This window comes from Geomobilimonas luticola (assembly GCF_018476905.1).
Classification (GTDB): domain Bacteria; phylum Desulfobacterota; class Desulfuromonadia; order Geobacterales; family Geobacteraceae; genus Geomobilimonas; species Geomobilimonas luticola.
Window position 1 is genome coordinate 1 of the sequence record NZ_JAHCVK010000005.1, and the last position, 191,394, is coordinate 191,394.

Annotated in this window: 176 protein-coding genes, 1 tRNA gene and 1 riboswitch; of the genes, 131 read left to right on the forward strand and 46 right to left on the reverse strand. The window is 58.2% G+C overall.

From position 1 onward, the window contains the following. Positions 1–823: 823 nt before the first annotated feature. The 13 genes from KI810_RS11555 (at position 824) to KI810_RS11615 (ending at position 14,790) form a co-directional block, all read left to right on the forward strand. Positions 824–1,825, forward strand: a complete 1,002-nt coding sequence (locus KI810_RS11555) for a glycosyltransferase family 2 protein (RefSeq protein ID WP_214175705.1) — start codon at positions 824–826, stop codon at positions 1,823–1,825. Beyond that, positions 1,800–3,224, forward strand: a complete 1,425-nt coding sequence (locus tag KI810_RS11560) for an NDP-hexose 2,3-dehydratase family protein (RefSeq protein WP_246525554.1) — start codon at positions 1,800–1,802, stop codon at positions 3,222–3,224. The genes KI810_RS11555 and KI810_RS11560 overlap by 26 nt, the downstream gene beginning before the upstream one ends. A gap of 40 nt (positions 3,225–3,264) precedes the next feature. Next, positions 3,265–4,239: a Gfo/Idh/MocA family protein gene (locus KI810_RS11565; RefSeq protein WP_214175706.1), complete on the forward strand. Its 975-nt coding sequence runs from the start codon at positions 3,265–3,267 to the stop codon at positions 4,237–4,239. Further along, a complete protein-coding gene (locus KI810_RS11570) occupies positions 4,220–5,365 on the forward strand; it encodes a DegT/DnrJ/EryC1/StrS family aminotransferase (RefSeq protein WP_246525555.1) in 1,146 nt (381 codons plus the stop codon). Before KI810_RS11565 ends, KI810_RS11570 begins: the two co-directional genes overlap by 20 nt. 21 nt (positions 5,366–5,386) lie before the next feature. Continuing rightward, positions 5,387–6,142 carry a class I SAM-dependent DNA methyltransferase gene (locus KI810_RS11575; protein ID WP_214175707.1) on the forward strand — a complete coding sequence of 252 codons (756 nt, stop codon included), beginning with the start codon at positions 5,387–5,389 and terminating at the stop codon, positions 6,140–6,142. A gap of 121 nt (positions 6,143–6,263) precedes the next feature. After that, the gene (locus KI810_RS11580; protein WP_214175708.1) at positions 6,264–8,006 is read left to right on the forward strand and encodes a tetratricopeptide repeat protein; all 1,743 of its coding nucleotides are present in this window, start codon (positions 6,264–6,266) and stop codon (positions 8,004–8,006) included. A gap of 155 nt (positions 8,007–8,161) precedes the next feature. Then, positions 8,162–9,442 (forward strand): putative DNA modification/repair radical SAM protein, encoded by a 1,281-nt coding sequence (locus tag KI810_RS11585; RefSeq protein WP_214175709.1) that lies wholly within the window; start codon positions 8,162–8,164, stop codon positions 9,440–9,442. A gap of 45 nt (positions 9,443–9,487) precedes the next feature. Further along, a complete protein-coding gene (locus tag KI810_RS11590; protein WP_214175710.1) occupies positions 9,488–10,228 on the forward strand; it encodes a TIGR03915 family putative DNA repair protein in 741 nt (246 codons plus the stop codon). A 209-nt stretch (positions 10,229–10,437) separates the two neighbouring features. Further along, positions 10,438–10,770: a hypothetical protein gene (locus tag KI810_RS11595; protein ID WP_214175711.1), complete on the forward strand. Its 333-nt coding sequence runs from the start codon at positions 10,438–10,440 to the stop codon at positions 10,768–10,770. Between the two features lie 90 nt (positions 10,771–10,860). After that, a complete protein-coding gene (locus KI810_RS11600; protein WP_214175712.1) occupies positions 10,861–11,205 on the forward strand; it encodes a cupin domain-containing protein in 345 nt (114 codons plus the stop codon). 122 nt (positions 11,206–11,327) lie between these two features. Next, positions 11,328–12,605, forward strand: coding sequence for an OFA family MFS transporter (locus tag KI810_RS11605; RefSeq protein WP_246525556.1), 1,278 nt, complete (start codon positions 11,328–11,330; stop codon positions 12,603–12,605). A 32-nt stretch (positions 12,606–12,637) separates the two neighbouring features. Then, entirely contained in the window at positions 12,638–14,020 is a 1,383-nt protein-coding gene (locus tag KI810_RS11610) for an MATE family efflux transporter (RefSeq protein WP_214175713.1), read from the forward strand. Beyond that, positions 14,017–14,790: a DUF3108 domain-containing protein gene (locus tag KI810_RS11615; RefSeq protein WP_214175714.1), complete on the forward strand. Its 774-nt coding sequence runs from the start codon at positions 14,017–14,019 to the stop codon at positions 14,788–14,790. Before KI810_RS11610 ends, KI810_RS11615 begins: the two co-directional genes overlap by 4 nt. A 35-nt stretch (positions 14,791–14,825) precedes the next feature. Here KI810_RS11615 and KI810_RS11620 read toward each other — a convergent pair whose 3' ends face one another. The 4 genes from KI810_RS11620 to KI810_RS11635 all read right to left on the reverse strand — a co-directional run bounded on the left by KI810_RS11620 (position 14,826) and on the right by KI810_RS11635 (position 19,274). Further along, complete coding sequence (locus tag KI810_RS11620) at positions 14,826–15,677, reverse strand: ChaN family lipoprotein (protein ID WP_214175715.1); 852 nt, start codon at positions 15,675–15,677, stop codon at positions 14,826–14,828. Then, positions 15,674–17,425 carry a B12-binding domain-containing radical SAM protein gene (locus KI810_RS11625; protein ID WP_214175717.1) on the reverse strand — a complete coding sequence of 584 codons (1,752 nt, stop codon included), beginning with the start codon at positions 17,423–17,425 and terminating at the stop codon, positions 15,674–15,676. The genes KI810_RS11620 and KI810_RS11625 overlap by 4 nt, the downstream gene beginning before the upstream one ends. A gap of 162 nt (positions 17,426–17,587) precedes the next feature. Next, positions 17,588–17,956 (reverse strand): response regulator, encoded by a 369-nt coding sequence (locus tag KI810_RS11630; protein WP_214175719.1) that lies wholly within the window; start codon positions 17,954–17,956, stop codon positions 17,588–17,590. Between the two features lie 223 nt (positions 17,957–18,179). Further along, positions 18,180–19,274, reverse strand: a complete 1,095-nt coding sequence (locus KI810_RS11635) for a radical SAM protein (protein WP_214175721.1) — start codon at positions 19,272–19,274, stop codon at positions 18,180–18,182. Between the two features lie 349 nt (positions 19,275–19,623). Here KI810_RS11635 and KI810_RS11640 point away from each other — a divergent pair, with 349 nt between their 5' ends. Beyond that, positions 19,624–20,952 (forward strand): radical SAM family protein, encoded by a 1,329-nt coding sequence (locus KI810_RS11640; protein WP_214175723.1) that lies wholly within the window; start codon positions 19,624–19,626, stop codon positions 20,950–20,952. Positions 20,953–20,955: 3 nt separating this feature from the next. Here the strand turns inward: KI810_RS11640 and KI810_RS11645 are convergent, their stop codons facing one another. From KI810_RS11645 to ligA, 3 genes are all read right to left on the reverse strand, one after another. Then, positions 20,956–21,906 carry a CopD family protein gene (locus KI810_RS11645; RefSeq protein ID WP_214175724.1) on the reverse strand — a complete coding sequence of 317 codons (951 nt, stop codon included), beginning with the start codon at positions 21,904–21,906 and terminating at the stop codon, positions 20,956–20,958. Next, a complete protein-coding gene (locus KI810_RS11650) occupies positions 21,884–22,159 on the reverse strand; it encodes an acylphosphatase (RefSeq protein ID WP_214175725.1) in 276 nt (91 codons plus the stop codon). Before KI810_RS11650 ends, KI810_RS11645 begins: the two co-directional genes overlap by 23 nt. A 107-nt stretch (positions 22,160–22,266) precedes the next feature. Beyond that, positions 22,267–24,276, reverse strand: a complete 2,010-nt coding sequence (ligA, locus tag KI810_RS11655) for an NAD-dependent DNA ligase LigA (protein ID WP_214175726.1) — start codon at positions 24,274–24,276, stop codon at positions 22,267–22,269. A 196-nt stretch (positions 24,277–24,472) separates the two neighbouring features. Here ligA and KI810_RS11660 point away from each other — a divergent pair, with 196 nt between their 5' ends. The 3 genes from KI810_RS11660 (at position 24,473) to KI810_RS11670 (ending at position 27,451) form a co-directional block, all read left to right on the forward strand. After that, complete coding sequence (locus KI810_RS11660; RefSeq protein WP_214175727.1) at positions 24,473–26,515, forward strand: ATP-dependent helicase; 2,043 nt, start codon at positions 24,473–24,475, stop codon at positions 26,513–26,515. A 201-nt stretch (positions 26,516–26,716) separates the two neighbouring features. Then, positions 26,717–27,076, forward strand: coding sequence for a hypothetical protein (locus KI810_RS11665; protein ID WP_214175728.1), 360 nt, complete (start codon positions 26,717–26,719; stop codon positions 27,074–27,076). Positions 27,077–27,151: 75 nt separating this feature from the next. Beyond that, on the forward strand, positions 27,152–27,451 hold the full coding sequence (locus tag KI810_RS11670; RefSeq protein ID WP_214175729.1) for a hypothetical protein: 300 nt from the start codon (positions 27,152–27,154) through the stop codon (positions 27,449–27,451). 96 nt (positions 27,452–27,547) lie between these two features. Here the strand turns inward: KI810_RS11670 and KI810_RS11675 are convergent, their stop codons facing one another. Beyond that, a complete protein-coding gene (locus KI810_RS11675; protein WP_246525577.1) occupies positions 27,548–28,114 on the reverse strand; it encodes a peroxiredoxin in 567 nt (188 codons plus the stop codon). A 284-nt stretch (positions 28,115–28,398) separates the two neighbouring features. Between KI810_RS11675 and KI810_RS11680 the strand changes: the two genes are divergently transcribed. Further along, entirely contained in the window at positions 28,399–28,917 is a 519-nt protein-coding gene (locus KI810_RS11680) for a peptidylprolyl isomerase (protein WP_214175730.1), read from the forward strand. A 78-nt stretch (positions 28,918–28,995) separates the two neighbouring features. Here the strand turns inward: KI810_RS11680 and rbr are convergent, their stop codons facing one another. The 8 genes from rbr to dusB all read right to left on the reverse strand — a co-directional run bounded on the left by rbr (position 28,996) and on the right by dusB (position 37,903). Beyond that, entirely contained in the window at positions 28,996–29,568 is a 573-nt protein-coding gene (rbr, locus tag KI810_RS11685) for a rubrerythrin (protein ID WP_214175731.1), read from the reverse strand. A 134-nt stretch (positions 29,569–29,702) separates the two neighbouring features. Continuing rightward, positions 29,703–31,760: a diguanylate cyclase gene (locus tag KI810_RS11690; RefSeq protein ID WP_214175732.1), complete on the reverse strand. Its 2,058-nt coding sequence runs from the start codon at positions 31,758–31,760 to the stop codon at positions 29,703–29,705. A 28-nt stretch (positions 31,761–31,788) separates the two neighbouring features. Continuing rightward, complete coding sequence (locus KI810_RS11695) at positions 31,789–33,171, reverse strand: TldD/PmbA family protein (RefSeq protein WP_214175733.1); 1,383 nt, start codon at positions 33,169–33,171, stop codon at positions 31,789–31,791. A 27-nt stretch (positions 33,172–33,198) separates the two neighbouring features. Next, entirely contained in the window at positions 33,199–33,447 is a 249-nt protein-coding gene (locus KI810_RS11700) for a DUF4911 domain-containing protein (RefSeq protein WP_214175734.1), read from the reverse strand. A 197-nt stretch (positions 33,448–33,644) separates the two neighbouring features. Next, a complete protein-coding gene (locus tag KI810_RS11705) occupies positions 33,645–34,208 on the reverse strand; it encodes a hydrolase (RefSeq protein WP_214175735.1) in 564 nt (187 codons plus the stop codon). An 89-nt stretch (positions 34,209–34,297) separates the two neighbouring features. Next, positions 34,298–35,743, reverse strand: coding sequence for a sigma-54-dependent transcriptional regulator (locus tag KI810_RS11710; RefSeq protein ID WP_214175736.1), 1,446 nt, complete (start codon positions 35,741–35,743; stop codon positions 34,298–34,300). Between the two features lie 101 nt (positions 35,744–35,844). Next, positions 35,845–36,933: a two-component system sensor histidine kinase NtrB gene (locus tag KI810_RS11715; protein ID WP_214175737.1), complete on the reverse strand. Its 1,089-nt coding sequence runs from the start codon at positions 36,931–36,933 to the stop codon at positions 35,845–35,847. Beyond that, the gene (gene dusB / locus KI810_RS11720) at positions 36,923–37,903 is read right to left on the reverse strand and encodes a tRNA dihydrouridine synthase DusB (RefSeq protein WP_214175738.1); all 981 of its coding nucleotides are present in this window, start codon (positions 37,901–37,903) and stop codon (positions 36,923–36,925) included. The genes KI810_RS11715 and dusB overlap by 11 nt, the downstream gene beginning before the upstream one ends. Positions 37,904–38,104: 201 nt before the next feature. On the opposite strand from dusB, the gene KI810_RS11725 reads away from it, so the two are divergent. Beyond that, on the forward strand, positions 38,105–38,353 hold the full coding sequence (locus KI810_RS11725) for a TIGR03905 family TSCPD domain-containing protein (protein ID WP_214175739.1): 249 nt from the start codon (positions 38,105–38,107) through the stop codon (positions 38,351–38,353). A gap of 64 nt (positions 38,354–38,417) precedes the next feature. Beyond that, the gene (locus KI810_RS11730; RefSeq protein ID WP_214175740.1) at positions 38,418–38,699 is read left to right on the forward strand and encodes a hypothetical protein; all 282 of its coding nucleotides are present in this window, start codon (positions 38,418–38,420) and stop codon (positions 38,697–38,699) included. Here KI810_RS11730 and KI810_RS11735 read toward each other — a convergent pair. Continuing rightward, on the reverse strand, positions 38,635–38,934 hold the full coding sequence (locus tag KI810_RS11735) for a heavy-metal-associated domain-containing protein (protein WP_214175741.1): 300 nt from the start codon (positions 38,932–38,934) through the stop codon (positions 38,635–38,637). The genes KI810_RS11730 and KI810_RS11735 overlap by 65 nt on opposite strands. Continuing rightward, positions 38,931–40,580 (reverse strand): HD domain-containing phosphohydrolase, encoded by a 1,650-nt coding sequence (locus tag KI810_RS11740; protein ID WP_214175742.1) that lies wholly within the window; start codon positions 40,578–40,580, stop codon positions 38,931–38,933. The genes KI810_RS11735 and KI810_RS11740 overlap by 4 nt, the downstream gene beginning before the upstream one ends. 172 nt (positions 40,581–40,752) lie before the next feature. On the opposite strand from KI810_RS11740, the gene KI810_RS11745 reads away from it, so the two are divergent. From KI810_RS11745 to KI810_RS11790, 10 genes are all read left to right on the forward strand, one after another. Continuing rightward, positions 40,753–41,520, forward strand: a complete 768-nt coding sequence (locus KI810_RS11745; RefSeq protein WP_214175743.1) for an enoyl-ACP reductase FabI — start codon at positions 40,753–40,755, stop codon at positions 41,518–41,520. 111 nt (positions 41,521–41,631) lie between these two features. Continuing rightward, positions 41,632–43,254 carry a GTPase HflX gene (gene hflX, locus KI810_RS11750; RefSeq protein WP_214175878.1) on the forward strand — a complete coding sequence of 541 codons (1,623 nt, stop codon included), beginning with the start codon at positions 41,632–41,634 and terminating at the stop codon, positions 43,252–43,254. 162 nt (positions 43,255–43,416) lie between these two features. After that, positions 43,417–44,898, forward strand: coding sequence for a lytic transglycosylase domain-containing protein (locus KI810_RS11755; RefSeq protein ID WP_214175744.1), 1,482 nt, complete (start codon positions 43,417–43,419; stop codon positions 44,896–44,898). Positions 44,899–44,919: 21 nt separating this feature from the next. Then, complete coding sequence (locus tag KI810_RS11760; RefSeq protein ID WP_214175745.1) at positions 44,920–45,645, forward strand: tetratricopeptide repeat protein; 726 nt, start codon at positions 44,920–44,922, stop codon at positions 45,643–45,645. A 74-nt stretch (positions 45,646–45,719) separates the two neighbouring features. After that, complete coding sequence (locus KI810_RS11765) at positions 45,720–46,934, forward strand: DUF401 family protein (protein WP_214175746.1); 1,215 nt, start codon at positions 45,720–45,722, stop codon at positions 46,932–46,934. 64 nt (positions 46,935–46,998) lie between these two features. After that, positions 46,999–47,859: an OmpA family protein gene (locus KI810_RS11770; protein ID WP_214175747.1), complete on the forward strand. Its 861-nt coding sequence runs from the start codon at positions 46,999–47,001 to the stop codon at positions 47,857–47,859. A 51-nt stretch (positions 47,860–47,910) separates the two neighbouring features. After that, entirely contained in the window at positions 47,911–48,624 is a 714-nt protein-coding gene (locus tag KI810_RS11775; protein WP_214175748.1) for a Smr/MutS family protein, read from the forward strand. Positions 48,625–48,657: 33 nt separating this feature from the next. Beyond that, positions 48,658–49,542, forward strand: a complete 885-nt coding sequence (locus tag KI810_RS11780; protein ID WP_214175749.1) for a DUF362 domain-containing protein — start codon at positions 48,658–48,660, stop codon at positions 49,540–49,542. A gap of 33 nt (positions 49,543–49,575) precedes the next feature. After that, positions 49,576–49,956: a GxxExxY protein gene (locus tag KI810_RS11785; protein WP_214175750.1), complete on the forward strand. Its 381-nt coding sequence runs from the start codon at positions 49,576–49,578 to the stop codon at positions 49,954–49,956. A gap of 39 nt (positions 49,957–49,995) precedes the next feature. After that, positions 49,996–51,546, forward strand: a complete 1,551-nt coding sequence (locus KI810_RS11790; protein WP_214175751.1) for a 4Fe-4S binding protein — start codon at positions 49,996–49,998, stop codon at positions 51,544–51,546. A gap of 170 nt (positions 51,547–51,716) precedes the next feature. Here the strand turns inward: KI810_RS11790 and KI810_RS11795 are convergent, their stop codons facing one another. Continuing rightward, complete coding sequence (locus KI810_RS11795; protein ID WP_214175752.1) at positions 51,717–53,609, reverse strand: FecR family protein; 1,893 nt, start codon at positions 53,607–53,609, stop codon at positions 51,717–51,719. 152 nt (positions 53,610–53,761) lie between these two features. Between KI810_RS11795 and fusA the strand changes: the two genes are divergently transcribed. Next, positions 53,762–55,825, forward strand: a complete 2,064-nt coding sequence (gene fusA / locus KI810_RS11800) for an elongation factor G (RefSeq protein WP_214175753.1) — start codon at positions 53,762–53,764, stop codon at positions 55,823–55,825. Positions 55,826–55,908: 83 nt separating this feature from the next. Here fusA and KI810_RS11805 read toward each other — a convergent pair whose 3' ends face one another. From KI810_RS11805 to KI810_RS11815, 3 genes are all read right to left on the reverse strand, one after another. After that, on the reverse strand, positions 55,909–56,115 hold the full coding sequence (locus KI810_RS11805; protein ID WP_214175754.1) for a hypothetical protein: 207 nt from the start codon (positions 56,113–56,115) through the stop codon (positions 55,909–55,911). Between the two features lie 293 nt (positions 56,116–56,408). Then, positions 56,409–57,209, reverse strand: a complete 801-nt coding sequence (locus KI810_RS11810) for an alpha/beta fold hydrolase (RefSeq protein ID WP_214175755.1) — start codon at positions 57,207–57,209, stop codon at positions 56,409–56,411. Positions 57,210–57,219: 10 nt separating this feature from the next. Further along, positions 57,220–57,867 carry a YkgJ family cysteine cluster protein gene (locus KI810_RS11815; RefSeq protein WP_246525558.1) on the reverse strand — a complete coding sequence of 216 codons (648 nt, stop codon included), beginning with the start codon at positions 57,865–57,867 and terminating at the stop codon, positions 57,220–57,222. A gap of 22 nt (positions 57,868–57,889) precedes the next feature. Here KI810_RS11815 and KI810_RS11820 point away from each other — a divergent pair, with 22 nt between their 5' ends. Next, entirely contained in the window at positions 57,890–58,252 is a 363-nt protein-coding gene (locus KI810_RS11820) for a PilZ domain-containing protein (protein WP_214175756.1), read from the forward strand. Between the two features lie 312 nt (positions 58,253–58,564). Here KI810_RS11820 and KI810_RS11825 read toward each other — a convergent pair whose 3' ends face one another. Beyond that, positions 58,565–58,987 carry a hypothetical protein gene (locus KI810_RS11825; RefSeq protein ID WP_214175757.1) on the reverse strand — a complete coding sequence of 141 codons (423 nt, stop codon included), beginning with the start codon at positions 58,985–58,987 and terminating at the stop codon, positions 58,565–58,567. Positions 58,988–59,576: 589 nt separating this feature from the next. Between KI810_RS11825 and KI810_RS11830 the strand changes: the two genes are divergently transcribed. Both KI810_RS11830 and KI810_RS11835 read left to right on the forward strand, forming a co-directional pair. Then, on the forward strand, positions 59,577–59,819 hold the full coding sequence (locus KI810_RS11830) for a hypothetical protein (protein WP_214175758.1): 243 nt from the start codon (positions 59,577–59,579) through the stop codon (positions 59,817–59,819). Next, positions 59,782–60,918, forward strand: a complete 1,137-nt coding sequence (locus KI810_RS11835; RefSeq protein ID WP_214175759.1) for a tyrosine-type recombinase/integrase — start codon at positions 59,782–59,784, stop codon at positions 60,916–60,918. Before KI810_RS11830 ends, KI810_RS11835 begins: the two co-directional genes overlap by 38 nt. A gap of 13 nt (positions 60,919–60,931) precedes the next feature. On the opposite strand, the gene KI810_RS11840 is transcribed toward KI810_RS11835, so the two are convergent. From KI810_RS11840 to thiD, 3 genes are all read right to left on the reverse strand, one after another. Continuing rightward, positions 60,932–61,006 (reverse strand) — tRNA-Thr (locus KI810_RS11840). A 79-nt stretch (positions 61,007–61,085) separates the two neighbouring features. Next, positions 61,086–62,393 carry a phosphomethylpyrimidine synthase ThiC gene (gene thiC, locus KI810_RS11845; RefSeq protein ID WP_214175760.1) on the reverse strand — a complete coding sequence of 436 codons (1,308 nt, stop codon included), beginning with the start codon at positions 62,391–62,393 and terminating at the stop codon, positions 61,086–61,088. Between the two features lie 62 nt (positions 62,394–62,455). Next, positions 62,456–63,961: a bifunctional hydroxymethylpyrimidine kinase/phosphomethylpyrimidine kinase gene (gene thiD, locus KI810_RS11850; RefSeq protein WP_214175761.1), complete on the reverse strand. Its 1,506-nt coding sequence runs from the start codon at positions 63,959–63,961 to the stop codon at positions 62,456–62,458. A 73-nt stretch (positions 63,962–64,034) separates the two neighbouring features. Then, positions 64,035–64,140, reverse strand: a riboswitch (TPP riboswitch). Between the two features lie 215 nt (positions 64,141–64,355). Between thiD and alr the strand changes: the two genes are divergently transcribed. From alr to KI810_RS12060, 42 genes are all read left to right on the forward strand, one after another. Then, complete coding sequence (gene alr / locus KI810_RS11855; RefSeq protein WP_214175762.1) at positions 64,356–65,495, forward strand: alanine racemase; 1,140 nt, start codon at positions 64,356–64,358, stop codon at positions 65,493–65,495. A 142-nt stretch (positions 65,496–65,637) separates the two neighbouring features. Beyond that, positions 65,638–66,678 carry a selenide, water dikinase SelD gene (gene selD, locus KI810_RS11860; protein WP_214175763.1) on the forward strand — a complete coding sequence of 347 codons (1,041 nt, stop codon included), beginning with the start codon at positions 65,638–65,640 and terminating at the stop codon, positions 66,676–66,678. Beyond that, the gene (locus KI810_RS11865) at positions 66,665–67,981 is read left to right on the forward strand and encodes an ASKHA domain-containing protein (RefSeq protein WP_214175764.1); all 1,317 of its coding nucleotides are present in this window, start codon (positions 66,665–66,667) and stop codon (positions 67,979–67,981) included. Before selD ends, KI810_RS11865 begins: the two co-directional genes overlap by 14 nt. Positions 67,982–68,212: 231 nt before the next feature. Next, complete coding sequence (locus KI810_RS11870) at positions 68,213–70,003, forward strand: tetratricopeptide repeat protein (protein WP_214175765.1); 1,791 nt, start codon at positions 68,213–68,215, stop codon at positions 70,001–70,003. 112 nt (positions 70,004–70,115) lie between these two features. Continuing rightward, complete coding sequence (purH, locus tag KI810_RS11875; protein WP_214175766.1) at positions 70,116–71,681, forward strand: bifunctional phosphoribosylaminoimidazolecarboxamide formyltransferase/IMP cyclohydrolase; 1,566 nt, start codon at positions 70,116–70,118, stop codon at positions 71,679–71,681. Beyond that, entirely contained in the window at positions 71,678–73,294 is a 1,617-nt protein-coding gene (locus KI810_RS11880; RefSeq protein WP_214175767.1) for a tetratricopeptide repeat protein, read from the forward strand. Before purH ends, KI810_RS11880 begins: the two co-directional genes overlap by 4 nt. A gap of 111 nt (positions 73,295–73,405) precedes the next feature. Beyond that, positions 73,406–75,235 carry a TPR end-of-group domain-containing protein gene (locus KI810_RS11885; RefSeq protein ID WP_214175768.1) on the forward strand — a complete coding sequence of 610 codons (1,830 nt, stop codon included), beginning with the start codon at positions 73,406–73,408 and terminating at the stop codon, positions 75,233–75,235. 22 nt (positions 75,236–75,257) lie between these two features. After that, positions 75,258–76,529, forward strand: coding sequence for a phosphoribosylamine--glycine ligase (gene purD, locus KI810_RS11890; RefSeq protein WP_214175769.1), 1,272 nt, complete (start codon positions 75,258–75,260; stop codon positions 76,527–76,529). A 146-nt stretch (positions 76,530–76,675) separates the two neighbouring features. Then, complete coding sequence (gene purE / locus KI810_RS11895) at positions 76,676–77,179, forward strand: 5-(carboxyamino)imidazole ribonucleotide mutase (RefSeq protein ID WP_214175770.1); 504 nt, start codon at positions 76,676–76,678, stop codon at positions 77,177–77,179. A 180-nt stretch (positions 77,180–77,359) separates the two neighbouring features. After that, positions 77,360–77,632 carry a cytochrome c7 gene (locus tag KI810_RS11900; protein WP_214175771.1) on the forward strand — a complete coding sequence of 91 codons (273 nt, stop codon included), beginning with the start codon at positions 77,360–77,362 and terminating at the stop codon, positions 77,630–77,632. 171 nt (positions 77,633–77,803) lie between these two features. Then, positions 77,804–79,165, forward strand: a complete 1,362-nt coding sequence (gene resB, locus KI810_RS11905; RefSeq protein WP_214175772.1) for a cytochrome c biogenesis protein ResB — start codon at positions 77,804–77,806, stop codon at positions 79,163–79,165. A gap of 19 nt (positions 79,166–79,184) precedes the next feature. After that, positions 79,185–80,039, forward strand: coding sequence for a c-type cytochrome biogenesis protein CcsB (ccsB, locus tag KI810_RS11910; RefSeq protein WP_214175773.1), 855 nt, complete (start codon positions 79,185–79,187; stop codon positions 80,037–80,039). Positions 80,040–80,076: 37 nt separating this feature from the next. Next, entirely contained in the window at positions 80,077–81,078 is a 1,002-nt protein-coding gene (locus KI810_RS11915) for a cytochrome c3 family protein (protein WP_214175774.1), read from the forward strand. Between the two features lie 170 nt (positions 81,079–81,248). Continuing rightward, positions 81,249–82,235, forward strand: coding sequence for a cytochrome c3 family protein (locus KI810_RS11920; protein ID WP_214175775.1), 987 nt, complete (start codon positions 81,249–81,251; stop codon positions 82,233–82,235). 58 nt (positions 82,236–82,293) lie between these two features. After that, positions 82,294–83,388, forward strand: a complete 1,095-nt coding sequence (locus KI810_RS11925; protein WP_214175776.1) for a 6-bladed beta-propeller — start codon at positions 82,294–82,296, stop codon at positions 83,386–83,388. 349 nt (positions 83,389–83,737) lie between these two features. Next, positions 83,738–84,445 carry a cytochrome c3 family protein gene (locus KI810_RS11930; protein WP_214175777.1) on the forward strand — a complete coding sequence of 236 codons (708 nt, stop codon included), beginning with the start codon at positions 83,738–83,740 and terminating at the stop codon, positions 84,443–84,445. 321 nt (positions 84,446–84,766) lie between these two features. Continuing rightward, on the forward strand, positions 84,767–87,064 hold the full coding sequence (locus tag KI810_RS11935; protein WP_214175778.1) for a hypothetical protein: 2,298 nt from the start codon (positions 84,767–84,769) through the stop codon (positions 87,062–87,064). An 88-nt stretch (positions 87,065–87,152) separates the two neighbouring features. After that, entirely contained in the window at positions 87,153–88,133 is a 981-nt protein-coding gene (locus tag KI810_RS11940; RefSeq protein WP_214175779.1) for a glycosyltransferase family 2 protein, read from the forward strand. Between the two features lie 125 nt (positions 88,134–88,258). Then, positions 88,259–89,758: a tetratricopeptide repeat protein gene (locus KI810_RS11945; protein WP_214175780.1), complete on the forward strand. Its 1,500-nt coding sequence runs from the start codon at positions 88,259–88,261 to the stop codon at positions 89,756–89,758. Positions 89,759–89,765: 7 nt separating this feature from the next. Beyond that, positions 89,766–90,758 carry a glycosyltransferase family 2 protein gene (locus tag KI810_RS11950; RefSeq protein ID WP_214175781.1) on the forward strand — a complete coding sequence of 331 codons (993 nt, stop codon included), beginning with the start codon at positions 89,766–89,768 and terminating at the stop codon, positions 90,756–90,758. Further along, on the forward strand, positions 90,759–91,124 hold the full coding sequence (locus tag KI810_RS11955) for a four helix bundle protein (protein WP_214175782.1): 366 nt from the start codon (positions 90,759–90,761) through the stop codon (positions 91,122–91,124). It begins immediately after the preceding gene. Between the two features lie 55 nt (positions 91,125–91,179). Continuing rightward, positions 91,180–92,454, forward strand: a complete 1,275-nt coding sequence (locus KI810_RS11960) for a glycosyltransferase family 4 protein (RefSeq protein WP_214175783.1) — start codon at positions 91,180–91,182, stop codon at positions 92,452–92,454. Positions 92,455–92,551: 97 nt separating this feature from the next. Further along, a complete protein-coding gene (locus tag KI810_RS11965; RefSeq protein WP_214175784.1) occupies positions 92,552–92,947 on the forward strand; it encodes an endonuclease domain-containing protein in 396 nt (131 codons plus the stop codon). 120 nt (positions 92,948–93,067) lie between these two features. Then, positions 93,068–93,709, forward strand: coding sequence for a winged helix-turn-helix transcriptional regulator (locus KI810_RS11970; protein ID WP_214175785.1), 642 nt, complete (start codon positions 93,068–93,070; stop codon positions 93,707–93,709). After that, complete coding sequence (gene rfbF, locus KI810_RS11975; protein WP_214175786.1) at positions 93,706–94,476, forward strand: glucose-1-phosphate cytidylyltransferase; 771 nt, start codon at positions 93,706–93,708, stop codon at positions 94,474–94,476. Before KI810_RS11970 ends, rfbF begins: the two co-directional genes overlap by 4 nt. A 35-nt stretch (positions 94,477–94,511) precedes the next feature. Beyond that, the gene (gene rfbG, locus KI810_RS11980) at positions 94,512–95,603 is read left to right on the forward strand and encodes a CDP-glucose 4,6-dehydratase (protein ID WP_214175787.1); all 1,092 of its coding nucleotides are present in this window, start codon (positions 94,512–94,514) and stop codon (positions 95,601–95,603) included. Between the two features lie 55 nt (positions 95,604–95,658). Continuing rightward, positions 95,659–97,074, forward strand: coding sequence for a lipopolysaccharide biosynthesis protein RfbH (rfbH, locus tag KI810_RS11985; protein WP_214175788.1), 1,416 nt, complete (start codon positions 95,659–95,661; stop codon positions 97,072–97,074). A 4-nt stretch (positions 97,075–97,078) separates the two neighbouring features. Beyond that, positions 97,079–97,633 (forward strand): dTDP-4-dehydrorhamnose 3,5-epimerase, encoded by a 555-nt coding sequence (rfbC, locus tag KI810_RS11990; RefSeq protein ID WP_214175789.1) that lies wholly within the window; start codon positions 97,079–97,081, stop codon positions 97,631–97,633. After that, complete coding sequence (locus KI810_RS11995; protein WP_214175790.1) at positions 97,633–98,532, forward strand: NAD-dependent epimerase/dehydratase family protein; 900 nt, start codon at positions 97,633–97,635, stop codon at positions 98,530–98,532. The genes rfbC and KI810_RS11995 overlap by 1 nt, the downstream gene beginning before the upstream one ends. A gap of 341 nt (positions 98,533–98,873) precedes the next feature. Then, positions 98,874–100,403 carry a flippase gene (locus tag KI810_RS12000; protein WP_281412598.1) on the forward strand — a complete coding sequence of 510 codons (1,530 nt, stop codon included), beginning with the start codon at positions 98,874–98,876 and terminating at the stop codon, positions 100,401–100,403. Continuing rightward, complete coding sequence (locus KI810_RS12005) at positions 100,400–101,320, forward strand: glycosyltransferase family 2 protein (protein WP_214175792.1); 921 nt, start codon at positions 100,400–100,402, stop codon at positions 101,318–101,320. The genes KI810_RS12000 and KI810_RS12005 overlap by 4 nt, the downstream gene beginning before the upstream one ends. Before the next feature lie 259 nt (positions 101,321–101,579). After that, positions 101,580–102,338, forward strand: coding sequence for a glycosyltransferase family 2 protein (locus KI810_RS12010; protein WP_214175793.1), 759 nt, complete (start codon positions 101,580–101,582; stop codon positions 102,336–102,338). Further along, positions 102,335–103,465 carry a glycosyltransferase gene (locus tag KI810_RS17605; protein ID WP_214175794.1) on the forward strand — a complete coding sequence of 377 codons (1,131 nt, stop codon included), beginning with the start codon at positions 102,335–102,337 and terminating at the stop codon, positions 103,463–103,465. Before KI810_RS12010 ends, KI810_RS17605 begins: the two co-directional genes overlap by 4 nt. A gap of 9 nt (positions 103,466–103,474) precedes the next feature. Continuing rightward, positions 103,475–103,645 (forward strand): hypothetical protein, encoded by a 171-nt coding sequence (locus KI810_RS12020; RefSeq protein ID WP_214175795.1) that lies wholly within the window; start codon positions 103,475–103,477, stop codon positions 103,643–103,645. Next, complete coding sequence (locus KI810_RS12025) at positions 103,639–104,499, forward strand: glycosyltransferase family 2 protein (protein ID WP_214175796.1); 861 nt, start codon at positions 103,639–103,641, stop codon at positions 104,497–104,499. Before KI810_RS12020 ends, KI810_RS12025 begins: the two co-directional genes overlap by 7 nt. A gap of 27 nt (positions 104,500–104,526) precedes the next feature. Then, the gene (locus KI810_RS12030; protein WP_246525588.1) at positions 104,527–105,450 is read left to right on the forward strand and encodes a class I SAM-dependent methyltransferase; all 924 of its coding nucleotides are present in this window, start codon (positions 104,527–104,529) and stop codon (positions 105,448–105,450) included. A gap of 1 nt (position 105,451) precedes the next feature. After that, positions 105,452–106,636 (forward strand): glycosyltransferase family 4 protein, encoded by a 1,185-nt coding sequence (locus tag KI810_RS12035; RefSeq protein ID WP_214175798.1) that lies wholly within the window; start codon positions 105,452–105,454, stop codon positions 106,634–106,636. Between the two features lie 117 nt (positions 106,637–106,753). Next, positions 106,754–107,134 carry a GxxExxY protein gene (locus KI810_RS12040; protein ID WP_214175799.1) on the forward strand — a complete coding sequence of 127 codons (381 nt, stop codon included), beginning with the start codon at positions 106,754–106,756 and terminating at the stop codon, positions 107,132–107,134. 145 nt (positions 107,135–107,279) lie between these two features. Beyond that, a complete protein-coding gene (locus KI810_RS12045) occupies positions 107,280–109,706 on the forward strand; it encodes a YfhO family protein (RefSeq protein WP_214175800.1) in 2,427 nt (808 codons plus the stop codon). Beyond that, positions 109,703–110,437 carry a tRNA1(Val) (adenine(37)-N6)-methyltransferase gene (locus tag KI810_RS12050; protein WP_214175801.1) on the forward strand — a complete coding sequence of 245 codons (735 nt, stop codon included), beginning with the start codon at positions 109,703–109,705 and terminating at the stop codon, positions 110,435–110,437. Before KI810_RS12045 ends, KI810_RS12050 begins: the two co-directional genes overlap by 4 nt. A gap of 1 nt (position 110,438) precedes the next feature. After that, complete coding sequence (locus tag KI810_RS12055) at positions 110,439–111,200, forward strand: glycosyltransferase family 2 protein (protein WP_214175802.1); 762 nt, start codon at positions 110,439–110,441, stop codon at positions 111,198–111,200. Further along, positions 111,187–112,815 (forward strand): ArnT family glycosyltransferase, encoded by a 1,629-nt coding sequence (locus KI810_RS12060; protein ID WP_214175803.1) that lies wholly within the window; start codon positions 111,187–111,189, stop codon positions 112,813–112,815. Before KI810_RS12055 ends, KI810_RS12060 begins: the two co-directional genes overlap by 14 nt. Before the next feature lie 16 nt (positions 112,816–112,831). On the opposite strand, the gene KI810_RS12065 is transcribed toward KI810_RS12060, so the two are convergent. Together KI810_RS12065 and KI810_RS12070 are read right to left on the reverse strand one after the other, a co-directional pair. Then, on the reverse strand, positions 112,832–113,329 hold the full coding sequence (locus KI810_RS12065; protein WP_246525562.1) for a DciA family protein: 498 nt from the start codon (positions 113,327–113,329) through the stop codon (positions 112,832–112,834). Further along, positions 113,316–113,573, reverse strand: a complete 258-nt coding sequence (locus tag KI810_RS12070) for a hypothetical protein (RefSeq protein WP_214175881.1) — start codon at positions 113,571–113,573, stop codon at positions 113,316–113,318. The genes KI810_RS12065 and KI810_RS12070 overlap by 14 nt, the downstream gene beginning before the upstream one ends. 102 nt (positions 113,574–113,675) lie before the next feature. Here KI810_RS12070 and KI810_RS12075 point away from each other — a divergent pair, with 102 nt between their 5' ends. The 35 genes from KI810_RS12075 to KI810_RS12245 all read left to right on the forward strand — a co-directional run bounded on the left by KI810_RS12075 (position 113,676) and on the right by KI810_RS12245 (position 146,840). Then, on the forward strand, positions 113,676–113,960 hold the full coding sequence (locus KI810_RS12075) for a putative Se/S carrier protein (protein WP_214175804.1): 285 nt from the start codon (positions 113,676–113,678) through the stop codon (positions 113,958–113,960). Between the two features lie 105 nt (positions 113,961–114,065). Further along, on the forward strand, positions 114,066–114,647 hold the full coding sequence (yedF, locus tag KI810_RS12080; protein WP_214175805.1) for a sulfurtransferase-like selenium metabolism protein YedF: 582 nt from the start codon (positions 114,066–114,068) through the stop codon (positions 114,645–114,647). A 147-nt stretch (positions 114,648–114,794) separates the two neighbouring features. After that, a complete protein-coding gene (gene ffh / locus KI810_RS12085) occupies positions 114,795–116,156 on the forward strand; it encodes a signal recognition particle protein (RefSeq protein WP_214175806.1) in 1,362 nt (453 codons plus the stop codon). A gap of 76 nt (positions 116,157–116,232) precedes the next feature. Continuing rightward, on the forward strand, positions 116,233–116,499 hold the full coding sequence (rpsP, locus tag KI810_RS12090) for a 30S ribosomal protein S16 (RefSeq protein ID WP_214175807.1): 267 nt from the start codon (positions 116,233–116,235) through the stop codon (positions 116,497–116,499). A gap of 51 nt (positions 116,500–116,550) precedes the next feature. Continuing rightward, positions 116,551–116,781 (forward strand): KH domain-containing protein, encoded by a 231-nt coding sequence (locus KI810_RS12095; protein ID WP_214175808.1) that lies wholly within the window; start codon positions 116,551–116,553, stop codon positions 116,779–116,781. Then, positions 116,781–117,302 carry a ribosome maturation factor RimM gene (rimM, locus tag KI810_RS12100; protein ID WP_214175809.1) on the forward strand — a complete coding sequence of 174 codons (522 nt, stop codon included), beginning with the start codon at positions 116,781–116,783 and terminating at the stop codon, positions 117,300–117,302. The genes KI810_RS12095 and rimM overlap by 1 nt, the downstream gene beginning before the upstream one ends. Beyond that, positions 117,299–118,036, forward strand: a complete 738-nt coding sequence (gene trmD, locus KI810_RS12105) for a tRNA (guanosine(37)-N1)-methyltransferase TrmD (protein WP_214175810.1) — start codon at positions 117,299–117,301, stop codon at positions 118,034–118,036. Before rimM ends, trmD begins: the two co-directional genes overlap by 4 nt. Further along, the gene (locus KI810_RS12110) at positions 118,033–118,617 is read left to right on the forward strand and encodes an RNA methyltransferase (protein WP_425513900.1); all 585 of its coding nucleotides are present in this window, start codon (positions 118,033–118,035) and stop codon (positions 118,615–118,617) included. The genes trmD and KI810_RS12110 overlap by 4 nt, the downstream gene beginning before the upstream one ends. A 75-nt stretch (positions 118,618–118,692) precedes the next feature. Further along, positions 118,693–119,046, forward strand: coding sequence for a 50S ribosomal protein L19 (rplS, locus tag KI810_RS12115; protein ID WP_214175811.1), 354 nt, complete (start codon positions 118,693–118,695; stop codon positions 119,044–119,046). 97 nt (positions 119,047–119,143) lie between these two features. After that, the gene (locus tag KI810_RS12120; RefSeq protein ID WP_214175883.1) at positions 119,144–119,752 is read left to right on the forward strand and encodes a ribonuclease HII; all 609 of its coding nucleotides are present in this window, start codon (positions 119,144–119,146) and stop codon (positions 119,750–119,752) included. Next, on the forward strand, positions 119,749–120,132 hold the full coding sequence (locus tag KI810_RS12125) for a YraN family protein (RefSeq protein ID WP_214175812.1): 384 nt from the start codon (positions 119,749–119,751) through the stop codon (positions 120,130–120,132). The genes KI810_RS12120 and KI810_RS12125 overlap by 4 nt, the downstream gene beginning before the upstream one ends. A 66-nt stretch (positions 120,133–120,198) precedes the next feature. Beyond that, complete coding sequence (locus tag KI810_RS12130) at positions 120,199–121,050, forward strand: nitrilase-related carbon-nitrogen hydrolase (RefSeq protein ID WP_214175813.1); 852 nt, start codon at positions 120,199–120,201, stop codon at positions 121,048–121,050. Then, entirely contained in the window at positions 121,050–121,871 is an 822-nt protein-coding gene (locus KI810_RS12135; protein ID WP_214175814.1) for an NAD+ synthase, read from the forward strand. Before KI810_RS12130 ends, KI810_RS12135 begins: the two co-directional genes overlap by 1 nt. Positions 121,872–121,981: 110 nt before the next feature. Further along, positions 121,982–122,797 (forward strand): 16S rRNA (cytidine(1402)-2'-O)-methyltransferase, encoded by an 816-nt coding sequence (rsmI, locus tag KI810_RS12140; protein WP_343213500.1) that lies wholly within the window; start codon positions 121,982–121,984, stop codon positions 122,795–122,797. Positions 122,798–122,808: 11 nt separating this feature from the next. Beyond that, the gene (locus KI810_RS12145) at positions 122,809–123,978 is read left to right on the forward strand and encodes an MFS transporter (protein ID WP_214175884.1); all 1,170 of its coding nucleotides are present in this window, start codon (positions 122,809–122,811) and stop codon (positions 123,976–123,978) included. 383 nt (positions 123,979–124,361) lie between these two features. After that, positions 124,362–124,976 (forward strand): TetR/AcrR family transcriptional regulator, encoded by a 615-nt coding sequence (locus KI810_RS12150; RefSeq protein ID WP_343213497.1) that lies wholly within the window; start codon positions 124,362–124,364, stop codon positions 124,974–124,976. A 99-nt stretch (positions 124,977–125,075) separates the two neighbouring features. Further along, entirely contained in the window at positions 125,076–126,287 is a 1,212-nt protein-coding gene (locus tag KI810_RS12155) for a porin family protein (protein WP_214175817.1), read from the forward strand. Positions 126,288–126,302: 15 nt separating this feature from the next. Further along, positions 126,303–126,998 (forward strand): cytochrome C, encoded by a 696-nt coding sequence (locus tag KI810_RS12160; protein WP_214175818.1) that lies wholly within the window; start codon positions 126,303–126,305, stop codon positions 126,996–126,998. 36 nt (positions 126,999–127,034) lie between these two features. Beyond that, positions 127,035–129,461, forward strand: coding sequence for a hypothetical protein (locus KI810_RS12165; RefSeq protein ID WP_214175819.1), 2,427 nt, complete (start codon positions 127,035–127,037; stop codon positions 129,459–129,461). A gap of 456 nt (positions 129,462–129,917) precedes the next feature. Further along, positions 129,918–130,298, forward strand: coding sequence for a hypothetical protein (locus tag KI810_RS12170; RefSeq protein WP_214175820.1), 381 nt, complete (start codon positions 129,918–129,920; stop codon positions 130,296–130,298). Positions 130,299–130,342: 44 nt separating this feature from the next. Beyond that, positions 130,343–131,518, forward strand: coding sequence for a cytochrome c biogenesis ResB family protein (locus KI810_RS12175; RefSeq protein WP_214175821.1), 1,176 nt, complete (start codon positions 130,343–130,345; stop codon positions 131,516–131,518). A 63-nt stretch (positions 131,519–131,581) separates the two neighbouring features. After that, complete coding sequence (ccsA, locus tag KI810_RS12180) at positions 131,582–132,418, forward strand: cytochrome c biogenesis protein CcsA (protein ID WP_214175822.1); 837 nt, start codon at positions 131,582–131,584, stop codon at positions 132,416–132,418. Positions 132,419–132,483: 65 nt separating this feature from the next. Further along, complete coding sequence (locus tag KI810_RS12185; RefSeq protein ID WP_214175823.1) at positions 132,484–133,833, forward strand: cytochrome c biogenesis ResB family protein; 1,350 nt, start codon at positions 132,484–132,486, stop codon at positions 133,831–133,833. A 53-nt stretch (positions 133,834–133,886) separates the two neighbouring features. After that, positions 133,887–134,975, forward strand: a complete 1,089-nt coding sequence (locus KI810_RS12190; RefSeq protein WP_214175824.1) for a WG repeat-containing protein — start codon at positions 133,887–133,889, stop codon at positions 134,973–134,975. Positions 134,976–134,977: 2 nt separating this feature from the next. Further along, positions 134,978–135,394 carry a hypothetical protein gene (locus tag KI810_RS12195; RefSeq protein WP_214175825.1) on the forward strand — a complete coding sequence of 139 codons (417 nt, stop codon included), beginning with the start codon at positions 134,978–134,980 and terminating at the stop codon, positions 135,392–135,394. A 50-nt stretch (positions 135,395–135,444) separates the two neighbouring features. After that, a complete protein-coding gene (locus KI810_RS12200; protein ID WP_214175826.1) occupies positions 135,445–136,674 on the forward strand; it encodes an ABC transporter permease in 1,230 nt (409 codons plus the stop codon). 1 nt (position 136,675) lies between these two features. Continuing rightward, positions 136,676–137,836 carry an ABC transporter permease gene (locus KI810_RS12205; RefSeq protein WP_214175827.1) on the forward strand — a complete coding sequence of 387 codons (1,161 nt, stop codon included), beginning with the start codon at positions 136,676–136,678 and terminating at the stop codon, positions 137,834–137,836. Positions 137,837–137,876: 40 nt separating this feature from the next. Next, on the forward strand, positions 137,877–138,299 hold the full coding sequence (locus KI810_RS12210; RefSeq protein ID WP_214175828.1) for a DUF4418 family protein: 423 nt from the start codon (positions 137,877–137,879) through the stop codon (positions 138,297–138,299). After that, on the forward strand, positions 138,296–139,501 hold the full coding sequence (locus KI810_RS12215) for an FtsX-like permease family protein (RefSeq protein ID WP_214175829.1): 1,206 nt from the start codon (positions 138,296–138,298) through the stop codon (positions 139,499–139,501). The genes KI810_RS12210 and KI810_RS12215 overlap by 4 nt, the downstream gene beginning before the upstream one ends. Next, entirely contained in the window at positions 139,501–140,172 is a 672-nt protein-coding gene (locus tag KI810_RS12220) for an ABC transporter ATP-binding protein (RefSeq protein WP_214175830.1), read from the forward strand. The genes KI810_RS12215 and KI810_RS12220 overlap by 1 nt, the downstream gene beginning before the upstream one ends. After that, positions 140,153–140,827, forward strand: coding sequence for an ABC transporter ATP-binding protein (locus KI810_RS12225; protein WP_214175831.1), 675 nt, complete (start codon positions 140,153–140,155; stop codon positions 140,825–140,827). The genes KI810_RS12220 and KI810_RS12225 overlap by 20 nt, the downstream gene beginning before the upstream one ends. Continuing rightward, on the forward strand, positions 140,827–142,164 hold the full coding sequence (locus KI810_RS12230; RefSeq protein ID WP_214175832.1) for a DUF2318 domain-containing protein: 1,338 nt from the start codon (positions 140,827–140,829) through the stop codon (positions 142,162–142,164). Before KI810_RS12225 ends, KI810_RS12230 begins: the two co-directional genes overlap by 1 nt. Next, positions 142,161–143,423 carry a hypothetical protein gene (locus KI810_RS12235; protein WP_214175833.1) on the forward strand — a complete coding sequence of 421 codons (1,263 nt, stop codon included), beginning with the start codon at positions 142,161–142,163 and terminating at the stop codon, positions 143,421–143,423. The genes KI810_RS12230 and KI810_RS12235 overlap by 4 nt, the downstream gene beginning before the upstream one ends. Before the next feature lie 107 nt (positions 143,424–143,530). Next, positions 143,531–145,327 (forward strand): tetratricopeptide repeat protein, encoded by a 1,797-nt coding sequence (locus KI810_RS12240; protein WP_214175834.1) that lies wholly within the window; start codon positions 143,531–143,533, stop codon positions 145,325–145,327. Beyond that, complete coding sequence (locus KI810_RS12245; protein ID WP_214175835.1) at positions 145,314–146,840, forward strand: tetratricopeptide repeat protein; 1,527 nt, start codon at positions 145,314–145,316, stop codon at positions 146,838–146,840. Before KI810_RS12240 ends, KI810_RS12245 begins: the two co-directional genes overlap by 14 nt. Before the next feature lie 3 nt (positions 146,841–146,843). On the opposite strand, the gene KI810_RS17610 is transcribed toward KI810_RS12245, so the two are convergent. Together KI810_RS17610 and KI810_RS12255 are read right to left on the reverse strand one after the other, a co-directional pair. After that, positions 146,844–148,475: a tetratricopeptide repeat protein gene (locus KI810_RS17610; protein WP_214175836.1), complete on the reverse strand. Its 1,632-nt coding sequence runs from the start codon at positions 148,473–148,475 to the stop codon at positions 146,844–146,846. A 38-nt stretch (positions 148,476–148,513) separates the two neighbouring features. After that, entirely contained in the window at positions 148,514–150,031 is a 1,518-nt protein-coding gene (locus KI810_RS12255) for a hypothetical protein (protein WP_214175838.1), read from the reverse strand. Between the two features lie 244 nt (positions 150,032–150,275). Between KI810_RS12255 and KI810_RS12260 the strand changes: the two genes are divergently transcribed. Continuing rightward, positions 150,276–150,755 (forward strand): hypothetical protein, encoded by a 480-nt coding sequence (locus KI810_RS12260; RefSeq protein WP_214175839.1) that lies wholly within the window; start codon positions 150,276–150,278, stop codon positions 150,753–150,755. Positions 150,756–150,850: 95 nt separating this feature from the next. On the opposite strand, the gene KI810_RS12265 is transcribed toward KI810_RS12260, so the two are convergent. From KI810_RS12265 to KI810_RS12325, 13 genes are all read right to left on the reverse strand, one after another. Next, positions 150,851–151,960, reverse strand: a complete 1,110-nt coding sequence (locus KI810_RS12265; RefSeq protein WP_214175840.1) for a glycosyltransferase family 4 protein — start codon at positions 151,958–151,960, stop codon at positions 150,851–150,853. Further along, positions 151,957–152,910, reverse strand: coding sequence for a glycosyltransferase family 2 protein (locus tag KI810_RS12270; RefSeq protein WP_214175841.1), 954 nt, complete (start codon positions 152,908–152,910; stop codon positions 151,957–151,959). Before KI810_RS12270 ends, KI810_RS12265 begins: the two co-directional genes overlap by 4 nt. Then, positions 152,907–154,058: a glycosyltransferase family 4 protein gene (locus tag KI810_RS12275; RefSeq protein ID WP_214175842.1), complete on the reverse strand. Its 1,152-nt coding sequence runs from the start codon at positions 154,056–154,058 to the stop codon at positions 152,907–152,909. Before KI810_RS12275 ends, KI810_RS12270 begins: the two co-directional genes overlap by 4 nt. A gap of 46 nt (positions 154,059–154,104) precedes the next feature. Then, positions 154,105–155,187 (reverse strand): glycosyltransferase family 2 protein, encoded by a 1,083-nt coding sequence (locus KI810_RS12280; protein WP_214175843.1) that lies wholly within the window; start codon positions 155,185–155,187, stop codon positions 154,105–154,107. A 20-nt stretch (positions 155,188–155,207) separates the two neighbouring features. Then, entirely contained in the window at positions 155,208–156,353 is a 1,146-nt protein-coding gene (locus KI810_RS12285) for a DegT/DnrJ/EryC1/StrS family aminotransferase (RefSeq protein ID WP_214175844.1), read from the reverse strand. 85 nt (positions 156,354–156,438) lie between these two features. After that, entirely contained in the window at positions 156,439–157,932 is a 1,494-nt protein-coding gene (locus tag KI810_RS12290; RefSeq protein WP_214175845.1) for a B12-binding domain-containing radical SAM protein, read from the reverse strand. Next, positions 157,874–159,130: a radical SAM/SPASM domain-containing protein gene (locus KI810_RS12295; protein ID WP_214175846.1), complete on the reverse strand. Its 1,257-nt coding sequence runs from the start codon at positions 159,128–159,130 to the stop codon at positions 157,874–157,876. The genes KI810_RS12290 and KI810_RS12295 overlap by 59 nt, the downstream gene beginning before the upstream one ends. After that, on the reverse strand, positions 159,051–159,950 hold the full coding sequence (locus KI810_RS12300) for an SPASM domain-containing protein (protein ID WP_214175847.1): 900 nt from the start codon (positions 159,948–159,950) through the stop codon (positions 159,051–159,053). Before KI810_RS12300 ends, KI810_RS12295 begins: the two co-directional genes overlap by 80 nt. Before the next feature lie 229 nt (positions 159,951–160,179). Then, positions 160,180–161,244, reverse strand: coding sequence for a radical SAM/SPASM domain-containing protein (locus tag KI810_RS12305; protein ID WP_214175848.1), 1,065 nt, complete (start codon positions 161,242–161,244; stop codon positions 160,180–160,182). Between the two features lie 63 nt (positions 161,245–161,307). Further along, positions 161,308–162,642: a flippase gene (locus tag KI810_RS12310; protein WP_214175849.1), complete on the reverse strand. Its 1,335-nt coding sequence runs from the start codon at positions 162,640–162,642 to the stop codon at positions 161,308–161,310. After that, positions 162,639–163,577, reverse strand: a complete 939-nt coding sequence (locus KI810_RS12315; RefSeq protein WP_214175850.1) for a glycosyltransferase family 9 protein — start codon at positions 163,575–163,577, stop codon at positions 162,639–162,641. Before KI810_RS12315 ends, KI810_RS12310 begins: the two co-directional genes overlap by 4 nt. Positions 163,578–163,586: 9 nt before the next feature. After that, positions 163,587–164,012: a hypothetical protein gene (locus tag KI810_RS12320; RefSeq protein ID WP_214175851.1), complete on the reverse strand. Its 426-nt coding sequence runs from the start codon at positions 164,010–164,012 to the stop codon at positions 163,587–163,589. Positions 164,013–164,041: 29 nt separating this feature from the next. Next, positions 164,042–165,019, reverse strand: a complete 978-nt coding sequence (locus tag KI810_RS12325; RefSeq protein ID WP_214175852.1) for a glycosyltransferase family 2 protein — start codon at positions 165,017–165,019, stop codon at positions 164,042–164,044. A gap of 187 nt (positions 165,020–165,206) precedes the next feature. Between KI810_RS12325 and KI810_RS12330 the strand changes: the two genes are divergently transcribed. The 6 genes from KI810_RS12330 to KI810_RS12355 all read left to right on the forward strand — a co-directional run bounded on the left by KI810_RS12330 (position 165,207) and on the right by KI810_RS12355 (position 171,709). Then, positions 165,207–166,619: a B12-binding domain-containing radical SAM protein gene (locus tag KI810_RS12330; protein ID WP_343213498.1), complete on the forward strand. Its 1,413-nt coding sequence runs from the start codon at positions 165,207–165,209 to the stop codon at positions 166,617–166,619. 42 nt (positions 166,620–166,661) lie between these two features. Continuing rightward, positions 166,662–166,943, forward strand: coding sequence for a rhodanese-like domain-containing protein (locus KI810_RS12335; RefSeq protein WP_246525568.1), 282 nt, complete (start codon positions 166,662–166,664; stop codon positions 166,941–166,943). A 15-nt stretch (positions 166,944–166,958) separates the two neighbouring features. Further along, positions 166,959–167,672, forward strand: a complete 714-nt coding sequence (locus tag KI810_RS12340) for a response regulator transcription factor (RefSeq protein WP_214175855.1) — start codon at positions 166,959–166,961, stop codon at positions 167,670–167,672. Then, a complete protein-coding gene (locus KI810_RS12345) occupies positions 167,669–168,775 on the forward strand; it encodes a sensor histidine kinase (protein WP_214175856.1) in 1,107 nt (368 codons plus the stop codon). The genes KI810_RS12340 and KI810_RS12345 overlap by 4 nt, the downstream gene beginning before the upstream one ends. A 156-nt stretch (positions 168,776–168,931) precedes the next feature. Further along, positions 168,932–170,398, forward strand: coding sequence for a B12-binding domain-containing radical SAM protein (locus KI810_RS12350; RefSeq protein ID WP_214175857.1), 1,467 nt, complete (start codon positions 168,932–168,934; stop codon positions 170,396–170,398). A gap of 561 nt (positions 170,399–170,959) precedes the next feature. Next, on the forward strand, positions 170,960–171,709 hold the full coding sequence (locus KI810_RS12355; protein ID WP_343213499.1) for a DUF3108 domain-containing protein: 750 nt from the start codon (positions 170,960–170,962) through the stop codon (positions 171,707–171,709). 73 nt (positions 171,710–171,782) lie between these two features. On the opposite strand, the gene ubiE is transcribed toward KI810_RS12355, so the two are convergent. Then, the gene (gene ubiE / locus KI810_RS12360; protein WP_214175859.1) at positions 171,783–172,490 is read right to left on the reverse strand and encodes a bifunctional demethylmenaquinone methyltransferase/2-methoxy-6-polyprenyl-1,4-benzoquinol methylase UbiE; all 708 of its coding nucleotides are present in this window, start codon (positions 172,488–172,490) and stop codon (positions 171,783–171,785) included. Positions 172,491–172,685: 195 nt separating this feature from the next. Here ubiE and cdaA point away from each other — a divergent pair, with 195 nt between their 5' ends. The 4 genes from cdaA (at position 172,686) to KI810_RS12380 (ending at position 177,359) form a co-directional block, all read left to right on the forward strand. Continuing rightward, on the forward strand, positions 172,686–174,098 hold the full coding sequence (cdaA, locus tag KI810_RS12365; RefSeq protein ID WP_214175860.1) for a diadenylate cyclase CdaA: 1,413 nt from the start codon (positions 172,686–172,688) through the stop codon (positions 174,096–174,098). Between the two features lie 103 nt (positions 174,099–174,201). Continuing rightward, entirely contained in the window at positions 174,202–175,236 is a 1,035-nt protein-coding gene (locus tag KI810_RS12370; RefSeq protein WP_214175861.1) for a C40 family peptidase, read from the forward strand. Between the two features lie 61 nt (positions 175,237–175,297). Then, the gene (locus tag KI810_RS12375) at positions 175,298–175,711 is read left to right on the forward strand and encodes a (deoxy)nucleoside triphosphate pyrophosphohydrolase (RefSeq protein WP_214175862.1); all 414 of its coding nucleotides are present in this window, start codon (positions 175,298–175,300) and stop codon (positions 175,709–175,711) included. Further along, positions 175,689–177,359, forward strand: a complete 1,671-nt coding sequence (locus KI810_RS12380; protein WP_214175863.1) for a B12-binding domain-containing radical SAM protein — start codon at positions 175,689–175,691, stop codon at positions 177,357–177,359. Before KI810_RS12375 ends, KI810_RS12380 begins: the two co-directional genes overlap by 23 nt. 57 nt (positions 177,360–177,416) lie before the next feature. Here the strand turns inward: KI810_RS12380 and KI810_RS12385 are convergent, their stop codons facing one another. Continuing rightward, positions 177,417–177,830, reverse strand: a complete 414-nt coding sequence (locus KI810_RS12385; protein ID WP_214175864.1) for a hypothetical protein — start codon at positions 177,828–177,830, stop codon at positions 177,417–177,419. A 102-nt stretch (positions 177,831–177,932) separates the two neighbouring features. Further along, positions 177,933–181,157, reverse strand: a complete 3,225-nt coding sequence (locus KI810_RS12390; RefSeq protein ID WP_246525572.1) for a YhdP family protein — start codon at positions 181,155–181,157, stop codon at positions 177,933–177,935. A gap of 123 nt (positions 181,158–181,280) precedes the next feature. Between KI810_RS12390 and smc the strand changes: the two genes are divergently transcribed. The 9 genes from smc to tyrS all read left to right on the forward strand — a co-directional run bounded on the left by smc (position 181,281) and on the right by tyrS (position 191,321). Continuing rightward, a complete protein-coding gene (gene smc / locus KI810_RS12395; RefSeq protein ID WP_214175865.1) occupies positions 181,281–184,811 on the forward strand; it encodes a chromosome segregation protein SMC in 3,531 nt (1,176 codons plus the stop codon). A gap of 81 nt (positions 184,812–184,892) precedes the next feature. Beyond that, a complete protein-coding gene (locus KI810_RS12400) occupies positions 184,893–185,252 on the forward strand; it encodes a roadblock/LC7 domain-containing protein (protein WP_214175866.1) in 360 nt (119 codons plus the stop codon). Position 185,253: 1 nt separating this feature from the next. Continuing rightward, complete coding sequence (gene ftsY / locus KI810_RS12405; protein WP_214175867.1) at positions 185,254–186,279, forward strand: signal recognition particle-docking protein FtsY; 1,026 nt, start codon at positions 185,254–185,256, stop codon at positions 186,277–186,279. Positions 186,280–186,334: 55 nt separating this feature from the next. Then, on the forward strand, positions 186,335–186,511 hold the full coding sequence (gene zapB / locus KI810_RS12410; protein ID WP_214175868.1) for a cell division protein ZapB: 177 nt from the start codon (positions 186,335–186,337) through the stop codon (positions 186,509–186,511). A gap of 32 nt (positions 186,512–186,543) precedes the next feature. Beyond that, positions 186,544–186,798: a cell division protein ZapA gene (locus KI810_RS12415; RefSeq protein WP_246525608.1), complete on the forward strand. Its 255-nt coding sequence runs from the start codon at positions 186,544–186,546 to the stop codon at positions 186,796–186,798. Positions 186,799–187,134: 336 nt separating this feature from the next. After that, entirely contained in the window at positions 187,135–187,698 is a 564-nt protein-coding gene (locus tag KI810_RS12420) for a 5-formyltetrahydrofolate cyclo-ligase (RefSeq protein ID WP_214175870.1), read from the forward strand. A 27-nt stretch (positions 187,699–187,725) separates the two neighbouring features. After that, positions 187,726–189,288, forward strand: coding sequence for a ribonuclease Y (gene rny, locus KI810_RS12425; RefSeq protein WP_214175871.1), 1,563 nt, complete (start codon positions 187,726–187,728; stop codon positions 189,286–189,288). Then, positions 189,278–190,066, forward strand: coding sequence for a TIGR00282 family metallophosphoesterase (locus tag KI810_RS12430; RefSeq protein WP_214175872.1), 789 nt, complete (start codon positions 189,278–189,280; stop codon positions 190,064–190,066). Before rny ends, KI810_RS12430 begins: the two co-directional genes overlap by 11 nt. 37 nt (positions 190,067–190,103) lie before the next feature. After that, positions 190,104–191,321 (forward strand): tyrosine--tRNA ligase, encoded by a 1,218-nt coding sequence (gene tyrS / locus KI810_RS12435; RefSeq protein ID WP_214175873.1) that lies wholly within the window; start codon positions 190,104–190,106, stop codon positions 191,319–191,321. The last annotated feature ends 73 nt before the right edge of the window (positions 191,322–191,394 follow it).

The window sequence follows — 191,394 nt, forward strand, 5'->3', positions numbered from 1 at the left end:
ATCCCGCTGGGCTTCCTGGCCGCCATCATCGGCACCCTGGCCTTCCCGAGCCGTCGTTCGGAAGAGATGTTCGACGAAATCTATGTCCGCCAGAATACCGGCATCGGCATGGCCAAGGCGATCGACCACTAATTCTCCGCCAAAGAGATTGTGATGATATGGGAGGCAAGGAAACTTGCCTCCCTTTTTTTACCGGTGCGGTGCAGAAAGCTGCGTGTGCCGCACCTCTCGATAGTATTGACAAGTGAGCTTGAGTAAAGCTACATTATCTTTCACATGCGAGCAGAAAAATGGTGGTCATATGTCAGGGATGATGTTGCCATCCCAATGAGAAGGTTTTTGAGGAGACAGTTAATTCTGCTCGCGCTTGTCCCCCTGGTGATAACTATTATTTCACTAGGGATCCGGGTGCCTGACCTTTCGGGGATTCGCTCGTCCGATCCAAAGCCCAAGCCACGGGCGATCATTTCCAACCAGATAAAAATCTGCAAGGAAACCATAAATAAAACGGGGGGACCAGTTGGTGTTCACGAGCCTGTTTCCTTGGCACTGTTGAATGAGCATTACCTTTTTCTCCTCTGTGATACCCCCAAAGCAGTAACTATCTCCTCCTTTGTTGTTGACCCGTCGAGAGCCCCCCCTTTGTACTCTAGTCCTCGTTATCCATTGTAAAATCAGCCGGTTTTGATCTGGAGTTCCCTTCGTTACGTTCGGGTTGGCCATTTGTCCTGCATGGCTTGAATGCCGGGCGGCTTTCATTTCCGTGCTGTTGTGGGTGACAACGCGATGACGTCAAATCCAAGCAGCAACATCGAGGAGAACCATGACCACTCTTTCCATTGTCATACCCGTTTACAATGCGGAAAAGACCATAGAGTCGCTCTGCAACACCCTGATCGATCTCTATGGAGCCCGGGCCGACCTGGAAATCGTACTTGTCAACGACAGCAGCACGGACAGTTCCCATATTGTCTGCCGACGGCTTCAGGAAATGCATCGGGAGGTCATTACCTATGTCCGACTCTCCCGCAATTTTGGTGAGCACAATGCCGTCATGGCAGGACTCAATCATGCGAGCGGCGAATTCTGCCTCGTCATGGACGACGACTTCCAGAACCCCCCCGAAGAAGTCGGCCGCCTGCTGGCCGAGATCGAGAAAGGGTTCGATGTTGTGTATGCCCGGTATCCCGAAAAAAGTGACGGTTTCTTCCGGAATATGGGAAGCAGGTTCAATGACAGGATGGCGAATGTTATCCTTCATAAACCGGTGGGACTCTATCTTTCCAGCTTCAAGATCATGAACCGTTTCCTGGTGGATGAGATAACCAAGTACTCGGGGCCCGATCCCTACATCGATGCCATAATTCTACGGACTACCACCAACATTGGTAGTATCGAAGCACGTCACGACAGGAGAAGGCACGGCCGTTCGGGGTATACGCTGGGAAAACTGGTTTCCCTCTGGGGAAACATGATGGTCAGCTATTCCCTCGTCCCTTTAAGGATTATAGGGTTGGCCGGCTTTGTCATAACCGCCATTGGTATAGGTGCCATGGGTTTTGCCTTGCTTCGCAAGATCAATCCTCGACTTGCAGATCCCACCGACATTGAGCAATTGTCGTCTAGCATGGCATTTTTCAGGGGATTTGCACTCATTGCACTGAGTGTTGTCGGCGAATACGTGGGAAGGATTTACCTGATGCTCAATCGTGATCCCCAGTTTGTGGTCAGGGAGAAATTTTCTGTACGACGGAAGCCGGCCGTCATGAAAGTACACAAAGGATTGGATGGTTCGGGAAATGAACAGAGAAAACCTTCACTATGACCGAGGAGACGAGCTGCTCGGATTTGATAGGCAGACAATGACAGACCTGCTTCTCTCCCGAGTTGCCGATGTGGCTTTCCACTCCGACAGTCATGTGGACGACTGGATTGCCGGACGGCTTGCGACTCCTCGCCTGATGGCGAATATTATTCCCCTCCATGCCATGGCCCGCTGGCGGATAGAGCGGTATTCGGGCAACATACGTCATGATACGGGAAGGTTTTTCTCCGTAATAGGGGTAAGTGCCAAGCACCGGACTCCCACCACCCAACTGGAATGGGACCAGCCGATTATCGATCAGCCCGAAGTGGGAATCCTCGGCATTCTTGCCAAACGGATCGACGGAGTGCTCCATTTCTGTCTCCATGCCAAGGAAGAGCCGGGGAACATCAATTCGGTCCAGCTTTCGCCAACGGTACAGGCCACCTACAGCAATTATACCTGTGCCCACGGAGGAAAAACCCCGCTTTTCGTGAAGTATTTTCTTGCTCCTCTCCCCGGAGGCTCGACATTTGCCAAGCTGCAAACGGAAGACGGGGGAAGGTTCCTCTACAAATCGAACCGCAACATGATTGTCAGAATAGGGGATCATGAACTGGGTGAACTTCCCGATGGCTATATCTGGCTGACTCTGCGCCAGATCGCCGGTCTCCTCCGCCGTGACAACCTGATACATGCCTGTACCCGAAGTATCCTTTCCGCTCTGCTGCTCCCCGACGCAGAGCCATTGGGTTCAACAGATTCAACCGCCATGGAACAGCACCGGCTTACCGACTCCATCGCCGATGCTGTCCAGTGGCTCGATGATCAGAAAGCTGCCAATCACATGCTGGCCCAGCGAAAGGGACTCGATACCCTCAAGGAGTGGGGGATGGACGGGGATGGATTCTTCGCTCACATCGACAAACGGTTCTTCCGGATCATGGGGCTTGAGGTCACGTCCGAAGGACGGGAGGTCTCGCGGTGGAGCCAGCCTATCCTGGCCAATCCAGAACCCGGTATCATCGGACTTCTCGTGAGGAGAAGGGGGAATGAACGCCAGTTTCTCATGCAGGCGAAAGCCGAGATCGGAAACCGGAGCGTTGTCCAGCTGGCACCGACGGTTCAATTTACCCCTGGCAACTATATCGGCAATATGCGACTCCCCAAACCGTTTCTTTTCGAGGAATTCTCGGGAAGCGGCCGTTTTCCGGTGCTGGCGGAAACCAGACAGGCCGAAGAGGGTGCCCGTTTTTTCCGTGAGCAGCATCTGCACAGGATACTTGCCCTCCCTGAAAATGGGGACCTTGAGCTTCCTCCGGACTACCGCTGGCTTTCGGAGTCACAGATCCGTTTTTTTCTCCACCTCGGGGAGTCGGTCAACTCGTGTGCCCGGAGTATTCTGGCCTGTCTGCTCTAGGGCAGGGCGTTACAACTAACTTGCCAAGGAGAAGAAACGCGTGGCACAACAAACGGGCCCATCCATAGGTGTGGGTATCCTCGGCTGCTCTGACATCGCCCGCCGGAAGTTCGTTCCCGCCCTTCTGTCGAGCGATATCGCACGACTTGCGGCGGTGGCCGCCCGCGATCTCGACAAGGCGGCCCGGTTTATCCCCGCAGAAACGTACGCCGTGCTGGAGCCGGAGGAACTCGTCGTCTGTCCGGAAGTTGAACTTGTCTACATTTCCCTTCCGAACCACCTCCACGAGGAGTGGACCTTGCGGGCACTGGAAGGGGGCAAGCACGTCATCTGCGAAAAGCCCGTTGGCCTTACCGTCCGCTCGGTGGAAAAGATGTTCCGCTCGGCCGAGGAGCGGGGGCTCCTTCTCTTCGAGAACCTCATGTTTCTCCAGCACCCCCAGCATGCCGCCGTAAAGGAAACGGTGGAGGCGGGACGGATCGGCCGGATCACCGCTCTCCGGAGCGTTTTCGGTTTCCCTCGTCCCGGCAACGGCGACTTCCGGCTCAACGCGGATGAAGGGGGAGGGGCTTTCAACGATCTGGCCCGTTATCCGCTGGCAACGGCCCTGTATTTTCTTGAGGGTGATCGATACCGGTTCCAGGGGGTATCTCTCGACCATGACGGTCTCAACCTGGCGATGCACGGCCTTGCCGTTACCTCGGCCCGGGAGGTGTTCACCTTCTCCATGGTTTTTGGCCAGCAGTACGAATCGTTTTACGAGATAATCGGCGAAGAGGGGAAAATCAGGGTAGATCGTGCCTATACGACACCGGTTGACCTGGCCAACGAAGTCAGGGTAACGTGTGGGACGGAGGATGCATCCTTCATCGTCCCGCCAGCCGACCATTTCCGTCTCACCCTTGACCATGTCTGCGGAGTTTTGCGGGGGAAGAATTTTCGGACGGTCCACGACCGGTCGAGACGTATTGCCCGTCTTGCAGAGGAGATGAAAAATGGGTGCATCCATGGCTGAGAACCAAAGGATGATGGCGGGGGGGGTCCGCTACTGGGATTATCTGCCGGACTACCACCGCCAGCGCGAGGAGATACTCTCCGTCATCGATGGAGTATTCGGGTCGGGCCGGCTCATTCTTGGGAACAGGGTTGCCGATTTTGAAAAACGCTTCGCTGCTTTCTGTAACGCCGGTTACGGTGTGGGGGTCAATTCGGGGACCGATGCCCTGTTCCTGGCCCTCAAAGCGCTTGATGTCGGTCCTGACCATGAAGTGATCACGGTTGCCAATACGGCGGTGCCGACCGTGGCGGCGATCCGGGCTACCGGTGCCCGCCCCGTTTTCGTCGATGTCCAGCAAGACACCTTTCTCATGGACGTGGCAAAGATCGAAGCAGTCCTTACCCCCCGGACCCGCTGCATCCTGCCGGTCCATCTCTGCGGGCAGTCGGTCGACATGGCACCTCTTCTGGAGATCGCCCGCAGCAGAGGAATAGGGGTGGTTGAAGATTGTGCCCAGGCAGCGGGAGCTCTTTACCGGGGAGAAAATGTCGGCAGCATGGGGGATATGGGAGCCTTTTCCTTCTATCCCACGAAGATTCTCGGCGCCTTTGGCGATGGGGGAATGGTTACCACGTCGCGGGATGACCTCTATCGTCGTCTGCGGCGGCTCCGTTTCTACGGCATGGAGGGAAGCTATTATGCCGAGGAGGAGGGGTACAACTCACGGCTCGACGAGGTGCAGGCCGCACTTCTCGACTTTCGCCTCCAGACGCTGGAGAGTGAAATGCTGGCCCGTTCCGCGCTGGCAGACGCCTACCACAGGGGGCTTGCCGGTGTGGGGGACCTTACCCTCCCTGTCGTGGGGGAGGGGTATACCCACCGCTATTATCTCTATACCATCAGGACGGGGAGGCGGGACCGGCTGATGGCCCACCTTGCGGAGCGTGGCATAGAGACCCGCATAAATTATCCGACGCCGGTCCATCTCATGCGGGGATATGCGTTTCTCGGCTACCGTCAGGGGGCGCTGCCGGTAACGGAGCGGCTGGCGGCTGAAATACTCTCGCTCCCCCTCTATCCATCACTTCCTGCGGATGACGTGGCGCGGGTCATCGAGGCCGTTCGCTCGTTTTTCGAAGCATGACAACAATGGAAAGGGGAGGGTGTGAACGAGCGGGAATACCAGCGTATGTATGAGGTCGAAGACAGCCACTGGTGGTATGTGGCTCTCCACGACCTCATTACGGGCTTCGTTGCACGGGAGGGAAGGGGAAGGCGGCTCCGGATTCTTGATGCCGGCTGTGGGACGGGGCGGCTCTGCCAGCTTCTTCTGCCGTACGGTGACGTGGAGGGGTGCGACATATCGGAGCAGGCGCTTGCCTGCAGCCGGGAGCGGGGGATTGAGCATCTTTCCCACGCTGACCTGAATTGTGCTGACCTTGGAGAAAACCGCTATGATCTCATTACCTCCATCGATGTTCTCTATCACCGTGCCGTAACGGATGACGCAGCGGTGTTGGCCAGATTCTTCAGGGCCCTCAGACCTGGCGGCCTGCTCATCCTCAACCTGGTTGCTCATGAGTTTCTCAGGAGTACCCATGACATTGCCGTCCATACCAGGAAACGGTACACGCGGAGCGAAATGGTTCACCATCTCACCCGTGAAGGATTCGTTGTGGAGAAGGCGACGTATCGCCTCGGGTTCCTTTTTGTTCCCATCGCCTCCTATCGTGTCGCGAAGCGGTTTTTGTCCTGCCGGCAGCCTGCGGAGCGGATAGCATCTGATGTGGACCTGCCGTCACGTCTCGTGAATGGCCTTCTTCTCCGTGTGGCCTTGATGGAAAACCGTATACTCAGGCATTGCTCTGCACCGATGGGTACGTCGGTATTCGTCCTTGCTCGAAAACCGGAGGTTTGTTAACCAAATGCTCTCCCGTAGTTCACTCCATCTTGTGAACCTTTTCCTTCTCGTCATTGTTTGCTGGCTTGTTTATGCGAGCAGCACAACCGGTCCCTTCATTTTCGATGATGACGTTTATCTGATGCAAAACCCCGCCATCAAGGATTTGCGGCTGCTGGCCGACCCGATGCGGCTCAAGGGGATGAACGTCGATCCCGATCTCCCCCACAATGTCATGACGAGACCGTTTGCCTACCTGACGTTTGCCGCCAATTTCAAGCTGCACGGCCTTGACCCCGCCGGCTTTCGCCTGGTGAACATCGCGATCCACTCAATCAACGCCTGTCTCGTCTACCTGTTGGTTCTGCAGCTTACTTCCCTTGCACGGCAACGGCAGGAGGATGACGGCCATCTGTCGCCGGAACGGGAAGAACAGTTGACGGCGCTTTTTGTTGCCCTCATTTTTGCCGTCCACCCGGTCCAGACGAATGCTGTCACCTATATCATCCAGCGCTTTACTTCCCTTGCCGCCTTGCTGTATCTGTTCGCCCTCTTCGCCTATATCAGGGCTCGGTGTGCAGCGGTTCGGAGAAAAAAGGTTATCTGGTATCTCTGCGCGATGGCAAGTACGCTCCTTGCCATGAAAACCAAGGAGACATGTTTTACCCTTCCCCTCATGATGGCCCTTGTGGAATGGCTCTTCCTTTCAGGTCCGCTGAAAAAGCGGCTTGCGTTTCTCGCTCCCTTCGCTCTCACCATGGCCGTCATTCCCGTTACCCTGTATTTCATAACCTACCGCAGTGCCGATACCACTCTCAAGGCGGTCGGTCAGGCTGCGAACCTGGTGAATTTCAGTCAACTATCTCCCCTCTCCTATCTGTTCACCCAGTTTACGGTGATCGTCACCTATATCAGGATCATGTTTTTACCTGTGGGCCTCAATTTTGACTATGACTACCCCGTATACTCTTCATTTTTTGAGTTCCGGGTTCTGGCTTCCTTCGGGTGCCTTGTCCTCCTCTTCGGGACGGCGATATTTCTTCTCCGCCTCGCCGACAGACGGGATCGGGTGAGCGGAGCCAGCCTGAGAATGGCAGCCTTCGGCATCTTCTGGTTCTTTCTCGCCCTTGCTGTCGAATCGAGCATAATTCCGATCACGGATGTCATTAACGAATACCGTCTTTATCTTCCCTCCATCGGCATTATCATCTTTGCGGTCTTTGCCTGCGAAGCTTTTATAAGGTCGTTGCCAGACGTCAGCGGGCAGGTGGGGAGAAGGATCGTCAACGCACTGCTGGTCGTGGTCGTCTGCCTGCTTGCATGGGGGACGGTTGCCCGCAACCGGGTCTGGGGAGACGAATTGATTTTCTGGCAGGATGTGGTGAGCAAAAGCCCTGAAAAGCTGAGGGCACTGACCTACCTTTCCTCCATCTACTGGCGTAGCAACATGCCCGACCAGGCAATTGATACCATGAAGCGCATTACCGACAAATACCCGGACAGGGCACGGGCTCACGACACTCTGAGCAAATATTACGAGTTGCTAGGAAGACCAGAAGAGGCTGCCAGAGAGCGAAAGATGGGGCAGGAGATACAGATTGCGATGTTCAAGCGGCAAATTGCCGATAACCCCCATCTCGGTCAACCCCATTATTTTCTCGGCATGCTGTATGCCAGCATGGGGCGACTCGATGAAGCCGTCAACGAATTCAAGGCTGCCATAGCCATCAGAGGAGACAAGCCGGAGGCACATTATGAGCTTGCCCGTGCCTACATCAGCCAGAAGAAGAAGGGCGATGCGATCCGGGCTCTGGATGCGGCGCTGGCAATCGATCCCCATAACGGTGCTGTAAAATCATTGCGGAGCACGCTGGTGGCTCCCTAAAGCTTATGTGGTGGGAGTAGCAGAACGGTTAGGCCCGTGGACGTCATGTCTGCGGGCTTTTTCGTGTCGAGTTTGCAGAGGACGTATTCTGTCACATCTTTCTTCTAAGCTTGCCGCGGCGGTGTGATGTCCGGTACAAAACGAAGGAGGGGTGTATGGATCTGGAGGAACGGCTGGGGATCCTGGCGGAGAACGCCAAGTACGACGTGTCGTGCGCATCGAGCGGGAGCCGGCGGGAAGGACGGGACGGGATCGGCAACGCCGCCTCCTGCGGCATCTGCCACAGCTGGACCTCCGACGGCCGCTGCGTCTCCCTCCTGAAGATACTCCTCACCAACGCCTGCATCTATGACTGCTCCTACTGCATCAATCGCCGGAGCAACGACGTCCCCCGCGCCGCCCTGACCCCGGAGGAGGTGGCGGAGCTGACCATCGGCTTCTACCGGCGCAACTACATCGAGGGGCTCTTCCTCAGCACCGGGGTGGTGCGTGGTCCGGACCATACCATGGAGCTCCTCATCCGGGCTGCCCGGCTCCTGCGGGAGACCCACCGCTTCAACGGCTACATCCACCTGAAGCTCGTTCCCGGCGCCGACCCGCTGCTGGTGGAACAGGCGGGGCGCTACGCCGACCGGGTGAGCATGAACATCGAGCTCCCGACCCGGGAAAGCCTGAAGCTCCTGGCCCCGGACAAGAACCGGGACGCCATCGTCGGGCCGATGCGAACGGTGAGCGGGCTCATCACCCGGAGCCGGGAGGAGCGGAGGGTGTCGCGCAAGGCGCCCCTCTTCGCGCCGGCGGGGCAGAGCACCCAGCTGATCGTCGGGGCGACGCCGGAGAGCGACCTGCAGATCATCCGCCTGGCAGAGGGGTTCTACAACCGGCTCGCCATGAAGAGAGTCTACTACTCCGCCTTCATCCCCGTGGGGGACAGCCGGCATCTCCCTGCTCTGCCGGGGCCGCCGCTCTTGAGGGAGCACCGGCTCTACCAGGCGGACTGGCTGCTCCGCTACTACGGCTTCGCTGCCCACGAGGTGCTGGACGAGGCCCGCCCCGACCTGGACCTGGCGGTGGACCCCAAGTGCGGCTGGGCGCTCCGCCATCTCCACCTCTTCCCGGTGGAGGTGAACCGGGCGGCGTACGAGGTGCTCCTCCGGGTGCCGGGGATCGGTGTCCGCTCGGCGAAGCGGATCGTCCGCGCCCGTCGCCAGCAGCACCTCTCCTTCGACGACCTGGCGAAGCTCGGAGTCGTGCTGAAGCGGGCCCGTTTCTTCCTCACCGCCCGAGGGAAGAGGCTGGAAACGCTCGACCTGGGAGAATCGGTGCTCAGGGCGCTGCTTACGGCCCCTGCGCCGCGACCGAAGGCGCGGCAACTCTCCCTGTTCGACGGCGTGGGGGGTGATGAGTCGGTGTCGGTGCTGACGGGGGAGTTGTAAAGGTAATGTTGGATTTTGAATGCTGAATTATGAATTGAGGAGGGAATGACGAGCTATCTCTATGACGGGACGTTTGCCGGGCTCTTGACCGTGCTGGCCCTTGTGCGGGAGGGGGGAGAGGAGACGACCTCCATCGGCACCGCTCCCCCGGCCCAGGCAGGGCTTTTTGCCGCCACCGTCCGTGTGGAGGCCGATGCGGAGGACGCGGAGCGCCTTTTGGACGAAATCGGCCGGCGGATGTCGCCGGCGACGGCCGCCCACCTCTACCATGCCTTCCTCAGCGAAACGGAGGGGGCGGAGATGCTCCTCCACCACTACCTCCGGCTGGGGTGGCAGGAGGGGCGGTGTCTTGATTCTCTCCTCAGTCACCCATCGGTCCTGCCGGTGCACCGGCTGGCCCACCGGGTGCGGTTCGAGGCCCACCGGCTCAAGGGGTTCGTCCGGTTCCGGGAGGTGCGGGAGGGGTTCTACTATGCCCCGCTGGAGCCGGACTACCGGGTCCTTACCCTCATGGCCCCCCACTTCGCCGACCGGTTCCATGACCAGGACTGGGTCATCCACGACGTCCGGCGGAACCGGGCGATCGTCCATGGAGCGCGGCGGAAGGGATGGGAGGAGGTGGCGCTGGAATTGACCGGGTCGCCGGTCACGGGCGGGCGGGAGGAGTGGTTCCAGTCCCTCTGGCGGCGCTACTTCGACCGACTCGCCATCGCCGAGCGGCACAACCCCCGCCTGCAGCAGGGAAAGGTCCCCCTCAAGTACCGCCGGTACCTGGTGGAGTTCTGATAAAGTGAGTAACGTTGGGCAGATTTTTAATTCGTTGATTATTAGAGATTTGTGTGATATTGCCTGCTTATGCCGCGAACCGCACCACTCGGGAGGCATTTAGGGAGCGTAGTTGTTGACTAGCTCAGCGCTTAAGCATCACCTAATCTTTCCTCAAGAATCTTCCCCCTAAAGACGGGCGGGTCAAAGCCGCCCCCGTTGGACCATAAATGAAGAATAAGACAGACCGTGAAGTTAATTTAGAAGAAGATATATCCATCCATATTTTTACTGCATCTGCGGCAATGGTGGGGGTGTGCCTTACAGTCATCGGATTGCTTCGCGTTGTCCTGACCATTCGCGGAGGCGTGACTTTTGCCGATGATCTCCTCGCGCTGGACGCATTTCTATTCCTTGTCTCATGTCTACTCTCATATTTTGCACTTCGGACGCGTAGTGTCCGTAGAATGCATTGGGTGGAACGTATAGCAGACGGCTTATTCATCACTGGTCTTATTCTGATGGTATTAGCTTGCGGCTTTATAGTTTATGAGATCATTTAGACGAACCACCATGTCACTAGATCTTTTCTCTAAAGCGCACGACTCAGTGGCTAAACCGTTAGGTTATGGAAGTACAGAGAGGAAAGCACGATGAGCAAGGAACAGGTGGCACCTGAGACAAAAGGTGTAACGGTGAAGTTACTTGCAACGGTTGACCTTGGCCCTGAGATCGAGGGTATGGCGGGACGTCAACTTCGAATGCGCATGGTGACCATTGAGCCTGGAGGCGTCTTCGGCCCGATTCACGACCATAAGGACAGGCCAGGCACCGTCTACATACTGCAAGGAACGATCACCGACCATCGAAATGGAATCGCTACGGACTACGGGCCGGGAGTGGGCTGGCCCGAGGACAGGAACACTAAACACTGGCTTGAGAACAGAGGAACTATTCCGGCAGTGGAGATCTCGGTCGATATAGTCGTGCAAGAGTAGGTTCAGGCCCGACATCTAACACTGCCAGGCCTAACACCGGGGCAGGCTCTGACGCGGCGAACAGTGCGTCGTGCAGGTCACGCCGCCACCCGCTACATAAAAACCTACCCCCAGGAGCCACATTGCCGTCTGAAAACGGAACAAATAGAGTAGTCATCGCCGTCGCCTGTACGCTCCTCATGTTGAACCTGGGAACCGTGTACGCATGGAGCTTCTTCCAAAAACCGCTCTGTGAAACCTATGGCTGGACCAACAGCCAGGTTGTCTGGACGTTCAGCCTTGCCATTTGCTTTCTCGGTCTTTCCGCCGCTGCCGGCGGTCTCCTCCTCCCCAGAGTGGGACCCCGCCCGCTTGCCCTCGCGGGAGCTCTCCTGTTCGGCTCCGGTTACCTCATTGCGGCACTCGCCCTCCGGATGCACTCACTGCCGCTCCTTTACGTCGGCTACGGCGTCACGGGGGGCATCGGCCTGGGGCTCGGCTACGTGACCCCCGTCGCCACCGTCTCCCGCTGGTTTCCTGACCGGAAAGGTCTGGCGACCGGGACGGTCGTGATGGGGTTCGGCTTCGGCGCGCTTCTCATGTCGAAGGTGATCGCTCCGTTCCTGCTGGCGCAGGTGAGTGGGGATATGGTGCTTGCCTTCACCGTAATGGGGGTGCTTTTCCTTGCGCTTTCACTCGCATCCGCGGCCTTCATCCGTAATCCTTCCGCTTCGTGGCTTCCCCCTCACGTCACGGCCAGGACTGTCCCGGATACTGATGCTTTGTGGGTGAGTGCCGGAAGTTGTATCGTGTCCAGGCCGTTCGCCTTGATGTGGCTGATCTTCTTCTGCAACATAACCGCCGGGATCGCCCTCATCGGATTCCAATCCCCCCTGTTTCAGGATGTCTGCGCAAAGCTCGATCCGGCGCTCGGGAAGGAAGCTCTCAGCGCTTACGGCGGGACTCTTATAGCCGCAAGTTCGGTGTTCAACGGGATCGGGCGCTTCTTCTGGGGAGCGTTGTCCGACCGTATGGGGCGACGCCGGACGTTCAGCCTGATCCTCGGTTCGCAGATCGCGGCGTTCGCTCTCCTGATGCAGACCTCCCACCCGTGGCTGTTCGCGACCCTCGTCTGCTACATTCTCCTCTGTTACGGGGGCGGGTTCGGGACGATGCCTTCGTTCGTCCTCGACATGTTCGGAGCCCGGTTCATGCCGGCGGTGTACGGGGCAATCCTCACTGCCTGGTCGGCTGCCGGGATCGCTGGTCCGCAGTTTGTGGCGATGATGAAAGACCGGTATCCCGGCCAACCCGGGCTCGCCTCCTTCTACAGCTTTGCCGCCGCCATCTGCTTCCTCAGTACCGGCCTCTTGCTCTCCTTCCTCGTGAAGGAACGAAAGGTGACCTTCCGCGAGGATTGACACCATTCCTCCACAGGGTATAGTGGTGCATCATGAACGATGCCACGGCTGCCAACAACCATCTCCTGACCGACCCGATCCCCCGCCTGCTGCTCCGGCTGGCGGTGCCGGTGGGTATCGGCTTCTTCTTCAACACCATGTTCAACGTGGTGGACACCTTCTATGGCGGCCTCGTCTCCACCCAGGCGCTGGCGGTCATGTCCCTCGCCTTTCCCACCTTCTTCGTCGTGATCGCCGTAGGGGCCGGCATCTCCACCGGTGCCACCGCCCTCATCGGTCACGCCCTGGGGGCGGGGGAACAGGAGGGCGCCCGCCGCTTCAGTGTGCAGTCCCTCTCCTTCGGGCTCCTCCACGGCCTTTTCCTCTCTCTCGCGGGACCGCTGGTGACGCCGCTGCTGTTCCGCTGGCTCGGCGCGGAGGGGGACTACCTCTCCCAGGCCCTTTCCTACATCAACGTGCTCCTCGCAGGGGGGGTGTTCTTCATCCTCAACCAGGTGCTCAACGCCAGCCTCAACGCCTCGGGGGACACGAAGAGCTTCCGCAACTTCCTGGTGGCCGGCTTCTTCCTCAACCTCATCTACGACCCCTGGTTCCTGTTCGGCGGGCTCGGCGTCCCCCCCCTGGGGCTCCCCGGCATCGCCTGGGCGACGGTGGCGGTGCAGCTCTGCGGCAATATCTACCTGCTGACCCGGGTCCGCCGTACCGGTCTCCTGGACGGCTTCCAACCCTCTCACCTTCTCCCCCGGCGACACACCTACCTTGACCTGGCCCGGCAGGGGTTTCCCGCCAGTCTCAACATGCTGACCGTGGCCATGGGGATATTCGTCATTACCTGGTTCCTGGGGCGGTTCGGCAAGGATGCCGTCGCCGCCTACGGCATTGCCGCCCGGCTGGAACAGATGGCGCTCCTCCCGGTCATGGGGCTGAACATCGCCACCCTGGCCCTGGTGGCCCAGAACAGTGGCGCCGGCCTGACGGGGCGGGTGCGGGAGACCATCAGGGGGGCGCTCGTGCGGGGGGTCTCTGCCATGGCGGTAATCGCCCTTCTGTTTTTCCTCCTTGCCGACCGGCTCGTGCAGCTCTTCACCCGCGACCCTGCGGTCATCGCCATCGGCACCAGCTACCTCCACGTGGCGGCGCTGGTTTTCTGCGCCTACGTGATTCTCTACATCAACGTCTTCGCCCTGCAGGGGCTCAAGCGCCCCCAGTTCGCCATCTGGATCGGCATCTACCGGCAGTTTCTGCTGCCGTTGCCGGTGTTCTACCTCTTCTCCCTCCATCTCGGCTGGGGGGTGAGGGGGATCTGGTGGGGGATTTTCCTCGTCACCTGGAGTGCCGCCGTCATCTCCATCGTCTATATCAGGCGGGTGATGGGGGAGCTGCCGGAGGATGCCGGAGAAGGGGGGACGGCATGAGACGGTTGACCGACAGGTTATGGATGGTGGTGGGTCCCGCCTGGCTGCTGCTCATTGGGGTGTTCATCGTTCTCCCCTTTGCCGGATTCGCCCAGACCGTGCCGGAGAAGCTCGTGTATGAACTGAGCTGGACCGGTATTCCGGTCGGTACGGCGACCCAGGAGATCAGTGAAGAGGGGGAACTGCACCGGATCGTCTCCACCGCCCGGTCCAACGACTGGCTGTCCGTCTTCTTTCCCGTGGATGACCGGATAGAGAGCACTCTGGCAAAGACTGGTGGCCCCTTCCCTGGGCTCACCCTCCATTACCGGATGCGGATAAACGAGGGGGGGCGTCACCGGGACCGGGAAATCGTCTTCCACCAGGAGAAGGGGGTGGCCATCTTCCGTGACCGTCTCTCGGGAGAGCGCCTTGAGATAGGGATAACTCCGCCAATATTCGATGTCTACGGGAGTTTCTACTATGCCCGGCACCTGCCGCTGGAAGTGGGGAATACCTACATGGTGAAGGTGCTGGACGGCAAGAAGGTAGTGAAGGTGGAGGTGCGGGTGCTCCGGAAGGAGAGGGTGAAGACCGTTCTGGGAGAGCTCGACACCATCGTCATCCGCCCCATGGTCAGGTCGGAGGGGGTCTTCGAAGGGAAGGGGGCGGTGCACATCTGGCTTACCGACGACCACCGCCGCATCCCGGTCCGGGCCCAGACCAAGGTGACCGTGGGGAGCGTCACCGCCGATCTGGTCGGCGGGAGTTACGGCCCGGCCCGCCGGTGAATCGGTGAGACCGGGTATCGTGCGGACGGTGACGTTCAGTCCAGAAGGTAGTAGTCCGCATCGCTGACGTCCAGGCTGTTCCGGGCGCCGGGAGCGAGCCGGGGGATGACGACCTTGAGTGGGAGGGGTGACAGTTCATGGATCTCGTAGGGGATGCCCCGCTTCATGGCGTGCCCGACCCCGGTGAGGACCACCACGAGCCGTTGCGGTTCCCGCTTGTGATAGGAGAGGAGATACCAGGCCATGGTCTGGTTCCGCAGCTGCTGGGCTTCGCAGAAGTGCATGAACTGCTGTCTGCTGCCGGTGCCGTGGTTTTCGAAGGCGCGGCGGATGAATTCCATGTAGGGGGCGTCGATCCGGCAACTCGCTATGGCTGGCAGCTGTTGCCGGACGGTGGGGGGAAGGGAGGCGAAGCCGTGGCGGGCGACCGTCATGGCGATCTCCCGCGGTATGTCGAGGGCGACCAGGGGGATGCGGTTGTTCCGCGCATAGAGGAAGAGGTCGTCGTACATGGCCCAGGGGATGGTCCAGCTCTGCTGGTAGGCCCGAACGAACTCGGGGAGGGGGATTTCCCCTGCGACCCACCGGTCCAGGAGCGGCTGGTAGTCGAAGCTGAACATCTCCACGCCGATGGCAACCGGTATCCCGGCCTGGTGCAGGGACTTGATCACCTCCAGCTGGAGGTCGTGGTGTTCCCGCTTGTCGTGGACCTCTCCCAGGAAGGCGAGCCTGGCTCCCTTCAGGTCGGCGACCATCCCGGCAAAATCGACAATCCTGCCGTCGCTGACCCGTTCGAAACGGCTTGCGCAGTCTCCATTAGCAGAAAAAAGCAGGAGCAGGAACAGGCAAGCCAGGAGCCTGAAGCATTTCACCGGGGGAGACGTCATGTCTCCTCCTTCGTTCCGTTCCGGCCGATGTCAGTAATCTCCACCGCCAGCCCACGACCGGGGGCGGAAACATAGACGAACAGGAGTTCGCTCTCCCCTTCCCGCCAGGGGGTGGTGCGGTAATCCCGGGCAAAGCGGCGTCTGACCCATCGTACCCTTCCGGCGGCATCGTTCCCCCGCTGCCGGGCCAGTTCCAGCGCCCGATCCCTCTCGTCCGGCCTTCTTTTTCCCCCATCTTCCTTCGAAAAAAACGCCAGTTCCCGTCCCCCCGGGTAGTCGGTCCGGCAGAGGTCGTAGCAGAGGGCGTCCCGGATCTCTTCCCGCACCTCCCGTGGTGCAAGTTCTGCAGCGCAACGCCAGAAGGCGGCGAACAGGTCGTGCTGGGACAGGCTGAGGGGGATATCCTCCCGCTCCCAGAGATCCGCCATGGCATTGAATATCCGGGAGGCGGGGGTCGTCCTTTCCCAGGCAGCCAGAGCGGTGGCGAAGCGGCCGCTGTTGTACACGAGATCCAGGAGCCGGGCGATGGTCTCGATCCGGCCGATCTCGCCGTAGCTGAGCCAGGGGGTGGAGAGTATCTTGTAGGGGGGGGTGGCGGAGAAGCGGTAGCCTTCCTCCCGGGCGATGGCGCGCATGGGGGAGCCCTTGAGCACCTTCAACGGCTCCACCTGGATGTGACAATCCGTCTTTTCCCGTCTGCCGGCGTTTGCAGAGAGGAGGTCGAAGACCTGCTGCAACGAGCGGAGGAAGCCGTCGTAATCCTCGTGGGGGAGGCCGGCCACGAGATCGAGGTGGACCGTGACCCTGGTCTCGGTCACGAGCCGGCGGACATTGGCGAAGAGTCGCTCCAGGTCAGATTTCCTCCCCACCCGGTCCAAGGTCTCCTTCCCCTCGGCCTGCACGCCGATCTCGAACCGGAACCGGCCAGCCGGGACCTGCTTCAGGAGCTCGATGTTGGCGTCGGTGAGGAGGTCGGCGGCGATCTCAAAGTGGAAGGCGCTCTCCCCGCCGCGGTCGAGGATGAACTCCCAGATCCGGTTGGCCCGCCCGGCGTCGTAGTTGAAGGTCCGGTCCACCAGCTTCACTGTCCTGACCCCGGCTGCCAGGAGGATGTCCAGGTCGGCCTCGATGCGGCCCGGGGAGTAGCTTCGAACCCCCTTCTCCAGGGAGGACATGCAGAAGGCGCAGGAGAAGGGGCAGCCGCGGGAGGTCTCGTAATAGACCAGCGGCTTGGCCAGATCCACCAGGCCGGCGGCGAAGGGGGAGGGGAGGGTGTCCAGGTCGGCCACCGGCGCCCGCTCCGGGTTGGCAACGATCTCTTCCCCCGACCGGAAGGTAATCCCTTCCACCTCGGACAGGCCGGCCAGGGCCCGGAGGGTATCCCTGAAGGAGGTTTCCCCCTCACCCCGGATCACCAGGTCCACCGCCGCATTGTGCTCCATCAGCTCGAACACCCCGTGGGCCGCCTCCGGCCCGCCGAGGACGATAACGGTGGCGGGGCGGAGCTGCTTCAGGTCGGCGGCGAGCTTCAGGGTCGCCTCGATGTTCCAGATGTAGCAGGAGAAGGCCACCAGGTCGGCCTCCTCCGCCACCAGCTTACGGAGCACCCCGTCGGCCGGCTCGTTCACCGTGCATTCCCGGATGACAAACTCGGTGCCCGGCAGGTCGGCACAGGCGGCAGCGAGGGAGGGGAGGGCCAGGGAGGCGTGGGCGTACTTGGCGTGGAGGGTTGTGAGAAGGAGTTTCATGGGGAAAGTCTAGCGCATTGCGGACAAATGCAAAACAATTTTATCGGGTACACGGGTATGTCGGTGGCCGTGCCGAAAGCGGGAACCTTTGCGCGCATTACCCCGACTCCATCGCGCAGACGTGGCAGGTTGAACAGGGGGGGATCTGATGCCGTTATTCCGCTAGCGGATCGCGTCCTCAACCTTGGCGACGAATTGGCGATGATCAAAAGGCTTTCGAATAAAGCCGTCGGCACCCGACGCGGTGACGAGTCGCCTGAGTTCCTCCGCCGGCTTGGATGACAACAGCAGGACCGGGATATGCCTGGTCAGGTCGTTCGATTTGAGCAACTTCGCCTTTTTGTCCCCATCCATCCCCGGTAGCATGACATCCAGGATGATAAGATCGGGTTGCCTGATGTCGAAAATGTACGCGTCGGACTCCTTTGCGTCCGGAGCGGTGACAACGTCAAACCCGCCCCCCTCCAGTGCGTCGCGGGCCATGGCCAGGACTATGTCACTGTCATCAACCACCAGAACTCTCTTTTTCATTCTCTTCTCTCCTCTATTTTCGCAATGATTGAGCGATGAACTCGGCGGAAACAACGTATCGCAGACTATAAGCAATTTTTCGCCAAACATAAATTAAAAACTGGAGAGTAGAACGATGATTCCACTTCAAGATGATGCGAGGGAGGAGAGTGAGGGGGAGTGGCACAGCAGCACCTAAATCTTATGTGTATCTACTTTTCGTGTATCCCCGCATTGTAAACCATCATCGTTGCCAATACTTGAGCAAATTACGATGCGCTTTGAAAACATTTTGCAGTAATAGTCTTTTAGCTATAACCGGAATTCCGGGGTTGAAATGCGATGTGAATTTGGAACAACGCAAACAGGGTATTTTTGTAAAAGGGTTATTCCTATCTCGTAATATCCTACTCCCAACCCGGTCAAGGTTCTCTGGTGTAAATATATCTTCGAGGTTGTTTGTTGCCAAATTTCCCAATGGTAATTGGGCATCAATATCCCAACAACAAGGGAGTAAGGTCCCGTCCCATTTTATAGTGGCTGTATTAAAGCAGCCCAATATTTGAAATAGCTTTGCGGGATTAGATCTTATTGCTTTTGAATTTTCATGTTTGTTACAATTTGGTTGTATTTTATCAGTATCTAAATTTGACGATGCTTCGAAAAGGGATTTAGCAATGTCTATGTTGCTGCAATTGTACTTATCATATTCAGACCTGTTTATTGTTGTCATGACTTCGGCTGGACCGCAACCTTTAGCAAGACATATTTGGTCTAATTTCAATTCAGTACATTTTCCTATAAATTCATGTGCCTGATGTTTATTAAATGTAAACACATTCATTTTTGCAGTTATACTTGGTTTTTGTTTTGATAATATATTTTTAAGATTCACTATTTTATTTAAGTTTTCAAATATTGCATTAACATCAGTATTTGGCCTTGATAGTTCTAATATATCATTGCTAACTGCATCTATAGTGACAGATAATCTATTTATCTTAAATAGACTGTCAATTCTTGCTTCATTTATTTTCCATTTTCCATTTGATTGTATAGTAAGATCAACTCCTGTTTCATAAACATAGTCAATCATATCATATATTTTATCGTTTAGAAATGGTTCGCCGTAACCGCAGAATATAATATTTTTATTACTTTTCTCGAAATTGAACAACTTGTCGACAATTGTTTTGAAATGATCAAATGTCATATACCCCTTATTCCTAAGTTTTTTATTATCACAATAAATACAAGGGATATTACAGTAATTCGTAAGCTCGAAATTGAACCATTCCGTTGCTGACAAAAAGTTTTGTAATTGAGAGTTATTGAGCATAAGACAACCACCTCCTGAATGGTCATTTTTTTAACTCAGCCAGTAGTAGAGCTTTTCGTTAAACCTTCCCTGCAGAGCATTTAGCCCTTATGTGCCATTAATCCACGCTTGAGTTTGTTTTCTGCGAGATATTCAAGCACGCACGTGGGTAGCAACGGGTATCTCAGCCTGTGAGAGCCCTTTTCTATCTACTGTACCTTAGGAACCCCGCCCGCCAGACCGAAAGCTAGTGTAATTTTGCGGGCAAGTCAAGGTATGATTACGCTTGGTGTTGCCGAGAATTCGGGGGAAGCCGGCGAAAGTTGGCGGGGGATTGGCATCCTGTGGCTGTTTGTGGTAAGGTGACGGCATGAAACGAAAATCCCTTCCCAAGCTTCTCTACGCCGACGCCACGGGGAATATCTTCGACCACCCCCACCTCACCATGGCCGGGATGAACGGCACCGAGCCGGTCCTCCCCGAGGATGTGGAACTGATCCCCCTCCCCGAGGACAGCCGTCTCTTCACCATTCCCCATACCCCCCCGGTGGCGTGGGACACGAAAAAACGCACCTTCGTCACCGTGGAGACGGTGCGGGATGGGCGCCGGGAGCAGCGGGTCCAGGCGGTCTCCGCCTTCATGGCCCCCGGCTACGTCCGGACCCTCCTCCCCGCCTGCGACTACGGCAAAAAAAAGGTCCATCTCCCCCTCTGGTCCTACACCGCCGTGGGGTGGGACGAGGAGAGGGAGCGGTTTGTGGTGGCGGCGAGCCGGGTGGACGGCAACGAGAACTGGCTCCCTAAAAACTACGACGACCGGAAGCTCGACCCCCTGGTGCGCAAGCTGGTGGCGGCGTTTCCCGACAACCGACTCCTCGTCCAACTGGCCCGCTGTGCCGTGGATTACCACTGCTTCGCCGCCAAGAACCTCTTCTTCCGCCGCTGGGAGGCTCCCATTCCCACCTCTCCCGCATGCAACTCCCGCTGCCTCGGCTGCATCAGCCTGCAACCCTCCGACTGCTGCCCCTCCAACCACGAGCGGATCGGTTTCGTCCCGACCCCCCAGGAGATCGTGGAGCTGATGCTCCCCCACCTGAACGAGGCGCCGGAGCCGATCGTCTCCTACGGCCAGGGGTGCGAGGGGGACCCGATCCTCCAGGCGGACACCATCGCCGAGGCGACCCGGCGGCTGAAGGCCGCCACAGGCCGCGGCACGGTCAACTTCAACTCCAACGGCTCGTTCCCCGACCGGATCGCCCTTCTCTGCGACGCGGGGATGGATTCCATGCGTTTTTCCATGAATTCGGTGCAGGAGGAGTTCTACAACCGCTACTACCGGCCGGTGGGGTACACCTTTGCCGCGGTGAAGGAGTCGGTCCGGCTTGCCAAGGAGCGGGGGCTTTTCACCATGATCAACTACCTGGTGTCGCCGGGACTCTCGGACCGGGAGGACGAGGTGGAGGAGCTCATCCGTTTCATCGGGGAGACCGGGGTGGACATGATCCAGATGCGGAACCTCTCCATCGATCCGGATTTCTACAACAAGCGGATGGGGGTGACGGGGAAGGGGATCGGGATGTACCGGATGCTGGAGCGGGTAAAAAAGGAGTTCCCCCGCATCCAGTACGGCTACTTCAATCGAACCAAAGAGAATTTCTACCCGGCGGGGTACGAGGAGGGGTGGCCGATCCGGGGGTAGTGCCTACCACCAGCGCCAGAGTGCCACGATCAGGGTGATGACGAATACCATGGTCAGGTTCATGTAGGCCATGAAGTAGAATACCCGCACGTGCAGCGGTGGCTTCACTTTAACCGCTTCCATTACCAGGCTGCCGATACGCGGCATGCCCAGCACCCGGTCTTCACCGTGGGGTGCCTGGGAGAGCGCCTCCGTCAGGTCGAACCCCGCCTGGTGCCGGCGCATGTGCGACCCTTCCTTCCAGAGCCGGCTCTCCGTCACATCGTAGACTTCCCCTTTATAGGCCACATAGGCCGGTCGTCCCTCTTTTCCATCGAATCCGGCAAGCGCTTTCAGCGTCAGATCACCGCCGGTTGCTGCTGGTGTCCCGCCGTTTCTTATCTGCCGGCGGAGTTTGGGGCCGATGACCATGACCACGTAGAGGGCGGAGATGACCATAATGGCGAAGAGGGAGATCTTCACGGTGAGAAGGATGCCGAAGCGGGTGGCGAGGAGGAGCGCGGGGTCGGGGACCCGGTAGTGGGTGAGGATGGCGCCGGTCACCGCCATGACCGCCATGGAGGCGAGGCCGACCCGCATTTCCCCCCGGGGAAGGCCGGAGGCGGCGTAGGCCGGCTTCAGCACCAGGTGGACGTAGAGGATGGTGCCGAACCAGAGGATGGCGGTGATGAGGTGGAGATAGCCGACCACCAGGCGGAAGAGTCGGCCGGCGGTGGAGCGTTCCGGTGTCGCGGCGGGAACCGGTGCTGTGGTGGGAGAAGTGGCGAGGGTTCCGCTCTTCTGGAAGCCGAGACCTGCCGCGGTCAGCTCGCCGCCGCCGGCCGGGTCGAGATGGCAGGCCTTGCACGGCTGGCCGGTCTGGCGGGCGTACTCCTCGGTGGCCATGGCACCCATCGACAGTGCCAGCAGTATGAGGCAGAAAAGTAGCGTTCTAGCGCCTGATGGCAAAGTCATCGAACTCCCCCGTATACTCGCCCCGCGCCACCTGTACTTCGTCCACCCGGGATGCGCTCGGTCCCATGCGGCACCACTCCACGAGGGACCGGACATTCGACTCCTCCCCCTCGAAACACCCCTCCACCGAGCCGTCGGGGAGGTTCTGTACCCACCCCTTCACGTCGAAGCGGAGGGCGTTCTGCCGGGTGAAGTGCCGGAAGTTCACCCCCTGCACGATTCCCTTGACGATGACCATGGTACGGATTTTCATGCTGCTTCCTTTCAAAAAACATACGTCATAGAGGACATATGGGACACAGAGGACACGGAATATCGTCAGCTTTATTTCTCTGTTGTAAAATGGTTTTTGCCGTGGCCTTACGACTCCAACATTGCCAGAAACTCGTCCTCAGTCAGCACCTTCACCCCCAACTGCCGGGCCTTCTCCAGCTTGCTTCCCGCTTCCTCTCCCGCCACTACGTAGTCGGTCTTTTTCGACACCGACCCGGCGGCGTGCCCCCCCTCGTCCTCCACGAGCTTCTTCGCGTCGTCACGGGTGAAGCGGGTGAGCGTGCCGGTGAAGACGAAGGTCTTGCCGGTGAAGCGTCCTCCCACTTTCTTTTCCGTCACCGACGGGGTAACCCCCGCCGCCAGGAGCCGCTCCACAACCTCCATGTTGTCCCGGTTATGGAAGAAGGTCCGGATGCTCTGGGCCACCTGGGGGCCGACCTCCCGGATGGCAAGGAGTTCCTCTTCGCTGGCCTTCGCGAGGTTGTGGATGCTGCCGAAGGCGTTGGCAAGGAGCTTTGCCGTATGCTCCCCCACGTGGCGGATGCCGAGGGCGTAGATGAAGCGGGAGAGCTCCCGCTCCCTGCTCGCGGCGATGGCATTCAGCAGGTTCTCCGCCAGCTTGTCTCCCATCCGCTCGAACTGCATGAAGTCTTCCTGGGTGAGGGAGTAGAGGTCGGCCACGTTCCGGACCAGCTTCAGGCGGAGCAACTGCTCGATAAACTTGTCCCCCAGCCCCTCGATGTCCATGGCGCGGCGGGAGGCGAAGTGGATGATGGATTCGCGGATCTGGGCCGGGCAGGAGAGACCGAGGCAGCGGACCGCCACCTCCTCGGGAATCTTCACCACCTCGGAGCCGCACTCCGGGCAGCTGGCCGGGATCGGGAGGTGACGCTCGGCGCCGGTCCGTTTCTCGGTGAGGACCCGCACCACCGCCGGGATGACGTCCCCCGCCCGCTCCACCACCACGGTGTCGCCGATCCGGATGTCCTTCTTCTCCATCTCCTCCCAGTTGTGGAGGGTGGCACGGGATACCATTACCCCGGACACCACCACCGGCCGGAGGTGGGCCACCGGCGTCACCACCCCGGTCCGGCCGACCTGGGGGATGATGTCTTCCACCAGGGTAACCGCCTGGCGGGGCGGAAACTTGACCGCCACCGCCCAGCGGGGGGAGCGGCTCTTCTCCCCCAGCTCCCGCTGGAGTGAGAATGAGTCCACCTTGACCACCACCCCGTCGATCTCGTAGGGGAGGGATTCCCGTTGGGCGAGCATCTCCCGGTAGTAGTCGGTGATCCCCGTGATACCGGCAACCGTCCGGATGAGGGGGTTGACCGGCAGCCCCCATGTCTTGATGGTGGCAAGAAAGTGGCTCTGGGAGGTGAACTCGGCCCCTTCCACCATCCCCGGCGCGTAGCAGAAGATGGAGAGGGGACGACGGGCGGTGATGCGGGAGTCCAGCTGGCGAAGGCTTCCCGCCGCCGCGTTGCGCGGGTTGGCGAAGGGGGGCTCCCCCGCCTCCTCCCGCTCTGCGTTCAGCCGTTGGAAGGGGGCGAGGGGGAGATAGACCTCTCCCCGCATCTCGAGCAGGTTCGGCGGGGTGTCGGTGGCGAGCCTCAGCGGTATGGACCTCACCGTTTTCAGGTTCCGGGTGATCTCCTCCCCGGTGAAGCCGTCGCCGCGGGTTGAACCGACGGAGAAGATGCCGTCCTCGTACACCAGTTCCACCGCCAGCCCGTCCATCTTCGGTTCGCAGACGTACTCGATTTCCCGGTCACCAGCCATGCCGAGGAAGCGCTTCACCCGCTCGTCGAACTCGGCAATTTCGGCCTCCGTGAAGGCGTTCTCCAGGGAGAGCATGGGGACCCGGTGCCGCAGCTGGGCGAATTTCTCCAGAGGGGCGCTCCCCACGCGACGGGTGGGGGAGGAGGGGGTGGCGAGGTCGGGATGCTGTTCTTCCAGCGCCAGCAGTTCCCGGAACAGGAGATCGTACTCGGCATCGGTGATCTCCGGCCGGTCTTCCTGGTAATAGAGGCGGTTGTGACGTTCTATCTCGGCGCGCAGCTCGCTCATGCGCTGCGCGGCGGCCTGTTTCTCCATGGAACGGCTCCTTGGCAAGGGTGGAGATTTTTTATAGCACAGGGGAGGGGGAAGGTAAACCCTTGGCATGAAACTCGCCTTCTTGATTTACCGGGGCCGTTCTGGTATCAAGGACAGAAGCGCGGAAGTCGGAAGGCTGGAAGCAGCCTTTACTTCCGCGTTTCCGTTCTTCAGACCTTCGTTCACAAGGTTTCCCATGCTCGATCTTCATACCATGAACCCGCCCCAGCTGGCGGCGGTGAAGCATACGGAGGGGCCGCTCCTGGTCCTGGCCGGCGCCGGCTCGGGGAAGACCCGGGTCATCACCTACCGGATCGCCTACCTGCTGGAAAAGCTCCAGGTGCCTGCTGAGCAGATCCTGGCGGTCACCTTCACCAATAAGGCTGCCCGGGAGATGCAGGAGCGGATGACGGAGCTGGTGGGGCGGGAGCGGTGCAAGGGGGTGATTCTCTCCACCTTCCACTCCCTCGGGATGCGCATCCTCCGGCGGGATATCGAGCGGCTTGGCTACAAGCGGAATTTCTCCATCTACTCCACCTCCGACCAGGTGGGGCTCATCCGCCAGCTCATGCGGGAGATGGACGACACCGGCAAGAAGTACGACGCCGAGACCGTCCTCTGGAAGATATCCGGCGCCAAGAACGCCCTTATCCCCCCCGACCGTTACGTCCCTCGCCCCGGCGACGACTACGAGCTCCTGGCCGCCCGGATCTACCCCCGCTACCAGTCGGCCCTCCAGGCGTGCAACGCCGTGGACTTCGACGACATCATCATGCTGACCGCCCGGCTCTTCCAGGAGCACCCGGCGGCGCTCAAGCACTGGCAGGAGCGGTTCCGCTTCATCATGGTGGACGAATACCAGGACACCAACCACGCCCAGTACCTCCTCATCAGCCAGCTGGCGGCCCATCACAAAAACCTCTGCGTGGTGGGGGACGACGACCAGTCCATCTACGGCTGGCGTGGCGCCGACGTGGAGAAGATCCTCGCCTTCGAGCATGACAACCCGGGGTGCCGGGTGATCAAGCTGGAGCAGAACTACCGCTCCACCGGCACCATCCTCTCCGCCGCCAACAGCGTCATCAAGAACAACCCGAAGCGCAAAGAGAAGACCCTCTGGACCGCCAGCGGCCCGGGCCGGGCCATCGACCTGGTGGTGGCCGCCGACGACGAGGAGGAGGCGACGACGGTGGTAGAGCGGATCCAGGTGGAGTGCACCCGGAACCGGATGGAGTACGGCGACTTCGCCATCCTCTACCGGACCAACGCCCAGAGCCGCGCCCTGGAGGAGCAGCTCCGCTTCGAGGGGATCCCCTACGTCCTCATCGGCGGGATGCAGTTCTACGAGCGGAAGGAAGTGAAGGACACCCTCTGCTACCTGAAAGCCATCGACAACACCGACGACGAGCAGGCGCTGCTCAGGATCATCAACTTCCCCCGCCGGGGGATCGGCGAGGGGACGGTGCTGAAGCTCAACCAGTGGTCTCTGGCCCAGGGCATCCCCCTGTTCGAGGCGCTTAAGCGGGTAGGGGAGGTGGAGGATATCCCCGCCGCCATCCGGGAGAAGGTGCTCGCCTTCCACGGGCTCGTCGCCGGGGAGGCGGACCGCTTCCGCCACCGGAAGACGGGGCTGGCGGAACGGGTAACGGCGCTCTTCAAGCGGCTCGGCATCGAGGATGAGCTGTACCGGACCATCGACGACCGGGCCGTGGCCCGGCGCAAGGTGGAGAACGTGGAGCAGATTGTCAACTCCCTCGCCTCCTACGAGGAGCGTATTCCCGCGCCAACTCTGTCCGGTTTCCTGGAGAAGGTCTCCCTCATGGACGAGGACCGCTTCTCGGGGAAGGACAAGAAGGATCACGGCCAGAACGCCGTCACCCTCATGTCGCTCCACTCCAGCAAGGGGCTGGAATTCCCCTACGTCTTCCTGGTCGGGCTGGAGGAGGAGATCCTCCCCCACAAGCGCTCGATCTACGAGGATTTCTCCATCGACGAGGAGCGCCGGCTCATGTACGTGGGGATCACCCGCGCCCGCCGCCACCTCACCATCACCCGCTGCCTGCGGCGGAAGAAGTACGGCAAGCTGGAGGAGCGGTTCCCTTCACGGTTCCTGGAGGAGATTCCCGCCGACCTCCTCAACGTCCAGCAGGCTGCCGCGGCCACCGTTCTCACCGAAGAGGAGACGGAGAAAGTGGCGAGCGACACCTTCGCCCGGTTGAAGGCGATGTTCGGGGAGTAGAGGGCGCGGTTTTGCTTGACAAAGGAGTTTGCACAATATAGGTTGCGTTAGCTACTCTTCAGTAAGGAATTTACATGGAGATACGGTAACGAAAAAGCCGCCGGCGGAGGATATGCTCCCGGGCGGCTTTTTGTGTTTTGGAGTGATCAGATCCAGAAATTGAAACGCTGCGGAACCTGCTACTCTAAAAAGGAGTCCTTCATGACCAAACCGAAAGCCTTGCTGCTGGCCGGATTCACCCTCTGGCCGATTGTCTACATGTTCCTGTTCATGGCGTTCATGTTCTCCCAGGTGTTTATCGGCATGGACAACCCCGCCCAAGGCGACGGCATGCCGCTGGCCTTCAAGATCATCTTTCCCCTCCATTTCCTCACCATGCTGGAGATCTTCGTGCTGATTGCCGTCTATATCTGGCACATCTTCAAGACTGACGTCATTGCCCAGGATAAGAAGGCGCTCTGGGCGGTGGTCATCTTCCTGGGAAACATGGTCGCCATGCCGGTGTACTGGTGGCTCTACATCTGGAAACAGGCGGGGGAGAGTGGGGCAAATCGGACTTGACTTGGAGGCAGGGACGCTTAGAATTACCACGTAGGAAAGATTACAACCCATAGCGACCCATGGGGAGGTGGTATCATGCAACGCCATTTAATCCGACTTCTTGTCGTAGCTCTTCTCACCATGCTCGCAGTCGGGACGGTGCTGGCAGCCGACCAGGACCAGCCGGCGAACGAACCGGCGATGGAGACCCCGCAGGAAGCGCCGCAGCTTCCCGGCGAACCACCGGCCGTACCTTCTCCTTCTGCGCCGGAACCACCCCCCCAGGATATGCAGGCACCTGCGGAGGCGCCACCCGAAGCTCCTGCCGATCCATGCAAGGGGTGCGCCTGCGGCGGGGGGATGGTTCCTCCCGCCTGCCTGGAATGCTGCCGGTGACGTGGCAGGGGCTGCTGCCGGTGGGGAAATCAGACAAGCCCGAACAGCAAAGGCCGCGTTACCGCGGCCTTTGTCATGTCCGGAATATACTGATACTCATTTTCCCAGGGTTTTCTGCCCCGGTTTCCAGCCGATGGGGCAGAGTTCGCCGGTCTGGAGCGCTTCCAGGACCCGCAGGGTCTCATCCACGCTTCGACCCACCGACAGGTTGTGGACCAGCGTGTACTGGAGGATGCCGTTCGGGTCGATGATGAAGAGGCCGCGCAGGGCCTCCCCTTCCTTCTCGTCCAGGATGCCGTACCGGGTGGCCACCTCTTTCTTGAAGTCAGCCAGGAGCGGATATTTCAGATCCCCCAGGTCGCCCCGCTGGATCCATGCCAGGTGGGAATACTTGCTGTCCACGGAGGCGCCGAGGACTTCGGCATTCAGCTTCCGGAAGGTGTCGAGGGCGGCGTTGAACCCCCTGATCTCGGTGGGGCAGACGAAGGTGAAATCATTGGGGTAGAAGAAGAGGACCACCCATTTCCCCCGGTAATCGGCCAGTCCCACCTTCTTGAATTCTCCGTTGATCACGGCGTCCAGGGTGAAACCGGGGGCCGGCTGTCCTACCTTGGCCGTTGTCCCCTCCAGGCGCGATTCAAGCGAATGGCCTGACGCGAACATGCCGTGGGCTCTCTCCATCTCCACGGCATGGGCACCGGTGCCACCGCATGCCACTATGGCGGCTGCGAGAGCCGTCCCGCTCATCCACTGTCGTCCATTCATTGACCTGGGCACCTCCTGGCTTGGTATTGACCCGTTGGCAGATGAACCGGCGGGCACACTAGATTGTACTTCTCTTCGGCCGGTTTGCAACTGCCGGCTGCCATGACGACCCGCGAAAAGGCTTTCAGTCGCATCGGGTTTTGTGCTACAAAGACCATTATTCATCTGCAAAGGAGATCGTCATGAGCGAAGCAAAAAATCCCCAGGTCCTTATGGAAACCTCCATGGGGAACGTCACCATCGAGCTGTTCCAGGACAAGGCACCCATCAGCACGCGCAACTTCCTCTCCTACGTGAAGGACGGTTACTACGACGGCCTCACCTTCCACCGGGTCATCGCCTCCTTCATGATCCAGGGGGGAGGGATGGACGAGAACATGCAGCCGAAAAAGACCAAGTTCGCCATCAAGAACGAGGCGGCCAACGGCCTGTCCAACAAGCGCGGGACCCTGGCCATGGCCCGGACCAGTGTGGTGGACAGCGCCACGTCCCAGTTCTTCATCAACGTGGTGGACAACCCCTTCCTCGACCACCAGGGGAAAACCCCCGACCGGTTCGGCTACGCGGTGTTCGGCCAGGTGACCGCCGGCATGGAGGTGGTGGATGCCATCAAGGGGGTGAAGACCGGTTCGAAAGCGGGGCATTCGGATGTTCCCGTGGAACCGGTGTTCATCACGTCGGTGAAGGTTGTCGAAGACTGAAAAGTGAAAAGTGAAAAGTGAAAAAAGGCCGGCGGGAAATTCCCCGCCGGCCTTTTTGTTGCTGTTCGTTGCGCTGCTTTACCAGTTCTCTCCGTGCAGTTCGAAGTGGGCCTGGGCATGGTTGCAGGCCGGGCAGGTGTCGGGGGCGTCGGTGCCCTGGTGGAGGTATCCGCAGTTGCGGCAACGCCAGGTGACGGGGGTCTCCCGGCGGAAGACCCGGCCCTGTTCGATGTTGGCCAGGAGGCCGAGGTAGCGCTTCTCGTGCTGCATTTCCGCCACGGCAATGGCCTGGAACACGTCGGCGATCTGGGGGAACCCCTCCTCCCGTGCCACGGCGGCGAAGGCGGGGTACATTTCGGTATGCTCGTGGTTTTCACCCGCGGCCGCTTCTCGCAGGTTTTCGGCGGTCGTGCCGATCCGGCCGGCGGGGAAGCTGGCGGTGACCTGCGCTTCGCCACCCTCCATGAACTTGAAGAGCCGCTTGGCGTGCTCCCGTTCCTGGTTGGCGGTTTCCTCGAAAATGTCGGCCATCTGGACGTACCCTTCGTTCTTCGCCTTCGCGGCAAAGTAGGTATAGCGGTTTCGTGCCTGGCTTTCACCGGCAAACGCCGTCAACAGGTTGATTTCGGTGCGGGTTCCTTTAAGACTCATGGCAATACTCCTTTACGGGGAAGGTTGGTCCCCGGTGCCGCAAAGAGCTTCCGGGGACGGAAATTCATGTCGTTGCAAGCCGGGTTGATTCGACGGGAACGGGGTCCAACATTACCGCTTTGGGGGAAGGGGTGTCAAGCCGATTTCGTGGCCTCCTGCACCTGCGCCACGTCTTTTTCCTGGGGAGGGGCCGAGAAGGTGATGCGGTTGCGCCCGTCTGCCTTGGCCTGGTAGAGGGCGACATCTGCCGCATGGATGAGGGCCGTTGCCGTGTCGCCGTCCTCCGGAAATGCCGACAGGCCGATGCTGGCAGTCAGACGTCCCAGGGGGAGTTCTTCCTCGCCGGCGAACGGCTCGCATTCAATGCCGCGCCGGACCCTCTCGGCTACGAAAATCGCCTCCCGCTTCACGGTCCCGGGGAGGATGATGCAGAACTCCTCGCCGCCGAAGCGGGTCACCATGTCCATGTCCCGCACGGAGCTCCTGAGGATCTTGGCGGTTTTCTTCAGGGCCTTGTCTCCGGCGATGTGGCCGTTGTAATCGTTGTAGAGCTTGAAATGGTCCAGGTCGATGAGCATGACGGTGAGACTGAGCCCCTGCCGGGCGCTCCGGTTCAGCTCCTCTTCCATCCGCTTTTCCAGGAAGCGCCGGTTATAGAGCTCGGTGAGCGGGTCGGTGAGGGAGAGTTTCTCCAGCACCGCCGCCCGCTCCAGTGAGTGGGTCCGGACGATCATGGCGGCGGCGTGCTCCACGAAGGTGGTGAGAAGCTCCAGGTCCGCCTCGGTGAACAGTCCCTGGTCTTTCTTGTCCGCCAGGTTGAGCACACCGAGAATCTGTTCCTTGAACTTGAGGGGGAGACTGATGAACGACTTGGTCTTGAAGCGGGGTCGATTGACCCCCTGGCCGAGATTGGCCTTTTCGATGTCGTTCACCAGCAGGGGGGTGCCGTTCAGTGCCACCCGCCCCGCAATCCCCTTGCCGACTTTCAGGTTGAGGCTGCGAGCCAGGTTGAGGTTCATGCCGATGGCCGCCTCTATGTGGAGATTTTCTCCCCGGTCATCCACCCGCATGAGGGAGCCGCTGGTGGCGTTTACCAGGTCAGCCCCCATGTCCAGGACCTGCCTGATCAGCTCTGCCTGTCCTTCGGTGAGCGCCAAGGAGCTGATGATGGACATGAGCTTGTCGGAAAGGGAGGTTTCCTTGCCGTATTCGGCCTGCTGCTGCAACTGCCGCAGTTTGCCCGCCACCCGACCGGTGATGATCTGGGTGAGGAGGAGGTCACGGGTGGGGAGCTCGCGGTCGAAAACCAGTACGAGTCCGAACAGCTCGCTGGCGGAGATGAGGGGGATGCAGGTGAGCACGTCGGCCATCCCTGCCGGTATCAGCTCCTCCGCGTCTTCGCCCTGGAGCACGATGACGTCGGTGGCAAAGCCGGGGATCAGACGCCGCAGCTTGTCCGCACTGATGCTTGTCTGGTCCAGCGGGATATCCCCCCAGGTTCGTTGCAGGGAGAAACTGCGGTCCCCCTCTTCGGGGAGGGCGACGGCGATGGTCGGCACGTCGAAGAGAATGCCGAGGGTTTCGCTCAGGAGGGCCACCACTGCATCAGCCGTAGCGGCGGCGTCGATGTCCGCCGAGACCTGGACGATGGCGTTGAGCTGCTCGGTGGTCTTTTCCACGTACACGGCGTGGTGTTCCTCCTTCTGGAAGGACGGGATGAGGCTGTGCACCTTCTGGGCCACCCGGAGCAGCTCGATTTCGTTGACGGCGGGAAGTTTCTGCAGCTGGTCGAGGATTGCCATCGGGTTGATGTCCTCGGTGCGGGCAATGGTTTCCAGCTTGAACAGGTCGAGGGAGCGTTCCCGCACGCCGCCGCCAATGACGCAGCACAAGGGGGCGGCGCATGAATTGAGGGGTACCGCGAAATTCAGAAGGCCGAGGGGGCAGTGGAAGACGGCGGGCTGGTTGGAGGTCACCACGCTTTTCAGCGCCTGCTCCACGGCCGGCTGGCAGATCCGCGTGCAGAGGTCGGCGGGCAAAAGGGAGTTGCAGAGCTTCCAGCCGGTCTCCGGGGGCGAGCCGTTGCCGTTCTTGAAGCAGAAGACATCGAGCTGGTAACTGGACAGGAAGCTGTGCCCCCTGAGGTTTCCCAGTAACTCTTCCGGCTTGAATGTCGGTTTCGGGTCAGTCAAGGAACGGTTCCTCGCCCATGTCACTCCGTCAGGCAGCGCCACCGACGGTAATTTCAGCTATCAACAGGGTCGGCTGGGCATCGGCCACCGGTACCCCCTGCCCATCCTTGCCGCAGGTGCCGATGCCGAATCCCAGGTCGCTGCCGACCTGTTCCACCTTCTTGAGCACGTCCGGCCCGCTGCCGGTCAGGGTCGCTCCCCGTACCGGCTCGCCGAGCGTGCCATTTTCGATGAGATATCCCTCGGAGACCTCGAACATGAAATCGCCGTTCACCGTGTTGACCTGTCCACCACCCATCTTCCGGACGAACAGTCCGCGTGCTACCCCTTTGATGATCGATTCCGGCGGGGTGCTGCCGGGGGCGATGAGGGTGTTGGACATCCGGACGATCGGTTTTGACTGGTACGATTCACGGCGTCCGTTACCGGTGGAGCGGCAACCATCCTTCATGGCGGTGAGCCGGTCGTACATGTACCCCTTGAGGATGCCGTTCTCCACCAGCACGGTCCGCTCTCCCGGGGTCCCTTCGTCGTCGAAGGAGAAGGAGCCGCGGGCATTGGGGATGGTGGCGTCGTCGACAACCGTCACGAGGGAAGATGCGACCTGCTGCCCGATCTTGCCGGAATAGACCGACATGCCGGTCTGGGCCAGGTCCGCCTCCAGGCCATGGCCGATGGCCTCGTGGACCATGGTGCCTCCCGCCTCGGCCGAGAGCACGACCGGCATCATCCCCCCCGGCGCCTTGCGTGCGTTGAGCATCATGACCGCCCGGTGGGCGGCTGTCAGCGCGATCTCCTCCGGGCTCTTCCGGTCGAACAGTTCGAAGCCGCGGAAACCGCCAAGGGGTTCGTAGCCGGTCTGGATCACCTCTCCGTCCGCTGCGACCACCTGGGTCACGAATACCGTCCCGGTGCGGCCGGTTTCATGGAATTCCCCGAGGGAGTTGGCGCTTTGGGAGCGGAGGGTGCTGTCCCGGTACATGACCATCACCTGGCGGACCCGCCGGTCGAATCCACGGGCGGCACCTTCCGCGCGGGTGGCAGCGGCAACCTTCTCCTTGAGGGGTATGGCGTCCGGCGGCAATTCGATGGGGAAGCCGGCACCGACCAGTTTCGGGCGGAGGTCGATGGCTTTGTCGAATGCCTTCCCCCGGACCGCCCTGCTGACCGTATCGGCCAGGTCGAGGAGAGCGGCTTCGGTGATCTCGTTGGTGTAGGCGTAGGCGGTGCGCAGGTCGGAAATCACCCGGATACCGACTCCGCGGTCCGTCCCCGCCAGGACCTTTTCGATCTTGCCGTCCTCGCAGACGATGGCGGTGGAGGCACCCTCTTCACCGTAAATGTCGGCAAACTCCCCCCCGCCCGCGAGGGCCCGGCGAAGGATTCTGGCTATGTCGAAGCTGTCCAGCATGAATAACTTCCCGTGTTCACTGCGCAATCACGATACCGTCTCTGCTGGAGGGGCAACTTCCTCCAGCGGAATTTCTCCCGCAAGGGCCAGCAGAAGCGACTCCGCGTCCCTTGAGGAACAATCGGGGTAAGAAATTGTAACAATCCCCCCCATTCTGTCAACGGTGCTGACGGTTAGCAGCCCCTCATATGCTTCAGTAATAAACTTCAGGTAGACGAGTTCGCGCCGGCTGGTCCGGAAATATCGTGTGACGGTCGGGTAAATGGCGGTATTCATCCTGTTCCTCAAGCTTATTGTAAGTAGCATTTAATCTTAAAAAAAACAACTAAAAATTAATATGTTGCGAAAATTGTTCTTCTATTTCAGGGAAATGTCGTTTTGGCATGACGAGGGAGAAATAGTGCGGTTATATCGCGGAGCTGTGACAGGGGAGAGGAGGTGGCCCATGATGAGGCCACCTCCTGGAGGAAGGGCTACCTCACCAGCTTTGAAAGCTTCTTGAATTCTTCAGTCCCCGCGGTCCGGAGGAGCTGGAAAAGCGCCGCTTCGGTGGAGGTGATGACGGCCCCGGCGGCGCGGGCGGTTTCCAGGCCGACGTGCCAGTTATCCTTGCGGCGGCTCATGACGGCATCGCGCACCAGGTGAACCGTGTATCCCGCGTCAAGGAGTTCGAGCACCGTCTGCAGCACGCAGACATGGGTCTCCATGCCGGTTATGATGACCTGCTTCTTCCCCAGCGCCTTCAGCCGTTCGGGGAAGGGGCTTTCGCCGCAGCAGCTGAAGGTCATCTTCTCGATGGCCGGATCGGCCAGCCCTTCCCTGAGGCAGGAGAGGGTCTCGCCGAGCCCCTTGACGTACTGCTCGGTCGCGATGACGGGGATTCCCATCTCCCGGGCGGCCTCCTGGAGGATGGTGACATTGCGGGTCAACCTTTCCAGGACCTTCTCGTCCATGGCCCGGCAGAGCTTCTCCTGCACGTCGATCACTACCAATACTGCCGTGCTCCGGTCGAGGAAGTATGTGTCCTTGATACCCATGTGAACCTCCTTGATTCAGGTAGAGGTAAAGTTAAAGATAGAGTGATGAGATTTTACTTTACCTCTACCTGTTCCTTTACCTGAGTTTATCAGTCTTTCTTAACTTCGATGCCCAACTCCTGTATCTTCTTCCTCAGGGTATTGCGGTTGATGCCGAGGATGTCGGCGGCCCGTACCTGGTTGCCCCGGGTCTTCTCCAGGACGAAGCGTATCAGGGGGCGTTCGACCTGTTCCAGCACCATGGTGTGGACATCGCCGCTCTCCATTTTGTCCATGTTGGAAAAACAGCTGCGGAGCTTGATGTCGACGATTCCTTCCAGGGAGAGTTCTTCGTTGGCCGCCCGTTCCCCGCTCCCCTTCTGCCGGCGCAGGCCGGGGAAGTCGGATGCCGTCAGGAGCAGGTCGGAAGAGAGGATCACAGCACGCTTCATGGTGTTCTCCAGTTCCCGCACGTTTCCCGGCCAGTTGTGGTCGGACAGGAGCCGGAAGGCATCGGGGGCGCACTGCTTCCGCGGCGTCTCCAGTTCGGCGCAGGCCTTCTGGAGGAAGTACTCCACCAGCGGGGGGATATCTTCCTTCCGTTCCCGGAGGGGGACCAGCTGAATCGGCACCACGTTGAGGCGGTAGAACAGGTCTTCCCGGAACTCCTTCTGCCGCACCTTTTCCTCAAGGTCCTGGTTGGTGGCGGCGACGATCCGGACATCCACGGCGATGTTCTGGCTCCCCCCGGTCCGGGTGACCTCCTTTTCCTGGAGGACCCGGAGGATCTTGGCCTGGAGGTCCAGGGGCATGTCGCCGATCTCGTCCAGGAAGATGGTGCCGCCGTTGGCCTGCTCGAATTTCCCCAGTTTCCGTTCCACGGCGCCGGTGAAGGCCCCCTTTTCGAAACCGAACAGCTCCGATTCCAGGAGTTCCTTGGGAATGGCGGCGCAATTCAGGGCGATGAACGGTTTGCCGAGCCGCCTGGAGTTGAAGTGGATGGCCCGGGCGATGAGCTCCTTGCCGGTTCCCGACTCCCCCTGGATCAGGACGGTGACATCGGAAGGGGCGACCTTGCCGATGGTCTTGTACACCTCGCGCATTGCCGCCGAGTTGCCGATGATGGTCTTCTCCAGCTGATAACGGTCCTTCAGTTCCTCCTTGAGGACCGTCACCTGTGAGGTCATCTCCTGTGCCCGGTTGACCTTCTCCACGATGGCGTCGATTACGTCCAGGTCGAAGGGCTTGGTGATGTAGTCGTAGGCCCCCCGCTTCATGGCCTCCACGGCGTTCTTCATGCTCGCTTCGGCGGTCATGATCACCACGAGCAGGTCGCTTTTCAGTTCCCGCACCCGGTCGAGCAGTTCCAGCCCGGTCAGTCCGGGCATCTTGATGTCCAGGATGGCCATGTCGTAGCTGTGGGTCTGGATGAGGCGCAACGCCTCGTCCCCGTCCCGGGCCAGGTCGACGCTGAACCCCTTCTTCCTGAGGGCCTTGGAAAGGACCCAGCGCATGCTCTCTTCGTCGTCGGCGACCAGAATTCTGTTGATGGACATTGATAAACCTCGAAATGCAGGCAATGGGCTATGGGCAATAGGCAAGTGGATAACGGTTGATGCTACCCTCTTGCCCATTGCCCCGTGCCCTGAGCCTGGTTTTATTGGATTAACGGCAGCATGACGGTGAATGTCGTCCCCCGCCCCGGCTCCGACTCCACTTTGATCATACCCCGGTGCTCGGCGACGATTTTCTGGCAGATGGCCAGGCCGAGGCCGGTCCCTTTGCTCTTGGTGGTGTAGAAGGGGGTGAAGAGGTGCTCAAGCTGCTCTTTGCCGATACCCGGCCCGTCGTCGGACACCTCGATGGCCACCATGCGGGAGCGCCGCTCCCCCTTCTGGGTCAGGCTGTAGTCGGCGAGAACCCGGCTGCTCACCCGAACCTGTCCCGTATCGCCCACTGCCTCCACGCCGTTCTTGATCAGGTTGAGGAAGAGCTGGGTGAGAAGCGCCTCGTCCGCCAGAATCGGCGGTATGCTCGGGTCGAACTGCTGCTGGAACGTTATGTTCCGGTCGTCCACGGCACGCTTCTGGAGAACGATGATATCCCCCAGGATCTTGTGGAGGTTGACCGGGGCAAGTTCCAGCTTGCGCGGGGCGGCCAGTTCCAGGAGTTCCTCCACGATCCGGTTGACCCTCTGGACCTCCTTGAGGACCACCCGGAGATAGTCCCGTTGCTCGCTCCCTTCCGGCAGCTCCATTGCCAGGAGCTGGGCAGCCCCCTTGATCCCCCCCAGGGGGTTCTTTATCTCGTGGGCGAGGCCTGCCGCCAGTGCTCCCAGGGACGAAAGCCGGTCGGCATGGCGTACCGCGTCCTCCAGGTCCCTTATGTTGGTGAGGTCGCGCAGGAGAAGGATGGTGCCGATCCGTTCGCCGCTCGCCATCAGGAGAGGAGACGTGGTAGCGCCGACCGGGATGGGGTGGCCGGTCTTCTTCAGCACGATGTTCTCGTGGTCGGAAATGGTCATCCCGGTACGGGCGGTTTTCTCGATCATCTCCAGAAGGAGCTCTTCCCCCCGGAACAGCACGGTGTAGTGCAATCCCATTGCCTGGCGCCGGGAGACCCCCACCAGTTCCTCCGCTGCCGGGTTGATGAGGGTGATCCCCCCCTCTCCGGCGATGACGACGACGCCGTCGCCGACGCTGTCGATAACGTTGGCGTAATAGTCCTGGAGATGGCTAACGGCCATGGACCGCACTCCCGAAAAAATTCTCCACGGCAGCGATGACGGCCGCCTTTCCCGTGATGCGATTGATCTGGTCCCGGAACTGGGCGGCGCCGGCAAGGCCCCGCGCATACCACGAAAGGTGCTTGCGCATCTCCCGCAGGGCGACCCGTTCACCCGCGAGGTCGATGAATATCTCCAGGTGGCGCAGTGCGACCGCAAGCCGCTCCGCTGGAGTCGGCATCTCCGGTTCTTTGCCTTCAAGGAGTGCGGCTGCTTCCCGGAACAGCCAGGGATTTCCCAGTGCGCCGCGGGCCAGCATGACGCCGTCGCAGCCCGTCTCTCCCATCATGCGGGCCACATCTGCCGCCGTGAACAGGTCGCCGCTGCCGATAACCGGGATGGCAACGGCCCTTTTCAGGGCGGCGAGTTTTTCCCAGTCGGCATGCCCCTCGAACATCTGGGCGCGGCTGCGGGGGTGGAGGGTGATGGCGTCGCACCCCTCGGCGGCGGCTATGCGGCCGATCTCCAGGAAGTTGTCACTGTCGGCGCCCCAGCCGGTGCGGATTTTCACCGTCAGGGGGAGGCGGGTGGCCCGCCGGACCTCCCGGACGATGGCTGCCACCTTCCCGGGTTCACGGAGCAGAGCGCTGCCTGCCCCGCTGTTGACCACCTTGCGGACCGGGCAGCCCATGTTGATGTCGAGGAGCTCGCCGTACTCTTCCACCAGCCGGGCCCCTTCGGCCAGAAGCCCGGGGTCGTCGCCGAACAGCTGGATCCCCAGCGGCCGGTCTGCCGGCGTGCTGGCAAGAAGACCGAAGGTCTTTTTGCCGTCGCGGACCAGGCCGTTGACGCTCACCATTTCGGTGAACGCCAGGCTTGCCCCACATTCGCGGACCATGAGCCGTACGGGAAGGTTGGTTATGCCGGCCATGGGAGCCAGCAGCAGGTTGTTGGGGAGCCGCAGCGAACCGATTACAAGGGGTTGTGCCATGAAAATATGTATACCCGGGGGAACTATTGCCTAATTTTTGGGCATACTAGCACACGTCGGGAAAAAGGCAAGGGAATTTTACCCCGGCTGATTCACCACCTCCAGGCGGAGGAATCCCGCCGTCAACGGTCGTTCACGTTACCATTGACATTTTTGCCGCCGCCGGGTACCCTCCTCTGCATCTATCCGGAGGTTGCACCCTTGCGCATCTGTTACGAGACGGCGGGATCCTGTGCCAAGAGGATCGACATAGAAATCGAGGCGGGCGTCATCGTGGATACCGTATTCGTCGATGGCTGTCCCGGCAATACCCGGGCAGTGGCCGCTCTGGTAAAAGGGATGCCGGTAGTCGACGCGATCCGGCGCCTCAAGGGGATCGCCTGCCAGGGAGACACCTCCTGCCCGGACCAATTGGCAAGGGCTTTGGAAGCAACAGTGATCAAGGGCTAGGGAAGGGGGCTGATGCCTTCCCAGGGAATGGGCGCTTTAAACGGCGCTCTGCATGCAGGCAGTCATGATTGACGAGGGTGCAATGGAACTGGTCGGCGGGTTCATGGTGATGGTGTCGATCGTGGGCTTTTTTCTCGCGGTCCTCTGGTTCATCCTCCCCTTCGTGATTTTTGCCATGAAGGGAAAGCTTGACCGGAGCCATGTCATGCTGGAAGACGTGGAAAAACGGCTGACGGCTATCGAGGCGCGGCTCGACATGGTCGTCCCGCCCGCTCCGGCAGCTAATTCGGAAGTTTCGACCGAAATCCCGCCTTCTCAAGCGCCTCCACCATCTGGCGGGGAGTAGCCTTCTTCCCGTCGTACCTCACTTCGACGAGATTTTTCTTCATATCGACCTTCACGTCAGTGATCCCTTCCAGCTTGAATAACGCCTTTTCTACGCTCTTCTGACAGGAAGAGCACATCATGCCGTGCACGGTCAGGGCCACTGATGTCAGGCCTGTTTTCCCCTCCTCTCCCTGCACGGGGGGAATTCCCGCGAAAATCACCAGCGCGAGCACTACTGTCGCAATCAGCCTCATCGTTTGTCCTCCTCGTCCTGGATCGGGGGTGGTTTGACCGACTCCATGATGCGCGTTATGGAACGTGAGAAATGTTCCACCACCACCGGGTCGAACTGGGTCCCCGCGCACCGGCGGAGTTCGGTCAGGGCGCCAGTCACCGACTGGCCCGGCTTGTAGGGGCGTTCGGCCACCATGGCGTCAAAGGCGTCGGTGACTCCGATGATGCGCGCTTCCAGTGGAATGGCTTCCCCCTTGAGCCCGGCAGGATAGCCGGATCCGTCATACCTTTCGTGGTGGTGGAGTATGCCGGGGATCACATCCCGCAACTGCTCTATGGGGGCGAGTATGGCCACCCCCTTCTCCGGATGGAGGCGCATGGGGGGGAATTCGTCTTCCATGAGCGCCGCCGGTTTGTCGAGCAGGGCCTCGATAATGCCGATTTTCCCGATGTCGTGGAGCAGGCCGCCGAGCCGCACCCGCTCCACCACCTCATTGGAGAGCCCCATTTCCCGCGCGAGACGGGTGGACATTTGCATGACCCGTACCGAATGTCCCTTGGTCCAGGATGATTTTGCGTCGATGGCGTTTGCCAGACTGGTGACGGTGCTGATGAAGAGGATGTGCAGGTCTTCGTAGAGGCGGGCGTTGCCGAGGGCCACTGCCATCTGGGAGGCGATCTTCTCGATGGTGAAGGTGGACTCCGGGGTGAACTGCCCCGCATCCGTATCCCCCAGGAGGAGCACGCCGTCGATCCGGTCTTTTGACAGAAGCGGAATGGCAAACAGGGACCTGATGCCCGCCTGCATCAGGAGGCGGTCAACGGGGCTGAGTCTTTCCCGCCCCCGCAGGTCGCCGACTCGCTGGCTGGATTGGCGGGAAAGGGCTGCACTGGCCGTGGATCTGCCCCTGATGCGCGAGCCTGGCTGCATTTCCGGGGGGACGGTGATGCCGTTGCCGAGGATGGCGGTTATCTCCAGGTCCTCTCCCTCCACCTGGAGGATGGCTACCAGTTCCGAACGGGTGATGCGCTCGATGTGCTGCATGGCCGTTTCCATGATCTTTTCCCGGGAGAGGGACGAGGAGATCGCCTTGTTGATCTCGTCCAGGGTCATGATGACGTCGATCCGGCCGGCCAGTTCGATGGCCATGTCCAGGGTTTCGTCGAACAGGCGCATATGGGAAACCACCAGGGCGGCATGGGAAACCATATCCCTGATTATGGCGATTTCGTCATTGGAAAAGGGGGGGAGCTTCCGGTCACGGGAGACGAACACCGCTCCCAGCACCTGGTTACGGACGATCATCGGCACGGCCAGCAGGTTCACGTCGCGCAATATCCGGCGGAAGCGGGGGTTGAGGAGCTCGGAACTGCCGGTGTCGGTGATGAGCAGGTGCTGTTTCTTCTGCAACAGGCCTTTGATGAGGGGGATGGTGGCCGATGCGAGGGGCATGGTCCGGAAGACCGGCTGGAAACGGCGGGGGAGTCCTGCACTGTGCACGGGGGTAAAATCACGCCGGTCCCGGTCGAAAAAATAGGCCGCCGTCCAGCGGCTCCTGACCATTTTCCTGAGCAGGCGGGAGAGGTCCTTCACCACCTCGTCGATGTCGTCGAGGCTGCTGAGACGCTCGCTCCCTTCTATGATGGATTTGAAGATATCGGCCATGGGTGTCGTACCGTCCAGTAATGAATTAAACCATAAAATTGGCCATAGTGCTTGCCAAAACAGGGAATATTTATTACTATCCCCCCTGCCTGTCCCTCCGTTGCCGCCGATAGCGATGGCGGACCGAAGGGGATGCATACCAGCACGTGGACGCGAGGAGGATGGTATATACATGGGGATTTTGCAGGGTAAGAAGGCGGTCATTTTCGGTGTCGCCAACGAGAAAAGCATCGCCTGGGCCGTGGCCGAGGCGTTCAAGCGTGAAGGGGCCGAACTGGCCTTTACCTATGCCAATGAGACGGTGGCCAAGCGGGTCATCCCCCTGGCCGAGAGCATCGGGTCAACCCTGATTCTCCCCTGCGACGTGCGGAGCGACGACGAGGTCAGGGATACCTTCGCCAGGATCGGCGAGGCATGGGGAGGGATCGACTGCCTTGTCCATTCCATTGCCTTTGCCAACCGGGAAGAGCTGAAGGGGTCGTTTCTCAACACCAGCAGGGAAGGTTTTGCCATGGCCCTGGACATCAGCGCCTATTCCCTCATTGCCCTTGTCAAGGAGGCCATGCCGCTCATGAAGGAGGGGGGGAGCGTGATGGCCATGACCTACTACGGCGGCCAGAAGGTTTTCCCGAACTACAACGTGATGGGGGTTGCCAAGGCGGCGCTGGAGATGAGCGTCCGGTACCTTGCCGAGACGGTCGGTCCGGAGGGGGTTCGGGTCAATGCCATATCAGCCGGGCCGATCAAGACCCTTGCCTCTGCAGGGGTCGGCGGTTTCAACCAGATTGCCGGCCATGTCGCCGAAAAGGCGCCCCTCAGGCGCAACATCACCCAGGAAGAGGTGGCCGGGGCGGCTCTCTACCTGGCAAGCGACCTGTCACGGGGGGTTACCGGCGAAGTTCATTTCGTCGACTGCGGGTACAACATCATCGGTCTTTAATGTCCCATTGCAGGCAACCCCCTGTGGTTGCCCATAGTCAGGGCCGGCGCCGGCCTGCCCTGTCAGACCAGAGGGAAGTCTATCAAACAGCTCCATGGCAACCTCACCGGCCTGAAGCCAAGCCAGCTCAAAGGGATCGAGCGCCTCTACCGGCGCCGTCTCGGGGTCAATGACGTGGTTTCCCCCGACATGGCGCGGGAACTGGCCGAGCTGTCCCGCGATGTCCGGCGTCAGATAGGTGTCCTGGCCAACCGGTTCGGCGAGGTCGAGTATGTCATCGTCGGCGACGAGCGGGGGCTTCTCATCCCGGAACTCTCCGACTATCCCCTCGGCAAGAAGCTCCTGCGCGGCCTGCGGCTCATCCACACCCATCTGAAGGGCGAACCCCTCACCGACGACGACCTTACCGACCTGGCCATGCTCCGGTTCGACCTGATCACGGCCCTCCTTCTCAACCCGAACGACACGATGATCGCCATCCAGAATGCCAGCCTGACCCCTTCCGCACCCGCCGCCGCTCCTTACCTCGTCGATCCACCCCAGCCCTTGAGCCGATTTCAGCTGGATTTCGCCGCGTTCGTTGCCGAGCGGGAAAGCGCCCTGCAGCGTGCCGCCAAAGGGGCCAGGGAGGTGCGGGGGGGGGAGGAGCGGGGAATCCTCATTTCGGTAACCAGCCAGCCGCCGGGAGAGGCGGCCGATTCCATGGAGGAACTGAAGGAGCTCGCACGCACCGCCGGCGTGGAGGTGCTGGACACCCTGATTCAGAGACCGCGTCAGTTCAACCCCCGCTACCTCATGGGGGAAGGGAAGATGCGCGAAGTAGTGATACGCGCACTCCAGCTCGGCGCTACCCTTCTGGTATTCGACCAGGAACTTTCTCCGGCCCAGGTCCGTTCCATCTCGGAAATGACCGAGCTGAAAGTCATCGACCGGAGCCAGCTGATCCTCGACATATTCGCCCGCCGGGCAACGAGCCTGGACGGGAAGGTGCAGGTGGAGCTGGCCCAGCTCAAGTACCTGCTGCCGCGCCTGACCGGGAGGGGGGTGCAGATGTCCCGCCTCATGGGGGGGATCGGCGGGCGCGGGCCGGGTGAAACAAAACTCGAAGTGGACCGGCGCCGGATTCGCGACCGGATCGCCAAGCTGGAGAGGGAGCTGGCCGAGCTGTCCCATGGCCGCTACCAGCGCCGCCAGAAACGGGTCCGCTCCGGCCTCCCCATCGTCTCCATCGTCGGCTATACCAATGCGGGTAAATCGACCCTCCTCAACACCCTTACCCGGAGCGACGTCTTCACCGAGAACCTCCTCTTCGCCACCCTCGACACCTCTACCCGCCGCCTCCGCTTCCCCCGGGAGCGGGAGGTGATCATCACCGACACGGTCGGCTTCATCCGCTCCCTTCCCCGCTCTCTCATGGGGGCCTTCAAGGCCACCCTGGAGGAACTCCAGGATGCCGATCTCCTCCTGCACCTGGTGGACTGCGCCAACCCCCGCTGCGAGGAGCAGATCGGCCAGGTGGAACAGATACTGGAAGAGCTGGAGCTGGCCGACAAGCCGCGCATCCTGGTGTTCAACAAGAGTGACCAGCTTGCCGAGCTGAAACGGCGCGACCCCCTGTCGTTCATGAAGGTGCGCCAGTTGGCGCGCCGTTACGGGGCAATCAGTGTTTCCGCCCTTGATGACGCTACCCTGGAGCCGCTTCTGGCCGAAATGGAGCGGCGGTTCTGGTCGTGATGCCCTGATGGTAAAAGCTTTGCTGTCGTAATTGTCGCTTTATCCCCTCCCTGACCCGCTGTGCATCCCGATTGACAGCCCGGCGATTATTGACTATACTGACCCCTCCTCGCAGGCTGCCATGTAATGTGTTGTCCAGTCATGACAGTCCAGGGATACTCAATGAACAAAATTCTCTCATGTGTCATAGCCCTTCTGGTGGCGTCGCCGGTGCTGGCGGCGGAGCTGCCGTCCGGCGATGGGGAACCGAACCTCCTCGTTGCGGGACTCGTCATGTCCGGTGGTCAGTCGTCACCTCCTGCCGACGGGGCTGCCTCCTCCCGGGAATCCCGTCTGGGGCGGGCCCTTGAACTCCCGGCGACGGAACTCTATCCCTTCGACGAACAGGCCGAAGTGGCCGCCGATTTCGACCTGAAGCTGCCGGAAGAGGACCTGCCCGATTCGGACATCCCCCTCACCCTGAACGACAAGGTGCAGTACTTCCTGTCCTATTTCCAGGGGCGCGCCCGGCCCGTGTTCGCCCGCTGGCTTTCCCGTTCCGAGCGGTATCTGCCGATGATGAAAGAGGTGCTCCGCAAGGAGTCCCTGCCGGAAGATCTCGTCTACCTGGCCATGATCGAAAGCGGGTTCTCTCCCCATGCCTATTCGGTTGCGAGCGCCGTCGGCCCCTGGCAGTTCATGTCCGCCACCGGCAAACGCTATTCCCTGCGCATCGATGGCTGGATCGACGAGCGGCGGGACCCGCTCAAGTCGACGGTGGCCGCAGCACTCTACCTGAAAGAGCTTTACGGGCTGTTCAACAAGGACTGGTACCTGGCTGCGGCTGGCTACAACGCCGGCGAGAACAAGATTCTCCGGGCCATCGACATGTACAACAGCCGCGATTTCTGGCAGCTTTCCAAGGGGTCGTACCTGAAGCGGGAAACCAAGGACTACGTACCCAAGCTCCTGGCTGCCGCCATTATCGCCAAGGAGCCCCACAAGTACGGATTTGCCGACGTGGCCTACCTTCCCCCCATCGAGTTCGATACGGTTCCGATCCCGACCCAGACCGATCTCGACCTGGTGGCACGTCTCTGCGACGTTCCCCCCCAGATCCTCCGCGACCTGAACCCCGAACTGCGCCGGTGGGCCACCCCTCCCGATTACCCCGCTTATGAGCTGAAGCTGCCGAAGGGGAAGAAGGAGCTGTTCGCGGCCGAATACGCCAAGGTGCCCGAAGATAAGCGCTATACCCCCAAGGTCCTCTATACCCGTTACCGGATGAAGAAGGGGGATACCCTTGCCGGCGTGGCCAGTCGTTATGGTACCACCCCCCAGGTCCTGGCGGAACTGAACCGGCTGGGGAAGACGAAAAAGGTGCGCGGACGGGTGTTGACCATACCTGTTCAGCCCGACGCCCATGAGGCACCTGTCAGCGTTGCCGCCAAGAAGGATAGTCGGGAGTTCAACAAGTACTACACCGTGAAAAAAGGTGACACCCTGCATTCGCTGGCGAGGCGTTTCAACGTATCGACCAGCATTCTCTCCGCCTGGAACAACATCAAGGGCAAGATCGCCCTGCGGGCCGGCCGGCGCATCATCGTCGCCAAGTATGTAGAGAAATCGGGCGCCATGGTTCCCGTAGCGAATGAAAAATCGTAAGTCGGAAAGGATTTCCCACAGATGTATAATGCACTGATTTCCGCGGCGGTGGCCGTGGTTGTTTTCGTCGGGCTCATGCTTGCGGTCGGCACCTGGTGGATCGCCGCCCTGGTTTCGCCGCTGGTGGCCATGCTGGTCTTCTTCCTGATATCCCGCATTGTCATGAAAAAGGTCATGGCTGTCATGGAGACCGCCAATCGGGACCTCCAGGGGCAGCGGGTGGACAAGGCCATCTCCGAACTGAAAAGCGCCTTTGTCTACGGCAAGTGGCAGATGTACGTCACCGGCCAGCTCAACGCCCAGATCGGCATGATCTACTACATGAAGCGCGACTTCGGCAAGGCGTTCCCCTACCTGGAAAAATCGTTCTTCAAGAACTGGGTGGCCATGGGGATGCTCGCGGTCAGCTACATGAAGCGGAACAAGCCCGAAAAGATGAGGGAGACCTTCGAGAAGACGGTGCAGTGGAGCAGCAAGGAGTCCCTCCTCTGGAATGTCTACGCCTACTGCCTGACTGAAATCGGGGATACGGCAAAGGCCAAGGAAGTGCTGGAGCGGGGACTCAAGAAGCTCCCCGGCGACGAGCATCTGAAGGGGAACCTGGCCCTGCTCGGAGAAGGGAAGAAGATGAAGATGCGGGGCTTCGGCGACATGTGGTTCCAGTTCCACCTGGAGAGCATAGGCGCGATCCAGAAGCATCACGCCGCCGCCATGGGGGGCTCGAAGCGCCGGATCATCCGGAAATAGACGCCGGCACGGCAGCGTGAAAGAGACCTTCGGGTCTCTTTTTTGTTATACTCATATACGGTTTAAGGTGGCCTGTGGTTGATCTCATAAAAACTCTCGTGGTGCTGGCCGTTCTCGTGGTGCTCCTGCGCCGCAAGGTCTATCTGGGGACTGTCATGGCGGTGGGGTCGCTGCTGCTGGCGCTCCTCTACCTCACTCCGCCCCGGGCGTTTCTGGAGGGGGTATACCGGGCGCTGCTCGCTCCCCGCTCCCTGGAAATGACGGCGATGCTGGTCTTCACCATGATCATGGAGAACGTGCTCAGGAAGACCGGCACCCTGAAGCGGATGGTGGCGAGCCTGGCGGAAATCCTCCCCGACGGGCGCCTGATCATGGCGGCCATGCCGGCCATGATCGGCCTCCTGCCGTCCCCCGGCGGTGCGGTGTTCTCGGCGCCGATGGTGAGCGAGGCGGCTGCAGGGACCGAGATCGACGCCGACCAGAAGGCATTCATCAATTACTGGTATCGCCACATCTGGGAATACGTCTCGCCCCTCTACCCCGGCATCATCCTGGTATCCGGCCTGACTGGTCTCCACTACGCCAGCCTCTCCCTGGCCAATGCGCCCTTTGCGCTGTCGGTGGTGGGATGGGGGGCGCTCTTCTGTTTCGCGGGGGTCGGTCCGGTCAGGATCGCACGGGAGCGGACGGCGGGGCGGTGGAAGGCGTTCAGCGCGTTCCTCCTGGCGGTGGCTCCGATCCTCGTCACCCTGGTGCTCGTGGTGGTCCTGCGGGTCAATCCTGTGCCAGCCATGGGGGGCGTGGTGGTGTTTCTCTATCTGCTGCACCGCTATTCGCCGGCCAAAGTCTGGGAATCCCTGCGGGAGAGCGTCTCCCTGAAGGCCGTGTTTCTCGTGCTTGGCATCATGGTGTTCCAGGAGACCCTGCAGGTAACCGGCGCCCTCGACGGGGTATCGCGGTTTTTCACCAGCAGCGGGTTGCCACCCATCCTCATCATCGTGGCCATCCCGTTCCTGGCAGGGTTGATGACCGGCCTTACCATCGCCTACGTGGGGATCACCTTTCCGCTCCTCCTGCCGCTCATGGGGGGGGCGACACCGTCCCTCGGGCTTCTCGCGCTCGCCTTTGGGAGCGGATTTGCCGGTGTCATGCTGTCGCCGCTCCATCTCTGCCTCGTGCTGACCCGGGAATATTTCAATGCAGATATGGCAAAGGTCTACCACCGGCTCTGGGTGCCGTCCGCCCTAGTGCTGGCCGCTGCGGTCATCCCGCTCTGGCTGTTCCGGTAAAAAACTGCTGCCGTCTGATTTTTCATGGGGAGCTGATGCTCCTTGACAAACAAGGAGGTTTGACATGCTGAAAAAATCGCTGCTGCTGGTACTCTTTCTGGTGATCGCGGTTTCCCAGTGGGGATGCGTCTCCCTCGGGAGGTTCGAACAGAAGGAGCAGGAGGCACAGACCCTCGACAAGAACCTGCAGGAACTGCAGAAAAAATACCAGGAGCTCGGCAGCGAAAACGACGGGCTCAAGGCCCGGGTCGCCAAGCTGACGGGTGAGGCGGAAGGGCTTGTCAAGGAGAAGGAGAAACTGGCGGCCGACAACAGGGCTCTGGACAAGGTCCTCAAATCGTCCCAATCCGAATCCCTCGGCACGATTGTCGAACTGCGCCAGAAAATTGCCGACCTGGAGCGGGAGAACGCCCGTCTTCGGGACGACGTGTCCCGGCTCCAGAAGGCCAAGGAGGAAGAGGTCCAAAAGACCAGCAAGACCTACGAGGAGCTGCTGGAAAAGATGAAGGGGGAGATATCCAAGGGGGAAGTCACCATCTCCGAACTGAAGGGGAAGCTGACGGTGAACATGCTCAATGAGATCCTGTTCGACTCGGGCAAGGCCGAGGTCAAGGCGGAAGGGCTCGAAGTGCTGCAGAAAGTGGTTGATATCCTGAAAACCGTTCAGGATAAAGCGATCCGCATCGAGGGACATACGGACAACAATCAGATCGTCGGCGCCCTGACCAAAAAGTATGCTACCAACTGGGAACTGTCGGCAGCTCGGGCCATCAACGTGGCCAGATTCCTCCAGCAGCAGGGGATTGACCCGACCCTGCTGGGCGCGGTGGCGTACGGCGAGTACAAGCCGGTGGCGAGCAACGATACGCCGGAAGGCAAGGCGAAAAACCGGCGGATCGAGATCATTCTGGTGCCCAAGGATTAGCAGTCTGACGGCAGGGGCCTCTCGCTCCGCCCCTGCCAAGGTGGTTTTGCCATGAAAAAGGAAAAAAAGCGGCTGCCGAAACCGAAGGACTTCTCGGCAACGCCGTTCAAGTCCCTCAAGGGGTTTCAGGCTGATTCGCCGGCCCCGCCGCCCCCCGCCTCCAAACAGGCTCCTCCACCGGTGGCCGAGGATGACAGCGACCTCTTCCTGCGGGCGGTTGCCAATGTGCGTCCCCTCCAGGAAGAACCGGAACGGCCCCGCCCGCAGAAACCCGCAGTTCCGCCGAAGGCGCGGTTCGAGGCGGCCGACCGACAGGTTTTTCTTGAGGCCATCGAAGAGCTGCGGCTGGACGTGAACTTTCGCGACGAGCTGCCGGACGACGTGGTGCCCCTCAAGCCGCTCCCCGTGAACAGGATGCGCCAACTCCGGCGGGGGGCGCTCCGGATCGACTACGAACTCGACCTGCACGGCATGACCCGGGACGAGGCCCTGGAGAGCCTGGCCCACTTCATTGCCGGCGCTCACAAGCGGGGTCAGAAGGCAGTGCTCGTCATAACGGGCAAGGGGAACAACTCCCCCGACGAACCGGTGCTCCAGGGTGCGGTTTCCAGCTGGCTGCGGGACCGGGGGAAGGGGATGGTGGCCGAGTTCGTCCCGGCACCGCGCCAGATGGGGGGAAACGGAGCGTTCGTGGTGTTTTTGCGGGACAAAGCAGGGGACCAGGAACTAGGAGCCAGGGACCGGGGACCGGGGATCAGGAACTAGGAGCCAGGGACCAGGGATTGAACGGGAGGGAGTATGGACAGAAGGTCGTTTCTCAGGGTTCTCGGGTTGTCCTATCTGTTTCATCGCTGGTTGCTGCGTGACCTGGCTGCCGCCGGGGGGCCCGTGCTGGCCGTGGCTGAAGGGGCCGACTATGGGCGCATAACCCGCCAGGCAATCAATGCCCTCGGCGGGATGGGGCGCTTCGTGAAGCCGGGACAGACGGTGGTGGTGAAGCCCAACATGGGGTGGGACCGGAATGCAGAGCAGGGGGCCAACACCCATCCCCTCGTGGTCAAGGCGGTGGTAGAGGAATGCCTGAAGGCGGGGGCGAAAAAGGTCAAGGTCTTCGACCGGACCTGCAACGACGAGCGGCGCTGCTATATCAATAGCGGCATCGAGCCGGCCCTCAGGGGGATGAAGAACGTGGAGGTGAAGCATATCGAGGATGAACGCTTCCGCAAAGTCCCCATCGCCAACGGCGCGGTCCTCAAGCAGTGGGAGCTTTACGACGAAGCGCTCGGCGCCGATGTCTTCATCAACGTCCCGGTTGCCAAGCACCACGGTCTCACCAGGCTCACCCTCGGGCTCAAGAACGTCATGGGGGTGATGGGGGGGAACCGGGGGAGCATCCACAAGAACATCGACGGTGCCCTGGCGGACATCAACAGCGTCCTGAAGAGCCACCTGGTGGTGATCGACGCCACCCGTGTCCTGACGGCTCACGGTCCCCAAGGTGGAGACTTGCGGGACGTGAAGGTGCTGAACAAGGTGATAGCCGGTACCGACATCGTGGCGGCCGATGCCTACGCCACCACCCTCTTCGGCCTCAAGCCCGCCGACATTGCCGTTACCGTGGCGGCACACAAGCGGGGGCTGGGGGAGATGGACCTTCGCAAGGTACGAATTATAAAAGCTTGACGCAAAGGCGCAAGGACGCAAAGAAAATACTCCATGACAGACAACGAGATAAGTCGGCACATTGTTGATTGTGCGATCGAAGTGCATCGAACCCTTGGTGGCCCGGGATTGCTGGAAAGCGTGTATGAGGAAGCTCTGGCCTGGGAACTTCGACAGCGTGGTCTTAACGCCCAGAGTCAGATCCAGGTGCCGGTCAGCTATAAAGGGAACAAGCTTGCTGCTCCACTCCGTCTCGACCTGCTGGTGAATGGCAGGGGCGTTGTTGAGGTCAAATCGACAATTGACTATAATCCCATATTCGAGGCGCAGGCACTCACCTATCTGCGGCTTCTTGATCTGAAACTTGCCCTGGTCGTCAATTTCGGCGAACAGTATGTCAGAAACGGCATTCATCGTGTTGTCCATGGCCTTTGACTCCCTTTGCGCCTCTGCGCCTTTGCGTCGAGTTTGACCATGCGTCACACTTCGTCCCGCATATCCCAGCTCTTCTTTCTCGCCCTCTTTCTGGTGCTCTTCCTCATGACCGAATACCGGGGGAGCGACCGGATCGGGGTGGCGGTGAATGCCTTCTTCCGGGCCAATCCCCTGACGGCGGCGAGCACCCTGCTGGCGGTAAAGGGGTGGGTGCCGTTCCTCCTCCCCGGCGTGATCGTCCTCGTCCTGTCCGTCCTTCTCGGCCGTTTCTTCTGCGGCTGGCTCTGTCCCCTCGGCACCGTCCTCGATCTCGTTACCGGCCGTATCCGCAAGACCGCGCCGCTCACCTGGCTGAAAGGGAGCGTGAAGTACTGGCTCCTCCTGCCGCTTCTCGTCGCGTCGCTGTTGAATCTCAACCTGGCCGGGCTCCTCGACCCCATCGCCATCCTCGTCCGGGCGCTCACCTTCTTCGTTCATCCCCTCCTGGGCGAGACGGTCCGCTCCGGCTGGGTCGGCCTCTATCGGGTCTTCGGGGAGGGGCGCGATGTCCTCGATCCGGGGTACCGCTTCCTCCGGGATTACCTCCTCCCGTTCCGGGACACCCTCTACCCCCTGGCCTTTCTCTCGGCCCTTGTCTTCATCCTCATCATCTTCCTGGAGCGCTTCGAGACCCGGAACTGGTGCCGCAACCTCTGCCCCCTCGGCACCCTGCTCGGACTCGTCGCCCGCCTCTCACCCTTCAGCCGGGTGCCGGCGAAGCTGTGCGCCGATTGCCAGGCATGTCGGGAGCTCTGCCCCACCTCATTTGATCGGGAGCTGCTCCAGAAAGAGGAGTGCATCCTCTGCATGGAGTGCCAGCTCCACTGCCCGAACCAACGGGTCCGGTTCCGCCTTGCCGGCTTCCAGCCGGCCGCGGGGGGACCGGTCATGGAGCGGCGGGTCCTGCTCGGCGGCCTGGTGGGGGGGCTGTTCCTGGCGAAGCTCTTCCGGTTCCGCGATCCCCAGTCCCAGGCGCGGCTGCTCCGGCCACCGGGGGTGCGAAGCGAAGGGGAATTCCTGGAGAAGTGCGTCCGCTGCGGGGAATGCATGAAAGTCTGCCTCCGGAGCGCCCTCTACCCCGCCCTGTCCCAGACAGGGATCGAAGGGCTCTATACGCCGGTACTCATACCCCGCCTCGGCTACTGCGAATACAACTGCACCCTCTGCGGCCAGGTCTGCCCCACGGGGGCGATCCCCGATCTGCCGGTTGCGGAGAAGAAGCGGGAGGTGATCGGCAAAGCAGTGTTCGACAAGAACCACTGTATTCCCTTTGCCCTCCGGAAGGAGTGCATCGTCTGCGAGGAGCACTGCCCCATCCCGCAGAAGGCGATCCGCTCCGAAGTGGTGACGGAGCGGGACTTCAGCGGCAGGCCGGTGACGGTGAAGAAGCCGTACGTGGTGGACGAACTCTGCAACGGCTGCGGCATCTGCGAGAATGTCTGCCCCTTGGAGGGGAAATCGGGAATCGAGGTGTTCGCGGTGAAGGACCGGACTCCTCTTCGGGAAGGGGGTTTGGAAAGCGGGGGAAAGGGCGGCGATCCGTATTCGTGAACATCACGGCGACGCAAAGGCGCGAAGACGCAAAAAAACTGAAAAAACAGAATGAAATACGGGAGAGCAGGTAGATTTGCAAAGCAGTGAAGTTCTTTGCGACTCTGCGTCTTTGCGTCAAAAGAAAAGGGGGCCGATAGTGCGGCCCCCTTTGTCGTTGGCGAGAGATGCTATCTGCCCGGCAGTTCCCGACGATGCATGGGCTGCTGGGGGCGGGATGGTGCAGGAGTCTCCTGGCGCTGGACAGCCGGTCGTTCCGCAGCCGGCAACTGGGCAGGGGCCGATGCCGGGCGTGAAGGGCGCTGAACCTCGGGCCGGACGGCGGCCGGTGCCGGAGGTGCCGCAGAACCTGCGCCAGGAAGTGGCTCCTGCCAGCGTGGTTCGCGGGGTGCCCCCCGTTCCGGCCGCGGTGTCAGTTTCTGCGACCCGCCGCGCACCTGGGGCGGGGCTTGGCGTGGCGCCTCCTGCTGACGGGGCTTCTCCGGCTTAACGGATTGCGGGACAGGTGCAGGTGCAGGAGTTGTTCTGGCCGCAGGGGGAGCAGGGGGAGCAGTGGGAGCAGGCTGAACTGCCGGTGCCGCCGGTTGGACCGAGGGGGGAGCGGGCTGCTGCCGTTCGCTTCGTGGTGTGGCCCTGCCTCCCTTGACCGGCTGCTGTGTCGGCAGGGCCGGATGCCGTTCGCGGATCATGGGTTGGGGCTCGTTCCGCTTCCTGACCGGCATTTCCGCTGCGGGACGTCCCCCCTTGAAGGCTGATCCCTTCTCTTCCCGCACCAGACTCCTCTCCTGCCTGATTTCATTGACGCTTATACGCCTGACCCTCTCCGGGGGACGTTTTGCTGCCGGGATGTCCCTGATGACCGGCATGCTGGTGGCCCGGGTCGGCCTGATGACGGGGGGGCCAGCCTCTATGTTTGTCGCGCGGAACAGGTTTCCCCTGACCCTGACCGGTTCTTTCCGGCCGGTCTGGAACGTGGTGCGGTTCACCACCGTGACGCCGTTGCGCGCGTTGATGTTCCGGTACTTCTGGACGACGGTCCGGTTGATGGTGGTGATGTTGGCGCTCCATGGTCCGTAGTAGCCACGGCCGTAGTAGATTTCACCAGGAGCCAGCGGCACCCAGCCGACGTAGGTCGGCGTGTGGACCCACCCCACGTAACCCGGCCCCCAGTAGACCGCGCCGATGGAGGGAGGAACCCAGCACCATCCCACGTTGGCCACGAAGGACCACCTGCCGTAATGGTAGGGGGCCCAGCCCCACGGTTCGTAGGATATCCAGACATAGTCCGCGCCGCGCCAGACCCAGCGGCCGACCTGGTAGGGGGCCCAGCTGACGGCGACGTTGAGGGGGGTCCAGCAGTAACCGTAGTCGGTGACATACACCCATCGCCCGTAGTCGTCCAGGTCATGGCTGTAGTCGTCCAGCTCCTCGGGGACGTAGCGCAGGCTCCGGTTGGACTGGGCGAGCTTGCGGTCACGCTCCCGGTTCCAGTTTTCCCACTGGTCCGGCGGGGGGAGGGGGGATATCTCCGCCGCCATGTCGGCTCCGAGGTGGAGGGTGGTGCCCGCCTCGATTCTGGTTGTCCCTTCCCTGCTCTCGGCAGCGGCGTACCCCTTGATGACCGCCACGTCGGTGCTGCCGTCCTGCATCACGTCGACCATCAGGAGGGTGTTGTCGTAGCATCTGACGGACGACAGGGGGGTGTCGATCTGGATCTGGTCGATTCCCCCCTTGCGGTTGTTGACATAGGCGTGGCCGCCGTTCAGGTAGAACTGGAACGCCTCCTCCTGGAACTGCACGAGGTCGAACGCCGTGGCCGAACCGAGGCGGATATAGATACCTCCCCGGAGTTGGATCTCGGTCCGGGCCCCTTCCGGCACCCAGATCCGGTCCCCTTCCTGGAGGGGCATGTTGATGGAGGCGGCGACCCAGTCCTGGGTGTCGCTGGTATAGATCTGGACGTCCCCCTTGATCAGGCTTATCCGCGCCTGGCCCAGGTCGGCGGCGTATGCGGCCCCCGGCAGGAGCGACAGGAGCACGACCAGCAGACGTAGCATCTTCATGATTTCCCTCCCTGACTTTGGTGGTGATATCCGTACATTGTAGCTCAGGTGGGAGAGAAGTAAATTAATGCTCCTCCCTCCCTCCCGTTTTCTGGTATCCTTAGTCGTGCGGTCGGCACGCGATCCCAATTAACCTGCTCCGGACCTATCCCATGGACCAGCCATCCCTTCAATCCATCCGCAACATCGGCATCATCTCCCACATCGACGCCGGCAAGACCACGGTGTCGGAACGGATCCTCTTCTACAGCGGTGAGACCCACAAGATGGGGGAGGTGCACGAGGGGCTGGCGGTGATGGACTGGATGCCCCAGGAACAGGAGCGGGGGATCACCATTACCGCCACCGCCACCAGTTGCCGCTGGCGGGAGTGCTGGATCAACCTGATCGATACCCCCGGCCACATCGACTTCACCATCGAGGTGGAACGGGCGCTGCGGGTGCTGGACGGGGCGGTCGCCATCTTCAGCGCCGTGGAGGGGGTCCAGCCCCAGAGCGAGTCGGTCTGGCGCCAGGCCGACCGTTACCGGGTCCCCCGCATCTGCTTCATCAACAAGCTCGACCGGGTCGGCGCCGACTACCGGGCTGTCCTCGGGCAGATGGGGAAGCGGCTCAACGCCCGCCTCCTCCTCCTCCAGCTTCCCGTCGGAAACGAGACCGGTTTCCGGGGGGTGATCGACCTCCTCTCCCAGGAACTCCTCTCCTTTACCGATGCCGACCAGGGGAAGACCGTGCTGCGGGAGCCGATCCCCTCCGATCTCGCGGAAGAGTCCCGCGCGGCCCGGGACGAACTGGTGGAGGCGGCGGCCGACTTCGACGATACCATCCTGGCCGATTACCTGGCCGGTGCCCAGGTGACGGCGGAGCGCCTCAAGGGTGCCGTCCGGCGGGGAACGCTGGAGTGTCGGCTGTTCCCGGTGTTTCTCGGCTCGGCCCTGCGCAACAAGGGGGTGCAGTCCCTGCTCGACGGGGTGGCCGACTACCTGCCGTCCCCCCTTGATCTGCCCCCCGTCCCTGCCCATCGGCCGACGGCGGGGGAGCGTGAGCTGCTGGCCTGCGATCCCCAGGCCCCCTTCTGCGCGCTCGCCTTCAAGGTCCTTGCCGATGAAGGGCGTAAGCTTACCTGGCTGCGCATCTATTCCGGCACGCTCAAGGCCGGCATGGCGCTGTTCAACAGTTCCCAGGGATGCTTCGAGAAGGCCGCCCGCCTGTTCCGGATGCACGCCCACAAACGTGAACAGCTGGAGACGGCCCGGGCCGGCGATATCGTGGCGGTGACAGGCCTCAAAGCGGCCCTGACCGGCGATACCCTCTGTACCCCCGACCACCAACTGGCCCTGGAGGGGCTGACCGTTCCCGAGCCGGTGGTATCCCTGGCGGTGGAGCCGCGGGGGACCGAGGACAAGGAGAAACTCCCCCCGGCCCTGGAAAAGCTGCAGTGGGAAGATCCCACCTTCCGGGTCCATGAGGATGCCGAAACCGGCCAGACGATCCTTACCGGCATGGGGGAACTGCACCTGGAGATCGTCACCGACAGGCTGGAGCGGGAGTTCGGGGTGGGGGTCAAGACCGGCCGTCCCCAGGTGGTCTACCGGGAGACCCTGACGAGGATGGTCGAGCGGCGCGAGGTGTTCCGCCGGGAATTCGAGGGTAAGGTGCAGGGTGGGGAGGTGCTGCTCCGGTTGACCCCCCTGGCGCGGGGTGAGGGGGTGCGGGTCGTGTTCTCACTTCCTCCGGAAGCGGTGGTGGCGAAGGAGTTGCGGAGCGCCCTGATGGACAGCCTCACCCAGGGCTGCGCCGCCGGCTGTCTGACCGGCTATCCCCTCACCGACCTGGAAGTGCGGGTTCTGGAAGCCCCCGTCGAGCCGGGGGTTACCACCGAGCAGGGGATGCGGGCTGCCGCCCAGCGGGGCTTGGTGATGTCCGCCCGGGAGGGTGGACCGGCTCTGCTGGAGCCGGTCATGGCGCTGGAGATCGTTTTCCCCCTCGACTGTTCCGGCAGGGTACTCGGCTCCCTCCAGCAGAAGCGGGGTCGGGTGGAGGGGCTCCAGACCCACGGGGAGATCGAGACCGTCCGGGCGCTGGTCCCCCTGGCCGAGATGTTCGGCTACATGACCGAGTTGCGGAGCGCCACCCGGGGCCGGGGCACCTTCACCATGGAGTTCGCCCGCTTCGAACCGGCGCCGGCCGACGTACAGCGGCGGTTCGGTCTGTAGAAAACGATGTGCAGCAGATAAAAAAACCGGGATACTCGCGAGAGCTCCCGGTTTTTTCGTTGCCTCTTTTTTCAGAGTTGCTGTTACGCGGCAAAACAGTACGTATCCTCTTCGGCACAGTCGGCGGTGGTTTCCAGAAACGTGGAATCCTCGATGACTTTGGATATGCCGTGATTGACGGACCACGTCGTCTCGCACACGTGGCACGTGTTGATGTTTTCGGCGAAATCATCCGTATGCAGGTTGATGCCAGCATACTCCCCGTGGGTCTTGCAAACCGGGCACTTCATTGCTCTACTCCTTTTATTCATAGCTTGATTTTAGTTAGACTATAATCTGTTGTTGAGTAAAAGGCAAGGGTTAATTTGAAAAAAATCAAATAAATTGAAATGTTACAGATGTATTGCGTTGTCAGTCAGACCGCTTTTTGTTTTTTGTTGATGCTAAAAATTTATCAAAACTATAACTGGCTGTAATGTTTGTTTTATTGTGGCAATAACAGAGTTCTATGTTTTTGCCGGGAGGTCGGCGGACTGGGCGGATTGTTTTGTCACAGATGTTCTGCGGAATGGCGATGAACGCTTTATGTCCGGGGGAGTGAGGCCAGAAAATCCAGGACCGGGGCGTTGAACGCCTTCACGTCCTCCAGGTTGGCCAGGTGGCCGGTTTCCGGGATGATGGCGAGCCGGCAGCCGGGGATGCCGGCGGCGATGGCACTGCTCGTCGCGGGGGGGGCGGCCTGGTCCTCCGCGGCGCCGATGGCCAGGGCGGGAAGATGAAAGCTACCGAGGAGCGGGGAATAGTCCTTCCGCTCGCGCATGGCGAGAAGCCCCCCCGCCAGGCCGACGGTGGCGTTTCCGACCATCCAGCCGTACACCTCTTCCACGAGCTTGGGGCGTTCCTCGGGGGTGCCGGGGGCGAAGAGGAGCTTTTCGAAGGAGTCGGCAACCACGTGGGGGCCGAACTTCCGGACGTCGTTGGCGAGTTGCAGCCGCCGGGCCTTCCCCGCCTCGTCGTCGGCGGTGGCGCGGGTGGTGATGAACAGCGCTCCTCTGACCCGCTCGGGGTAGCGCTCCAGCAGGTTGAAGAGGACGTATCCCCCCATGGACATCCCGCCGATGACCGCCTTCTCCACTTCCAGATGGTCCATCAGCCCTATCAGGTCGTCGGCGTACAGTTCCATGCTGTAGGGGCCGTCCGGTGCGTCGCTCTCGCCGAAGCCGCGCAGGTCGGGTGCGATGACCCGGTAGCCGGCCAGCGGCAGTTTGTTCCACTGGGGGCGCCACATCTTGCGGCAGAGGGGGAAGCCGTGGATGAGGATGACTGCCGGACCGCTGCCGGCGTCTTCGTAGGCGAGGTCGATACCGTTGATGAGGGCGTTCATGGTGGGCTCCTTACAGTTCCAGCAGCAGCGCTTCGGCGATGGTGTACCGCTCCCTGTCGGCGCGCCCAGCCGGGAAATACTCACGGCAGAACAGGGCATCCACCGCCACGAGGGCGGTATTGAGCCGTTCCAGGTCGATGACGGCGCTGCCGGGAAGATTGGTCACCCCCCTGAAGTTCTCCGGACAGAAATCGACCCGGGGGGTGCCGTCCAGCCGGGTAAGCAGGGGGAGACCGTGGGTGCGGCAGATAAGGGGGCGGGCGGCGTAGAGGAGGCAGCGTTCGTCCATGAGCAGGGGGCACGGGCCGTCCGGTGCCGACTGTCGTGCCCGGTTGCGGATCATGTCGGCCAAATCGGGGGGAAGCCCGTGCAGTGCCACGGCGAGGGCCACGGCTTCCACCGGCAGAAGGGTCAGGTGCCGGCAGCATCCGGCGCATCCGGCCCGGCAGACGATCTCTTCGGGGAATTTCTCGCCGATGCCGGCGCACAGCTCGTCTACCCGGCAGATCAGATCCCGGTAGTTTTTCAGCAGGTCATGGGGTGACGGGGTTGTCTCCATGGCTGCAGGATAACCGCAAACCGGGCAGCAGGTCAAGGGGGTGGGCGTCTCCGGCAGGCGGTGCTTGCCAATAGCCGCCGGTATCGGTATAGTGTTCAAAAACCACGGACAGGGGGATGGTATGACGGAGATGAGACGCTTCAGCCGCGTGAACTTCGATGCGGAGAGTTTCGTGGAGTTCGGCGGGGTCCGCGGGGAGGCCCACCTTATGGACATTTCCCTCAGGGGGGCGCTGATCGCCGCCGGCGACCACCCCTCCGTCAAGCTCGGCGACCCCTGCAAGCTCACCATCCACCTGGACGGCAGCAACGTCGTGCTCAGGTTCGAGGCCCAGGTGGTGCACATGGAGGATGATGCCATCGGCGTGAAGTTCGTGCGGGAGGACCTGGACACCATGATCCACCTGCGCAAGCTGATGGAGTACAACACCGCCGATCCCGACGAAATCCGCAAGGAGCTGGGGTTCCTGATCGATGCCCCCTGAAAGGAAAAGAACGGGAAAAGTAAAGGGTCGTTCCCGGAGGGAAACGACCCTTTTTTCGTGGAGCCGATGAGCGGATTTGAACCGCTGACCTGCTGATTACGAAACCTGTCTATGATGTATTCAATGGAATGTATTTTGTCCTAAGTAGTGATAAATTTAGGCATATTTACAAATTAACCTTTAACAGTTTAGCAAACTTTACCCTTTGTCCCTGAGCATTTAGTTCACAATTGGTTCACAATCAAGGCAGACGGATTGATTCCGATCTGCCTTTTTTTAACTGTTAAACCCAAATATTTGTAAGTTAACAATTTAAGCATTTTGTCCGTCATTGTAATTTGCTTTAAGAGAATTTTTTCTATATTCTAATTCGACAATTCCATCTTGTTTATTCTGTTTTAATCCCGATTTGATAATTAATAATGTGCTAACCGGCCCCATAAAAACACTTAATATTAGTGAACTGCAAAAAGTTTGGCATATTAATGATGTCGTAAGTTCCTTGCTTTCTACAATAACGAGTCTATCAAGATTAAACCGCATGCTATCAGCACATCCCAAGACAACAGATGTTATGTATAACGAGACTAGATAATTTTTGTAATTCAACTGTATGATTTCCAAAATAGTAATGTATGAAAACAAGGATATTGCAGACATGATATACAAAATAACACCAATGCCAAACACAAGCGTGATAATACCCCAAAATGATTCGTAGATTTTTTCCATCATTTTAACCTCCTTAATAAATCGGTATGAAAGTTAACCAAATGGTTACAGTTCATGCATCAACATCAGGAGTTTTGTCCTATCTCACACGCAATCTACAGTAAGTGTGACCCTTGAATCTGTTCTTGCTGGCAGATTGGATTCTTGTAATCTATAAATGTTTATGGCGTATTGCAAGCAATAAAGTGACCCCGGCGATGCATTTTGCCGTGATCTGAGGTAACGTCTTAGGATTTCTGGCGTCGACCAATGCCCTTTTATTTTGGCTGTGGAAAATGTCAATAGCTCGATCTTCCCCATATCAAACTAGGCAATGTTTTGAAATTCCGCCAGTCAACCATTGATCGCTGGATTGAATCCCTCTCTAGGCCAGAAAGTAGTACCCCTCCCTCTACCTTCGTCAAACGACTCCGAAAGCATTCGCACTCTTGATGTTAAATCAAGTGACATTCTAAATTCACTCTATATAAACAGCCAGTTAAAAGCTGTTGTGAAGTGAATTGTGAACCATTCACCCCCTTGCAATATTCAACTGAGTTGAGTATACTTATCCCGTGAACTGAATGCCTACGGGATGAAGGGAGGTGAACTAATGAAATGGACCCCAGCGGCAATCAAAGATTTTCAAATCAGGCATGGTCTAAAGGCGGTAGACGCAGCGGATATGCTCGGAATAACCCAAGCCCATTTTTTCTATCTGATCAAAGGCGAAAGGGAGCCAAGCAATATTTTGTGCAAGCTATTAGACTGTCTGGATGAAAAGTTGATTGCCGCGAGGCCAGAAATGGAGACCCGTAATGGCGCGTCAATCGAAAGGGATTTACAAGAGGGGTAATACATATTGGATTTGTTACAAAACGCTCGATGGTATGGTCAGGGAATCGACCCATTCAACTAGGCTAAAGGATGCTGAAGCTCTTCTGACAACAAGGCGAAATGAGGTCCTTGAAGGCAGAACGCCAATGATTCGGAAGATTCAGAACCCGACCTTTGCCGAAATGGTGGAGAAGTACAAAGAGTTTGTGTCCGGGCAAAAATCGTACACATGGAAAAAGTACATGCTCCGCCAACTTGTTAAGGAGTTCGGCAACGTGAAGTTGAACAACTTCTCAGTCGAACTGCTCGAAAGGTTTCGGTCAAAACTGCTCAGGGAAGGTCTAGACTCTTTATCAAGCAGGGTTGTATATGGAAAAAAGAAACCCGTAAGACCTGCCACGGCAAACCGATTCTTTGCCTTGATCAGTCATGTATTCACCAAGGCATACGAATGGGAGTTGTGTACTGAAGAAGTGTTGAAGAGAATCCGCAAGGTAAAGCTTTTGAGGGAGAATAACCAGCGTACTGAATTTCTGAGCCTAGAGGAAAGCAAGGAGCTAACAGAGGCATGTGATTTGACCACGGATACCAAGTACCTCAAGCCGATCATCACCTTTGCTTTGAATAGCGGGTGTCGTAAGGAGGAAGTCTTGGGGCTGAAGTGGGAGCATGTCGATCTTAGGCATGGGAGGATTACGTTGACTGAAACCAAGAACGGGGAGAAGAGGATGATCCCCATCAATTCAACCTTGAGGGAGACCTTGCAAGGGATCGTCAGGCATATCAGCTCACCCTATGTGTTTTGCGATGCCAAGGGGAATCGTTACAACGATATCCGCAAGACCTTTGAAAAGGCATGCAAAAGGATAGGGCGCTCAGGTCTGCACTTCCACGATCTCCGCCATACCTACGCAAGCCAGCTTGTCATGTTGGGAGTTGATCTGACAACGGTATCTAGACTTTTGGGGCATAAGAGCCTGACCATGACCCTGCGTTACAGTCATCTTGCCCCCAACCATCTTGATGATGCCGTTGAACGGCTGGCGGTAAGCATGAATGGTGTTACTTCACAATTAGTGCACAATGGGCAAGAAAAAAGGGTTAGCCTTGTGAGCTAACCCATTGATTTGCTGGAGCCGATGAGCGGATTTGAACCGCTGACCTGCTGATTACGAATCAGCTGCACTACCCCTGTGCTACATCGGCCAATAATTGCTCTAAATCAGCCATTACTTTCTAGCGTATTTTTCCCTGAGAGTCAACCTCTAAAGCCGTTTCCCCCGGTTTACCCCTTGGCCGCCTGCTTCTCCATGGCGTCGTCCATCACCTTGTAGGCGCAGAACTCGCCGCACATGGTGCAGGCGCCGTGGTCGGCGACCCCCGATTCTGCCCGGAGCCGCCGGGCCTTTTCCGGGTCGAGGGCGATGTCGAACTGCCCCTCCCAGTCCAGTTTCTTGCGGCACTTTGCCATCCGGATGTCCTTCTCCATCGCCCCCTTCACCCCCTTGGCGATGTCACCGGCGTGGGCGGCGATGCGGGAGGCGATGACCCCCTCGCGCACGTCCTCCACGCTCGGGAGCCGCAGGTGCTCGCTCGGCGTCACGTAACAGAGGAAGTCGGCGCCGGCCGAGGCGGCGATGGCCCCGCCGATGGCGCAGGTTATGTGGTCGTAGCCGGGGGCGATGTCGGTGACCAGCGGCCCCAGGACGTAAAACGGTGCCCCGTGGCAGAGACGCTTCTGGAGCAGGATGTTGGCCTCGATCTGGTTGAGGGGGACGTGTCCCGGCCCCTCGATCATCACCTGTACTCCCACCTCCTGGGCGCGCTGGGTAAGTTCGCCGAGGATAATCAGTTCGTGGATCTGGGCCCGGTCGGTGGCGTCGGCCAGGCAGCCGGGGCGGAAGCCGTCACCCAGTGACAGGGTCATGTCGTACTCCCTGACGATCTCCAGCAACCGGTCGTAGTGCTCGAACAGCGGGTTTTCCTTGTTGTTGTATGCCATCCACTCCACGGTGAAGGCGCCTCCCCGGGAGACCACGTCCATGATCCGCCCTTCGTTCTTCATCCGCTCCACGGTGCTTCGCGTCACGCCGCAGTGGACGGTGATGAAGTCGACGCCGTCCTCGGCGTGCTTGATGACCCCGGCGAAAATGTCCTCCACGGTCATGTCGACGATGGCCTTGTTCTTGGTCCGGACCGCGTCAAGCGCCGCCTGGTAGAGGGGGACGGAGCCGATGCAGGCGGTGGTTTCGGCGATGATGGCGCGGCGGATCTCGTCCACCGGGCCGCCGGTGGAGAGGTCCATGATGGCGTCGGCGCCGTGACGGACGGCGGTGCGCGCCTTTTCCAGCTCCTTGGTGATGTCCAGGTCGTCGGCGGAGGTGCCGATGTTGGCGTTCACCTTGGTGCGGAGCCCTTTTCCCACGGCCAGGGGGCGGCCGTTGCCGTGCTTAACGTTATGGCAGATGATGATGGTGCCGGCATTTATGCCGTCGCGGATGAACTCGGGGGACACCCCCTCGGCCAGCGCCGCCTCCTTCATCTTGTCGGTGATGATCCCCTTGCGGGCGTAATCAAGCTGCGTTTTCAACATTGACATGCTCCTTGAAATGAAAAGGAGGGATCGGAGCAGATGCCCCTTCCTCGCTTCCAGAATTAATTGTCTTCGATAACCGGTCCCCGGTCACTGGTCCCTGGTCCCTGCTTCTGCGCCGCGAGAAAATGATTCACCGGTCCATGCCCTTTACCTAGAGGCTGGGCGAGCTTGATGGCGGCGGTGATGAACTCCTTGGCCCTGCCTACGGCAGCAGGGAGAGGTTCTCCCTGGGCGAGGAAGGTGGCGATGGCGGAGGCGAGGGTGCAGCCGGTGCCATGGGTATTCTTGGTCAGGATGCGGGGGGTCGGGTAGCGGGTGAAGGCGCTGCCGTCGAAAAGGATGTCCACCGCCGTTCCGTCGGGGAGATGTCCCCCCTTGATCAGCACGTTACGGACCCCCAGTCGGTGGATGTGCCGGGCCGCTTCTTCCATCCCCGCTTCGTCCATGATGGAAAGTCCCGTCAGCTTTTCCGCCTCCGGCACGTTGGGGGTGAGGAGGTAGGTGAGGGGGAGAAGCCCCGCCTTCAGGGTCGTGACGGCGGTGGCATCGATGAGGCTGGCTCCCCCCTTGGCGAGCATCACCGGGTCGACGACCACGATGCGCCGGCCGAACTCCTGGAGCCGGTCCGCCACCACCTGGACGATCTCCGCCGAAAAGAGCATGCCGGTCTTGACCACGTCTACCGGGATGTCGCTCAGGACGGCAGTGAGCTGCTCTCCCACGAAGTCGGCCGGGACGCCGTGGATGCCGGATACCCCCCGGGTGTTCTGGGCGGTGAGGGCGGTAATGACCGAGGAGCCGTAACTCCCCAGGAGGGTAATGGTCTTCAGGTCGGCCTGGATGCCGGCACCCCCCCCCGAATCGCTGCCGGCGACAGTCAGCACAGCACCACGCGGCACGGTGGCCTTCCGGTTGAAGAGGAGGGCGAGTTCGGCGGCGGCCAGGGCAGGTTCCTTCTGCCCGAGTACCCCGGAAATGACGGCAACAGCGTCGGCGCCGCTGTCGATGACCCGTGCCCCGTTATTCCTGTTGATGCCGCCGATGGCGACGACGGGAATGCCGATGTGCGGCCTGACGGCCGCCAGGGTTTTCGGGCCTACCAGGTGCTCGATATCCTTGCTTCCCGTGGGGTACATGGCGCCGAACCCTATGTAGTCGGCGCCGGCCGCTTCCGCCCGTTGCGCTTCCTCCAGGTTGTGGGTGGAGACGCCGATGAGTTTTCGCGTGCCCAGAATTTTCCGCGCTTCCGCCAGGTCGCCGTCTTCCTGCCCCAGGTGCACGCCGTCCGCTTCAAGCTCCCGCGCCAGGTGCACGTCGTCGTTGACGATGAAAGTGACCCCCGCTGCGGCGCACATCTGCCGCAGTTCCCGTCCCAGTTCGGCCTTGGCGGCTCCGTTCCGCTCCTTGTTCCGGTACTGGAGCACGGAGATGCCGCCGCCGATGGCGTCACGGACCCTTTCAGGGAGGTTGCTCCCCTGGTCGGTGACGAGGTAGAGTCCCCTGATCCGGGTTTCGATTGCCCCCCGGTCCACCACGAGCTTGAGAAAATCCTGGCTGCGCTTCATCGGTATCCCAAATACTTCTGCTGAAAATCAAAAAGCCGCGACAAAAAGGTCACGGCTTCCCACTGCGATGATTGGGGAAAGAGTGCCGCTTTCCTACGCCGGTGCAAACCGGATCAGGTTCAAAGGGTTTGAGGCCGCAGGCCTCATCTCAGTTCTTGCGAACTCCCCCAGCTGGCTGTCGATTGTGGCCTTGCAGACTACGGGATTATTGCCCATAAGTCAATGAATTTTCCGGTTTTAGGCTTTACAGGGAAGGGGGATAAGTGGTAGAAAAAGGCCGGGACTCGGGACTCGGGACCAGGGACCAGGGACCAGGGACCAGGGACCAGGAAGCCGGGAAGTTCAAAATGCATACTTCAAAATTCAACATTCAAAATTCATAATTGGACTCATTATGGACAGTCGCCCCACCATAGCGGAAATCGACCTGGCGGCGCTTCGGCACAATTTCAGCCAGGTTCGCGCCACAATCCCCTCCGACTGCGGCATCCTTGCCGTGGTCAAGGCGGACGCCTACGGTCACGGCTTCATGGATATCTCCCTGGAACTGGAATCCCTCGGGGTGACCGCCTTCGGCGTGGCGTTTCTGGCCGAAGGTATACAGCTGCGCAAGAGTGGCATCGACCGGCCGATTCTCCTCCTCGGCGGCATCTACCCGGGGCAGGAGAAGAAGTGCGTCGGCTTCAACCTTTCCACCTCCCTCTTCGGCATCGAGCAGGCCCGGGCACTCAACGAGACGGCCGGCCGACTCTACCGCAAGGCACGTGTCCATGTGAAGATCGACACCGGCATGGGACGGCTCGGGATTCCCGCCGCCGAGGCGGGTTCCTTTTTCCGGGAACTCAAGGGGCTTTCCCACCTGGAACTGGAGGGGGTCATTTCCCATTTTGCCTCTGCCGACGAACTGGACGAAGCGGGCTGCGACTACACTGCCCGCCAGGCAGGCCTTTTCGCGGCCGCCCTGGCGGAGGCCCATGGCCAGGGGTTTACCCCCCGCTACGTGCATATCGCCAACAGCGCTGCGGTATTCAGCCAGAAGGTCCCCTTCTGCAACCTGGTCCGCCCCGGCATCGTCCTCTACGGGGCGCTCCCCTCCGCCGACTTTGCGGGGAAGATGGATGTCAGGCCGGTGCTCCGCCTGAAAAGCCGGATCGCCATGCTCAAGCGGGTCGAGCCGGGGACGAGCATCAGCTACGCCCGGCGCTACACCGCTTCCGATCGCCGGCTCATCGCCAGCGTGCCGGTGGGGTATGCGGACGGGTACAGCCGCGGCCTCACCAACCGGGGTGAAACGCTGGTCCGCGGCCAGCGGGCACCGGTGGTCGGGACGGTCTGCATGGACTGGATCATGCTCGACGTGACTGACATACCCGGCGTGACGGTGGGGGACGAGGTGACCCTCCTGGGGTGCGACGGCAACGGCAACTGCATCCATGCCGAAGAGTTGGCGGAGAAGGCGGGGACCATCCCCTACGAGATCTTCTGCGGCATCAGCAAGCGGGTGCCGCGGGTCTATCTCCATGCTTCCCGGTAGAGGCTCTGCAAAAGTCTCTGGTTGATCCGGTGTATGCGCATCATAACCCCCCTCAATCCCCCCTTATCTAAGGGGGGAAGCGAGCGGAGCGAAGCAGGGGGGTACAGATTCTGCAGTTTTTTTGCAGGACCTTAGAGGATTTATGACCAAACAGAAGATTAAACTTACCTCCATGGTGAAAGCGGCCGGTTGAGCGGCTAAACTGGGCCCGGCGGGCCTGGAAGACGCTTTGCGGGGGGTGGAACGGTCAGCCGATCCAGCCCTGCTGGTCGGGATGGAGACTGCCGACGACGCCGGGGTCTACCGGCTCGGGGAGAGGCTCGCCCTGGTGGAGACCGCCGACATCATCACCCCCCTGGTGGACGACCCGTTCACCTTCGGGAGGATCGCCGCCGCCAATGCCCTGTCCGATGTCTATGCCATGGGGGGGAGGCCGGTGACCGCCATGAATCTCGTCTTTTTTCCCGCCTGTTCCCTGCCGCTCCAGGTGCTCGGCGATATCCTGGCCGGTGGCCAGGCGGCGATGGGGGAGGCGGGGGTCTGTCTCGTGGGAGGGCATACGGTTGAGGACGACGAGCTCAAGTACGGCCTGTCCGTTACCGGTACCATCGACCCGGACCGGATCGTGCGCAACTCCACGGCCCGCCCCGGCGACCGGCTCATCCTCACCAAACCCCTGGGGACCGGCATCGTCACCACCGCCATCAAGGCGGAGATGGCCCCCGGCAACGTGGCGGCCGAAGCGATCCGCTGGATGACGACGCTCAATGCCGTCGCGGCGGAGATCATGCTGGAATGCGGGGCGAGCGCCGCCACGGACGTGACCGGCTTCGGCCTCATGGGTCATGCCGCCGAGATGGCCCGTGGCGCCGGTGTCACCCTCCGCCTGGAACGCCGGCAGGTACCGGTCATGGCCGGCGTCGGGGAACTCGTCGCCGACGGACTCGTCCCGGCCGGCTGCTACCGTAACCGTGACCATTATGGGGCAATGGTGGCGGGGGAGGGTGGCACGGGAGATGACCTCCTGCCGCTGTTCGACCCCCAGACCTCGGGGGGGCTCCTCGTCTCTCTGGACCCGGTGGCCGCCGAACGTTTCCTGGCGCTTGCCGCCGAACGGGGCTGCTTTGCCGTTGCCATCGGCGACGTGCTTTCCCTCGGAGAATACCCCCTTGTCATCACCTAGGCGCCTTGCCATCGCCATCGACCTCGGCACCACCACCATCGCCGCCTCCCTCCTGGATACGGCCACCGGCGAACGGCTCGCCATGGCCGGCTGCCTCAACCCCCAGCGACTTTACGGCGCCGACGTCGTTTCCCGCCTTGAGGCGGCCCATGCCTCTGCCGATGACCGGCAAACGATGTCCGCCCTCGTCAATGGGGCGCTGGCGGACCTGGTCAAGGAACTGCTCGGCGGCGCCGGTGCCAGCCCTGCTGACCTGACCGGCGTCGCCATCGCCGGCAATCCGGCCATGGAACATCTCCTCCTGGGGCAGCCGGTGGAATCACTCGCCTTCCCCCCCTACCGCCCGCTCTTCACCGCTGGCCGGACCATGACGACCGACGAACTCGGTTGGGACGTGACCGTGCCGGCGATGGTCTTCCCCCTCCCGGGCGGTTTCGTCGGTGGCGACCTGGTGGCTTTCCTTTTCGGTGTCGAATTGGCTTGTTCCCGGGTCCCGAGTCTTCAGGCCCGTAGTCCGGGGCCCGAGTCCCGAGTTTTCGGTCCCCGCCTGTTCCTCGACCTGGGGACCAACGGCGAACTGGCGCTCCAGGTGGGAGAGAGGACAGTAGCCACCTCGGCAGCCGCCGGCCCCGCCTTCGAAGGGGGAAATCTCGCCTGCGGCATGGCCGCCCTGGCGGGTGCCATCAACCGGGTGACGATAGCCGGCGACCGGCTGGAGCTGTCCGTCATCGGCGGCGGCACTCCTGCGGGGGTCTGCGGTTCCGGCGTGATCGAGACCATCGCCGGACTTCTGCAGGCGGGTGTCATCGACGGTACCGGCCGACTCCTCACCCTTGAGGAAATCCCTTCCAACCTGGCCAACCGGCTGGAGGAGATGGCCGGCCAGCTGGCCTTCGTCCTCTACCGGGATGCCCGGACCACGGTCTACCTCTCCCAGGAGGATATCCGCCAGGTCCAGCTCGCCAAAGGGGCCATCCGGGCCGGTATGGAGGTTCTCTGCGAGCGGGCCGGCATAACCTTCGACGCCATCCGGGAGGTGATTCTGACCGGTTCCTTCGGTGCCGAACTCTCCCCCCGCTCCCTGAAAAACCTTGGAATTTTCACCGAAAACATGATAGAAAGAGCGAGCTTTGTCCGGGAGGGTGCCCTCCGGGGAGTAGAGCGGGCGCTCTGCGCCCCCGACGGGTTCGACCGGGTGGCACACCTGGCGGAGTCCATCCGGGTCATTCCCCTTTCCGGCACCCCTGCCTTTGAGGAACACTTTCTCGAACAGATGAATTTCCCCTCGCTCCACGATGCGTAACCCTCAAGCAGGATTGGAAAAATGAAGGCTCTACACCATCCAATTAATCAGGGAAATGATTAGATTGATGGCAATTCCCCTCTTTCGCTGCTTTATTTCACCCCATTGGATATAACATCAGTGCCCCTTATGTCTTCCTTCTTACACTTATATAAGCGAAGCGGGGAATATTCCCATCCGGTAACACCGGTCACCGTCCTGTATGTGCTGCTGGGGGGTGTTCTGGCGGGAATGACGGCTGTTACCGGTCTCTGTGACCCGGATACCTGGTGGGTTATCGCCGATGGCAACCGCATCCTTGCGGGAGATTTTTCCCCTACCAACGCCTATTCCCATGCGTTTGGCTCCCATCAGTGGAACCAGATCGAATGGCTTTCGTCTGTTGTCATCGCTATTTTCGCAAAACTTGTGGGTCTCGATAACCTGACGCTCCTGCAGGTGATCATTTCCCTTGCCATTGCAGCGGTGGTGGCGGATATGACCCGCCGCGAAAGCGGAGAGATGTCTCCGCTGGTCTTCTTTTCCCTGTTTGTTTGCATGCTAGTGTCACTGCGTATCCGTCTCACGGCGCGTGCGGAACTGTTTTCTCTGCTGTTCTCTGCGGTGCTGTTAAACCTGTGGCTGCGACGAGTACCCAAATTCACTCTCCTCTCTGGTCTGTTGGGGGTGTTATGGGGGAACATGCATCCCGGTGTCATATATGGTCTTGGCATGATCTGCATCTTTGCCGTTTCGTCGTTTCTTGCAGGAGACAAGAGCGCGTCAAAGCGGGGGGGCTTCGGTGCCTTGGCTTTTTTTGCCGGATCTCTCTGCAACCCCTTTGGTTTTCTCAATTACTGGCATGTTATTGACACGTTGCTCTTTGTTCAAACACAGAAACTGAAGATAGCCGAAATGAACGCTCCTGTTCTGTGGCAGCATCCTACATTCATTATATCGATGATCCTGGCGGCATTGTGTGTAATTCCGGCACTTGTCAGGCGACACTTTTTATTCCTGCTCTTGTTTCTTCTCTTTTTCCCTCTGGCGTTCAAGGTCAAACGCTTCGTTCCCTACCCTGTGATGCTGCTTCTCCCGTTTACCCACTCTTATGTGAAGGAGGCCATCGCGTATCTTGCGAAGAAATGGGACTGGCGTCCGACCACGTATGCCATTCCTGCAGCTCTGTTAATATTCTGCGTCTGGGCAGCAGTTGCAGAACTGAAAATCTGGTGGCCTGTCCAGCCTTTTGAATGGAAAGTCAATTATCGATTCCTTCCATCCGGCGCCGCAGATTTCATTGACCGCTACAATCCTCCGGGCAACGTGTTCAATGATTTTAATCATGGCGGTTATCTCGCATGGCGCTTTTATCCCCAGCGCAGGATATTTATTGATGGACGCGTTCCTGCATATACGACGGAAGTCATGGACGAATACATTCAAGCGTCAGTTGGTCCACCTGGTGCGTTGAATGCACTGCTGAACAAATACAGTATGGATGTGGCGATTGTCGACCGTGCGGACCGCATCTACGATCATGGTGCTTTCGAGCGGAAATTCCACATGCTCGGATGGGAACTGGTGTATATCGAGGGGGCGGCTTTTGTGTATGTCCGGCCGGGTTCGGCCGCTGCAAAAGCCGTAACGGCGCCGAGGTTCAGAGCGCTGAAACCACTGGCTTCACCCGAAGAATTGCATGTAACGGCACAAGCCAGCCCGGCGGTTCTGATCGGCGAATTGTCGCGCATTGATCCGCAACGTCTGCTCACCCGCTATGACTTCCAGGCATACGGCTCTGCTGCCTATTCCGCCCATCGCCCCGATCTTGCCTACAGCTTTCTCGCAGCCGGGATGCAGCGTTTCCCTGCCGATATCGATTTGATGTATGGCTGTGCCGTGACGCTCAAAGACCTGGGGCGTTACCGTGAAGCGCGCAACCTTCTTTCCGTCGTGATAAAAGACGCCAGAAATCCCGACAAAGCCGATAATGCACGGCGAATGCTGCAGCAGATTCCTTCGGAACGCAATGGCCATCTTTAGAGCAGGAAGGGACATAGTGGTTGAAATGCCCCGCTGATTTGTGTAAAAATTGCACTTTCCTTTTCTTTCTTTTCCCCACACATTCAATCCACACAAAGGAGTATTCACAACCATGGCTACAATCACCCGTGCACTCATCAGCGTCTCCGACAAGACCGGCATCGTCGAATTTTCCCGGGAGTTGACCTCCTTCGGCGTGGAGATCCTCTCCACCGGCGGTACTGCCAAGCTGCTCCGGGAGGCGGGGCTGGCGGTGAAGGACGTCTCCGAGTTCACCGGGTTTCCCGAGATGTTGGACGGCCGGGTCAAGACCCTCCATCCCAAGGTCCACGGTGGTCTCCTCGGCATGCGGGGGAACCCGGAGCACGTGGCGACCATGAAGGCCCACGGCATCGAGCCGATCGACATGGTGGTGGTGAACCTCTACCCCTTCGAGGCGACGGTGGCGAAGCCCGGCTGTACCCTGGAGGATGCCATCGAGAACATCGACATCGGCGGCCCGACCATGCTCCGCTCGGCGGCCAAGAACAACGCCGACGTAACCGTCATCGTGGACCACAACGACTACGGTCCGGTGCTGGACGAGATGAAGGCTTCCCGCGGCTCCGTGGCGCCGCCGACCAATTTCCGCCTGGCGGTGAAGGTCTACCAGCACACCGCGGCCTATGACGGGGCCATCTCCAACTGGCTGGGGAAAAAGCTCGGCGAGGAGGATGCCACGTTCCCGCCGACCCTCACCTTCCAGTTCAGAAAGGCCCAGGGGATGCGTTACGGCGAGAATCCCCACCAGTCCGCGGCATTTTACGTGGAGCGGAACGTGGCGGAGGCGTCGGTGGCCACTGCCCGCCAACTCCAGGGGAAAGAGCTTTCCTACAACAACATCGGCGACACCGATGCCGCACTGGAGTGCGTCAAGCAGTTCACCGAGGGGCCGGCCTGCGTCATCGTCAAGCATGCCAACCCCTGCGGCGTCGCCATCGGTTCGACGCTCCTGGAGGCGTACGACCGTGCCCACAAGACCGATCCCGAATCGGCCTTCGGCGGGATCATCGCCCTCAACGGCGAGCTGGACGAGGCGACGGCCCGGGCCATCGTGGAACGGCAGTTCGTGGAGGTGATCATCGCTCCCAGTGTTTCCGCCGCGGCCAGCGAGGTGGTGGCCGCCAAGAAGAACGTGCGGCTCCTGGAGTGCGGGCAGTGGCCGGCAGCACCGGGACAGCGCCTCGACATGAAGCGGGTCAACGGCGGCCTACTGGTCCAGGACACGGACCTCGCCCTCCACGGTGAGCTGAAGGTCGTTACCAAACGGCAGCCGACGGAGAAGGAGATGATCGATCTCCTCTTCACCTGGCGGGTGGCCAAGTTCGTCAAGTCCAACGCCATCGTCTATGGCAGGGACGGGATGACCATCGGCGTCGGGGCCGGCCAGATGAGCCGGGTCAACTCGGCCCGCATCGCTGCCATCAAGGCGGAGCATGCCGGGCTCGAGGTGAAGGGGGCGGTCATGGCCTCCGACGCCTTCTTCCCGTTCCGGGACGGCCTGGACAACGCGGCTGCGGTCGGTGTAACGGCGGTCATCCAGCCGGGGGGGAGCATGCGGGACGCGGAAGTCATCGCCGCCGCCGACGAGCATGATATTGCCATGGTATTCACCGCCATGCGCCATTTCCGGCATTGAGAACGAAGGAATACAATGGTTATTCTCTGCTGCTCCCTTCGCTCGTGCTTCTTGTCGTTGTCTTTGCAGTGTATGGAGGAGTTCTCCACCATAACTTCCTCGACGGCTGGGATGACGACAGCTATGTTACGGCCAACCGGGCAGTCCAGGGAATCACTATCGACAATGTGAAGGCTGCCTTCACTTCGATCTACGTGGGGAACTACGCACCGTTGCAAATCGTGTCGTACATGGTGGACTATGCCATCTGGGGGCCGCATGCCATCGGTTTCCTCTTGACCAACATACTGCTCCATGCCGCTAATGGTCTCCTCTACTTTGCTCTGGCAAGAAGGCTGGCCGAAAGCCTCCTTCCTGCCTTCGTTGCTGCGTTCATTTTCCTTTTTCACCCCGTCCAAGTGGAGACGGTGGCGTGGATTTCCCAGCGGAAGACCCTCCTTGCGATGTTCTTCTTTTTGTCGGCTCTCCATGCGTGGGTGGCGTGGCGCGAACGGAAGGAACCGACGGGGGTGATTTTCTACGCGGTGTCGTTGGGGGCATTTTGCTGCGCAGTACTTGCAAAGTCGGTTGCCGTGGTATTGCCTGTAGCCCTGCTTCTCTATGACCTTTGCTTTGTTGCGAAAAACAGGCGTCAAGGACTTGTGGCAGGCCTGATCCCCTTTCTGTTGATAGCCCTTGCATTCGCGACGATGAATTTTGTTGTACAGGACCCCGCCTTGGGAGGTGGGGGGGGGAGGGCTGCCTGGCATGGAGGGGGGCCGCTGGCCACGCTCTATACCATGCTGCCCGTGGTTGTTCGTTACCTGGGAATGCTTGTCTGGCCGACGAATCTTTCGGCCTTTTACGATCCTCCAATAAGAAATGCGGTCGATCTGCAGGTGGCCCTCGCGGCCCTGCTGCTCGCCGTGCTTACTGCCGGAATGGTCTTTCTCTGGAAACGCAAGCGGAAGCTTTTCTTCTGGGGGGGGGTGTTCTGGCTGGGGTTGCTGCCGGTTTCCCAAGTTGTGCCACTCGTAACCCTCATGAATGATCGTTATCTCTACTTTCCGCTTCTCGGACTGGCAATGCTCTGCGGAGTTCTCCTGGCATGTCTTGCGGATGCCTTGGGTTATAGTGCGGGGCGCACATGGACGGTCGTTCCCCTGTTGGTGTTTCTCCTCCCTTTGCCGTTCCTTGCGTGGGAGCGGACCAAGGTCTGGCAAAATTCTCTCACCCTCTGGAGCGATGTGGTGGTGAAGTCGCCCACGAGCAAGTGGGGATGGATCGGTTTGGCTGAGGCCTACCGGAACCGTAACCAGACGGATATGGCTATTCAGACCTACCAGCGAGTACTTTCCATGGACCCTGCGTCGGTCAGGGCGCTCATAAACCTGGGACGTCTCTATACCATGCGTGGGGATACTGCGAAAGGGAGAGGATACCTGCTGAAGGCTGTCGAACTTTATCCGGGGTATTCTCCATCCTATGTCGCTCTCGGGGAAAATTACTATCGTGCCGGTGAGTGGGAGCAGGCGGTAGCGGCCTATGGGAAAGCCCGGGCGCTTGACCCGCAGGCCAAGGGGCTGGATAGTGTTTTACATGAGTTAAAGGGGCGTGCTGGCAGTCGTCAGTGATGGGATATGAGGCGACCACGGATGCCGAGCAGGTATAACGGACTATAAGCCATGATATCCTTGAGCAATTTTCATCTACGGCCCCATTATCTGTGCATTGGTATTCTCTTGGTGGTTGCCGGTCTTGTCTATGGGGGCATACTCGGGCACCAGTTCATCTTCAATTGGGATGACAGTGCCTACGTGGTTGAAAACGAGGCTGTGCGGGGGGTAACCCCCGACCATGTGCGGGCTGCCTTCAGCTCGTTTTACGTGGGTAACTACGCACCGGTTCACATAGTCTCCTACATGCTTGACTACAGCATCTGGGGATTGAGGCCGTACGGGTATCTGCTGACAAATATACTCCTCCACGCTTCCAACGGTTTGCTGTTCTACGTGCTCCTTGTCCGTCTTCATCTCGGCAAGGTGGGCGCACTGTTTGCGGCACTACTGTTCCTCGTCCATCCGGTGCAAGTAGAGACAGTGGCCTGGGTGGCCGAACGAAAAAACCTGCTTGCCATGCTGTTTTTCCTGATTTCCCTCTTACTGTACACTATGTACGGGGATCATGGGGAGCGACAGCGACGCGGCGGTAAAATATTCTATGGTGCTTCCCTGGCGGCCTTCGCCATGGCCGTACTGTCCAAGTCGGTGGCAGTGGTTCTGTTGCCGACCCTGCTGTTATATGATATCTGCTTCCTTCCGGCAGGGGAGTGGCGCCGTCGGCTGATCGAAAAAATTCCCTATCTGCTGATAGTGGTCGGCACCGTTATTGTAACCTGCATCAGCCAGGCGGGTGAATCCTCGGGTGGAATGCGCACCTATCATGGCGGCAGTCCCTTTGTCACGTTCTTGACCATGCTGCCGGTGCTTGCCGAGTACCTGCGCATGCTGGTCTGGCCGAGCCACCTGAGCGTTGTCTATATGCCGGACTTGAAGCAGCAGGTAGACGGCACGGTGGCCGGTGCCGCCATTCTGCTGATACTCGTCAGCTGTGCCGGCGTGTACCTGTTTCGCCGGCAGCGGCCACTTTTTTTCTGGTTCGCACTGTTCTGGATCGGGTTGGTGCCGGTGTCCCAGATTATTCCCATTGCGACCCTTATGAATGATCGCTACCTCTATTTTCCTCTTCTTGGCGCGGCAGCCATGGCAGGCTGCGGAGTCACGGCCGGCTGGAGTTCCACGAGTACGGGGAAGGGTAAGGGTATCCTGCTTGCGTGTGCCGGACTCCTGGTCCTGTCGTTGGCCGTTGCCGCACAGCAGCGAACTGACGTCTGGCAAGACGAGATTTCACTCTGGAGCGATGCGGCTCATAAGGAGCCGGAATGTCATGTGGCATGGTTCGGTTTGGGTGATGCCCAACTGTCCAGGGGGGCAACGGAAAAAGGTGTGCAGGCCCTGAATCGTGCCTTGGTAATTGACCCTACCTATGGCAACGCACTGCACCGTCTGGCACTATTCTACATGGAAAGGGGAGAGCTCCTTACGGCGCGTCCCTACCTCCAGCGCCTGGTGTCACATTGGCCCGGTGACATCTACGGTTTGACGGCCCTTGCCGCCAACTACTACCTGGCCGGAGATCTCCCCGGGGCTGCAGTCTATTACACCCAGGCTCTGGCATTACAGCCGGATTCCGCGCCGATCCTTACCTATCTCGGTCATGTGAATCTTGGCTTGAGGCAACTGGAGCCGGCCAGACGCTATTATCTCGATGCCCTCAAGATTGGCGGTTCCCGGGGAGAGATTGAATACAGCCTGGCGTGTGTGGAGGCCCTGGCTGGTCGACCTGCAACGGCCATCGATTACCTTGAGGCAGCATTGGCCGATGGATTTACCGATCTGGTCCGGATCAGAAACAATCGAGAGTTGGTGTCCCTGTGGGGGAAGCCGGAATTCTTAGCCTTGCAGGGGCGTACCGGTCGAGAGGAAGGAACGATTGGTGCGAAGGGCAGACAATAAACGTACTTGGATAGGAGCTTATATGAAAATTCTGGTTATTGGCAGTGGCGGGCGGGAGCACGCCCTGGTCTGGAAGATCGCCCAGTCCCCGCTGGTGAAGAAGGTCTACTGCGCACCGGGGAACCCCGGTATCGGCCAGCTTGCGGAGAACGTCGCCATCGGGGTTGACGACCTGCCGGGACTCCTGGCCTTTGCCCGGCGGGAGAACGTCGACCTGACGGTGGTCGGGCCGGAACTTCCCCTCTCCCTGGGGATCGTCGACCTGTTCGAGGAGTACGGTCTGAAGATATTCGGCGCCCGGCGCAACGCGGCGCTGATCGAGGCGAGCAAGGCCTTTTCCAAGGACCTGATGAAGAAGTATCATGTCCCCACGGCCGCCTACGAAGTCTTCACCGCTGTGGAACCCGCAATCGCCTTCATCGACCGGCTCGGCGTCCCCATTGTCATCAAGGCCGACGGACTGGCGGCCGGAAAGGGAGTCATCATCGCCCAGACCCGGGACGAGGCGGTGGAGGCGGTAACCGACATGCTGTCGGGGAATGCCTTCGGCGAGGCGGGTTCCCGGGTGGTGGTCGAGGAGTTCCTGAAGGGTGAAGAGGCGTCGTTCCTCGCCTTCACCGACGGGAAGAACATCATCCCCCTGGCGAGCGCCCAGGACCACAAGGCGGTCTTCGACGGGGATACCGGCCCCAACACCGGCGGCATGGGGGCCTATTCGCCGGCGCCGGTAGTGACACCGGCCATTCACGAGAAGGCGATGGCCGAAGTCATGCGCCGCACCGTGGATGGCATGGCGGCGGAGGGGCGTCCCTACCGGGGGGTTCTCTACGCCGGCCTGATGATCGACGGCGACCAGGTGAAAACCCTGGAGTTCAACGCCCGGTTCGGCGACCCGGAATGCCAGCCGCTCCTGATGCGGATGAAATCGGACATCGTGCCGATTCTCCTGGCCGTTGCGGAGGGGGACATCAGCCGTGTGGCGATCGAATGGCACGACCAGGCGGCGGTATGCGTTGTCATGGCGAGCGGCGGATACCCGGCGGAGTACCGCAAGGGGGATGCAATCCAGGGGCTGGACGCGGCGGCGCGGATACCTGACGTGATGGTGTTCCACGCCGGGACGGCGGTCAGGGGAGAAGAAACGGTCACCAGCGGCGGGCGGGTTCTCGGTGTCACCGCGTTGGGAGGAACGGTGAGGGAGGCGATCGACCGTGCCTATCAAGGGGTCGCCGCCATCAGCTGGGACGGGGTGCACTTTCGCAAGGATATCGGGAGCAAGGCTTTGAATCGGTGAATCGTGATCAGGGACCAGGGACCAGGGACCAGGGACCATTAGTGGCAATGAAGTTTTTACCGGTTCCCGATCTCCGGTCCTGGCAGTTAAAACAGTTTTTACCGGTCCCGGGTCCCCGGTCCCGGATACAAAGGAGTGTATTACAAATGGCAAATCCACAGGTATTAATAGTAATGGGGAGCGATTCCGATCTGCCGATCATGGAGGAGGGGGCAAAGGTCCTGGCCGAATTCGGGGTATCCTGCGAGATGCGCATATCCTCGGCCCACCGCTGTCCCCGCAAAACAGCAGCACTCGCGGCAGGTGCTGCCGGTCGCGGGATCAAGGTGATCATTGCCGGCGCTGGCATGGCGGCGCATCTGGCGGGGGTCATCGCGGCGGAAACCACCCTTCCCATAATCGGCGTCCCCATCGGTGGCGGATCGCTCAACGGAGTCGACGCCCTCTATGCCATGGTGCAGATGCCGGCGGGGATACCGGTGGCGACCATGGCCATCGGCAAGGCGGGGGCCAAGAACGCTGCCCTGTTCGCCATTCAGATGCTGGCGCTCCACGATGCCGGCCTGGCCGCCGCCCTCGTCAGTCATCGGGAAAAGATGGCGCACGAGGTGGAAGCGAAGGACCAGGCCCTGCAAGCATCCCGCTCGTAGCCGGCGAAAGGTCCCCCCCGTTCCTTCCATGAACCGTGACAAGTTCGTGCCGACGGAGCAGGGTTAATCCGTGTTAACGTGCACTGGGAGGGGGGTTGCGGGATATTTTTGCTTGACAAAGGTGCTGTTGTGTAATAGTTTTGCCGCGGTTTACATTACAGACGGAGGAGGTGAAATTCGATGAAAAAGATTTTTGCTGCGATGGCGCTTACGCTCATCTGTGCAGTGGCCGCCATGGCTGCCGACACCATCAATCTGCCTGCCAAGAACGGCAACGTGACCTTCAACCACAAAAAACATCAGGAAGTGGCGAAGGACTGCAAGGCATGCCACGAAAAAGGTCCCGGGAAAATCGAGGGCTTTGGCAAGGATTCCGCGCACAAGCTCTGCAAAGGCTGCCATGAGGAAAAGAAGGCCGGCCCGACCAAGTGCGGTGAGTGCCACAAGAAGTAATCCGTTTCAAGCTTCCAGAAACAACGAAAAAGGGGTAACAGGATTCTTGTTATCCCTTTTTCTTAGCCATAAATAAAATTAGTAAAATTAAATTATCCTTTTTGTGCTGTTTTGCATATAATCGCACGTTGATGTGGCACGGCATCAAATCATTATGTTCAGGAGAACACCTTGACTACCAAAGACCGCGGTTTTCTGCAAGCCCTCTGGGATTTTTTCTGTTCGCTCAAGCTTTCGATTTCGCTCTTGATCCTGCTGGCGTTGACCTCGATTATCGGTACGGTCATTCCCCAGGTACCCAACATCCCCGAGGAGTATATCCGCTCTCTGAGCCAGACCAAGCTGCAGCTGTACGACAAGCTCGGTTTCTTCGACATGTACCACTCCTGGTGGTTCATCCTGCTCCTCTACCTGTTGACGGTCAACCTGATCGCCTGTTCAATCAAGCGTCTGCCGCGGGTCTGGAAGATAATATCCGAACCGACTCTGGTGATGGACGAGGGGTTCGAGAAGTCCCTCTCCCTCACCCATGATGTGAAGCTGAAAGGGGACAGCGCCGCGCTCAGGGAGAAGATGGTCTCCTTCCTTACGAGCGAGTTTTCGAAGCCGGTCGTGACGGAGGTTGACGGGGCCTGTCATCTCTTCGCCCAGAAGAGCGCCTATTCGCGGATGGGGGTGTACGTCGTACACCTGAGCATCATCATCATCTTCATCGGCGCCATCATCGGCTCCTATTTCGGCTACAAGGGATTTGTCAGCATCGTGGAGGGGGAGAGCGTCGACACGGTCGGACTCCGTTCGGGCAAGAGCATTCCCCTCGGCTTCGCGGTGAAATGCGAGAAATTTTCGGTCACCTTCTACGATACCGGTGCCCCCAAGGAATTCAAGAGCATTCTGACCGTACTGGAGAACGGCAAGCCGGTCCCCGGTTATGTCAATATTCCCACCATCGTCAATGACCCCCTCACCTACAAGGGGATTACCTTCTACCAGTCAAGTTACGGCTCCGCCAGCGAAGGGGGGACGTTCTACTTCTCCGTCCGTCCCCGCACCGGGGGGACGCCGGTCAAGCTGACGGCACGCCAGGGAGACAAGGTTTCCCTCCCCGGTGGCGGCACCATGCAGGTCCTGGAGGCGACGGACGAGGTGCGCAACTTCATCCCCCAGTTTTCCGGGCCGGCGGCCCGCATCGAAGTGACCACCGGCAGTGGCGCTCCGCAAGTGTTTATCGTCATGCGCAATTATCCGGAACTGGACGAGCAGCGGGGCGGGGACATGGTCTTTACCTATGACGGTTCGGACCAGAAGTTCTACACCGGCCTCCAGGTGGCCAAGGACCCGGGTGTCTGGGTGGTCTGGCTCGGGTGCGCCCTCATGGTCGTCGGCATCTGCATGGCGTTTTTCATGTCCCACAAACGGGTCTGGATACGGATAGCCAACGGTCATGTCGTTCTCGGGGGGACTGCCAGCAAGAACCCGGCCGGTTTCCAGCTCCAGTTCGATTCCCTTGTGGATAAACTCTCTAAACTGTAACCCTTCGGAGGATACACCGATGTCCAGTTCGCTGTTGTTCAACGTCACAACCTTTGCCTATCTGGCTTCCACCGTTGCCTTCTTCGCATTCCTGGCCAGCAGGAACAAGAATCTCGGCCTTGCCGGCAGCGGCATCGCCTTTTTCGGCTTCATCGTCCAGACGGTCGCCATCGGCCTTCGCTGGCAGGAGTCCTACGCCATGGGGCATGGCCACGCCCCCCTCTCCAATCTCTACGAGTCGGTGGTCTTCTTTTCCTGGACCATCATCCTGATCTTCGGGATTCTCGACCTGAAGTACAAATACCGGGTTATCGGGGCGTTCGTGGTTCCGTTCGCCCTTCTCGGCATGGCGTGGGCCCAGCTCGGCATGAACAGCGGCATCGAGCCGCTCGTCCCGGCCCTCCAGAGCAACTGGCTGCTGTACCACGTCATTACCTGCTTCCTCGGTTATGCTGCCTTCGCGGTCGCCTGCGGCATCTCCATCATGTACCTGATCAAGGAGAGACAGGAGACAACCGACGGAAACTCCCAGGCCGGCGGTGTCATCTCCATGTTCCCTTCCATCAAGATACTGGACGACCTGAATTACAAGGCCATCATGATCGGTTTTCCGCTCCTGACCCTCGGCATCATTACCGGCGCCGCATGGGCCAATTATGCCTGGGGAACCTACTGGAGCTGGGACCCGAAGGAGACCTGGTCACTCATCGTCTGGTTCGTGTACGCAGCCTTTCTGCACGCCCGCATAACCCGCGGGTGGGTCGGAAGGCGGGCGGCGATACTTTCCATCATCGGCTTTGCCGCCACCATCTTCTGCTATCTCGGTGTCAACCTGCTCCTTTCGGGTTTGCACAGTTACGGCGGCGGGCAGTAGCAGGGGATTTACACTACGGCTGTTCGGGAGAATGAGAATGAGTGCATGGATGCGGCTGTCCGTCCCCGCCCTGCTCGGCGCACTGCTGGCGTTTGTCGTCCCCCCGGGGGAAAGCGGGGCTGCCTCCGAACTCAGGTGTCTTGGCTGTCATCCCGCCATCGTACGCGACAGAGTGGTGCACAAGCCGGTAGGCGACGGGGAGTGCGTTTCATGCCACCTGATGGTGCAGGGGAAGATGCACCCTTCCGAGAAAGGTTCGGCGACCCTGCAGGAAAAGGGGGAAAAGCTCTGCTACATGTGCCATGACAATCTGGCAGCAAAGAAATTCGTCCATGGGCCGGTGGCGAGCGGTGAATGCCAGGCGTGTCACGAAGTGCACAAGTCACCCAATCCCAAACTGCTGAAGGGTACCGGCGCCGATTTTTGCTTCATGTGCCATGAGAATAAATTCCAGTTCAAATATGGCCATGCCCCTGTCGCGCAGGGGGACTGCCTTGCCTGTCACGACCCCCACCAGTCCGACAACAAGATGATGGTCAGAAAGCCCGGCTCCAAACTCTGTTTCGACTGCCACGACAGCGCCATCGCCAAGGGGAAGTCTGTGCACGGCCCGGTGGCGACCGGTGACTGTCTCGGCTGCCATATGGTGCACGGTTCGCCATACCGGCACATGCTCAAGCGCGATAATCCCGATCTCTATTACATGCCCTACAATCCCGCCCATTACTCGTTCTGCTTCGATTGCCACAACCGGGAGTTGGCGAAAGACAAACGGACCGATACCCTCACCGGATTCCGCAACGGTGACCGCAACCTCCACGAACTGCACGTCAACAAGCCCGACAAGGGGCGGACCTGCAAGACCTGCCATGAACCGCACAACTCGGCCCAGGGACGGCTCCTCAAGAAAAGCATCCCCGGCTTCGGAAAATGGGATATCCCCATGTTTTTCACCGGCACCTCGACGGGGGGGACCTGTGTCGTCGGTTGTCACAAGCCCAAATCCTACGATCGGCTCCGGCCGGTCATCAATCCGTAACAGCTGTGGTCTGGCCGGCAGGGGCGTTTTCCTTGCCGGCTTCCGTTTCCTTCCCCCTCCCTGGCCCTCCCCCGCTGGGGGAGGGTAACATGCCCCGCCGAAATTCCTCCCCCCAGCGGGGGGAGGCGAGGAGGGGGGAGAATAAATCTGGTAGTATCAACGGAGGCACGATGTTCCGCACGTTCATTCCGACCATTGTCATCCTGCTGACTTCAGGGGTGGTAGCCGCCCACGCTGCCATCACCTTCGTCTACCCCGCTCCCAAAAGCTGGGTGAAGCGGGCGGACTACCTCATCCTCAAGCTGAACAATCCTGCCATCACCGGCGTCCGGATCACCGTGAACGGCGAGGCGAGCGGGCTCCTGCCGATCGGCACGCCCGAATACCGGAAGTCGTTTCAGGATTTCATCATCCTGCAGGCGCTCTGGGACAAGGGGAGGAATGACGTCTCCGTGGAGGCGTTCAGCGGCGACAAGAGGATAGAAACGGCCATGAACGAGGTACTTTTCAACCCGGGAGGGACGGGCGCCGTCCCCCCCGAGTTCAGCCCCAACAGGCTTCACGTGACGGAGAACGAAAAGCTCTGCGCCCCCTGCCATCCCATGAACCCGACCCCCGCCCAGCTTGCCAGCAGTCCGGAAAAGGGGAACCCCTGCTTCGGCTGCCACAAGAAAATGATGAATACCACCTTCGTCCATGGCCCTGCCGGCACCTATTCCTGTGCCTACTGCCATGTGGGGGACGGGAAGTCCAAGTACGCCGTCGTCAAGCGTGACGCCGTGCTCTGCAACGAATGCCACGCCGACAAGGGTGATGAGTTCACCAAACGCAAGTTCCTCCATGGCCCCATCGCCGCCGGGCTCTGCGAGGTCTGCCACGATTCCCACGGCTCCCCCTATCCGGCGCAACTCCTTATGCCGATCAACGACCTCTGTCTTTCCTGCCACGAGGATGTGGGGAAGGGGTATCACGTGGTCCGCACCACTTCCGGCGCCGGCCATCCCCTCAAATGGAAAATTGACCTGGCCAAGCCGGCGTCGGGGAGGGAGATGTCGTGCATTTCCTGCCACAACCCCCACAGCGGCGACGTGCGGTATTTCTTCGTGAACAACGAGCAGGATCGGATGCTCCTCTGCCAGATGTGTCATAACAAGTAATAAAGCGCTTATCAAATACGGTTCCAGCGGAAACAATCCAGCGTGGAAGAGGTGCGGTATGAAAAACATGAATAGTACGATTAAGAAACTTGCCGGTCTTATCTTCGGCCTCGGGCTCCTGGCGGGGTGTGCGGCCGAGCAGCAGGAGGTACGAAAATTTTACTGGCCCCAGCTTCCCGAGCGCCCCCGTATCGAATGGAAAAAGGCATACAGCAGCCAACTGGATTTCCCCCGTTCGGGGTTCAAGGCGTTTGTCTCCGCCATTGCCGGTACCGAGGACCCGATCCTCTTCAGTAAACCGGTTGACATCAAGTCAAACGGCGAGGGTAAGGTGTATGTTTCCGATCCCATGGCGGGAGTGGTGTACGTCTACGACATGGTCGAGGGCACCGTTCACCTGTTGGGGGGGGAAGATGCGGTCGGGCAATTCAAGAATCCGGTCGGACTGACGCTTGATGGCAGCCTGAATATCTACGTCAGTGATCAGGAAAAACTGATGATTCTGGTCTTCGACAGGAATGAAAAGCCGCTTCGTGCCATTCCCCTGCAGGGGGTGTTGGGGCGTCCCACGGGGATGGCGTTTGACAAACAGCGCAATCGCCTGTACGTGGTGGACATAAAGGACCACAGGATAGGGGTGTTTTCCCCCGAAGGGACTCTCCTTTCCACTATAGGCAAGCGGGGGGACGAAGATGGGGACTTGAACTTTCCCACGGCAGTGGCTGTCAACAGCAAGGGGGAAATCATTGTTGCCGATTCCATGAATGCGCGGATTCAGATATTCGACGCAGAGGGGAAATTCCTCCGTAAGTTCGGCCGCAGGGGCGACGGCCCCTCCGATTTCCAGATCGTCAAGGGGGTCGCGGTCGATTCCGATGACAACATCTACGTGACCGAGGGGAAGGGGCACAAGATGCTCATATTCAGCACCAATGGGGATTTTCTTCTCCTCGTGGGAGGACTGTATTCGGTTCTCGGTTCGGGCAAGGCCGCCCCCGGCGGTTTCCTCATCCCCCAGGGGATCGATATCGACAAGAACGATACGATTTATGTTGTCGATCAGTTGAACAAGCGGTTCCAGGTTTTTCAGTACCTATCCGACCGGTACCTGCAGGCCAATCCCGTTCCGGGGTATACGCCACCGAAACAGTAAAATCACGGCACGTGACAGAGCGTATCACGTCATTTCCCTGATACCGTGCCGGATGTAAGTGGGCACTTAATCCGTGTTATTTGACGGAACCTGGCCAGAATTGACGGTGAATGTGCACGTAAGCGACCGTTACGAAGAAAGCAGGTTTGAGATATTTCAGAGTGTTAAGTGTTAATGATGACTTTGGCCTCAATTTTGCTCTAGCTCCTTTCATATTCCGCGTTGCTGGTGGATGCATGTTGGCATGTGATTTGCTGTTATGTACGGTGTCTCTGCTGCAGAACCATTAATGGCCCGGATCAACACAAAGGTCTTTTACGACCGACATCAAGAGAAAGGAGTATTACCGATGAAAAAAGTATTAGCAGTCGTGGCGGTCGCCAGTCTCATGGCCGCTGCAACCGTAGCTGGCGCAGCAAGCATCAAGAACTCCAAGCACGACCTGAGTTCTACCGGGGGACAAACTGTCAGGGGCGACACCAACCAGCTGTGCGTGTTCTGTCATACCCCGCACAATGCCGTCCAGAATGGCTATCCCCTCTGGAACCGCAGCAACCCGGCTGGTAGCGCTTTTAAGCTCTATTCTTCCAGCGGTATGCAGAACGGCTACACCGCCGGTGGCAACGCGGGCGCATCCACGGGATTTACTGCTGACAGCGTCTCTCTCTACTGCATGAGCTGTCACGACGGCGTCACCTCTGTCGGCGCGGTATACAACAAGCCGGCTGACAAACTGTCCGGAATCACCATGCAGGGCACCAAAGCCGATGGTTCCCTTTTGGGGACGAGCACTGCCAACCTGGGGACCGATCTGCAGAACGACCACCCGGTCAACTTCAACGTGACCAGCAATCTTGACCCGGCGATTGCCCCGTTGAGCGGTGCCACGATGAAGACCTCCGACATCACGAATGCCCTGCCGCTCTTCAAATCCGCTCGCGGGAATACCTCCCTCGAGTGCGCCAGTTGTCATGCCGTTCATGACCCGGCCAATGTTCCGTTCCTGCGTACCACCATTGAGGGGAGCAAGCTCTGCCTCGGTTGCCACATCAAGTAAGTTCTATTGCATGTCTGCCGTTTTTATGGGGGATGGGAAACCATCCCCCTTTTTTCGTTGAAAATGACCGGTGTCCTGCCGCGTCATTTCACTTGTGCTGACGGGTCATTTAGCGGGACTTCGGTGATGCCCAAATTCTTCTTGATCCCGTTCTTGAAAATATGCCTAAAATCAATTAGTTGAAAGCTGTTACAGTGTGGTGGTTTTTCCGGCGTGAAGGCATAATATTTGCACCCTACAAGGGTCGCGTCAGATTTGCCCATCCGCGATTCAACCCGTCGAAGATATTGGAAAATTTCACAACAGGTTAATGGTTCCCTGATGCGGATAACGCACTACACATACCTCCGGTTGCTGCCACTACTGCTCTGCCTGTTCTCCCTGCAGTTCATTCCCCTTTCCGCCCATGCCCGCCTCACCGGCGAGGCGGAACTCGGTTACGTCAAGTACGATGCGACGGTGGATGGGGCCAAGGTCATCGATGCCAACTCCTTTCAGCAGCGCTATTCCCTGCTCTATTCCAATTCGCTGGCCTTTGCCGGTGGCCGGGTCGGCGGCGCCAACTATTCCCTCGGCTACGAATGGGGATCCTTTGACACCACCGTGAAATCCTCACTCCCCGGCGTTGGCCAGTCCGTTTCCCAGAATCGTGGCCATTTCCTTTTCAACGGAGAGGTGCTGATTGACCCGAAGGAACTGCCCCTCACGTTCTTCGCCTACAGTCGCGACATGAACAGGATGCAGTTCCAGGATGATCTCTGGCAGATCGGCTCATTCACCTCCAACGGCTTTGTCGGCGACATCGTCCGTCCCAACATGCCAAGCAACATTGTCGATGGCCAGCGCATCTACAGCGGCGCCACGCTTCTTCTTGGCGTGCGCAACGGAATGACCAACGGCTATAACGAGATTTTCCGTCTTTTTCCGATGCTCATGCTGGATTACAAAGATGAAATCATCCATGACCCCAAAAGTTTCACTCCCATGGATACCCGCCTGAGCCGGTTTGCCTTCGTCAGCCTCAACAAGAAGGATAACTGGTTCCATTTTCGCAGCACCCGCTACAGCGACTACATCAACCCTGATAACGACTGGAAGGAAAAAGCCTTCCAGATCGGTACGATTGACCAGAATCTGCAGCGGAAATGGGTCGACTTCACCAACTGGATCAAGCTTTCGGTTGATGGCGGCTGGACGAAACGGGATGCCGCAAACCCAATCTACACTACGGAACGCTATGACATTAACCTCTTTGCCATCGCCACGCGCAAGACGTGGGAAGCGAGGAACTTCAATACGTTCAGCAGGTGGACCGAGGGGAAGATTTTGCATTACGATGCGAATGTGCCGGTGTATGTCACCGGCACATGGGGGGCTGATACGGATTGGCGATTCAGGGTCAGCGACCGTGAGCAGAAGCTAATGAGCACTTCGGGCGTCTGGGAGAGCACCTCCGACGTCCTGTCCTCGCTCCAGGTTACCACCTTCAAACGTTCTCCCTTCACCCTCACGCCGTCCGCTTCCGTTGAATACTACGATACCACCACTACCGGTAAGACTCTTGCCCTGGAAGGCGCTGTGGAAACCGCCAGCACGCGGCGCTTCTCTTCCCGGTACGAGCTTTTCGGGCGTTATGACATAAAATATTTCACTGCCGAGAGGAGTGGCGTTGCGTCGAGCACGTACCTGACCCAGGATATTGACGGCCGTATTGCCTACATCCCATCGTCGAAATGGCGCTTTCAGCTGGAGCAGCGGTTTCAGATGGGGTCCGGCACCAACCCCGGCATTAACGGTGCGGTCATTACGGTCAACAATGACTTCAACACAATCACGGATAGCAACAAGTACATTCAACGGGACGGATTGACGATCAATGACTATACCCGCTCCGTTTCCAGCGCCACAGTGAACTGGAGTCCTCTGGCACGTCTGAGCATTTCCCTTTCGGCGTCCGAGGATGTATTGATGGCCTCGGGCCAGCCGGCAAGTTACATAACTAACCTGTCGAATACCGTATCCTATTCCGTTGCGGACCTGTCCGTGCACGTCAACAATCGCTATCAGATCCAGAACAGCAATCAGGGAACCAATAACGACTTAAACAGCAGCGCGCTTGTCAGTTACAAGCCAAACCGCAACATGGACGGTTCGCTCAATTTCATTTATGAACGACAGACGATCGATAGTGACAGTTCCACTTATATCGATCTGACGCAGAAATTCAATTATAACTTCTACCGCGTCAATGGCATAAACCGCAAGATTCTGGAGCTCAACGAACAGATAGACTACACCAAGAACAGTAACCAGCGCACAAGCTCGCCGCTCCTCATTTCCGGCCTGATGTCTGGCCTGGTGTCGACAACCGCGTCTTCCACCGTCACGCGCATCTCCCTGGGTGCCCGTTACTACCCACTTCAGCGCCTGTACCTGGCGGCAACCAGTCAGTATTACCTGCTCGAACCTGGCGCCATCAAAGGGCAGATTTACACGGGGTCCATAGGCTTCACGGCCAACAAACTCCAGGTAAGCCTGGATTACAGTTACGGCACCCAGCAGAACAGTGTCAAACGCGTGGAGCAGCGGTTTGCGGCCAACATGAAGAAGTTTTTCTAGCCGTCATACCAGGGCGCCGTCCGAAACGGCTACCAACCATCTCATACAACACCGGGTCTGCCCGGTTTTTCTGTTTGTGGGAGAGGCAGTGACCAGTTCGAAGTCCAGGGTTTCCATCATCGTACCGGTAAAGCCGGGGGGGGCAGTGACTGCGCTTGAAGGGCTGTCCAGGATTGATTATCCCGCCGATCTGCTGGAAATAATCGTTGCCGAAGGGTCGCAACCGAGCGCGCAACGGAACCGGGCCGCCCGTGAGGCGCGGGGCGACATCCTCTATTTCCTGGACGATGACTCCCGCACCGAGCCAGATTTTCTCAACCGGGCCGTATGTCACTATATCGACCCGGCGGTGGCGGCGGTGGGGGGACCGTCCCTGACTCCCGATACCGATTCGCTCCTGCAGCGAAGCATCGGGATGGCACTTGCCTCGCCCATGGGTGGGGGGGGGATGCGGAACCGGTATCGCCGCACTGGCCATGCACGAGCGACCGGCGATCATGAACTGATCCTGTGCAATCTCAGCTTTCGCCGCGAGCTGTTTCTTGCGCTGGGGGGGCTGGACGAACGGCTCTATCCCAATGAGGAAAATGAGCTCATGGATCGGTTGCGGCGACGGGGGAGCGTCCTCATTCACGATCCCGACCTTGCGGTCTACCGGAGTCAACGGCCGACATTCCGGGCTTTCATGCGGCAGTTCCTCAATTATGGCCGGGGGCGTGCAGAGCAGACCCTCATCAGCCGGAGTTTTCGCCCCGTCTCCTTTCTCCCGGCACTCATGCTGCTCTACCTGGCATGCGTTCCGTTCGTCCCCAACCCAGTTTACTATCTGCCGCTTTTGTGGTATGCAGGTGTGCTGTTTCTTGCCGCTTGCCTCGGGTCTTTACAGACCAGGGAGTGGAAGATGTTCCCGCTACTCATGGTCGTTTTCCCGACCATCCACCTTGCCTACGGGGCGGGGCTCTGGCGTGGTTTCGTCGGCTGGCCGCTCAAGAAGCCCAGGCCAGGGGAGCCGGCAGTCACATTGCGGTGGGTGAAGGAATTTGCCGGGGGTGGAGGTGGCCGAGTCTGACAGAATCCCCCTCCCCATCCCTCCCCCGCCGGGGGAGGGGAATGAGTTCTCCCCCTGGAGGGGGGAGGAAGGAGGGGGGAGACGCAACACGCATGACAACACCACCTTCATTTTTAGGATTATCAATGCAGAAATTAGCAGACATACCGAGGCTGTATCTCTTTCTTGCGCTGTTGGGCGTCACCCTGCTCGTCTATGGAAACACCTTCCGCAACGACTGGACCTACGACGACCGGTATGTGGTGGTGGACAACCCCGATACCCATTCACTGGCGGAGTTTGCCCGGAACCAGTATCCCGGCCGCCCCGTGCGTGAACTCTCCTACATGGTCGATTACAAGCTGTTCGGAACGAACCCGGCAGGTTATCACGCCCAGCAGCTCTTCTGGCACGGCCTGAACGGCTGCCTGCTGCTGGCGGTTTTCCTTAAACTCGGTGTCGGGCCACTGCCCGCCTTTCTCGGTGTCCTGCTTTTCCTGCTGCACCCGCTGCAGGTCGAGTCGGTGGCGAATGTGGGCCATCGAAAGGAATTGCTGGCACTCTTTTTCAGCCTCACTGCCTTTCTCTGGTATATGAAAGGGATGGCATCCGGCGGGCGCAGTCGGGTTCTGTTCGTTGTCCTGGCCACACTGGCCTGTGCCGGCGCGCTTCTTTCCAACGTCTCCACTGCCTTTATGCCGCTGATTTTAGTGCTCTACGAATATCTTTTTGTTCCGGCGGAGCGACGGTTTCTGCTGCATAGACCGCTGCTGCTGGCGTGTGCCGCGATGACGCTGCTCGGAACAACGGTCTACCACTACCGGGGGATGTTTTCCGCCACCCAATTGATGGCTCCCTACACCAAGAACGGTTTCACCGACTCCCTCGACCATTTCCCCTATTACATGGGTGCACTCAAGGTCGTTGTACTCTATGCGGGCAAGATACTGATGCCGCTCAACCTGGCACCCGAGTATGCGATCCGGTTCTCCAGCGACAGGCTGCAACCTGGCGCGCTGGCCGGGGCGGCTCTGCTTGTGCTCCTCGTTTTTTGCGTAGTGTGGAATGCAAGCCGTCAGCCACTGCTTACCTTCGCCGGCGGCTGGTTTCTTCTCATGTACCTGCCGGTCGCCAATATCGTACCCATCTCGTACATGATGGCCGACCGCTACATGTATACCTGTCTGCCGGGGATTGCGCTTCTGGCTTCCTGGGTGCTCGAGCGGTGGCACTCGAAAGCATTGGTGGCTGGCTCCTGTTCCCTTCTTCTTGTACTTGCCCTCCTTACGGTCCGGCAGAACAGGTTCTGGCTGACTGAACACACCCTCTGGCGCCATGCGGTACAGGTAAACCCGGACTCCAGCTATGTCCAGTCGGGTGTAGCCGACAGCTACATCCTGACGGGTGATTTTGCCACGGCGCGGGACCATCTGCGAAAGGCCCTGGAACTTAACCGGTTCAACCTCAAGGCATACCTTACGCTGGGGAGGGTGGAGGATATGCTGGGGAATCCAGAGGCAGCACTGAAAAACTACGAAATATTCCAGGCCTACGGGGATGCGGAATTTCCCGTCGCCACGGCCCAGGTGAGGAATTATCTCCCCTATTTACGGGAGAAGGTCCGACGTCTGTCAGGACAGAAATGAGATACATATGGATTTAAGCATAGTGGTACCCATTTATAATGAGGAAGAGAACATCTCCGCCCTCCACGAAAGCATCGAGACGGCGCTGGCCCCGACCGGTCTGGAGTACGAACTGATCCTGGTGGACGACGGTTCGTCAGACGGTTCGTTCCCCCTGCTGAAGGAACTCGCGGCGCGGGACAAACGGGTCAAGGTGATCCGTTTCCGGCGCAATTTCGGCCAGACTGCCGCCATGGCGGCGGGCTTCGATGCCGCCACCGGCACGGTGGTGGTCCCGATGGACGGCGATCTGCAGAACGACCCGACGGACATCCCGCTTCTCCTGGCGAAGATCCACGAGGGGTACGACGTGGTGTCGGGGTGGCGCAAGGACCGCCAGGACACCTTCATCAATCGCAAGCTCCCCTCCATCATCGCCAACGGGATAATCTCCCGCATGACCGGTGTGCACCTCCACGACTACGGCTGCACCCTCAAGGCCTACCGGCGGGAGGTGCTGGACGGTATTAACCTGTATGGGGAGATGCACCGCTTCGTGCCGGCCCTGGCCTCCCAGGTGGGGGCCAAGGTGGCGGAACTGCCGGTGCGGCACCACCCCCGGCTCCACGGCACCAGCAAGTACGGCATCTCCCGGACCATGCGGGTCATCCTCGACCTGATGACCGTCAAGTTTCTCCTCAGCTACTCCACCAAGCCGATCCAGTTGTTCGGCAAGTGGGGGATCTACACGCTCATGGCCGGTTTCTTCAGCGGTAGCCTCACCATTTACATGAAGCTGTTCGAACATATGAGTATGAACCGCAACCCCCTCCTCATCCTCACCGCCTTCCTGCTCTTCATGGGGGTGCAGTTCATCGTTCTTGGCCTGCTCGGCGAATTGAACGCCCGTACGTACCACGAATCACAGGGGAAGTCGGTGTATGTGGTGAAGGAACGAATCAATTTGGGGGACCGGGGACCGGGGACTAGGGATTGGGGACTGGGGACTGGGGACTGGTAAATGCGGGATCATAAAGAGCTGGAAGTTTGGAAATATAGCATGGGAATGGTTACGGAGATTTACTCCCTGACGACCGCTTTCCCCAAAGAAGAGCTATATGGGTTGACAAATCAGGTACGAAGGGCGGCGGTTTCTATTCCGTCAAACATTGCCGAAGGGGCATCTCGGCAAACAGAAAAGGAATTTGTACAGTTTCTGTATATTGCGCTGGCTTCAGCGGCAGAGCTTGAGACACAAATCATAATCGCAAACAACCTGGGTTATTTGATAGATTCTGATTCGATGCTGAATAGAATTATGTCAGTTCGGAAAATGTTGAATGGATTAATCCGCCATTACCGTAATAAGGTGACAACACGTGCCTAGCTTTTCCCCAATCCCCAGTCCCCAGTCCCCAGTCCCGAGAACCCTTCGGGTTCTGATGCTCGCCCCCACCCCCTACTTTGCTGACCGGGGATGCCATGTCCGGATATATGAAGAGGCTCGTGTCCTCATGTCACGCGGTCACGAGGTCCGGATCGTTACCTATCACCTCGGCCGCGACATGCCGGGAATACCCACGGACCGCATTTCCCGTATCCCGTGGTACAAAAAGCTCACCGCCGGCCCCTCCTGGCACAAGCCCTATCTGGATATCCTCCTCTTTTTCAGGGCGCTGAAGACGGCGCGGACCTTTCGCCCCCATCTGATCCATGCCCATCTCCACGAGGGGGCCTTCATCGGCCTGTTTCTGAAAATGCTCCTCCGGATTCCCCTGCTGTTCGACTGCCAGGGGAGCCTCACCGCAGAAATCATCGACCATGGTTTCATCCGCAAGGAAACCCTGCTCCATCGCTTCTTCAGTGCACTGGAACGGTTCATCAACGGGGGGGCGGACTTTATCATCACCAGTTCAGGTGCCGCTGCCGCTGATCTGCGGGACAACTGGGGGGTTCCGCCGGGAAAGGTGCTGGGGCTCATGGACGGGGTGAACACCGATGAGTTTCTGCCCATCCCCAGGGACGAGGCACGGAAGGCGCTCAATAACTCGTCATCAACCCCCACCCCACCCTCCCCCGCTGGGGGAGGGCAAAGTGTTCTCCCCCCGGAGGGGGGAGGAAGGAGGGGGGCACGTCGAGTAGTTCACACATCATCTAGCAATATCCCCCCCGACCGGCCGCTTGCGGTCTATCTCGGACTCCTCAATGCCTACCAGGGTACTGACCTTCTCCTGGAGGCGATAACCCTTCTCAAAAAGCGGAATTGCCCGCTCCATTTTCTCATCATGGGTTTCCCTGAGGAGCCCTACCGACGGAAGGCGGAGCAGATGGGGATTGCCGAACTGGTGACCTTCACCGGCCGGATCGACTACGACGAGGCATACCGCTGGCTCAGTGCCGGCGACCTGGCCGTCTCCCCGAAAGTCTCCCTCGCCGAGGCCAACGGCAAGCTCTTCAACTACCTGGCCTGCGGTCTGCCGACGGTTGTGTTCGACACCCCCATCAACCGGGAGATCCTTGGCGATGCCGGCGTGTATGCCCGCTACGGCGATGTTTCCGATCTGGCCGCTCAACTGGAAAAGTTGTCGGGAGATAGTGCTAGACGTGCCGCCCTCGCTGCCGCCAGTCGCCGGAAAGCGGTGGAGGAGCATTCCTGGCAGGCTCGAGGGGAAGAACTCATCGCTGTTTACCGAAAGTTGATCCCTCTCCCACCCTGACCCTCCCCCGCTGGGGGAGGGAATTGCCAGGGACTAAGTGTTCCTCCCCCCAGCGGGGGGAGGTTAGGAGGGGGGATGCATCGAGGGATAGAAACAAATGTCAACCGACCGTGAGAAAACACTGTTCTTGCCGTCTCCCGTTCCAACTCCACTGCTTGAAGCTGCCCGAGCCTTTCGCCGTACGATGACTGATGCTGAACAGTTGTTATGGTATTGTTTGCGTCGCAAGCAGTTAGGCGGGTTCCGATTTCGCCGCCAGCATCCGGTGGAACGATTTGTTCTAGATTTTTACTGTTGCGAAGCAAAATTGGCAATTGAGCTTGATGGTGGACAGCATAATGCTCCGGATGCAAAGATTCGGGATGCTGAACGTACGGCATTCTTGGCAACTCATGATATTAAGGTCATTCGGTTCTGGAACAGCGAGGTTTTATCAAATACGGAGGGAGTTTTGCAGAGAATTTATGATGCGTTGAATGAGCAGGGTACCTGAATGTTATTCTTCGTGCCTTCTTCCCCCTCCCTGACCCTCCCCCGCTGGGGGAGGGGACAACTGTTCATATGATGAACATTTCCCTTGCCTCTTTATGGTATTTCCGGTACTGTTCATTCCATGAACGATCACAGTGACAAGTCCGTCGATTCGTACCGTTCCTTCCTCCTCCTCTCCGAAATTGCCGGCGAGGAACCCCTCTCCCAGCGGGAACTTTCCCGTAGGGCCGGCATTGCGGTGGGGCTGGTGAATTCCTACCTGAAAAACCTGGTGGCCAAGGGGTACGTGCGGGTCAAGAACTTCCCCCGCAACCGCTACGCCTATCTCCTCACCCCCACGGGCATTGCCGAGAAGAGCCGGCTTGCCTACCAGCACCTGAGCTATTTCACCAATCTCTACACCGTTGCCCGGCAGGACTACCTGGCGCTCTTTCTGTCACTCAAGGCCGAAGGTGTAATGAAGGTAGTGTTCTGTGGTGTGGACGAGGTTGCGGAAATTGCGTACCTCTCCCTGCAGGAGGCGGGGCTCGAACTGGTCGCGGTTCTGGACGATGTCGTTCCGGGGGAGAAGTTCTTCGGTCTGCAGGTTATGGAGATCGCGCCGGGGATTGCATCGGGCAATGACACTATCGTTATCTCTTCGCTGAAGCGGATGGGGGAACTCCGGGAACAGTTGGAACACCTCGGTGTGCCGGAACGGAGAATCCGTTCTGCCAGCGAAGGGGTACGAAATGTAAAAGAACATACCAGGGAGGTTGCATGAAAGTCGTCATACTTGCCGGGGGATTGGGGACGCGCCTCAGTGAAGAGACGGTGGTGCGGCCGAAGCCGATGGTTGAGATCGGCGGCAGGCCGATTCTCTGGCACATCATGAAGATTTACTCCCACTACGGGTTCAACGACTTTGTCATCTGCCTCGGCTTCAAGGGGTACATGATCAAGGAGTACTTCTCCAACTACTTCCTGCATATGAGCGACGTCACGTTCGACATGCGCAGCAACAGCATGGAGGTGCATCAGCAGTATGCCGAACCATGGAAAGTGACGCTGGTGGATACGGGGATGGACTCCATGACGGGGGGGCGTCTCAAGCGTGTTGCGCCGTACCTGGAGAACGAAACGTTCATGCTCACCTACGGAGACGGGGTCGCGAATGTCGATGTCGCCGAGCTGGTGCGTTACCACGGAAGCCACGGCAAGCCGGCCACGGTGACCTCTACCCAGCCTTCCGGCCGCTTCGGTGCCTTGAACATGGGAGAGGACGGCACAATCCTCTCTTTCCAGGAAAAGCCTGCCGGAGATGGTTCCTGGATCAACGGCGGCTTTTTCGTCCTTGAGCCGTCGATTCTCGATCGTATCGCCGGTGATGGGACAATCTTCGAGAAAGAACCGCTGGAGGGGCTTGCCCGGGATGGGCAGCTGATGGCGTTTAAGCACAGCGGGTTCTGGCAGCCGATGGATACCTTGCGGGACAAACAGCATCTGGAGGAGCTCTGGAACAGCGGACGGGCACCGTGGAAACTGTGGTAATAAGGGATTGGGGACCAGGGACTGGGGACGGGGGAATGGTGAATTCAGGATTTTGGCAGGGGAAGCGCGTTTTCCTTACGGGGCACACTGGTTTCAAGGGCTCTTGGTTATGTCTTTGGTTGGCTAGTCTCGGTGCGGAAGTGACCGGCTATGCGCTGGAGCCGCCGACTGTGCCGAGTCTCTATGAGTCGGCAAGGGTAGGGGAACTGGTCACGTCAATCACTGCTGACGTGCGGGACCTGGACCGGCTCAAGGGGGAGATGACGAAGGCTGCCCCGGAGATCGTGATCCACATGGCGGCCCAGCCGCTGGTGCGGGACTCCTACAAGATTCCGGTGGAGACCTATGCCGTCAACGTCATGGGGACGGTCAACCTGCTTGAGGCGGTGCGCAACTGCCCGAGCGTCCGGGCCGTGGTCAACGTCACGACCGACAAGGTTTACGAGAACCGGGAATGGGTCTGGGGATACCGGGAGAACGAGCCGTTTGGCGGGTACGACCCCTATTCGAACAGCAAGGCCTGCTCCGAACTGGTTACCGCCGCCTACCGCTCCTCATATTTTGCGACGCAAGAGTTCAACAGTTCAACGATTCAACGCCACGGCGCAGCCGTGGCCACCGCCCGGGCCGGCAACGTCATCGGCGGCGGCGACTGGGCCACCGACCGGCTTATCCCCGATATCATCCGCGCCATTCTGGCCGGCGAGCCGGTGCGGATTCGCAACCCCCATGCCATCCGTCCCTGGCAGCACGTGCTGGAGCCGCTTTCCGGCTACATGGTGCTTGCGCAGCGGCTGTACGAGGATGGCGCGCGGTACGGGGAAGGATGGAACTTCGGTCCTGCCGAGAGTGATGCCCGGCCGGTGGAGTGGCTGGTAAAACGTCTCTGTGAACGGTGGGGGGAGGGGGCGAGCTACGAGCTCGACCAGGGGAAGCATCCCCACGAGGCCCGCTATCTGAAGCTCGACTGCTCCAAAGCCAGGGCGGAACTGGGGTGGCAGCCCCGCTGGAGTCTTGAGGCGGCGCTTGAGAGCATCGTGGCGTGGACGAAGATGTATCGCGATGGCGGTGATCTGCGGAGTGCCTGTCTTGCCCAGATCAGAGCATATAGTGGGGAGTGGTGTTGAGGCGCTGGAATGTTTGAGGTGTCTCAACTGTTTATAGCACTAATAGGAGGTTGACGTGGAAGGTGCGAGAGGGACGGAGCAGGAATTGAGGGATGCGGCGATCCAGGCTGCACTCAACTATTATGAATTCCGGCACAAGCCGGTGAAGCCTTTTGTTCCCGGCGATCGCATCCCGTACGCCGGCCGGGTGTTCGACACACAGGAAATTGCGAACCTGATCGATGCGTCCCTGGATTTCTGGCTCACCACCGGACGGTACGCGGAAGAATTCGAGCAGAAATTTGCCGGGTTCCTTGGCGTACAGCACTGCTCCCTGACCAACTCCGGCTCCTCCGCGAATCTGCTTGCCTTCATGGCGCTCACCTCGCCAAAGCTGGGTGAGAGGCGGATCAACCGAGGTGACGAAGTCATCACCGTCGCCGCCGGGTTTCCGACCACGGTTGCGCCGATCATCCAGTACGGGGCCGTGCCGGTGTTCGTGGACGTATCTCTCCCCACCTACAACATCGATGTGACCCAACTGGAGGCAGCTCTTTCTGATCGCACCAGAGCGGTGATGGTAGCCCACACCCTGGGGAACCCGTTCGACATCGCTGCCGTAAAGTCTTTCTGTGACCGGCACGACCTCTGGCTCATCGAGGACAACTGCGACGCCCTGGGCTCCCGCTACAAGTTCAACGATGCATCTTCAACTCCTCAACTTTCAACTGTCAACGAGTTCCACTATACCGGCACCTTCGGCCATATCGGCACTTCCAGCTTCTACCCCCCCCACCACATGACCATGGGAGAAGGGGGGGCGGTCTACACCAATGATATGCAGCTGAAACGTCTCGTGGAATCCTTCCGGGACTGGGGGCGGGACTGCTGGTGCCCTTCCGGCAGGGACAACACCTGCGGCAACCGGTTCGGCCAGCAGTTCGGCGAACTCCCCTTTGGCTATGACCACAAGTACGTCTATTCCCATTTCGGCTACAACCTGAAGGTGACCGACATGCAGGCGGCCATCGGCTGCGCCCAGCTGGAGAAGCTTCCGGGCTTTATCGAGGCCAGAAAGAAGAACTGGCAGCTGTTGCGCGATGGGCTGGCCGGCCTGGAAGACCGCCTGGTTCTGCCGGAGGCAACCGAAAATTCCGATCCCTCCTGGTTCGGCTTTCTGCTCACTGTGCGGGAAGGGTCACGACTCAGCCGCGAACGGATGGTGCATCACCTGGAAGGAAAGGGGATCCAGACCCGGATGCTCTTTGCCGGCAACCTGATCAAGCACCCCTGTTTCGATGAGATGAGGGCCGCCGGTAAGGGCTTTAGAGTTGTTTCCACTTCAAAATTCAACATTCAAAATTCATCATTACTCCCTGTCACCGACCGGATCATGCGGGACACCTTCTGGGTAGGGGTCTATCCGGGGATGATGGAGGAGATGGTGGGGTACATGATTGAGACAATCCGCGATAGCGTGGGGAAACAGTAGGGATATGGATATCCGGGAGACCGCCATACCGGGGTGTTATGAACTGACACCCCCCGTTTTCCGCGACGAGAGAGGGCTCTTTGTCAAGACCTTCCACGAGGAGGTATTTGCACGACACAATCTTGCGACCCGTTATGCAGAGGAATACTATTCACTTTCCGGGGCGAATGTGCTGCGAGGGCTCCATTTTCAGCTTCCTCCCAAGGATCATGTGAAACTCGTCACCTGTGTCGCCGGTGAGGTATTTGATGTAGTGCTCGATCTCAGAGCAGACTCCCCGACGTACGGTCGGTTTGAGACCTTCTCCCTCAGCGACGGGAGGGCAAACATGCTTTACATCCCGGCGGGACTCGCCCATGGCTTCTGCGTCACTGCGGCCCCGGCCCTCATGCTCTACAAGGTGACGTCAGTCTATTCACCAGAGCACGACGCCGGCATCCGCTGGGATTCAGCCGGCATTCCCTGGCCAATCGACCGGCCGGTCGTCTCGGCCCGGGATGCCGGGTTCGTGCCGCTCTCCGCGTTTGAAAGTCCGTTCCGCTATGGAGGGGGAGACTAATGGCGTCGAGAAAGGCACTTCTGACCGGAGCAACCGGTTTTATCGGTTCCCATGTTGCCCGCCGGCTGGTGGAGAGCGGCTGGTCGGTGCACGTGATTCTGCGTGCCGATTCCGATCTGTCACCGATCTCTGGCATTCTTGACCGCATCACCGTCCATCGTCACGACGGCTCCACAGAAGGGCTGGAGGATATCGTCCGCCAAGTCGCGCCTGACACGGTGTTCCATCTGGCGTCCCTCTTCCTGGCCCAGCACCGACCCGAGGATGTGGAATCGCTGGTCAGGAGCAATGTGTTGTTCGGTGCCCAACTCCTGGAAGCGATGGTGAAGCATGGGGTGCGCCGGCTGGTCAACACCGGCACGTCCTGGCAACATTATGAGAGCCGGGATTATTCGCCGGTGAATCTCTATGCTGCAACCAAACAGGCCTTCGAGGACATCCTGCGGTACTACGTGGAGGCGACGTCACTTCGCGCAATTTCGCTGAAGCTGTTCGATACCTATGGCCCCGGCGATCCCCGTCCGAAGCTCTTCACCCTGCTGCGCCGCGTGGCGCAGGAGCAGCAGCCATTGGCCATGTCGCCGGGTGAACAGCTGATCGATCTTGTCTATATCGATGACGTAACAGATGCCTTTCTCATGGCTGCCGAACGCCTGCTAGCGGATTTAGTCCCTGGCCACGAGAGCTATGCCGTTTCTTCCGGCGCGCCGGTCAGGCTCCGGGAACTGGTTGAGACCTATGGTCGGGTGCTCGATAGGCCGCTGCCGATCCAGTGGGGGGGGCGTTCCTACCGGGAACGTGAGGTGATGGTTCCCTGGAATGCCGGCAAGTCCCTGCCGGGTTGGAGACCGAAGGTGGGGCTTGAGGAGGGGATTGAACGGATGGAAGGGGCGCATTGAGTTCACGGCATGAGATGCAACCCGAAAAGCGCGGCAGGTCTGGAAGATCGGAAGAAAATGCCGCGGGATAACTGTCTACAGGGAATTGTGTCGCTATTACAACCTTCCGCTTTTTGCGGTTCTTTCCTGTCTTAACGGGCTGGTACGCCCTTTGCGGAAGCTATTTTGAGGCGTGTTGACAAGCGCCGTTGTGGCAAGCCTGCAGATTGAAATGTCGAATGTTACGATGGGCTGTTTTGCCGGGCAACCCACTCCTATGGGCGGGATTTAAGATTACGGCTAGGCTTAGGCATAAAGATGTTCTTGTTAGATAAAACCACTAAATTCTGTTAGGTACTTATTTGAGTTCAGAGACAAGTTCACGAATAGCAAAAAACTCTCTGTTCAATGTTATCAGGACCATTCTTACCGTCCCCATAACACTGATGCTGACTCCTTATGTTATTAGGCACTTGGGGAAAGAAGAGTTTGGCATTTGGGCTTTGGTCGGGGTCATTTCATCTTATGCCCAACTAAGCGATTTCGGTATTACTGAGAGCCTTATCAAATTCATTGCCGAGTACAAGGCACATGACGATACGCAACGTCTTAATCAGCTGATTAGTACCGCTCTTGTTGTATATCTGCTCCTGAGCGTGGTTTCTTGTGGCATATTTATTATGGTGTTGCCATTTGTCATTGAATGGATGCTGAGTATTCCGCAGGTACACCAAGGCAAGGCGACCCATGTCTTCACCATTGCCATTATCCTTTTCTCTATAAATATGCTGATGGGGGTTTTTGGTTCACTGATTATAGGTTTCCAGCGGATGGGCTACAGCAATCTTATCGCACTGACTTCAACTGTCATTACCGCGTGCGGTACCGTCATTTTTATTTCACATGGGTATGGCTTGTCGGGACTTATCTACAATAATGCAATTGTAACTGTCTTTGTTATTGTCTCGAATGTATTTGTGACCAAACGATTGTTTCCGCGCTTGAAAGTCAATCCCTTTACTTATTTTAGCCGGGAAATATTGGGAAAGATCTTTTCCTTCAGTTGGAAGGTGCAGGTAACGAACCTCACTCAGTTGATGGTGTATCAGTTGGACAGGGTGCTATTGAGTCATTATATCGGGCTTGAGGCGGTTAGTTACTATGAAGTTGCCAACAGAATAGCTACCCAGGCCAGAAGTTTTATCGCATCAATCTTTTCCCCGATGGTACCTGCCGCCTCTGCGCTACATGCGACCGATGAACATGAAAAAGTAGCTGCACTCTATCGCAGGTCATTCAAATACATGACCATGGCAGCGATACCGTTTTCGTTTCTGGTTATAGCCCTTGCACATCCTTTTGTCAGGACATGGATGGGAACTGGCTATGAGGTGAGTGCCTTGACGATGCAGTTGCTGATGGCAGCGTATATGGTAGCCCTTATGACGGGGCCAGGGGCGTTCATTCTTAACGGGATAAACAAACCGCAGATAAGCATGAAGTCATCGGTCGTGGCGGGAGTGATGAATCTGGTGTTATGCCTGACTCTCGTTCAATGGCTCGGCTATTACGGCATCATCATTGGTATTCTCATATCAATCTTCGTTTCAGGAATTTACTTTATATGGAATGCGCACCGGAATATCCAGAACCTTACTTGGGATATGTATACCCAGAGTATTTTGCGACCTTTTTTCACAGCGTTATGTGCGGGATTAGCGTTGCTCGTCCTTGACGTCATATACCCTCTTACGGGCTATGTAGTCCTTTCCATAGTAGGTATTCTTTACTCGGTTGCGGTTGGTGTCGCAATGTCTAGCGGGAAATATCTCGATGATTTTGATCGTTTGACGATAATGAAGCTAAATCCTCTGAAGGTTATCAGGTTTTGACACAATACAACGTTCATAAAGTCAGTGTCTGTATACCGACCTATAATTACGGCAGGTTTATCGCCGATGCTATAGAATCAGTGCTGGCTCAAACGTTTTCCGACTATGAACTCATTATTTCAGATAACTGTTCAGATGATAATACCAGGCATATTGTTGAGAAATATACAATAAGTGATTCCCGGATACGCTACTACTGTAATGAGCAAAATATCGGGATGGTGGGGAATTGGAACCGCTGCCTTGAACTGGCACAAGGGGAATATGTAAAAATCCTATGCGCTGATGATCTGCTGGAACCGATATGTCTTGAAGAGTCGGTAAATGCCCTTGAATGCTATACTAATGCTGTATTGGTCTCCGGTGCCCGTTTGTTAGTAGATACCCACCTTAAACCTGTGGCTAAACATTCCTTCGGTGATAGTTTACAGGTGGTCCTTGGCACTGACGTCATACAGCGGTGTCTTGTCGAAGGAAATCTAATCGGCGAACCAACATCTGTCCTTTTTAGGAGAGCTCTTGCCGTTCGTGGATTTGATACTGCCTATCAGCAGATTACCGATATGGAGATGTGGTTTCATATTCTTGAGAACGGGTACTTTGCGTTTGTGCCTGATGTGATTTGCCGATATCGTCAGCATGAAGATCAGGAGACGCAGACCAACCGCAAGTCACTGTCAATTGTTGAGGACCAGTTTACTCTGTATGGAGGGTATCTAGAAAAACCTTATGTTAAATATGGCTTTCTGGAAAGAGAAGAAATCCTGTTTAATGTTGCCTTCCATGCTTGGAGTCAACGGATTCTCGGGGTTGACCTCAAATCAGTGATTCGGTGTATCGCTCGGCATTTCGGCCTAATGAAATTTTTTGTACTGCTTGCGTTGAAAACTTTGAAACGCCGATTTTCCGCATCATAATGGGCTACGATAATATGATCGTTTTTCAGTTATAAAAGAGATGTTGGCCTCTGATACCCTTTGCTGATTAGTATATCTTCGGTGGGTTTGTTTAAAGCGGACTCTAGTGTGCAGGATTATTGTGATGAAAATCCCCCAGACATACATGCCATTCGTGCAGAGCCAGCTAGGGTCGCTAATGTCCCTCCCCGCAGTTCCGGGGCGGTTGGGGGAAGGGGGGAGCAGAACTTCCTGTACGCAAAACGAGTCTTTTCCCGGTATGCCTCTGGTGTCAATTGTAACCAGTGTTTTTAACGATGGACAGCACCTTGAGAAAACCATCAGGAGCGTTATCAGTCAATCATATGAATGTATCGAGTACATCATTATTGACGGCGGTTCACGGGATGAAACCCTTGATATTCTGAGCACCTATGCAGATAAAATTGATTATTGGGTCAGTGAACCTGACCGTGGCATATATGATGCTTGGAACAAGGCCCTGAGCGTAGCGAACGGCGAGTGGATAGCATTCTTGGGTAGTGGGGATATCTATCTTGATGATGCCGTTGGCGAATATATTCGGTATATCCAGAATTCCGCTTGTGAACGGGAATTTGTTTCGGCACGCATTGAAATCACTAATCCTGTGACTGAAAAAGGATGGATTTTCGGCGACGCCTGGAATTGGCAAGAATTTAAAAAAAACATGACTGTCGCTCATCCGGGAGCATTTCACAATCGGCGGTTATTTCAGCGCTACGGGATGTTTGATGCTTCTTATCGCATTGCCGGCGACTATGAATTATTGCTACGGGCAAGAGAGAAGCTGCGAACAGGATTCCTTGATACGGTGACTGTTCAGATGCTGGGGGACGGGGCCAGCACGAATCTTGAAGTTTTTCGTGAAAATTACAGGGCAAAGACAGTGTCCGGTGGGCGAAACAGGTTCATCTGTTACCTTGAGGAAAAACGTAAATGGTGGTCAATAGCAAAGCATCATATTCCCAAGTCCTGTAGCCTAGGGCGTAATCAGTGAATATCGCTTTTTGCACCCGCAGTGACTTTCTCTCCGTTAGGGGGGGCGACACGATCCAACTCCTGCAGACTCGGGAACTGCTCCAGAACAGCTATGGAGCGAATGTTGATGTCGTTGCCGACCCGGAGAAACTGAATGCAGCAGATTACGACCTCTGCCACATTTTCAATATCCAGAAAATCGAGGATACGAAAGCCTATCTGACAAAATGCCGTACCGCCGGGGTGAAAGTTGCCCTTTCTCCCGTCCTGTGGGATTTCTCTGCTGTCGTATCCTATACCTTTATGGTAAAACGCCTCTCCGCATGCCAGTTGTCGGAGCGGCGAATAGATTTGGCTTCCCGGTTGCTCAAGCTTCTTGCTGGTGTTGTTGGAATGCCGACAATATACACGCACAATCACCGTGAGTATCTGCGGCAGACCCTTTCCGCTGCCGATCTGCTGCTGCCCAATTCGGTTGAGGAGGCGGATGTGCTGGCCCGATTGTCGGGGCTTGATCCCGATGAGCTGCTGGCGAAAACACGACCGGTCGTGAATGCTGTTACGGTTGCCGAGCCAAAACCGGCTACAGATGCCGACTTTGGCGTGATGAACCATTTGCCGTCCGGTTACATCCTTCAGGTGGGGCGGATCGAACCGGGGAAGAACCAGTATTCCACCGTCAAGGCGTTGATGGATGACGGGCACCTTCCGATCCTCTTTGTCGGGAATCAACGGGTTAACCCGGCCTATTTCCGTGTGGTCGAGGAGTTGGGGCGACGGCGGGGGAATGTGTATTTCATCGACGAGGTCCCCCACGAGCATCTGCCCCTGTTCTACCGGAATGCTGCCCTTCACGTTCTCCCTTCACTCGGAGAAACCACGGGGCTGGTGAGCCTGGAGGCGTTAGGGTACGGCTGTCGGTCGGTGGTGGCTGATGGGCGTTACTGCCCTTTTGAAACCTATTTTGCCGGGTTTGCAACCCCGGTCGATCCATTGAATTATGGCTCCATACGGAAGGGGATATTTGCCGAGCTTGCCACGGAACGGGATATGTCGGCAATCAGCAGGCGGATTAGGCAAGATTTTTCATGGGATAAGGCGGCACAGCAGACGCATGAGGCATATATACGGCTATTGGTCGGCTAGGATGAGGCGATGCAGATACTGAGAAAAGCAGCTTGGAACGGAGTGCTGGCACCGAAACGGCTCATGGGGTTGTTTGTCCTGACCATCGACCGTGACGCCGTGGCTGTTACCTATCTCAAGGGTGACGGTGTCGAGATCGATGTGTTGCATAACCTTATATGTGCAGGCGGTTCGTGCTGAATTCCCTTCGAATAGCTGCCGTCGTGGTTCTGTACCATCCCGGTCCTGAGGTGGTCGCTAATATCCGAACCTGGGCTGGTCAGGTGGAGGCCATCTTTGCGGTTGACAATACGGAGGGGGACGTTTCCGCCGCTGTCTCCGCAATTGCCGCCTTGGACAAGGTGGTTCTTGTCCGCAACGGAGAGAACGAGGGAATAGCTCGCGCACTGAACATCGGCGCGGAAATGGCGCTTGCCGAGGGCTGCGATTTCCTTCTCACCATGGACCAGGACAGTAGCGCAGCGCCGGACATGGTGGAGAAGATGCTGTTTTGTCTTGATGGACAGGATCCTGCCAAGGTTGGTATTGTTTCCCCTTTTCATGTTACGAGAGCGGAACCAGCACCAAAAGGGAGTTGTCATTCTTGTCGCGAAGTGCTGACGGTAATGACGTCGGGTAACCTGCTTAATTTATCGGTGTATAAAGCGGTAGGCCCTTTTATGGATGAACTTTTCATTGATTTTGTGGATCACGAGTATTGTCTGCGGTTGCGTGAAAAAGGTTACAAGACAATACAGTCAAACCGTGCACTTCTTGAACATAATGTCGGGGACATTCATAAATACTGGATATTCATTGCCACTAACCATTCACCCCTCAGAAGATATTACAAAACGAGAAACAGATTCTACGTAGTCGATAGATACAAATCGGTTGCACCGCGGTTTTATTATGAAAACTTTGTCAGATTTGCAAAAGAGGTTATTGTCATTGCGTTTTTTGAACACAAAAAAATTGAGAAATTCAAGATGATTGTAGCAGGTTATTGTGACTACAAAAAAGGGGTATTGGGCAAGTTCGCCGGCAAGAGCTGATTGCGGATATTACCTAGAGTGACCGATATGGATTTTGTGAAACAAGCCGAGACCGGCCGTCTGGTCTCTCCTAAAACCCGGGAACGACTTTTCTATGATGAAGACAGCTCCAAACTCATTACCCAAGACAAAACCGAGTCATATTCAGTGCTGAACGGGAAAGTACCAGTCATGGTTATTGACCCCGAATGGGCTGGGGAATATGCAGACTCGTCCCGTCAGATGGTGAACGAGTATATGCCGGAGAACTGTCTAAAGATTTTCCTGAGAAAGTGCGTCGAGTCCCTCCGGGAGAAGGATTTTCGTTCGGTGGCTTCCATTGAAGCTTTCAACAGTATTTTCGAAGGAGACGATGACGACAGGCTGTTTCTATCGGTGGGAGGGGGGCCCCAGCGGCCCCATCCTGCTCTGGTCAACCTGAACATCGGTCCTTTCCCCAATGTCGACATCATTGCCGATGCCCATCAGCTCCCTTACGGTGACGAGAGTGTCGATGCCATTTACTGCGAGGCGGTGCTGGAGCATTTGCAGGAGCCGAAAAATGCCATTGCCGAGATGTGGCGGGTTTTGAAGCCGGAAGGCAGGGTCTATGCCATTACGCCTTTTTTGCAGGCTTATCATGGATATCCTTATCATTTCCAGAACTACACGTTGACCGGGCACACGTACGCATTTGAGTCTCTTGGTTTCGATATTGTTGCCTCCGGCCCCTGTGTCGGTCCGATGAACGCAGTCGTCGGCGTTATTTCGACCTTCATGAAGGAGTATCTCCCGAAAATCATCGGAGTACCGCTAAGATTCATTTGGGAGATGGTGGGGCTCATGGTATTGAAACCGTTCGACAAACTTCTGCTGAAAAGACCCAATGCCTATGTGCTTGCATCGACCACCTACCTTCTTGCCAGAAAGAAACCAGTTGTTGAAACAGATAAACCCTTGGAGAAAGCCTGATTTGAAAATCGTTTTTCTCGCACCGTTCGGCATCCGCCCCAAGGGGACGGTTATCGCCCGCATGGTCCCGCTGGCGGCCGCGCTCCAGGAGTCGGGCCATACCGTTACCATCATTGCACCCCCCTACACGAACCCTGAGGACTCGGGAAAGACGGAGGTGGTTCGGGGAGTTGCGGTACGCAACGTCGCACTCGGGCCTCGTAATAAGGCCCTGGCTGCGCCGGTCCTGGCGGGGCGGATGTTTCGGACCATGCTGGCTGAAAAGCCCGATTTGGTCCATCTCTTCAAGCCGAAGGGGTACGGCGGCCTGGCAGCCATGCTCCACCTTCTTCTCCAACGGCTGGGGGTGCGCCTTCCCCCACTCTTCGTGGACATGGATGACTGGGAAGGGGGAGAGGGAATGAATGCCCTCCATCAGTATTCGCGGCTGGAACGCCGGGTCTACGACTTCCAGGAAGCATGGCTTCCTCCACGGGCCGCCGGCGTGACCGCTGCGAGCCGTACCCTTGAGGAGCGGGTACGGAGCATGGGGGTGGAGAGGGTACTTTACCTTCCCAATTGCGTCGAAGCGGTAGCTCCGGGTAGCGGCGCCGTCGCCAGGGAGAAGCTGGGGATTCCACCCGGTGCACCGGTGGTGCTGCTCTACACGCGCTTTTTCGAATTCGACCAGGAGAAGCTCCACGTCCTCTTTGCCGAGATCTGCCGGCGGGTTCCCCAGGTCAGATTCCTGGTGGTGGGGAAGGGGCGGAACAACGAAGAAGCCCTTCTCCTCCAGGCGGGCGAGCGGATGGGCTTTGCCCCGGCCCTGGTCGTGGCGGGGTGGGTTGAGCCGACCGACCTCCCCGATTATCTGGCTGCGGGGGATGTTGCCATCTACCCCTTTGCCGATACCCTGGTCAACCGGGCCAAGTGTCCTGCAAAACTGACCGAACTGCTGCGCGCCGGCGTGCCGGTAGTGGCCGACCGGGTGGGACAGCTGGCGGAGTACATCAGTGCGGACGCCTCCGGCATCCTCTGCGACCCGGACGACTGGCAGGAGATGGCGGATCGGGTGGTGGAACTGCTCCTCGATCCATCGAGAGGGCGAACTCTGGGTGAAACGGGAAGACGTTACCTTCTTGAGCAGTTCAGCTGGCGGGATTTTTCGCTGCAGTTGCAGGAGTTTTATTTACAGCGAAAGGCTTAACGCAGGGACGCAAGGACGCAGGGGGAACACCCGGAAAAGCTTATTTGAATCTTTTTGTTTGGTTATACCTGTTTTCCTGCGCCTCTGCGTTAGGTATTTACTGAGCAAGGGCAAATTATGATCGAAAACCAGATAAGCGGAAATATTGTCGCTTGTGCTGTTGAGGTTCATAGAAATCTCGGTGGTCCCGGCTTATTGGAAAATGTCTATGAAGAAGCATTGGCTTGGGAACTGCAACAACGTGGCTTCGTAGTTGAGCGCCAGAAAACCGTGCCGGTAAAGTATAAGGGGAATCTGTTGGCCTCACCACTTCGCCTCGATTTATTGGTTGAAAATCAGATTATCGTTGAAGTGAAGGCAGCTGCTCAATATAACCCGATATTTGAGGCACAGGCGCTGACCTACTTGAGAATGCTTGATCTGAAACTTGCTTTGGTAATCAACTTCGGGGAAAAGTTTGTAAAAGATGGTATTCACCGGGTAGTAAATGGTTTGTGATTTTTGATGCTTAACGCAGAGACGCCAATGCACAGGGGAAAACTGGAAAGGCTTTTTGAGTAAGCTTTGGTTTATTGTTTTTCCTGCGTCTCCGCGTCCCTGTGCCTCTGCGTTGAAGCCTGAAAAGAATATCGGAGTATTTTACATGACCGAACGGAAAAGAAACCTGCTGGCATTGGCCGGGTTGCTGGCGGTGCTGCTCATCTATTTTGCCAAGATCCTCTTCACCCACCAGATTATCCGGGCACCTGACATCACCAACGAGTTCTACTGGACCGTTCGCCACTTCAAGGATATGGGGTTTTTTGACCTGTTCCGGACCCACCTGCAGGCCGGCTGGGACATGTACGCCAACAGCGGCGGGACCGAGGGGGGGGGGACCCTCTCCCTGCAGTTCCTCTATTACCGAAATCTGCTGTTCTGGCTGATTCCGGCGCCGGCCAACGTAGCGTGGTTCATCGTCTTTCACCTCTTTGTCGGTGGCGCCGGGACCTATTGCTATTGTCGCCTCATTGGTTGCAGCAGGACGGCGGCCTTTCTCGGCGGGCTGCTGTTCGCCATCGTGCCGGAGAACGCCTCCCTCATCAACGCCGGCCACGCCCAGAAGATCGCCACCATCAGCTTCGCCCCCTGGGCCTTCTATTTCTTGGAAAAGGGGTTCATCTGCCGGCGGGTGATCTGGTTCCTGACTGCTGGATTCGTGCTCGCCTTCCAGTTCTTCAACATGCACTGGCAGATCGCCTTCTATACCTGTATCGGCATCGGTGTCTACGGTGTAGGTCGCTCTGTCGGCATCCTGATTGCCGAACGGCAGCGGTCGCCGGGTCAGGTCGGCCGGCTGGTGGGGCTCAACCTGGTGACCATGTTCTTCTTCCTCTCCACCGTGGCCATTTCCCTCATCCCCCTGGCGGACTGGTCCAAGGATACCACCCGTGGCGTGCAGAGCGGCGCCAACCAGGGGCAGGGGGGACTGAACCTGGAAGAGGCCATGTCCTGGTCCATGCCCCCCGAGGAACTGGTGACCTTCGTCGTCCCGGGCATGTTCGGTTTTTCCCGCCAGGAGGGGGGGTACAATACCGGGGATATCGACGCCTACTACTGGGGGCGGATGGTCTTCACCCAGACCATCGACTATATGGGGCTTCTCCCCTGGCTCCTCCTTCCGCTGCCGCTCATCTTCCGGCGTGACCGGTACACCTGGCTGGCACTGGCCGGCGTTGTCGGCGGCATCCTCTTTTCCATGGGGAAATACACCCCCTTCTACTGGTTCCTCTTCGAGCATTTTCCCGGGGTCAACCACTTCCGGGTGCCGAAGATGATGATGTTCATCCCGGCCCTCGGCCTGGGGGTTCTGGCCGCACGGGGGCTCGATATCCTCCGCGACGGCGGGGTGCGCGGGACAAGGGCGTTCCAGCGGTATATGGTTGCCGTGTTGGCGTTGCCGGCACTGCTCCTCGTCATGGTTGCGGTGGAGATGGTCGGGCGGGACTTCTGGCTGAGTCGGTTCATGGACGCTTTTGCCCAGCCGACCCGGTACGAGCAGGGCCCGCAGCTGGTGATGAACCGCTGGAACAACCTGGTCAGGGAGACGGCGATTGCGGCGGTGGTGGCGGCTCTTCATGCCGCTGTGCTGTTCGGACTTGCCCGGAAATGGTTCTCCATGAGGGTCGTGCTGCCGGCCCTTTTCCTCCTGTTTCTGGCCGATACGGGACGGGTGAACGCCAAGTTCATGCTGCTGCAGGATCTCCCCCCATCGCTGCGGGGAACCAAAACTCCTGTGATGGAGTACCTGGCCCGGGATTCGAAGGCGTACCGGGTCCTTCCCATGAACGGCCGGGATCCGATGCATTATGCGAGCAACGGCATCCCGGTGATGTTCACCTCCAATCCGGTGATGGTACAGCGCTGGCAGGATTTCCTTGACGGGTTTACCTTCGATTCGGCCATGCTGGACCTTCTGAACGTGAAATATCTCATTTACGACAAGGCGCAGTACGAGAAGGAAAAGGACAAGTTGGGGGGCAGGTTCACGCCGGTTTTCACCTCCCCCGACGGTGTGGAAGTAGTGGTGGAGAACCGGACCGTGCTTCCCAAGGCGTGGCTGGTACCTGCGGTGCTTGTTACTAATGAACCTCGTCAACAATTGGGGCTCCTCCGGAGTCCGCTCTTCGACCCGCGTCGCCTGGCGCTGGTGGAGTCCCAACCTTCCCTTCCTCTGGCTGATCCGATGGCGTCGGGGAGTGGCAACGTGGGGGAGGTGACCGTCGGGACGTACGAAGCCAACCGGATAACCTTGACCTGCCAAGTGACCCGGAATTCTCTGCTGGTCATGGGTGAGAAGTATTACAAGGGGTGGCGGGCACGGGTAGACGGCAAACCGGCCGAGATTCAGCGGGTTGACTACATTCTGCGCGGCGTGTACCTTGCGCCGGGGACCCACACGGTGGAATTCACCTTCGACCCGCTGCCGTTCAAGGTCGGCAAATACCTGACCCTGGCCTCCTTCGCTTTTTTTGCCTTTATGGTGGCGCGGGAGTGGAGAAACAGAAGAAAGGTGAATGGTGAAAGGTGAAGGGTGAGGAAACCATCGACGAACTGCGGGACTATGACCTTCGCCTCGTCCAGCCCCGTCACGGGTACCGCTTTTCCCTCGATCCGCTCCTCTTGTGTGAGTTTGCCGGTGTCAAGGATGGTGAGAGGGGGGTGGACCTGGGGACCGGTTGCGGTGTGATCCCCCTGGTGATGGCCCGTCGGGCAGCACATGTCGAGTTTGTCGGTGTCGAACACCAGCAGGTGATGGCCGGGATTGCGGAGCGAAATGTCCTTCTCAATGGACTCTGTGAGCAGGTGACGATTCTGGAAGAGGATGTGGGTCGGGTGCGGGCACATTTCCCCGTTTCTTCCTTTGATCTGGTGACAGCAAACCCTCCCTACCGGCGGCGCGGTACCGGTCGCATCAGTCCCCGGGCGGGGCGGGACCTGGCCCGGCATGAGTCGACCGCCGGTCTGGCCGATTTCCTGGCCGCCGCCAAGTACTTGGTGAAACCGACGGGGCGGATATGTTTCATCTCCCACCCATCCCGGCTAGTAGAGTTCTTCACTCTGGCGACGGACCTGAAGCTGGCACCGCTTCGCCTGCGGATGGTGCATGGGCACGGGGACGCCGATGCGCGGATGTTCATGGCCGAACTGGCGAAGGGGCGGAAGGGGGAGTTGAAGGCACTGCCGCCACTGTTTGTCCGTGACGGGGGGAGGCATTGTGGCGAAGAGATTAAGAACGTCAATGGGGGGAGCGAGCGATAGAATGTTGAACGGAAAGAAGATAGCGGTGGTGCTTCCCGCCTATAATGCGGGAAAAACGCTGGAGATGACCTACCATGAGATACCCTTCGAGTTTGTGGATGAGGTGATTCTTGTCGATGACGCCAGCCGTGACGATACCGCGGAGGTGGCGCGACGGCTGGGGATACGGACTATTGTCCACGAGCAGAACACGGGGTACGGCGGCAACCAGAAAACCTGTTACCGGACGGCGCTGGAGCACGGTGCGGACATCGTGGTCATGCTCCATCCCGACTACCAGTACACGCCGAAGCTGGTTACGGCAATGGCGGCCATGATCGCCTTCGGCGAGTTCGATGCGGTGCTGGCCTCACGGATTCTTGGCATCGGTGCCCTCAAGGGAGGGATGCCGCTCTACAAGTACATCGCCAACCGGTTTTTGACCCTGTTCGAAAACCTCCTGCTCGGGCACAAGCTTTCCGAATATCATACCGGCTACCGGGCCTTTTCCCGGGAAATCCTGGAATCCCTGCCGCTGGAGAAGAATTCCGACGACTTCGTGTTCGACAACCAGATGCTGGCCCAGGTCGTCTGGTTTGGCTACCGGATCGGCGAAGTGAGCTGTCCGACCAAGTATTTCGATGACGCTTCATCCATAAATTTCAGGCGCAGCGTGATTTACGGGTTGGGGGTTCTGAAAACGGCGGTACAGTTCAGGCTGGCGAAGATGGGGCTGGCCGGTGCGGCAATTTTTACCAAGGGGGGCGGTTGTGCGGGGAAATGAGCCGTCCGGGACGGAGAACCTGACCAAAGGGGACCTTCTCCTCATGGGGGCTCTGTTCCTTGTCGCCCTGGGGATAAAGTTCTACTTCCTGCAGTTCTACCGGGTCATATCTTCGGATGGCGTCGCCTACGCCCAGATCGCCCGGGACATCCTCGGCGGGAGGGGGTTGGCCGGCGCCACCCATTTCCCCCCTTTCTATCCGCTGCTCGTGGCCCTTTTTCATACGATGTTCAGCGACATAGAGCTTGCGGGGAGACTGGCCGCCATGTTCATGGGGAGTCTCCTCGTCGTGCCGGTCTATCTGCTCGGCCGGGAATTTTTCGACCGGCGGGTCGGCATCATGGCCGCCGTGCTCGTCATGGCCTGGCCCAGTCTCCGGCAATGGTCGAACGAGGTGATGAGCCAGTCAACCTACATCACCCTGGTACTGCTGGGTGCGTATCTCGTCTGGCATGCCTGCAGGAACAGATCGTTGGCATATGCCGTGGCCGGTGGCGTGTCCATGGGGCTGGCGCACCTTACCCGTTCCGAAGGGGTACTGGTTTTTCTTGCCCTTTCCCTTGTCCTCGCGGTCGATGCGGCGATACAACGTAACGGCCGGCAATTCGCCTGTCTGCTGGCGGGGTGGGGTGCATTCGTTGTCGTGTTTTTACCCTATGCCTACTTTCTCCATGAGGTAACCGGCACGTGGCAGCTTACGGGAAAGAGCCGCGTTGCCCTTGCCGATTCCCTGATGGAATTTCTCGGCCGGCCCGACCTGAAGAGGGATCCCGCGTTCCAGGAAATCGGTTACCTGGATGTGGTGAGACAGTATCCGGACTTTCTCCGCCAGAATAGTGCCGGTAATCTTAAGAAATTCGCCAGAGAATTCGTCCCTCCCGTTATCTGGCTTTTCGGCCTGCTCGGCTTCTGCGCCGGCGGCTGGAGCCGGGAGCACCTCAAGGAGCGGGCCTTTCTGGTTGCCACCTTTGCGCCGCTCGGGATCATCATCGTTTTTTTCTTCATTGGGCCGGAGTATATCCAGCCGTACCTGCCGGTATTCTTCCTGTGGGTTTCTGCCGGTGCCCTCTGGATGGAGACGCGGGCACTCGCCCTTGTGGGAATGGACCGCCATCCGCTCCTTACCCTGCGGGGGGCGGGAGGTATGTTCTCGCTGGCGGCAACGGTGCTGTTCGCGCTCTATCTTCTCGCGGGGCAGGTCCCTGCAGACCGAAATATCCCCTATCACTTTTCACAGGATGGGGGGAGGTATGATCACAAACGGATAGGCCTGCTGTTGAACGAGTATCTGCCGAAGTCTGCCAGGATAATGACACGCTGGGGAAGGGTCGGGTTCTACGCGGACCGGGGGTGGGTAGACATGCCCCAGGCCAGTCTCGAGGAGATCGTGGCAACGGCCCGGAAGGACGGCGCCCGGTATATCGTTGTCGATGGGGCACTTGCCGGCTTGCGTCCGCAGTTGGGAGTGTTGTACGAGCCCCTTTTCGTTGAAGGAGCCAGCGGGGTCTACGTGGAAAAGGGGGCGGGTTTCAGACCTGTTCCCGGGCTGAAATTATTTTTCCTGTTCCGGGACCCTTCAAGTGTGGGGGTTGCGGTCTACGAAGTGATGGGATAACATGTTCCGCTGACGTTCATTTCTTCCTGCCCGGGGGCTCCGTTGCCAAGTGCTTGCTCAGCAGGCCGGCAATGGCGTCGCGCAGTTCCTGATTTGCCACGGCAGCTGTCTGCTCGACTACCCGTTCCCGTTCGGGGGGGGAAAGGGTGCGTGATGGCGGCGGCGGGGATTTCACCGCTACGGGCTGAGTTTCGGGCTGACCGGCCCGCAGGTAGATATCCTTGACGAGGTCGCATCCGAGCCGGACATTGAGCCGGGCAATAATGTCCCGCTTGAGGAAGGTGAGTTGCTGCATCCAGGGGGCATTGGCGACCGTGACGGTCAATACTCCGTCGCGAAACCCGGTCGGACGGGCTTGGGCAGCGATTGCAGGGCCGACCGTCCCGTCCCAGAGGAGCCAGATCTTTCCTTCCTGAAGCCGTTTCTCGACTGGTTTGCCGTGCAGTGCCGTGGCGAGCAGGTCGGCTACGGCCAGGGGACGTGGCATTTTTCGCCGCTTTTCATTGATTGCCATGACGCTTCCGGTGGAGGTACCCCCCGATAATCTGGCCGGCCACCGCTCCTCCCAGGGTCAGGGGGATGAGTTTCCAGCTGAAGCCGGCTTTGATGCGGAGATAGATGATGAGGGGGATGGAGATGTGGACGTAGAAGTACCAGCCGAAGGTGAATTTTTCACAGCTCTGCCTCAGGTAGCCGAAAGGTACGTTGATGGCAAGGGCGAGCAGAATGAGGCATATGAGGGTCACGAGCGGGTGCATCGGCCCATAGTAGGGATTTGGCAAAATTTTGTCAATCCGCATCTCGAATGCGATGACTTGCCAGGCCGGCATCCTGCCGGGAGAGAGGTGGAGTGGTGATATATGGTTAAAGAAGGTGATTACGTGGCGATTTTCAACTCGATCCACCGGGTGATGAAGGCTGAGCAAATCCTCAAGAGTCGTCACGTGGCGATGCTGCTCATCCCTGCCCCCCGAGACCTCAGTGCCGACTGCGGGCTTGCCATAAGGTACGCTGCATCGGACCGGGAGGCTGTGGAAAAGGCGCTGTCGGAGTCGGGGCTCGTTCCGGAAGTGATCTACGTTCGCCTGGACGGGAAGTATGCGAAGACCGGGACCAGGGACCAGGGATTAGGGATTAGGGATTAGGGATTAGGGATTAGGGATTAGGGATTAGGGATTAGGGATTAGGGATTAGGGATTAGTCCTTTACCGGTCCCCGATACCAGGTCCCCGATTTTAAAAGGAGATACGATGAAAACGATAGATTGTCGGAATATGGCCTGTCCGCTGCCGGTGGTTACCGTCAAGCGGTCATTGGAGGAGGCGCCGGGAGAGGCGCTTCAGGTGCTTCTGGACAATGGGGCGCCCCGGGAGAACGTGACCCGCTACGCTGCGAACCGTGGGCTGGTGGTGACGGAAACGGCCCTGGAGGAGGGTGTTGCCCTGGTGATAACGGGCGAGGCGACAGCTTCCAGGGATGGAGGCGGGACAGCGATCGGTCCGACCGTGATGCTCATTGCATCCGATCGAATGGGGGATGGTCCGGAAGAGTTGGGGCGTCTGCTCATGAAGAACTTCATCATTACCCTGCTGGAACTGGACCGGTTGCCGGATCGCGTCCTGTTCGTCAACAGTGGTGTCCTTCTTACCACCGACGGGTCGGATGTCGTTGAAGTGCTGGAGACGCTGGTTAACCGGGGTGTAGAGGTTTTTTCTTGCGGCATTTGTCTCGATTATTTCAATCGCAGGAACAAACTCCTGGCTGGAGCGGTGACCAACATGTTTACCATCGCCGAGAGTCTGCTCACGGCAGGTTCGGTCGTGCGGGTGTGAGGAGAAAGGTGAAAGTGCGCGGGAAAAATTGTCTTGACAAAAACTCTTGCCCCCCACTATAGTTAACCTCTTTACTGGTGGATATCTGCGAGCCGAAGCCGGTGATTGTGCTTTGCTCGCCAACCATAAGAAATAACTAGGGTTTGAATGTTCGAAAACCTTTCTGATAAGCTTGACCTGGTCTTCAAGAAGTTGCGGGGCCAGGGGGTGATGACCGAGGAAAACGTCAAGGATGCCCTGCGCGAGGTCCGGCTGGTGCTTCTCGAGGCTGACGTCAACTTCAAGGTCGTCAAGGATTTTGTCGAAAAGGTCCGAAGCCGTGCGGTCGGCACCGAGGTACTGCAGAGCCTTACCCCTGGCCAGCAGGTGATCAAGATCGTTCACGACGAACTGGTCGCCCTCATGGGAGGAGGCGAAGACAACAGCCTCGACCTGGCAGCGAAGCCGCCGGTGGCCATCATGATGGTCGGTCTCCAGGGGGCCGGAAAGACCACGACCTGCGGGAAGCTTGCCCGCTACCTGAAGAGTCAGCGCCGGCGGCCTTTGCTGGTGCCGGCCGATGTTTACCGGCCTGCGGCCATCGAGCAGCTGAAGACCCTGGGGCGGCAGTTGTCCATAGAAGTGGTCGATGCCCGGGCCGATCAGGACCCGGTGGATATCTGCCGGAATGCCTTGCAGTACGCCGAGCGTTCGGGTTTCGATACGGTCATTTTTGATACCGCCGGCCGGCATCAGATCGACGACTTTCTCATGGACGAGCTGGTCAGGATCAAGGGGGCCGTGGAGCCTCGGGAAATCCTGTTCGTGGCGGATGCCATGACCGGCCAGGAAGCGGTCAACGTCGCCAGCGGCTTCAACGACCGCCTCGACATCACCGGTGTGGTGCTGACCAAGCTGGATGGCGACGCCAAGGGGGGGGCCGCCCTTTCCATCAAGGCGGTCACCGGCCGGCCGGTGAAGTTTGCCGGTATCGGCGAGAAACTTGACGCCCTCGAGGTTTTCCACGCCGACCGTCTGGTGTCGCGCATTCTCGGCATGGGTGATGTGCTGACCCTGGTGGAGAAGGCCCAGTCGGTATTCGACGCCAAGGATGCGGAACGGCTTCAGCAGAAACTGAAGAAAAGCCAGTTCGACCTTGAGGACTTCAAGTCCCAGCTCCAGCAGATCAAGAAGATGGGGTCCATCGATTCGATTCTCGGGATGATCCCCGGTGTCGGCAAGATGATGAAACAGCTCCAGGGGGCCCAGCCTTCGGAGAAGGAGCTGAAGCGGATCGAGGCGATCATCGATTCCATGACCCGCGCGGAGCGTGCCAATCACAGCATTATCAACGGCAGCCGTCGTCTCCGCATAGCCAAGGGGAGCGGTACCTCAGTGCAGGAAGTCAACCAGCTTCTCAAGCGCTTCACCGAAGCGCAGCGGGTCATGAAGCAGTTGCAGAAGCTCGGCCCCAAGGGACTCATGAAGGGGATGGGTGGACTTGGCAAGGGGATGTTCCCTTTTTCATGACGTCGGTTATACTTACAGACTACATAAACTAGACTCTCAGGCGGTCCATGGACCGTCACACCACCAGGAGGAAGAAATGGCAGTAAAAATCAGGCTTGCCCGGGCAGGCGCAAAGAAGAAACCCTTTTACCAGATAGTCGTTGCCGACGTGCGATCCAAGCGCGACGGGCGTTTCATCGCCAATGTGGGCACCTATGACCCGAACCAGAACCCCGCGGCCGTCACCTTCGAAGAGAGCGAGACGCTGGAATGGCTCGGCAAGGGCGCCCAGCCGACCGATACCGTCAAACAGATCCTCAAGCAAGCCGGAATCTGGGAGAAGTTCGTTTCCAAGGCCGTGTAATCCTGTTCCCCCCGGTCCGCCGGACATTCTACATCGACAGAGGATACCGACATGAAACAGCTTGTAGAAACCATCGCCAAAGCGCTCGTAGATGATCCCACCCAGGTGAAGGCAACCGAGGAGATGGAAGAAGATACGACCGTCATCAAGCTGACCGTGGCAAAAGAGGACATGGGGCGGATCATCGGCAAGGAAGGGCGGACCGCCAAGGCAATCCGGACGCTGTTGAATGCGGTTTCCACCAAGGATAACAAGAAGGCTGTCCTGAAAATCGTCGAGTAATGCCGGACCGCACCGAACCGATTCTGATTGGCAAGATTGCTGCGACCCACGGGATAAGGGGACAGCTGCGGGTGATATCCTACTCGGGAGAACCTGCCAATCTGACCGGTCTCAGGTCGGTGCTGCTGAAGGGAAGCGCGGGCGACATGGAGCGTTTCGCCGTTGCCGGGGCTTCCGTGCATGGCACGAAACTGCTTCTGTCACTCAAGGGGTATACGGAGATCAACACGGTGCTCCACTTTGTGGGACGGGAACTGTATGCCGACCGGGATCAACTCCCCCCCCTTGACGATGGAGAGTATTACTGGTGCGACCTCATCGGGCTGCGGGTTATGACCGACCAGGGCGATCTGCTCGGTACCCTGACGGAGATTATCGCCACCGGCAGTAATGATGTGTACGTGGTAACTGCCGGGGAGAGGGAATACCTGATTCCCGCCCTGGCTGACGTGGTCCTGGACGTCGACCTGGCTGCCGGCACCATGAAAGTCAGCCCCCCGGAGGGGCTGTTCGATCTATGAAAATAGATGTTCTGACGCTTTTTCCGGCCATGTTCACCGGGCCCCTGACTGAAAGCATCATCAAGCGGGCCGTGGATAAAGGTCTTGTGGAGATAAGCCTCCACAATATCCGTGACTACGCCGTCGACCGCCACCGGACAGCGGATGATACCCCCTACGGTGGTGGGGCCGGGATGGTCATGAAAGTAGAGCCGCTGACCGCCTGCCTTGAGGCAGTTCTTGAGGCGAATCCCAGGGGACGAGTGATTCTGACCACCCCCCGGGGAAAACAGTTCAATCAGGGGATGGCTGAGGAACTCGCCCGGGAAGAGGGACTCGTCATCATCTGCGGGCGGTACGAAGGAGTGGATGAACGTGTGAGGGAGCTTTTCGGTGCGGACGAGATATCCCTCGGCGATTTTGTCCTGACCGGCGGAGAGATTGCCGCCATGGCCGTGACGGATGCCGTCACCCGCCTGATTCCCGGAGTGCTGGGGAGCGCTGAGTCGGCTGCGGCCGATTCCTTTTCCGACGGCCTCCTCGAGTACCCGCACTATACCCGCCCTCCCGAGTTCAGGGGGCTCTCGGTGCCGGAGGTGCTCCTTTCGGGTAACCACCGGGAAATTGACCGGTGGCGGCGCTGCCAGTCACTGGAGCGTACCTTGCGGGAACGCCCGGACCTGCTGGCCACCGCGCGGCTGACCGATGCAGATCGCCGTTGCCTTCGGGAGCTTGGCGAGGATGATGGGCAATGACCATGTCGGGTTTGCCTGCAGCCAATGTCTGCATTGCGCTGCTCCACTATCCGGTTTACGACAAGAACCGGCAGGTGGTGACCACCGCGGTTACCAACCTTGACCTGCACGACATTGCCCGTGCCGCCCGGACCTTCGGGCTTCACCGCTATTACGTGGTGACACCGGTCGCGGAGCAGCAGAAACTCGCGGAGCGGGTAATACGGCACTGGCAGGAAGGATGGGGCGCAACCTATAACCCCAAGCGGAAAGCCGCCCTCGATCAGGTGCGGGTGATTGCGGCACTCGCTGATGTGCTGGATGACATGACGAAACTATATGGTCGCCCTCCACGGGTTGTGGTGACCGGTGCCGGTGAGCGAAACAATACCGTCTCTTACGGGACACTGTCGGAACTTTGCCGTGACCGGTGCCAGCCGTATCTGCTTCTGTTCGGTACCGGCTGGGGGATGACCGAAGAGATTTTCGAACGGGCAGATTACGTGCTTCCACCCATCAAAGGGCCGACGGAGTACAACCATTTGTCGGTTCGTTCGGCGGTGTCCATCATTCTTGACCGCCTGTTCGGCGAACGGGCTTGAGTACGAAAGCAGTTACCATTCTGCATTGAAATGCTGAGAGAAAGCTTTGGCGAGCATAAGAAAGGAAGAAAGAACATGAACAAGATTGACGCAATCGAAATGGAACAGATGAAAAAAAACATCCCACCGTTCAAGGCTGGCGACACCGTGCGGGTGCAAGTCAAGATCGTTGAAGGGGACAAGAGCCGTATCCAGGCCTTCCAGGGAGTGGTGATCGGTCGCCAGAACGGCGGGGTCCGGGAAACCTTCACCGTCCGGAAAATTTCCAACGGTATCGGGGTAGAGCGCTGTTTCCCGCTCCATTCGCCGATCGTCGATGCCATCGAGGTGATTACCCGTGGCCATGTACGGCGGGCAAAGCTGTACTACCTGCGCAAACTGCGTGGCAAGGCAGCGCGCATTCGCGAAAAGAAATACGTGGCACAGTAACCGGCTGGAAAGCCCCGGGTTTCCCGGGGCTTTTTATTTTGTACTTCGGTGACAAGGGGGCTCCGTGGATCTGTTCGGTCAGGCACTGCAGCCGTCCATGAGGCAATTCGAGGAGTTGGCGGCAAGGCGGGGATACCGGCAGGTTGCCGGCGTGGACGAGGCGGGGCGTGGTCCGCTGGCCGGGCCGGTCGTCGCGGCAGCGGTAATTTTGCCGGCTGATGTTGATCTCCCCGGTGTCAACGATTCGAAAAAACTGACCCCCTCCCGCCGGGATGAACTGTTCGATCTCATCCATTCCCGTGCGGTGGCGGTTGGTGTCGGGATGGGGGACCACCTCCTCATCGACCGCATCAACATCCTCCAGGCTACCCTTGCAGCCATGGGGGAGGCCGTAGGTGCTCTCACGCCCCCCCCCGACTATCTCCTCGTCGACGGCATTTCCTGTATTCCGCTTTCCATTCCCCAGCGCACTATAAAAAAAGGTGACAGTGCCAGCATCTCCATTGCTGCCGCTTCCATCATCGCCAAAGTCACGCGGGACCGGCTGATGGCCGCCTACGACCGGCAGTATCCCGGCTACGGTTTTGCGGAGCACAAGGGGTACGGCTGTGCGAGCCATCTGGCCGCCATTGCCTCTCTCGGTCCCTGCCCGATCCACCGCGCTACTTTTCGAGGCGTTAAAGAACACGTGAAAGGTGAAAGGTGAAAGGTGAAGCGGGTTCGGACAACAGGAGTGTCGGTGCACGGGGGGAAGAGGTTGCCGTTGCCTTCCTGAAGGGGAAGAAATATGTCATCCTGGAACGGAATTTCCGCTGTAAGGGAGGGGAGGTGGACATCGTGGCCCGGGACGGCGGAACCATCGTGTTCGTGGAGGTCAAGAGCCGTCGCAGCGAGTCCTACGGACCACCCCAGTTGAGCGTCACACCTTTCAAGCAGCGGCAGATATCCAAGGCTGCCCTGACATGGCTGGCAAAAAACCGGCAGCACGACGCCAGCGCCCGCTTTGATGTGATCGCCATCCTTTTGCTGAACCACCAGGTTCCCGCTATTGACCATATTCTCAATGCCTTCGACCTTGCCTATTGAATACCCGGGACGATTGCAATGCCCACTTCCCTGTGGTAATAGTTGACGAAAATTGCGGAGACGACCATGGATTTTACCGTTGCACTGGCACAGATCAAGCCGAAGCTCGGCTGTGTTGCTGACAATCTGGCTCTGGCGGAAGCGGCAGTGGCCGATGCTGTCAAAGCCGGAGCCGGGTTGGTACTCTTCCCGGAACTGGCCCTGACCGGCTATTTTCTCAAAGACCTCGTACCGGATGTCGCTGTGCGTCTCGACGCCCCCGAGATTATCCGGCTGCAGGAACTCTCCCGCCACATAGCCATCGTCATCGGCTGCGTGGAGGTCTCTTCCGATTATCGTTTCTTCAATTCGGCCCTCTACTTCGATGGGGGGGAATTGAAACACGTGCACCGCAAGGTCTATCTCCCCACCTACGGGATGTTCGACGAGCAGCGCTACCTCGCCCGGGGGGAACGGTTCCGTGCCTTCGGCAGCCGGTTCGGCCGGATGGGGATACTCATCTGCGAGGACATGTGGCATCTGTCGGCCCCCTACATTCTCGCCATGGACGGTGCCACTACGCTCCTCTGTCTTTCCAGCAGTCCCGGCCGGGGGGTAAGCGAAGACGAAAGCCTCGGTTCCACGGCTGCCTGGCAGAAGCTGACCGCCACGACCTCCATGTTTTTCAACTGCCGGGTGCTCTACTGCAACCGGGTCGGTTACGAAGACGGCGTCAGTTTTTGGGGAGGGTCGGAGGTGGTGAGCCCCGCGGGAAGCGTGACCGCCAGGGGCAAGCTCTTTGAGGAAGATCTGGTGGTGGCCCGGGTCGAAGAGGGGGAATTGCGCCGCGAACGAATATTCTCCCCCTTGATGCGGGACGAGAGCCTGTCCGTCACTCTCAAGGAACTTGAGCGGATCGACCGGGAAAGGGGATGCTGATGGGAAGTCTTGGGATGAATACGACGCTTGCGCGGACGATCCTGGTCGGGTTCATTCGCGAGGAGGTGCGGAAGGTCGGCCTCTCGCGGGCAGTGCTCGGTCTTTCCGGCGGCATCGACTCGGCCCTGGTCGCCTTCCTGGCGGCCGAGGCCCTTGGCCCCGAGAATGTCCGGGCCATCATCATGCCGTACCGGACCAGCAACCCGGAAAGCGAGGCCCACGCCCGGCTGGCGGCGGAACAGCTCGGCATCGGTCATGAGGTGATCGAGATCACGCCCATGGTGGACGCCTATTTTGCGCGCTATCCCGACGCCGACAACATGCGGCGGGGGAACAAGATGGCCCGTGAACGGATGACCATACTCTATGACCATTCGGCGGCCCGGTCCGCCCTGGTGCTCGGCACCAGCAACAAGACCGAACTCCTCCTCGGCTATGGAACCCTCTACGGCGACATGGCGAGCGCCCTCAACCCCATCGGCGATATCTACAAGAGCCAGGTCTGGCAACTGTCGGAAGCGGTGGGGGTGCCCCGGGTCATCATCGACAAGAAACCCTCCGCCGACCTGTGGGCTGGGCAGACCGACGAACAGGAACTGGGCTTCACCTACCGGGAGGTGGACGAACTCCTCTACCACATGATCGACCTGCGCTACAGCCGTGACGAACTACTTGCCAAGGGGTTCGGGGCCGAATTCATCGACAAGATCCAGGCCAAGGTGCAGAACTCCCATTTCAAGCGCCGCCTGCCGGTCATCGCCAAGGTCTCCAACAGGACCATAGACCGGGATTTCCGCTACTCCCGCGATTGGGGGAAGTAATGGGGACTAGGGACCAGGGACCAGGGACTGGGGAAAAACGGGATACAGTAGAATCATCGAGTAGTTTACCGGTCCCCGGTTCCCGATCCCCGGACCCCGGGGTTTTATACATAGTTGCAACCCCCATCGGGAACCTGGAGGATATGACCTTCCGGGCGGTCCGTATCCTCAAGGAGGTGGATCTTGTCGCTGCCGAGGATACCCGCCATTCCCGCAAGCTACTGACCCACTTCGGCATTTCCCGCCCCCTCACCTCCTATTACGATCACAACCAGAATCTCAAGGGTAACTACCTTCTGGAGCGTCTGCAGGGGGGGGAGTCGGTGGCGCTCATCTCCGACGCCGGCACCCCCTGTATTTCCGACCCGGGCTATCAACTGGTGCGGGATGCGGTGGCAGCGGGAATAACCGTGGTACCGGTTCCCGGGCCGTCTGCGGCCATTTGCGCCCTTTCCGCAGCCGGGCTTCCCACCGATTCGTTCGTCTTTGCCGGTTTCCTGCCGAACCGTTCAGGAAAGCGCCGCGAGAAACTTGCCTCACTTGCTGGTGAGCAGAGAGTGATGGTCTTTTACGAGTCCCCCAACCGGCTCCTTGCCACATTGACGGATATGCTGGAACTGTTCGGTCCGCGGGAGACCGTGGTGGCCCGGGAGTTGACGAAAATCTACGAGGAGTTCATCCGCGGTTCGCTCCCCTCGGTCATTTCCAACCTTGATGGCCGGCAGATCAAGGGTGAGGTGGTTATCCTGGTCGCTCCGGACGATGCCCCCGGAGCGCCACCGGTCACGGCGGTGCCCGAACTGCTGCGACGCTGTCTGGAGGAAGGGCTTTCCCTGAAAGATGCCGTGAAGCGGGTGGCGCTCGAGACCGGGCAACAGCGCAGTGCGGTGTACGATGAAGCACTCCGGCTCAAAGGGGTGGAGTGATGAACCGAGGGGTGTTCCGCGGCATCTCGGGGAACGTCCTCGTACTGGGGGTCGTCAGTTTTCTCACCGACGTCTCCAGCGAGATGATCTATCCGCTCCTCCCCCTCTTCCTGACGACTGTCCTGGGTGCGGGACCAGCCATTCTCGGGGTCATCGAGGGAGTGGCGGAATCTACCGCTTCTTTCCTCAAGCTCGGTTCCGGCATCCTTTCCGACCGGCTGCCGAGGCGCAAGGGCCTCGTGGTGGGCGGCTACGCCGTTTCCTCTCTGGCCCGGCCGCTTATCGCCGTTGCGACAACCCCTCTGGCCGTCCTCGGCGTCCGTTTCGCCGACCGGATCGGCAAGGGGATCCGGACCTCACCCCGGGATGCGCTCATCGCCGATTCGGTCGATGCCGGGGTGCGGGGCAAAGCCTTCGGATTTCACCGCTCCATGGACCATGCCGGGGCAATCGTCGGCCCGCTTGTGGCGACCGCCTGTCTTGCCTGGTTCGCCTTCGACCTGCGGGCCGTATTCTGGCTCGCCGGCGTGCCGGGAATCCTGGCGGTGCTCCTGATAATTTTCAAGGTACGGGAGACCGGCCGCCGGCACCTTGAGGACGGTCGCTTCCTGTTCACGATTCCCAGGGGGCGGCTGCGTGCCTACCTGCTGGTCCTCTTTATCTTCACCCTCGGCAACTCCTCCGATGCCTTTCTCCTGCTCCGGGCCAGCCAGCTGGGGGTCACGCCGGCCCGTATTCCCCTTCTCTGGACTTTTTTTCACCTCATCAAGATGCTTGCGACCATGCCATTCGGTGCGCTCTCTGACCGTATCGGCCGGCGGAGCGTCATCCTTGCCGGCTGGAGCGTCTATGCCCTTGCGTACGGGGGATTCGCCCTGGCGACCACCGAACTGCACATCTGGCTCCTGTTTGCCTTCTACGGACTCTTCTATGGCCTGACTGAAGGGGTGGAAAAGGCCCTTCTGGCGGATATTGCTCTCCCTGCAGAGCGGGGCGCGGCATTCGGCTGGTACAACTGCGCCATCGGCATCGGCGCATTGCCGGCCAGCGTCATCTTCGGCATGCTCTGGCAGCGGTTGGGTCCCCATGCAGCCTTCGGCTGTGGCGCACTGGTAGCATGTCTGGCGGGGCTGCTCCTGCTGCTGATCGTTCCAGCCCGGCGGCCGGCTGCCACCACCTGACTTTGTAGCGCTCGCCCCGTCTTCCCTTCACAATTCTTCCTGCATGTGATGTCGGTCTGTCCGAAGTCACCCTGTAGCTTTGAACGCAACAGGCGAGCTATGGGGAAATGGCCATGCTCCTCCGCGAAAACCCTGCCTCTATGCCTTGCCTGGCAGGGGCCGCCATGGACCTTGTGTCATGGCCTTGAGGCAATGCGCTGATATCAAACCAGTTTTTTCATTAAACGCACATGCATTAATTTTGGCTGGCTTTGTGCAAATAGGGGTTGGATAGGTTGCCGGTCAGAAAATCGATGTTACACTGTATACACTCTGTTTTTTTACCGGGAAATGTAAGCAAGCGCTTACTAATAACCTGCTGCGAACCAGCTTTCGAGTTGAATGTGGGCATCCCCGACCCCGTACAAGATACCAGAGAACGAATACTGAGCGCTGCCCTGAAGCTCTTCGCGGAGAAGGGGTATGTCAGCGCCTGTACCAAGGATATCGCCCGGTCGGCTGGCGTCGCCGAAGTGACCCTGTTCCGTCATTTCACCAGTAAGGACAGGCTCCTCGAAGAGGTGCTGTCCCATTTTACCTTTGTCTCCGTCATGCCCCAGCTGCTCAAGGAGATTGCCGATCTTCCCTGCGAGGAGGCGCTCACTATCCTTGCCGGGAGATTCATCGACTATCTCATCCTGAGAAAAGATTGGGTGAGCATCATGCAGGCTGAAATGCAGCGGGCTCCGGACAAGCTTTTCACGGTTTATCATGCCTTCCTGGACGAGCTGTTCGGAGGTTTTGTCGCCTGTTTTCGCCAACTGCAGCGGCGGGGCTGCATGGGAGATTTCGACCTGGAGCTGGGTGCGCGGATGTTCCATGGCATCTGCTTCAACTATTTTACCCAGGAGGAACTGCTGGGGCGCAAGAACTACAAGTCTGCCGATCGGGACCTGGTACTCCGGGGGTTCGTGCGGATATTTCTGTATGGCACGTCACGCAACAGGCGTTCTGAATGATGGAGAGGTAAAAACTTAGAAAAGGAGGGATGTAAGCGGGCAAAAACTGTCTGACGTAAGCTGCAGAATGTGATCAATTCAGAAAGGAGGTCCGATTGAATGGGGATTAAATGGGTAACACGAATGTGTCTCCTGGGGTCTCTGCTGGTTTCCGCGACGGCCTGGTCCGCGGAAATCCACGGCAGAAGCTCCACCCAGCTGTTATGGTACAACAACGAATTCCTTGAGCAGCGCCAGTTCGAAGCTGCCGAATACCTGCGCCTTTCCATCACCAACATCGACAAGGCGGGCAAATTCAACATCTACGGTTATGGCAGACTCTCCCAGGATTTCACCAACGGCGAGGGAGGGGCGGGGCGACTCTACTACCTCTATGGCGAGTACCGCGATCTGTTCGATAAAGCCGACATCCGGGTCGGCCGGCAGTTCGTCAATGTCGCTGCGGGGAGTGCCGTCATCGATGGCCTCCAGCTCGATATCAAGAATGTCGGTCCGGTAGGGTTTTCACTCTTTGGCGGCCGCGACGTGGTTTTCGGACTGGACGGCGAGCTCGGCTACAGCTGGAACACCGACCTTGGCATGTCCGCCTACCTGACCGGCTTCAAGCAGACCGATGCCGAGGTGAGCTGGTTCCGCAAGTGGGATCACGGCAATGTGGCCCGCGACATCCTGGGGTTGTCGGCCAAGCAGTACCTCTTGAACAACCTCAAGGTCTACGGTAATGCCAAATATGACATAACTGCCGAAACCTTCAACGAGGTCCAGGCCGGGTTGAAATTCTACCCCACGTCAAACCTGGTCTTCAGCGGCGAATACTACCAGAGCTACGCCACCTTCGACACCACCTCGATCTACTCGGTGTTTGCCGTCAACCAGTACCAGGAAGGTCTGGTCCGTGCCGATTATACCTTCAACGACATGGTGTCGGTCAATGCCGGCTACAACCGTCAGTGGTATGGCGAAGGGGCCGTTGCCAATGTCTACCATGTGGGACTTGGCGTGCGGCCGTTCGAGCCTTTGAAGGTGAACGTGGAATATGACAACCGTACCGGCTACTATGGCAGCACGAACGGGGTCATCATCGACGCGGATTACGAGATCACCAAGAACGCCAACGTGGCCGGTGGTTTCACCTACGATGTCTACCAGCGCGACAAGGTGACCGGCGACGAAATTGCCCGCAGGTACTGGCTGGGTGGCAAATACAAAGTCACGAACAACATGGCCGTTTCCGGGCGGATCCAGACCGACGCCAACGCGCGTTACAGCCATAACACATCAGGACGTGTAACGTTCGATTATGACTTTTAGAAAGGGGGTGCACCTGTGAAGAAACTGCTTTTCGCCTGTTTGCTTCTGGTAATGCCTGCCTTGTACGTGCAGCAGGCCGTAGCCCAGAAACAGCAGCACAAAGAATATGCCGACATGAAGATCGCCGAATGCAATGATTGTCACAAGGCAGAAGGGATTGCCCCCAATCATGGCGGTGACTGGCTCCAAAACCATCGGACGCTCGTCAAGCAATCCACCAACAACTGCGCGCAGTGCCACAAGCAGTCGTTCTGTCTCGATTGTCACAAGGGGGGCGGCATCAATGCCGACCTGTCGGCTGACACCTTCGGACGCGATTATGTGCCCAAGAGCCACCGGAGCGATTTCGTCACCATTCATCCGATCAAGGCCCAGGACAATCCGCAGACATGCTACCGCTGTCACGACCAGAAATACTGCACCTCCTGCCACGACCGCTTCCCCAAAGGAAAGCTGCGGATCAAGTCGCACCTGATGCTCGGTCCGGACGGACAGAGGTATGCCCCGGCGCTTAATGAGCATGCTTCCGAAGCACGGCGTAACCTCCAGTCCTGCCAGACCTGCCATCCGGAAGGGGATGTCTGTATCCAGTGCCACGCCAGCGGCAAGACCAGCCCCCACCCCCGCAACTGGGGGCGGATCAAGGAAAATATCCGGGACAAGGCCGGAGACAAGACCTGTAGAAAATGTCATCTGCCTGGGACGTATTGACGTTCAAGTAGCCTACCAACACAAGGAGGAAACAGCATGAGTAGAAAAAGCCTGAAGTATTCAGCCCTGCTTTTTGCAACACTGCTGGCGACCGCGCTTACCGGCTGCGGTACCGGCAACAAGGAGGGGGGAACCGTCGCAGACGTGGCGAAAGTTGACGAAGCCAAGTGCAGGGTCTGCCACGCGGATACGATCGATCCTGTATCGGGGACAAGCATTCTGCAAGATTATCTCGGTACAAAAGATTCCACCGGCGCTGTAATTACTCCCGCCTCGGTACATTTCCAGCTTCCCGACGGCACTCCCAATGCGGACGCCGGCTGCCAGGGCTGCCATGGCGGAGGAGCCCAGCACAACGGTGTGGGGCCGATCCCCTTCAACAATCCGTTGGCTGAAGGCCGGTGCAATGCGGCTGAATGCCACAACAACAAGGTTCCGACAGGGCTTACCGGAACCGCTTTTGCTGCCACGTGCGGCGGCTGCCATAACGCAGCTATCCACGGTATCCAATTTAAAGACCCCGCGCTGTTCAATGACTGCATCGGGTGCCATGCCATCGCACAGACACATCCGACCAATGTGGTCAAGGACAACAACAGCGGCGTTCGTGCCGTCACTGCCGAATTCAGCAAGTGGTCGCACCACGTAACGGGTGTTAATCTGCAGAATGCCCATTGCGCCGCCTGCCACCTCGAAGGTAAGGCAGAAGGTGGAAAAATTGTCGTTGACCGTGCCTACCACATGGCTGACAACAAAACCCATCTGCGTCACGCCGATACCGACGCCGACATGCAGTGGGATCCGGCTGCGCCGAACCACACCACCATGGACAACTTCTGCATGAGCTGCCATGACGCCAATGGCGCAACATCCGCACAGAGCGCCGTCATCCGCGCCCTGATGATCCCTGCAGCCGGCAAGACGGCTTCCGCGAGCAACCCGTTCGGCGATACCATCTCCAACCGCTACGACAAGATGCTCCGTCCGGCCGTTGTCAACGTCGACAGCCAGTTCAACACAACCAACAACTCGCACCACGGCGTAAAAGGTCCGCGCTACTCCGGCCGCACCAGAGACGCCGGCCCGCGTCAGATCAAGAACCCTGCGGCATTTGCCGCCAACTCATCCTCCACCCTGTGGGGCAAGCGTTCCACTATTTATGACTCCGTTAATGCTATAACCGGCGTCAAAGAGACGGTCAACGCTGCATTTAACGCTCTCTATGTTCCGCTTGAAAATGCCGGCGGCGAAGCATCCCCGCGTACCGGCGCCCAGACACTCGGTGATGATTCGACCCTCCACTGCGGCGATTGCCACACCGTCGGCCAGTGGAAACCGGGAACGGCCAAGTCCTTTAACCCGACCGGTCCCACGAGCGAAGTCGCCGGATTTGTTTCACCCGCTATCGGTGCACACGGCTCCAACAACGAGTACATGCTGCGCAACAGCAGGGGTACCGACGAGCGTCACACCCAGGATGCCTATGTGGCAAGCGCCGGCGTTATCACCCTCCAGAACCCGAACGCCGCGTTCCTGGTCTGCTTCAACTGCCACAGCTACAAGCGGTACGGCAGTGTCTACAACGCTACCGGCACCACCGGTCCGCATGCCGGTGAATACGACGCGTCCGGCCGCTGCAACGGCGTCGGCAACACCATTCCGTTCAATGGCTATACCACCGGTACGGCCACCGACGGCACCCAGTTCCTGAGCCGTATTGGTGAATTCACCAGGGCTGAGGGTTCTTCCACCCCGGCTTTCGCACCGGGCTTCCCGCTCAACTTCGCAAACGCTCCTGGTGGTGTTCAGGCTGCTACGTACACCGGCGAGCAGAATGCCGACTTCGGCAACGTCTTCGGCATCCAGTGCCTCAACTGCCACAACTCCGGTCTGGGCAACGGCTACGGCGGCATCCACGGTTCGGCGAACAACTCTCCGGGCACGGCCAATACCGCAGCAGCCGGCGGTTACCTCAATCCGGATCCTTCCGTCAAGGGTGGTGCCTACGTCGATGGTATGGGTAACACCGGCAAGGTTCAGCGCTTCCTGCCGGGCCTCGGTAACGTCATGCACGTTCCGGGTACCCTGGGTGGCGTCACCGGTGGCAAGGTTGCCGGTCCGATCACCAACTCCACCTCGGTATACACCTTCGTCACCGGCGGTATCTCCAACGATACCAACTGGGAACAGGTAGCGTGGCAGCAGGTAGCAGGTCAGCCGGTAACCGTTACGGCAAGGGCCGGTGCAGGCTGTTACACCCTCAACGACGAGGGAACGGGATCCTCTCTTGACGATCCTGCCTCCGCTGCCTATGGAATCAAAGGGCAGTCTTTCGATGGCAACCCGGCTTCCACCCCGAACGCAGCCAAAACCTGGGGCGGATGCGATGACCATACGGGTACCGTTGTAGGCGGTGGTGACCACGGTTTCATCAAGCGTATTAACCGTCCGGTCACTTACTAATCGGTAGTCTGAACTGGAGAGAGGGGCAACCCTCTCTCCTCCCTGAACATGTACTGCAGGCCGGCACCCAGGTGCCGGTCTTTTTTTGCAGGTTACGATCAGGGACAGGTGGGGCGCAACCGAGGGGGGCAAACGGGGAAGCACTCAGCCCGTCCCCACTCCTGGAGAAGGAAGCAGTCTGCACTGCAATCTGGCCGGAGGTCAGATCATCTCAGCATCGGATTCATTATTACAGTTGACGGCACTAAAATAATGCTGCTAGTATCGCGAATGCCCGTTTCGGGCGAGTTTGGTCCAATTCCATCATTTGGATTCATGGAGTAAGAAATGAACTGCCTACGCTCTATTAAAACCGCACTTCCTCTCATTGCCGCAATCATGGTTTGTGGCTGCAATTCGGGAAAGGAAGCGCCTGTCGCACCTTCGGGAGCCCCTCAGCAAAAGGCTGCCGCGCCCGTGCCGTCCAAAGACAAGGGGACCGTGCCGACAGTATCCCCCAAGGATGAAATTGCGGCGGAAAACGCTGCTGTCCACGTTCTTGCCCAGATGGAAGCGGGTGATTTTTCCGGTATCTACAAGGGAGCTTCGGCAGGCTTCAAGCAAATCGGCAGTGAAAGCCAATTTGTCTCCAAGTTTCAACAGACCCGCCTGCGGGTCGGGGTACTGAAAAATCCCCGGAAAGTCAGCACTGCCGTACGCCCTGACAAGAGTATCGTGCTCGTTTACCGTGTGGAGAACGAACGCTACAACACCGACATGCGCCTGACGTTTTCCCGTGCAGAAGACGGAAAACTGGAACTGGCCGGTCTGAACCAGCATGATGAACCTAAAAAGTAGCAACCATCCCTATCCCTTTTTCCAGTGAGGAAGCACTTTACCCTATGAGCGCCGTAGCGACGTTTTCTCGATTGTTGTTGGTTTCACCATGGTCCTTGCTTGTTTTTCTCATCATCCCGCTCCTGGTTGTCCTGAGCGTAGCGTTCCATGTTCAGCTCCCCTTTGCAGGGGATGCCCGGCTGCTTCTCATAAACAATGTCTGCTTTGCGCTGGTCGTAGCCGGTCGCCTGCTGCGTTACCTTGCTTTCATGCGAAAGCCTGTCCGTTACGGGACCGCTTGGTGGTGGCCGCGCCGCAACCTGGTGCTTGCCGCTTCTGCAGACGAGGTGCGAACAACGCTGGGAAGGGAGGGGTACGCTTTTACCGCCGACGGCCGCTACGGCGAGAAGCGGGATAGCGGTTACCTCGGTACGACGGTGATGTACGCGGGACTGCTTATCCTGTTGACAGTCGGCTGCTGGGACAATCTCACCCAGTTCTCCGGCGTGCTGCTGGACGGGATGGGGCCGGCAACCAGCCTGAACAAGCTCGAGTCATACCGTCTCGTCAACAAAGGCCCTTTCGCGTCACTTCCGGCGTCTCTGCCGCGGATGCAGATCATCAACCAGTACCTTCTGGACGACACCTACCCCATGGGGGCGACTGAGGTTGCTTTCATTTCACCGGACGGCAAGAGCGAGAAGCTGCTCCTGAAACCGAGAGATCCGGTAAGCATCGGCGCCTATGACGTTTATATGGCGAAGCTCGTCTTCGAACCCCAGATCGTCATCAAGAACAGGGACTCCGCGACGCTGTTCGACGCCTTTGTCACGTTGCACCCTCTGGTGCAGAAGCGCGGCGTGTACAGTTTTTACGGCCTGTTCCAGGGGAACAGTGTTGGCGGGGGGGTATATTTCCAGCCGGAAAAAAACACCCTGAAGGTTGTTATCAGCCAGGGCGACAAAAAAGTCGTTACCGACATGGTGTTCCAGGCTGACCAGCAGGTAGTCCAGGGGGACTACATTCTTTCCTGTGCCAAAATGGGTCAATGGTCCGAGATCCATGTCGTCCACAGAAGGCACAAGGGGATGTTGATTATAGGTGGAGTTCTGGCGGTCGTCGGCCTGTTGCTGAGGCTTGCAATCCGTCCGCAGCGGGTCTGGCTGGAAGAAGCGCCAGAAGGGTGCTCCATCTGGGCGTCAGGTACGGAAACGATGAACGCCCTGAAGACTAAGGACTGAAGACTAAACTCAAAAGGCTGAGATCCTGCGTTCAGCCTTGTGCACCACCCTAAGGAGTAGAAAATGGCATTCTGGGAAATGGTTTTTTATCTGGTATCGATGGTTGCCTACGCTCTTGCCGGCGGAGGCTTCATTTACTCCTTCGTCTTCAAGAACCCGCGGGTGGTTTCGAAGCTGACGGCGCTGGTCGCCTTTGGATTCCTGGCCCAGACCATAGCAATCGTCGCCAGATTCAACGCGACAGGGCATCTTCCCTGGTCCGGCCATTATGAATATACCCTGATGGGGGGCTGGTTCATTATTGCCGGGACCCTTTTCGTCGGCTGGCAGAACAAGCAACTGCAGGGGTTGGCGGCCGGCACCGTGCCGCTTGTGCTTATAATGCTCGGCTACGGTTATATGCAGAACCCGGGGCTGACCCCCATGGCTGCGAGCCTGAAAACCGTCTGGCTGTACATCCATGTCTATTTTGCCTGGCTTTCCTTTGGTGCCTACTCTCTGGCGATGGCAGCGGGGGTTCTTTTCCTGCTGAAACAGAAGAGTGAAGCGCAGGAGGTGCCGAACCCGGCATATGATCGCTTTCCCTCCCTGGGGCGTCTCGACGAGCTGATTTTCCGGTATGTTGTATTCGGCTTCATCACGGATACCATCATGATCTCGGCCGGTGCCATCTGGGCGAAAGACCTCTGGGGGAGCTACTGGGCCTGGGATCCCGTCGAAACCTGGTCCCTCATTTCATGGCTTACCTACGGCATTACCATTCATCTGCGGGTTACCTTCGGCTGGAGGGAAAAGCGCCTTGCCTGGCTGGCGGTTGCCGCCCTGAGCACGGTCATTATCTGTTTCTTCGGGGTCAACCTCGTTGTCAATACCAGTCTGCATGTATTCCAGGTAAGGTAGGGTGGTGTGAAGAAGGTCGGGGTTTGTTCGAGCCTTTTTGCCTTCCGATGCCAGTCCGAATAACTATGTTCAATAACCTACGCAAATATCTCAGTTCTCTCCGCTTTACCATTCTGCTCATCAGCCTGCTCGCACTGATTTTTGCGATCGGCCTCTGGGTGCCGCAGAAGAGACTGCTGAAGGCTATTTACCTTGAGTGGCAACGAAATTCCCCTACACTCGTGGCGTTCCTCGATGCACTCGGGTTGACCACCATCTACACCTCTCCGATTACCATAACGTTGTGGCTGCTGTTTTTTCTCAATCTGTCGCTGGTGCTGTGGCAGCGGTGGCCCATCGTCAAAAACCGTATAACGATATCCGATGCGAAGATCGCCGATCCGGTGACTGCGGGAGGATACCCGTTCCGGAGATCGTACCCCCTGCCGGGCGACCTTGACGGAGACAGGGTTGTCGGGCTGCTCCGGAAAAACCGCTACACCGTGCTGGGCGACGCAGCCGGATTTTACGGCGTCAAGAACCGTCTGGCGCCAATCGCCTTCATGCTCTTTCATCTCAGTTTCTTTCTGGTCCTGCTTGGCGGGCTGATCAGCGTGTATACCGAGTTTGTCGGCTATGTCGATCTTGCCCAGGGAGAATCGTTCCAGGGGGAACTTAACCGCTACAATGCCTCGCCGCAGCCGAAACTGCCGAAAATCGGCTCTCCGCCCAGCGTTTCGTTCTCGGTAAAGAGCATAGTCCCGCGGGTTGTCCAGAACACGCCTACCGGCATCAGTGTGCTGCTGGTGGACGACCGCGGCACCACCCACGAGGTCGACATCAACAGGCCCTACTCGACGGGGCATTCGTCGTTCGTCTTCAATCACCTCGGCGTGGCACCGCTGCTTGTGCTGAAGGACGCCACCGGTAAGGAGATCCAGGGTTCCTATGTGAAGCTCGATGTCCTGAAGATGAAACCGGACCGGTTTGCCCTCGGCCCGTTTACCTACACGGCGACCTTTTACCCTGATTTTGTCATGGACGAAGGGAAGCGGGCCACCCGCTCCATGGAATTCAACAATCCGATGTTCTTCATTGCCGTGGAACGGGATGGGAAGAAGGTCGCCGAGGGACTTGTACCGAAAGGGGGAGTCCTGGAGTTTGCCGGCTACCGCCTTGAACTGCTGGATATGCCTTTCTGGGCTCGCTTCTACGTCGTCAAGCAGCGCGGACTCTCGATCTTGTATGCCGGCTTTGCCATTGCGACACTCGGCGTGATCTGGCGACTGCTCTTCTACCGGCGAGAGATCCTCGGCGCCGTGCGGGAACAGGATGGCGTACGCTGTCTGGTAGTGGCGGGACGTTCCGAGTACTACAAAAGCCTTGCGGAAGACGAGTTTGCCAAGCTGTTCGGCGACATTTCGGGGAAAGCCTGAGAGTTGCCGGTTTCATTCATTGATAGGCTGTCATACATGACATGGAGAAAGAAATGAAACGTGTACTGATGCTCTCCCTTGCGCTGCTGGCGCTCTGCACCGCCTGCCAGCGGGAAGAAAAAAAGGTCGCCCTGGATAACTCGCTGCGCCTTCTGGTGAAGTTCAACGGCAAATACGGCTACTGCGACCGCGGAGGGACGACAGTCATCCCTCCCCAGTTCGACTCGGCCTCCCTCTTTTCCGAGGGACTCGCTGCGGTCTATGTCGACGGCAAGCACGGCTTCATCGATACCAACGGGACGATGGTCATCCCCCCCAGCTTCGATAAGGCATCACTGTTCCTGAATGGCAGGGCATCGGTACAGAAGGGGGATAAGTGGGGCTATATCGACCAGACCGGCAAGGCGGCCACCGATATCAAATATCTCTCGACTTTTGCCTTCACCGAAGGGTTGTCCGCAACGTTTGTAGCCGAGGGGAACGTCGCCAAAGCCGGCTACATCGATGACAGGGGCAAATTTGTCATCAAGCCCCAGTATGATGACGCCGCTCCGTTTTCCGAAGGTCTTGCCGCCGTAAAAATCGGCACCAAGCATGGCTATATCGACAAGACCGGGAAAATGGTGATTCCGGAGCAGTTCTTCCAGGCCGCCATGTTTCGTGATGGCCTCGCCATGGTCAAGATCAACGGCAAGTTCGGACTGGTGGGATTTATCGACCATGGCGGCAGCATGGTTATCCCCGCACAATACAGTGAAGCGACCAATTTTAACGATGGGGTTGCTGCGGTAAAAATGAAAGATAAAGAGGCCTGGCAATTAATAGACAAAACCGGAAAACCGATAATCGACCAGGAATTTTCTTCCCCGACCGTATTCACCGAAGGACTGGCTCCGATAATGACAAAGGGGAAGGTCGGCTATATGGACAAGCAGGGCAAGATGGTGATCAAGCCCCAGTTCGATGCCGGTTCCATATTTGTCGGTGGAATCGCCCCGGTCAAGGTGGGTGAGAAGTGCGGCTACATCGACAAAAACGGAAAAATGGTGATAGAAGCGCGCTTCGAGTGGGACCAGCGCTCAATCGACCAGTACACGCACTATTACACCCATTTTGTCGCGGATGCACCCCAGGATAAATAGCCATGCAGATCAGCCCTGAACTCGGCGTAGCCATCATGATGAACAACTATTTCCACGACATGGCCACCGGCCTGTTGGTGGGGAGCGGCTTCGCCCTGCACGCGATCATCCGTATCCAGGCGTCCATGAATACCCCCGAGGCGACGCTCTTCTTCCTGAAGACCAACCGCCAGATGGTCAAGCTGTTCAAGTTCGCTCTCTGGTGGGTGGTGCTGGGAGGGGTTCCCCGCACCATTTTCTACACCAGCTTCGAATGGGCCAACGCCGCCGACAAACTGCAGATTCCGGCCCTGGCGGTAAAGCATGTCATGATGTTCACCGCGGTGGTCTGGGGGATCATCGCCTGGCGGCGGATGCAAAAAAAGGTTGAGCTGCTGAAGGCATCGCTGCCGCCGGAAATGCGGGCAAAAATTGCGTAGCACCTGATCTTCATCCCACGGAGATGGCTTAGCGTAGGAGAAAACCCTCAGTGCTCTTCCGTATCCTCAAAAATTCCTTCCTCAAACGTCCCAAAGCGGTGTTCCTGGTTTTTCTCTCCATTGCCATGGGGGCTGCCGTGGCCACCGCTTTCCTCGGTATTGCCGGGGAGGTCTCCCACAAGATGGCCCTGGAGCTGCGCAGCTATGGCGCCAACATCCTTCTGGAACCGTCCGCTGTCGAGGGGGGCGGTTTTTTGCGCGAGGAAGACCTGCCGAACATCAAGACGGTCTTCTGGAAATACAATATCACCGGGTTTACCCCCTACCTGTTTGGCGTCGCCGAATTTTCGGCAGGAGGGAAAAAGGAGCGAGGGGTCGTTTCCGGGACATGGTTCTCCAAGCAGCTGGACGTGCCGGGGGAGGACCCTTCCGTTCAGGGGATAAAGGGGATCGCACCCTGGTGGGAGGTGCAAGGGCGATGGCCGGAAGATGCTGCTGAAGCCATGATCGGGGCTGCACTGGCCAAACGCCTGCACGTCGTTCCCGGCGGTGAGGTGACGACGACGGTGCGGGGGCGCGCCCAGCAGTTCAGGATTGTGGGTGTCGTCACGACCGGTGGCTATGAGGAGGAGCAGTTGTTCGCTCCCCTGGTTACGGTCCAGTCGCTTTTGCAGCAGCAGGGCAAGGTCTCGCGGGTTCTGGTGAGCGCCCTGACGGTGCCGATGGACGATTTCGGCAAGAAAGATCCGGCCACCATGTCGAAGGATGAATACGAGAAGTGGTACTGTACGGCGTACGTGACCTCCGTGGCCAAGAATGTGGAAGAGGTCATGGCAGGCAGCCGTGCCAAGCCGATCTGGCAGATTGCCAGCGCCGAGGGTGCTCTTCTTAAGAAGCTGAACAGCGTGATGCTCCTCCTCACCGTGCTGGCGCTGGGAGCTTCGGCCACGGCGGTATCCACCAGCCTTATGGCCTCCATGGCGGAGCGGAGCCCCGAAATTGCCCTGATGAAGGCGGTCGGTGCCGACCGGTTCCAGATCAGCGCCATTTTTGTCGGGGAGACCCTGATCATTTCAGTGGCAGGCGGAGTGGTCGGCTATCTGCTCGGTGACCAGCTTGCCGAGATCATCAGCCGAACGGTATTCAACTCCACGATATCGTCACCCCTCTGGCTATTCCCCACTGCCATCATCTCGGCCTTTGCCGTCGCCATAGCCGGCAGTGTCGCGCCCCTTCGCCGGGCGCTCCTGATCGAGCCGGTACGGGTTCTGAAAGGATAACATGCAGAGGCGTCGCTGGCTGCTCCAACTCGTTTTTCGGGCACTTGCCCATCGCAAGGGGCGTACCGCGCTTCTGCTGGCGGTGCTGGCCATGGCGTCGAGCCTGGCCACGGCCCTTGGCATTGTTTCGTATTCCATGGAGAAACGGGTGGCGGAAGAGGTCCGCAAATACGGGGCGAACCTGATCGTCACTCCCGAGTCGGCCCGTCTTGACGTGGGGAGCGGGGGGCTCAATTTCGGCGTTGTCAGCGAACCCGCCTACCTGCAGCAGCGTCAGATGGAGGACGCCCTCGCGAAAAGCGGCCTGAAGGCGGAGCGCTCCTTCCATCTGCGAGGCGTCCTGCACGGGAAAGATGCCGATCTCATGGTGGAGGGGGTGAACTTTGCCGACATTCGCCGTCTTTTCCCCTGGTGGCAGCTGAAGGGCGCCTGGCCGGCGGCCGGGGAGATGGTGGTCGGTAGTGATCTGGCAACCCGCCTGAAGCTCAAAACGGGAGATGTGATGGAACTTGCCGGGAAGGCTCAGACCGTGAAGCTGCGCATCGCGGGCATTGTTTCTTCCGGCGGCGAAGAGGACGGCCTGCTGTTCATGGCGTTGCCCGAACTCCAGCAGGCACTCGGCCTGGACGGCCAACTCACGCTGGTTCGACTCATGGTGACCGCCGGCGACGACCGTCTCAAAAAGAGCGCAGCCGCCCTGCAGCAGCTGCTGCCGTCGGCAAAGGTCAACGAGGTGCGCCAGACCGCCCGGACTTCCGAGGGGCTGCTCGCCAAGGTAAAACTGCTGATGTTCATGGTGACGGCGGTGGTGCTGGTCTCTGCCGGAAGCAGCGTGGCAGGTACCATGAGTACGACGGTGCTGGAGAGGGGCAAGGAAATAGGTCTCATGAAAGCGATGGGGGGGACCCGCTGGGAGGTCATGCTGCTCTTTTGCGGGGAGGCTGCGATGCTGGGCATTCTGGGGGGGGGCGCGGGCTACCTGTTCGGCAGCGCCATCGCCCAATTCATTACCCGGACCGTCTTCTCTGCCTCAGCCGAGTTTCTCCCCCTGTTTGCCGGCGTATCTCTGGGAGTGAGCCTCTTTCTGGCTCTGCTCGGGAGCGTCGGGCCGATGATAGCGGTGTTCAGGCTCGATCCGGTCAGGAGTCTGCGCGGAGAGTAGGTGGTCCGCCTTCAAGCATAGCACGGGAGTCGATAAGCAGATGACCGAAAGCAGACGGAAATACTTTGCAGTGCCCCTGCTCCTCGCCGTCACCGGCGGGCTTCTTGTCGCCATTCCCCGGTGGCTTTTCCCCACCTGCGGTTTTGCTCACCAGTCGATGGCGGGTGCGATGATGCGCTGCGACACCACCGGCAGCATCACGCTGTTTCTCGGCGTGGCGACCCTGGTTGCCGCCCTGGCTCTGTATCTGCTTTCTTCCGGCCCTGCCAGGAGCGGAGTGCTGTTTGCCGCCGTTGCGGCTGGATGCGTGCTCTTTCCCCTGTATCTCGTCTGGCCGGGCGTCTGCATGGCGGCCACCATGCCGTGCCGCATGGGCACCCTCCCGGCGGTCCTGCTGACTGGAGGGGTGCAGGTGCTGGTGGCGGTTACCTCACTGGTAAGATCAAGGAGCAGAAGAGCGTGAGCGAACGGTTCGGCCTTGCCGGCCTGGCAGTGCGCATGACCGTCAGGGCTCCCCTGAAGCTCTTCTCCATGGGGTTCCTGCTGGCTCTGGTTTCCTTTCTCCTGGCCGGTGTCGTGCTGGTGCGAAGCGGTGTCGAGGAAGCGACCGCACGGGGGGCGAAACGCCTGGGGGCAGATCTGATGGTGGTGCCGCAGGGTGCGGAGGTTCCCCTTGGTGCGGGGCTTTTCGGCGGGGTCCCGGTACGGTTTTCCCTTCCTGAAGGGATTGACCGGCGTATTGCCGTCATGCCGGGAGTGCTGGTTGCCGCACCGCAATATTTCCTCTCGTCGGCGCCGGCTTCCTGCTGTGAAACAGGGAATCTCCTCCTGGTCGGCTTCGATCCGTCCCGCGACGTTACCGTCCTCCCCTGGCTGAGTCCGCATGTCCGGTTAAAGATGGAAACGGGGTCGATTCTGGTCGGCGGTTCGGTCATGAAGGGGACGGGCGCGGCCTTGCGCTTCTACAACCATCCCTTCACCGTTGCTGCCCGCCTGGAAAAGACCGGCATGGGCTATTTCGATAATGCCGTTTTTATCCCGCTGGATGGCGTGTCGGCCATGGAACGCTCTTCCGGGAGCGCCGGCGGGGTTTCGCTCCGGGTGCCATGGGGACGTCCTTCGATTCTGCTGGTCCGGCTCGCCCCCTCGATCGTTCCGCGGGATATGGCTTCCCTGCTGGAGCGCCGGTATCCCGGCATCAAGGTGCTGACGATCCCCGGGCTTTTCCGGGAGAATCGACTGAGGATGGAAAAGCTCGCCCGGGGGCAGCTGCCGCTTGCCGCCGCGGCCTGGCTCTTCGCCGTGCTTGGCGGTGGTGCACTTCAGTTTCTCTACTGGCGTGAGCGCCGGTCGAGCCTGGGGCTGCTCCAGGCCTTCGGCTGCGGCAAGGGGGTGCTTATGCTCCTGTTCGGCGCTGAAGCGTTCGTTCTTTCCCTTGCCGGGATGGTGGCGGGGAGTGCCGGCGCGTTTTTCGTGCTGCGGCTCTTCGCTTCCTATTTTGCCGTGACCGCCGGCATGCCGCTCCTGCTCGGCGGACTCGACCTGTCCCTTTCGGGGCTCCCCTGGCTCTGGCTGGTTTTCGCGGGAACCATGGCGGTGGAGGCGGTCATCATCATGTTTCTCATGCTGCGCCGCGAGCCGGCTGACCTGCTGCGGGGCGCCTGATGCGAGTGGAACTGCAGCAAATCCGCAAATCCTACCCGTTGCCGGGGGGCGACGGGACCGTTGCGGCCCTGGACGGCGTCGACCTGGTTATCGAGAGCGGTACGCTCTGCATTCTCAAGGGGCCATCGGGGAGCGGCAAGACGACCCTCCTGAGCGTGATCAGCGGGCTTTCCCGGCCCACGTCGGGGAGTGTCCTCCTGGATGGCACGGTGGTGCGCAACCCTCTTGACCGGCAGCGGGGAATGGTCGCCCATGGTTTCCAGGAAGCGGTCTTCATCCCCGAGTTGACGGTAGTGGAGAACCTTCTCCTGCCGGCTCTCCGCTGCGGGGACCGCCTTGCTGTCGACCGGGGCGAGCGGCTCCTCGAAGCATTCGGGCTCGGGGAGATGTTCGATGTGCCTCCCGCAGCCCTGTCCGGGGGAGAAAAAAGGCGCCTGAACCTGGCGAGGTCGCTCTTCCTCCCCCCCCGCCTGCTGCTCATCGACGAGCCGGCAGCGTACCTGGACGATGGGTGGCAGGTGAAAGCGATGGAAATGATTATCCGGGAAGTCCGCGATGCGCGGGCCACCCTGGTGATGGCGACCCACACCCCTCTGCCGGGGGATGAGGGGTTTCGACATATCCTGATGCACAAAGGAAAGGTCATTGACGATGGCACCAGCGATTATTGAAACGGGGGGACTCTCCAAAAGCTATGGAGACATCTGTGCCCTGAAGCCGCTTGACCTGCAGGTTCCAGAGGGTGAATGGCTCTCCGTCATGGGACATTCCGGTTCCGGTAAAAGTACCCTCATGAACCTGGTGGGGGGGCTCGATCGGCCGAGTGCCGGTTCCTTGAGGGTTGGCGGGGAAGATCTGCTGATGCTGTCCGAAGACGGTCTGGCCAGGTTCCGCAGGGAATTCGTCGGCATAATATTTCAGCAGCACCATCTGGTTCCCTACCTGACGGCGGTCGAAAATGTCATGCTGGCGCAGTACTTTCACAGCGTGCCCGATGAGGCCGAGGCCAGATCGGCCCTGGAGCGGGTCGGCCTGGGCCATCGCCTGAAGAACCGGCCGGGTGAGCTGTCGGGGGGGGAGCAGCAGCGGGTCTGCATCGCCCGGGCAATCATCAACAGTCCGAAGCTGCTGCTGGGGGACGAGCCGACCGGCAACCTGGACCACAAGAGCACGGTGATGGTAATGGAGCTGCTCAGGGAACTGCGGGCAGAGGAGCGTTTCACCGTCATCATGGTGACGCACAACCAGGAAGTAGCCACCTGGGGAGACCGGACAATCTACCTCGATGACGGGGTGCTGGTGCGGGAAGAGCGGACGAGGTCCTGATGGCCGCCGTGAAACTCATTCCCCAGCTTCTCTCCTGGGCCGTGATTGTTCTGGTCCTGTTGCGAGGGTTTCCCGCGCGGAGACCGATCGTGACGGCGGCATGCCTGTCCGGTTTTCTGGTCGGGGTGGCCGGAGCTGTTGTCCTGTTCCGTTCATTTCCCGAGACAATTCCCTTCGGAGTCGTCAAGTCGGCACTGGGAACGGGGTTTCTCCTGTTCTGGGGCATTTCCGTCGTTGCCCTCTACCGCAGCACCGGCCGGCGCGTGGCGACCTCCGGGGGAGCGCGGTTTGTCACCACGTCGAGCGGTGCCGGAGCCGGCGCACTTCTGGCGGGCATCATAGCGGGGGCGGTTTGCGCCTGCCGGCTCCCCGGACCTGACGGCAACCTCCCCGCGCTGCTGACCCTCGTGCTGGGCGCCGGAATTCTGACCCTTTTCGCCCTTGCGGTGGAAAAGATGCTGCCGGCTTCCCTGACGGTGTCGCCGTCAGGCGTGCTGACAGCTGTAGTGGCACTCCTGCTCTTCAGCTCGTCGTCGATTCTCCGCCTCGACCTGTTTTCCCCCTTGAGCATGAAGGTGATGAAGGGGGTGCATGATTTCGTGCATCAATTCATGGAATCGGTTCTGATCCCGGATCACCTCTTCGTCCGTTCCGAAGTCTGGGGATATATCGGCCTCCTGTTCGGCAAGGAGGTCGGTTTCTGGGGGGGGATGGTCATCTGGTTCACGCCGGCGATTCTGATTGCCCTGGCTATCAGCTTCGAGCGGTTGCCGTCGGTGGCCCATATCCGCCAGGGAGCACAGCGTCGCAAACTTGTGGCTGCCGCGATCAAGGCACGGCGCTACCGGCTCGTCATTCCGGTGCTCTCCGTGGCGATCTTCGCTGCCGGGGCTTACCAGAGCCGGTTTCCGAGCGTAGAATACTGGGACCCGAAACCGGTGCCGGTCTCTGCAAACCAGGAGGGAGAGATTTTCATCCCGAAAAAAGGAGAGATCGACCTGGAGGACGGCAAGCTTCATAAATACCTTTTCAAGCAGGGAGGGCAGGAAGCGCGGTTTTTCGTGCTGATGACCCCTGGGGGGCAGTTGACGGTTGTCCTCGATGCCTGCTCCATCTGCAAGCCGGACGGGTACGGGCAGGCAGAGGGGACAGTCATCTGCTATTATTGCGTGACCCTCATCCCCCTGGAAACGGTGGGTAAGCCGGGAGGATGCAACCCCGTCCCGATCCCGTTTGCGGAGCGGGCCGACGGTGTGGCTATCGACGGCAAGACGCTCATCAACAGCTGGAGCTCGACCGTCAGTGCGACGGCGCGGGTAAAGGAGGGGGGCAAATGAATCGTCTGCTCCGCGCCATCCTGGCAGCGGCATCGTCCCGCGCCCTGGCTCCCCTGGTTATCGGGTTTTTCTTTCTCCTCTATATCGGGATTGCCTTCTTTACTGATGAGACCTTGATCACCCTGATGGCCTTCACCCGCAAGAGCCTTGTTCTTGCCGGCATTCTTGCCCTGATCCCGCTGAACAGGGCGCTCCGCGTTCTGCACGAATCGGGCAGGCATCTTGAAATGCGCAGGGCGATGGCCGGCAAAATGACCGAGGTCAGGCGCGACCTGTTCGACGAAGCGGTTGAATTGCCGGTTTCCCCCTCGTTCCCGGAACTGCAGAACCGTCTCGGTGCAGTGGGATATACGACCCGCCACTCGGAAAACGTGCTTACCGCCTGGCGCGGGGTCAGCGTTTTCCCTGCCCGGATACTCTTCCTCGCCGGAACGTTCTTTCTCTTCGCCGGCATCCTCATAAGCATCACCTCACGGACCTCACACCGCCAGATGGTCATCGAGGGGGAACCGCTCCCCATGCCGGGAGGGACCGGAGGCCGGGTGGAACGGATCATCCTGGCGAATTCGTCCGGCCCGATACTGGGCAAGACCCTGACCATGGAAATCGCTCCGTCGAGTTCAGGGGAGGGGAAAAGAACCTTCGGGATATATCCGCCGGCCCTGTACGGGGGATATTTCGTCTATCCCCGCTACCTGGGGCTTGCCCTCTTGCTGCGCTTTTCCGCTCCCGACCTGCCGGCCGGCTACGAGAAGCCCTGCATTCTGAATTGCTACCCCCCGGGAAGGGAGGCCAGCGAAGACATCCCCGGTTCCCCCTATCGAATCGTGTTCAGCATTCCGGAACCGGAAGCCGGGAGTGGCTACATATCCTACATGACGGGCGACGTCACTCTCCAGTTCAAGCTGCTGAAGGGCAAGGACGTTCTCTTTACGGGGAGTGCTCCCGGCGGCGGAGAATTCGTCCGCGACGGTTACCGGCTGGCGTTCCCCGACATACGGCGTCTTGTGGTCACCGATTACATCGGGGATTATGGTGTTCTCTTCATATGGGGGGCGTCTCTGCTCTTTCTCGCCGCAGGTTGTATCTGGCTGCCGATACGGGCGTTCTTCCCCCGCCGGGAAATGCTGTTCAGGTTTGACCAGGGCGTTACGACAGCCTGTTCTTTCGCCGAGGGGGGAGGGAGGAAGCACGTCGGAGTGTTTCACGAAATGCTCGATTTGATTGATGCCCGGAGAGGCGAAACACCGGTCACCTGATGCCGGTGTTTTTTTCGCCGCTTCAGCACAGGTTCTGCTGTTTACGAATGGCAAGAGCCCGTTTGCACGGAGTGAATCTGCGAATAACGGCCCCGCAAAAACAGTTCATGTACCGATTCGGATGTATCATCATCCTTCTGGCGGTGGTGTATGGCACGACCCTCACCCATGATTTTGTGTGGGACGATACCTATATAATCGTCAACAACCCGCTTCTGGAAAAGCTGGGCAACATCCCCGCGTTCTTCCTCTCCGAAGACACCATCGAAGAATCTTCCACCGGCTATTACCGTCCCGTGACCTATATCTCGTTTGCTCTGGACCGGGCTGTCTGGGGGGTGAATCCGGCGGGCTTCCACCTCACCAATCTGGTCCTGCATATAGTGGCAGTGTTGCTCTTTTATGCCGTGACGGCGGTATTGTTCAAAAAGGAGCGCCTGGCTTTTGTCGCCGCCCTGATCTTTGCCCTGCACCCGGTCGCCGGGGAAACCGTCAATTTTCTTGCCGGGGGGAGGAACACCCTGCTCTCGGCCTGTTTTGGGCTGCTGGCACTTCTTTTCCACGTCAGGAACAAGCCTGTCCCGGCGCTCGCCTGCTTCACGGCAGCAATATTTTCAAAGGAATTTGCCCTGCTGTTTCCGGCCGTCTTCGTCTTGTACGATCTCCGCATGCAACGGGAAAAATTTCGTGCCGGCCGCTATGCACCATTCCTGGTCCCGGTTGCAGTCTATTTGACGCTCCGCTCCTTTGCCGTCCAGAAAGCAAATTTTCTCGATGCCATTAATCTTCCGGACGCAGTGGCGGCGCCGTACCTGGTGGCGAGATACCTCCTGAACATGGTGGCGCCGTTTCAACTCAAAGTTTTGTACAGCATCAACCCGGGGACGACGAGTGTCATACTATGTTGTGTGTTCGCAGGGGGTGTAACCGCAGCCGTCTATTATTTCAGAAAGCACGACGAAATCCTTTTTTCAGCATTCTGGTTTCTGCTTTTTCTCCTCCCGGTCATCAACATCATCCCGCTTCATACCACTACAATGATGGCTGACCGGTATGCCTATTTTTCCCTGATGGGCTTTTCGCTGTTTCTCGCAGCGGTCATCGGCAAGCTGAACGGACGGGGAATGGCCGTTGTCGTCGTGGCGCTTTGTGCGGTTTATGCGGCCATTGATATGCGACACAACGGCGTCTGGAAAAATGATATCGAATTTTTTACCCGGATGACGAAAGATGCTCCGGAGCGCTTTGTCGGCTTCAAGAACCTGGGGATGGCATACTACCGGAAAGGTGACACAGCACGTGCGGTGGAATACCTCGAAGCCGGCGACACCAAAAGGGATATTTCCGTCAACTACCTGATCGGAGATGCCTATATTTATTGGAAGGAAAACCGGCTGGACAAGGCCGAAAAGTCCTTACGCCGGGTCGTGGACGTAAACCCCTCCAATCCCGAACCGTACCTTCTGCTCATGATGATACACGAACAAAAGGGAGACAGCGACACGGCTCAGGATTACCGAAACAAGGTACTCGGCATGGTCGGCTCACTTGACAAATTGATGACCGACAGAACCTTCGAAATGTGTCGAACGGGTGAAACCTACATGTCCAAGGGTCAGTATGCCGATGCGGAGATTTACCTCTGGCAGGCCTTGAAGATTGATCCTGACTACATACCCGCACTTGTCGACATGGGGAGCCTGAGGGCCGGGCAGGGAAAACTGGCGGATGCGGTAACGTACTTCAGCAAGGCGCTGGACCTTGAACCGTTCAACGCCTCTGCCCGCTATAATCTGGCGATGGTGTACCAGATGCAGGGGCGTACGGCAGAAGCGCGGGCAGAAATGGTGAAGTTCAGGGATGCTGAAAACAGGGAGAAACATAAAGAAAATGTTCTCCGGTAACGTGCCGCGTCAGAGTGCCGGCATCTGCCTGGCATTGATTGTCATGGTATTCGCCCTGTATTTCCAGGTTGGAAACCACGCTTTCCTGAATTATGACGACAATGTCTATGTTACGGCCAATCCGAATGTGGCAGGCGGCATAACCGGCGAAAGTATCATCTGGGCCTTCACCTCGTTTGACGCAAGCAACTGGCATCCGCTCACCTGGCTCTCCCATATGGTGGATGTCGAATTGTTCGGCATGGATCCCCGCGGCCATCACCTCACCAGCGTCGCTATCCATGCGCTATCCACGGTGCTTCTGTTTCTGCTTCTCCTCAGGATAACCGGTTCGCGGTGGCACAGTTCCTGTGTCGCCGTATTTTTCGCGATCCACCCGCTGCACGTGGAATCGGTCGCCTGGGTGGCGGAAAGGAAGGATGTCCTCAGCGCCTTTTTCTGGTTCCTCACCCTTCTCCTGTATGCCTCCTATACCGTACAGCAGAAGCGCGTGTTCTACCTTCTCGCGCTCGCTTCCTTCGCGTTGGGGCTCATGGCCAAGCCAATGCTCGTGACCCTTCCCGTCGTCATGCTCCTGCTGGATTACTGGCCCCTCGGCCGCTGCCGGACAGGGGGGGCAGATGGGGAGGGACGCTCATTCCGGGTGCTGGTCCGGGAGAAAGTCCCCTTTTTTGCCTGTGCACTGGCATCATCCATCCTTACCGTCTTCGCACAACGTTCGGAAGGAGCGATAAAAAGCCTCGGGGCGGTACCCTTTCCGCTCCGCCTTGAGAATTCCCTGGTTTCCTATGGAGCGTACCTCGGCAACATAATCTGGCCCGACGACCTTGCCATCCTGTACCCCATTCCTTCGTCATACCCCTTATGGCAGGTCATCGGTTCACTGTTCGTCCTGCTTTTCGTCTCTGTGGCAACTGTCCGCGCCCGCCACCGTTTCCCCTATCTTGCGGTGGGGTGGCTCTGGTTCCTCGTCACGCTCGTACCGGTTATCGGTCTTCTCCAGGTGGGGGTTCAGTCCATGGCTGACCGCTACACCTACATCCCCTCGATTGGTCTCTTCATCATGGCTGTCTGGGGAATTCCGGAGCTTCTGGCGGGCTTCACATACCGGATGGCAATCCTGACCCTGCTTGCCGGTGCGGTCATCGGCGCAAAAACCGCGGTGACATGGCAACAGCTCGGCTACTGGCGGGACAATTTTTCTCTCTACGAACAGACCCTCAAGGTTACGGACGACAACTACGTCATTCACAATAACCTGGGCATCGCCCATGCCGATGCCTGGAATCTGGATGCCGCGATCGGGGAATTCCGGAAGGCACTGAGGATCAACCCCAACTACGCGGAAGCGCATTACAACCTTGGCATCGCTCTGGCCATGAAGGGGGAACTGGATATGGCCATCCGTGAATTCCGCGAGGCGCTGCGGATACATCCCGGCGATGCGAAGGCGAACTACAACCTGGGGGTTGCCCTGGAGCAAAAGAGGCAACTGCTTGGGAGCGGGAAATAGACGTTATCGTTTGCCGCTTGCCTGGATCGAATCGAGCAGTGCGCGGGCGTAGGCTTCATTCAGGCGCTTCAACTGCACCTGTTCCTGGTAGGCAAGGTCGATATTGCCGGTAATGAGATAGGCATAGCCAAGGCGCACATGCCCCTCCACATCGTCCGGATGCAGCCTGACCGCCAGGCGATAGGCCTCGATCGCTTCGGCGTACCGTCCCGCCATCTGGTAGGAGTTGCCGAGGTTTCTGATCCCCTCGATTCCTGTGGGGTTGAGGCGTACCGATTCCTGGAAGTGAAGGATGGCTTCATCATTGCGGTTATGCTGGGAAAGCAGTACCCCCATGTTGTTGTGTGCCAGCCAGTTTCGCTCGACAACGGCCAAGGCATGGGCATACAGATCGTAACTGCTCTGCCAGTAGCGAATCTGTTTGACGGTCAGTACCGAGAGGATGGCAACCACGATTACGCTCACGACCGTTACTGCCGGGAGCCCGTTGCGCCATCTGCCCGCTAGTTCCCCCCCGCCCCAGGCCAGTATGATGAACAATCCCACCAACGGAATGTAGGTATAGCGGTCTGCCATGGCCTGACCCCCCACCCGTATGAAGCCGATCACCGGCAACAGGGTAATCAGGTACCAGAACCAGCCGAAAACCAGGTAGGGCCGTTTTCTCCCCTGCACTACGGCCAGGCCGGTCAGCAGCGCCAGAAGAACAACCGCTCCGGCGACCCTGGGTGCGGTAACCGCCGATGGTTCAAAAGGGTAGAACAGGGCGAGGTCCACCGGCCAGAACATGTTCCGGATGTACTTCACGTAGGAGAGGAACGCATTCCCGCCATGGAGAAGAAGGGATTCTCCGTCCACCCTGAACAGGGCCTTTGCCGAAGCGTGGGCGCGGAGAATCATCAGTGAAGCGGCCGCGGCCATGACAACGAGCGGAATTTTTTCAGCCAGGAGAAACCTGAGGTCAGTCCCGCCCCGTTCACCCCGGCGGGGGGTGAGACGAGCGAGGGGCCAGTAGTCCATCAGCAGGAGGATAACGGGAAGGGTCACCAGCATCTGCTTTGCCATCAGTCCCAGGGCAAACAAAACGGCAACGGGAAGATAGCGCTTCAGGCCAGGCTTGCCGGTGTACCACACATAGGCCCCCATGGTCAGGAACCAGAACAGGGTGGAGAGGACATCCTTGCGTTCGGCCACCCAAGCCACCGACTCCACATGGAGGGGGTGAATCGCAAACAGCAGTGCAACGACCAGGCTTCTGCCGACAAAACCGGTCAGGCGGTACAGCAGGGCACAGAGCAGCATCGAATTTACGGCATGGATGAACAGGCTCGTGGCATGATGCCCCGCCGGATTCATGCCGGACAGTTCCACGTTGAGCATATGGGACAGCCAGGTGAGGGGGTGCCAGTTAGCGGCATGGAACGTGGTGAGGGACCAGAGAAATCCCTTGAGCGACAGCCCCTGCTGAACCATCAGGTTAGCCGTAACATACACGTCATCATCGAAGTCGATGAAGCCGTTCCGCAGGGCTGGCCAGTAAACGGCGGTGGTCACCGCAGCTATGAGAATCAGGGCGAGCGGCAGATGCCATTGGACGGCACGGCGGTGATTCCGTATATCCCCTGCAGTTCTCACGGTGTAACTCCTTGGTTATCCATGTCTCAGGTCACAGGTTAGCGCGGCAGCCAGTCATACCATTCGGGAGTGGCATGCATCAGGAACCAGGGGAAATCGTACGAAATGAAAAGCAGTGCCGTAGCCAGCGCCAGCGACCACCGGACGTAATCGCTGCGGAAGAGAAGCAGCAGGTAACGGCAGATTAAAACGTAGGCGGGGGCAAGCAGGAGGAAAAGGTACCTGCCATACATGGTCAGTCCCGGTTCACCGTAGTTGAGATAGTTGTCATAGTTCACTTCGTACATAAGGTATCCTGCGTAGAAGATGACGATGGCCGCAAGGGCCGGCGGCAGCCAGCCCGATTCCCGGGGACGCCAGCGAAGGATAAATCCGATGGCCGCAAGGGCCAGGAGCAGGTAGACAGGGATCAGGTACGGAGGGGGTTTGAGCATTACCAGGTGAGCCTTGATCCCGAAAATCGTGCCCAGCATGTTTTGGAACCAGAGTTTCGCGTAGGCGGCCGGCCCCATCCATAACTGAGGATTTCTCTTCAGGTTTTCATAGTTCATCAACAGGAAAAAGGTGTCGGCCTTATCCCCGGGGTGCTCGATCTCTCCCGCCAGCATCAGGGCATCCATGTAGGAGATCGTCCCTTCCCTGTACTGGTTGAAGATCATTCCCCGGGCACCGAGACGGTATTTCATGGCGGCCTGCGGGGAGAGAACCTCTGCCATCCCGGGATTGATGACCCCGTAGCGGAGATAATTCCCGCCGTACAGTTGCAGATTCAAGCCGGCAAAGATGAGAAGCAGGGCCACCGCCAGGCTTGCGCGGCGCGCGGATGTCCGGAAATACTGCCGGACGCCGGCGGGGAATGAGCCCAGGTTGTGCCATTCGTGGAGCACCAGCAGAATGTTGAGGGCCAGAACCAGCGGCAGAAAGGTGATCTTGGTCAGGCTGCCGGCCAGCTGGCAGATGAGCGAGGCGACCAGCAGGCCGCCTGAGCGCTTGCGGAAAAAGGCAAACTGAAAATAGACGGCCATCGCTGCCAACAGGTTGGCCATGTTGTCGTAGGACGCCGAAGCGGACAAAACGGAAAACATGGGGGTGTTGGTCAGTACGACCATGAGCAGGAGCAGGGTGAGCCGGTCGTCCGTGAAGAGGCGGAGCAGGCGGACAGCATACCAGACGGTGCCGAAGGCAAGGGGGATATTGAGAAGGCGGAGGAACACGAGGTCGGAGAGACCAAAGAGATTCACCTGGAGCAGCTTGCCCATTATCCCGTAGTACAGCCAGGGGATGTTGGTGACCAGGCCGAATTGATACGTTTCGGGAGAATTGACCGGCATCAGGGCGGTTTGTGAAAAGACCTTGCAGAGTCCTGCGTGGGTGACTTCGTCCGGCGGTACGAATGATGACAAGCTTAAAGCGAGAAACACCAGACGAGCACCGAAATAGACCAGCAGGATGCTCATTATTCCTTTCAGTGCCGACGGAGAGAGGAACCCTTCGGTTTCCCGGTCCGCCAATGCTTCAGCGGTCTCTTTGCCGTCAGTCCGGAATTCTGGGGACATGGTGGTTACCCTTTGGTGATCGATCATGGACTGGAACCTGGCAGGTTGCCATCGGGATGGTCGCTGCCGGCTTCGGCAACGTGAGGCTGAATCGAGGCTGAAAGTAACATTTCAGGGCGTAATAGTCAATTTGGCAGTACCTGGCAGAGGGGCGGTTGAGATAAAAACTTTATTACCGGACAATTAACCGGTATAATAGGCGCCGCTGGCTGTTGAGTGGGTATAACGATCTAAGGAGTCAACAATGAAGAGAAATGTAGTAGCCGGTATGCTGGGTTTCGTGTTGCTGGTGGGCGCAGTGGATGGGCATGCTGAAAAATGGGTAAAAAACAACGTTGACGTTCCGAATCAGAACCTGGAAGCAAATTATTATGATTCACAGAGTGTCAAGGTTCGGGGAAAAACGATAAGTTGGACTGAAAAATTCGTTTTGACAGACTTTGGCGAAAAAGCTTATTCAAAGCACCTGATGCAGTACCCGGCATGCAGTGCAAGTATCGAGAAAAAAGGAACTGTTGCCTATCACAAGATCGATTTCGAGATCAAGGATGGCAAATTCAGAACCGTTGCCAAACGTAACTACAACAAAAACAATGAACTGATATGCACTGATAAAGAGATGGGTACCGAATTTGACAAGAACTGGTATGAAATCGTCTACAAATCACCCATGTACGAGAGACACTATATTCTGGTAACCAAATACAAGCTGGGAAATCTTTGAGGAAAGATGACGGCCAATTGACAGGGAATTGAGCCGCTCGATCTCCAGAATGAGTGTTGGTGCAATAGCCGGGATGGGATTCCCGGCTAGTGTTTTTAAGTCGCTTGAAATTCTTCGATCGAATCGACCAGGGAACTCCAGGACATGTTTGCGGAGGTGAATTGCAGGATATTTTCCGCAAAATCAATCTGCCTGTTGTTCATAAACCAGACAATCCCGTCGGCAAACGCCTGCGGGTCGTCCGGGGGAACCAGTCTGCCGGTGTACCCGTCCTGGACGATCTCGTTAAATCCCCCCACGTCAGTGGCGAGAACCGGCTTGCCGAATCCGTAGGCAGTGGCTATGATGCCGGAAGTGACCGCCTGCTTGTAGGGGAGGACAACCAGGTCGGCCGATGAAAAGTGCCGGCTCATTTCCCTATCGGGGATGTAGCGGTCAATAATGTTCACTTTTTCAGTAATGCCAAGGTCGCTGGCAAGCTTGAGAAATTCAGCCTTGCCGTTCCAGAACTCTCCGGCTATGGTGAGCGAGATGTCGTAGTCCTTCAGGATTCCGACCGCCTTGATCAGGGTGTCGAGCCCCTTGTACGGTCTGACGAATCCGAAAAACAGAAGATGGAGTTTTCCCGGGCCGCTTTTGTGGGGCGGCCTCGTCTCGTACGCGAACAGAGGAAGAAGATGCTTTTTCACCGCAGCCCTGGGATTGATTCCCCGGGCTGTATTTTTTTCCTGTTCGGAATGGACAAGAATGGAGTCAACTTTTCTGAGGATGTATTTCGTTGCCCATTTTTTCAAGGCATTGTCTTCGTGTTCAAAGATGTTGATGCAGAGAAAAAGAACCTTGATCCCTTTCTTCTTCAACGATGAGAGGAGATAGGCATACATTGGTGTCCAGTAAGTCACCCACCAGGGGAGTATGACCAGGTCGGGACCGAACGCGGCGATCTTTGCGGATGTTGCAACCCAGGACCGTATGCTTACGGAATCGATATCGTAGGCCAGGTGTCTGAATTCACGACGCATGCGCGCCACGTCGCAGGTCGGGTCCACCTGGCTCTTCCTGCCGTACAGCAGTTCAGGGTACTGCCTCTTGTAGCTCAAGAGCAGAAGGTCGTGCCGTTTCTCAAGTTCCCGGGCGAGGGAATGGCAGTATTTGGCTATTCCTCCCCTGAATGGAGGAACCGGCGCGATCAGGCAGATTTTCATGGTTTCCCACCGGTCATGATCTCGATACGGCTCCTGCAGAGCTTTCGAAAATTCTCCCGATTCAGCAGTTTCAGGTCGTTGCGGTGAAATCCCCGATTCAGGACCAGAGAGCGGATCAGGGTACAGGCAGATGCCGCGGCAGCCAGGGCAAGGCGGCTATTGCCGAACAGGCCCGGCAGACGGGCCGCGCAGAGAATGGAGCACGAGGTATAGACCCTGGTCAGCGGTGCCCAGCCGAAATGCCGGCGGGTGACGCCAAGGGATTCCTCACTGTTCCTGATGAGTGTGTCGCTGCTGATGGTCTTGGATGTTTCGTGCAGACGGTAGGTTGCAAGCATCCGGGGGATATGGTGGCAGGAGAAGCGTCTGCCAATCCTGATCCAGAGGTCGTAATCCATGGCAAAGTGAAGCGTCACGTCCAGCCCCCCGACCGCAGTGAAAGCCTGCCGCCGGAAAAAGGCCGCGGGCTGGCAGACGATGTTGGCGGAGGCCAGTCGGTCAAGGTCGAACTCTTCGGTCCGGTACCTGCCGATGACGGCGCCTGCCGTGTCACAGTAATGGGCGTCACCATACAGAAGGCCGGTATCGGCATGAACGCGAAAAGCCCCGGCTACCGTCTCAAGCGTTCCGGGAAGGTAGGTGTCGTCGGAATTCAGCCAGGCGAAGATGTCCCCCTGCGCCAGGCGAAAGCCCTTCATGAGGGCATCGGTTTGCCCGTTGTCCCGTTCGCTTATCCACCGGTACGTAATCCCCCGGCACGCAATCGGCCATTCCCTGTTCCGCAGCAACGTATCATAGTGTTTGATGATAGCGAGGGAGTCGTCGCTGGAGCCGCCATCGATTATGAGGTAATCGATGGAGAAGTCCCCCTCCTGGCGGATGACGCTCTCGATCGTCTCGGCCAGGAATTGACCTTGGTTGTAGGAGGGGGTGATAACGGAAATTATCATCGCAAGGTTTTCTCATACACACGTATGGTTTGCCGGGCCATGGTATCCCTGTCGAACTGTTGTACCCTAGCAAAGCCCCTGGTTTTCAACTTCTGTTGCAACGCCCCATCGTTCCAGAGTTGGCGGAGCGTTTCAACCAGATCTTCGACGGAAAGCGGATCGAATGTCACGGCCGCATTACCGGCGACTTCCGGGATAGAGGTGGCGGCAGAGCAGGCAATGGGGCATCCGCAGGCCATCGCTTCAAGCAAGGGAATGCCGAACCCTTCCGACAGTGATGGAAACACCATCAATCGTGCCAGATTGTAGAGACAGGGGAGCTCCTCATGGGGAAGATAGCCGAGTACGGTGACGTCGTCACGCAACCCGAGCCGCCCGATCTCCCGAAGAACATCGTCGTTCGCCTGCTTGGCTATACCGCTGAGCACCAGGTGACCGTCAAAACCGTAACTCTCCTTCATGATCTTGAGGGCCGCCAGGAGCCGCTTGTGATTCTTGTGGGGCCAGGTTGCTGCCGGATAGTACATGAAAGGCTTATGCAGGCCGAGTCTGGATCTTGCCGATGCAAGCACGTCCGGATCGTCCGTACGGCGGAATTGGGGATTGTAACCGGTATAGACGACATCGATTTTGTCCGGTTCGATCCCGTATCGCTCGACGAGGCACGTTTTGACATACCCTGAAATCGCAATGATCCTGGTGGCCTTTTCAGCGGAAGGTCTCCAGAGTTTCTTTCGCGCATTCAAGGCATAGGAAGAGAAATACTCAGGAAAGAACTCGTGCTGCATGTCGTGGAACGTCAGCACCGAGGGTATGCGGTGGTGCAGTGGCTGGAGAATGGAGAACGGGTGGTGGACAATGTCCGCATTTAGCCGATTCATGAACGGTTGCAGAATGTCAAGGGAGGTTGTGTGCCTGATGGCTGCGCGCAGGTACCAGAGCAGGGAGGGTTTGGTATAGCGGCACGCCAGCAACCGGAAACGGGGTGGTGACAGCTGGAGCGAATCGAGATGGTGTTCGTTGCATATCAGGCCATAGTCATTGCCGGTATCGGCACCCTGCAATGCATGCACAAGGGTGCGGAAATAGGTTTCCACCCCCCCCATCCCGCCCGGGCTATATGCGATCGCGTTCAGAACTATGTTCATCTATGATGACCAGCTCCTTTTAAGCTGTGGCGAGCAGGCGTGTCCATCATCTGTGCCGTACACGCCCGTTAGCAAAATGGGTGAGCAGGCGCACAATAACATACCAACAATACATACGTACCCTGAGAAAAGCAAAACTGGTACGGAAACCGGTGTCACCACCCAAGCGTGCGTACAACGCTCTGGTGTGCGACGCTTCATTCCCGTGATTCGACATGGCACGATAAAAAGTGCCAACCAGGGATTTTTTTTGTGCAAACTCGAACCTGGCCGTACTGTAGGCATACGTAATGATGTGAATCCTGGCGATCTTCAGGAGGTTTCGAGAATACGTTGCCATGAGCGTTGGATGATGCAAAACATCACTGCATCGTTTCAGCAGTTCCTGTCCCGCGACCCGGTAGTTTTCCAGATCCTGATTGCTTTCACTGGCAGAATCACCATGACGGCGGAACACATAACAGGGAACATCCATATAAACGATCGTATCCAGCAACGCACACCTCACGAGAAAAAGGTACTCGCAATGGAACCCTATGGCCGAAGAACACATCTCTTCGACACCACCCACCATCTTTCTGAGGGTGGCGGTATGGAACAGACCGCATGTCGAGGTGATCTTCGGGCGCCGGTCCGAATACCAGTCCAGAAAACCCCGCCCCGTAAAGTTTAGCGTAGCAACGTTATTAATCCTGCGGGGTTGGAACCGTTCAGACGGTTTCAACATCCTAAACGAGGAAAAGAGTGCGGGGGGAAAGCCGGATTTTACCAGACAATCATGTGCCGTTTGCAGGAAGTCGGGTTCATACAGATCGTCGTCAAACAGCCAGGTAAAGTAGTTCCCGGTCGCCCTGTCAAGCAGGGCATTCATGTTGCCGACTTCCCGCAGGTTGCGGGGATTATTGATGATGCGGATACGCGAATCGGTTATGCCGAGCATTTCACAGGTCAGCACCTCGGCGGTATAATCATTCCCTACAATAACCTCGAAGTCGGTGAATGTTTGGGCAAGGACTGACGCCAGGGCTTCTTGCAACATGCCATGGCGATTATAGGTCGGGATGCCTATAGTGAAAAAGGGTTGTGACACTGAACCGTTACCTGAACCCAACGGGGTGAACCCGGTCATGTGCGAGACCGCTGGCCATGTTACCAACCTGACCGTATAACATCGCAGATTTTGTCAACCTGCTCGATGCTGATTCTGGGGTGCAACGGCAATACAAGATATTTTTCCTCGATCGCGTCCATATTCGGGAGGTTGTTCCGTCTGCCGCCAAACACGGTATATCGGTCATTCCGATAGTGGACCTGATTGGATTCAATATGGTGCGCTCTCAATTTGGCCTGCAACCCCGGCCTGTCTTCAGCAATGACAGTAAATATCCAGGCGGCATGCTCCCTGTCGGTATAACCGTCCCCGACGATTTGCAGGCCAGGAGTTCCCTGTAATTGTTCAGAATATCTTCTGAACAGCTTTTGGCGCAGTGCCAGGACGCCGTCAAACTCTGCCAGAGCCGACAGGCCCATGGCCGCGGCAATGTCGTTCATTTGGTATTTGTACCCTATTTCCGTAATGTCATTGTCCCAATTTCCCATCTGCTTGGCAACCCGATCAATGCCGAACCAGCGAATACGCCGGGCCTTTTCCGCCAGGCTGCCGTCTTTCAGAACAAGCATTCCCCCGTCACCGGTGGTTAATTGTTTAATGGCCTGGAAAGAGAACATGGAAAACTCGGAGATTGAGCCGACCGGTTTGCCATTGTAGGTACCCCCCAGGGCGTGGGCGGCATCCTCAATAATCGGTATGCCCCGTTCGGCCGCAATAGCCGAAAGTTCGTTCAAGTCGCAGGGCAACCCGCCGTAGTGTACGCAGACAATCGCTTTTGTCCGGTCGGAAATCAGCTGTTTTACATGGGATGGGTCAATGTTTAATGTGCCTGGCTGGACGTCGGCGAATTTAATTTCCGCTTTTTGGTACAAAAGAGGAATATTGGTCGCGGCACAGGTAAAAACGGGCGTTATCACTTCGTCACCCGCTTCGATTCCGGCGAGAATGTATGATAAATGCAAGGCGTCGGTACCGGAACCAACGGCGATTGCCGTTCTTCCCTCACCAAATCTTGCGCCGAATTTCTGTTCAAATTCGTCCACTTTTGGACCCTGGCCGATCCATCTCGTTGTCAGTGTCTGCTGGACAAGGCTAACGGCAGACTCCGGGACGTGCGGATGGAACAGGACTATGTTGTCGTCACCCACATCCATCAGTGACATGTCTCTCACGCTGTTTTTCATGGAGCTCTCTTTCGCGGCGATAATATTTACCCTGCCCGGTCCGTTCACCGGCACGGCGGGCTATGCTGCCCTGTTGTTCCCTGTTTTAATACACCAATTTCATGCCCCGTTTAATCTCGTTGAATAGTTCGATCCCCTTGGTGCCGAGTCTATCAACGACACATTCGTAATATCTCTCCATGGATAACGCTTGGGAGGTGCTTTCAGGAAAGTCGATAGTGAGAAATATCCTCATCCATCGCTCATCGATATGATACTTAACAAAAAACGTGGCAAGTTTACATAAGTTTCTCAACTTCTTCGTCACGTCGTCGCTAAAGGCAATACCCGGTATGCCGGTATTGGTATCGCCGCTGGCCAGCGCACTCAATGCCAGGTTATGGTCGCGGCAGTACTTTTCCATCATGGTGCCGGGATATATCTGCAAGGGGTAGACCGAGCAAATGCTTCCCGGGCCGATGCGCTGCAAGCCTTTTACCGTTTCCAGTGCATCCTCTACCGGATCTTCGACGGGCAGCCCGACAATTGCCTGCAGATTGACGGCAAACCCGTATGTTACCAGCCGGTCGTATGCTCTCTTCATGTTCTCTTCATTGTCCCAGGCACGGTTGAGCAGTTTGAGCGACTCAGGTCTGATGGCCTGTATGCCGATGCCGATGCAATTGACTATTCTTTTCAGGGTAGCCAGTACGTTGTCAGAAACCTTCAAGGTAAGGGTCGATGTGGACGAGACGTACATCGGAACGCCGATCTCTCTCTCCCAGGTGTCAACAAACTCCGGGAGCCATGTTTCGATATCGGGCCCACTGAAGATGTCATCATCCACCCACTCGATTTCCTCAGTTTTGCCCAACGCAAGAATCTGCTTTGCCTCTGCGATGATTGCCGGAATTGGCCTTCGGGAAAGGTAGTAGCGCCGGTGAGCTTCTTTACCGTAAATGTCTCGCAGGTGGTCCGCCGATGAGCTGCAGTAGGCACAGTTCCAAGGACAGCCCAGCATGGACAGCATGAATTTCCGGTAACGTGACGCTATTCTCGGGATGTCCCGGTAATACTCGATTCTTGCGGGAACGGGCATATCGGCGGGATCGGTAAGGGGAGTCCTGATCAATCCTTTTTCGCCGGAGAGAATTTTTTCTATGGAGCCCCGCACCGGCCCGACAACCACAACATCGATCTCCTCCCGGTCAATTATTGCCGGATCCGAGCAGGCATGGTGGCCGCCAAAAACCGAAATCACACCAGGTATATGCTGTCTGATCTCCCGAAGCATGTTCATCGCCGCAGGAAAATATCTTGTCAACGGTGAGAAAAAGATATAGTCGGGCATCCAGGCGACGATCTCGTCGGTAATGGCGTCTTTCTCCGCATCGAAATATCTGATCTCCTGATCGAACTGCAACAGTTCCCCGCCAACGAACAGCAATCCGTAATTTTCTTCGGTTCCAAAACAGACGAGTGCTATTTTATGGTGTGGCCTCGTGCTAACCGGCATGGTCATATTCCTTGGATAAGAGTAGTCACTTTTTCCCGAAGAGGGAGCGTTTCGCAACTGCACCGATACGGTCCATTTGATCAATCACCGTTTTCAGCACTGCTTTTTGTCTGTCACCGATCATGGAAGAGAAGCACGCTTGAGACATAGTGTTGATTCGTTGGCAGAGATGTTTGTGTCTGATCTCATGGCGAAGGTCCAGCAGTGAAATATCGTCCCCGTCAATCGTATCCAATATCTGCCGTCCCATTTCCGGAACGCAGTAAGTCAGAAAAACGTGTGCACCGTTTTTCATGCAGCGTTTGCACATCCGGTGATTCTGCCTGAGTTTCTGTATGGTGTCCAGCGGCAGGGCAAGATAGTTTCCCAAGGAGAACTCCCTTGCGTCAAAAATCCCGCAGCACAAGAGCACATTTCCCTGGAAATCCAGACTGACCTGTCTGTCCCTAAGCCGGCACGGCTGGTTCTGGTAGTTTCGTGCGGCCGCCAGCGTGTTTTTCAAGGGGAATGCCAATGAATCGATTACCGTGTGATCCTCTTCAGTCAAAGGGAAGTCCTGGATATCCCCATCCGCGTATGCAAGCACTTTCTCAAGAGGAAACATGAGCGCCCACACCGGATCGAAGCCAAAGCCGAGTCTATCGGCAAAATCCCGCATCATGGGTTCCTCTTTCAGGTTGTGCCGGTAGCGGTGATAGGTAACGAAAATGCGTGTAGCGGCGCCGTTTCTTTTTTTTGCCTCTGCCAGCGTGACCATATTGTTTTTGACCCGTGCGATATTCCCGCCCCGATGGGTAGTGCCGTAAACGTCCTGGGTAAATCCGGAAACCGAAATCTTGAAGCTGGCAGGGCCTGCCGCCATGATGGCGTCTGCATCGGGAAGTATGTTGAGGTTGGAGCTGAGATGGCACGGAATGCCTGCTCCCTGCACAATATGTATCAGTTCTGGGAGCCGTGGATGCAGCAGCGGCTCAGTCCAGTTGAACAAGTTGATGCCGGTTACCCGGCATTCGGACGTTGCCTTCCGGACGATCGATGCAAGCAATTCAGGTTCCATGAAGCCGTGGGGCAGCCGGTATGTCTCGATGTTACCCTGGGGACAGCAGGGACAATGCAGATTGCAGGCACCGCTTATATCAATGTCGAAAATGAAGGTATGCATTTTCCTCAAGTAAGTATTCGCCTCCAGGTCACTTGAACAATCACGTGGCTGCACCTGTTCGGCATGTTCTTTTTTTCTGCGGGATTTTAAACGGAAAGTTTGCTTTATGATAATCTCCATCCCGCGGTTTGTAGTTTAAAAGCCCAAAGCGCCCAAAAGCGCGTTCGATATTTGTGTACAAAGAGCAATCTCTGCATAGTTCCGGTATGGTTTGCCGGGAGAATGACGTTCTGAATTCTTGTGCCTGAGGGCCGGTCCATGTTTCTTTAATCGTTTGGTGGCGCATATCTCCAATGATGTGGCGGGCGGCCCAGTCGACACACCCGCAACCCACAACGGTACCATCTGCATTGATACACAGCGTTGCCCACGGCGCTACGCAATCCTTTCGGACTGCCGTATTGTCTGCCTTCAACAACAGGGCTCCCGGAGGCAAATCTGCCTGCGTTATCATACCCCCCCATGAAAAGTAGTCCGTCCTGATTTCCTGGATTGCGAATGTTCTGCTTAGTCTGGCGAGTAGCTGATTTCCCGTACTATTTTTTGGGTTATTCGTTCTGAAATTCAAAGCCAGATTTATTGCAATACCGTTTTTATGTACGATGTCTTCAATTCTGAACAACTGGTCGATAACAACGTCAAAGGCGCTTATTCCATACATGAGGGCGTAATCCTCTTTGCTGAATCCTCCGATGGATATATCCAGACAATCGAATGTTTCCAAAAAGGTTTTCAGTTCATTGTCGGATAAATTCGATGCCCCGGCTAGCATAGTTGCAGTATGCAAAATGAAGCGGTCCTTGAACTGCTTCAGAATTTCCAGTCGTTCCTTTAGACAGGTGTCGGAAAATATATCCGACTGCATTGAACATACCCCGACAGACCCACCGCCAATAGCGTAATAGTCTTCACATATTTTATTAAAGAGCCCCATATCCATTGTCGACCTGGCCCTCGTCGTCTTGCTGTTCGGGCAAAAGACGCAGCGTGAGGGACAAACGCTGGTGGTCTCAATGTTTATTTCTACCGGCCTGACATTCACAATAGTCATCATATGTCGCATGACTATAGGTCTGACCAGATTGTTTACGGCATTTCTGAGCATTTGAAATTACGCCTCCAGGATTACTCGAAACAATTGGGGCAGTTCACTGGATACATTCCGTTTATCATGACACTGGTGATAATTTCTGCCGGTAATGGCGGAACCCTTTTTTATAGACGTGCAATAATAGCCGAAGTTTATCTGTCAATGATGGCGCAGTGCCGAAGTTATTGCATCTAAAGCAGACGGATTGGAGCTGGGGTGTGGTTTTGCGGTTCAATGCCCGCAAGCGGGCATCGAGGTATTTGGGGCCATACCAGATGTCGTTGAATGATTCGTTGAGAAGGTCACCAAAGGCGCTTTCTTTATCTCTGGCCTCACAGCAGGGCAAAACGCTGCCATCTGCCATTACCACAACCCGGGTAAACAATTGGTGGCATATGCCTTGAAACAGTGGATAGCAATAGTCGCCTTTGTAGCAATCGCTGATGAAGGCTCCGTTCTGCGGTAACCAGTCACGTTTCCTCGCCCCAATGTCGTAGCATTCATGGCGTGTATCAGGTTCATTGTCCCCGAGGCTGATAGGCCGCAGTTCGAGGGCTATTTTCAGGTCGGCGGCAACTTTCCGGGCGGCCGGTATTTCATGTTCATTGTGTTTATTCACGAGAAACTGCCAAATGATGCGGGGCGCTTTGCTGCGGGATTTGTTTTTAGCGACAATCAGCCTCCTGATGTTGGACAGCACCAGGGCACAGTCGCCGCCGACCCGGTATCGCGAGTACGTTTCTTGGGAGACCCCGTCGAGTGAAACAACCAACGTGTCCAGACCGGACGCGACCAACTCATCGAAAAAGGCGTCCGGCTTTGCAAAGCTGAAGTGAGTGCTGGTCACGACTTTGATGTCCCGATTGCTGGCGTATCGGATCATGGCAAACAGTTCGGGGTTCAAGAAAGGTTCCCCCGAACGGTACAGGTCTATTGTCCTGAGGAACGGCATCTTGCCGAGTATTGCTGTGAACGTGTCCATCGGCATGATGACACGATCATGGGTGATTATTTGAGCCCCGACGGGGCAGAGCGGACATTTCAACTGGCATACATTGCCTGCGGGATCGATATGGGCGCTATCGGGATAGGGCAGTCGGTCTGAGGTTAATAAATGGTCAATTATGCTTGCAAGGCTGGGCATTGATGCGCTTCCATCAGAATGACGAGAGATTTACCCCGTGGATTTCCCGGGTGGCCGGAAAGACTACCAGATTTTGGGATAGATAATTGCTTTGCTTATCATGGCGCCGGTCCTGAATGTGGATTTGAATAAAAAACATGATCCATGCCCCGCGAACCAGTAAGCAAAAATCGACGCAACAACTGCACCCATTCCGCCGTAGCGGGGAATGAGGAAATAACAAAGAACAATGTTCAGGATACACCCTGCGAGGGCTGATATAAAGTAGATTTTATACCAGTTCATGGATGCAAGAAATGTGCTCCTGGCTATTTCCAGGCTTGTGAAAAGATGGGCCCAGATCAACCAGGTCACCATGAGGCCGGCCCTCGTATATGCCTCGCCGAACAAGCTGTCGACCAGCCACTGGGAACAGAGCGTCATTGGAATTGCGATGGCGTACGCCAGCAGTGCCACCAAATTGTAGAATTTCTGCAGGCGCTCGTAGAACAGCTCGTCACTCACCTGCTTCGCCTTCACGATGCTTGGGTATACCGACCAGTAAATGGCATTCGGGATGAATATCCAAACCTCCGAAAGGCGAACCGCAACCGCATATATACCGACTTCGTGACTTCCGCTCATTTCCTGAAGCATTACCTGATCGATTCGCTGATAGATGCCAACGGAAACGAAGGAAAGCGCCAGCGGCAAGCTGTCTCGCAACAGGTTTTTTGCGGTCGCAAAGGTGGCATGCCATTTCTTGAAAGATCCCCCTGTCGCTCGATACGCAACAAGGAGGCCGGTGGCTGCGATTACCGTCTCAATGGTTACCACGATGGCAAAGGCGGTAAGGGGGGCCCTGGTCAGAATAAGGAGAACCCTAATGATGGTGCAGAGGGCAAAAGCAGCATTACGGGCGAGTACGGCATATTTCGTCTGAACCTGGGAATTAAACCATATATCTATGATGTTGAGAGACTGGAACAGGCTGCCGGCGGCGATGATGCCGACCAGCCAGTGAGTCAGGGAGTCGGCGGGGCGCAGTATCATTGCCGTCGCTGTTGCGGCGGCAAAGGCTGCAAAACCCCCTGCCAGCTTGACGGCAAAGGCTGTCCCCAGCGTCTCGTCCTTGTTCTCCGGATCGCGAACGACATTGCGAACCACAATTTCGTCAAGACCAAGAGTTACAAGTGGGACAAAGAGTCCGGCAAATGCGAGGGCATAACTGAGCAGACCAAAGTTTTCAGGGCCGAGATAGCGGGCTATCCAGACGTTGACGAACAGCCCTACGCCCATGCGCAGAATCTTTTCGAACATGAGCCAGCCGCTGTTGCCGATGGCCTTCTGGAGTTGTTGCCGCCCATCCAGTTTTTCCCGAAGGATTCCGGGCAGGTATTTGGTCCAGGCTGCGTTCATGGTCGCAGGCTTCCCATGACCTCAACTGGCGACGGCCAACCCGAAAGAATCTGATCCGACCAGTAACCCGCGACCGGCCGGTAGCCGCGGGGGCTGGATGGCGACGACAGGGCCGTTACGCCGGGCGGCAGCCATTCCGCAATATTCGAACAGCGCGACAATGCCAGGGTTCGGCACCCCAGATATGCGGCCAGGTGCATCGGCCCCGAGTCATTGGTGATGACGCATCGGCTGTTGCGCAGATGCGCCACCAGTTCCGGCCATGCCGGCCTTTGCACCATAGCATCTGAGATCCCCGATGGAAGCTGGTCCCTGGGGCCGGCCAGGATCTCTACGAGGTTCCCTGCTTTCTTCAAAAGCGCTGCCAGTTCGCCCACATGGGGATACTGTTTGGAGCGCCATTGTGCGCCGACGTGAATCACTACGGGGGCATTTTCCTGTTTCTCCGGGTGGGCGAGGCAGGCCCGTTCGAGCGAACTGAAAGGGATACCGACGGCTTTGGCCCAGGCGCAGTAGCGATTGCGCACACCCAGATAGCCATGTTTGAAGGGCAGGTCAAACAGGGATAGTTTCCGGGCACAAAATGGCAGCCAACCGCTGAAATTGAAGGTCGCTCCTCGAATAATCCTGTGCGCCGCAACCCAATCGCGAATATCGCCGCGAATGCTGATTACCTCTGTTATGTGGTGTGTGTCGGATTTTAATGCAGTTACTGTTGAAATGGCGTCCCCGAGAGAGAAGAGCTTTTTGTCGGTACGCCAGACATAGGGAAGATCCAGAGGCAGCAGGTTGAGCGAGCCGTTGGATGCCAGTTGCAGTACTTCATGCCAGCGACTGTTACATGCAAGGATTATGCGGTCAGGGGTGAGTCTGGCGATGGAAGCGGCGATGATGGCATCGCCGAGGTTCCAGGGTTCAAAGAGCAAGATCACCATACACTCCAGCTATTTCAGTTTCTTGTAGCGAGCGGGCGTGTATCCGCTTACCTTCATGGTGAATTTGTTGCCCTTCAATTCCACTCCGTAGGCAATGGGTGCCTTCGACCAGTCACTCTGCGAGTTCCCCATCATGGCCAGCATGATGTCCATCCCCTTCAGTTCCGGGTTCTTCGCGGTTGCAGCCTCGGCTTCTGCCGGCGTCGGATTGACTTTGTACCTGAACGGCATCGGCATATTGGCTGATATCATTTTCCCGTCGGCGGTAAAATCTATCTGCTTGCCGACAAAGGGGCAGGGCTTGCCATCTTTGCCCATGGCATTTTCAACCAGCTTCCAGGTGCCGACAAGTGCTGCTTTGTCCAGAGCCACTGCTGCTGATGCCATTGACATGACGATTGCCAGTGCTGAAAAAAACAGAATTATGCGATTCATAAGCAGATGTTCTCCCCTGGTTTATTTTGCTACTGTTTCTCCCGGATGCCGGGATGAGGGTCTGTTGGACCGGGGTGTTCCAGTTTCTTGACTCGATACTGGACGTCTTCCATCAGTCGGCGGTTTACCGCCAGGAGGTCGGCCAGGAAAGCGGTCAGTATGGTCTGGAAGCCGACGCCGAGCAGTATGGATGATAATATCAGCGACTGCACATGCCCGCCACCATCGCCGGTAACGTAATAGTACAGGAATCTGGCTCCTCCGAGCAAGCCGAGCGAGAGGGCCGTCAACCCCACTGACATGAAGAATCTGAACGCCTTGTACACGACAAAGATCCTGACGATCGTGACCAGGGACTTTCTGATGTAGGATGAATTGCTCTTTACCAGACGCGACGGACGCAGTGAGCTGTTGACGCGTACCGGGACCGATGCCGTGGCAATGTTCTTCTGGCCCGCCTGGATTATGGTTTCCAGCGTATAGGTGTAGTCATTGAAAACATTGAAACGCATGGCGGCTTCGCGGGTCATGGCCCGGAATCCGCTTGGCGCGTCGGGAATGGTTGTCTTGCTGACAAAGCGGACGATGGTGCTGCCGGCCTTTTGCAACATCTTCTTCGTCAGCGAAAAAGACTCGATTTCGTCGATGGGACGGGCACCGATAACCACATCGGCGCTCCCTGCGAGAATAGGGGCGACCAGGGCCGGAATATCGGCGGCCAGGTACTGGTTGTCGGCATCGGTGTTGACGATGACATCGGCGCCGAGCTTGATGCAGCTGTCCAGTCCGGCCATAAAGGCTCGGGCCAGTCCCTGGTTTTTGGTGAAGCTGACAACATGGTCCGCACCGTTATTCAGGGCAACCTCTGCGGTTCCGTCAGTGCTGCCGTCGTTGATGACCAGCCATTCCACGCGGTCAAATCCTGGTATTTCACGCGGCAGATCTTTCAGGGTAACGGGCAGAGCCGCTGCCTCATTGAAGCATGGTATCTGGATGATGAGTTTCATAGGCGTTTCCCGCTATTTTTCACACGGCATGCTTGCCGGAAATGGCTGGATTTTATGGCTGTATCATGCTAGTGTTCCATGTGATTTGTCAGAAATGCAACGTACTGTATTTCAAGGGAGATGTCGAATAAAAACCGCCGCAACCCCCAAGAAAGTCCTGTTTGTAACCCCTCCTTATCACAGTGGCGTGGATGAAATTGCCGGCCGCTGGATTCCCCTCGGTTTGGTCTATCTTGCCGGTGCCGCCCGTCTGGCGGGTCTGGATGCAGGTATCTACGATGCCATGGCCAAGGGGCATGCCTATCCCGAGATCGAGCACCGTCTTCGCGAATCCATGGCGGATTACGTGGCCTCCACCGCGATTACCGCTACCATCAATGACGCGGTCAAGACCCTTGACCTGGCCAAGAGGACCAACCCGGATACCGTAACCATCCTGGGGGGCGTGCACCCGACTTTCATGTCTGAAGAGGTGCTGGCAAGCTCTGCCGCTGTTGATTACGTCATCATCGGCGAGGGCGAGGTCACGTTCCGGCATCTGCTGGAGGTGCTGGAGGCTGGCGGCGATCCGGCAACGGTTGCCGGCATTGCCTTCCGACGGGATGGAACGGTCGTCAAGACCGGCAGGCGTTCCCCCATGGATGCCATTGATGATCTCCCGGCCGCGTGGGATCTGCTCGACTGGGGGGACTATTACAGTCTGGTGATTCCCGACTCCCGCCTGGGGGCGATCAGTACCTCCCGGGGGTGTGATCATGACTGCACATTCTGCTCCCAGCAGAAGTTCTGGGAACAGTCCTGGCGCGCCCGGGACCCCCGGAAGGTGGCCGACGAGCTGGAATATCTGCATACGATGCACCGCGTCAATGTTTTCATGATTACCGATGAGCATCCCACCCACAGCCGGGACCGTTGGGAGGCCCTGCTCGATGCCGTTATCGCCAAGGATATGCCGGTATATCTCTTGATGGAAACCAGGGCCGCGGATATCATCCGGGACAGGGACATCCTCTGGAAGTACCGCAAGGCAGGCATCATCTATCTATCAACCGGGATCGAGACAGCCGACCAGGCTGTCCTCGATGCAGTGAACAAAGGGATGCTTCTGAGTGAAGTCCGGCAGGTCTTTGATCTCCTTCGCGAGCAGGAGATCGTGTCCGAGGCGTCGTTCATGGTCGGTTTTCCCGACGAAACGTCCGAGAGCATAAAGAAGACCATGCAGCTGGCCCAGCAGTACAACCCCGACATTGCGAACTTTTTTACGTTCACCCCCTGGCCGTATGCAGAAGGGTACCATGACCTCAATCCCCTTGTGCGGGTCCACGATTATGCAAAATACAACATGGTCGATCCTGTCATTGAGCCCCGCAACATGAGCATGCTCCAGATAGAAGTTGCCATAGCCGACGGCTACCGCAATTTTTACATGGGCAAGATAGTAGAATACATGACCATGAAGGCCGGCTTCAGGCGTGACTATCTGATGCGCATCACCAAGCTGTTCATGAGCAGTCACTTTGTCATGAGAAAACTGGGAATCGGCATACTTGGCAAGATTCCGGCGACAATTGATGCGATGAAAATGAAATCCAGGGGATGACAGGGTAATTGGCGTATGGAACCCCGGCTACTTGCAGAAAAAATGGCATCCGGACAGCCTCCGACAGTGATAGACGTCCGCACGGGATTTGAGTTCAAGGCTGGCCATATTCCCGGTGCGATCAACGCGCCGGTCTGGAAAATACTGCTGCGACTGGTTTCGCTCCCCCAGGATAAAAACGCCGAACTTGTCGTGCTGTGCGAGCTTGGCCCCCGTGCCATGATGGGCAAGGCGCTGCTCGGCTTCCTCGGTTTCCGCAAGGTCACGCTTCTTGCGGGTCACATGGCTGCCTGGCGGCGTTCAGGTCTTCCCGTAGTTCATTGATTCGGAGAAAATGGCATGTCCCAGTCCATCGGCAACCAGGGAACGGTGTTGATCGTAGAAGACGACCGCAATACCGCCGCGCTGGTCGCAACGTATCTCGAACGGGAGGGGTTCTCGACGGTTGTTGTCCACGACGGTGGGGAGGCGCTCCAGGCCGCCGACGACTGCAATCCCGTTTTCGTCATCCTCGATGTCATGCTGCCGAACGTTGACGGCTGGGAGATTTGCGGGGGTCTGCGGAAAAGTTCCGATGTCCCCGTCCTGATGCTTACGGCAAGGGAAGAGGAGGTCGACCGGGTTGCGGGCCTGGCCATGGGGGCGGACGACTACGTCGTAAAGCCGTTCAGCCCCCGCGAGCTGGTGGAACGGGTCAAGGCGATCCTGCGCCGCATCAGGCCGGTTTCGCCCGCCATGACGACAACTCTCTCGTTTGCCGGGCTGGAGTTGGATCCCGAGAAGCGCAGGGTCACCCGCGATGGAAAACCTGTTCCCCTGACAACGTGGGAGTACAAACTTCTGTACGCCCTGATGAGCTCTCCCGGGAAGGCCCTTTCCCGTGAGGAACTTCTGAGTCAGTGCTATCGGAACAGCGAGGCGGTTATCGACCGGGTCATCGACGTGCACATCGGCAAACTCCGTCAAAAGATCGAGGATGATCCTGCCACCCCCCGTTTCATCCTGACCGTGCGTGGCCATGGCTATTCTTTCAGCGACGGGGCACAACGATGAGGCAGAGGTTTCTCTGGAAGCTGCTGGTTGGCCACTTTGTCCCGATTTTTGCGATTTTTTCGCTGGTGGCCTGGCAAGCCGTAGACCGGCAGGCGGCGAAGTATTACCAGGAGCTGGAAGAGCGGTTCCACGTCTCGCCGCTCGATGCGCACAACAGGTTTCTTGACGCTATCCACCACCACATGTTCTGGGGCATTTTCGCTGCCCTGGCCTTTACCCTGCTGTTTACCTACCTCCTGACCACCTGGGTCCTGCGCCCCCTGCTGCAGATCACCGACATCACCAGGAAGGTTGCCGACGGCAATTATTCCGAACGGGTCAACGTGGTATCACGCTATGAGGGGGGGCAACTCGCCGATGCCTTCAACCACATGGCCGATAACCTGGAGACGGTTGAACGGCTGCGCAAGAACATGGTCGCCGACATATCCCACGAGCTGCGCACCCCGCTGACCAACCTGCGCGGTTACCTGGAGGGATTGAGCGACTCCGTCGTGCCCCCCACTCCGGAAACCTTCAGGATGCTCGAGCAGGAGGTCTTGCGTCTCGTTCATTTGGTCGACGATCTCCAGCAACTGGCGAGAGCCGATGCCGCCAAGGCATTTCTCGAGTGCCGTGAGCTCTCCCTCCACGAACTGCTCGGCCAGATCATGGCCCTGTACCTGCCCAATTTCCAGGAGAAGGAGATTGATGTGCAGTGGCAACTCGACCCAGCGGGGGATCTGGTGACGGCAGACCGGGACAAGCTGCTGCAGGCGATTCGCAACCTGGCCGACAATGCCTGGAAATATACGCCGCGCCGGGGAACCGTGACCATTTCGACGCAGCGTACCGCGGACGGCGTAAAGACTGTCTTCGCCAACAGCGGCGCGGTCATTGCGGCAGATGATATTCCGTATCTGTTCGAACGGTTTTTCCGGGCTGATCGTTCCCGCTCCCGGGATGCCGGGGGTGCGGGTATCGGGCTGGCAATCGTCAAGGAGCTTGTCGAGGCCCATGGCGGTACGGTAGGCGCGGAAAGCGACGGGAAATGGACCCGCGTCTGGTTCAACCTCCCTCGTGCCGTTGCGGTACACCTGACGAATGCTGGCAAAAACGTGTAACACAACTCTTCCTTTTATCCCTCGACTCCCCTTCTGTTCATCTGATTCTTTACCAAATCTTTACATGACCATCATGCGTTTCGTTGATACAGTTCATCAGGTGCTTTGCGCGCTTCGCCTTTTCAAAATTGAGTCATGTATGCCGGGGAGGAACAGATGAGCAAGATTCTTTTCGTAACAGCCCCTTACCACTGCTGGGGAGTGCAGGTTGTCGGCAAATGGCCCCCCCTGCATCTGGCCTATCTCGCCGGAGCCGCGCTTGAGGCGGGACACGAAGCCAGAATATTCGATGCCATGAACAAGGGCCTTGGGTTTGGCGATATCAGGGGGGAGATTGAGCGATTCCAACCCGACTTCGTCATGACCCTGGATTACCTTCCGGTTACCGGCGCCATAAGCACCGCTACTGTTCCCGATGCCCTCAGGATTCTGGATGTTGCCAAAGAGGTGAATCCGGCCATTGTCACCCTGCTGGGAGGACCCCATCCCACCTTTATGTTCGGTGAAATTCTCGAAGACGGCAATAACCACGTCGATTATATCCTGAAGGGTGAGCCGGAGCAGACCTTGAAGCAGCTGCTCGCCGCAATTCCGGAAGGAAAAGGGAAAGACGTTAAGGGGATTGCGTATCGGGAAGAGGGGAACGTCGTTTCGAACGCCAACCAGCCCCACATTGTCGAGCTTGACTCCCTGAATCCGGCGTGGCACCTGCTGGATTGGGATGACTACCAGTACCGCGTCGCGCCCGGCGGCAGAATGGCATCCATCCTGACATCCCGCGGCTGTGACATGGAGTGCGCATTCTGCAGCCAGAGGATGTTCTGGCGCGAGGACTGGCGCTGCCGGAAACCGGAAAACGTCATCAATGAGATGGCCCACCTGATCGAGACCTACAATATCAGCTTTTTTACGCTGATTGATGCCTACCCCACCAAGATCCGGGAGCGCTGGGAGCTGTTTCTGGACCTGTTGATCGAGCGGAAGTTTGGCGTCCAGCTCCTCATAGAAACCAGGGTGGAAGATATCATCAGGGATGCTGACATTCTGCACAAGTATGCGGAGGCCGGGATCATCCACATATACATCGGTGCGGAGAGTGCCGACAAGGATACCCTGAACAGTCTGAACAAAGGCACCAGTTTCGAGCAGAACAAGCAGGCACTGGATCTGTGCCGCGACGCGGGCATCATCACGGAAGCATCGTTCATGATAGGCTTTCCGAATGAAACATGGGATTCCATCGACAGCACCATCGAATCCGCCAAGTATCTCAATCCGGATATCGCCGTGTTTCCCGTAGTCACCCCCATGCCGTTTACCCCGATTCATGCGGATATGAAGGATCGTATCAGGGTATGGGATTACTCGAAATACAATCTGGTTACTCCCATTGTCGAGCCGTTCGAGATGTCCATGGACGAAATTACCCAGGCGCTCGGTACCTGTTACATGAAGTTTTACACCGACAAGGTGCAGGAGATTGTCGCGCTGGAGGATGGGTTCAAGCGACGCTACATGATGAGTGCGTTCAAGCTGATGATGAAAGATCACGGGAAGCATTTCGATTTCTCCGCTTCCGGCATGCCGATGCATTTTACGACAGACGCCTTTGTGAGTTATTGAGATTGTTTTTTTAGTGTGTAGGTGTATCGAATAATCCACACTCTGCGGGTGTGACAGGCAGCTGACAAAGTCCTCGCCAATGGCGGGGACTTTTTTTACAATGCTGACTGGGATATCTAGGAGGAAAGAACGTTCGCCATGAATGAAAGAATCCGCATACCGGCAATCTGTGTCTGCTTGTCCATCATGGTGCACTTCCTTCTGCTGTCTCCACTGGGGAAGCTTGGCAGTTACAATTTTGCCAGACCGGTCAGCCTGCTTCAGGCTGTTATGGTTGATTTGAAGAGGCAAGGTGATAATGCTGAGCCTGCCAGGGGAACCGGGGGCAAAATACCTGTGCCTGTTGAGGCAGCAGGCGGTGACGCAGATACGAAAGATTCTGCAAGCCCTGTTTCCGCGGCTGGTACGTTGGTCGATACGCCGCAGAAAGAGGCCCCTCAGCGCCAGATCAGCCCGGAGCAGGCAGCTGACGGGGCTGCGCTACCTACGGCTAAGACTGACCCCCCTACCCAGAACAATGCAAATCCCAGCGAGTCAATGCCTGCGGCAGCACGGAAAACAGTGTCGGCACACGCAAAAAACCCGCCGCTGAGAACAGCCGGCGAGTTCCTGGCAACGGAACGGGAAAAGCTTACCTACCAGATAAGCATGTTCGGCCTTCCGGTGGGTGGTGCCGAACTTGAGGCGAAAAACGAGCGGGGGGAGGTGCGGATCACGCTCAAGGTCACGACAAACGCTCTCCTCTCCAGTTTGTATCCCGTGGATGATTTCGTCGAAACGCGACATATCGGCGGCAATTTCATTGTCACCAAGATACGGCAACAGGAAGGCTCGTTCCGCAGCAATCGGGGATTTACTCTCTTTCTGCGGGACAAGAAAGTATTCTGGCACGACCTCCTCAGCCACAAAAGCAGTAACGAAACCGTTCCCACAAGCGATGTTCTCGATCTTCTCTCCGGATTTTACTTCCTGCGAGGGAAGCCGCTTAAAGTCGGTACGCCGGAATTGCTCCAGGTCTATGACAGCGATCGGTACACCGAAATTCCCGTCGAGGTGCTGCGTCGGGAACAGGTGAGCCTGCCAGGTTTCAGGAAAGCCGATACCCTCGTGATCAAACCGCAACTCAAGACCGACGGCATATTCAAGCGGACCGGAGATGTGACGATCTGGCTGACAGATGATGACTTCAGGGCGCCGGTGAAGGTGGAGACCCAAATCCCCCTCGGCACGGTGACGGCAGAACTCCTGTCAGCCGAAACCGAAAAGGCGAAGGCAGCTCCGACCGCTTCCCTGCCCGAAGCGCGGGAATAGCTCCACAGCCATCGTTCAATTGTTTTCAGGGGAGTTGATGCGATTGCTCCCTGTCGGCATGGGGCAAGAAGGGTTATTTATCCCCAATGTACACCGTGGCGATGCCGAAGGTGAGATCAATGTGGCGGAGGTGTCTGAAGCCCGCCGCTGCCATGAGGGTTTTGAATTCCTCGCGGGGGGGGAATTCCATGACAGAATCGGGGAGGTACTGATAGGCGCTCTGGCGGGAGAAGAGGCCGCCGATGCGGGGGAGGACCTTGAGAAAGTAGAACTGGTAGATTGCCCGGAACGGGGGGAAGGTGGGGGTTGAGAATTCCAGGATGACGACCCGGCCTCCGGGCTTGAGCACCCGGTACATCTCGTTGAGGCCAAGCTGCCGGTCCACGACGTTGCGGATGCCGAAGGCGATGGTGATGCCGTTGAACCGGTTGTCGGCGAAGGGGAGTGCCTCGCAGGGAGAAATCTCGAAGGTGATGCGGCCGGCATGGGGTGATGCGGCAACTTTTTGCCGGCCGATCTCCACCATTTCGCGGCTCACGTCAGCGCCGACGATGGTTACATCCCGCGGACTCTGCCGTGCTATCTCCAGTGCCACGTCGCCGGTACCGGTGGCGATGTCGAGGAGCTCTCCGCTGTCCGGGATCGCCAGCTGGCCAACGGCAAAGCGCCGCCAGTGCCGGTCGATGCCGAGGGAGAGGAGCCGGTTGAGAAAGTCGTAACGGGGGGCGATCTCGTCGAACATCGACCGGATCCTATCCCCCTTTTCGCTTAATTTATACATTTTTACTACCTTTATTGTGGTGGAAATGGTATGAAATCGGCTTGTGAACTGCTGTGTTTGCGGGTCCGACAGGTTGTAACATAAAACCAGCCGGCCATGCCAGTAAATTGTTGCGGGGCTGTGGGGTCCAGCGGTACCCTTGGAACCTGCGAGGGACTACCTGCAACAGGGACGAACCGCCAGAAAAGGAATTCAGTGTTTCCCTATATCCGTGTCCAGGACGTAATCGATATCGTCATCATGAGCTTTCTGCTCTACCAGCTTTATAGCTGGTTCAGGAATACCAAGGCCATGCAGGTGGTGATCGGGCTTGGCTTTCTTGGCGCCCTCTATGTGGTGACCAAGAATCTGGGGCTCTTCATGACGAGCTGGATCCTCCAGGAACTGGGGACGGTTCTGTTCGTGCTCCTCATCGTCATCTTCCAGTCCGAGATACGGCAGGCGCTCTACCGATTCAGTCTGCTCCGCAACCTGTTCGACCGCCAGGAAAGCCCTGTCCAGCTCGACTTCATGGATATTGCGAACACCGTGTTCTCCCTGGCTTCCCGTCGAACCGGCTCCATCATCGTTTTTCAGCGCCGGGAACCACTGGATGAATACCTGCTGCATGGTGTGCCAGTGGACGGCCTGGTGACTGCCCAGCTCATCGGGAGCATCTTCCGCGACGGCACTCCCCTCCATGATGGCGCAGTGCTCATTCGTGACGGTCGTGTGATCCAGGCATCCTGCCATCTCCCCCTTTCGGCGAACGCAGACATCCCCCAGCATTATGGAACTCGCCACCGGGCAGGGCTTGGCATTACCGAACGGTCCGACGCAGTGGTAGTCATCGTGTCAGAAGAACGAGGTGAGGTTTCTCTCGCACTGGCCGGGGAACTTCATTCTGTTGCCACTCCCGAGCAGTTGAGCGAGAAACTCCACACGCTCCTTGCTCCTCCGTCCCCGGATGCCGGGAAAATTTCCTGGCGCCATCGGCTGTTTGGCAATCTGATGCCGAAGCTGGCAACGGTTTTGCTGGTGGTGGCCTGCTGGCTGCTTATCACCACCCGGGAGGGAGGTGTCCTTACGGTCGCGGCACCAATCAAGTATCACAATCTTCCGGACGGGCTTGTCCTGACGCGGACAACCCCGGAAGAGGTGGAGGTACAGCTCAAATTCATCAGCCGCCTTATTCCATCGCCGAAGAATCTGGATGTGGTCGCTGACTTGGACCTTTCCGGCATTCGGGAAGGGAGCAGTCAATTGGCGGTCAAGGAGGATAATTTCCAACTGCCGACCGGGGTAGTGGTAACCGGGGTAAAGCCGTCGATGGTACGCCTTATGGCCGAGAGAAAAATTCGCAAAACGGTCCCTATCCGGATAAAAACGGTGGGAACGCTCCCGGGTCAGCTGCGGTTGAAAAGGCTTGCAAGTGAGCCCAGGACAGTTCAGGCAGAAGGGCCGGCCCATTTATTAAATCAGTTGGAGAGCATTGCTACTGAAGAAGTCGATCTTGCGGTGATCCGCCAGAGCACGGTGATGGAAAAACGCCTGATGATGCCGTCTCCCCAATTGCGAGTGCTGCAGGACGAGCCAGTAAAGGTGCGTGTGACTATAGTCGGTCGCTAACGCTTTGATTTGGCAGGTTTCCTGCAAGCTTGACAAAAGCGCCGAGTTGTTATATAAAGATGCTCGCTTTTGCTATTTTTATAAAACAATGAGAGGAGGGGGCATGAAGAAGAGCAGTGCAATAGTTTGGGTCTGCCTCGTATTTGTGATGACCTTCCCTTCGCTTGTCTTTGCGGCAAAGACGCATCGTGTCAAGCGGAATGAAACCCTTCACGCCATTTCAAAAAAATACCACGTTACCGTGGCCGACCTCAAGACCGCAAACAATCTGGTCCACAATCAGGTAAAAAAAGGCGATACCCTGGTCATTCCTCTGCGCTCCGCCGGTGTCAACGGCAAGAAAGCTGCTGCTGGAACGTATCGCGTCAAGAAGGGTGACAATTTTTCGCGGATCGCCAAGAAGACCGGCGTGTCGCTCAGCGAATTGAAGCGGTTGAACCCCAGCACAAAGGGCCGTTTAAAGGTTGGACAGGATATTGCCCTGCGTGATGCCGATGCGGTGGAGGATGAAAAGCCGCGTATTGCCAAAGCAAGCGGTGTCTACCTTAAGAACAACGACCTGTTCAGCGAGAAGGATTACGAGCAGAGTCTTGCGGATCTGACCGAGGCCGACCCGTCCAAGCCGGTGGACCTGACCAAGAACCTGGAGTTGAAAACCGATAACGTAACCCTCCTGAAGTCGAAAGCCTACGGCTTTCTCGGTACGCGCTACCGTTTCGGAGGCAGCAGTCGGAACGGCATCGACTGCTCCAGTTTTGTCCAGCAGGTGTTCCGCGAGATGGAAGTATCCCTTCCCCGTACTGCCCGCGAACAGTTTGAGGTGGGCAACGAAGTTTCCCCCGGCGATCTGCAGAAGGGTGATCTGGTCTTTTTCCGCACTTACGCCCGTTTCCCTTCCCATGTCGGCATCTATCTGGGGGGGAACAAGATGATCCATGCCTCCTCCAGGGACCGGCGCGTGGTGATTTCCACCATGGATACCCCCTATTACCGGGCCCGCTTTCTCGGTGCCAAGAGGATCGGCAAGATCAACCCCCAGGTATTCAAGTGGGATGACCTGCTTTCGGGCGTCGAGGAAGAGATGGCCGATGACGCCCAGGCAAATGATGCTCTCGGCATTTCCCTCAACAACAACTGAGGAAAATCGGCAGCAACGCTGAAAAATCCGGCCTCTGGCCGGATTTTTTTTTGAGGTGACCATGCATCCCCTTCTCGTTACGGCAGCCCTTATCGAACATGGCGGGAACGTACTGTTGACGCGTCGGCGAGCGGATGTCCCCTATCCCAATCTGTGGGAGTTCCCCGGCGGCAAGCTCGAACCGGGAGAGGACCCCCGCACCTGCATTGTCCGGGAAATTTTCGAAGAGCTGGGGATAACGGTTACAGCAGGGGCCGTCTTCGACGTAATTTATCACAGGTACCCGGAACGCACTGTTCTGGTCCTGGTCTACCGCTGCCACTGGACTTCCGGAGAGATCACGGACCTCGAAGTTGCCGAACACCGTTGGGTCCGGCCGTCCGACCTTGCGGGCTATCGACTGTTGCCGGCAGACATGCCTCTGGCGGAAAGGATCAGCAGAGAGTTCGGTCATGAGGATACTTCTCGCCTATAAAACCACCGGCCGTAGCGCCGCCGATCCCTATACGTCACTTCTCCCCGTCGGGCTGGCCTCCATCTGTGCGCTGCTCCGCCGGGAGGGAATGAGGGCGAGGCTTGCCAACTTTTCTCCCTTTTCCTGGGAGAAAACCACGGACTTGCTGGCCGAAGAACAACCCGATCTCGTGGGAATATCCCAGTTCACCCATAACCGGTTCGCAACCCTGCGCCTGGCTGAACTTGCAAAACGGGTGAATCCCCGGTGTCTAGTCGTGTTGGGGGGACCCCACGCGACCCACCGCAGCAGGGAACTCCTGGCCGGTTTCCAGCAGGTGGACGGGGTGGTGCTCGGCGAAGGGGAGGAAACGTTTCTTGAGCTTGCACGCCATCTGCAGCGGTCTGGTGACCGTGATTTGACGGCAATTCGTGGGCTGGCATGCCGCCGTGGGGATGAAATCGTCGTTACGCCGTCACGTCCCCCCATTGCCGACCTTGATGCTCTCCCTTCCGCTATATCTTGTTATCACGACGCCATCGGGGTTGACCTCCAGCGCCAATTGGAATTCATCATCACCTCCCGGGGGTGTCCCGCCGCCTGCCGCTTCTGCTCTTCTCCCCTGTTCTGGGGACGCAGCCTCCGTTTCCGTTCTCCCCGGGCTATCGTGGACGAATTGCGAGCCATACGCGACACTCACGGCCTCCTCTATTTTTCACTGCGGGATGATACCTTCACCGCCGACCGTCGGCGTGTTCTTGAATTCTGCCGCCTGCTCGTGGAGGAGCGTCTTCATGTCATGTGGAACTGCCAGTCCCGGGTTGCCAGTGTGGATGAGGAAATGCTCGGCTGGATGAAGCGGGCTGGCTGTGAATGCGTACAGTACGGCGTGGAGTCCGGGTCCGAGCGGATACTGAGATCCCTCGGGAAACGGATCACCCCCGAACAGGTCCGGCAAGCGGCTGCCGTCACACGCCGGGTCGGACTCCATCTCTCCATCTATCTTATTACCGGGGTGCCTGGCGAAACCGACGAGGATCTTCAGGCGACTCTGCGGCTCATTAACGACATAAAGCCCCACGACGGGCAGGTATCTCCGCTTGCCTGTTATCCCGGCACGAGCCTTTTTTCGGATCTTGTCGCGTCGGGAGGGTGCACTTCCGACCTGTTCGAACGGGACCGTCGGGAGGCATTCTATCTCCGTGACGATCCCTTTGTTGCCGTCTCGACACAAAAACTTCTCGACCGGCTGACGCGAACCGCGGCCCGCAACGAATTTCGTCCGGCCGATTTTGCAGCACAGAAAAAGCTGTTGGGGTTTTGCCACGCAACCAATCTCATGGCGGGGGAACGGTATGAAGCGGTGGGTGATATGTTCGAGGCGGAGCGGGAATACCGGGAGATTGTCGCCCGGCAGCCGGACAACCCGTGGGGATGGCTGGCAATCGGTGAACTATACGGTGGATTGGGGAACATTGGCGAAGCGGAGAAGGCCTTTCTCCGGGTGCTGGAACTGGTTCCCGCCCATGCGCCTGCCTGTGTGGCGCTGGGGGAGTTGTGCCGGCTACGTGGCGCTAAGCCCCAGGCTGAAGCCTGGTATCGCCGGGCATTGAGCCTCACTCCCGGTGAACCGACTGCTCTGGCCGGACTCAACCTGCTGACAAAATAAAAAGGCGAAACCACCATCGGTTTCGCCTTGCTGATTAAATTGAAAGAAATATGCGCCCTAGTTGACTTTCAGGCCCGGAGCGAAGATGATCTTGTCGAAGGTTCTCTTCAGGGTCTTGCTCTGGAAATTGACCATGGGGGGAGAGTCGGGGAATTCGACGACATCGCCCACCTTGACCTTGGTCTGCATGACTGCTACCCACAACTTCTGTCCCTTCTCTTCCACTTCGATGTAAGTGTAGCCGGCAGCATCCATTGTCTGCACAACTTTCCCCTTGTGACCGACGCCAGCCGGAATTTCCTGGGGCTTGAGACCAGCATGGGGGTCACCACCGCCAGGCTGGGCGGCAGGCATCTGCTGGGCAGGCATGCCACCTTGGGGAGCCATGCCTTTGGGGGCTTCTTCCTTCTTCTGGCAACCGGCGGCCGCAAGTGCCATGACTGCAAGAACCACCACTACTGTTTTTTTCACGGGTATCCTCCTGATGAGTTGTTGTGACCATTGAGAAAAATAGCATACCCGGCAATTTATTGACAATAAAAAAAGTGAGCTGCGCATGAGAAATATCTCATGTCACTTGCCCATAATGACTTCGCCGGTGTTGGTTATCAGCTTTGCAGGGAGTTGGAATATCCTCTTGAAGATGTCAAATACCCCCTTGGCCATGGAATCGATGGGGATGGCCGTGACGTCAGGGTCATTTATCTTCCCCTTCGCGACAAAATAGGCGGAAACGAGGGTCCGCTCTTTGCCGGTAAGCACCCACCCCACGATGGGAATCCTGCTTACCACCTTGTCAACCGTCTGGAGAGGCTGGGTGCCGATGGTGACGTCGAGTTCTTCCCTGACCAGGTTGATACTGCCCACGACCGAGATATTGATGGCGTTGCTTTTTATGAAGAGGTCGCGGGTGGAAACAATGCCGTCGCTTACGGCAAGGGTGCCGGTGATGTCGTTGAAGGGCATGCCACCGGAAACCATATCCGGGAGTTGCAATTTCAGCAACTGGGAGACATTGAGGATGGAGAAAACCTTTGAAAGGGTGGCGAATTTGCGCAGAAGCCCCTTCTCCACATGGATACGGGTCGAGCCGAGGGATGTCCGCAGGATTTCGTCAGCCGTTTTCCCCTTGGCGGTGAGGTCCCCCTGCATGGAAAGGTTTCCCATTATTTCCTGCTGTTTCATGCCAATTGCCCGGGCGAGTTGGTCGGCACTGGCGTTGTCAATAGTGTAATTCACCTGGTAACGGGGGGCGTCGTCCATGCCGAAATCGATCCGTGCCTTGCCGGCGATCGCCCCTCCAAATGCTGCCATTTCTGTCTGCTGCAGGTAGAGTATCCTGTTTTCATAGTGGACGTCGGTGTGGAGCTGCTGAAAGGGGAAATCTGCGAACCTGCCGGCATTGGCATCGACCCTGGCGTTAAGTGCCAGGCGGGTACGGGGGGTGTTCGCCTTTTTCAGAGGCTCAAGTTCCGCCAGCAGGATGATGTCATCCACATCCAGGTACGTGGATGCCACGGTCAGGTCGAGTTTGGGGTTGCGCAGGTCCTGGACGGTTCCCCTGACGTTGAGGGATGTATTGTTGAGTTTGGTAGAGAGGGACTTGATCTGGAGATTATGGTTCTTGAGATCGATACTCCCTTCGACCCCGGTCAGTTTTACCTCCTTGCGGGGTACACCGAAGCCCAGGTCTGCCATGTCAAGAAGTGGCGAGAAAAAACTCAGATTGAGGGTCGGATTGCCGAAGCCGACCAGTTTCCCCTTGCCGTAGATGGTTGACGTGCCGAGGCGAGCCGTGAGTTGGGATGTTTCCAGGCTGTCGCCGTTGAAATTGATGGTGCCGGAGAGGTTGCTGACGGGGCGGACTGTTTCCGCCGGCTTAAAGGCAAAACCGTTGAAGGCGACGCTTCCGCTCCAGGAGAGGTCGTCGATGCTCTTCCCCTGGCTTGTCGCACGTACCGATGCCTGTAGTGAGCCCACCGGCTGGTACGTATGTACCTTGGGGAGCATGCCGGCCACTTCCTGAAGGGGAAAGGGATTTGATTTGAAGGCCAGTTCCAGGCGGGGAGAGTCGGTATAGCGATAAACGGCGCTGATTGCCAGATCCATGGGGGCGAGCCGGTAGCGCAGAAGGCTGATTCTTGCCTCCTGCTTTGAGATGGTTCCCGCCACCGAAAGGATGTTGGCCCGTCCCATGGGCTTGCTGATCATGTCGGGATAACTGTAGGAAGCCTGTCCCAGGTTCCATTCCCCTGTCAACCGGTATCCGCTGGTAAAACCTTCCCCTGTCAGCCGAAGAGGCGCGTCTCCACTGTAAGAAAGTTTTTTGCCACGCTCAGGTCCGAGCAGCCAGGCCACTTCCGCCTGGTGCGGTGTCATGGACATGGTGAAGGGGTAGCCCGACGGGGTGTTGAGGGGATAGTCGGTGATCTTCCCGTCAAGCGTGAAGGGAGAGGTGCCGAAGTTGCCGGACATGCCGATGAGGTTGAAGTTTTTGCCGCGCATTTCCAGGGTGCCGCTGATCCCGTTGAAGGCAGGAATCTGGGGCCCGTAACTGACGACCCCCTGCTGCACCCGCCCCTTTATGAACAGGACGTCGTAATTGGTCCCCTGCTCCATGTGGAGGATCTGGCTGATCCTCCCATTGAGGCGCCCGTCGTCCAGTTTGTAGATGCCACCCTTGATGTGCTGCTCGATAAAATCTGCGGTGTCCTTGACGATGATTCCGTAGGGTATGTACTGGGCGAAATACTGCAGGTTGAACTGGGATGTAACCGCCCGCGCCGTTATGCGCGGGTCGCTTGTATGGATATCCCCAATGGAGCAGCTTCCCTTGACGTTCAGGGCGTCTACCGTAAAGTCGAGTTCCTTGACGTTGACTTCCCGGGGGGTGACCGCCATGTCGTAGGAGAAATGGAGGTCCTTCGGGGTGAGAACCGCATGAAAAACCTGGGGGTAATCGAAGCGCAGACCGGCAATCCGTATTTTCCCCCGGGAGGTGAAGTCAGCGAGTTTTCCCTTGAACGTGCTGTCCAGGTCGACCCTGGCCAAGACCTGGCGAAATGGCACATAGCCGCTGTAGTAAGGCCAGTAGGGAGTTGCATCGAGGTTCTTCCCCTTGACGCTGATGTTTACCGTTGTGTCGCTGGCGGGTTTCCCTTTCGAAGGGATGGTAGCCTTGCCAGTGAGGGAGAGGCTTCCCTTTTGACCATTGTCCAGAACCGTGGTGGCGATTTTGATGGTGCAGGTCTTGCCACGGCCGATGTGGTCAAGGTTGAGGTCGGTATCTTCAAGGAGAGTGACGACTCCCTGGGGGGCGACCGCCAGGTCGGTGAAGCGGATGCGCCCTTTCTGAAGTTGCACCCCCCTGATCTGGAGCGGGACTCCCTCTGGCCGCTCTTCCAGGAGGTCGCTGATGTTGAGGCGGCCGGTCCGGTCGCGGACCAGTTCGACGGCAGGTTTTTCCAGTACCAGGTCGCGCAGTACGATCTTTTTCTTCAAGAGCGGCAAGAGGGCAACCTTGATAACCAAGCGGTCGGCACCGATAAACGTGGAGGTGCCATCCTTTTCCTTTACCACTACCTTTGTGAACGTGAACGTCGGGAAGATGTGGTAGGAAAACTCACCCGTTTCGTAAGACACCTGCCGGCTGAGGGATTGCTGGACCTGTGCCAGGATCTGATCCCTGTAGCTGTCGAGATGGAGCAACCGGGGAAGGATAAGGGTGGCAGCCAACGCCATCAGGAGCAGGAGTGCGAGGGATGCGAGGAGATAGGATTTCTTGGGGATCAGCCGCATGAAAGGAAGTATAGATGATTTCCCACGCACTGTAAATTGCGAATCCGTGCGGGTAGAGCGCCCCGCTGCGTCCCATCTATTCCTTTACAATAAATCCCCTCCTCTGCTACTATACGGCGGTTTATGAGAATCAAACGACTTGAAATACTCGGTTTCAAATCTTTTGTGGAAAAAGTCTCGTTTGACTTCACCGAAGGGATTACCGCCATTGTCGGACCGAACGGTTGCGGCAAGTCCAATGTGGTCGATGCCATACGCTGGGTCATGGGGGAGCAGTCCGCCAAAAATCTGCGGGGCAGGCAGATGGAGGACGTCATTTTCGGCGGCAGCGAATTTCGCAAGCCGCTCGGGATGGCGGAGGTTTCGCTGGTCTTTTCAACCGAGGACGGCCGTGTGCCGGCCAGATATCTGGACTACAGCGAAATCCAGGTGACCCGGCGGCTCTACCGGGACGGAACGAGCGAATACTACCTCAACAAGACCCCCTGCCGTCTTCTGGATATCTCCGAACTGTTCATGGATACCGGTGTCGGGGCGCGGGCCTACTCGATCATTGAGCAGGGAAGGATCGGCATGATCCTTCTTGCCAAACCGGAAGAGCGCCGCTTCCTCATCGAGGAAGCGGCCGGCGTGACCAAATTCAAGTCTCGCAAGCAGGTTGCCCTCAAGAAGATCGAGGTGACCCGGCAGAACCTGCTCCGGATCGGTGATATCGTCGCGGAGATCCGGCGGCAGCTCAATTCTCTCCAGCGGCAAGCGAAAAAGGCGGAAAAATTCCGGGAATACCGGGAGGAACTGAAGGAAATAGACCTGCGGGGAGCCGTCCGGCAGTACCTGACGGTCATGGGCGAAAAAGATCGCCTTGCCGGCGGGCTGGAGGAGCTGAACACGGCAGTGGCCGCCCTGGCGCTGCAATTGGAGCGCGGGGAACTGGCCCTGGAGGAGCGTCGCATAGCTCTCCTCGAAGAGGAAAAGGCTCTCACCGCGGCCCAGGAGGAGATCTTCCGTGCAAAGGGTGAGCTGCAGGCCTGCGAGAACCGTCTGGAATTCCAGCGCAAGGAGCAGCTCAACCTCGAACGGCACCGGGAACGCTTTACGGGGGAACTTGAAGGTCTTGCCAGACAGTTGTTCGAAGCGGAAGCCGAGCTGAAGATGCTGGAAGACAGGAAGGGGACTTTCGCGTCCGAACTGGCCGGCGAGGAGCAGACCCTCCAGGATATGGAGCGGGAACTCGAAGGATTCACCGCGGCGGAAGGCGCGCTTGCGGCAGAACAGGATGAGTCTCGCCGGGAGCTTTTTTCGGTCCTGTCCCAGGTCGCTCAGCAGAGTAACATTCAAGGAGGGGCTGTCAAACGTCTTGAAGCACTGGATGAGCGGTGCGAGAGGAGCCGGCGTGAAGATGCCGTGCTCAGGGAAAAGCTCGCTGAGGCGAGCCGGCGTGTGGAGGAGCTGAGCCAGTCCCTCCAGATGCTTGCTACCGGCAAGGCCTCGCTGGTGGAGGAGCAGGCCCGACTGAAGGTGAGGGAAGAGGAGCTGAAGCTTTGCCTGGTCCGGCTCGACGACGACCTGCAGAGTGCACGCAATGACCTGAGCAGCAAGGGCTCCCGGCTCCATTCCCTGCAGGAGCTCGAAGCCCAGTTTGCCGGCTATGGCCAGGGGGTTCGCTCCCTGTTCCTTTCAGAACACTTCAAAGGGCGTTTCGACGGTGTCGTGGCGGATTTCCTCGAGACGGACGAGGAATGCGAAGCTGCACTTGAAGCGGTGCTGGGGGACCGTCTTCAGTATGTACTTGGCGGAGGAGAAGCGGCAGTGGGGGATGCAATTGCCCACCTGCAGGAAACCGGCGGCGGCCGGTGCAGTTTTCTTCTGGGAGGGGCCGATGGAACGCTGGACGGCCCAGTCCCCCGCACCATGCCGCGTCTTATCGACCGGGTCAGGATAGCCGACCAGTGCAAGGAGTTGATTGCCCCCCTGCTGATGGGGATTTACATCGCTCCCGACAGGGTGACCGCCATCGAACAGGTACGGCGCTACCCCCACCTGACCTTCGTCACCCTGAATGGCGATGTGGCTGCCAACGGCGGGGTTGTGACGGGGGGGGCTCTGGAAGCCGTTGCCCTGGGGTTGGTTCATAAAAAACGGGAGATCAAGGGGTTGTCCGTCGAGGTTGAGCATCTTGGTGCCAGGGTTCTGGAGCTGGAGAGGGAACGGGAACAGCTGCGCCGCGAGATTTCCGCTGTCGAGGAGGGGGAACGCAGCCTCAGGCAGCGGCTGCACCAGGCGGAGATAAACCTGCTCAATGCTGAAAAGGACCTGCAGCGGGTGCGGGAGGACCAGCAGCGGGTCGAGGAGAGGCTGGCGGTCAGGGGCATGGAGGATGGTCAGCTGGCCGAGGAGCGAGTGGTGCTGGAGCGGGAACTTGCTGCTTCCGGGGAGCAGAGAACGATGCTCGAAGCGCGGAAGGCCGTGCTGGAGGATAGATTGGCAGCCGTGCAGGAATCCCTGGTTGCGAGGCGCCAGGAAATCGAAGGTGCCCGGGAACGGCTGACTGCCATGAAGGTCCGGTCAGCTGCGCTCCGGGAGAAGCGCGAATCGAACCTTCGGGCAATCCGGCGAGTGGAGGAGCTTGGCAAAGACCTGCAAGGACGTATTGCCTCCCACGAAGAAGAGTTGAAAAAGAGCACGGCGGATCGTGAGCGAATTGCCGAGAGCATCGGCACCAGTGAGAAAGGTTTGCAGCAACTCCTGGCCCGGCAGCTGGAGGCCGAGGCTGCCCACGCTGCGGTCCGGGAAAGGTACGTGGCCGGGGCAGGCGTGATTCAGGAGGAGGAGGCCGGGCTCAAGGGGGTGCGTTCACGTCATGAGGCGTCCCGGCAGGCGCAGGCAGCCGCTAACCTCAAATTATCCGAATTGACCATGGGGGTGCAGCATCTGGAGAATTCGCTCCATGACCGGTACCGGGTGACCATGGCGGAACTGCTCCCCCTGTACCGAGATGTGGAGGTCGATGTGGACGGGGACGAGCGGCGCCAGGCGGAGCTGCAGCGGCTGGTGGACGAGATGGGGGAGGTGAATCTGACCGCCATCGACGACTATCGGGAGCTTGAGGAGCGTTTTTCCTTTCTTTCCACCCAGAAAAAAGACCTGGAGGAGTCACTCCATGGACTGCAGCAGGCGATCCAGCGCATCAACCGGACCACCCGAAAACGTTTTCTCGAAACGTTCCAGCAGGTCAACGCCAAGTTCCAGGAGGTGTTCCCGCGGCTCTTCTGCGGCGGTCGGGCGGAATTGCGGCTGACCAACGAAGAGGACCTTCTGGAAACCGGCATCGACATCATCGTTCAGCCGCCGGGGAAAAAGCTGCAGAACGTGACCCTGCTTTCTGGAGGGGAAAAGGCCCTGACGGCCGTAGCGCTCATCTTTTCCATTTTCCTCATCAAGCCTTCCCCTTTCTGCCTGCTTGACGAGGTGGACGCTCCCCTCGATGATGCCAATATCGGCCGCTTCAACGAGATGGTGCGGGAGATGACGGCCTTTGCCCAGTTTATCATGATCACCCACAGCAAGACCACCATGGCCGTGGCCGATACGCTCTACGGGGTTACCATGGAGGAGCCGGGGATATCGAAGCTGGTATCGGTAAAATTGCACTGAAGCAATGGACTAAAGCCTGGAAAATTTCTGCGCGGTAGTGACCGTTCACCGGTCACCATCACCGCCTTCAAGGAGCTGAAGGTGCCGTTCAAGACAATCCTCAGAGAACTGGTCGAAACCGTTCCCGGTGCCAGTGGAGCAATACTGGCGGACTGGGAGGGGGAAGCCGTGGAGCAGTACTGTCATTATGACGATTTCGAGCTGAAGGTGCTGGGTGCCCACAAGGGGATTCTTCTCAATCATTTCAAGGAACTGCATGCAGGGTTATCGACCGGAGATCTGGAAGAGGCGATCATTACCACCGCAACCCAGCACGTGATTGTTGGCGTTATCGGACCGGATTATTCGCTGGTGATGACGCTGAACCGGAGTGCCCTTCTCGGCCAGGCGCTCTACCACTTCCGTCGTGCGCTGAAACGGCTGACCAAGGAGATATGCTAGGATGGCAGACGAAAAAAAAGGATTTTTCAGTGGTCTGATGGGGAAGCTTGCCGGTGGGGGCGGTCAGCCACAGGAAACTGTGGCACCGCCTGTTACCGGGTCCGAAGCGACGCGCCCCGGCTTTTTCGAGCGCCTCAAGAAGGGGCTTTCAAGGACCCAGGAAAACCTTGTCGGACGCATCGATACACTGCTTCTTGGAAAAAAGCAGATCGACGCCGATACCCTGGAAGAGCTTGAAGAGATACTTATTACCGCGGATATCGGGGTCGCCACGTCGGTCGAATTGATCCGGACCCTTGAGCAGCGCCTGAAGCGGAACGAACTGCAGGACGGAGAAGCCCTCAAGCGGGCTCTCCGGGAGGAGATCCTGGCTCGTCTGGAAAAACATGCTGCGCCGCTTGACATTGCCAGCGCGACCCCTTTTGTCATCGTGGTCATCGGGGTGAACGGGGTCGGCAAAACCACTACCATCGGTAAACTGGCCAACCGCTATGCCCTGTCCGGAAAAAGGGTACTGCTGGCAGCTGCCGACACGTTTCGGGCCGCCGCTGCCGAACAGCTGGAAATATGGGGGGAACGGGCCGGTGTTGATGTGATCCGCCACCAGGAAGGGGCGGACCCCTCGGCGGTCGTCTTTGATGCCTGCAAGGCTGCCCTGGCCCGGAAGGCTGATCTGCTGATCATCGATACAGCAGGACGACTCCATACGAAAATAAACCTCATGGAGGAGATGAAAAAGATCCGGCGGGTGGTTGGGCGCGAAATTCCTGGGGCTCCCCACGAGACGCTGCTGGTCCTCGATGCAGCCACCGGTCAGAATGCGATCTCCCAGGCGAAGCTGTTCAAGGAGGCTGCCGAGGTTTCGGGAGTCGCCCTTACCAAACTTGACGGTTCGGCCAAGGGGGGGATCGTGGTGGCTGTCAGCAATGAGTTCCAGTTGCCGGTCAGATACATCGGTGTGGGAGAAGGCGTTGATGACCTCCGCGACTTTGAGCCGCAACAGTTTGTGGCGGCTCTTTTCCAATAATTGCCTTGACTTTTGAGGGGTTGTCCCCTATTATCGCACGCGAAAAGAGTCAAATATGGATGCGCAACTTATCGGAGAACTTGAGCAGCGGGTGGTCAGTCTGCTTGATGGCTATGCCAGTCTGAAGCAGGAGAACCTGCGGCTCCGGGAGGAAAATCGCCGGATGGTGGAAGAGCGGGAAATGCTCAAGCAGCGGGTCGATGCGATCCTCCGGAAGCTGGAAGAGGTATAGCACCGTTGATCGCATCCCATCGTATCTGTATCATGGGAAGGGAGCTGCAGGTGAGAAGTTCTGCCGCTCCCGAAGCAGTCAACGAAGTTGAGTCGTTTGTCAATGCCAAGCTGGCTGAGGTTTCAGCGGCAGTACCGGGCGGAGACACACAGGTAATGGCGATTCTCGCTCTCATGAATATAGCTGAGGCCTACCTTGCCGCTATGCGGGAGCGGGACAGCCTTACGTCGCAAGGAGAGGCGACGGTCCGCCGTCTCCTTGGCAGAATCGAACAGGACCTCAGCTGAAGGTTCAGGTCTCTTCAGGGAGACTTCATATATACAAAAGTTCGGGGTAGGAACGTTTTACCAGTCTTAACGCGGTAGGTTGTGTTTCAGTCGATAGCATACCCGTTTTGCTGATAGGTAGTCTGTAAGAGCATGTTCAATGGTAGTCGAAGGTGTTCAAGAATGTCGCTTTGCTTTTCCTGTATCCGCAGCCTGAGCTGAGCGGCTCTACCTAACAAGCCCGTCGAGATTTCCCCACCCGAACCGACCCCCCCCTGAGGACCATTCCACCGGGCCACGGCCCACAACTGTTCGTTTGCGTGTTTGTTTACCCTGTTGTACAGCGTGTGAGGGCCCATGCCGAAGAGGAGTCTCCGGCAGCAGATGCTTGCCCGTCGCAGGTGTCTCGATGCTGCCGAATACCTGGCCGCAAGTCTTCGCGCACAGAGAACCTTTCTGTCCACCGCCGAGTACGGGCGGGCGAAGGCACTGGCGCTCTATGCGCCGGTGCACAACGAGGTGGACACATCGCTGGTGCTCTCGACCTCTCTGGATAACGACAAACGGGTGTTCTATCCCGTTGTTGTCGGCTCTTCACTGGAGTTCAGGCTGGTAACCGGCAGCGGTGACTTGCATGCAGGCTCTTACGGAATTCTTGAACCGGCGGCCGGTTGTCCCGTAATGGCAGTCGAGGAAGCGGATGTAATCGTCGTTCCTGGTGTAGCCTATGACCTGACCGGGCACCGTATCGGTTATGGCAAAGGATATTACGACAAGGCTCTGCATCAACTGGAAGGGGAAGGGCATCTTGTGGGATTATGTTTCGACTTTCAGGTGGTGGAAGCCCTTCAGGGCGAGCCACACGATGTGAAGATGGATCTGGTGATTACTGACCGGAGGGCCATCCGCCCTCAGGATTGATCATAAAGAAGGGGAGGTACATTACAAATGGGCATTGAAATTGTCATACTAGCTGTTCTGGTTGCAGCGGCAGCCGGTTTTTTCGTCGGCAACCTGCTGCGCAAGAAAATGTCGGACTCATCGGTCTCCAGAGCTGAGGAGCAGGCAACCAAAATCATAGACGACGCTCGGCGTGAGGCTGAAACGGTTCTCAAGGAGGCTTCTCTTCAGGCCAAGGATGTTGTGTACCAGGCCAAGGCCGAATTCGAACGGGACACGAAAGACAAGCGCCGTGACCTGCAGGCATTGGAAAAACGCCTGCAGCAGAAAGAAGAAAACCTCGACAAGAAAATGGCCCTTTATGACCAGAGGGATGCCGACTTTGTCAAGCGTGAACAGACCCTGCTCAACCGTGAGCAGTCGCTGTCCCAGAAGGAAGAGAAAATCGGACAGTTGATAGATGAGCAACTCCGGAAGCTTGAAACTATTTCCGGGATGTCCTCTGCCGAGGCGAAGAAGGTCCTCATGGAAGCAATGGAAAGCGAAGCCAAGCTGGATGCGGCCAAGCGGATCAAACTCATTGAAGAAGAAGCCCGTGAGACTGCCGACAAGAAGTCGAAGGAAATCATGGCCCTGGCCATTCAGCGTTATGCAGGCGAGTATGTGGCTGAACGGACCGTATCGGTCGTGGCGCTCCCCTCTGACGAGATGAAAGGGCGGATCATAGGCCGTGAAGGGCGAAATATCCGCGCCCTGGAAGCCGCGACCGGTATCGATCTGATCATTGACGACACCCCGGAGGCGGTCATACTGTCAGGATTCAATCCGATTCGCCGTGAAGTTGCCAAGCTGTCCCTGGAAAAACTCATTGCCGATGGACGCATCCATCCGGGACGTATCGAAGAGGTTGTCGCCAAGGCCGAGGAAGAAGTTGAGCTGGCGATCAAGGAGGCGGGGGAGCAGGCTGCCTTCGATCTGGGCGTACATGGCATCCATCCCGAAATCCTCAAACTGATCGGTCGCCTCAGGTACCGGACCTCCTACAGCCAGAACGTCTATCTGCATTCCCTGGAGGTTGCATTCCTCTGCGGCATCATGGCGGCGGAACTGGGGATCAACGTCAAGCAGGCGAAGCGTGCGGGTCTCCTTCATGACTTGGGAAAGGCGGTGGACCACGAGGTGGAAGGGTCCCATGCTGTCATAGGGGCGGAACTGGCAAGAAAGTACGGCGAATCGCCTAAAATTGTCCACGCCATCATGGCGCACCACGAAGACGAAAAACCATCGACGGTGCTTGCCGTCCTGGTCCAGGCTGCTGATGCTCTCTCCGGAGCCCGTCCCGGAGCCCGGCGCGAGATGATGGAGACCTATGTCAAGCGTCTTGAGGACCTTGAGCGGATTGCCACCTCGTTTGCCGGAGTCAGCAACTCCTTTGCCATCCAGGCCGGGCGTGAAATCCGTGTCATGGTTTCTAGCGAGCAGGTGACCGACGATCAGGCCGTACTCCTTGCCAAGGACATCGCCAAGAAGGTGGAGGCAGAAATGACCTACCCCGGCCAGATCAAGGTCAACGTGATTCGGGAGACCAGGGCCGTCGACTATGCCCGTTAACATCCTGTTCATCGGTGACGTTATCGGGAAACCTGGCCGCCAGGCGGTGTCCCGGGAACTTCACCGCCTGGTGGACCGGTACCGGCTCGACCTGGTCATTGCCAATGGTGAAAATGCTGCCGGCGGTTTCGGTATTACCGAGGAGACTGCCAAGGACCTGTTCAAGAGTGGCATCCATTTTCTGACGTCCGGCAACCACATCTGGGACAAAAAGGATGCCCTGGAATTCATCGCGCGAGAGGAGCGCCTGATCCGCCCCGCCAACTACCCGCCGGGAACTGCCGGTCGGGGGAGCGCAGTGGTGAAAACACCCGGCGGGGCGAAGGTGGGAGTGCTCAACCTGGAAGGGAGAGTCTTCATGAACAACCTGGACTGCCCGTTTCGTACGGCGGACCGGGAAGTTGCACGGCTCAGGGAAGAAACTTCGATCATCTTCGTCGATTTCCACGCCGAGGCAACGTCAGAGAAGGCTTCCCTTGGCTGGTACCTGGATGGGAGGGTCAGTGCGGTGGTCGGCACCCATACCCACGTCCAGACGGCCGATGAGCGGATTTTACCGGGAGGCACCGCCTACCTGACCGATGCCGGTATGACGGGTGCCTTCGATTCGGTAATCGGGGTTCGGAAGGACGAGCCGATCGAAAAATTTCTCACCCAGGTGCCGGTAAAGTTCGAGATCGCCAAAAACAATCTGCGCCTGAACGGCGTAGTGGTTACGGTGGACGAAGATACGGGCCGGGCCCTTGGTGTTGAGCGGGTCAATCTGGAGTGCACGTGAAGCGGATCCAGTATTTTTCTGTGTGAGGGGAATTGTCATGACGGTAGCCGAGCAGATGGAGATCATCAAGCGTGGAGCGGTCGAAATCCTGCTGGAGAAGGAACTCCAGGAGAAACTGGAAAAATCCGCCAAGACCGGGACCCCACTGAGAATAAAGGCCGGCTTCGACCCGACTGCTCCCGACCTGCACCTGGGGCACACGGTGTTGATCCACAAGCTGCGGCAATTTCAGCAATTAGGCCATGAAGTCTGCTTTCTGATCGGGGACTTCACGGGAATGATCGGCGATCCGACGGGCAAATCGGAAACTCGCAAGCCGCTGACCCGCGAGGATGTTCTCCGAAATGCCGAAACCTACAAGGAACAGGTGTTCAAGATACTCGATCCCGCCAAAACCAGGGTGGTCTTCAATTCGGAGTGGCTTGGGAAGCTTTCCGCCACCGACATGATAGGTCTTGCTGCCAAGTACACCGTTGCCCGCATGCTGGAGCGGGAGGATTTCAGCAACCGGTTTGCAAATCAACTCCCTATAAGTATCCACGAATTCCTCTATCCCCTCATCCAGGGGTATGACTCCGTGGCACTCCAGGCCGATGTGGAACTTGGAGGGACGGATCAGAAATTCAATCTCCTCGTCGGGCGTGAACTGCAGCGCGAATGGGGGCAAACACCCCAGACGGTAATCACCATGCCGCTGCTGGAGGGTCTCGACGGCGTCAACAAGATGTCCAAGTCGCTCGGCAATTACATCGGCATCAATGAGCCGGCCGATGAGATATTCGGCAAGGTCATGTCTGTTTCCGACACACTGATGCTTCGCTACTATGAACTGTTGAGTGACCTCTCGCTTGCTGGGCTGGAGGAATTGAAGAGGTCGATCAAGGACGGGACACTCCATCCGATGGAGGCGAAGAAGCGGCTTGGCCGGGAGATGGTCACCCGTTACCATGGTGCTGCCGCTGCTGTGCAGGCGGAAGAAAATTTCGTCAAGCGCTTTAGGGACAACCAGACCCCCGACGATATGCCAGAAGTAACCATTGCCGCCGAGGGTGAAAAAATACTCCTCTGCAAGCTTTTGGCCCAGGCAAGCCTTGTTCCCTCCAACAGCGAGGGGCGCCGTGCCATCCAGCAGGGCGGGGTCAAGGTGAATGGCGAGAAGGTTGCCGACGAAAACCTGGAAATCAAGTGCGCTGGCGAGTATGTCATCCAGGTTGGCAAGCGACGTTTTGCCCGGGTAATATTTAATCCGAATTAACCAAAAACATCTTGACGTGGCGAGGGTGGTTTGATATAAACACGTCTTTCGCCGGGCGGGGAAGCGAGACGCC

Bases quoted from the DNA above. Each gene is read 5' to 3' on its own strand.
- KI810_RS11555 (WP_214175705.1), top strand. From the start codon at position 824: ATGACCACTCTTTCCATTGTCATACCCGTTTACAATGCGGAAAAGACC.
- KI810_RS11560 (WP_246525554.1), top strand. From the start codon at position 1,800: ATGAACAGAGAAAACCTTCACTATGACCGAGGAGACGAGCTGCTCGGA.
- KI810_RS11570 (WP_246525555.1), top strand. From the start codon at position 4,220: ATGGGTGCATCCATGGCTGAGAACCAAAGGATGATGGCGGGGGGGGTC.
- KI810_RS11580 (WP_214175708.1), top strand. From the start codon at position 6,264: ATGCAAAACCCCGCCATCAAGGATTTGCGGCTGCTGGCCGACCCGATG.
- KI810_RS11585 (WP_214175709.1), top strand. From the start codon at position 8,162: ATGGATCTGGAGGAACGGCTGGGGATCCTGGCGGAGAACGCCAAGTAC.
- KI810_RS11590 (WP_214175710.1), top strand. From the start codon at position 9,488: ATGACGAGCTATCTCTATGACGGGACGTTTGCCGGGCTCTTGACCGTG.
- KI810_RS11595 (WP_214175711.1), top strand. From the start codon at position 10,438: ATGAAGAATAAGACAGACCGTGAAGTTAATTTAGAAGAAGATATATCC.
- KI810_RS11600 (WP_214175712.1), top strand. From the start codon at position 10,861: ATGAGCAAGGAACAGGTGGCACCTGAGACAAAAGGTGTAACGGTGAAG.
- KI810_RS11610 (WP_214175713.1), top strand. From the start codon at position 12,638: ATGAACGATGCCACGGCTGCCAACAACCATCTCCTGACCGACCCGATC.
- KI810_RS11615 (WP_214175714.1), top strand. From the start codon at position 14,017: ATGAGACGGTTGACCGACAGGTTATGGATGGTGGTGGGTCCCGCCTGG.
- KI810_RS11620 (WP_214175715.1), bottom strand. From the start codon at position 15,677: ATGACGTCTCCCCCGGTGAAATGCTTCAGGCTCCTGGCTTGCCTGTTC.
- KI810_RS11625 (WP_214175717.1), bottom strand. From the start codon at position 17,425: ATGAAACTCCTTCTCACAACCCTCCACGCCAAGTACGCCCACGCCTCC.
- KI810_RS11630 (WP_214175719.1), bottom strand. From the start codon at position 17,956: ATGAAAAAGAGAGTTCTGGTGGTTGATGACAGTGACATAGTCCTGGCC.
- KI810_RS11635 (WP_214175721.1), bottom strand. From the start codon at position 19,274: ATGCTCAATAACTCTCAATTACAAAACTTTTTGTCAGCAACGGAATGG.
- KI810_RS11640 (WP_214175723.1), top strand. From the start codon at position 19,624: ATGAAACGAAAATCCCTTCCCAAGCTTCTCTACGCCGACGCCACGGGG.
- KI810_RS11645 (WP_214175724.1), bottom strand. From the start codon at position 21,906: ATGACTTTGCCATCAGGCGCTAGAACGCTACTTTTCTGCCTCATACTG.
- KI810_RS11650 (WP_214175725.1), bottom strand. From the start codon at position 22,159: ATGAAAATCCGTACCATGGTCATCGTCAAGGGAATCGTGCAGGGGGTG.
- ligA (WP_214175726.1), bottom strand. From the start codon at position 24,276: ATGGAGAAACAGGCCGCCGCGCAGCGCATGAGCGAGCTGCGCGCCGAG.
- KI810_RS11660 (WP_214175727.1), top strand. From the start codon at position 24,473: ATGCTCGATCTTCATACCATGAACCCGCCCCAGCTGGCGGCGGTGAAG.
- KI810_RS11665 (WP_214175728.1), top strand. From the start codon at position 26,717: ATGACCAAACCGAAAGCCTTGCTGCTGGCCGGATTCACCCTCTGGCCG.
- KI810_RS11670 (WP_214175729.1), top strand. From the start codon at position 27,152: ATGCAACGCCATTTAATCCGACTTCTTGTCGTAGCTCTTCTCACCATG.
- KI810_RS11675 (WP_246525577.1), bottom strand. From the start codon at position 28,114: ATGTTCGCGTCAGGCCATTCGCTTGAATCGCGCCTGGAGGGGACAACG.
- KI810_RS11680 (WP_214175730.1), top strand. From the start codon at position 28,399: ATGAGCGAAGCAAAAAATCCCCAGGTCCTTATGGAAACCTCCATGGGG.
- rbr (WP_214175731.1), bottom strand. From the start codon at position 29,568: ATGAGTCTTAAAGGAACCCGCACCGAAATCAACCTGTTGACGGCGTTT.
- KI810_RS11695 (WP_214175733.1), bottom strand. From the start codon at position 33,171: ATGCTGGACAGCTTCGACATAGCCAGAATCCTTCGCCGGGCCCTCGCG.
- KI810_RS11700 (WP_214175734.1), bottom strand. From the start codon at position 33,447: ATGAATACCGCCATTTACCCGACCGTCACACGATATTTCCGGACCAGC.
- KI810_RS11705 (WP_214175735.1), bottom strand. From the start codon at position 34,208: ATGGGTATCAAGGACACATACTTCCTCGACCGGAGCACGGCAGTATTG.
- KI810_RS11710 (WP_214175736.1), bottom strand. From the start codon at position 35,743: ATGTCCATCAACAGAATTCTGGTCGCCGACGACGAAGAGAGCATGCGC.
- KI810_RS11715 (WP_214175737.1), bottom strand. From the start codon at position 36,933: ATGGCCGTTAGCCATCTCCAGGACTATTACGCCAACGTTATCGACAGC.
- dusB (WP_214175738.1), bottom strand. From the start codon at position 37,903: ATGGCACAACCCCTTGTAATCGGTTCGCTGCGGCTCCCCAACAACCTG.
- KI810_RS11730 (WP_214175740.1), top strand. From the start codon at position 38,418: ATGATTGACGAGGGTGCAATGGAACTGGTCGGCGGGTTCATGGTGATG.
- KI810_RS11735 (WP_214175741.1), bottom strand. From the start codon at position 38,934: ATGAGGCTGATTGCGACAGTAGTGCTCGCGCTGGTGATTTTCGCGGGA.
- KI810_RS11740 (WP_214175742.1), bottom strand. From the start codon at position 40,580: ATGGCCGATATCTTCAAATCCATCATAGAAGGGAGCGAGCGTCTCAGC.
- KI810_RS11745 (WP_214175743.1), top strand. From the start codon at position 40,753: ATGGGGATTTTGCAGGGTAAGAAGGCGGTCATTTTCGGTGTCGCCAAC.
- KI810_RS11755 (WP_214175744.1), top strand. From the start codon at position 43,417: ATGAACAAAATTCTCTCATGTGTCATAGCCCTTCTGGTGGCGTCGCCG.
- KI810_RS11760 (WP_214175745.1), top strand. From the start codon at position 44,920: ATGTATAATGCACTGATTTCCGCGGCGGTGGCCGTGGTTGTTTTCGTC.
- KI810_RS11770 (WP_214175747.1), top strand. From the start codon at position 46,999: ATGCTGAAAAAATCGCTGCTGCTGGTACTCTTTCTGGTGATCGCGGTT.
- KI810_RS11775 (WP_214175748.1), top strand. From the start codon at position 47,911: ATGAAAAAGGAAAAAAAGCGGCTGCCGAAACCGAAGGACTTCTCGGCA.
- KI810_RS11780 (WP_214175749.1), top strand. From the start codon at position 48,658: ATGGACAGAAGGTCGTTTCTCAGGGTTCTCGGGTTGTCCTATCTGTTT.
- KI810_RS11785 (WP_214175750.1), top strand. From the start codon at position 49,576: ATGACAGACAACGAGATAAGTCGGCACATTGTTGATTGTGCGATCGAA.
- KI810_RS11790 (WP_214175751.1), top strand. From the start codon at position 49,996: ATGCGTCACACTTCGTCCCGCATATCCCAGCTCTTCTTTCTCGCCCTC.
- KI810_RS11795 (WP_214175752.1), bottom strand. From the start codon at position 53,609: ATGAAGATGCTACGTCTGCTGGTCGTGCTCCTGTCGCTCCTGCCGGGG.
- fusA (WP_214175753.1), top strand. From the start codon at position 53,762: ATGGACCAGCCATCCCTTCAATCCATCCGCAACATCGGCATCATCTCC.
- KI810_RS11805 (WP_214175754.1), bottom strand. From the start codon at position 56,115: ATGAAGTGCCCGGTTTGCAAGACCCACGGGGAGTATGCTGGCATCAAC.
- KI810_RS11810 (WP_214175755.1), bottom strand. From the start codon at position 57,209: ATGAACGCCCTCATCAACGGTATCGACCTCGCCTACGAAGACGCCGGC.
- KI810_RS11820 (WP_214175756.1), top strand. From the start codon at position 57,890: ATGACGGAGATGAGACGCTTCAGCCGCGTGAACTTCGATGCGGAGAGT.
- KI810_RS11825 (WP_214175757.1), bottom strand. From the start codon at position 58,987: ATGATGGAAAAAATCTACGAATCATTTTGGGGTATTATCACGCTTGTG.
- KI810_RS11830 (WP_214175758.1), top strand. From the start codon at position 59,577: ATGAAATGGACCCCAGCGGCAATCAAAGATTTTCAAATCAGGCATGGT.
- KI810_RS11835 (WP_214175759.1), top strand. From the start codon at position 59,782: ATGGCGCGTCAATCGAAAGGGATTTACAAGAGGGGTAATACATATTGG.
- thiC (WP_214175760.1), bottom strand. From the start codon at position 62,393: ATGTTGAAAACGCAGCTTGATTACGCCCGCAAGGGGATCATCACCGAC.
- thiD (WP_214175761.1), bottom strand. From the start codon at position 63,961: ATGAAGCGCAGCCAGGATTTTCTCAAGCTCGTGGTGGACCGGGGGGCA.
- alr (WP_214175762.1), top strand. From the start codon at position 64,356: ATGGACAGTCGCCCCACCATAGCGGAAATCGACCTGGCGGCGCTTCGG.
- KI810_RS11870 (WP_214175765.1), top strand. From the start codon at position 68,213: ATGACGGCTGTTACCGGTCTCTGTGACCCGGATACCTGGTGGGTTATC.
- purH (WP_214175766.1), top strand. From the start codon at position 70,116: ATGGCTACAATCACCCGTGCACTCATCAGCGTCTCCGACAAGACCGGC.
- purD (WP_214175769.1), top strand. From the start codon at position 75,258: ATGAAAATTCTGGTTATTGGCAGTGGCGGGCGGGAGCACGCCCTGGTC.
- purE (WP_214175770.1), top strand. From the start codon at position 76,676: ATGGCAAATCCACAGGTATTAATAGTAATGGGGAGCGATTCCGATCTG.
- KI810_RS11900 (WP_214175771.1), top strand. From the start codon at position 77,360: ATGAAAAAGATTTTTGCTGCGATGGCGCTTACGCTCATCTGTGCAGTG.
- ccsB (WP_214175773.1), top strand. From the start codon at position 79,185: ATGTCCAGTTCGCTGTTGTTCAACGTCACAACCTTTGCCTATCTGGCT.
- KI810_RS11915 (WP_214175774.1), top strand. From the start codon at position 80,077: ATGAGTGCATGGATGCGGCTGTCCGTCCCCGCCCTGCTCGGCGCACTG.
- KI810_RS11920 (WP_214175775.1), top strand. From the start codon at position 81,249: ATGTTCCGCACGTTCATTCCGACCATTGTCATCCTGCTGACTTCAGGG.
- KI810_RS11925 (WP_214175776.1), top strand. From the start codon at position 82,294: ATGAAAAACATGAATAGTACGATTAAGAAACTTGCCGGTCTTATCTTC.
- KI810_RS11930 (WP_214175777.1), top strand. From the start codon at position 83,738: ATGAAAAAAGTATTAGCAGTCGTGGCGGTCGCCAGTCTCATGGCCGCT.
- KI810_RS11935 (WP_214175778.1), top strand. From the start codon at position 84,767: ATGCGGATAACGCACTACACATACCTCCGGTTGCTGCCACTACTGCTC.
- KI810_RS11945 (WP_214175780.1), top strand. From the start codon at position 88,259: ATGCAGAAATTAGCAGACATACCGAGGCTGTATCTCTTTCTTGCGCTG.
- KI810_RS11950 (WP_214175781.1), top strand. From the start codon at position 89,766: ATGGATTTAAGCATAGTGGTACCCATTTATAATGAGGAAGAGAACATC.
- KI810_RS11955 (WP_214175782.1), top strand. From the start codon at position 90,759: ATGCGGGATCATAAAGAGCTGGAAGTTTGGAAATATAGCATGGGAATG.
- KI810_RS11960 (WP_214175783.1), top strand. From the start codon at position 91,180: ATGCTCGCCCCCACCCCCTACTTTGCTGACCGGGGATGCCATGTCCGG.
- KI810_RS11965 (WP_214175784.1), top strand. From the start codon at position 92,552: ATGTCAACCGACCGTGAGAAAACACTGTTCTTGCCGTCTCCCGTTCCA.
- KI810_RS11970 (WP_214175785.1), top strand. From the start codon at position 93,068: ATGAACGATCACAGTGACAAGTCCGTCGATTCGTACCGTTCCTTCCTC.
- rfbF (WP_214175786.1), top strand. From the start codon at position 93,706: ATGAAAGTCGTCATACTTGCCGGGGGATTGGGGACGCGCCTCAGTGAA.
- rfbG (WP_214175787.1), top strand. From the start codon at position 94,512: ATGGTGAATTCAGGATTTTGGCAGGGGAAGCGCGTTTTCCTTACGGGG.
- rfbC (WP_214175789.1), top strand. From the start codon at position 97,079: ATGGATATCCGGGAGACCGCCATACCGGGGTGTTATGAACTGACACCC.
- KI810_RS11995 (WP_214175790.1), top strand. From the start codon at position 97,633: ATGGCGTCGAGAAAGGCACTTCTGACCGGAGCAACCGGTTTTATCGGT.
- KI810_RS12010 (WP_214175793.1), top strand. From the start codon at position 101,580: ATGCCTCTGGTGTCAATTGTAACCAGTGTTTTTAACGATGGACAGCAC.
- KI810_RS12020 (WP_214175795.1), top strand. From the start codon at position 103,475: ATGCAGATACTGAGAAAAGCAGCTTGGAACGGAGTGCTGGCACCGAAA.
- KI810_RS12030 (WP_246525588.1), top strand. From the start codon at position 104,527: ATGGATTTTGTGAAACAAGCCGAGACCGGCCGTCTGGTCTCTCCTAAA.
- KI810_RS12040 (WP_214175799.1), top strand. From the start codon at position 106,754: ATGATCGAAAACCAGATAAGCGGAAATATTGTCGCTTGTGCTGTTGAG.
- KI810_RS12045 (WP_214175800.1), top strand. From the start codon at position 107,280: ATGACCGAACGGAAAAGAAACCTGCTGGCATTGGCCGGGTTGCTGGCG.
- KI810_RS12055 (WP_214175802.1), top strand. From the start codon at position 110,439: ATGTTGAACGGAAAGAAGATAGCGGTGGTGCTTCCCGCCTATAATGCG.
- KI810_RS12065 (WP_246525562.1), bottom strand. From the start codon at position 113,329: ATGGCAATCAATGAAAAGCGGCGAAAAATGCCACGTCCCCTGGCCGTA.
- KI810_RS12070 (WP_214175881.1), bottom strand. From the start codon at position 113,573: ATGCACCCGCTCGTGACCCTCATATGCCTCATTCTGCTCGCCCTTGCC.
- KI810_RS12075 (WP_214175804.1), top strand. From the start codon at position 113,676: ATGGTTAAAGAAGGTGATTACGTGGCGATTTTCAACTCGATCCACCGG.
- yedF (WP_214175805.1), top strand. From the start codon at position 114,066: ATGAAAACGATAGATTGTCGGAATATGGCCTGTCCGCTGCCGGTGGTT.
- ffh (WP_214175806.1), top strand. From the start codon at position 114,795: ATGTTCGAAAACCTTTCTGATAAGCTTGACCTGGTCTTCAAGAAGTTG.
- rpsP (WP_214175807.1), top strand. From the start codon at position 116,233: ATGGCAGTAAAAATCAGGCTTGCCCGGGCAGGCGCAAAGAAGAAACCC.
- KI810_RS12095 (WP_214175808.1), top strand. From the start codon at position 116,551: ATGAAACAGCTTGTAGAAACCATCGCCAAAGCGCTCGTAGATGATCCC.
- rimM (WP_214175809.1), top strand. From the start codon at position 116,781: ATGCCGGACCGCACCGAACCGATTCTGATTGGCAAGATTGCTGCGACC.
- trmD (WP_214175810.1), top strand. From the start codon at position 117,299: ATGAAAATAGATGTTCTGACGCTTTTTCCGGCCATGTTCACCGGGCCC.
- KI810_RS12110 (WP_425513900.1), top strand. From the start codon at position 118,033: ATGACCATGTCGGGTTTGCCTGCAGCCAATGTCTGCATTGCGCTGCTC.
- rplS (WP_214175811.1), top strand. From the start codon at position 118,693: ATGAACAAGATTGACGCAATCGAAATGGAACAGATGAAAAAAAACATC.
- KI810_RS12120 (WP_214175883.1), top strand. From the start codon at position 119,144: ATGAGGCAATTCGAGGAGTTGGCGGCAAGGCGGGGATACCGGCAGGTT.
- KI810_RS12130 (WP_214175813.1), top strand. From the start codon at position 120,199: ATGGATTTTACCGTTGCACTGGCACAGATCAAGCCGAAGCTCGGCTGT.
- KI810_RS12135 (WP_214175814.1), top strand. From the start codon at position 121,050: ATGGGAAGTCTTGGGATGAATACGACGCTTGCGCGGACGATCCTGGTC.
- KI810_RS12155 (WP_214175817.1), top strand. From the start codon at position 125,076: ATGGGGATTAAATGGGTAACACGAATGTGTCTCCTGGGGTCTCTGCTG.
- KI810_RS12165 (WP_214175819.1), top strand. From the start codon at position 127,035: ATGAGTAGAAAAAGCCTGAAGTATTCAGCCCTGCTTTTTGCAACACTG.
- KI810_RS12175 (WP_214175821.1), top strand. From the start codon at position 130,343: ATGAGCGCCGTAGCGACGTTTTCTCGATTGTTGTTGGTTTCACCATGG.
- ccsA (WP_214175822.1), top strand. From the start codon at position 131,582: ATGGCATTCTGGGAAATGGTTTTTTATCTGGTATCGATGGTTGCCTAC.
- KI810_RS12185 (WP_214175823.1), top strand. From the start codon at position 132,484: ATGTTCAATAACCTACGCAAATATCTCAGTTCTCTCCGCTTTACCATT.
- KI810_RS12190 (WP_214175824.1), top strand. From the start codon at position 133,887: ATGAAACGTGTACTGATGCTCTCCCTTGCGCTGCTGGCGCTCTGCACC.
- KI810_RS12195 (WP_214175825.1), top strand. From the start codon at position 134,978: ATGCAGATCAGCCCTGAACTCGGCGTAGCCATCATGATGAACAACTAT.
- KI810_RS12205 (WP_214175827.1), top strand. From the start codon at position 136,676: ATGCAGAGGCGTCGCTGGCTGCTCCAACTCGTTTTTCGGGCACTTGCC.
- KI810_RS12210 (WP_214175828.1), top strand. From the start codon at position 137,877: ATGACCGAAAGCAGACGGAAATACTTTGCAGTGCCCCTGCTCCTCGCC.
- KI810_RS12220 (WP_214175830.1), top strand. From the start codon at position 139,501: ATGCGAGTGGAACTGCAGCAAATCCGCAAATCCTACCCGTTGCCGGGG.
- KI810_RS12225 (WP_214175831.1), top strand. From the start codon at position 140,153: ATGGCACCAGCGATTATTGAAACGGGGGGACTCTCCAAAAGCTATGGA.
- KI810_RS12230 (WP_214175832.1), top strand. From the start codon at position 140,827: ATGGCCGCCGTGAAACTCATTCCCCAGCTTCTCTCCTGGGCCGTGATT.
- KI810_RS12235 (WP_214175833.1), top strand. From the start codon at position 142,161: ATGAATCGTCTGCTCCGCGCCATCCTGGCAGCGGCATCGTCCCGCGCC.
- KI810_RS12240 (WP_214175834.1), top strand. From the start codon at position 143,531: ATGTACCGATTCGGATGTATCATCATCCTTCTGGCGGTGGTGTATGGC.
- KI810_RS12245 (WP_214175835.1), top strand. From the start codon at position 145,314: ATGTTCTCCGGTAACGTGCCGCGTCAGAGTGCCGGCATCTGCCTGGCA.
- KI810_RS12255 (WP_214175838.1), bottom strand. From the start codon at position 150,031: ATGTCCCCAGAATTCCGGACTGACGGCAAAGAGACCGCTGAAGCATTG.
- KI810_RS12260 (WP_214175839.1), top strand. From the start codon at position 150,276: ATGAAGAGAAATGTAGTAGCCGGTATGCTGGGTTTCGTGTTGCTGGTG.
- KI810_RS12265 (WP_214175840.1), bottom strand. From the start codon at position 151,960: ATGAAAATCTGCCTGATCGCGCCGGTTCCTCCATTCAGGGGAGGAATA.
- KI810_RS12270 (WP_214175841.1), bottom strand. From the start codon at position 152,910: ATGATAATTTCCGTTATCACCCCCTCCTACAACCAAGGTCAATTCCTG.
- KI810_RS12275 (WP_214175842.1), bottom strand. From the start codon at position 154,058: ATGAACATAGTTCTGAACGCGATCGCATATAGCCCGGGCGGGATGGGG.
- KI810_RS12280 (WP_214175843.1), bottom strand. From the start codon at position 155,187: ATGACCGGGTTCACCCCGTTGGGTTCAGGTAACGGTTCAGTGTCACAA.
- KI810_RS12285 (WP_214175844.1), bottom strand. From the start codon at position 156,353: ATGAAAAACAGCGTGAGAGACATGTCACTGATGGATGTGGGTGACGAC.
- KI810_RS12295 (WP_214175846.1), bottom strand. From the start codon at position 159,130: ATGGAGATTATCATAAAGCAAACTTTCCGTTTAAAATCCCGCAGAAAA.
- KI810_RS12300 (WP_214175847.1), bottom strand. From the start codon at position 159,950: ATGGATATGGGGCTCTTTAATAAAATATGTGAAGACTATTACGCTATT.
- KI810_RS12305 (WP_214175848.1), bottom strand. From the start codon at position 161,244: ATGCCCAGCCTTGCAAGCATAATTGACCATTTATTAACCTCAGACCGA.
- KI810_RS12310 (WP_214175849.1), bottom strand. From the start codon at position 162,642: ATGAACGCAGCCTGGACCAAATACCTGCCCGGAATCCTTCGGGAAAAA.
- KI810_RS12315 (WP_214175850.1), bottom strand. From the start codon at position 163,577: ATGGTGATCTTGCTCTTTGAACCCTGGAACCTCGGCGATGCCATCATC.
- KI810_RS12320 (WP_214175851.1), bottom strand. From the start codon at position 164,012: ATGAATCGCATAATTCTGTTTTTTTCAGCACTGGCAATCGTCATGTCA.
- KI810_RS12325 (WP_214175852.1), bottom strand. From the start codon at position 165,019: ATGAAACTCATCATCCAGATACCATGCTTCAATGAGGCAGCGGCTCTG.
- KI810_RS12335 (WP_246525568.1), top strand. From the start codon at position 166,662: ATGGCATCCGGACAGCCTCCGACAGTGATAGACGTCCGCACGGGATTT.
- KI810_RS12340 (WP_214175855.1), top strand. From the start codon at position 166,959: ATGTCCCAGTCCATCGGCAACCAGGGAACGGTGTTGATCGTAGAAGAC.
- KI810_RS12345 (WP_214175856.1), top strand. From the start codon at position 167,669: ATGAGGCAGAGGTTTCTCTGGAAGCTGCTGGTTGGCCACTTTGTCCCG.
- KI810_RS12350 (WP_214175857.1), top strand. From the start codon at position 168,932: ATGAGCAAGATTCTTTTCGTAACAGCCCCTTACCACTGCTGGGGAGTG.
- ubiE (WP_214175859.1), bottom strand. From the start codon at position 172,490: ATGTATAAATTAAGCGAAAAGGGGGATAGGATCCGGTCGATGTTCGAC.
- KI810_RS12370 (WP_214175861.1), top strand. From the start codon at position 174,202: ATGAAGAAGAGCAGTGCAATAGTTTGGGTCTGCCTCGTATTTGTGATG.
- KI810_RS12375 (WP_214175862.1), top strand. From the start codon at position 175,298: ATGCATCCCCTTCTCGTTACGGCAGCCCTTATCGAACATGGCGGGAAC.
- KI810_RS12380 (WP_214175863.1), top strand. From the start codon at position 175,689: ATGAGGATACTTCTCGCCTATAAAACCACCGGCCGTAGCGCCGCCGAT.
- KI810_RS12390 (WP_246525572.1), bottom strand. From the start codon at position 181,157: ATGCGGCTGATCCCCAAGAAATCCTATCTCCTCGCATCCCTCGCACTC.
- smc (WP_214175865.1), top strand. From the start codon at position 181,281: ATGAGAATCAAACGACTTGAAATACTCGGTTTCAAATCTTTTGTGGAA.
- ftsY (WP_214175867.1), top strand. From the start codon at position 185,254: ATGGCAGACGAAAAAAAAGGATTTTTCAGTGGTCTGATGGGGAAGCTT.
- zapB (WP_214175868.1), top strand. From the start codon at position 186,335: ATGGATGCGCAACTTATCGGAGAACTTGAGCAGCGGGTGGTCAGTCTG.
- KI810_RS12415 (WP_246525608.1), top strand. From the start codon at position 186,544: ATGGGAAGGGAGCTGCAGGTGAGAAGTTCTGCCGCTCCCGAAGCAGTC.
- KI810_RS12420 (WP_214175870.1), top strand. From the start codon at position 187,135: ATGCCGAAGAGGAGTCTCCGGCAGCAGATGCTTGCCCGTCGCAGGTGT.
- rny (WP_214175871.1), top strand. From the start codon at position 187,726: ATGGGCATTGAAATTGTCATACTAGCTGTTCTGGTTGCAGCGGCAGCC.
- KI810_RS12430 (WP_214175872.1), top strand. From the start codon at position 189,278: ATGCCCGTTAACATCCTGTTCATCGGTGACGTTATCGGGAAACCTGGC.
- tyrS (WP_214175873.1), top strand. From the start codon at position 190,104: ATGACGGTAGCCGAGCAGATGGAGATCATCAAGCGTGGAGCGGTCGAA.